The organism is Nocardia sp. CA-290969, assembly GCF_050936135.1.
Lineage (GTDB): Bacteria > Actinomycetota > Actinomycetes > Mycobacteriales > Mycobacteriaceae > Nocardia.
The window spans coordinates 7,327,213-7,557,898 of the sequence record NZ_JBNJNJ010000001.1; the positions used below are offsets into that span (position 1 = coordinate 7,327,213).

A 230,686-nucleotide genomic window follows, 5' to 3' on the forward strand; every position below is an offset into this window, starting at 1 on the left:
CCCATGGCGGTCGCCACCTGGGCGATGAGTTGCCAGTCCGGGCGGGCCGCCCCCGCCGGATCGATCGAGCGCTGCTGCAGCGTGACCGTGCGCTCGGAATTCACCATGGCGGCATCCGTTTCCGCCCACAGGGTGGCGGGCAGCAGCAGGTCCGCATAGGTATTGGTGGCGGTATCGGTGTAGGCGTCCTGGGTTATCACCAGTTCGGCGGCTTCCAGGCCCGCGATCACCGTTTTCCGGTTCGCCACCGTGGCCACCGGGTTGGTGCAGATGATCCACGCCGCTTTGATCGTGCCGGCCGCCAGGCCCCGGAACATTTCCACGGTGCCGGGCCCGGCCTCGGCGCGCAGGCTCCCCGGCGGGAGTTCCCAGGCCGTCTCCACGAAGGTCCGGTCGGCGGGGGAGAGCACACTGCGTTGCCCGGGCAGCCCGGGACCCATGTACCCCATTTCCCGGCCGCCCATGGCGTTCGGCTGGCCGGTCAGCGAGAACGGTCCACTGCCCGGGCGGCAGATCGCGCCGGTGGCCAGATGCAGGTTGCACAGGGCGTTGGTGTTCCAGGTGCCGTGCGTGGACTGATTGAGGCCCATCGTCCACAGGCTCATCCACTCGCCCGCCGCGCCGATCCACCGGGCCGCCGTACGGATATCCTCCTCGGCCAGCCCGGTCAGGGCCGCGACCCGGTCCGGGGTGTAATCGGCCAGGAATTCCGGCATGGCCGCCCAGCCCTCGGTGTGCTCGGCGATGAACTCCTCGTCGATATCACCGGCCTCCACCAGCAAGTGCAGCAGCCCGTTGAGGAGAGCGAGATCGGTCCCGGGGGCGATCTGCAGGAACAGGTCCGCGCGGGCGGCGGTTTCGGTGCGGCGCGGATCCACCACGATCAGCTTCGCCCCGGCTTTGAGCCGCTCGGCCATCCGCAGGAAAAGAATCGGATGGCAATCGGCCATATTCGCGCCGATCACGAAGAACAGGTCGGCGTGTTCGAAATCGTCGTAGGAACCCGGCGGGCCGTCGGCGCCCAGCGATTGCTTGTAACCGGTGCCGGCGCTCGCCATGCACAGCCGGGAGTTGGCCTCCATATGCACGGTCCGCAGATAGCCCTTGGCGAGTTTCGTCGCCAGGTACTGCGCTTCCAGCGACATCTGCCCGGAGACGTACAGCGCGATCGCGTCGGGCCCGTGTTCGTCCAGGATGGCGCGCAGTCGCGCCGCGGCCTCGGCCACGGCCTCGTCCACCCCCACCGGCTGCGGTTCGACCCCGCGTTCGGGCCGGCGGTAGGCGGTGGTCATCCGGCCCGGCGCCCGCGTCAGCTCGAGATGGGTGGCGCCCTTCGTGCATAGTCGCCCGGCGTTCGCCGGATGCAGTTTGTCCCCCGCGACCTTGGCGATCACCGGCGCGCCGGTGGCGTCGGTACCGGTGGTGACCTCGATTCCGCAGCCCACACCGCAGTACGAGCACGCCGTCTTGGTGGTCGTGCCCGGTCCCGGTTCCATACCTGCCTCGGACATGGTTCCGATGGTGCCCGCGACCCGTTTCCTCGGGTTTGCCCGATGTTATCGCCGCATCACATTCCACTTCACCGGCGAAAATCACAGCTGTGAGGAAAATGAACCGGCCCGGTCAGGAACCGAGCTTGTACCCCCGGTGCAGCGCGACCACCCCGCCCGTCAGGTTCCGCCACTGCGCCCCCGACCAGCCCGCCTGCGTGACCCGCCGCCCCAGCTGCCGCTGGTTCGGCCACGCCCGGATGGATTCGGCCAGGTAGACGTAGGCGTCGGGGTTACTGCTCACCGCGCGGGCGACCCGCGGGAGCGCCTTCATCAGGTACTCCATGTAGATCGTCTTGAACACCGGGATCACCGGCGTGGAGAACTCACAGATCACCAGCCGGCCGCCCGGTTTGGTGACCCGCAGCATCTCGCGTAGCGCGAGATCGATATCGGCAACATTGCGCAGGCCGAACGAGATGGTCACCGCGTCGAACGAATTGTCCGCGAACGGCAGCGCCATGGCGTCGCCCGCGACCATCGGCACCTTGCGGTGCCGGCCTGCCGCCAGCATGCCCTGGGAGAAATCGGCGGCCACACACCACGCGCCGGATTTCCCCAGCTCCACGGTGGAGACGCCGGTGCCGGCCGCCAGATCGAGAACCTGCTCGCCCGGTCGCGGAGCGATGGCCCGGCGGGTCATCCACCGCCAATAGCGGTCCTGGCCGCCCGAGATCACCGTATTGGTGAGGTCGTATCGTCGCGCCACCCCGTCGAACATCGAAGCGACCTCGTGCGGTTGCTTGTCCAGCGAGGCCCGAACCGATTGCGTATTCGCCACAGCCCGACCCTACTCGGCGCCGCACGGCCGCGAGCGAGCCGATCAGGCCGAACGCGATAACCGATATTCGGTGCCGATCACCTCGGCGTAGTGCCCCATGAGTTCGGTGCACAGGGCCGGCCAGGTGCGGTGCAGCACCGATTTCCGGGCGGCCGTGGCAAACCGGGCGCGCAGTTCCGGATCACGCAACGCGGCGACGGTACTGGGCAGCAGTTCGGTGAACTGCTCGACCGGCAGCAGATAGCCGTTGCGGCAGGGGGAGACGAGATCGCGCGGGCCGCCGGCGTCGGGACCGATTACCGGAACACCGCTGGCCAGCGCCTCCTGCACACCCTGACAGAAGGTTTCGTGTTCGCCGGGATGCACCATCACGTCCAGGCTCGCGTAGGCCTGCGCCAGTTCGTCACCACCGAGTTCCCCGGTGAATACGGCACCCGGTAGCAGCGCGGCGAGTTTCGACCGTTCCGGCCCGTCCCCGACGATCACCAGCTGAATCGCTGGATCATCGGCCAGTACCGCCAGCCGATCGACGTGCTTCTCCGGCGCCAGCCGGCCCACGAACCCCACCACCAGCCGGTCGCTGTCACCGGACGTGAACGGGTCGGACCCGGCGGCGGGGCGTGACTCCGTAGCGCCTCCACTCGTGCTCGACCGGCGCAGCCACTGTTGCCGCAACTCGGGGCGCCGGGCGGCCGGAGTGAACCGCACCGCGTCGACCCCGCGGGCCCACCGGTGTACCCGCGGAATCCCGTGCCGGGCCAGGCTCTCCGCCGCCGCGCTGGACGGTGCGAGGGTGCGGGCCGCGCCCTCGTGGATCCGGCGGGTCCAGCCCCAGGCCGCCCGGCTGGCCAGGCCCAGCCCGTAGCTCTTGGCGAACCCGGCCACATCGGTCTGATACACCGCGACCGTGGGCAGATCCAGCCGCAGCGCGGCGGCCAGGCCGCCCGCGCCGAGCAGGAACGGGGAAGCCAGATGCACCACATCGGCATCGAAATCGCCGAGGGTCCGGACCATCCCCGGCTGCGGCAGGCCCACGGGCAGCGAGCTGATCTTCGGCACCATCACCGCGGGCACCCGGTGTACCGGGAATCTGCCGTGGTGCCGCGGTGCGGGCGCCCGGCCGCGCAGCGTATCGGGCGCGATGACGAGTGCCTCGTGTCCGTGCCGATCCAGATGGTCGAGCACCCGCAGGACCGAGTTCACGACGCCGTTCATATTCGGGAGAAACGACTCCGCAACGATGGCTACGCGCACACGGTCAGTCTGCGGGGTCGCGGGGCTCCGGCACGCGTCGGCGATATGACACCGGATCGAAGATCCGGCGAACACTCATCGAACCGGTTTCGGCACGCAACAGCAGCCACAGGACGGGCAGGGCCAGCGCCCAGATCGTCGCCAGCACCGAGAGCGCCGGGAGGATCGCGACCCGGACGTCCCGGCCGGCCACCCGCACCAGGTCCGGGTCGGCGCGGTTGTATTCCACGTTGATCCGTTCACCCGCGGTCAGGTTGGTCGGGTACAGCACACCGACCTTGGGATTATGGGTCACGCCGTCCGGGGTGACGTACATCACCGCCGACCGCAATCGCCCGGCGGACAGCACCTCACCCGTGGTTTCACCCTTGTCCGATTCGATCAGATAGTCGTTGCGCCAGGCCGCGAGCACCAGCAGCACCATCAGCACGCTCACCGAAACGGCGGCGATCAGCACCCCGATACGGAGCCGCCGCAGGCGTTCGGCCCGTGCCGAACGGTCCGGGGATTCGGCGGCCTCGATACCGGATGGTTCATCCGATACGTGCACCGGCGGCGGCGCAGCCACTTCTGCCTGGTCGGGCACGCCTACCTCCGCCGGAATCGATATCGGCCCGCCGTCGGCGGCCCGGTGCACGGACAAATCTGTGTTCGGCGCCGCCGCACCGGCGCACGCCGCCGGACCGCTCGCCACCGAGGCGGCCGGTACACGGCACCGCAACAGCCTAATGGGCACTGTCGGACGCGCCCACCCACCGGCATGTGTTACCGCCGAGGGTCGGCTCGGGCCGCGCTGTCACCACAGCGCGGCATTGCGCGGCCGCCCGCTTCGGCCGGCCCACGGCCGGGTCGTTCACCACATGCTCTGCTCGGTAGTCGAGTCGCCTATTTCGTCGGGCGACAACCAGGCGGCACGTACGGATCGGGTTCCGGGGCTCAGGGAATCGGCGCGCACGACCGCCGCGGGGCAGCGCCGGCGTTCCGCGTCGCCTCGGTCCCGCACCGGGGCATGATTGCAGCGGGACCAGGGTGTGATTGCAGCGGGACCGGGGCGTTGATTGTGGGGCGGTACCTGTCCGGTGGTCAGGATACGGCGGATCAGCGTCGCGGCCGTCGCGGCCGTCGCGGAAGGAGGTGGTACCTCCGGGGGTCGGCTACTGTAGGCGCTCATGGCCCGCAAATTCGGCTTCACGCTGACCTATCCGATCCCGGTCGCCGAACTCCACGCCGCGCTCACCGGGGAAGAACTGTGGCACGACCGCTTCGCCGGCGCGCAGACAGCCACCCTCGACCTGTCCCATCCGGGCGGGCCGGGCACCATCCGCCTCGCGATGAGCGAGAAGATCCGCCCGGAGAAGATCCCCGGCATCGTCCGCAAGGTGCTCAAGAGCGATCTGGTCGTCACCCGCGTGGACAACTGGCAGGCCCTGACCGGCGATACCGCCGAGGGCAGCTTCGAGGGCACCTCCTCGGCCATCTCCTCGGAGATGACCGGAACCTACCGGCTCCGCCCCGCCGGCGACGGTTCGGAACTGGTGGTGTCCGGATCGGTGAAGGTCAAGGTCCCGCTGGTCGGCGGCGCCATCGAACCCCTCGCCGAACAGCTCCAGCGCCGCGTGGTGGAAAGCGAACGCAAGTTCATCCTGAAATGGTTCGAGGAACGCGCCCGGGCCTGACGGACGGCGCGACCGGACCTCAGAGCCCGTCGCAGGGCGCGTCCATCGCGGCCGCGGGATCGAACTCCGTCGGTTCGACCATCACCAGCCAGTTCCCCGAATTGTCCCGGAACACCGCCTCCACGCCGTACGGCCGCTCCGCCGGCGGCTGGACGAATTCCACGCCCTTGGCTGTGAGCTCCTTATAGGCCTGTTGACAGTCCGTTGTCGTGAGTCCCAGCGAGCCGTGCGTCCCGCTGGCCAGCGACCGGCGGATCGCCTCGGCGAGGTTCTCGTCCAGGGGCGGGCCGGGCACCATCAGGGTCACCTGGAGTTCCGGATGATCCGGGTGCGCCACGGTCACCCAGCGGAAGCCGTTGTCGCCCATCTGCATATCGGCGGTTTCCACGAAGCCGAGCGTGTCGATGTACCAGTTCTTCGCCTCGGTCTGGTCGGCCACGTATACCGTGACCAGCGAAATATTGGAGATGATCGGGGTCATGATCCGAGACTAGGCGCCGCGTGCGCGCCGGGGCTTCTCCGAAATTGCGCTATCGGGCCGGCGGTCGGACAGGCCGTGCATGAACACATAGCAGCCGGGGATCCGCGGCGCGCCGTCGGCGAATTTCGCCTGGTACTCCGACGGCGACACTCCCACCAGCTCGGTGAACTTCCGCGAGAACGAGCCGAGGCTGGTATAGCCGACGAGCAGGCATACCTCGGTCACCGCAGTATTGGTGGCCCGCAGCAGATCCTGCGCCCGCTCGATCCGCCGTTCGGCCAGATACAGCGCGGGTGTGCGGCCATAGGTCGCGGCGAAACAGCGTAGGAAGTGATACTTCGAGACCCCGGCGGCCGCGGCCATCCCGGTCAGGTCGAGTGGCCGCGCGTATTCGCGGTCGATGAAATCGCGCGCCCGCCGCAGGTGGGGGAGCAGATCCTCGGGAACCGGCCGGGCCGCCATGGGCGGTTATCCGAACGGGACGAGTTCGTCGAAACGCATCGACGCGCGCCCGGCCGCCCGCCACGCCCGGGCCGTCAGGTCCACATCCTCGTCGGTGACCAGATTGCCCATTACCCGGACGGCGGTGCGCTGCAAGAGTTTCGACCGCATCACCGGAGGTCCGCCCATCGGCACCATCCGCGGATGGGTCGCCAGGCCGGCGATCCGGCGCGCCACCGAATACGTGCGGCCGTACTTGCGGCGCAACGTATCCGGCCACAGCCGGGTGAGATCGGGTTCGTCGAGCAGGCCGGCGAGCATATGCCCGCCCTCGAGCCCGTAGTCGATCCCTTCGCCGTTCAACGGGTTCACGCAGCCGGCGGCATCGCCGACCAGCACCCAGTTGCGGCCCGCGATACCGGAAACCGCGCCGCCCATCGGCAGTAGCGCCGAGGAGACCGCCCGCAGCGACCCGGTCAGCTCCCATTCCTCGCGGCGCAGCGTGGTGTAGTGCTCCAGCAGTGGTTTCAGTGCGATATGCGAGGGGCGCCGCTCGGTCGCCAGCGAACCGACCCCGATATTCACCTCGCCGTTGGCGAGCGGGAAGACCCAGCCGTAGCCGGGTACCAGTTCTCCTTCGGCATTGCGCAGCTCCAGATGGGAGGTGATCCACTGATCGGCGCTGCGCCCGGACGCGATATAGGCGCGTGCCGCCACCCCGTAGGCGTACTTCCGGTGCCAGGTGCGGCCGAGCAGCTTGCCGACCGGGGAGCGGACACCGTCGGCCACGACCAAGGTCTCGCAGCGGATCTCGGCTTCCCGGCCGCCCGTGCGCACCACCACACCGGTGACCCGGTCACCGTCTCGCGTGACCGCGGTGACCTTGCTGCCGTCGAACATCCGCGCCCCGGATTTCACGGCGGTATCGCGCAGTTTGTCGTCCAGTTCGGTGCGCGGTATCGCGCTGCCGTAAGTCGGGAACGAACCGGCCGGCCACGGCAGCAGCGCTTCGCGGCCGAACCCGGTCATCCGCAAACCGTGGTTGACGGTATGGGCGCGCACCCATTCGCCCAGACCCAGATGTTCCAGTTCGGCGGTCGCACGCGGTGTGAGACCGTCCCCGCAGGTCTTGTCCCGGGGAAACTCCGCCGAATCGAGCAACAGCACCTCACGACCCGCCCGTGCGGCCCACGCCGCCGCCGCCGAACCCGCGGGCCCGGCACCCACCACCAGCACCTGCGCGTGTGCGGGCAGCGGCCCCCGGTCGCTCTCGGCTGGTGTGGCTTCGGGTGCACCCATGCGGTCAATAGTTACAGGGCGCGGTGGGGGATGTCGATGGCGGTACCGTGCACAGCATGAGCGAGTCAGGCCCGGAGGCGGTAGCGCAGCGTGACCACGTAGGGCCCTCGCTCATGCTCGATCAATACAGTGACCGTGTTCATGGGGAGCTGCGGCATGGACACGCTAGGTTCATCACCGTGGGGTCGGACGCGTCCTTGGGAGAAGGTATGAGCACATCTGCTGTGAGCGAAGCCGGCACGGTGGTGGCGGGGGTGGACCTCGGAGACGCCGCCCTCGCCGCGACAGTGCGTTCAGGGCTCGACCGGGTGGAGGAGTTACTGGTCGAGGAACTGTCGGACGGTGCGTCCTTCCTGCAGGAAGCAGCGCTGCATCTGGCCAAGGCCGGGGGTAAACGGTTCCGCCCGCTGTTCACCATCCTCACCGGCCAGCTCGGCCCCCGCCCGGATGATCCGGATCTGATCACCGCCGGCACCGTCGTCGAACTGGTGCATCTGGCCACTCTGTATCACGACGATGTCATGGACGAGGCCACCATGCGCCGCGGCGCCCCGAGTGTGAACTCCCGCTGGGGCAACAGTGTGGCGATCCTGGCCGGCGACTACCTGTTCGCCCATGCCTCCCGCCTCACCTCCACCCTCGGCCCCGACGCCGTGCGGATCATCGCCGAAACCTTCGCCGAACTGGTCACCGGCCAGATGCGCGAAACCATGGGTGCCCGGGAATCCGCCGATCCGGTCGCGCACTACCTGAAGGTGGTCTGGGAGAAGACGGGTTCGCTGATCGCGGCCTCCGGCCGCTTCGGCGGCACGTTCTCCGGCGCCGGCCTCGATCATGTGGAGCGCCTGGCCCGTCTCGGCGACGCGGTGGGTACCGCCTTCCAGATTTCGGACGACATCATCGATATCTCGTCGGTCTCGGCGCAGTCCGGCAAAACCCCCGGCACCGATCTGCGGGAAGGTGTCCACACCCTCCCGGTTCTCTACGCCTTGCGCGACGAAGGCACCGACGGCGATCGCCTGCGTACTCTCCTGGACCACCCGCTGGAATCGGACGCCGAGGTCGCCGAAGCCCTGGAGCTGCTCGGCCGCTCCCCGGGTATGGCCCAGGCCAAGGAGAAGCTGCGCGAATACGCCGAGATCGCGCACACCGAACTGAGGGCCCTGCCCGCGGGTCCCGCGAACGACGCCCTCGTCCGCCTGGTCCGGTACACGATCGAACGCGTGGGGTGAACCCCGGCTCCGGCCGGTGACACCGGAACTTCAGGGCCTTCGTGGTCGTTGTCGTGGGGTAGCGGTTCTGGCCGAAATCCGCGCGTCCGAGCGCGCCACGAACACAGGAGTGCTATGCACGGGCACGGGTTTGCGAATGGGTGCAAAACGTTCGGGCTCATGGTCGGTCTTTCCGCGCTCATCGTGCTGGCGGGCGCGGCTTTCCGGAACACCACGATATTGGTGATCGCGGTACTACTCGCTGTGGCGATGAACGGCTACGCGTATTTCAACAGCGATAAACTCGCGCTGAAGGCGATGCGGGCGCAGCCGGTGAGTGAACTCGAGGCGCCCGTGATCTACCGGATCGTGCGTGAATTGGCGACCACCGCGCGCCAGCCGGTGCCGCGGCTCTATATCAGTCCGACGAATGCGCCGAATGCGTTCGCGACCGGGCGCAATCCCCGGCACGCGGCCGTCTGCTGTACCAGCGGCATTCTGCAGATTCTGGACGAGCGGGAATTGCGAGCCGTACTGGGACACGAACTCTCCCATGTCTACAACCGCGATATCCTGATCTCGTCGGTTGCCGGAGCGATGGCCGCGGTGATTTCCGGTCTGGCCAATTTCGCGTACTTCGCGGCCGCTTTCGGCGGTAACCGGGGAGGTTCCGGTCCGAATTTCATCGGTGTGCTGCTGGTCTCGCTGCTGGGCCCCATCGCCGCCGGGCTGATCAAGCTGGCGGTATCGCGGTCGCGCGAATATCAGGCCGACGAATCGGGTGCCGAACTGACCGGCGATCCGCTGGCGCTGGCTTCCGCGCTGCGGAAACTGGAGCGCGGGGTGCAGGCGGCGCCCTTGCCGCCCGAACCCCGGCTCACCGCGCAATCGCATCTGATGATCGCCAATCCGTTCCGTACCGGCGATCGGATGGCCCGGTTGTTCTCGACGCATCCGCCGATGTCCGACCGGATCGCCAGGCTGGAAGAGATGGCCGGCCGGCGCTGAAGTATTCCGGCTACCGGTAGTTCACGAACTGCAGCGCGATACCGAAATCTTCGCCTTTGAGCAGGGAGATCACGGCCTGCAGATCGTCGCGTTTCTTACTGGTCACCCGTAACTCGTCGCCCTGTATCTGCGCTTTGACGCCCTTGGGGCCTTCGTCGCGGATCTTCTTCGAGATCTTCTTGGCGTGCTCGGTATCGATTCCCTGCACCAGCGATCCGGTGATCTTGTAAGTCTTACCGGAGGCCACCGGCTCGCCCGCGTCGAACGCCTTCAGCGAGATATCCCGGCGGATCAACTTCTCCTTGAAAACCTCGAGCGCGGCTTTGACCCGCTCCTCGGATTCTGCGGTGAGCACCACTTTGTCCTCGCCCGACCATTCGATGCCCGCGCCCGTGCCCCGGAAGTCGTAGCGCGTGTTCAGTTCCTTTTCGGCCTGGTGCAGCGCGTTGTCGACCTCCTGCCGTTCGACCTTGCTGACGATATCGAATGATGAATCGGCCACACTGCGCTCCTGTTCGCTGTTGGATCACCCTGAGTGCCTACGCAAGCTACCTCTTTTGTGTCCCGGCGCTGACCGGCCGTCTCGATCGCCGCGGCCCGGCGGCTGGTCGAGCAGGTTTTCCCGTCGCTGCCGCGGCAGGCCCGCCGGCGGTGTTCAGGGCAGCTGGCCAGCCGGTTTGCATTCCGGGTGCGGGTTCGTTGTATCCTGCTTTGCGCACTCGGAAAAGTGACCGAAAGGTCGGGAGTGCGGTACAAGGCAGGTTGCCCGAGCGGCCAATGGGAGCAGACTGTAAATCTGTCGGTGAAAGCCTACGTAGGTTCGAATCCTACACCTGCCACCACGAACCCCCGCCGGTGAAATCCGGCGGGGGTTCGATCGTTTCCGGGTGCCGAACACCCTCCGGTGCAACCAAAAAACAGGCTCTGACCACTCGGTTTGGTGCTGTCGGCGGTGAGTGTGTACTCTCGTTCAAGTCTTCGAGGCAACGGGCCGGAGTTCGCCGGTTCCGCTGCGGAGAAGTCGCGCCCCCTTAGCTCAGTCGGCAGAGCGTTTCCATGGTAAGGAAAAGGTCAACGGTTCGATTCCGTTAGGGGGCTCGCCGGATTGCCGGTGGTGTCCGACTCGGCACTCCAAGCCGCGACGTCGCCGTCGCAGATGGCGTATAAGGCGGTGTAGCTCAGGCGGTAGAGCAAACGACTCATAATCGTTGTGTCGCCGGTTCGAGTCCGGCCATCGCTACCCATACTGATTGACCCTCTGGTTGACCGGAAAGAAGGCATATCGTGGCCGCGAAGTCCACCGATGTCCGGCCAAAGATCACCTTGGCCTGCGAGCAGTGCAAGCATCGCAACTACATCACCAAGAAGAACCGGCGCAACGACCCGGATCGGCTGGAACTGAAGAAGTTCTGCCCGAACTGCGGCACGCACCGGGCGCATCGCGAATCCCGCTGAGCCTTGTATGTGGCGTCACCGCTCCGGCGGTGACGCACAATCCGCATGGGCAGATCGGGTGACGTCGATCGATACGATATCGGGTTTCGCGGTGTCGTGATCCCCGTGACGTGCCTTCCGGCTCGCTACAGTTATGGTTCTTCATGGGCGGGCTTCCCGCCCGTTCGCGGCCGGCGATGGGCCGCGGTATCGACCGGGCGGCTGTGCGGTTTCCCCTTCGGCTACACCGGCCTACCACCTTCTGGACCGAGGTCCAGCCGCCAAGCAGACTCCGTGCTGCGGGGTCAGATAGGTACAGTCCTCCCGTGACAACGAACACCGGAACAGACGAAGTGGCCGCGATGGAAGCGGAGTTCGATCCCGCCGCCCATGCTGCCGCGATGGTCGGTCACCACTACCGCGTCGACGACTATTACGAGGTCGGCCGTGAAAAGGTCCGGGAGTACGCCCGGGCCGTACAGGACAGTCACCCGGTGCACTGGGATGAAGATATCGCGCTGGAGTACGGCTACGACGGCCTGGTAGCCCCGGTCACCTTCATCTCGCTCGTCGGCATCCTGGCCCAGCGCAAGCTCTTCGAAACGGTCGTCACCGGCTATGACCTGAGCCAGATCATGCAGACCGACCAGATCCTGGAATTCCACCGCCCGATCCTCGTGGGCGACCGGTTGACCTGCGACGTCTACCTGCATTCCTTCCGCCAGGCGTTCGGCGGCGACATCATCGTCACCAAGAACATCGTCACCGATCAGCACGACGAAGTGGTGCTCACCACCTACACCACCCTGGTCGGCCGCAGCGGCGGTGATATCGATCCCAATCTCAACGAGGCCGTGCGCAAGGTACTCATGCACGGCATGGAAGCCTCCCTGCCCGACCACACGCCGCGCTCGCATCCCGCACCGCCGGCCCTGGCGGCGGAGAAGGTGGTGCCCACCCGGTTCGCGCGTTCCTTCGACGACGTCACCGTCGGCGAGGAGCTGCCCGCCCGGCTGGTGCGCCTCACCCGCGGCGATCTGGTGAACTACGCCGGTGTCTCCGGCGACGCCAACCCGATCCACTGGAGCGACGAAGTCGTCAAGCTCGTGGACCTGGACACTTGCGTCGGGCACGGCATGCTCTCCATGGGCCTCGGCGGCGGATTCGTGACTTCCTGGCTGGGTGACCCGGGCGCGGTGAAGGAATACAACGTACGGTTCACCAGCCCGGTCTTCGTGAGCGCGACCGAGCCCGCCGAGGTCGAATTCACCGGCAAGGTGAAGTCGCTGGATCCGGAAACCCGGACCGCGGTGATCGCGATCGTCGCCAAATCCGGCGGGCGCAAGATCTTCGGCCGGGCCACGGCAACCGTCCAGTTGTCCTGACCTGGTCGAGCGTCCCGATTGGCTTCTGTTGCCGACCGTGCCGTACACTCGGGTTTCTGGGGTCACCAGCCGATGCGCGCTGCTCTGCAAGGCTGGTTCCAGGCGGGGTTCTTGAGTGTCGGCCACACCGGCTGAGTAGGCTCGGGTCGATCCGGTTGTACCGGGCCCGCCGACGGGGCCGGCATCTGCCGGAGCGGCGCGCGTGTTGTGTGGCACCAGCGCCGATAATTGAATACCGCAGTGTGGCTGGATCGAATGGCAGTATCCGGTTCAGCCGAAGGGGCGTAGCTCAAATGGCAGAGCAGCGGTCTCCAAAACCGCAGGTTGCAGGTTCAAGTCCTGTCGCCCCTGCCCTGGATGCCCGGCGATGAGAGAGGATCGACGTGACCGACGAGCGGGATGACACCGCCGCCGCGCAGCGGCCGAGCGGAAAGCGCTCCGCTCGGCGGGGCCGGTCCGCTACGTCGGGCGCGTCCGATACCGGTTCGATCGCGACCATCGATCGGCCCGCGCGTAAGGACGACAAGAAGTCCGGCCGGGCCGAGCGGGACGGGTCACGGAATCCGTTCAAACGCTTGTTCAAGTTCCTGCGTGAGGTGATCGCGGAACTGCGGAAGGTTATCTGGCCCAACCGGAAGCAGATGGTCACCTATACGACCGTTGTTCTGGTGTTCGTGATCTTCATGGTCGCGTTCATCAGCGGGTTGGATCTGGCGTTCATCAAGGGTGTCGACTGGTTGTTCGGCTAGCCAGGCGATATCGGCGCCGGTGCCCCGATCCGCGCCCGCGGGCCGGACGCCAGACAAGACCGCCGCGCCCGAACCCGGCACGCAGAGGATGCACGTGACGACACAGGAAGCGAGTGCCCAGTGAGCACCCCGGAGAACGACACCACCGACGAGTTCCCGGTCGACGATCAGGCGGCCGAGGAGGCTGCCGTACACGTCGAGGAGCCGGCGTCCGACGCCGAGCCCGAGGCTGCCGACGAGGCCGCACCCGCATCCGCCGACGAAGGTGAACCGGATCCGGTCGAGCAGATGAAGGCCGTATTGCGGCGTGCTCCCGGTGACTGGTACGTCATCCACTCGTATGCCGGCTACGAGAACAAGGTGAAGACCAATCTCGAGACCCGCGTGCAGAACCTGGACCTGGAGGATTACATCTTCCAGGTGGAGGTGCCCACCGAAGAGGTCACCGAGATCAAGAACGGTCAGCGCAAGAGCGTCAACCGCAAGGTGCTGCCGGGCTACATCCTGGTGCGGATGGACCTGAACGACGAGTCCTGGGGCGCGGTGCGCAACACCCCCGGTGTCACGGGGTTCGTCGGCGCGACCTCGCGCCCCTCCCCGCTGACCATCAACGAAGTGGTGAAATTCCTGGTCCCGGCCGCCCAGCAGAAGAAGGCCGCCGCGCCCGCTGCTGCCGCGGCCACTCCGGAGACCGCCGGCGAAACCCCGGCCAAGCCGGCCATCGAGGTCGATTTCGAGGTCGGCGAATCGGTGACCGTGATGGACGGCCCGTTCGCGACGCTGCCCGCCACGATTTCCGAGGTCAACGCCGAACAGCAGAAGCTCAAGGTGCTGGTCTCGATCTTCGGTCGCGAGACGCCGGTCGAGCTGGAATTCACCAAGGTCGCCAAGATCTAGCGGCGGCGCCTGTGCCTCCCGGGGCGGTTGTCCCCGGGCCGGACCTTGCAGAGCGCAAGGAACACCACACAACTAGGAAAGAAAGATGCCCCCCAAGAAGAAGAAGCTCGCCGGGATCATCAAGCTTCAGATCCAGGCCGGCCAGGCGAATCCGGCTCCGCCGGTGGGCCCGGCGCTCGGCCAGCACGGCGTCAACATCATGGAGTTCTGCAAGGCCTACAACGCCGCGACCGAATCGCAGCGCGGCAATGTGGTGCCGGTCGAGATCTCGGTGTACGAGGATCGGTCCTTCGACTTCAAGCTGAAGACCCCGCCCGCCGCCAAGCTGCTGCTCAAGGCCGCCGGTGTGCAGAAGGGTTCGCCCGAGCCGCACCGCAACAAGGTCGCCACGGTGACCATGGATCAGGTGCGCGAGATCGCCAAGACCAAGCAGGAAGATCTGAACGCCAACGATATCGATCAGGCGGCCAAGATCATCGCCGGCACCGCGCGCTCGATGGGAATCACCGTCGAGGGCTGACGGTCGTCGATCCCGCTTTTCGGTGGGAGGGCCGGCCAGGCCCGATAACCACGGCTGAACCACACATAAGGACAGAGAAACATGGCAAAACGAAGCAAGGCGTATCTCGCCGCGGCCGAGAAGGTCGACCGGACCAAGCTCTACTCCCCGCTGGCCGCCGCGCGGCTGGCCAAGGAGACCGCCACCGCCAAGACCGACGCGACCGTCGAGGTCGCGGTACGGCTCGGTGTGGATCCCCGTAAGGCCGACCAGATGGTCCGCGGCACCGTGAACCTGCCGCACGGCACCGGTAAAACCGCCCGCGTCATCGTGTTCGCGGCCGGTGAGAAGGCCGCCGAGGCCGAGGCCGCCGGTGCGGACGCCGTCGGCGCCGAGGATCTGATCGAGCGGATCCAGGGCGGCTGGCTCGATTTCGACGCCGCGATCGCCACCCCCGACCAGATGGCCAAGGTCGGCCGGATCGCGCGTGTCCTGGGCCCGCGTGGTCTGATGCCGAACCCGAAGACCGGCACGGTCACCACCGATGTCACCAAGGCGGTCAACGACATCAAGGGCGGCAAGATCAACTTCCGCGTCGACAAGCAGGCCAACCTGCACTTCGTCATCGGCAAGGCGTCCTTCGACGACAACAAGCTGGTGGAGAACTACGGTGCCGCGCTGGACGAGATCCTGCGCGCCAAGCCGTCGACCGCCAAGGGCCGTTACGTCAAGAAGGTGACGGTTTCGACGAACACCGGACCGGGCATCCCGGTGGACCCGAACCGCACCCGCAACCTCCTGGAAGAGGACGCGACCGCGTAAGGCGCTCAGCAAGTAGACCGGTAGCGGTGGGAACGGATATCCGTTCCCACCGCTATCGTCGTTTCCGGGCCGGTGTCGTGCCCCGAGTACGCCGGGGATTTCGTCGCCGCCGGCGGGGGTCGGTAGCCCGTTTTGCCAGGACAGGGCTTTACCAGGTACGCTTGCTCAGGTTGTCGACCGGTTCGACACCACCCAATCTGTTCTACCGAAGACCGTAGGTCTGCCGATTCCGTACGGAATCGGCCGAAGGTCCGGCGAGAGTGCCGGCGGCCCACGCAGGGAGAGCCGAGGCTGGGAGTGAGCACAGGATTCGTCGCTGTGCCGGATACTCTTTCGCGCCCCGGAACGCTCTGCGTTCGGGGCGCTTGTTCTTTCGCCGGCCCCTGATTCGGTAGGGCAACACCCGAACCGACATCAGAGAGGAGGCGAAGTATGGCGAAACCCGAGAAGGTTGCCGCGGTCGCGGAGATCACCGAGCAGTTCAAGGGCTCGACGGCAGCAGTTATCACGGAATACCGTGGCCTGTCCGTCGGTGCCCTCACCGAACTGCGCCGTGCGCTCGGTGCCGACACCACGTACTCCGTCGCCAAGAACACCCTGGTGAAGCGCGCTGCGGCCGAGGCCGGTGTGGAGGGCCTGGACGACCTGTTCGTCGGACCCACCGCGATCGCGTTCATCTCCGGTGAACCCGTCGAGGCCGCCAAGGCCCTCAAGACCTTCGCCAAGGATCACAAGGCGCTGGTCATCAAGGGCGGCTACATGGACGGCGCTCCGCTGTCCGTGTCCGAGGTCGAGCGGATCGCCGATCTGGAGTCCCGCGAGGTCCTGCTGGCCAAGCTGGCCGGTGCCATGAAGGGCAACCTGGCCAAGGCCGCCGGTCTGTTCAACGCTCCCGCTTCGCAGGTGGCCCGCCTGGCCGCCGCGCTGCAGGAGAAGAAGCAGGCCGAAGGCGGAGACGCCGCCGCGGAGTAACACCTTCCGCATCCCCCGCGGAACGGTCGCTCCCGGCCGCCCCGCACAGACGTTCACTATCGAAAGGAAACAACAATGGCCAACGTTGACGAGCTGCTCGAAACCTTCGGCAACATGACCCTGCTCGAGCTGTCGGACTTCGTGAAGAAGTTCGAGGAGAAGTTCGAGGTCACCGCCGCTGCTCCGGTCGCTGTCGCCGCCGCCGGTGCCGCCCCGGCCGCCGCCGAGGCCGCCGAGGAGCAGGACGAGTTCGACGTCATCCTCGAGGGTGCCGGCGATAAGAAGATCCAGGTCATCAAGGTGGTCCGTGAGATCGTCTCCGGCCTGGGCCTGAAGGAAGCCAAGGACCTCGTCGAGGGCGCCCCGAAGCCCATCCTGGAGAAGGTGGCCAAGGACGCCGCCGATGCCGCCAAGGAGAAGCTGGAAGCGGCCGGCGCCAAGGTTTCGGTCAAGTAATCACGACCGACAGCGGAAAACGGGCGGTTCCTCCGAGGAACCGCCCGTTTTTCTTGTTCGCAGGTTAACCACCATTCTTTGGTGTGGACACTCGCACGCATGGTTACTCTTCGGTCAGGTCGGGTGTGTTACAGCGGCCGCATGAGATACAGTGGCCGGACCCACTGTGACGTGACGCACCGCTACCGGGTCAGCGGTGCCGAGTGGGTAGCTCGCTGAGAAATGTGGAGGTTGGCGTGGGCGTCGAGGTCAGGACCGAGAGTGTAACCAAGTCGTTCGGTTCACAACGGATTTGGCAGGACGTTTCTATTACCCTGCCTGCCGGTGAGGTCAGCGCGCTGCTGGGCCCGTCGGGTACCGGTAAGTCCGTATTCCTGAAGTCGCTTATCGGCCTGCTGCGGCCGGAGCGTGGATCCATTTTCATCGGTGATACCGATATCACCACGTGCTCCAACAAGGAGCTCTACGAGATCCGCAAACTGTTCGGCGTGCTGTTCCAGGACGGCGCACTGTTCGGTTCGATGAATCTCTTCGACAATGTGGCCTTCCCGCTGCGCGAGCACACCAAGAAATCCGAATCCGATATCCGCAAGATCGTGATGGAGAAGCTGGAGCTCACCGGTCTTCTCGGCGCCGAGGGCAAACTGCCCGGCGAGATCTCCGGCGGTATGCGCAAACGCGCCGGTCTGGCGCGCGCGCTGGTGCTCGATCCGCAGATCATCCTGGTCGACGAGCCCGACTCGGGCCTGGATCCGGTGCGTACCTCGTATCTCAGCCAGCTGCTGATCGATATCAACGCCCAGATCGACGCCACGATCCTCATCGTGACGCACAACATCAACCTGGCGCGTACGGTGCCCGACAACATCGGCATGCTGTTCCGCCGCCAGCTGGTGATGTTCGGCCCGCGCGAGGTGCTGCTCACCAGCGACGAGCCGGTGGTCAAGCAGTTCCTCAACGGTCGCATGATCGGCCCCATCGGTATGTCCGAGGAGAAGGACGAAGCCCAGATGGCGCGCGAGCAGGCGATGGTCGATGCGGGCCATCACCACGGTGGTGCCGAAGAGGTCGAGGGCATCATCCCGCAGATGAAGGCGCAGCCGGGTATGCCGGTGCGGCAGGCCGTGCAGCGCCGGAAGAACCGGGTCCGCGAGATCATGCACACCCTGCCGGCCGCGGCGCAGGCCGCGATTCGTGAATCGCTCGATCAGAACGATGAGACGATGGTCATGTCCTACAACTCCGGGCAGCAGCTCGGTGCGGGCGATCGGGGTAACGATTTCCCCGGTTCGGACTTCGACACCATGCAGTACCCGAAGGTCTGACAGTACTCGCTGGCGAAAAGCAGCGCGTCGGGTTCCCCACCCGGCGCGCTGTTCTTTGTCCGGGTCATCGCCGTGACTTCCCGGGTGCCACCGCCGCATCGGTGCGGCTCGAACTGGGGTTACGGCTGATCTTGTTGGAGCCCGGGAAACCGGCAGACCGCCAGGTCGGCACGGGCACTTGACGAGTTTCGCCGGACCAGTCACGCTATTGGAGGCAGCTTCTGTTGCCTCGGTAGTGCACGACCACCGACGCCGAATCGGCTCTCGCCGGCGCGGCCGCGGTCCGGAACGCAGCCAGCGGAACCGGCCCGGCGCGTCAGCCGGACAGCGGTTCGCCGGGGTGGTACTTTGACACCTCCGTATAGGTAGGTGTAGGTTTGGACGTTGCGCTGGCTGCCTCCTGTCCATACCTTGATCGCACTACGAAAGTTCCACCCTTCCGGTGTTGCTTCCGTTGTTTGCTGTTCGAGTCTCGTTCGGGTTGTGACCAGCGAGAATCCCAAAATGTAGCAGACAAGCGACGGTCGCGGACCACCACGCGACGCGCGTGAGGTGCTGGAAGGACGCATCTTGGCAGTCTCCACCCAGACAAGCGCCAATACGAAGCTGGGAGTTTCCGGAGGTATCCCCGGGGCTCCGTTGCGGGTGTCTTTCGCGAAGCTCCGGGAGCCGCTGGAGGTGCCCGGACTTCTCGATCTACAAACGGAATCTTTCGCCTGGCTGGTCGGCACGCCGGAATGGCGCGAGCGGGCAGCCGCTCGTGGCGACGGCGGGCTGGTCGGCGGGCTCGAAGAGGTCCTCGAGGAGCTGTCGCCGATCGAGGACTTCTCCGGTTCGATGTCCCTGTCCTTCTCCGATCCGCGCTTCGAAGAGGTCAAGGCCTCCATCGACGAGTGCAAAGACAAGGACATGACCTACGCGGCGCCGTTGTTCGTCACCGCGGAGTTCATCAACAACAACACCGGTGAGATCAAGAGCCAGACGGTCTTCATGGGTGATTTCCCGATGATGACCGATAAGGGCACCTTCATCATCAACGGCACCGAGCGTGTCGTGGTGTCCCAGCTGGTGCGCTCGCCGGGCGTCTATTTCGACCAGTCGGTCGACAAGAGCACCGAAAAGGATCTGCACAGCGTCCGGGTGATCCCGAGCCGCGGCGCCTGGCTGGAGTTCGACGTCGACAAGCGCGACACCGTCGGTGTGCGTATCGACCGCAAGCGCCGGCAGCCCGTCACCGTCCTGCTCAAGGCCCTCGGCTGGACCAACGAGGAAATCGTCGAGCGGTTCGGCTTCTCCGAGATCATGATGTCCACACTGGAGAAGGACAACACCGCCGGCCAGGACGAGGCCCTGCTCGATATCTACCGGAAACTGCGTCCGGGCGAACCGCCGACCAAGGAGTCCGCGCAGACCCTGCTGGAGAACCTGTTCTTCAAGGAGAAGCGCTACGACCTGGCCCGCGTGGGCCGGTACAAGGTCAACAAGAAGCTCGGCATCAACGCCGGCGTCCCGGTCACCGGTTCGGTACTGACCAAGGACGATATCGTCGCGATCATCGAGTACCTGGTCCGCCTGCATCAGGGCGACCGGTCGATGACCGTCCCCGGCGGCGTCGAGGTGCCGGTGGAGGTCGACGATATCGATCACTTCGGTAATCGCCGTATCCGCACCGTCGGTGAGCTGATCCAGAACCAGATCCGCGTCGGCCTGTCCCGGATGGAACGCGTCGTGCGTGAGCGCATGACCACCCAGGACGTCGAGGCCATCACGCCGCAGACCCTGATCAACATCCGTCCCGTCGTGGCGGCGATCAAGGAATTCTTCGGCACCTCGCAGCTGTCGCAGTTCATGGACCAGAACAACCCGCTGTCGGGCCTGACCCACAAGCGCCGCCTGAACGCGCTGGGCCCGGGTGGTCTGTCCCGGGAACGCGCCGGCCTCGAGGTCCGCGACGTCCACCCGTCGCACTACGGCCGGATGTGCCCGATCGAGACCCCGGAAGGCCCGAATATCGGCCTGATCGGCTCGCTCGCGGTGTACGCGCGGGTCAACCCGTTCGGATTCATCGAGACGCCGTACCGCAAGGTCGTCGACGGCCGGGTCACCGACGAGGTCGTCTACCTGACCGCCGACGAAGAGGACCGGCACACTCGTGCCCAGGCCAATTCGCCGATCGACGCGGACGGCCGTTTCATCGACGACCGCATCCTCGCCCGTAAGGGCAACGAGGAGATGGAATTCGTCGGCCCGGGTGAGGTCGACTACATGGATGTCTCGCCGCGCCAGATGGTGTCGGTGGCGACCGCCATGATTCCGTTCCTCGAGCACGACGACGCCAACCGTGCCCTCATGGGTGCGAACATGCAGCGTCAGGCCGTGCCGCTGATCCGTTCCGAGGCGCCCGTCGTGGGCACCGGTATGGAGCTGCGGGCCGCGGTCGACGCCGGCGATGTGGTCGTGAACGACAAGGCCGGTGTGGTCGAAGAGGTTTCCGCCGACTACATCACCGTCATGCACGACGACGGCACCCGCCGCAGCTACCGGATGCGTAAGTTCGCCCGCTCCAACCAGGGCACCTGCGCCAACCAGCGGCCGATCGTGGACGAGGGCCAGCGGGTCGAGGTCGGCCAGGTGCTGGCCGACGGGCCGTGCACCGAGAACGGTGAGATGGCGCTGGGCAAGAACCTGCTCGTCGCGATCATGCCGTGGGAGGGTCACAACTACGAGGACGCGATCATCCTGTCGCAGCGCCTCGTGGAGGACGACGTTCTCACCTCGATCCATATCGAAGAGCACGAGATCGACGCCCGCGACACCAAGCTGGGCGCCGAGGAGATCACCCGGGACATCCCGAACGTCTCCGACGAGGTGCTGGCCGATCTGGACGAGCGCGGCATCGTGCGTATCGGTGCCGAGGTCCGCGACGGCGACATCCTGGTCGGCAAGGTCACCCCGAAGGGTGAAACCGAGCTGACCCCGGAGGAGCGGCTGCTGCGCGCGATCTTCGGTGAGAAGGCGCGCGAGGTGCGCGATACCTCGCTGAAGGTGCCGCACGGCGAATCCGGCAAGGTCATCGGTATCCGGGTGTTCTCCCGCGAGGACGACGACGATCTGCCTCCGGGTGTGAACGAGCTGGTCCGGGTGTACGTGGCGCAGAAGCGCAAGATCCAGGACGGCGACAAGCTGGCCGGCCGGCACGGCAACAAGGGTGTTATCGGCAAGATCCTGCCGACCGAGGATATGCCGTTCCTGCCGGACGGCACCCCGGTCGACATCATCCTGAACACCCACGGTGTGCCGCGTCGTATGAACATCGGCCAGATCCTGGAAACCCACCTCGGCTGGATCGGCAAGGCGGGCTGGAAGGTCGATATCGCCACCGACGGCACCCGTCCCGAGTGGGCGAAGGCGCTGCCGGAGGAAATGCTGGGCGCCCCGGCCGACTCCAATATCGCGACCCCCGTCTTCGACGGTGCCCGCGAGGAGGAGCTCACCGGTCTGCTCAGCTCGACGCTGCCCAACCGCGACGGCGAGCGGATGGTCGACGACAACGGTAAGGCGACACTGTTCGACGGCCGGTCCGGCGAACCGTTCCCGTACCCGGTGGCGGTCGGCTACATGTACATCCTGAAGCTGCACCACCTGGTCGACGACAAGATCCACGCCCGTTCGACCGGCCCGTACTCGATGATCACGCAGCAGCCGCTGGGTGGTAAGGCGCAGTTCGGTGGTCAGCGTTTCGGCGAAATGGAATGCTGGGCCATGCAGGCCTACGGCGCCGCCTACACCCTGCAGGAACTGCTGACCATCAAGTCCGACGACGTGGTGGGCCGGGTGAAGGTCTACGAGGCGATCGTCAAGGGCGAGAACATTCCGGAGCCGGGCATTCCGGAATCGTTCAAGGTTCTGCTCAAGGAACTCCAGTCGCTGTGCCTCAATGTCGAGGTGCTGTCGTCCGACGGCGCCGCGATCGAGATGCGCGACGGCGACGACGAGGACCTGGAGCGGGCGGCGGCCAACCTGGGCATCAACCTGTCCCGGAACGAAGCGGCCACCGTCGACGATCTGGCGAACTAGGGCGTTGGCCGGGTGCCGCAGTCACGACTCGGCACCCGGCTGGTGCGTTCGAACCAATAGAGAACTTTTGCTCGTATTCGACCCGCACAGGGGAAAGGAAGTTACGTGCTAGACGTCAACTTCTTCGATGAACTCCGGATCGGCCTGGCCACCGCCGAGGACATCCGTAACTGGTCCTACGGCGAGGTGAAGAAACCGGAGACCATCAACTACCGCACGCTCAAGCCCGAGAAGGACGGCTTGTTCTGCGAGAAGATCTTCGGTCCCACCCGGGACTGGGAGTGCTACTGCGGTAAGTACAAGCGTGTCCGCTTCAAGGGCATCATCTGCGAGCGCTGCGGCGTCGAGGTGACCCGCGCCAAGGTGCGCCGTGAGCGGATGGGCCATATCGAACTGGCCGCCCCGGTCACCCACATCTGGTACTTCAAGGGTGTGCCGAGCCGGCTCGGCTACCTGCTCGACCTGGCGCCGAAGGATCTGGAAAAGATCATCTACTTCGCCGCCTACGTCATCACCGCTGTCGACGACGAAATGCGGCACAACGAGCTGTCGACGCTCGAAGCGGAGATGGAGGTCGAGAAGAAGACCGTCACCGATCAGCGCGACGCCGATCTCGAGGCCCGGGCGCAGAAGCTCGAAGCCGATATCGCCGAGCTGGAGGCCGAGGGCGCCAAGTCCGATGTCCGCCGCAAGGTCAAGGACGGCGGCGAGCGCGAGATGAAGCAGATCCGCGACCGTGCCCAGCGTGAGCTGGACCGGCTCGAGGAGATCTGGAACACCTTCACCAAGCTGGCTCCCAAGCAGCTGATCGTGGACGAGGTCCTCTACCGCGAGCTGCAGGACCGGTACGGCGAGTACTTCACCGGCGCGATGGGTGCGGAGTCCATCCAGAAGCTGATGGAGAACTTCGATATCGAGGCCGAGGCCGAGAACCTGCGGGAGACCATCCGCAGCGGTAAAGGCCAGAAGAAGCTGCGTGCGCTCAAGCGGCTCAAGGTCGTCGCGGCGTTCCAGTCCAACGGCAACTCGCCGATGGGCATGGTGCTCGACGCCGTTCCGGTGATCCCGCCGGAGCTGCGGCCGATGGTTCAGCTCGACGGTGGCCGGTTCGCCACCTCCGACCTGAACGACCTGTACCGCCGCGTGATCAACCGCAACAACCGCCTCAAGCGACTGATCGACCTCGGTGCGCCCGAGATCATCGTCAACAACGAGAAGCGGATGCTGCAGGAATCCGTGGACGCGCTGTTCGACAACGGCCGTCGCGGCCGGCCGGTCACCGGTCCGGGTAACCGTCCGCTCAAGTCGCTGTCCGATCTGCTCAAGGGCAAGCAGGGCCGCTTCCGGCAGAACCTGCTCGGTAAGCGCGTCGACTACTCCGGTCGTTCGGTCATCGTCGTCGGCCCGCAGCTGAAACTGCATCAGTGTGGTCTGCCGAAGCTGATGGCGCTGGAGCTGTTCAAGCCGTTCGTGATGAAGCGGCTGGTCGACCTGAACCATGCGCAGAACATCAAATCCGCGAAGCGGATGGTGGAGCGGCAGCGGCCGCAGGTGTGGGACGTCCTCGAAGAGGTCATCGCCGAGCACCCCGTGCTGCTGAACCGTGCACCCACCCTGCACCGTCTCGGTATCCAGGCCTTCGAGCCGCAGCTGGTCGAGGGTAAGGCCATCCAGCTGCACCCGCTGGTCTGTGAGGCGTTCAACGCCGACTTCGACGGTGACCAGATGGCCGTGCACCTGCCGCTGAGCGCGGAGGCGCAGGCCGAGGCCCGCATCCTGATGCTGTCCTCGAACAACATCCTGTCGCCGGCCTCCGGCCGCCCGCTCGCCATGCCCCGTCTGGACATGGTGACCGGCCTGTACTACCTGACCCGCCTCGACGAAGGCGCCAAGGGCGAGTACCGGCCGGCGACCGCCGACGGCCCGGAGACCGGCGTGTACTCCTCGCCCGCCGAGGCGCAGATGGCGGTCGACCGCGGTGAGCTCACCGTGCGCTCGAGCATCAAGGTGCGGCTGACCGATCAGCGTCCGCCCAAGGATGTCGAGGCAGAGCTGTTCCCGGACGGCTGGCGCCGCGGTGATGCCTGGACCACCCACACCACGCTGGGACGGGTGCTGTTCAACGAGCTGCTCCCCGCGGACTACGCGTTCATCAACGAGCCCATGCCGAAGAAGCGGCAGGCGACGATCATCAACGATCTCGCCGAGCGGTATCCGATGATCGTGGTCGCGCAGACCGTCGACAAGCTCAAGGACGCCGGCTTCTACTGGGCCACGCGTTCCGGTGTCACCGTCTCCATGTCGGACGTGCTCGTTCCGCCGGAGAAGGCCGAGATCATGGAGCGCTACGAGGCGCAGTCCGATCAGATCGAGAAGAAGTACCAGCGTGGTGCGCTCGATCACCAGGAGCGCAACAACGCCCTGGTCAAGATCTGGCAGGAAGCGACCGAAGAGGTCGGTAAGGCGCTGCGCGCGCACTACCCGGCCGATAACCCGATCATCACGATCGTCGATTCGGGTGCCACGGGTAACTTCACCCAGACCCGTACCCTCGCGGGTATGAAGGGCCTGGTGACGAACCCGAAGGGTGAGTTCATCCCGCGGCCGATCAAGTCCTCGTTCCGTGAGGGCCTGACCGTTCTCGAGTACTTCATCAACACCCACGGTGCTCGTAAGGGTCTGGCCGATACCGCGCTGCGTACCGCCGACTCGGGTTACCTGACCCGTCGTCTGGTGGACGTGTCGCAGGACGTGATCGTGCGCGAAACCGACTGTGCGACCGAGCGCGGCATCGTCGTGCACATCGCGGAGAAGCAGCCGGACGGCACCATGATCCGCGATCCGCATGTGGAGACCTCGGCCTACGCCCGGACGCTCGCGTCCGACGCGGTGGACGCCAACGGCAACGTGGTGGTGACCAAGGGCGCCGACCTCGGCGACCCGGCCATCGAGGCGCTGCTGGAAGCCGGTATCACCGAGGTCCGGGTCCGCTCCGTGCTGACCTGCGGCACCGGCACCGGCGTCTGCGCGGTCTGCTACGGCCGTTCGATGGCGACCGGCAAGCTGGTCGATATCGGCGAGGCCGTCGGTATCGTCGCCGCCCAGTCCATCGGTGAGCCCGGTACCCAGCTGACCATGCGTACCTTCCACCAGGGTGGTGTCGCGGGTGACGACATCACCGGCGGTCTGCCGCGTGTGCAGGAGCTGTTCGAGGCGCGTGTGCCCAAGGGCAAGGCGCCCATCGCCGAGGTGTCGGGCCGGATCCGGCTGGAGGACGACGACCGCTTCTACAAGATCACCATCATCCCCGATGACGGTGGCGACGAAGTGGTCTACGACAAGCTGTCCAAGCGTCAGCGTCTGCGTGTCTTCAAGCACGACGACGGTTCCGAGCGTCTGCTCGCCGACGGCGATCATGTCGAGGTCGGCCAGCAGCTGCTGGAAGGCGCGGCGGATCCGCACGAGGTGCTGCGCGTGATGGGCCCCCGGCAGGTGCAGATCCACCTGGTCCACGAGGTCCAGGAGGTCTACCGCTCGCAGGGTGTGTCGATCCACGACAAGCACATCGAGGTCATCGTCCGCCAGATGCTGCGCCGGGTGACGATCATCGATTCGGGCGCCACCGAGTTCCTGCCCGGTTCGCTCACCGAGCGCGCCGAGTTCGAGGCGTCCAACCGCCGGGTCGTCGCCGAGGGCGGCGAGCCTGCGGCCGGCCGTCCGGTGCTGATGGGTATCACCAAGGCGTCGCTGGCCACCGATTCGTGGCTGTCGGCGGCGTCCTTCCAGGAGACCACCCGAGTACTGACGGATGCGGCGATCAACTGCCGCTCCGACAGGCTCATCGGCCTCAAGGAGAACGTGATCATCGGTAAGCTGATCCCGGCCGGTACCGGTATCAACCGGTACCGCAACATCCAGGTCCAGCCCACCGAGGAGGCCCGTGCCGCGGCGTACGCGGTGCCGTCCTACGACGACACCTACTACAGCCCGGAGGGCTTCGGCGCCACCACCGGTGCTGCGGTCCCGCTGGACGACTACGGATTCAGCGACTACCGGTAATCGCTGAGCAGCAGTAGCACGTCGGCCCCGCTCCTGAACGGAGCGGGGCCGATTGCGTAGGCGCCGCTTATCCGGAAAGCAGACGGGGCGGTGGTTTCACCGCACCTCAGCCCAGCCTTCGCCGTCCGGCACGGGCAGCGAAGTCGTCGAGGGCCTGAAGGATCTCGCGAGCCTGCCACATACGGTTGCGGCGCTTACCGGTGAATTCGGTGAGGATCCCGGCCTCGGCGAGGGGTGCGATGGCTCGCGCGGCGTTCGACGGTGTGGTGCCGAGTTCGCGGGCGATGGTCACCGCGTCGAACACGGGGATTCGTAGCGCCAGATCGGCGACCTGCCACGCCGTGGCTTGGGGCCTGGCCATGATGGTCTCGGCCCATTCGCTGCGGATATCGACGATTTCCGACAACAGTTGGCGAGCATTCGCGATGGCCGAGAACGAGGCCTCGGCCATCGCGGTCACTATCGGAGCAGGGTCGCCCGCTCGGTACGCGGTCAGTGCGGCGAAGTAGGAGTCGATGTCGGTCAAGAGGCCCGCGGCGATCGGGACGGTTACGTTGGGAGTGAGTTCCTTCGCGCGCAGAATCGAGTGGATGAGTGCTCGGCCCGTCCGCCCGTTCCCGTCGGAGAAGGGATGGATTGTTTCGAACTGAGCGTGCGCTACGGCCGCATGGGCCAGGACGGGGATATCGTCGCGGCGGATGAACTCCATCAAATCGGCCATTGCCGCCGGAACTTCGTGGTGATGTGGGGGAACGAAAGCAGCCCCGTGCGGGCCGTAGTTGTCGCCGCCGATCCACACCTGCTGGGTCCGCCATTGCCCGGCAGTTTCTGGGTCGTGCCCGGCCATCAGCGCGGCATGCACGGCAAGGACCAGGTCTTCGTCGAGTACGCCGTCCAGGTCGATAGCCGTTTGCATCGCATGGACGTTGCCGACGATCTCGACGGCGTTGCGCTGGTCGGTCGCGCCGAGTTCGGCGAGCGCGATGGCCTTCGCCCCGGAGGTCAAATTCTCGATCCGGGAGGACGAGGTCGACTCGGACCGAAGCAGGATCGCGCCGAAAGGAGCGAGCCGTGAGCCCGATTCCGCGTCGAAACGCGCGATTTCGGTCGAGGCTTCGTCGGCCACGGCGAGAACCGCGCTGGGTAGCCGGAGTGATTGTGCGGCAATCGCCGGCACAATGGCCGACCGGTACGGGCCTCGGTGGCGTTCTCGTATCCGCCGCGACACCAACTCGGGTGGGACAGTCGGAGTCCAGGTCTGTTCCTCCCAGCCGACAGGCGGCCATGACGAGCCCGGTGAATTCATTGCTGCAGTTTAAACTCAGTTTTGGGAAAAGTGAGTATAAGCGCCGCCGAGATGCCGCATTCGTCTGGACTGGGGGCGATGTGGGTGTGTGCGTACTAGGCGGTTTTCTCGGTGGTGAGGCGGCGGTGTATGCCGTCGAGGAGGGCGCCCAGGCCGAATTCGAAGCTGGTGTCGGGGCTTTCGTTGTAGCCGGTTACGGTGGCCGATTCGATGCGGGCTCGTAGGCGAGGGAAGTGGCGGGCTACCGCGGTGGCGGATTCGAGGGCTTCGGCGAGTTTCGCGTCCGGATCGCCGCCCTTGGCGGACAGCCTGCGGCGGAGGGAGATGTTCGCGGCAGCGCCGACGGAATTGCCCAGGACGAACATGAAGACCGCGGCTGCGGCGCGGTCGGCGTCGGCGGGGGTGAAGCCGGCGTTGTCGTAGACGGCGAGTACGTGATCGTCGTGGCGGGATTTGTTCTCGCCGTACAGCAGATACGACGCCTGGGCCTGTACCAGCCACGGGTGGCGGTTCATCATCTCGTACATGCCGGTGGCCATGGTTTCTGCCGCGGTGCGCCAGTCCATGGTGGTCAGGTCGGGGAGGGTGATTTCGGCCCAGACCGCGTCGGCGGCGAGACGGACCAGGTTGTCCTTGTTCTGGACGTGCCAGTACATCGCCGTGGGTGCCGAGTCGAGACGTTTCCCCAGGCTGCGCATATTGAGCCCGTCGAGCCCTTCCTCGTCGAGAAGTCGGATGGCGGTGCTGACGATCTGATCGCGGGTGAGGGAGTCGCGGGACATGGGACAACTCTAGGGTGTCCGGCGTGATCCGCTTGTACTAAGTTCAAGTAGTCTCTTGCACTTAGTTCAAGTCGTGCGCTACGGTACTTTTACTTAGTTCAAGTCGGCGGGCAGCCGCCGGACGATAGGGGAACAGATCATGAACGTCATCGTCACCGCTCTCGCTGCGGCCATTGCCGCGGCGTTCGTCAGCATCCCGCTGGTGCGGCACCGGTACGGTGCGGCGGCCATGGCGAGTGCGCAGAACGAGCTGGCGCGTCAGGGTGTGCGGACAACCGCGCTGCGCGAGAACGGAATGCGGTTCGATGCCAGTGGGCACGAATGGGCGGCGCCGGCCGCAATCGCCACCGTGCTGTTCACTGTCGCCGGTGTCAACCTGGCGGACGTCGAATGGGCGCCTGCACTGAATCTGGTCGTATTCGCTCTGGTGCTGGCCGGCAACGGTGTCATCGTCTACAGCAATGCCACCGCCGCGAAATCGGTGCGCGCGGCATTTCTCCGCAAGAACGATCCGGAGTTGATGCGAGTGGATGTGCCGGTGCTGCTGAAGGCGGCCGAAGCCGGGTTCCCGGAGTGGACCTGGACCCTGCAGACCATCCGCAACGTGGTGGTGTTCGGCGCGGCGACGCTCGGAATCCTGGTGGTGCTCTTCGGGTGACCGTGCGATTGGAAACCCACGGCCCGCTCCGCACCGGGAGCGGGCCGATCGGCGTTCTCAGGTCCGCGCGACGCTTTCGGCCGGCGCCTCGGCGGTTTCCTCGCCGGCCTCCGCGGGCACCGGCCGGGGCCGGGGGTTTCCGGTGCGGGCGTGGGTGGCGTAAAGCGTCAGGCCGACGAAAGCCAGACCACCTACGAGATTGCCGATGACCGTGGGAATCTCGTTCCAGATCAGATAATCGCCGATGGAGAAATCACCGCCCAGTAGCAGGCCGGAGGGGAACAGGAACATATTCACGATCGAATGCTCGAAACCCATGTAGAAGAACAACATGATCGGCATCCACATGGCGATCACCTTGCCGGATACCGAGGTCGACATCATGGCCGCGACCACACCGGTGGAAACCATCCAATTGCACAGCACGCCACGAATGAACAGCGTGAGCATGCCGGCGGCGCCGTGATCGGCATAGCCGACCGTGCGCGATACACCGATTTCGCCGAGTTTCTGGCCGACTTCGTTGGGGTCCATCGAGAATCCCATGGTCACGATGACCGCCATCATTACGGCAACCGTGAACGCCCCGGCGAAATTGCCGACGAAGACGAGGCCCCAGTTACGCAGGACCGCACGCCAGTTCACGCCCGGGCGTTTATCGATCCAGGCCAGCGGGACCAACGTGAAAACGCCGGTCAGCAGGTCGAAGCCCAGCAGGTACAGCAGGCAGAAACCGACCGGGAACAGTACCGCGCCGAGTAATGCCTCGCCCGTCTGCACCGTGATCGTGACGGCGAACGCGGCGGCGAGCGCCAGAATCGCGCCGGCCATATAGGCGCGGATCACTGTATCGCGGGTGGACATGAAGGCTTTCGCCTCGCCGGCGTCGATCATTTTGCCGACGAATTTCGTCGGCTCGAGGTACGACATGACACGCGTCCTTCGCTCGTAGTGCTCGTAGGCGCAGTGTGCGATGCCGGTATTTCCCGGTCGTATCGACTCGGCCGCGTAGGTGTTACCGGGCGCTCACAGCAACGGCGGTTACCGCCTGATGTCCGGTTCTGTGGTCGGCGACCGGATGTTTCGGTGCGGTGAACAATGCGATCCCGGGCCGGTCGGAATCGCGCGGCGGTGGCAGGCTTTCGATGATTCCCGTCGTTACGAAGCCAGGAGTGGGCATGGAACCGATCATGAGCAAGAGCGCCGCCGCCGATCTCGTTGTCGCGGCACGTATTCGGCGGGGGCTTTCCTGGGCCGATATCGCCGAGGCGCTCAGTGCTCCGCTGGTCTGGACTACGGCCGCGCTGCTCGGGCAGCATCCGATGACGGCCGAACAGGCCCGCAAGGTTTGTGACCTGCTCGGCCTCGGCGATGCGGTCGCGGAAAGCCTGAGCCTGCAGCCCGCGCGCGGCGCCGATCCGGCGCTCATGAGCGATCCCACGATCTACCGATTCGTGGAGGCCATCTCCGTGTACGGCCCGGCACTCAAGGAGCTGATCCACGAGGAGTTCGGGGACGGGATCATGAGCGCGATCAACTTCAAGGTCGATTTCGCGCGGCGGCCGGATCCCGACGGTGACCGGGTGGTCATCACCTTCGACGGGAAGTTCCTCGACTACCGCTGGTGAGGTCCGCCAGCGGCCGGGAAACCACGCCGCGGCTCACCGCTCGCTGTCCAGTGTGGCCATCAGCGGCTCCGGGTACCGGCTGCCGTTCACCGCGGCGGCCGGTACGGCTTCGGCGATGGCCTCCTGTTCGGCCGGCGTGAGCGACACTGCCGCGGCGGCGATCGACTCCGCCCAGCGGCGCGCGCTGCGGGTACCGATGAGCGGGACGATATCGTCGCCGCGGCTCAGCACCCAGGCGATCGCGAGTTGCGCGGTGGTGACACCCTTCTGCGCGGCGAGACCGGCCAGTGTGTCGACGAGCTTCAGGTTGGCCGCCAGATTCTCGCCCTGGAACCGGGGAGTGCCGGCGCGGAAATCGGCGACCGCGGTCGCGCCGCGCAGCGAATCGGTGAGCAGCCCGCGGCTGAGCACACCATAGGCGGTGATCCCGATCCCGAGTTCGCGGCAGACGGGCAGGATCTCGGCCTCGATACCGCGGGTGAACAGCGAATACTCGACCTGCAGGTCGGTGATCGGGTGTACCGCGGACGCCCGGCGCAGGGTTTCCGCGCCCACCTCGGAGAGCCCGATATGCCGGACGTATCCCGCCTCGATCAGCTCGGCGATCGCGCCCACGGTGTCCTCGATCGGCACCGCGGGATCCAGGCGTGCCGGGCGGTAGATATCGATGTAGTCCACGCCGAGCCGGCGCAGGCTGTAACTCAGGAAGTTCTTCACCGCGGCCGGGCGGGTGTCCATACCTTGCCAGCTCATATCCGGGCCGAGCATGCCGCCGAACTTCACACTGAGGGTGATCTCCTCGCGCGCCCGGCCGGCGATTGCCCGGCCGACCAGCATCTCGTTGTGGCCGCTACCGTAGAAATCGCCGGTATCGATCAGGCCGGTGCCGGAATCGAGTACGGCATGAATGGTGGCGATCGATTCCGCCTCGTCGGCGGGACCATACGTGCCAGAGAGCCCCATCGCACCGAATCCGATCCGGCCGACCGTGGGCCCGGTGCCGCCCAACCGCGTGCCCTGCATCTGTGTGTTCGTCATGCAGTCCACACTGGTGACCCGGCCGCGTCGGTGGCAGAGATGCTTTATCGGGGGAGTGGCGGTCCCTGGCTCGCCGCGCCGGGTTGCGCCACAGTGGAGGGATGGATCGCAGCGAACTCGCCGATTTCCTCCGCCGCCGCCGCGACCAGCTGTCACCCGAGGAGGTCGGGCTGCCGGCCGGTGTGCGCCGCCGGACACCGGGGCTGCGCCGCGACGAGGTCGCGCAACTCGCCGGGATCTCCACCGACTACTACACGCGCCTGGAGCAGGCTCGGGGTCCCCGGCCGTCCACGCAGGTCCTCGCCGCCCTCACCCGGGCCCTGCGGTACACCAGCGACGAACGCGATCACGTCTATTTCCTGTGCGATCAGACACCGCCGGGGCGTACCGGGCCGGACAAACATGTCGGACCCGCGATGATGCATGTGCTGGCGAAACTGGACGACACCCCCGCGGCCGTGATCACCGATCTCGGCGAAACCCTCGTGCAGAACCGGATGCACATCCTGCTGATCGGTGATCAGACCCGGATGCCCGGCAGGAATCGGTTTCATACCTGGCGCTGGTTCACCGACCCGGCGGTCCGGGATATGTTCCCCGCCGCGGATCTGGACCGGATGTCGCGCCACCAGGTAGCCGATCTGCGTGCTACCGCGGCGCGGCGGGCGAAGGACGCCGAGGTGCTCGATCTCGTCGGCGCGCTGCGTGCGGCCAGCCCCGAATTCGACCGGCTCTGGAACGAACACACGGTGCAGGTGCGGGTTTCCGATGTGAAGAGCATCGTGCACCCGGAGGTCGGCGTGATCGATTTCGACTGCGAAACCCTGCTCACCACCAGCGCCACCCAGCGGCTGCTGATCTACCGCCCCCGGCCGGGCACCGACTCCGCGGAGAAGCTGGAACTGCTCCGCGTCATCGGTACCCAGCGCCTCGACGGCGCAGAACCGCCGGTTCAGCTGCGTCCGACCGCGCTGCCCGATCAGCGTCCGACCGCGCTGCCCGATCAGCGGCGGGCCGCGCTGCCCGAGTAGCGGCCGCCGCGGTTTCCGGACAGCACGGCGGCAGTGGTATCCGATCAGCACGCGCCCCCTCAGCACTCGCAGCAGTGACGGATTCTCGTCTGGTCGCGGTCTCGGGTGCGCGACCTGACGCGGTGCCGGGTGCGCGACCTGCCGCGGTGCCGGATGCGAGGTTCGTCGCGGTGCCGGGGTGCGTGACTCGGCGCGCGGGTGACGCGAATTGCGGTGGCGGCCGGCGCCCCGACGGGTCGCTGGGGCGAGTTGTCCTATTCGCGGCCGGCGGAGGTGAAAGACATATCCGCGTAGCGCGGGCCGGCCACCTGTCCGGCGATGGGTTCCAGCCGGGCCAGTTCGCCGGCGCTGAGCGTGACGGTCGCCGCCGCCACGTTCTCGGCGAGCCGGGTGCGGCGGCGGGTGCCCGGAATCGGCACCACCGGCAACCCGTGCGCCTGCGCCCGCGACTGTACCCAGGCCAGCGCGACCTGTGCGGGCGTCAGCCCCCGATCTTCGGCGATGGCGTGCAGGGGTGCCAGCAGGGCGGCGTTGTGGGCCGCGTTGTCGCCGGTGAACCGCGGCATATGGCGCCGGAAATCGGTGTCGTTCAGTTCTCCGGCCTGCGCGAACGACCCGGTGAGGAAACCCCGGCCGAGCGGCGAGTAGGGCACGAAGGTGACACCCAGTTCGGCCGCCGCGGGCACCGCCGTGCGTTCGACGTCCCGGGAGAACAGCGACCACTCCGATTGCACCGCGGCGATCGGATGGACCGCGTGTGCCGCACGGAGTTCATCGCCGGTGACCTCGGATAGCCCGAGGGCGCGCACCTTGCCCTGCTGGACGAGTTGGGCCATCACCCCGACGGTCTCCTCGATCGGGACCGCCGGGTCGCGCCGGTGCATGTAATACAGGTCGATGGTGTCGATACCCAGCCGGCGCAGGCTGGCGTCCACCGCGTCGCGAATATAGCCGGGTGAATTGTCGATTCCGCGATAGTGCGGATCATCCGCCTTGCGGACGATGGCGAATTTGGTGGCGAGCACGACATTGTCACGATTCGCCCGGACGAAATCGCTGAGGAATTCCTCGTTGTCGCCGGAGCCGTAGATATCGGCGGTATCGAAGAGCGTGACACCGAGTTCGAGCGCGCGGTCCAGGGTGGCGCGGGATTCTGCACGGTCGCTGGGGCCGTAGAACTCGCTGATGCCCATACAGCCCAAGCCCTGTATACCGACCTGGATCCCGGCGGAACCCAGCGGGGCGGTCGGCAGTGTTGCGGAGGTGGTCATTCGCTCATATCCCTTCACGATGCTGCGTTATCGGGTGACCGGGCGGGCGTGCTGTGCTCTTCGTAGAGCGCGATCTTGTGATCGAGTACCGCCACGGTCTTGTGCAGTTCGGCGATTCGGTCGAGGACTTCGGCGCGGGTCGCCCGGAACATCGCGAGCCGTTCCGGAATCGTGTTTTCACCGGCCCGGACGAGCTCCGCGTAGCGGATCATGTCCGCTACCGACATACCGGTCGTGCGCAACCGGGTGATCAGCGTCAGCCATTCCAGGTCGCGATCGCTGAACCGGCGTCTACCGGTGTGGTCGCGGCCGATATGGGACAGCAGGCCGATGCGCTCGTACCAGCGCAGCGTGTCCTGGCTGAGCCCGCAGTGCCGGGCCGCCGCGCTGATCGTATGCCGGGGAGCATCCCGGCCGGGTTCGTCACCGGTCGGTGCGGACAGGCTCACGGGCAAATCCTTCGTATCTAAATCCGGTGTGCCTCATGGCTTTTCATGAAGATCCACCCGTTCTGATCGTCGAACACCGATAACGCTAATCACCTGGAGTGGACTCCAGGCAAGCGGTGATCGGAAACTCAGGCCCGATACCGTCGGCCGCGGGGTTTCAGCTGCCCACCGGGCAGCGGCGGGGCCGGAATGCGTTGTTCGCGGGTGTGGCCGGCGATATCACCGAAGCGGGCGGTGTCGTGCTGCTCCCAGTCCGTGCGGGCCGCGGCGATCTCCGCGTGCTCCCGGCCGACGAAGTTCCACCACATCACCAGTTCCTCGGCCAGCGGCTCCCCGCCGATCAGCGCGAACCGCGCACCGGAGGCGCTGGACAGTTCCAGCTCCGTGCGACCGGTACCCAGATACAGCAGCGGGCCGGGTGCCATCTCGGTACCGGCCACGGTCACCGCGCCGTCCACCACGAGGACCGCGTATTCGAACTCCGGGTTCGTCCGCAGGGTGGTCGTGGTGGCCGGATCGATTTCGATATCGGCGCCGACCAGCGGGGTGTAGATCATCGCCGGTGAGGTCACGCCCGCCAGCGTTCCGAGCAGCACGGTGGCCCGCAGGCCCGGTTCCCGGTGCACCGGCAGGTCGCGGTGCTGCTCGAAATGCGGCGCGATATCGCGGCGTCCGCCGGGCAGCGCGATCCACAGCTGCAATCCCCGCCCGGCCGGGGCCTCCGGCACGGTGTACTCCGAATGTGCGATCCCGTGGCCGGAAGTCATCAAGTTGAGCTGACCGGGTGCGATCAGCACATCCGAACGGACCGAATCGCGATGCCTGATCATGCCCTCGAACGGCCACGTGACCGTCTGCAGCCCGATATGCGGGTGCGGGTCGATATCGGGCGGCAGGCCGGTGGTGGTCACCGTGGGAGCGCCGAAATAGTCCAGGAAGCACCAGGCCCCTACGGTCGGCAGGTCCCGTTGCGGGAGGGTGCGCTCGACATATGTCCCGCGCACCCCACCCAGCGGCACCTCGCGGGCGGGGAACAGTTCGGTCACCGGCCCCGGGCCACGCACCGGTTCACACAGCGTTTCGGCCGGGTGGGGGTCGAGATCACTCACCGTCGATGCCGGTCACATGCGCGGAGTACTCGGGATGCCGCTCCAGATAACTCCGGATGAACGGGCATTCGGGCCGGATGGTCCGCTCGCGGTCGATGGTGTCCTTGATCGCGAACCCGGCCAGTTTGCTGCCCAGGCCCTTGCCCTCGAACGCCGAATCGACCTCGGTATGGGTGAAAACGGTTTCCGTGCCACGTTCGGTGTACTCGGCGAAACCGGCGAGATCGCCGCCGTAGAACACCTCGTAGCGGTTCTTGTCCGGATTGCGGACGACTGTGCTCTGCTCCGTTGCCTCGGTCATCTCCGCACTTCCTCTCGGTCGCAGGTACCTCGCCCGGCGGCGCGGCCGGCCACCGTAGCGCCCAGCGCCAGCGTACTCAGCCGAGCGCACCGGGCGCGACGGCCGGATCCCTGCGCCCACCAGCGCATCCGGTGCCGAGCACGTAGCCTTGGGATATGGCGAAGGAAATCGACCGGATCCGGGCGCGTTCGGCCTGGGCCACGGTCAAGGAGAGCCCGGTGATCACCGCGATCGCGGTGGCGCCGATCGTCGTGGTGTTCGGCTTGGTCTGGTGGCTGATCGGCGGCTGGGCGGCATTCCTGCTGCTGGTGCTGCTCGGTGCCGGGGCGGTATTCGGCGGCAAACTCCTGCGCTGAGCGGGGGTGGATCCGCTGTGCAGGCAGCCGCGAAACCGACGGCGACGGGAGCGAGCCGCCCGGGCCCGGGCGATCGCGTCCGCTCAGCGCGGGACGTGGAAGGTGACCAGCTCGCCCGCGCCGGGACGGACATCGTCCCAGCCCGGTGCGAAGCGCAGCACCGCAAGCGCCGAGGTCGGGAATTTGCGGCTGAGCCGCAGGGCATCCTCGGTGTCGTGCTCGGCGGCGAGGTCCCACGCGGTCCACGGCATGCCCGGCGAGTGCCCGATCACCAGCAGCGTCGACACCGCCGGATCGGTCAGCTGGACCAGTTCGATCAGCCGGTCGGCTTCCGCCTCGTAGATTCCGGCGTCGTATTCGACCGGCGCGTCGATCGCGGTGGCGGCGAGAGTTTCGCGGGTGCGGGTCGCGGTCGAACAGCGCACCGCGTCGATGGGCGGCTGGGTCGCCCGCAGCCAGTCCCCGGCCAGCGCCGCCTCGCGTTGCCCGCGCGGCGCGAGCGGGCGTTCGTGATCGTCGATACCGGGTGGGTACGCCGATTTTCCGTGCCGCATCAAGATCAGGGTCCGGGTCATGGGACCACCGTAAGCACCCTCCGTGCGGAGACACATAACACACTCGAGGCAAACTGAAAGCGGCGTCACAATGGAGGAGTGGCCCGGCGACCCCGGTCCGCGCCCGTTCGTCTCGCCCTGCCCACCGTGACCCGGAAGGCACCAGCCCGCACATAAGTCTCGAGGATCTGCACAAATATGGCCTACGTAATCACGCAGCGTTGTTGTAACGATGCCAGCTGCGTTTCCGAGTGCCCGGTCGACTGCATCCGCCCGACTCCGGACCAGCCGGAATTCGCCACGACCGAAATGCTCTACATCGACCCCGACACCTGCATCGACTGCGGTGCCTGCGTCGACGCGTGCCCGGTGGAGGCCATCTTCTCCGAAGACGATCTCTCCGCGTCGCTGGCCCGCTTCCGCGATATCAATGCCGCCTGGTTCGAGCGGCATCCACTGGAATCCAACCTGGATCCGATCGCCACCCCGGTACGCCCGCCCAAGGAGCTGGGTACGCTGCGGGTCGCGATCGTGGGTGCCGGCCCGGCCGCCGCCTACGCGGCCGACGAACTGCTGCGCCGCTGCGATGTCGAGGTGGAGATGTTCGACCGGCTGCCCACGCCGTGGGGGCTGGTGCGGGCCGGTGTGGCACCCGATCATCCCGGTACCAAGACGGTGGCGGGGATGTTCGAATCGGCGTTCCGCCGTGACACCCTTCAGTACTACCTGAACGTCGAGGTCGGTAAGCACATCAGTCACGAGGAACTGCTGGCGCACCATCACGCCGTCCTCTACGCGGTGGGTGCCTCCTCGGATCGGCGGATGGGGGTGCCGGGAGAGGATCTGCCGGGCAGCCATTCCGCCACCGAGTTCGTGGCCTGGTACAACGGGCATCCCGACTACGCCGACCGCAGCTTCGACCTGTCCGGTGAGCGGGCGATCATCGTCGGCAACGGCAATGTCGCGCTCGATGTGGCCCGGGTACTCACCGTGCACCCCGACGAGCTGGCCAAAACCGATATCGCCGACCACGCCCTCGCCGCCCTGCGCGAGAGCAATATCCGCGAAGTCGTGGTCCTGGGCCGGCGTGGGCCGTTGCAGGCCGCCTACACCTCGCCGGAGTTCCTGGCGCTGGCGCACCTGTCCGGTGTGGACGTGGTGATCGACCCGGCCGAGCTGAAACTCGACCCGGTTTCCCAGGCCCTGCTCGACGACCCGGAGGTCGAGCCGTCACTGCGGCTCAAGTACACCCTGGCCGAGGAGTTCGCGGCGAAGCCGCCGGCCGAGGGCAACAAGCGGATCGTGTTCAAGTACCTGGCGTCGCCGACGGCGGTGCTCGGCACGGACAAGGTCGAGGGCCTGGAGTACGCGCACAACGAACTGGTCGATATCGACGGTGTGCTCAACGCCCGCGCCACCGACCGCACCTCCGGCTTGGACGCCTCGCTGGTGCTGCGCTCGATCGGCTACCGCGGTCAGCCCGTACCGGATCTTCCGTTCGACGAAACGCGTGCGGTGGTGCCGAACGAACACGGCCGGGTCACCGGTCCCGACGGCACCCCACTGCCCGGCGTGTACGTCAGCGGCTGGATCAAGCGTGGCCCGCGCGGTGTGATCGGCTCGAACCGGATCGATTCCGAGGAAACGGTCGAAGGGCTGATCGCCGATTTCATGGCGGGCAAATTGGCCGCGCCCACCGCGGATCGGGACGCATTGCGCGCCCTGGTGCTGGAACGGCAGCCGGACCTGGTGGACCGGATCGGCTGGAAGTCGATCGACCAGGCCGAACGTGGCGCCGGTAAGGCCGCGGGCCGTCCGCGGGTCAAGTTCACCACCCACCCGGATCTGCTGCGGGCCGCCAAGGGCGAGTGAGGTCGCGCATCTCGGTGCGCGGGGAACCGAACCCCGCGCACCGGGGCGCGGTTACAGCGGCGCGATCCGGACGACGGTCGTGGTCGTGCCGTCCACCACGAACCACAGCCGCAGCGTGGGCCGGCCGTGGGAGCGGTCGCCCGGTTCGTACCGGCTGCGGACGGTGATGTGCTGGCGGGCCAGCACCGGCGCCACATATTCGATAACGGCGCGGTGCGGACCGCTCACCAGCTTGGGATAGTCCACCAGGTACTGCTCCACGGCCTGCCAGTAGCAGGCGTTGTTCACGTGGTTGTACTGGTCGATATCGGTGGCTCGCAGCGGGAACGGCAGATCGGTATCGGATTCCGGCGGTGTGGGGTCGGTGAGCCACGGCCGCCACCGCAGCCGCTGCTCGGCGGTGGTCTGCGACAGATACGCCAGGCCCGCGTCGCTGATCCGGGCGGGCATATTGTTGGCTTCGTTGATCTTGATCCAGAAGCCTTCGGTCTCGATCAGACCGCCGCGGTCACTGGTGATCCGGACCCGCATATTCGACCAGCGGGTCGACATACTGGAACACCAGCGCTGGAGACGCACATGGTCGGGCCACAGGACCGGCCGGATCACATCGACCACGGTGCGCCGGATGATCCAGCTCGGGTCGGTCTGCTCCAGAATGGATTGCTGCAGGTGTTCCCAGGCGATGTCCTGGAGGTAGCGGGCGATGCCGTCGAGGCGCACGCGGTTGTAGGGATCCACGTCGCCGGCTCGCACCGGCCACGCCGAGACGAATCCCATACCCTCCTGGGGAAGCGGGGCGAGTGGCTGATCGAGTGACACTGGTGCTCCTCGCGCGGCGGGTCGGGCCGCGGTACTTCTTCCGAGTTTCCTGTGAGAAGACTTTACGGTGGAGTGCGGAACCGGTCGTGGGTGGTGGTCAGTAGCCGACGTAGCCGGTGCCGTTGGACACGCCGACCACACCGGGCACATTGCTCAGCGAGCCGTACCGTTCGATGGCGTAGCGGGTGCCGGCGATGATGTTGTCGACCGGGTTCCAGATATCGGTATGCCCGGGCAGGGCATAGGAATTGAAGGTCGGGTCGATGGTCTGCATGAGGCCCTTGGACGGGATGCCGGCGGCGGCATTGCTGTCCCAGAGGTTGATCGCGTGCGGATCGCCGCCGGATTCGCGCTCGATGATCAGGGCGATGATCGCGGCCTCGGAATCGTCGATGTCGTAGCCGTTCTCGCGGAGCTTCCGGATGGCCTCGTCGATCCAGGCCTTCTGGTCCCCGGTGGGCATGGTGGTGGGGACCCCGGCCGCCGCCGGGCTGCCCATTCCGGCGGCGGTGCCGTCGCCCATCAGCGAACTGCTCGGCGAACCCGTGGGGGCCGCAGTGCCGTTCGGCGCGCTACCCGTATCCGCCGGGGTCGTGGCGGCCGGGGCGGTGGCGACGGGGACCTCCGGCGGCGCGGTGTTCAGGGTGGGTTCGCCCAGGCCGTTGTAGGCGGTCTCCAATTCGGTCACCGCCTGCTGGACCGCGGTGACCGCCCGGTTCGCCGTATCCTCGGCCGTCTTCAGGGCGCTGACGATATTCCACTGATGGGTCGCCGCCACCAGGCGCTGGCCGAGTTCGGCGTTCTGCACTTCGGGGGAATCGGCGGGCTTACCGGAGGTCGAGCGCAGATGGTCGATCCGGGCCTGCGCGCTGACCGTGCCGTCGTCGGCCACCTCGAACGCGGGCATCGGCGGCAGTGCGGTATCGCGCGCCGCGTCGCGCATACGCAGCACCTTGTTCTTGGCCTCGATCAGATTCGTGACCTCGGTGCGCAGCGCGGTCTCGAGTTTCAGCAGGGCCGCGCTCACCGCCCCGGAGCGGGTGCGCTCAGTATCCATCCGGGTGTTCGCGGCGGTGCCCGCGGCGCCGGACCAGTTCAGTGCCCGGGTGTTCGTGACGGCGGTGCCGGTGAGCTGGTCCAGCCGCACCGACACGGTGTTCGCGTGGCCGGCGGCGGTGGTGAGCAGGTCGGGCTGCCACTGTTCGACATTGCCGATGGTGAGGGTCATGCGGGGAGATCCAGTCCGACGGTGGTGAGCGTCGCGGTGAACTCCGATTCGCTCATCTCGTAGGCCCCCGCATCGTTGCGCAACTGCCCGGCGACCGTGGTGAGCCGCTCGCCGATCCGTTGTAACGCGGAACCGGTGAGATCACCCGCACGCTGCGCCGGCGCCGCGAACCCGGTGCCCGGCAACGCGCCGGCCGCAGCCGCGAACACCTCGTCCGCGCGCAGCGCGCCGACCTCGCCCGCTTCCGTTTCCAATTGTCCCGCGAAAGTACGTAGCGTTTCCGGATCCACCCGCACAGTCGAAGCAGGCGTACCGGTTTCCCCTTCGCTCATGACTCCCCCATGATTCCCGCCCGATGGTGATGCGGCTCAGTTTAAACCGGGGGATGGACTTCCGTCCGCTGCGGCGGATAGTTTGATGTGGACGGGTGGATTGGTACATAACTACCGGCGCGTCTCATGCGAGCCGGTGAGCGAACAGAGAGGTCGGCATATGCGCGCAGCTCAGGTCAGCAAACTCGAGGGGCCGGAAGCGATCGAGATCGTCGACATCCCGGAACCGGCGCCGTTGCCCGGCGGGGTCGTCATCGACGTCCACGCGGCCGGGGTCGCGTTCCCGGACGTGCTGATGACCCGCGGCCTGTACCAGATGAAACCCGAGATGCCGTTCGTCGTCGGCGGTGAGGTCGCCGGTGTGGTCCGGGAAGCTCCGGAGGGCTCGCATGTGCAAGCGGGCGACCGGGTCTGCGCATTGACCATGCTGGGCAACGCCATGGCCGAGGTGACCACGACCGCGGCCGAGATGGTTTTCAAACTCCCCGACAACATCTCCTTCGAGGCGGGCGCCGGGATCCTCTTCAACGATCTCACCGTGCATTTCTGCCTGCGTAACCGCGGCCGGCTCGCCGCGGGCGAATCCGTCCTGGTGCACGGCGCCGCCGGCGGGATCGGCACCTCGACCCTGCGCATGGCGGCCGCCCTCGGTGCCGGGCAGGTGATCGCGGTGGTCAGCACGGAGGAAAAGGCCGAGATCGCCCGGGCGCACGGCGCCACCGATGTCGTGCTCACCGACGGCTGGCTCGACCGCGTCAAGGAACTCACCGGCAACCGCGGCGTGGATATCGTGCTCGACCCGGTGGGCGGCGACCGTTTCACCGACAGCATCCGCTCGCTGGCACGCGGCGGCCGACTGCTGGTGGTCGGATTCACCGGCGGCGATATCCCCACCGTGAAGGTGAACCGCCTGCTGCTGAAGAACGTCGAGGTCGTCGGCGCCGGCTGGGGTGAATGGATGCTGTCGAATCCGGGTTACCTGGCCGAGCAGTGGGCCGAGGTGGAACCGCTGTTCGCGGCGGGCAAGATCGCGCCTCCGCAGCCGCGGCTCTACCCGCTGGAGCAGGCCGCGCAGGCGGTGGCCTCGCTGGAAACCCGGGCCGCCACGGGCAAAGTCGTGGTCACCCTGCGCTGAAACGCGCACCGGCGGCGCGGGATCCACGGGCGACCTGCGCCGCCGCCGGGCACCGGGATTCGTCGGTATTGTTCACGTCATGCGGATCAGGTCGGCGATAGTCCTCGGGTTAACCGCGGCGTTTGCTCTGACGGGGTGTGGTTCCGATCCCGGCTCCGAAGAAGCCGAAGGCCCCCGCGGACCCGCTCCGAAAGTCGCCGCACTGGGTCCGTTCGTGGGGGAATGCGGGCATGTCACCGACGACGAGGTCCGCGATATCGGGGGGCTCGGCCAGATCACGCAATCGTTCAAGAACGCGGTCGGCTGCAACTGGCAGTCCGGCGGGCTGGGTGGCGCGTCGATCACCTTCGCGTCGTACCGGGGCAGTCCGCTGGAACGGGAGAAGGCGTGGGTCACCACGCACGGCCGGCCCCCGGAGCCGATCACCGTGGGCGGGCGCAACGGTTTCGCGGCGCTGGATCCGCGCGGCCGGATCTGTGATCTGGCGGTACAGCTCGACGACGATTTCTTCGAGTGGTCGACGGCGCTCGGTAGCTACAGCGATCTCGGCGGCAATCCGTGTGACCGCAGCCGCGCGCTCGCCGAACTGACCATCGAGCGGCTGGAGTGATGACATTGCGTGCACTTCTCGCCCGCGGCCGCCGGCTGCGCACCGCGGCCGCCGCGGCGGCGATCCTGGTGACGGCCGCGGCCGGCGCGGGCTGCGGCAGCACGGTCCAGGGGACGGCGCTGCCGGTGGGTGGCGGGGAAACCGTGAACACCGAACAGATCGACAAACTGCTGCGCGAATGCGATGTGGTGACCGATCAGCAGATCATCGACGCGCTCGGCGGCAACACCTACATCTCCGACTCCTTCTTCGGTGCGGTGTGCATGTGGGATATCGGCGGCGGGTCCGGGATGCTCACGCTGAACTGGTACGAGAACGGATCCCTGCGCAACGAACAGGCGACCAACGACAAACTCGGCTACACCACCACCAAGACCACGGTCCAGGGCACGATCGCACTGGAGGTCCGCCGCCCCAACGACCCCAACTCCTGCGGGATGACCGCCAGCGCCGCCGACTCCGGAGTGATCGGCTGGTGGGTGAACTCCTCTCCGGGCGGTGGCGCCGACCCGTGCGCGGCCGCGAAGAAACTCTTGGAGCTGACCCTCAACATCGCTCGATAGGGTTGAGTCCCCACCCTGTTTTGACCGTATTCGCTGGGTCCGAGTACAGTGGACGGCTGTGCCCGGAAGGATACGGGCAAGTTCGAGCGCAGACGTAGGCCAGCGAGAGCGGCTGACGATTCCAGCGTGCCTGTAAATCGGGCCCTGAACTGCGCACGACACGCCCGACCTCGGGACGCGAGAAACGTGGTTGGACGTGCGGGTGAAAGCTCGATGAACAGACCTGACACCGCCAGAACCGATTAAAGGAAAGCCGGTCTATGCCAACCATCAACCAGCTGGTCCGTAAGGGTCGCCGCGACAAGGTCGCCAAGACCAAGACCGCGGCCCTCAAGGGGAGCCCGCAGCGTCGTGGCGTGTGCACCCGCGTGTACACCACCACCCCGAAGAAGCCGAACTCCGCGCTGCGTAAGGTCGCGCGTGTTCGCCTGACCAGCGCGGTCGAGGTCACGGCCTACATCCCCGGCGAAGGCCACAACCTGCAGGAGCACTCGATGGTGCTCGTCCGCGGCGGTCGTGTGAAGGACCTTCCCGGTGTGCGTTACAAGATCATTCGCGGTTCGCTGGACACCCAAGGTGTGAAGAACCGTAAGCAGGCCCGCAGCCGTTACGGCGCCAAGAAGGAGAAGAGCTGATATGCCGCGCAAGGGCCCCGCTCCCAAGCGTCCGCTGATCAACGACCCGGTCTACGGGTCGCCGCTGGTCACGCAGCTGGTCAACAAGATCCTGCTCGACGGTAAGAAGTCCACCGCCGAGCGCATCGTCTACGGTGCGCTGGAGCAGGCGCGGGAGAAGACCGGCACCGATCCGGTCGTCACCCTCAAGCGCGCGCTGGACAACGTCAAGCCGTCGCTCGAGGTGAAGCCCCGTCGCGTCGGTGGTGCCACCTACCAGGTGCCGGTCGAGGTCCGTCCCGGCCGCGCCAACACCCTGGCCCTGCGCTGGCTGGTGAACTTCTCGCGGGCTCGCCGGGAGAAGACCATGGTCGAGCGCCTGGCCAACGAACTGCTCGATGCCAGCAACGGTCTGGGCGCCTCGGTGAAACGCCGCGAGGACACCCACAAGATGGCCGAGTCCAACCGGGCCTTCGCGCACTACCGCTGGTGATGTCTGCCCGGCCCAGCGCTACGGGCTCGGGAGGCGTACGGAAGCTTCGCTTCCGGCTTTGACAACAGATGGCGGCCGAACCGGTCGCCGGCGAGAATCCCAACTAGCTACGAGCGGGGAAGATTTCCGTGGCACAGGACGTGCTCACCGACCTGAACAAGGTCCGCAACATCGGCATCATGGCCCATATCGATGCGGGCAAGACCACTACGACCGAACGCATCCTCTTCTACACCGGTGTGAACTACAAGATCGGCGAAACCCATGACGGGGCGTCGACCACCGACTGGATGGAGCAGGAGCAGGAGCGCGGTATCACCATCACCTCCGCGGCGGTGACCTGCTTCTGGAACCAGAACCAGATCAACATCATCGACACCCCCGGCCACGTCGACTTCACCGTCGAGGTGGAGCGCAGCCTGCGTGTGCTCGATGGCGCCGTCGCCGTCTTCGACGGCAAGGAGGGCGTGGAGCCGCAGTCCGAGCAGGTGTGGCGTCAGGCCGACAAGTACGACGTGCCGCGGATCTGTTTCGTCAACAAGATGGACAAGCTCGGTGCGGATTTCTACTTCACCGTGCAGACCATCAAGGACCGCCTCGGCGCCAAGCCGCTGGTCATCCAGCTGCCGATCGGCGCCGAGGACACCTTCGAGGGTGTCGTCGACCTGGTCGAGATGAAGGCCAAGGTCTGGACCGGCGAAACCAAGCTGGGCGAGAAGTACGAGGTTCAGGACATCCCCGCCGATCTGGTGGAGAAGGCCGAGCAGTACCGCCAGGAACTGCTGGAGACCGTCGCGGAATCCGACGAGGCGCTGCTGGACAAGTTCTTCGGCGGCGAAGAGCTCTCGATCGACGAGATCAAGGGCGCCATCCGCAAGATGACCGTCAACTCCGAGCTCTACCCGGTGCTGTGCGGTTCGGCGTTCAAGAACAAGGGCGTGCAGCCCATGCTCGACGCCGTCGTGGACTACCTGCCCTCGCCGCTGGACGTCGAGTCCGTGCAGGGGCATGTGCCCGGTAACGAGGAGGAGGTGCTCACCCGTAAGCCGAGCGCCGACGAGCCGTTCGCCGCGCTGGCGTTCAAGATCGCCGTGCACCCGTTCTTCGGCAAGCTGACCTACGTCCGCGTGTACTCGGGCAAGGTCGATTCCGGTGCCCAGGTCATCAACGCGACCAAGGGTAAGAAGGAGCGTCTGGGCAAGCTGTTCCAGATGCACTCCAACAAGGAGAACCCGGTACCTCAGGTCAGCGCCGGCCACATCTACGCGGTCATCGGCCTGAAGGACACCACCACCGGCGATACCCTGTGCGATCCGAACAGCCAGATCGTGCTGGAGTCCATGACCTTCCCGGACCCGGTCATCGAGGTCTCCATCGAGCCGAAGACCAAGTCCGACCAGGAGAAGCTGGGCACCGCGATCCAGAAGCTCGCCGAAGAGGATCCGACCTTCACGGTGAAGCTGGACCAGGAGACCGGCCAGACCGTCATCGGCGGTATGGGCGAGCTGCACCTCGACATCCTGGTCGACCGGATGAAGCGCGAGTTCAAGGTCGAGGCGAACGTCGGTAAGCCGCAGGTCGCCTACCGCGAAACGATCACCAAGAAGGTCGAGAAGCTCGAATTCACCCATAAGAAGCAGACGGGTGGTTCGGGTCAGTTCGCGAAGGTCATCATTGCGCTGGAGCCGTTCGTCGGTGAAGACGGCGCCACCTACGAGTTCGAGAACAAGGTCACCGGTGGCCGCGTGCCGAAGGAATACATCCCTTCGGTGGACGCGGGCGCACAGGACGCCATGCAGTACGGTGTGCTCGCCGGTTACCCGCTGGTCAACCTGAAGGTGTCCCTGCTCGACGGTGCGTACCACGACGTCGACTCCTCGGAGATGGCGTTCAAGATCGCCGGCGCGCAGGCGCTCAAGGAAGCGGCCCGTAAGGCCGGTCCGGTGATCCTCGAACCGCTGATGGCGGTCGAGGTCACCACGCCCGAGGATTACATGGGCGATGTGATCGGCGACCTGAACTCCCGCCGTGGCCAGATCCAGGCCATGGAGGAACGCAGTGGTGCCCGTGTCGTCAAGGCGCTGGTTCCGCTCTCGGAGATGTTCGGCTACATCGGTGACCTGCGGTCGAAGACCCAGGGCCGGGCGAACTACTCCATGGTGTTCGATTCGTACGCGGAGGTCCCGGCCAACGTGTCGAAGGAGATCATCGCCAAGGCGACCGGCGAGTAACACCTGCCGGGCGTCAGCACGACCCCCTTGTAAATCAATCCGCACTGCTGCAACTGCAAGCACCAACAAGTCCAGGAGGACACCACAGTGGCGAAGGCGAAGTTCGAGCGGACGAAGCCGCACGTCAACATCGGCACCATCGGTCACGTCGACCACGGCAAGACCACGCTGACCGCAGCGATCACCAAGGTGCTGGCGGAGAAGTACCCCGATCTGAACGAGAGCTTTGCCTTCGATCAGATCGACAAGGCGCCGGAGGAGAAGGCTCGTGGTATCACGATCAACATCTCCCACGTCGAATACCAGACCGAGAAGCGCCACTACGCCCACGTGGACGCCCCCGGTCACGCCGACTACATCAAGAACATGATCACCGGTGCGGCGCAGATGGACGGCGCGATCCTCGTGGTCGCGGCGACCGACGGCCCGATGCCGCAGACCCGTGAGCACGTGCTGCTCGCCCGTCAGGTCGGCGTGCCCTACATCCTGGTCGCGCTGAACAAGTCGGACATGGTCGACGACGAGGAAATCCTCGAGCTCGTCGAGATGGAGGTCCGCGAGCTGCTGGCTTCGCAGGAGTTCGACGAGGATGCCCCCGTCGTGCGCGTCTCCGGCCTGAAGGCTCTCGAAGGCGATGCCAAGTGGAGCGAGTCGATCGTCGAGCTGATGAACGCGGTCGACGAGTCCATCCCGGATCCGGTGCGTGAAACCGACAAGCCGTTCCTGATGCCGATCGAGGACGTCTTCACCATCACCGGTCGTGGCACCGTCGTCACCGGTCGTGTGGAGCGCGGTGTGGTCAACCTCAACGAGGAAGTCGAGATCGTCGGCATCCGTCCGGAGAAGACCAAGACCACCATCACCGGTATCGAGATGTTCCGCAAGATGCTGGACACCGCGCAGGCCGGTGACAACGCGGGTCTGCTGATCCGTGGCATCAAGCGCGAGGATGTGGAGCGCGGCCAGGTCGTCATCAAGCCGGGCACCACCACCCCGCACACCGAGTTCGAGGGTCAGGCCTACATCCTGTCCAAGGACGAGGGCGGCCGCCACACCCCGTTCTTCAACAACTACCGTCCGCAGTTCTACTTCCGTACCACGGACGTGACGGGCGTTGTGACCCTGCCCGAGGGCACCGAAATGGTTATGCCCGGCGACAACACCGAGATGTCGGTGAAGCTGATCCAGCCGGTCGCCATGGACGAGGGTCTGCGTTTCGCGATCCGCGAGGGTGGCCGCACCGTCGGCGCCGGTCGGGTTACGAAGATCATCAAGTGATTCCCTGAATCGCTGCGAACGGCGTCGCCTCCGGGCGGCGCCGTTCGTTGTTTTCCGGCTCTCGATGCCCTCGGTACGCGTAAGAAAACCACCGCAGTTCACCTGGATGGATCGCACGGTTTCGGCGTTGGTTCTCTCGGCAGCAGAGGGCCACAGGTGTCAGACTCGGCGAGTGGGTACCTCGACCGGAGTAACCGTTGTCGCGCACCGGGGACTTGCGCCCGGGCTTCCGGAGAACACACCGGCCGCCTTTCGCGGCGCGATCGCACTCGATGTCGACGCGATCGAGATCGACCTGCGGGTTACTGCGGACGGGCATCTCGTCGTAATGCACGACGACACGGTGGATCGGACTACCAACGGTCACGGCCGAGTCGCGGATCTGACGCTGGATCGGATCAAATCCCTCGATGCCGGTTCTATCGCGGGTCCGGGATTCAGCGCGGAACGGGTGCCGACCTACCGCGAAGTACTCGAGATCGTCCAGGGGCACCGGACGCAGCTATTGCTCGACATCAAAGACTGCCCGCCGGAAGCCAAAGCGGAAATAGTCGGGCTGACCGATTATTTCGATGCCGCACAGAAAGTGATCGTGGGTCCGCGTACGGTCACCGACCTGCGCGCATTCGAACGGCTGGATCCGCGCCTGCGCACGCTGGCGCTCGTGCCCGGGCGAACCGACCTTCCGCCGGACCCGTCGGATATCGCGGCGTTCATCGATGCCGGCGCGGATATCGTCCGCCTCTGGCCGGCCTGGCTGCTGACCGATCACCACGCCGGTGTTCGGCTCATGGAAAGCGTCATGGCGCGCAGAGTGCCGGTATGGACCTGCGCAGACAGTCTCTACGGTGACATCAGTGCTGATACGCCCGAGAACGACCTCGGGCGGCTCGTCGACATCGGGGTGACAGGCATCCTCACCGACCTGCCGGAAACGCTGCTGGGCATCGTGCGCTGAGATACGAACTCGGTCGCCCTGCCCACGTCCTCTCGCTGCGGAAAGGGATGCCGATCAGGTTGTTCCGGGAAGCAGCACAGATCTACTCGGGCGGTTGGTTGCAGGGCGGAGTCCGTCTGTGAGGAAATCGCGCAGGGCTTCGGGCTCGAACAGGGTGCGGCTGTCGACGGTATGGAATTCGTTGCGAAAGCGGTCGATGCCGAAGTTGTCAAGGTGGAGATCGCGGTACTTGTCGAGGATTTCGGTGTAGCTGCTTTGGATGGCCCGGGACTGTGGATCGAGTCCGCGGATTACGACGAGGCCGGTCGGTGGGCAGTCGAGAACGGTGATGTCCAGGTCGGGGCGGTGGTCACGGAGGATCGGCAGTAGTTTCCACACGTCTCCCGCCCACCACCAGCGGGTCTCTTCGTCGACGCGCGTGTCGAAATCGGTTTCGCGGCGCGCCATCTCGGTGTTGACCGGGTAGCAGTCGTGCAGGGTGATGACTGTGCTCGCGTGTGAATACTTCTCGGCATTGAGGAAGTCGCGGAGCAGAAACTCGAAATGATGCATTCCGTCCAGGAAAGCGAGGTCTATTCCGGCGGGCAGGTATCGGTCGAGCTGATATCCGGCGAAGAACTCGTCGGATGTCATCTGGAACAGGTATGTCTCCGAACGTCGATGGGAGGGACTGCCCTGAATTCGGAACGCGGGATCGATCGCCACCGTAGGGCAGTGCGCCAGAGCCAGTGACTGCCCGGTATCCACACCGATTTCCAGATAACTCGACGGCTCGGCGACCTGGTGGATCTGCTGCAGGTATTCGAGGTAGGGGATGCCGTTGTGGAATTCGTTGGTGCGCGGGGGTGCATCGGGCGGGTCCATCGGGGGCACGCCGTAACTGTATCGCCGGTCTCCCCGGGATGGTGGTTCGCCGAGCGGCCGGGTGGTTACCGGGCGAGCATGGCGGCAGCGACTTGATCGGCCGCGGTGTGTCGCAGGGCGGTGCCCATGTCGTCGAGGACGAGCAGTCGCGCCCCGGGGATTTCGGCGGCGAGGGCCTCGCCGTTGCCGACCGGGAAGAACGGGTCGGCGCGACCGTGCACCACCAGTGTGGGCAGGCCGAGCTCGCCGAGCCGCTCGCGCCAGCGTGGGGCGCAGTCGATCCGGGAGAACACCATTCCGAGCTGGTTCGCCTGGTGCACCGCGGGATCGTTCGACGGCGTCCGGTCCCAGATCCGGGCCGCCGTCTCCCGTGCCTGCTGCGGATCGTTGCCCAAAGGTGCGGCGCCCTCGGCGGCGAACGCCACGACAGCGTCTCGGTCGGTCCAGTCCGGTTGTGGGCGGGAGAACAGCGCGCCCATGACCGCGCGGTCGTGGTCCGGCAGATCCTCGTCGACCGGGCCGGGGGCCACCGGCCGAGTACCGACAAGGGTCAGTGCGGAGAACACGTCCGGGTGGTCCAGCGCGGCGACCTGGGCGACCATACCGCCGACGCCGACCCCACCGAGATGAGCGGTGCCGGCGCCGAGCACACCGACCAGCGCGGCCGCATCGGCAGCGAGATCCCGCAGGGTGTAGTCCGGATTCTCCGGGTCGCGGGTCGTCGACGCGCCGGAATCACGCAGGTCGTAGCGGACCACGCGCCGCCCGCCCGCCGCGAGCCGTTCGCACAGCGTGTCGGGCCAGGACAGCATCGTTGTGCCGCCGGCCAGCAGGACCAGCGGATCGTCCGCACGGCCGAAGCTCTCGATGCCCAGATCTACGCCGTTCGCCCGCACCGAGGTCATGCCTGGACTCCTGTCTGTCGGTATACCCGACAGAATCGACGACGGATGCATCCGAAAATCATCGGTGCCGCCGAGATGGTGTTCACCACTTCGAGTACGGGAGCACAGCTACCGAGGATCGGCGAGGCATTCGTCACCGTCGCCGGCAGCACGCTCCGGGACGGATGATCGTCACGTTCAGGTGGCTGAACCCCGGCGACGCCAACGCGTACCCACCGGCCGGGGTGATCGATCCGATTCCGTCGGGTGCCTACCGCTCGCTGGTCAGGGCTGGATCTTCTCCAGGTCCTGTAGAAGGCCGGGGTGCTGGGGTTTCCAGCCGAGGGTCTGCTGGGTGTGGGTGCTCGAGGACGGTTGGTCGGTGGCGAAGACGGGGCCGAGAGGGCCGTAGGTTTCCGCCGGGACCGCTTCGACGGGGACACCCAGACGGCGGCCGATGACCGCGGCGATATCGCGGACCGGGTCGCCCTCGTCGGCAACGGCGTGCCAGGCGGTGCCGGGTTCGGCGTGTTCGAGGGCGAGGCGGAAGAGGACGGCGGCGTCGAGGGCGTGGACGGCCGGCCAGCGTTGGGTGCCGTCGCCCGGGTAGCCGGAGACGCCGGTGCGGCGGGCGATACGGGTCAGCATGCCGGCGAAGCCGCCGTCGCCTTGATTGTGCACGGTGCGGGGCAGGCGGACGGCCGAGCTGCGGACCCCGCGCGACGCCAGGTCCAGGACTGCTGCGACCGACCGGCTACGGCCGCCGACGGGGCCGTCGGTCGACAGCGGGTCGGCCTCGGTGGAGGGGCGGTCCGGCACCCGGGGCGTACCCGAGACCGTGACGAAGGGGCGATCGGTGCCGGCGAGTTCTTCACCGAGGGTTGCGAGGGCGGCGCTTTCCTCGGCGACCCCCGCCGCGAGGGTGCCGGGGCTGCTGAAATCGTTGCTGAAGGCCAGGTGGATCACCCCGTCGGCCCGGGCGGCGCCGGTGCGCAGGGTGTCCAGATCGGCGAGGGTGCCCCGCAGCGGTTCGGCGCCGGCCTTTTCGACGGCTTGCGCCGAGGCGGCGGAGCGGGTGAGTGCGAGGACGGTGTGACCGTTGGTGAGCAGTTCGGCGACGACGGCGGAGCCGATCAAGCCGGTGCCACCGGTGACGAATACGTGCATGGACATCTCCCGAGGAGTGATGGGACCTTTGTCCCATCACTCTACACGGTGACGGGACAATGGTGCCGTCACCTAGTATGGGCCCATGGCTCGATGGGAACCGGGAGCGCGGGAACGGCTTGTCGTGGCGGCCGTCGATCTGTTCATCGAGCAGGGGTACGACGCGACGACGGTCGCGCAGATCGCCGAGCGGGCCGGGGTCACCAAAAGCACCTTTTTCCGGCACTTCCCCGATAAGCGTGAGCTGCTGGTAGCCGGGCAGGAAACGCTGAGCCGCCTGTTGACCGAGGGAATCGCCGAGGCGCCCGCTGACGCCACTCCGCTCGAAGCGGTCGCCGCCGGTCTTACCCGCGCCTCGACCGCGATGGGCCCCGAGAGCCGTGAACTCGCCCCCCGGCTGAAGGCGGCCGTCGCTGCCAGCGCGGAGTTGCAGGAGCGTGATGCGCTCAAGAGCGTCGGGCTCGCGGCCGCCATGACCACCGCCCTGGTCGCCCGTGGTGTACCCGACCCGACCGCGGCGCTCGCCAGTGAGCTCGGGGTCCTCGCTTTCAAGCGGGGATACGCGGAATGGTCCGAGGGAGACCATGATGCGGAGGAGGGGGTCGCCGGATACATCCTGAGGGCCTTGGACGAGTTGCGCGTGGCGAGCGCATCGCTGGGCTGACCGCGCCCCGGGGCATGGGAACCCCGCACAGGATGGTGCCGACGTCTCCGGGCGAGCGGCTGTTTCGGTGCAACGCGGAAAATCGGTCGACGGTGGCTCGGTCGGCAGGTAGACATACCGGCATGGTTCCGGAGTATCCGCAGCGGCGGTAGGTGGCGTGGGAGAGCGCAGGCCTGCCGCCTGACGCTCGTGCCGGACGCGGAACGCATCGATGGCGAGTGTCGCCCTGTCGGCGAAACCCATTGATCAATAGGGAAAACCATGCGAAAACGCGACGAACCGGCCCGCACCCGGAATATCGGGATCATGGCACATATCGACGCCGGTAAGACCACCGTCACCGAGCGAATACTTTTCTACACCGGTATCACCCACAGGCTCGGCGAAGTGCACGACGGCAGCGCGGTGATGGATTCGACAGCGCAGGAACGGGAACGCGGTATCACCATTTCCGCAGCGGCCACCACCTGCACCTGGAACGAGCACCGCATCACGATTCTGGATACGCCGGGCCATGTCGATTTCACCGTCGAAGTGGAGCGGTCGCTGCGAGTACTGGACGGTGCGATAGCGGTATTCGACGCAAAAGAAGGCGTGGAACCGCAGTCGGAGCAGGTATGGCGGCAGGCCGACCGGTACGGCGTGCCACGGATCTGCTTCGTCAACAAAATGGACAAGGTGGGCGCCGATTTCGAGGCCGCCGTGCGCAGTATCGGCGAACGTCTCGGGGTGCGGGCACCGGTACTGCAACTGCCGATCGGCAGCGAGGGCGGATTCACGGGTGTGGTGGATCTCGTCGGGATGCGGGCGGTGATCTGGAGCGATCCCGATACGCACGGTGCGACATACGTCGAAACGGATATCCCTGAGGGACTGACGGATATCGCCGCCCGGTATCGGCGGGAACTTCTGGAAACCGTCGCCGAGTCCGACGAGTTCCTGCTGGAGAAATTCGTTGCCGGGGAGGCGTTCACCGTGCGCGAGATCAAGGACGCGGTGCGGAAACTGACGCTGCGCGGGGAATGCTGTCCTGTGCTGTGCGGTTCCGCGCTCGGGAATATCGGGGTGCAACCGCTGCTGGATGCCGTGGTCGACTATCTGCCGTCGCCGGCGGATACCGCGGGCGTGACCGGATGGTCGCCCGACCACAGCGGGCAAACGGTCCGGCGGTACGCCGACAACGGCGAGCCGCTGGCCGCCTTGGCCTTCAAGGTATCCGCGCACCCGTTCTTCGGCCGGCTGACTTACGTCCGGGTGTATTCCGGCTGCCTCGAACCAGGTGGGGTGGTGCTGAATTCGATCAATGGGAGAAAGGAGCGGGTGACCAAACTGTTCCGGATGCACGCCGGTACCGAGCAGTCGCTGGACCGCGCCGGAGCCGGCGATATCTGCGCGGTGATCGGACTGAAGGACACCACCACCGGTGACACCCTGTGCGATCCCGGCAACCCGATCGTGCTGGAGTCGATGGCTTTTCCCGAACCCGTCGTATCGGTGGCGGTGGAGCCGGCGACCCGGCAGGACCAGCAGCGGTTGAGTACCGCGGTGCAGGCACTGGCCGCGGAGGATCCCAGCCTCACCGTGCGGAAGGATCCGGAGACCGGTCAAACCGTGCTCGGCGGTATGGGTGAGTTGCACCTCGAGGTGGTGGCGCAGCGATTGCGGACCGAGTTCGGGGTCGCGGTGGCACTGGGCGAACCACATGTCGCCTACCGCGAGACCATCACGCGCGGTTTCCGGGTGGAACACACCCACCGGAAGCAGAACGGCGGGTCGGGGCAGTACGCCAAGGTGGTGCTGGCGGTGGAACCACTGGTGGCGGACGCGGAGGTGACCTACGAATTCGAATCCCGGGTTGTCGGTGGCCGGGTGCCGAAGGAGTACCTGCCGGCTGTCGACGCCGGCGCCCAGGACGCGCTCGACTGCGGCGCGCTGGCCGGGTACCCGGTGCAGGGCGTACGGGTGGTGCTGCTCGACGGTGCCGCCCACAGCCGGGACTCCTCGGAGCTCGCCTTCCGTATCGCGGCCGCCGACGCGGTCCGTCAGGCAGTGGCGCAGGCGGGTCCGGTACTGCTGGAACCGCTGATGCGAGCCGAGATCAGCACACCCGGCGGTTACCTCGGCGCGGTTCTGGCCGACCTGAACTCGCGGCGGGGCCGGATTCGTTCGACCGCCGAACGGGGCGGGTCGACGGTGGTCGAAGCGCTGGTCCCGCTGGCGGAGACGTTCGGCTATATCGGCGCGCTGCGGTCGAAGACGAAGGGGCGGGCGAGTTTCGCCATGGTCTTCGACGGCTATGAACCGGTTCCGGCCTCGGTGACATATCGAGGGCCGGGTATCGGCTGATCGAGTACGGTAGCGCCGTCTGTGACGGCGCTACCGTCCCGGCCGTGTGGCGAACCGTCCGGCAGCGTTTTCGCCGCCGGTAGGAACCGGACAGTGGCGCACAAGAGTGCGGCGACCACGCACAGGCCGGCGGCGACGTAGAAGGCGAGGTCGTAGGAACCGTCGGCGTCGCGGACGTAGCCGGCGCCGAAGGCGGCTATCGCGGCGCCGAGTTGGTGGGCGGCGAAGACCCAGCCGAACACGATCGGGGTGGCGGCGCCGAACCAGTGCCGGCAGATGGCGATCGTCGGGGGTACGGTGGCGACCCAGTCGAGGCCGTAGAAGATGATGAAAACCCACATGCCGGGTGCGGCTTCGGGGGACAGCAGTGCCGGGAGGGCGAGCAGGGAAACGCCGCGGCCGAGGTAGTAGATCACCAGCAGCACCCGGGCGTCCACGCGGTCGGTCAGCCAGCCGGAGAAAACCGTACCGAGCACATCGAAGATACCCACGGTTGCCAGTAGCGAGGCGGCCACGGTCGTCGGCATGCCGTGATCGTGCGCGGCCGGGATGAAGTGGGTACCGATCAGGCCGTTGGTGGTCATACCGCAGATCGCGAAACTGCCGGCGAGCAGCCAGAAAGCCCGCACCCGCAGGCCCTGGAGCAGTCCGCCCGCGGCCGCGGCGAAGCTGCCGTTGGGTAGCGCGTCGTCGCCGGAACCGGGGGCGCCGCCATAGGGCACGGTGCCGATATCGCTCGGCCGGTCGCGGATGAACAACAGGACCAAGGGGATAACCGCGAGCGCCGCGAAGGTGACGATCAGTGAGGCCCAGCGCCAGCCGAAGCGATCGGTGACGCCGGCGACGACTGGCAGGAAGACGAGCTGGCCGGTCGCGCTCGCGGCGGTCAGTACGCCGGTGACCAGTCCGCGGCGGGCGACGAACCAGCGGGTCGAGACGGTGGCCACGAAACCCATCGAGATCGAGCCGGTGCCCAGGCCGACCAGGACTCCCCACAGCAGGGTCAGCTGCCAGGAGGCGGTCATGAAGAGGCTCACACCGGTTCCGCTCGCGATCAGCACCAGGGCCCCGGCGAGTACGGGCCGGACGCCGAACCGGTCCATCAGCGCGGCGGCGAACGGCGCGGTGACGCCGAACAGCACCATGTTCACCGACATCGCGGCGCCGACGGTCGCATGCGACCAGCCGAATTCGGTGTGCAGCGGGTTCATGAAAACGCTCGGGACAGCGCGGAATCCCGCGGCGCCCAGGATGGCCACGAAACTCACGCCGGCGACGATCCAGGCGAAATGCAGTCGCGCACCGCTTGAGCGGGTGGCGACGCCAGAGCTCTCAGTCCTCACGATCACCAAGCATCCGGGACAGGGAGTTGCCGAGCCAGTGGCAGAATCGACAATATGCATGAAAATCGTGCCAGTCGGGAAACACGGTCCGCGCCGCGCCGGCATCGGGTGGCGGTCCTGCTCCTGGAGCCGGTGGTCGGATTCGACGCGACCATCCCGCCGCTGGTCTTCGGCCAAGCCGCCGACGAGACGGGCAACCCGCTCTACGACGTGGTGACCTGCGCGCTCCGGCCGGGGCCGGTCCGGTCGACTTCCGGATACTCGATAGTCGCCGAGGCCGGCATCGATGCGCTCGCCGCCGCCGATACGGTCATCGTGCCGGGGACGAAATATCCGACGGCGCGTATCGGCGGCGAACTCACCGCCGAGGTGGCCGCCGCACTGGAAAAGGTGCCCGCCGGTTCGCGGATCGTCTCCATCTGCACGGGAGCCTTCGTACTCGCCGCGGCGGGGTTGTTCGACGGGCACCGTGCGACCACCCACTGGCGTTACGCGGCCGAGTTCCGCCGGCTGTTCCCGGCGGTGGAACTGGACGAGACCGTGCTGTTCGTCGACGAGGGCAACCTGCTGAGCTCGGCGGGCCTGGCCGCCGGTATCGACCTGTGCCTGTATCTCGTCCGGCGCGACCACGGCGCCGCTGTCGCGAATCGTGTTGCTCGGCATTGTGTGGTGCCGCCTTGGCGCGAAGGCGGGCAGGCGCAGTTCATCGAGCATCACGTTCCCGACCACGACGAGCGCAGCACCGCACCCACACGCGCCTGGGCGCTGGATCACCTGAGTGAACCGATCGGTGTGGCGGTGCTGGCGGCGCATGCGCAGATGAGCTCGCGCACCTTCAGCCGCCGATTCCGGGCGGAGACAGGACTCTCACCCGGCGTCTGGCTGCGCGATCGCCGGATCGATCGGGCGCGTGAACTCCTCGAATCCGCGGATCTCCCGATCGAAGCGGTGGCCGAACTGTCCGGGCTCGGTACCCCGGACAATCTGCGCCACCACATGCGGCGTGGGCTCGGAATGTCACCGTCCGCCTACCGCAAGACCTTCGCCGGCGCCTGACTCGCGGGTTTCCGAGGTGCCGGCAGGTTTTCGGCGAACTCCGCGCGAGCTGTTCGCCGCCCGCGCCGGTTCAGGATTCGCGGGCGGCCTGGAGGAGGGCGTTGGCGAACTTCACCATTTGGGCGGGGCCGCCGTACCAGGCGGTTACCGCCGAGAGGACCGCCGAGCGGGCTTCCCGGGCGGCGCGGGCCACCTCGGCCGCCGAGACCTCGCCCGCTTCGGCCTGGCCGGCGAGGATTTCGAGATCATCGCTTGCGGTGAGCAAACGCATGATGAGGTGGATGTCGATATCGGCGCCTTCCTCGCTGCGGCTGTGCCGGGATGTGTCCGCCGGTGCGGAGCCGGCCCGGGAAGCCGACAGCACGGGGGCGAGTTCAGGCGCCGGTTCCGGGCGGTCGGCCGCTGGGGCCGGGGTGGTTTCGGCGGCTTCGCGGGCGCGCCGCGACCGGCGGGTTTCCAGCGGCGGGCGGGAATCGTCGCCGGTCAGCGCATCCGGTGCGGAGGCGCTGTCTTCGTCGGGCACCAGGGTGAGCGGCGAACCGGCCCCGTGACGCGGGGCGGCGGGGGTGTCGGATGCCGCCTCGGCGGGCTCCGGGTCGCTCGATTCGGCATGCCGGGAGGGGGCATCCTGTTCGGATTCCAGGATGCGGGTGAGTAATTCGGCCACCGGTGCCGGCTCGGAATCGTCACCCGACTCGCTGCTGTGCGCCGGTTCGGGATCCAGCAGGCGGTCCAGTATCGGGGTTTTCTCTTCCGGTGGGGCGAGGCGCTGTGGCGCCTCCGCTTCCGGACGTGAGGTAGCCGTCCGGTCGGTCTCGCCCACCGGCCCAACGGCCCGGATCGCGGCGGAATCCGTTTCTCGCTCTTCGGCTCGTTCGCTGTCGGGCGTGTATCGCGACGCGGATCGCGGCAATCGGCGCGGGATCTGCGATTCGCGGGACGGGCCGGTTTCCGGATCGCCGGCAGCCGCCGGACCGGAGAGTGCGCCCGATGAGCCCGGTTCCGCGATGCTGTGGGCCGCCGGTGTCTCGCCGGTACCGGGGGTGGCGGTTTCCTCGTCGGGGGCGGGAGCGTGGCGGGCAGCGGAGCGCGGCAGGCGGCGGGCGGGGAGCGCGGGTGCGGCGGAATCGCCGCCGGCGCTCGCCGGTGCGGGCGCCTGCGCGTGGGAGGCGCGACTGGGCAGGGCGGGTGCCGGTTCGGGGGTCGCGGTGGCCTCGTCGGCGTCCGGCAATCGGTAGGGATCACCGTCGGCAGCCGGCAACTCGTATGGAGTATCGGCCGCGGCGGGCTCGCCGGCGGTGTGCTGGTCTTCGAACGGATTGAACTGGTCGTCGGATTCGACCGGTTCGGTGAGCTCGACCTTGCGGCGCCGGCCACCGCTTTCGAGAGACTGCGGCACCGGCTCCTCGCCGATCGAACTGAGCCAGCTGGGCAGCGAACCGGTATCGGCGGACGGCAGCTGGGTCGTCTCGGCGCCGGACAACTGCCCCGGGTCACCGGACGGCACCGTCAGCTCGCCCGACGGTGCCGTATCCGACCGGTACGCCCCGGGTGCCGGTATCCGCGGCGAGGACGAATACGCGGACGACGGAGCACCGGGCTGGGAAATGCGGGGGAACGACGTGGAATCGGCGCGACCGGATCCGGCCGGGTCGGCCGAGCGGGTGTGCAGGGCGGCTGTTTCGGGTCCGTCGTCGGGAACATACGGCGGTCCGTCCGCCGGGGGTGTGGTGAAACGGGAATTCGATTCGTGCTCGGCGGGGTTCAACGTCTGGACCGCGTCACCGATGACACCCGAGGTGTTCCAGGCGGCGAACGGGTCGAGAGCCGCTGAACCGCCGGTGTTCTGCTGGCCGGTCTGTGAGCTGGACAGTGGTGCGGGGGTCCACGTGTAACCGCGGTCCGGGACGGACTCGGGCCGGTTCGTGGCGCCGTTCGACCCCTCCGCCGCTTCGAATCCGTTCGATCCGAAGCCGGCGAAGCCCCTCGACTCGGAGTTGCCCTGCCCGTGCCCGTATTCCTCCCGGCGGGCGCGGCGTTCGTCTCCGAGGCTGGCATTTTCGGCATCCATGCGCTCATTCTTACCCACCGGGGTGGGCTTCGTTCTAGTGCGCAAAGCGCATCGGCACCGGTGCGCGGGATTCGGGGTGATCTGGATTACAGCGCCGCCGGGTGCGTTGTGAACGGGTCCCGCGCACCGTCGGTTTCCGGACACGCCGCGCTGACGTGCTCGGACGGCGAGATGCCCGGGCACCGGCGCGGATCGGGCTCGCGATGCGCGGCCGGGCGGGCAGGGTCCTTCGGCGCGACCGGAATTCGCGGTGGTGCCGATGGCGCAAATGCGCCCCGGGCGAACAGCGCTGAGCCGGTGCACAGCCGTACCGGCCCACCGGACTTTTCCGGCGGGCAGGCCGGCGGGCGGTCAGTGGTGCGGTGCCGCCCGGTGCATTCGTCCCGCGACCGCCGGCAGCGCCGCGACCGCGAGGACCACGGTGACGATGCCGACGACCCACGACGTCCACGAGGCGCCGTTGTAGGCGGTGTAGTCCATGACCCAAGGCGCGAGGAACAGCAGCGCGCCGAACAGACCCATGGCGTAATCCGTGGACGCCATCGCCGGCCGATACATCTGGGCGAGCCCGGTGAGTGCGATGAGCACGCCGAGCACGATCATCGTCCACGCGGCCCGGGCGTTGGTATCGACCCAGATCGGTGAGAGGGCGGTGAATGCGCCGAGCACCACGGCCAGGAAGTCCTGGGTCCGGCTTTCGGTGAACATAATGGCCTCCTGAGACTCGAAACAGGTCCGTAGACAGGGCCTGACCTCGGTATAGCCCTTATCCGGCCCGGTGGTCGATATCGCAACGGACACGATTGCGCGGCGAAACGATGCGAAAGGTGACGCTTCCACCGCACGGCCCCCGCAAGTTAGGGTGGGCTTTCTACAACCTGTTTCAGGCGCGGCGCATGCGGGCCGCGGGAGGGAGTTCGGTATGTCCGCGCCGATCGTGATAGCCGGTGCCGGCCTGGCCGGGCTGCGCACCGCCGAGGAACTGCGCCGCGCCGGGTACACCGGGGAACTGGTGGTGCTCGGCGACGAGCCGCACGCACCCTACGATCGTCCGCCGCTGTCGAAGCAGTTCGTGCGTGGCGAAATCGAATCGACTCCGCTGCGCCCCGAGGAGTTCTACGCCGAGAAGGAGATCGATCTCCGGCTGAACACCGCGGCCGCCGGCGTGGACACCGCGGCCAGGAAGGTGCTGCTGGCCGACGGTTCGGCCGTGGAATACGAACATCTCGTGATCGCCACCGGGCTGACCCCGCGCCGGCTGCCCGGCGCCGAGGACATCCCGGGTGTCCATGTGCTGCGCAGCCATGACGACGCCGTCGCGATCCGCGAGGGCGCGCGCAGCGCGCAACAGGCGCTGATCATCGGTGCCGGGTTCATCGGCTGTGAACTCGCGGCCAGTCTGCGGGCCGAAGGTCTGTCCGTGGTGCTGGTGGAGCCGCAACCGGCTCCGCTGGCCGGGGTACTCGGTGCCGAGGTCGGCGAGCTGGTAGCCCGCCTGCATCGCGCGGAGGGGGTGGATCTGCGCTGCGGTATCGGGGTGGACACCTTGCTCGCCGATCCGGACGGCCGGGTGCGCGGCGCGCGGCTCGCCGACGGTTCGGAGGTGCCGGCGCAGCTGGTGGTCGCGGGGATCGGATCCCGCCCGGTCACCGATTGGCTGGCCGATTCCGGGATCGAACTGGCCGAACCCGCGGCCGGTGGTGGGGTGTTCGCCGACGAGGCGGGTCGTACCAGCGCACCCGGCGTCTGGGCGGTGGGCGATGTCGCGGCCTGGCGGACGCCGACCGGCGAGCATCGCCGGATCGAGCACTGGACCAATGCGGGCGAACAGGCGAAGCTGCTGACCTGCGCGCTGCTGGGCGTCGAGGCCCCCAGCGTGCCGCAGGTGCCGTACTTCTGGAGCGACCAATACGACCTCAAGATCCAGGCGCTGGGCACCCCGCGGGCCTCCGACGAGATCCGCGTCCTCGCCGACGACGGCCGCAAGTTCCTCGCCTACTACATTCGCGAAGGCCGGCTGGCCGGTGTGGTGGGTGCCGGGATGACCGGTCAGGTGATGAAGATGCGGGCCAAGATCGCCGCGGCCGCCCCCGTGGAGGAACTGCTCGGCGCGACTCAATAACCTGTTCGGTGTGATCGTCGCGCTCATCGATTCGGGTTTCGGGCTGCTGCCGACCGCGGCGTGGCTGCGCAAGCTGCGCCCCGATGTGGATCTCCTGCTGCAGCTGGACCCCGACGGCGCACCGTGGGGCCCGAAACCCCAGGAGTGGGTGATCGATCGGGTGGTCTCGGCCGCCCGCACCGCCCGTGACCTGGGCGCGGAAGTCGTGGTACTGCCGTGCAACACCGCGAGCGTGACCGCGCTCGAACATGTCCGTGCGGATCTGGGTCCGCAGGTGCCCGTGGTGGGCACCGTGCCCGCGATCAAACCGGCGGCCGCGGTATGCCGCTCGGTCGCGGTCTGGGCGACCGCGGCAACCACCGCGAGCCCCTACCAGGCCGATCTGATCGCCCGCTTCGGCGGCGAAGCCACGGTCACGGGTGTCGCCTGCCACGGCCTCGCGGAAGCGGTCGACCGTGGCGATATGGCCGCGGTACGTGCCTCGGTCGCCGACGCGGCCGCCCGCACCCCCGCTGACGTGGAGGGTGTGGTGCTGGGCTGCACCCACTATCCGCTCGTAGTGGACACGATCGTCGCCGCCCTCCCCGACGGCATCCGGCTGTTCGACAGCGCCCAGGCCGTCGCCGCGCAAACGGTCCGCCGAATGGACGAGCTGGGCGACCCGGATAGCGGCAACGGCACAGTCACCGTCTACCTCAGCGGCAAACCCGGCGAACTCCCCCCCGGCGCCGCCGCCTACGAACCCGGCCGCCTCCTCGGCGCAAGCTGACGGGGACGAGTGGCCGCCGGTATCCACACTCCGATCAGCACGCACAAGCGCCTACATCCCCGGATGGTTCCATGGGCGGGGCCCGCCCATGGTCTGGAGCGACGGAGCGGGGGAGCGAAGCGGAGGAGCGGAGGAGTGCAGGGGTTGATAGGGCCCCGCCCTCGAGACGCGGAGCGTCTCCAAAAACACAGCCCGCCCCCTTCCCGGCCGGTTCACCTATGAGCGCAGACCCAGGGTGCCGGCCTCGAAGCGACGGAGCGTCTCCGAACCTCAGAACTGGATGCGCAAGTGGTCGGTGACCGGCCTTGCCTGGCACCCCAGGATATAACCGCTTTCGATGTCCTCGGGGTCGAGGATTTCGGCGTTCTCCATGTCGACCTTGCCCTCCAGCACCGTGCAGGCGCAGGATCCGCATTCGCCTTCCTGGCAGGAGTACGGGACGTCGATGCCCTTGTCCAGCATGATGTCGACCAGGGTCTGTTTGCGCGGCCAGCGCAGATTGTGCACTTCGCCGTCCAGTTCCACCTCGACGGTGGCGGCGTCCGCGGCCTCCTCGTCGGAGACCTCGGCGGGCGCGGTGGCGGCGAAGGGGTCGCCGGCGAGGGAGTTGAAGATTTCGGCGTGTGTCCGGTTACGCGGGACGCCGAGCTGGCCGAGAGCGTCGTGGACACCGTCCATGAACGGCTTCGGCCCGCACATGAAGGCGGCGTAGGCGGTGTAGGGCCGGAACAGTTCGGCCAGCGCGGCGACCGTCGGCAGGCCCTGGACCGTTTCCAGCCAGTGGATCACGACCAGCCGCTGCGGGTTCTTCTCCGCCAGCTCGCGCAGTTCCGCGGCGAAGATCACCGATTCGGGGTCGCGGTTGGCGTAGAACAGCACGATCCGGCCGGTGCCGCGGTCGAGCGCGGATTTGAGGATCGACATCACCGGGGTGATGCCGCTACCGGCCGCGCACAGCAGCAGGTCGTCGTCGAGGTCTTTGGGCGTGAATACGCCGGAGGGCGGTAGCACCTCGAGTTCGTCGCCGGGTTTGATGTTGTCGCAGAGCCAGTTGGACCCGTATCCGTCCTTGGTCCGCTTCACCGTGACCTTGGGCAGATCGTCGGTGAACGGTGAGCTGGCCAGGGAATAGCAGCGCGCCACCGATCCCGTGCGGTCGCTGGGAATGCGCAGGGTGAGGAACTGGCCGGGCCGGTAGGCGAACTTCTCCCGGGCCTGCTCCGGGACCTCGAAGACCAGCGAGCTCGCGTCGGTGGTTTCCGCGATGACCTGGGCGACCCGCAATACGACGGATCGTGAGCCATGGGGCACTTCGACGGTGGTCATCTCGTCCTCTCGACACCTGGTAGCCGACGGCCTCCAGCCTACGGCAAAACTAGAACGTGTTTCAATTTTAGCGTATGTCGGCCGCCTGTTGGCGAGTGAGCTGCCCCTCGAGTCCGGCGACCAGTACACCGACCCCGAAATCGTAGGAGTACTTACCGCGCAGATCCGGCAGGTATTCCATTGCGCGGGCAACTCGCTCCGGCATCACCACATCGGGCGGGGTGTCGAGGTTGCGTGGATTCACCCGGCGGCGGCCGAACAGGTAGGTGTGGATGGTCGCGTAACCGGCCAGCACATTGCGGTCGTCGAAACCCGCCTCGTACAGGATCTCCATGATCGCCGCGATCAGATCGAGCTGTTTACCGAGCATCTGCTCGATGAGCACGTCGCCGAGGCCGGGATGGCGCCGCAGGCGTTCGTCGATCTGGGCGAGGAGATCGACCAGCCGGTCCTGCCACGGTCCCGAATCCGGGGGCGGTTTGCGGACCCCGGCGAGGGCGGCCGTCGCGACCAGGTCGAGTAGTTCTCGCTTGTCGGCGACGTAATAGTAGGGCGCCATGGGGGAGACCCCGAGCTCACGCGAGAGCCGTCGCATGGACAGCTTCTCCACTCCGTCGGCGCGCACAACCCGCAATGCCGCCTCGACGATCTCGGTCTCCGAGAGGGTACTGCCGTTGCCACCCCCGCCCCCACTCGTCTGCATCCGCACGACTCCCATTGCCACCTCTACATGCTGGGCGGCATCCGCCCGTCACGTTCTGTTCAGCTGCTTTTGCCCCCGCAGTCTAGAGGTCGCGTTTATGCGTGAGCGTCCACATTACGTGAAAACGGTTCCATTTTGTCAGTGGATGACGTTATGGTGTGACTGCGGTCGCATCCGGCGACCGCAGCGCCGGCACTGTGCCACGGCTCACCGGCGGTACCCGATGCGGTGCCGTGCGGAGTCGTCGTGGCAGCCCCCGGCCGGCGCAGGCGCCAATCAGTGGAGGTAGCCATGGCGGACAACCGTTCCTTCGGACCGGCAGAAACCGATCACCGCGGACCGATCGGCACAGTCGAAGGCCGCGCGAGCGAGGATGCTCCTGTCGTCGAGGAAACCCTGATCGAAGAGGTCTCCATCGACGGTATGTGCGGCGTCTACTGATCGGGCGGGAGCCGGAGATGCTCGATCTGGAAACCCGCTGGCAGTTGCATCCCCGAGTGGCATTGCGCCCGGAACCGTTCGGTGCGCTGCTGTATCACTTCGGGACTCGCAAACTGTCCTTCCTCAAGAACCCGCGGATCGTCGAGATCGTGCGCTCCCTGCCCGGGCACACCTCGGCTCGCGCGGCCATCCGGGCCGCCGGAATCGGGGACGAGGCCGCCGATCCGTATCTGAAAGCGCTCGCGGATCTGGCGGAATCGGACATGATCCAGCCGGCCCCGGAAACGGCCGAGCTCAGCGAGCCCGCGCCGTTCACCGGGGTCGGCCCTGCCGATCCGGCGGTCCGGCTGGTGGATCGGTTCGAATCCGGGCTGGCGGCACCGATCTGCCTGACCTGGGAACTGACCTACGCGTGCAACCTCTCGTGCGTGCACTGCCTGTCGTCCTCCGGGCGGCGGGATCCCAACGAGCTCACCACCGAACAGTGCAAGGCGCTGATCGACGAGTTCCAGCGGATGCAGGTGTTCTACGTGAACATCGGCGGCGGTGAACCCACGGTGCGCCCGGATTTCTGGGAACTCGTGGATTACGCGACCGCCCACCAGGTGGGAGTCAAGTTCTCCACCAACGGTGTGCGGATCACGCCGGAGGTCGCGCAGCGGCTGGCCGCCAGCGACTATGTGGACGTCCAGATCTCGCTGGACGGCGCCGACGCCGAGGTGAACGACGCGGTGCGCGGTCCGGGGTCCTACGATACGGCGATTCGCGCGCTGGAGAACCTGGCGAACGCGGGTTTCCAGGACGCGAAACTGTCGGTGGTGGCGACGCGGCACAACATCGACCAGCTCGACCAGTTCAAGGAGATCGCCGATCGGTACGGCGCCACGCTGCGGCTCACCCGGCTCCGGCCGTCGGGTCGCGGTGCGGACGTCTGGGACGAACTGCATCCGCTGCCGGAACAGCAGCGCACCCTCTACGACTGGCTCGTCCGCAACGGCGAGGGTGTGCTCACCGGGGATTCGTTCTTCCACCTCTCCGCATACGGCCAAGCCCTGCCGGGCCTGAACATGTGCGGGGCGGGCCGGGTGGTCTGCCTGGTGGATCCACTGGGCGACGTCTACGCCTGCCCGTTCGCGATCCACGAACGGTTCCACGCCGGAAATGTCGTCACCGACGGCGGTTTCGCCACGGTGTGGCAGGACTCGGAGCTGTTCAACGAACTGCGCGAACCCAGTGGTGGCGGTGCGTGCACCAAATGCGCGCACTACGACTCCTGCCGCGGCGGCTGTATGGCGGCGAAGTTCTTCACCGGACTGCCCGCCGACGGCCCCGACCCGGAATGCGTTCAGGGTTACGGGGAAGCGGCGCTGGCCGACACCGGGCGCATCATCCCGCGCCCGGCGGTCGACCATTCGCGCAAGAGCACCCCGCGGCGGTCGCGTTCGGGCGGACCCGTTCCGCTCACGTTGCTGCCGCCGGCGAAGCGTCCGGCGCGTGCGTGTGACGAGAGTCCGCTCGTGTGAAACAGGTTGGCCGACACTGCCCCGGGCGGCGATAGCCGGATCGTTGCTCGGGGCGGGTCGTCATACCCGCGCTACTGTCGCGGTGACCTACTTCATGACGGTGTCCACCGTCGTCCGGCAAATTTCTCCCGAACGAAACACTTTTTCCCGGACTGCTGATGTCTTGTAACGAAACGGCAGTTACCATCCGTGGAATGCGCCATGATCGCCTGCCCGACGGATTCGGGGTGCGGATCGACCCACGGGTACGCGCATACTCGGGGGGACGCATCCTGATCGGGGGCTCACCCGCTCGTTTGCTACGCCTTGCTCCGGAGGCCGCCGAGATGATCGGCGACGGCTACCTGGAGGTGAACAGCCCGCAATCGGCGGTGGTTGCCAGACGGCTACTGGATTCCGGTGTGGCCAACCCCAGGCCGCAATTGTTGCCGTCGCCGGAGGATGTCACGGTCATCGTGCCGCTGCACAACAACCCCGACGGGCTGAACCGTCTGCTGGCGACTCTCGGCGGGCGCACGGTGATCGTGGTCGACGACGGTTCCGACGAACCGGTACACGTGGCCGACGACCACGGCCGCCGGTGCCAGGTGAAGGTTCTGCGCCACGAGCGGCGACGTGGCCCGGCGGCCGCGCGCAACACCGGCCTGCGTGCCGCCACGACCGAATTCGTGGCCTTCCTGGATTCCGATGTGGTGCCGCGCAGCGGCTGGCTCGAGGTGATGCTGGGGCATTTCAGCGATCCGCAGGTGGCGCTGGTGGCCCCGCGCATCGTCGCGCTCGATCCGGAGTCCACCACCCTGGCCCGCTACGAACACGCCCGCTCCTCCCTGGATCTGGGCCGGCGCGAATCCGCGGTGCAATCCGGCGGCATGGTCTCCTATGTGCCGAGCGCGGCGCTGCTCGCGCGCCGCACGGTCCTCGAGGAAGAGGGCGGATTCGACGAAGATATGCAGGTCGCCGAGGATGTGGACCTGTGCTGGCGGCTGGAACACGCCGGCTGGCGGCTGCGCTACGAGCCGGCCGCGCACGTGGCGCACGATCATCGCGTTTCGTTCCGGGAATGGTTCCGGCGCAAATTGTTCTACGGCACGGGAGCCGCACCGCTGAGCCGGCGGCATGCCGGGAAGGTTTCGCCGCTGCAGATACCCAAGTGGACGGCGCTATCGGCGCTGTTCCTGGCCACCCGCACCCGCTGGGGGCTGCTGGCCGCGGTCCTGACGCTGCTGGTGCCGCTGCGCCGGTTGCGGATCGCGTTCGCCGGGGTGGACAACCCGACCGGGGTGGCGGCGATCTACGTGGCCCGGGGGTTCTTCGCCGGGTTGTGGCGGCTGTCCTCGGCGCTGTTCCGGCACTATTGGCCGATCACGCTGGCGGCGATGGTGTTCTCCCGCCGGATCCGGTCGACGGCACTCACCCTGGCACTCGCGGAGGGAGCGGTCGACTGGTACACCCACCGGGAGCCGGGCGGTCTCGATCCGCTGCGCTATATCGTGTTCCGGCGCATCGACGATATCGGGTACGGCACCGGCCTGTGGCTGGGCGCGTGGCGGGCCGGTAGCCCGGCGGCATTACGACCCACCGCCCCGCCGCGGTAGCGGGGCCGTGCCATGGTGGACACGCTGATCATCGGTGCGGGAACCGCCGGTTCGGTTCTGGCCGCGCGGCTGAGTGAGGATCCCGGGCATACGGTGCATGTTGTGGAGGCCGGTAGCCATCGGCGTTCGACGGCCGATTTCCCGCCCGAACTCACCTACAGCTCGGCGTTGCCCACAGACGCCGGGGCGCCCTGGCTGTGGCGGTATCCCGTTGCGCTCACGCCGGAAATACCCGGGCAGATCGTGCGCGGCCGTGGCACCGGCGGCTCGGGTTCGGTCAACGGCTGCTATTTCGTCCGCGCCGCGCCGCGGGATTTCGCGGCCTGGAGCCGCGAGGTGGGTACGCGGACCTGGGATTTCGAGGAGGTACTGCCGTATCTCCGGTCCCTGGAGAACGACGAGGACTACGGCGATCACGCGGGGCACGGCAGGTCGGGGCCGGTCCCCGTCCGCCGGATCACCCGGCCCAGCCGGCTGGCCGAGGAATTCGCGGCCACCTGCCTGGACCTCGGCTTCGGGGAGGTCCCCGACTGGAATGCGATGCCCGGCGGCCCGGATACCGGTGTCGGGCCGGTGCCGTGCACGATCGGCCCGGCGGACAGTTCGGGGCGGCACCGGCGGATCGGGCCCGCGCATTCCTATCTGCTGCCCGCGCTGCCGCGCCCGAATCTGGTCGTGCGCGGCGACACTCTGGTGATCCGCCTCCGGTTCGAGGGCACCCGGGTGGCCGGCGCGGACTGTATCTCCGGCGGGAAGCTCGAGACGATCCACGCCGACCGCGTGGTGCTGTGCGCGGGCGCCGTCGAATCGGCCGCGCTGCTCCTGCGCTCCGGGATCGGTCCCGCCGACGAGCTGGCGGAACTGGGGATACCGGTGGTCGCCGCGGCACCGGTCGGCCAGTGGGCCACCGATCATCCGGAGATCGGTATCGAGTACCGGCACCCGGCGCCCGCGGGCGGTGTCGTACCCCTGGAATACGTCCTGGAATTCGACGATATCGAGATCCGGCCCTATACGGTGGCCTTCGCTCCGGACGTGCACCGTATGGGGGTGACCCTCATGCGCCCGACCAGCGCCGGCCGGCTCCGGCTGACCAGCCCCGATCCGTTCGTACCGCCGATGATCGAGCAGGGTTATCTCGCGACGGCTGCGGATCGGTCCCGGCTGCGTGCGGCGGTGGGGCTGGCGGGCAAGATCCTCGAGGTGATGTCGGCGCAGTGGTCCGGCGAAGGTGCGATCTCCGACCACTGGCTCTACGAACGCCTCGGGTCTTCGCAGCATCTGGCGGGGACCTGCCGGATGGGTCGCTCCGACGATCCCCGCGCCGTGGTCGACGAGCGGTGCCGCGTGCACGGCGTGGACGGGCTGTCGGTGGTCGATCTCTCGGTGGTTCCGATTCCGCTGAGCCGCGGTCCGCAGGCGACGGTGGTGCTGCTCGCCGAGCGGGCCACGTCGGATCTGCGCTGAGTCGTTCTCTCGAAGCCGCAGAGCCACAGCCGGTTTCACCATAGATCCCGGCTATTGGGTACACGGACCGGCTACTGTCGCGCTAACCGGTGCCGGCCACCCCCTCGGGCATACGCCGCGGGGCTGTTGCGCCGGCTGGCGCGACCCGCCGGGCTACGGTACCTTCCACCGGTGCGGTACGCCGGTCGGCGACGCGGACCGCCCGGATCCGGCGATCCGGGCGACCTCGCGCACCGGTCGCGAACCGCCCGCCCACAGGTGCTCGCCGGCCGTTCGCGATGCATCTCCTCGGTCTGCGCCGGGACAACCGGTGTGGTAGGTGAGCTGTATCGGTCGGGGATACAGCTCACCCGGGCGGGCCGGCGAAATACCAAGTGGCGCCGTGCAATATTGCATCCCCATTTTCGACACCCCGGCCCGATCTCCCCGATTATCCGCCGCCGAGCAAGTACTCTGGACCCTCGGGAGGCCCGCCGCGGCAACGCGATCCGGCCCCCGGGACTCCGCACCCGGCGCCGAACACCGGGGAAGGTACGGCGCCGGTGCGGAAGGTCCCAGCGAACTCCCCGCGACCAGCATCGTTGCCCGGCCCGCGGCTACCGGCCGCCGAATCCGGACAGGCTGATTCCCCGGACGAACGCCTTCTGCGCGAGGCCGTAGACGAGCAGCAGCGGCAGCAGGATCAGCATGGACGCCGCCATCAGCACCGGCCAGTCGGAGACGTACTGGCCCTGCATCCACACCAGCCCCAGGGTGACGGTGGAAATTTCCCGCCGCTGAATCATCACCAGCGGCCACAGGAAATCGTTCCATACGTTCACCCAGGTCAGCACCGCCAGCACCAGCACCGCCGGTTTCGCGTTGGGCAGCAGCACCCGCCAGTAGATCTGCCACGGCGAGCAGCCGTCGAGTACGGCCGCTTCCTCCAGTTCGGCGGGCAGTGTGCGGAAGAACTGCCGCATCAGATACGTCCCGAAGGCGTTGCCGAACAGGCCCGGCACGATCAGGGCCCAGGGCGTATCCGTCCACCCGAGACTCCGGATGAGGACGAACTGCGGCACCACGGTGACCGTGAGCGGCACCATGAGCGTGGCCAGATAGGCCACGAACAGCACGTCCCGGCCGGGGAAGCGCAACCGGGCGAACGCGTACCCGGCCAGTGAACAGAAGAACACCTGGCCGGCCGTGACGCAGGCGGCGTAGACGATCGTATTGCCGAACATCCTCCCGAACGGCATCATCTGGAAAACGGCGCCGTAGTTCGACCATTGCGGGTCCTGCGGCAGTAGGGCCGCAGTGGTGACCTCGGACTGTTCCTTCAGCGAACCCGACAGCGCCCACAGAATCGGCAGCACAGCGCACCAGGCCATCGCGATCAGCGCGAAGTAGAGCGCGGCGGCGCGGACGATACCGCGCGTGCGGGTGGAGGCCATCAGTCCTCCGCCGGATTCTTGCGGGTGAACCACAGTTGCGCCACGGTCAGCGCCAGCAGCACCACGAAGATCAGCCAGGCGACCGCGGACGCATAGCCCGCGTCACCGAATGCGAAGGCGTTCTGGAAGATCATGATGCCGAAGACGTAGGTCCCGGTTTCCGGGCCGCCGTGGCCGCCGGTGAGCACATAGATCTGGTCGAAGGCCTGTACCGCGTTGATGATCGAGATCAGGAGAACGAAGGACAGGGCACCCCGGATCATCGGCACGGTGACCGAGAAGAACCGTCGCAGTGCGCCGGCCCCGTCGATCTTCGCCGCGTCGTACAGGTCCTCCGGCACCCCCTGCATCGCCGCGAGCAGCACGACCGTGGCGAACGGGACGCTCTTCCACGTGCTGACCAGGCATACCGAGACCATCGCCCACCCCGGGTCGACCAACCAGGGTACGGGTCCGATACCGGCCCAGCCGAGCATGGTGTTCAGCAGCCCGTTGTTGGTATCGAAGACGAAACGCCAGATCACCGCCATCACCACGCTGGACACCGCCAGCGGCAGGAACATGACGGCGCGGAAAACGCTGATCCCCTTGATTCGCCGATTCAGCGCCCCGGCGACGACGAGCCCGACAGCGACGGTCGGCAATACTGTGCCGAGCGTGAAAACGACCGTGTTCCGCAGCGCGATGACGAAGAGCGGGTCGGCGGTGAGCAACCGCCGGAAATTCTGTAGTCCGGTGAACCGTATGGGACCGAACAGATCCCATTCCTGGAAACTCAGGTAGAGCGAGAACCCCACCGGGAAGAGTAGGAATACCGCCACTGCCAGGAGGTTCGGGGCGATGAAGAGCCGAGCGGCCCGCGCCTGCCTGCGCGCCAGTTCCGGGCGTGGTGGTCTGCCGGCAGGCGCCGGAGCGGGAATTTCCTCGGCGACGAATTTCTCGGTGGCGATCATTGGTTGCGCAGCACCTCATCGGCCTCGGGAGCGAGTCGGTTCTTCAGTGCGGTCGCGGGCTCGGTGCCGCGGAGTACCGGGCCCAGATACCGGTCCATCAGCGCATCGATGCGCGCCCATTCCGCGGTAACCGGGAGGGGCGCGGAATTCGCCGGGCCGTCGCGCAGGATATCCAAATTCCCGATATTCGTATGCGCCGCGGCGAACCCGTCGGACTCGACAGCCGATTTCACCACCGGGACGAAGAGACCGGACCCGGCGATCACGGCCTGTCCGATCGGCCCGCAGGCGAACTTCACGAATTCCCACGCTTGTTCTTTCCGTGGACTGGCGGCAGCGATCGCAAGCCCCGTGGTCCCGATATTCGATCGTGCCGCAGCGATTTCCGGTCCATGCGGTAGCGCCGTGACATCGAAATCCAGATCCGGCGCCTCGGTGAAAGTGCGGTATCGCCAGTGCCCGCCCAGGGCGAGCGCGGCTCTACCCTGCGCGAACAGGTCCATCGACGAGATGGACTGCTGATCCGCCGGGGTCGGCGCCACACCGTATCTGTTGGCGAGGTCGGCGTAGAACTGGACGCCCTCGAGGAAAGCCGCGTCGGCGAAGGCGGAATGGGTGGGCACGGTACGCGGGGTCGCCCATTCGGCGCCGTTGTTCAGGGCGAACAGACCGGCCGAATAATACGGAACCCAGGTGTCGGCGAAACCCCACCGCACCACCTTGCCCGCTCGATCTCGTTCGGTGAACTGTCGTGCAATATCGAGAAATTCGGCGAAACTCCACGAATCCCCCCACTGTGCGGGCGCCCGCACTCCCGCCTCGTCGAACAGTTTCCTGTTGTAGAAAAGGAAATTCCCCGACCACTGCTCCGGCAGTGCGTACTGCCCACCTTCGAAGCTGAACGTGTCGTAGAGCGCAGCGCTGCTCCCGGCTCTCAGCTCGGCCGCGAATACCGGGTCGCGGTCGAGCATGGTGTTCAGGTCCAGCAGTACGCCCCGGTCGGCGAGACCGGCATAGGTCTGTTCCCACGCCATCAGTACATCCGGGCATTTCCCGCCTGCGCAGAAGGTCAGCATCTGCTGCATCGGGTCGGGTCCGGACAAGACGATGCGCACCCGGATCTCCGGATATCGCCGCGCGAACTCGTCGATCACCCGCTGCCGCCCATCGGTTTCGTCGGGATCGGCCTGGAAGAAGAACGTCAGCGCGTCATCGCCGCCGCCGCATCCGGTCGGCGCCGGAATCAGCAGCGCCGCGCCGAGGCCCCCGGCACCGCGCAGCAGCTCTCGCCGGCCCAGCAGCGGTCGCCGCTCCGCCAAAGCCGCATCACCTCGTCCCTGCGCCGCGCCCGCGGGCGCAGAATCGTTCGATCAGTGATTCGTGGATCTCGTACAGAACGTTCCGGCCACCCGGTTATCGCAGCTAGCGCCACCCGGGTACGCCACAGATTGTCCAACGCCGCACCGCGGAATGCGTCGAGCGACGCACCCGTTCGAGCGAAACCGCCGGGCGAGCCGCCGAGTCCGGAGATGGGGCCCGGCGTGTCACGGTATCGATTGCCGGCGCCGCGGCGGTCCACCTCGACGGCGAAACTCGTGGTCGACTCCGGGCGCACTCCGCGGCAACACACAGTGAATCCCGGGATCGCTGCGGTAGCTCCGCCTGCCGAGCGCGCGGACTCCGTTCCGGGCGGGTCAGATGAGGTTCTTCTGTTTCTTGATGCGGCGGCGGATATCGGCCATGAGGGTGTGACTGCCGCCGTGGCGGAGGAAGCGGGGAATGAAGCGGTTGACGAAACCTACGAAGAGGAAGAGGTTTTCGAAGCGGCGCTGGTCGGCGGCGGTCCATTCGACCTGCATCTGTTCGCGGAAGTAGGGGGCGAGGAAGCCGATGGTTAGGAAGCGCAGCAGACCACGGAACGGGATGCGCAGGTACCAGTGGATCATCCGCAGGTTCAGCAGATCGTCGAGGTAGGCGCGGACGAAGTCGTCGAGGACGGCATCTCCGCAGGCCTTGTTCCAGTACTCGTCGAATTCGGCGCGGGTGGTCGGCCACATCTCCTCGGTGACCTGCAGCGTGGTGCCCAGGGAGGACGAGGAGCGGTAGAAGGCCTCGTTCTGTTCGGGGCTCATCTTGCCGGAGAGCAGCTGGTAGGTGTCCTCGAAGCCGATGTAGAGGCAGGCCGCGACCCAGAGTTGTAGCTTGCGGTCGAAGGCGTTGTACTTCACGGGTGCGCCGGGTTCCGAGCGCACCTGGCGATGGGCCACGTTCACCGCCTCGCGGAACGCCTTCTTCTCCTCCTCGGAGCCGAGGATGGCGACGGCCAGGTACTGGGTGGTGGTCCGGGCACGTTTCCACGGGTGCTTCATCAGCGAGCCCGATTCGACCTTGCTCTCCGCGACGCCGTAACCGACACCGGGGTTCGCCATCTGCATGATCACATTCGCGGCGGCGCCGGCGAACTGCCAGAAGTCGAGGGCGTCGGTGAGTTGCAGGGGGCGTTTGGTGAACGGGCGGTGCGTGGTGCTGATCCGGATCCGGGTCTGCTCGGTGGTCAGCGGCAACCGGTTTCCCGGCGGTACGCCGTACGGGCCGCCTGGTTGCCGAGAGTGTGCTGCGACGGTCATGAGTGTCCTTCCCCAGAGATCCGGTGTGGTCTAAGTTACTCCAGATTCTTCCAACAGTCATCCGACATCAAGGAACAGCCGCTAACTTATGCAAACTTGATCTTGTTGGGAAATGCACCTAGAACAGGTTTCTAGTGCCGGTCGACCACCAGGGATCTTCGTGAAAAGCTTCCGCAATGCCGTGAATCGTGCGTAACATACCGCACCGACCCGACCGTCTCAGACGTTCCCCGGTGGGGAGGGCACGTAGCGGCCGGACAAGGAAGGAGCGCAGCATGCTCAAACGGCTGGATCGACTGTTCAGCTATGAGATGAAGGTGTCGGAGTTCCTCGGCACTCTCATCATCCTCGGGATTCCCTACGGGGTCATCGGAATCGTCTGGTCGCTCACCCATACCTCGCATCTGCGGGGTATGCACGGGCTGGACGTGATCATCTCGTTCCTGGGTTCGATCGTGTGCTGGCCGGTGCTCACCTTCTCGAACGTGACGATGACCTGATGATGGCGCTGGTATGGCTCATCGACATCGTGGTGATCGTCGTCAAGATCCTCGGTGGGCGGACGAAAGTGAATCCGGTGCTGCGCTTCGGGTTGTGGCTGGCCCTGCTGTGCATACTCGCCGCGGGTCTCGCGGCGGTGGGCGCGGGGCTGGTGCTGTTGCAGCACTACCTCAGCGGTGACCGCGCGACGACCGGATCGGACCTGCCGTGGTGATCGCGGGCAAGGGCGAGCAGTCCCGTACCGACCTCGAACAGGCCCTCGACGATCTGAAAGGGCTCTGGCAGCGGCACCCGCAGCGCTCCCTGGAAACCCTCGGCCGCCAGGTCACTCTCGGTCGCGAGGCGGTGGTGGAAACCGTGAAATCCATCGCCGCGCGCCGCTTCCCGTTCGCCGAGTTCGCCAAACAGTGCGGGTTCATGGCGAATGTATCGGCCGCGCCGACCATTTTCGTCGCCATGCCGATCGCGGTGGTGGTGTCGATCCAGATCGGTGCGCTGGTCAACCAGGTCGGCGCGACCACGTTCATCGGCGCGGTCGCCGGTCTCGGCATCATCCGGCAGGGCGCGCCGCTGGTGACCTCGCTGATGATCGCGGGTGCGGTCGGTTCGGCCATCTGCGCGGATCTGGGCTCCCGGACCATCCGGGAGGAGATCGACGCGATGATGGTGATGGGGGTGAACCCCGTCCGGAGACTCGTGGCGCCACGGCTGGTAGCGGCCGTGGTGGTGAGCATGCTGCTGTGCGGGTTCATCGTATTCGTCGGTTTCGCGACCGCCTACATGTTCAATGTCTACGCCCAATCGGGTACGCCGGGCTCGTTCATCGGTTCGTTCGCCTCGTTCGCGGTGGCCAACGATATGGCGGTGGCGCTGGTCAAATCGGCGGTGTTCGGGGTCCTGACGGCGATCATCGCCTGCGATATCGGCCTGCACGCCAAGGGCGGCCCGGGCGGGGTGGCCAACGCGGTGAACTCGGCGGTCGTTTCCTCGGCGCTGATGTTGTTCGCCACCAACATCATCATCACCCAGGTGTACAACACCGTCTTCCCGACGAAGGTGATCTGACGTGGGCACTCCCTATACGCCGCCGGCGCTGAAACCGGTGCGGCTGGTCGCCTCCGCGGCCGCGGCGCCGATCGATGCCAACCGCCGGCTCGGCCACCAGGGCATCACCTTCGTGCAGGCGCTGATCGCGATACCGTTCGTGATGAAGCACTATCGCAAGGAAGTGCTGCGGCTCACCGCCGATGTCGGGTGGGGTAACGGTTCGCTGGTGGTGGGTGGCGGCACCGTCGGCGTGGTGATCATCCTGTGCGGATTCGGCGGGATCACCGTGGGTATGGAGGCGTTCAGCGCACTGAACCTGCTGACCATGGGTCCGCTCACCGGGGCGATTTCCGGGTTCGCGACCACCCGGGAGTTAGCGCCGATTCTGGCGACCCTCGCGTTCGCGATCCAGGCTGGCTGCCGATTCACCGCGCAGCTGGGGTCCATGCGGATCGCCGAGGAGATCGACGCGCTGGAATCGATCGCCATCCGGCCGCTGCCGTATCTGGTGACCACCCGGATGATCGCGGCCACCCTCACCATCATCCCGCTCTACAGCGTGGGATTGGCGGTGGCGTATCTGGCGACCAAGCTTTCGGTGCTGCTTCTCGGTGGCACATCCGCGGGCACCTATGACCACTACTTCTACCAATTCCTCATCGGGCCGGACCTGTTCTTCTCGCTCCTCAAAGTGGTGGTGTTCGTACTGCTGGCCACGTTCATCCAGTGCTATTACGGCTTTTTCGCCGCGGGCGGACCGGAAGGGGTCGGGGTGGCGGCCGGGCAGGCGATCAAGATGGTGATCGTCGTCATGGTGTTCGCGAATCTGTTCTTGACACTGGCGATCTGGGGTATCGACCCCGGTTTCCGGATTTCGGGGTGAGGCGTCGATGATCATCGATCACAGCGGCCGGGGGCCGCGCCCATGGCATATGACGGTCTCCGGCCTGGTGATGCTCACCGTCCTCGCGGTGCTGCTGGGCCTGCTCGGCCTGCGCTACACCGGGCGGTTCGAGGACCGGGTCCCGGTGCGGGCGGTGCTCACCAGCACCGGCGACGGACTACCCGAACGAGCGGATGTGAAATTCCGGGGCATGGTCGTGGGCGCGGTGGCCGCGGTGGAGGTGGTGGCCGCCGGGAAACAGCAGGAGGTGCAGATCGACCTGGATTCCCGGATCGCGCCCACGATTCCGGACAATGTCACCGCGCGGGTGGTACCGAACAACCTGTTCGGTGTCACCGGTATCGAATTGGTGGACAACGGTCTCACGCCCGGCCGTCTCTCCGCGGGCGCGGAAATCGCCGAGGACACCAGCGCCGGCACGGTCCAGTTGCAGACCACGCTCACCGTCCTGCGTGATGTCCTGGAAAAGATCCAGCCGGAGAAACTCGGCCGGGTCCTCGCCACGTTCTCCGAAGCGCTCGATCCGGGCGCGCGGGCGCCGGGATCGACGATCGAACGGCTGGACACCTGGGTCACCGAGGTCCGGCATATCGAGGGTGTGGGTGATCTGCTGGGCGATCTGGGCCGCGCGACCACGGCCCTGAGCCAGTCGGCGCCCGAGCTGGTGGGCGTGCTGTCGGAATCGGTGACCACGGCCCGCACGCTCACCGAACGCCGGGAGAACCTGATCACCATGCTGGCCAACGCCAGTGGTGCGGTGGATTCGGTGAACAGCCTGTTCGCCCGGAACCCGGATGCCGCCAAGGAACTGGTACCCGGCCTGGACGGCCTGTTCGGGTCGCTGGCGCAGGATCCGGAGGCGATCCCGACCGCTGTCGCCAATCTCAACGCCGCGCTCGGGAAGCTCTCCGGGGCGTTCGGCTGGGGGCCGCAGCGGCAGATGTTCTGGAGTCTGGACGTATCGTTCACCCCGTTCCAGCAGTACACCGCGAAGGATTGTCCGCGCTACGGCGAAATGGCCGGACCCCGCTGCGGCGGCGCTTCCGTCCCGCAGACCGCCCCGCCGCAGCAGTATCCGCCCTCGCTGCTACCCGGCTGGCTCGACGCGGCGGGTCCGAAACCGCAACTGCCCGTTCCGCCCGCTCCGGTGCAGAATCCGGTCCTCCCGCAGATTCCGGGGTTGCCGGCGCTGCCCGGCCTGCCCGCCATCCCGGGTATCACCGTGCCGCTGTTCCCGGGTGCCGGGCCCGCTCCGGCGCCCGCCGCACCACCGGCATCGCCGGGTGGGGTGGCGCCGGCGGCGGCGCCGGCCGGCACACCGATCGCCCAGTTGCGCGGGCACGCCGCCGTGGCCGCGCTGCTCGGCCGTAAACCCACGACGGCCGAACTGCTCCTGCTCACACCGGTGCTGGCGGGCGGCACGGTCGACGTCTATTCCGAGGGGGCCGCCTGATGCGCTTAGCGCGGACAATCACCGGTTTCAGTATTTTCGCGGTGATCGCGATCGTGCTGACCTACACCATCTGGTCCACGTTGCAGCGGTCGGTGCCGGGCGAAACCGAAACCTATTCGGCCACCTTCACCGATGTGATGGGGGTGCGGGTCGGTGACGATGTGCGCATGGCCGGGGTGCGGGTGGGCCGGGTCGACGCGATCGAATTCGAACCGGACTACAAGGCCCGGCTGGTGCTGCGGATCGAGGAGCGCCAGCGGCTCACCGATACCACCAAGGCGCTGGTGCGGTACCAGAATCTGATCGGACAGCGGTACATCGCCCTGCTACCGGGCGAGCAGAAAGGTACGGAGGTCGCGCCGGGGTCGCATATCCCGGTGGAGCGCACCGAACCGTCCTTCGATGTGTCGGCACTGCTGTCCGGGTTCGAGCCGCTGTTCAACGTGCTGCAGCCGGACCAGGTGAACTCGCTGTCGGACACCTTGATCCAGGCGCTGCAGGGCGACGGGGTGTCGCTGAGCGCCCTTATCACCCAGGCCGCCGAACTGGCCGCCACGTTCGGGCGGCGCGACGAGATCCTGGGCGCGGTGATCACCAACCTGAGCAGCGTGATCGCCGGGCTGGCCAACCGCAGCCAGGAGCTGGAAACCCTGATCACCCAGACCAGAGGCCTGATGGACGCGCTGTACGCGGAGGGCGAAACCCTGAAGAGTTCGGTGGATACGGTCGCCCACGCCACCGATTCGCTGACCGGCCTGATCAGCACGGTGAAACCGGAGATCGTGCTCGCCCAGGACGAGGCGACCACCGCGGTGGAACTGCTGCTGCTCAACGGCGCGGCACTCGACCAGGCGGCGATCGAACTGCCGAACGTCCTCAACGGGCTGGCCCGGTTCACCGGGTACGGCGCCTACGGCAACGCGTTCATCTGCAGCCTGGACGTCTCGCTGTGGGGGGTGCTGCTCCCGCCCGGGCTGTTCACGCAGATCGGCGGCGATTCGCATTCGGAGGTGTGCCGCTGATGGCGAAACTACGACTGCCCTTCGCGCAGAACCGTTTCCTGTGGCAGGGGCTGCTGGCCGCGGCCGCGGTGGCGGCGCTGGTCATCGGGTCCAGCCTGCTGTCGCAGTTGCGGCTGGGCGATAAAACCGTCACCGCGGAATTCGCCCAGGCCGCCGGGATGCGCCCGGGGGCCACGGTCGACGTATCTGGGATCGAGGTCGGTGAGGTGCGCGCGGTGCGGCTGGCCGGCGACAAGGTCGAGGTGGTGATGAAGATCAGCCGGGATATCCGGGTGGCCACCGACGCACGCGCCGCGATCAAGATGTCGACCATTCTCGGCCGGTTACATATCGAACTGATCCCGGGTGCCGGCGACGAATCGCCGGACAACCGGATCGCGCTGGCCAATACCGCCGTACCGTACAACCTGGCCAAGGTGATCCAGGACCCGGAATACAAGTCCTCTTTCGAGCGGATCGAGCGGATCGACCCGGGCAAACTGCGTCAGGCGCTGGACGTCTTCTCCCGGCAGATGGGTGATTCGCCGGAACTGGCGGTGACCGCACTGGATTCGATCGGTTCGCTGGCCGAGGTGATCAACGCCCGCCGCGACGAGGTCGACAGCCTGCTCAAGAGTATGGACCAGGTATCGCAGCTGGTCGCCGACAACCAGAACAGTGTGCTCATGCTGCTCACCCGCGGCGAGGCGATCGGTACCGCGGTGGCCATGCGCCAGGACCTGCTGCGCCGGCTCCTGGACAATGTGGCCGCCCTTTCGGGGCTGCTGCGGGATATGGGCCTGGAGAACAACGGCCAGCTCGGCCCGCTGATCCAGAACCTCGACACCATGACCCAGGGTTTGGAGAAGAACAAGGACAACCTGGATCGGCTCTACGAGATCATGCCGGTGGCACTGCGGCAGTTCAACAATGTGATCGGCAACGGGCCCTACGCCGATGTGTGGGCGCCGTGGTTGCTACCGGACAACTGGCTGTGCTTCGCGCAGGTCGCTCAGGGGTGTGGTAAATGAATCTGCGCAGGATCGCCCGCGTACTCGCGGCCGGAATAGCCGGGCTGTGCGCGGCGGGGTGTTCGGTACTGCCGGACAGTATCGCCGCATTACCGGAACAGTATCTGGGCGAACATATCCGGATCAGCGCGGACTTCGAGAACGTCGCCGGTTTGTATGCCGGTAACGAGGTCGCCGTACTCGGTGTGCCGGTGGGGCGGGTGGAAACCGTGACCCCGCGCGGCACGTATGTCGAGGTCACCATGGCCCTCGACAAGGACGTGGCGGTACCGGCCGACGCGATGGCCGCGCTGATCTCCCCGCAGCTGATCACCAACCGGCATGTCGAACTCGCCCCCGCCTACACCGGCGACGGTCCGAAACTGGCCGACGGTGCGCATATCCCGCTGGAACGCACCCGCGTACCGGTCGAGCTGGACCGCATCCTGGAGAATTTCGACCAGCTCGGTGCCGCGCTCAAAGGGGACAACGAGGTCGGGCCGCTCGCCAGCCGGGTGCTGTTCCCGCTGCTGGAAGGCAACGGCGACCGGCTACGCGAAACTCTCGACGACCTTTCGGCCGCCTTCGAGGTGAGCTTCGCCAACAAGGACCAGATCGCCAATACGATCATCAAACTGAACGAGATCACCCAGGTGGTCGCGCAGAACGATCAGACGGTCCGCGATTTCAGTGCCCGGCTCACCGAACTGGTGCAGCTGATGGGGGAACAATCGCCCGGCCTGCACGCGGTGCTCGTGCAGTTGAACGATTTCGTCACCAACACTTCGACGCTGGTGGGGGAGAACCGGGACCAGCTCGCCGGGGCGCTCGAGCGGTTCGTCACCATTACGGCGCAAATGCGTGCGAATGCCCGCGGTCTCACCGAATTGGTGGATATCGGGCCGTTGTTCTTCGAGAATCTCGCCAACGGCGTCAGCCACGAACACCAGGCCTTCCGGGTGCACGCGCTGCTGGACAAATCGCTGCTGGACAACGAGATTCTGTCCACCTTCTGCGAACGGATCCAGCTGCGCGCCGACGGCTGCCGCACGGGCCGGGTCCAGGATTTCGGACCGGATTTCGGGATCACCGCGGCACTGCTGGGGATGACGCAATGAGGAACGGGAGCCGGATGTATCGGAGATTCCTGGCGATCGTGCTGTCGGCCGCGGTGCTCGCGGTGCCGGGGTGTGGCGCGGTGACGGTGCACGATGTGCCGATGCCCGAGCCCGGTATCGGCGGACCCGGATACACCGTGCAGGCCCGTTTCGAGGATGCGCTCAACCTCCCCGAACGTGCCCACGTGAAGATCGGCGGCACCGATATCGGGGTGGTCACCGATATATCCACCACCGATTTCATCGCCGATGTCCGGATGCTGATCCGCGCGGACATCCAGCTGCCGCGCGGCACCACCGCCGAATTACGGCAGGCCACTCCGCTCGGCGACATCTTCATCGCCATGACCCTCCCCCGGGAGGACCCGAACGCGGTACTGCTCGGCGAGGGGGACGTGATCGATACCGATCACACGGGCGCGGGGGCCTCGGTGGAGGAGCTCATGGTCTCGGTCTCGCTGTTGCTCAACGGTGGCGGATTGAACCAGGCGGCGCGGATCACCGCGGAAATGGACTCCATGTTCGCCGGGCGCGCACCGCAATTGGCGCATCTGATCACCGAGATGACCCAGGTGCTCAGCGCATTGAACGCCCGGACCGCCGATATCGACAGTGTGCTGCAAGGGGTCAACACGCTCACCGGGGAACTCGCCGCCCGCAAACAGGAATTGGGTCAGGCGGCGGATACCTTTCCCGATCTGCTCGCACTGGTGGCCGAGAACAATCGCGATATCACCGGCCTGATCCAGAAGATCTCGGTGACCACGGCCGCACTCGGCGATTTCACCGATACCACCAGCCCGCAATTCATCAGCCTGTTCGACAGTATCCGCCGGCTCATGGGCGGTTTCACGGCGATGGGCGACAATCTGCGGCAGACCCTCGAGGGTTTGCACGCCCTGTACCCCTCGCTGGAACAGTCGTTCGAAGGGCCGGCGCTATCGGTCGCGGCGCGGATCTCCTACCTGAGTATCGGTGCGCTGACCGACCCGAGTAAAAGCCGGCTGCCGGACGGGACGGATGTGCCCGCGTTCATCGGCAGCCTCGCGCAGGTTTTGCAGAAGATCCAGGGCCGGTTGACCAGTCCGCCGCAGCCGGTACCGCAGGAGGGTCCGCGATGAACATCCCGTTGTGGAACTGGCTGGTGCGACACCGGATCGGGGTCGCGAATATCGGTCTCGTGGTGGTGCTGGTCGCCGGCTGCGGCTATCTCGGTGCGGAGGTGCTGCGGATCAATCTGCTACCGAACAGCACCTACCGGGTGACGGTGGAACTCACCGGGTCCGGCGGGCTGCTCGCCGAGAACGATGTGAACTTCCGCGGAACCCGGGTGGGCCGGGTCGCCGAGGTCCGGGTATCCGATACCGGGATCGAGGCGATCGCCGAAATCGACGCGGGGACGAAGGTACCGGTCGGTGGCACCGTGGTGGTCGGGCGGTTGTCCGCGGTCGGTGAGCAGTACCTGGATTTCCGGCCGGACTCCGATACCGGGCCGTACCTGCGCGACGGCGATCGGGTCGAGGCCGAACGCACCCGGATCCCGGTGACGGTGCATTCGCTGCTGTCGAATATGAGCGCCATGATCAGCGGCCTCAACCCGGAACGCCTCACGGTGATCGTCGACGAACTGGACAAGGCACTGGCCGGCGGGCCGGACCGGCTGCGCAATATGATCTCCGGCATCAGCCGGGCCATGGCCGGGCTCGAAGATCTGCTCCCGCAGACCCGGCAGCTCATCGAGAACCTCACCGTGATCGCCGAGACCACGCAGTACGCGCAACCCGATCTCGGCACCCTGACGGGTTCGGCGACCGCGCTGTTCCAGCAGCTGACCGCCGCCGACGAAGAGGTGCGCCAACTCCTGGACCTGGCGCCCGGGCAGCTGGCCACACTGGGCGGGTTCATCTCCGAAACCCAGGACCCGATCACCAATCTGGTCACCAATTTCGTGGCGATCACCCGCGCGGCGAAACTGCGCCAACCGGCGATCGCGGCGCTTTTCCCGGCGCTGCGAGCCGGTACCTCGGCGTTGAATGTTCCGGTACACGACGGGATGTTCCATACGCTCGTGGATATCTGGCCGCGCCCCACCTGCGAATACAACACCATTCCGGTCGTGCCGACCGAACCGGTGGCCGATACCCGGGTTCGTTTGTACAACTACTGCGTCACGAACGACCCGGCGTTGCAGGTACGTGGTTCGGCGAATGCGCCCCGGCCGAACGTGCCCGACAACACCGCCGGTCCGCCGCCGGGTATCAGCGGTGATGAAATGTCCCGCCCGATTCCGGGTCGTTAGGAGAAGACGAGAATGACCGAAAAGCCAGCCGAACCCGACTCCGGCGCGGACGACGCGAAATCCGGGATCGGCGAAACAGTCTCCGGCGATGCGAAGTCGGCAGGCGCCGCGGCCGGGGAAGCCGCAGTCGCGGGCAGCGGAGCGCCGGCGGTATCGGAGCCGGAAGAAGCGCCGACCGGCAGCGCGGTGGCGGCAACGACAGGCTCTGTACCGGACGCCGCCACCGATGCGGTGGCGGACAGCGGCAGAACCGTCTCGATCAAGAAGGTTTTCGCTGGTCGCGGTATGCGCGACGCTACCGGTCCACGCCGCGTGGGCCCGCGCGCATTGATCGCTGCACTTGCGGTGTCGGTGCTGCTGCTGGTCGGGGCGGTCGGCGCCGCGGGCTACCTGTTCGTACAGGAACGGGACAAGGCCGAAATTCTCGCCGCGCACGACGAGGTGCGGCAGGCCGCATGCCGGTATGCGCCGGTGCTCGCCAACTACGACGCGAAGAACCTCGACCCCTACTTTTCGGCCGTGCTGGCGGGCGCGACCGGTGACTGGAAGAAGGAATTCGAGACCACCACCACCGAACTGCGGGAAGCGCTGGTGGCCGGCCAGGTGGTGTCGACCGCCGGCGATATCCAGTGCGCGGTGAAATCGGCCGACACCGCTTCGGCGGAGGTCGTGGTGGTGATCGGGCAGACCGTCACCAGCCTGGGAACCCAGGGGCAGCCCGCGCCCGGTCAGCTGGCGATGGTGATGCGGATGCAGAAGACCGACGGGCACTGGCTGGTCGATCGGATGACCTCGCCGCTGGCCACGCCCCTGCCGTGAACGGTACGGCCGCCGCGCTCAGCTCTCGGTGGGGCGGCCGTACAGAACGGTCTGCATGAGCAGGGTCACCCGCTGCTGCGAAGCGATCGCGACGGTGCCGAAGGAACGTCCGAGATCGACGACCAGCGCGAAGGCCGCGTGCACGAGGAAGCGGGCCTGCGGTGCGGACAGGTCGGGCCGGACCTGGCGCACCAGCCGGGCCCATTCGTCCACGCTCAGCCGCTGCACATTGCGTAGCGCGGCGCGTTCCTCGGCGGGCACATGCTGGAACTCGGTGTAGTACACGAAGGTCAGTTCCCGTTCGGCGAACGACCCCGCCACATACTGTTCGACCAGCGAATCCAGGGCCTCCCGCGGGCCGGCGGCCGAGGCCACGGCCGGGCCGATGGCACTGGACACCCGTTCGGCGGCGCGGCGGAACGCGGCGGTGAGCAGATCGCTCTTACCGCGGTAGAAGCGGTACACCGCGGAGGCCGCGGAGAGCCCGGCCGCGGTCGCGATATCCTCCACGCTCACGTTGGGGTAGCCGCGGGCATGGAACAGTTCCACACCCTTGCGTAGCAACAGTTCGTGTTTGAACGATTCCGGTATCTCCACCGGCGGGGCGGGCGGGATGTCCACCGGCGCCGGGAGGGTGGTGTCGGCGAGCGCGAAGCATGTTGAAACCAGCAGTGCCACAAGTGCTTTCGTCGGCAGCGCGGCATGATGGTCGGCGATGCTGGTGATCGTGGACAGCACGGAGATCGCGAGGACCTTGCGGTCACCGTTGCCGAGGTCCGGGGAGTACGCGGCGAGCTGCTCCTCCAGCGCGTCCAGCACCGCCGTCTGCTGTTCGGCCCGGATCTCGCGGTCGGCGGGCTCGAGGTAGCGGCCCTCCCAACGCACCAGCGTGACACTGGCCCGATTGGCGACGGTGACCGCGCTCAGTGATTCCAGGATCTCCCGTAACCGCTGCTGCGGGTTCCAGCTCTGCGCTTCGGCCGGTAACCGCACCGATTCGGCCATCGCCTGCCCGACCCGCAGCGATTCCTCCTGGAACAGCGCGTACTTGCTCGGGTAGTGCCGATACAGCGCCGCCGAACTGATCCCCAGCCCGCCGGCGATATCCTCCATGCTCACGCCGTGGTAGCCGAGCGACCCGAACGCATTGGCCGCCGCCGCCGCGATCTGCGCCCGCCGGTTCTTCGGCCGCCGCCGGACCGGACGCGCGGACAGATCACCGTCGGCTTTGCGGGCGCCGGCGCCGTCTCCGGCCAGGTCGTCACGACCGCGCACGCGCACCGGATGCGTGGACGGCCGGGCCCGGCTGTTGTCGACGCTCATCCCGTAATCCTATCGTCGGTCGACCGGCGGCAACGCCCCGCACCCCGGTCGGAGACGTCTTCCGTCCTGGTCCGGAATGCCGGGGCGCGCCGCCGGTGGCCGAGTGCGCGCCGGGTGGTACCGGGTGCGTACTCGGTAGTGGCTGTGGCGGTGACTACGGCACGATGACCGCCCGGCCACGCAGGGTGCCGGCGGCGAGCCGGCGGTAGGCCTCGGGGGCGTCGTCCAGGGAGAAGCGTTCGACGGCGATATCGAGGACCCCGGCATGCGCCAGGTCGATGAGTTCGATGAGTTCGGCACGGGCTCCCCAGTACGGGGAGGTGGCGGTCGCCTCGTAGGGGCTCATGCCGAAGCCGATCCGGGCGGCCGATTTGCCGTCACCGATACCCACGATGGTGACATCGGAGTCCACTCCGGCCGCCGCCATGGCGGTATCGATCGTCGGCTGGAAGCCCACGAAATCGAGGACGAGGCTCGCCCCCGCCGGGCCGGTGATCTTGCGGACGTTCTCGGCGGCCTTCTCGTCGGAGAGCACCGCCTCGTGCGCGCCCACCGAGCGCGCGAAGTCGAGTTTCTCGTCGTTGACGTCCAAGGCGATGACCCGGGTGGACGACATATGCCGCAGCAACTGGATCGCCACATGGCCGAGGCCGCCGCTGCCGATCACCACGGTCGACGAGCCCGCGCGCAGCTTGTCCAGTGAGCGTTTGATGGCGTGATACGGGGTGAGGCCGGCGTCGGTGAGCGGCACGGTGGCCACCGGATCGAGGTCGCCGATCGGCACCAGATGGCGCGGCGAATCGACGATCAGGTATTCGGCGATGGCACCCGGGGCGCCGAGACCGGGCGGGAAGATCCCCAGCTCGGCGGCACGGGAACAGTAGTTCTCCAAGCCTTGCGCGCAGAACCAGCAGTTACCGCAGCCCCACGGGCCGTAGACCACGACATTCGTGCCGATATCGATGCCCCGGACACCCGCGCCGAGGGCGACGACCCGGCCGGCGCCCTCGTGCCCGAGAGTCAGCGGCAGTTCGATGCCGAACATTTCCGGCGGGTTGTTCATGACGAAATCGTCGGAGTGACACACGCCGGCCGCGGTCACCTCGAGGAGTACCTCACCGGGGCCGGGTTCGGGCCTGGGGATTTCGCGGACTTCCGGTTCCGACCCGGGGGTCACGTATTGCAGAGCCTTCATAGCGCCTGTCCTCTCCCTGAGCCGAGCGACGATGCGTACGGGTGGAGCGGGCCTTGCTGATGGAACGGCTGGGTTCAGGGTAGTTCGCACACGGCGGCTACCGGCGCATTTTGCGTAGCGCGCACAGGGGGCGCAGCCGCCGGATGCGCACGCGAACGCACGTCCCGGCCGGCGCGCAGACCGTGGACGCGCCCGCACCACGCCCGGCTCCGGCGTCGTGTTCGAGCCGCACCTACCGGGACAGAGCGAGGAAAACGCGCGGCCCCCGAGCAACTCGCCGCGAGGTCGCCCGCTTCCCGCAGACCTGCGCCCGCCAGGACCGCCGAACTGTTTCGTCGCCGATCCGAGTACACGGATCGAACGCCACATCCGGCCCTCGTACAGCGGCCGGGTGCCCAGCTCAGAGCACGTGGGCGCAGGCGGACGCGGGGTAAGTGTGGGCACGGGTAGGGCCGGTGCCGGTGGAGCGGCCCGACTACGACGCCGGAGCCGGGCGAGGGTGGTCGGTGCCGTACCGGTTGCGCCCGCGGCGCCGACCGAGGGAGTGGATGTCAGCGTTCGCCGGGCGGGCGGATACCGGTGAACCAGTCGAGGAGGGCGGGATCGTCGACTGCGCTGCGTTCCACCACGCGCGCCGGGTCGGCGCCCTGGAACAGGCGTTTGATCGGGACCTCCAGCTTCTTGCCGGTGCGGGTGTGCGGGACGGCGGGTGCGGCGAGGATCTCGTCGGGAACGTGCCGCGGCGAGCACTCGGTGCGGATGACCGCCTTGATCCGGTCGCGCAGCTCATCGGTGAGTTCCGCGCCGGGCGCCAGGACGACGAACAGGGGCATCCAGTAGCCGCCGTCGGGCTGTTCCGCCCCGATGACCAGGGCCTCGGCGATCTCCGGCAGCCGTTCCACCGCCTGATAGATATCGGCGCTGCCCATTCGGATGCCGTGCCGGTTGAGGGTGGAATCGGAACGGCCGTGGACCACCACGCTGCCGTGGCCGGTCCGGGTGATCCAGTCGCCGTGCCGCCAGACGCCGGGGTAGGTGTCGAAGTAGGCATCGCGGTAGCGGGTGCCGTCGGGGTCGCGCCAGAAATGGATCGGCATGGATGGCATGGGCGCCGTGATCACCAGTTCGCCGACCTCGTCGCGCACCGGCCGCCCGGATTCGTCGTAGGCATCCAGCGCGACCCCCAGGTACGGCGCCGACAGTTCCCCCGGCCACACCGGCACCGTGCGCACGCCACCGGCGAACGCCGAGACCACATCGGTGCCGCCGCTGATCGAAGCGACCGGGACACCGCCGGCGTTCTCGTGCAGCCACAGCGAGGAGGCCGGCGGCAGCGAGGATCCGGTGATGCCGATGAGCCGCAGGGCGGACAGATCGTGCTCGGTCGCCGGCACCGAACCCGCCTTGATACAGCCGAGGACATAGCCGGGGCTGGTTCCGAGCACGGTGGTGCGGGTGCGGGCGGCGATCTCCCACAGCGTATCCGGCCGCGGATGGGCGGGGCTGCCGTCGTAGCAGACGACGGTCGCCCCGGTGAGCAGGCCGGCGATCTGGAAGTTCCACATCATCCAGCTCGGGCTGGTGTACCACAGGAACGTATCGTCGTGTCCGATATTCGATTGCAGGGCAACAGCTTTGAGATGCTCCAGTACGACGCCGCCGTGGCCGTGCACGATCCCTTTGGGCAGGCCGGTGGTACCGGAGGAGAAAACGATCCACAGCGGGTGGGAGAAATCGACCGTTTCGGTTTCGGGCAAGGTGTGCCCGGCCGGATCCGCCGCCACCGACCACGGTGTGCTGTCGGGGATATCGACCCCCAGCCGTGACACCACGATCGTGGCGCGCAGGGTATCGAGCCCGTCGCGCAGCGCGGCGATATCGGCGCTCTTGTCGTGCGCTTTACCGCCGTAGCGATAGCCGTCGGCGGTGACGAGCACGGTGGGTTCGAGCTGACCCAGCCGGTCCAGGGCGGCCTTGGCCGAATAGTCCTGACCGCACGCGCTCCACACCGCGCCGACCGCCGCGGTGCCCAGGAAGGCGATCACAGTTTCGGTGATGTTCGGCAGATAACCGATCACCCGGTCACCGGGGCGGACGCCCAGCTCGCGCAGCGTTCGGGCGAAGGCCGACACACCGGCCAGGAGTTCGGCCCAGGAGGTTTCGGTGACCTCCGCGGAATCCTCGGTGACCTGCAGTATCGCCGGGCGGTCGGTGCGTGCCTGCGCGACCACCCGGTCCACATAGTTCAGTGTGGTACCCGGAAACCATTGCGCACCCGGCATATCGGTGCCCGCCAACACCGTGTCCGGGGCGGGGCCGAGCTCGAAGTACTCCCACAGGGCCGCCCAGAATTCGGCGAGGTTGCCGACCGACCACTGCCACAACGCCTGATAGTCCGGCAGCACGGCACCGGTCCGCGACTCGACGAAACGAGCGAAATCCGTGACCCGGGCATCGGCGATATCCCGTGCGCTCGGCACCCACTGCGGTTCCACCGCGCCAACCTCCTGTATCTATGGCGCCGCCTGCGGCGGCGCGGGTTTTGGCCCCTGTGTTTTTGGTGCCGCCTCCGGCGGCACGGGTTTTGGCCCCCCTTGGTCCCTGCTGTCAGCACTCGACACTCGCGGCTGCGCCGCATCGCATCGAGCACTGACAGCAGGGACGGGCCAAAACCTCCAAGGGCCTCGCAAGACTCGGCACCGCCGTGGTCGCGTCCGGTTCCGGGGTTATGTGAACTTCCGTGGGCCTTGTAAGGCTTGGCGCCGCCGTGGTTGCGTCGGGTTTCGGGGTTGTGTGGACCTCCGTGGGCCTTGTAAGGCTTGGCGCTGCCGTGTTTGCGTCGGGTTTCGGGGTTTTGTGAACCTCCGAGGGCCTTGTAAGACTCGGCTCCGCCGCTGGGCACGTTCGACTCCGGCGTGGGGAGCAAAGTTTGTATTCAGTTGAGATGTCGGGAAACCTACTCGCCGGCTCGCCGGAGGATCTGTTCGGCGTGGCGGAGCAGGGGGGCGTCCACCATGCGTCCCTCATAGGTGAACACACCGCGGTGGTTCGGGGCGGCGGCGAGGACGCCCCGTGCCCAGGTGACCTCCTCCTGCGAGGGTGCGTAGGCCGCGCGGATCACCGGGATCTGGCTCGGATGGATGGCGACCTTGATCTCGAAGCCCACCGCCACCGCGTCCTCGGCTTCGGCGCGCAACCCGTCCAGGTCGCGGATGTTCAGGTACACCATGTCCAGGGCGAGCCGCCGGTGTGCCTTGGCGGCGAGCAGACCGGTGTTGCGCAGATGCAGCGCCACATCCCGGTAGCTTCCGTCGGGGCGCCGGGTCCCGGTGCCGCCCATGGCGGCGACCAGGTCCTCCACCCCGCACATCACGCCGAGCGTGTTGGGTGCGGCGGCGATCCGCTCGATCGCCAGCGCGCCCGCGGGCGATTCGATCAGGGCGAATACCGCGTAGTCGCGCAGGCCGGTGACCTGTTCGGCGGATTCGGTTTTCGGCAGCATGACCAGCTTGTAATCGGTGTCGCGCAGCGCCTGCAGATCGAGTTCGTGGTCGGGGGTGCCCACCGGGTTGACCCGCACCACGGTGGTGGCGGGATCGAGCGGGGTTTCGGTGAGCGCCTTGCGTGCGGCGGGTTTGTCGGCCGGGGCGACTCCGTCCTCGAGGTCGAGGATCACCACGTCGGCGGTGTCGGCGGCCTTGCGGTAGCGCTCGGGCCGGTCGGCCGGGCAGAACAGCCAGGCCGGTCCGGCGGGCTGCCAGCCGGTATCCGGAACAGTCACTGGTGGTACCTCCTGGGTACCCGAGCGTTACTCGGGTGGGTCTGCTCGTCGTGCGCGGTGCGGGCCGGCGCGGATCTCATACCTGCTCCGCCGGGCGCTTCCGGATCATGGCGTGCCGGGTGGCGATACCGACGATCGTGCCGTGCTGATTGCGGGCGACATGCCGGAACGTGACCACTCCCTGGCCGGGCCGGCTCTTCGATTCGCGTTTGTTCAGGACCACGGTTTCGACGTAGATGGTGTCGCCGTGGAACAGCGGCGCCGGGAATTTCACGTCTTCGAAACCGAGGTTGGCGACCGTGGTGCCCTGGGTGAGGTGCGCGACCGCGAGCCCGACCATCGTGCCCAGGGTGAACAGCGAATTCACCAGCCGCTCGTGGAACGGTTCCTGGGCGTCGCTGTAGGCCTTGTCGATGTGCAGGCCCTGGTTGTTCATGGTCAAGGTGCTGAACAGCACATTGTCGGTTTCGGTCATGGTGCGGCCGGGCCGGTGCTCGTAGAGCACACCGGTTTCCAATTCCTCGAACCACAAACCGGACTGTACGACCCTGCGCAGGCCGGTGGTGTCGTGTTCGACATCCTTGGTGATCTTATTGTCGCCACTCACAGGCCGAGCTCCCGTCCGATCAGCATCAGTTGTACTTCCGTGGTGCCCTCGCCGATTTCCAGGATCTTGCTGTCCCGGTAGTGGCGGGCCACCGGATATTCGTTCATGAACCCGTATCCGCCGAAGATCTGGGTGGCATCGCGGGCGTTGTCCATCGCGGCCTCGCTGGCCACGAGTTTGGCGATCGACGCCTGTTTCTTGAACGGCTTACCGGCGAGCATCAGGGCGGCGGCGTCGTAGTAGGCGGTGCGGGCGGTATGCGCGCGGGCCTCCATCCGGGCGATCTTGAATGCGATGGCCTGATTCGACCCGATGGTCCGGCCGAACGCCTCGCGTTCCCCGGCGTAACGCACGCATTCGTCCACGCATCCCTGCGCGGCACCCACCGACAGCGCGGCGATGGCGATCCGGCCCTCGTCGAGGATGCGCAGGAAGTTGGCGTAGCCGCGGCCGCGTTCGCCGAGCAGATTCTCCTTGGGCACCCGGACATCGGTGAAGGTGAGCGGGTGGGTATCGGAGGCGTTCCAGCCGACCTTGTTGTACGCGGGTTCGGCGGTGAAGCCGGGGGTATCGGCCGGCACCAGAATCGTGGAGATCTCCTTCTTCCCGCCGGTCTGCCCCGTCACCGCGGTCACCGTCACCAGCGCGGTGATATCGGTGCCGGAGTTGGTGATGAACTGCTTGTTGCCGTTGATGATCCAGCTGTCGCCGTCCTCGACGGCGGTGGTTCGGGTGCCGCCCGCGTCGCTGCCCGCGCCGGGTTCGGTGAGCCCGAACGCGCCCAGGTTCTCACCACTGGCGAGCCGAGGCAGCCATTCCTGCTTCTGCTTCTCGTCACCGAACCGGTAGATCGGCATGGCGCCGAGCGATACCCCGGCCTCGAGGGTGATCGCGACGCTCTGATCGATCTTGCCGAGTTCCTCCAGAGCCAGGCAGAGCGCGAAATAGTCGCCGCCCATCCCGCCGTATTCCTCGGGGAACGGCAGCCCGAACAATCCCATCTTCGCCATCCCGGCGACGACCTCGTACGGGAAACTGTGCTCGGCATCGTGTTTCGCCGCCACGGGCGCGACGACCTGATTCGCGAAATCCCGTACGGTCAGCGCGAGATCGCGATAGTGCTCGGGCAGGGTGCCGGTGGAGAGGAAATCGCTCACCTGTGCCTCTTCTCGGAGTAGTGGATTCGCTGCGCCGTCAGGGCGCCGGTTCCGGGCTGGTTTCGGGTGCCGCCGTGCCGGTCGCCGCACGCTCGGCTGCCGTAGCGCTGGGCGCTGTCGGCGTGACTGCCGAGTGATCGGCTGCTGTATCGGTGGTTGCAGGCTCGGCCGCCGAGGCCGTCGGGCCGGTTGCCGTCGGGCCGGTTGCCGAGTGATCGGACGCCGCGGGGTCGGAGGCCGCGGGATCGGCAACCGCAGGGTCGGGTGTGGCTGGGTCGGCGGGGCTGTCCGTCGCGGGGGCTGTGGATGCAGGGTGGACTCGGGCGAGTACCTCGTCGAGCCGCACCGAGTCGCCGGGGGACACCAGGATTTCGACTGTTCCGGCGAGTGGCGCGGGGAGCGAATGTTCCATCTTCATGGCTTCCACCACCAGCACCGGTTCGCCCGCCGCCACCGTGGCGCCGGAGGTCGTGGCGACGGCGAGCACCGTCCCGGGCATCGGGCTGCGGATTTCGGCGTCGTGTACGGCGGCGTCGCCGGCGCGGGTGGATTCCTCGTCGAGTTCCCGCACCACCGCGACCCCGCCCGGGCCGGCGACCCAGATCTGATCACCGGATTCGGCGACCCGATAGTCGCGGCGCAGGCCGTCGAGGGTCAGGGTCACCGTCCGGACCGGATCACCGGAGCCGGAACCGGAGCCCACACCCCCCAATTCGGCTGTGACAGCGACCGGTTCGGTGTCCTCCACGCGCATATCCGCCGATTCCGGTGTGCCGGTGAGGTAGACGTGCACCGTGCGCTCGCCGCCGGTGAGCCGGATCCGGGTCGGTGCGGGCGAGCCCACCCGCCATCCGGTCGGATAGGCCCACGGATCCGCCGGACCCGCGGGCCAGCGCCGCAACCATCGGTAGACGGCAGCTGCCGCGAACACATCGTCGGCCACCGGTTCCGGCGCGAAATCACCGGCGCGCCGGTCCAGCAGAGCGGTATCCAAGCGCCCCGCCGCGACATCCGGATCGGCCAGCAGAAAGCGCAGGAAGTCGATATTCGTGCGCACCCCGAGCACCGCGGTTTCGGCGAGAGCCCGGTCCAGCGCGGCCAGTGCGGCCGCACGGTCGGGGCCGTGCGCGATGACCTTCGCGAGCATGGGGTCGTAATCGCTGCCGACCACCGTGCCCACCGCGAGCCCGGAATCCACCCGCACGCCGGGCCCGCCCGGTTCCGTGAGGTCCACGACGGTGCCGCCGGTCGGCAGGAAATCGCGGGCCGGGTCCTCGGCGTAGACCCGTGCCTCCACGGAGTGACCGTGCAGGCGAATATCGTCCTGCGTCACCCGGAATCGCTGTCCCGCGGCAATACGCAACTGGCATTCCACCAGGTCGAACCCGGTGACCATCTCGGTGACCGGATGTTCCACCTGCAGCCGGGTGTTCATCTCCATGAAGAAGAATTCGTCCGGCCGGTCGGCGGAGACGATGAACTCCACCGTGCCCGCGCCCACATAGTCCACGCTGCGCGCGGTGGCGCAGGCCGCGGCGCCGATGCGGGCGCGGGTCGCGGCGTCCAGCAGCGGCGAAGGCGCTTCCTCGATCACCTTCTGATGCCGGCGCTGCAGGCTGCATTCCCGTTCGCCCAGATGGAGGACGGTGCCGTGGGTATCGGCCAGGATCTGCACCTCGATGTGCCGCGGGCGGGTGACGAACCGTTCCAGGAACAGGGTGTCGTCCCCGAACGCGGACGCGGCCTCGCGGCGGGCGCTGACCAGGGCGGCGGGCAGGTCGGCCGGATCGTCGACCCGCCGCATCCCCTTACCGCCACCGCCCGCGGACGGTTTGACCAGCACCGGGTAGCCGATATCGGCGGCCGCGGCCACGAGATCGGCATCGGTGAGCCCCGGTTCCGCGATACCCGGCACCACCGGCACACCCGAGGCCGCCACCGTGGTCTTGGCGGTGATCTTGTCACCCATGATCTCGATGGCCTTGGCCGGCGGGCCGAGGAAGATGATGCCCTCGGCTTCGAGCGCGGCGGCGAAAGCCGCGTTCTCGGAAAGGAATCCGTACCCGGGGTGGACCGCGCCCGCGCCGGTGCGCCGGGCCGCGTCCACGATGCGGTCGATGTTCAGATAACTCTCGCGCGCCGCCGCCGGGCCCAGCCGCACCGCGGTATCCGCGGCCCGGACGTGCGCGGCGTGCGCGTCGGCGTCGCTGTACACCGCCACCGAACGCAGACCCATGGTGCGCAGGGTGCGGATGACGCGCACCGCGATCTCACCGCGATTGGCCACCAGCACGGTGTCGAACGGCAGCGGATGATTCGAGTTCAGCACGGTGATCACATCCTGAAGACGCCGTAGGAGACCGGTTCCAGCGGCGCCTGCGCGCACACCGAGAGAGCCAGTCCGAGCACGGTCCGGGTATCGGCGGGATCGATGACCCCGTCGTCCCAGAGCCGGGCGGTCGAATAGTAGGGGTTGCCCTGGGCTTCGTACTGGCGGCGGATCGGTTCCTTGAAGGCCTCCTGATCGGCCTCGCTCCAGGGTTGACCGTTACCGTCGAGCTGATCGCCGCGCACGGTGGCCAGCACCGACGCCGCCTGCTCGCCGCCCATCACCGAGATCCGGGCATTCGGCCACATCCACAGGAACCGCGGCGAATACGCCCGGCCGCACATCGAATAGTTACCCGCCCCATACGATCCGCCGATCACCACGGTCAGTTTCGGCACCCGCGCGCAGGCGACGGCGGTGACCATCTTCGCGCCGTGCTTGGCGATCCCGGACGCCTCGTAATCGCGACCCACCATGAACCCGGTGATGTTCTGCAGGAACAGCAGCGGAATCTTGCGTTTATCGCACAGTTCGATGAAATGCGCGCCCTTCATGGCGGATTCGCCGAACAGCACACCGTTGTTCGCGACGATGCCCACGGGATGTCCGTGGATATGCGCGAATCCGGTGACCAGGGTGGTGCCGTATTCCGCTTTGAACTCGTGGAATCCCGACTCGCCGTCCGCTCCCGCATCCACCAGGCGGTAGATGACCTCCCGGACGTCGTAGGGAGTGCGCAGATCCACCGGCACGACATCGTAGAGATCATCGGCGGGGACGGCGGGTTCGCGGGCTGCACGCACGTCCCAGGCCGGTTCCGGGCGCGGCCCGAGCGTGCCGACGATCCGGCGGACGATCCGCAGCGCGTCCCGGTCGTCGTCGGCCAGATGATCCGTGACCCCGGACGTGCGCGAATGCAATGCGCCGCCGCCGAGCTCCTCGGCCGTCACCACTTCGCCAGTCGCGGCCTTCACCAGCGGCGGCCCGCCGAGGAAGATCGTGCCCTGATCCCGCACGATCACCGCCTCGTCGCTCATCGCCGGCACATACGCACCACCCGCGGTGCACGAGCCCATCACCGCCGCGATCTGCGGGATCTCCCGCGCGCTCATGGTGGCCTGGTTGTAGAAGATCCGGCCGAAATGCTCCCGGTCCGGGAAGACCTCGTCCTGTTCCGGCAGGTAGGCGCCACCCGAGTCGACCAGGTACACACACGGCAGGTTGTTGTGCAACGCCACCTCCTGGGCGCGCAGATGCTTCTTCACCGTGATCGGGTAGTAGGTCCCGCCCTTGACCGTGGCGTCGTTGGCGACGATCACGCATTCGCGCCCCGCTACCCGCCCGATACCGGTGATGATCCCCGCGCCGGGGGATTCGTCGCCGTACATCCCATTGGCGGCCAACGGGGAGAGCTCCAGGAACGGGCTGCCGGGGTCGAGCAGTTGATCCACCCGGTCGCGCGGCAGCAGTTTGCCGCGGTCGATATGGCGCTGCCGGGCCTTCTCCGGGCCGCCCCGGGCGGTTTCGGCGAGGCGGCGGCGCAGCTCGTCGACCAAGGCCAGATTTGCGGCCCGGTTATCGGTGGCCGGCCGGGCCGGGGTGGGGCTCGCGGTGCGGGGCATCACATGATCCTGCCGTCCGAGTTAGTCGCTGATAACTGGAATTGAGGTTAATCTTGACTAACCGAGTTGTCCAGGGCGAGCGAAAGGAGCGTGGGTGACCAGCGCTGATTCTGCCACCCCGACGCGCCGCGAACAGTTGAAACAACAGCGCCGCGATCAGTTGCTCGCCGCCGGCGCCCGCCTCATCGCCGAACGCGGCTACCTCGGCATGCGCCTCGACGATCTGGGCGCGGCGGTCGGCATCAGCGGCCCCGCGGTCTACCGGCACTTCCCCAACAAAGAGGCCCTACTGGTCGAGTTGCTGGTCGGCATCAGCCGCCGACTGCTCGACGGCGGCACCGCCGTCGCCACCGGCGCACCCGGCCCGGCCGACGCGCTGGAAGGCCTGGTCGATTTCCACCTGGACTTCGCCCTCGGCGAACCCGAACTCATCAGCATCCAGGACCGCGACCTCGACAACGTCCCACCCGCAGCCCGCCGCGAGATCCGCCGCACCCAGCGCCGCTACGTGGAGGTTTGGGTACGAGTGCTCTGCGACCTCATCCCGGAGCTGGACGAAGACACCGCCCGCGTCCAAGCCCACGCGGTATTCGGCCTGCTCAACTCCACCCCCCACAGCGCCGGCCCGGCCCGCGGCCGCACCCGCACGGTGCTCCGGTCGATGGCATTGAACGCACTGACCGGCCGCCCGGCAGTGTGATGCCGGTGGCTCGGCGTCGTCGCAGGCAGAGAGCCTATATCGGTCAGTGCGTCTACTGCCGGACTGCTGCGCATGCTAGCCTATGCATGAACTAGTGCATGTAACCCATGCGGTGGAGGGTGGACGATGGCGACGATTCAAGTGCGAGATGTGCCGGATGAAGTGGCCGCGGTAATCGGGGAGAAGGCCAGCGCCGAGCACAAGTCGGTATCGGCCTATCTGCGCGATCTGATGGCGGCCGATGTGCGGCGGGAACTCCAGCGGCGGGCCATTTCCGCTTGGGACGAGGAATTGAAGCAAACGCAGCAGCGGTTGGGGATCACCGGCCCGACAACGGTCTCCGGAGCCGAGGTGGTGCGTGAAGTGCGCGACGGTTACGACCGGGGCGAAGGGTGATCGTTGTCGATGCCACGGTCTGGGTCGATCTGCTGCGTGGGGCTCTACCGGCGGGCTATGCCGAGCGGATACGCATAGCCGGGTGTGTTGCTCCACCGCATGTGGATTTCGAGGTCGGATCGGCGCTCATCCGGCTCGCGCGCCGCGGGGCACTCGAATTCGACCAGGCCCGCGCTTTGATCGCCGCCTTCAGCACCCACCCCGTGGAGCGGATCAGGGAGCCGGCCGATTCGGCCGGCGCTATGGCGCTGATAGATAACTCCACCTACGCCGATGCCTGGTATATCGCGCTGGCTCAGCGCCTCTCGTACCCACTGATGACCTTGGACGACGGAATGCAGAAGGCCGCCCGAATGCACGGCGTGGAAGTCGTCGGCGCACTCGGCTGACAGTTGACAGTGGTGTATCCGTAGCCGGTTCGGCGCCGGATCGTGACGCTCGTATCGAGCACAACGCCACAGCGGTGCGGGCAAGAAAGGTGATGGGATTTGCCGGCGCATCCAAGTCAGTATTCGAGCTCGGTCCAGGGGATGTCGATCGGGAACGGATGGTCGATATGTATGCCGTTCTCATCGGCGGGTGTCCACTCGTCGACCAAGAGGTAATTGGTCGGACGCAGCGGATGGACATCGTCGGGCAGGGACGCGTACCCGGTCTGCAGAGCGTAGGCGCGGACGGCGGATATCGCGCTGCGTCCGGACGCCAGGGTGACCTCCCAGTACCAGGGGATACCCGCGGCCGCGTAGCGACCCTTCTTCGCTTCCATATCCGACTGTTTGTTCGACGGCGATAATACTTCGCCGACGAGCAGGGTGGCGGCGGCCCGGACATCTTCGAACGGTGATTCGAGACAGCGATACACCAGAAAATCCGGTGTCAAGAAATCGGACTTCCCGCTGCTACCGAGGAAAACGTTGGTTTCGAAGTTCACGGTCCAACAGGTGTCAGGGTCTTCCGACATGCGCTTACGCGCACAACGTTCGATTTCGTTCCGCATACGTGCCGTGAACATCTGATGCTCGCCCGGACCGCGCCGTAGCCACACCACCCGGCCGCCCCAAAGCTCGATTTGCTCCGCGATCTCCTCGGGTAGCTGCTCCAGTTCCTCCCAGGTCATGAACTCGGGAAGGTCGGGGCGGTCGGTCTCCGGCAGGGACATATCGCCATGGTAAGCCACCGCAACACGCCCCACCGGCGGGTCGCTCCCCGGGTCGGCCGCCAGGACCGTCGCACTGTCTTGTTCGGCCGCGCCCGGCACGAGGATTAATTGCCGGGTCGTCTACCGCCGGGGCCGGACTACGATCGCCGCGCGCCGGTACCAGAAACTGGCGGTATTACCCTCGTTGCCCATGTAGCCCTCGATTTCCGAGGCGTACGGTTCCAGCGCCGAATTCGATTCGCCGGTACACAACTCCTCGTCCCAGATGTTTGCCACCTCGGGTTCGCCGGCCGACCCCGCCCGGTCGATCAGCCAGGTCAGTGTGATGTACGACCAGCGCAGGTCGCCCAGATCGTCCGAGCCCGGGGGTAACGGGAGGCTGGAGCGCACCGGAATGTCTTCGGGGTCGGTGTGCTCGGGTTCCACCATTTCCCCGTCGTCGTCGAACTCGACCTCGGAGCTTTCGAGGCATTTCCACCCGTCCTCGACGCGTTCCCAGCGCTCGCGGTAGATCAGCATGTACGAGGTGTAGTCCTCGTCGTAGGAGTCCATGGCCTCCGCGAGCGCCAGCGAGACGTCGTATCCCGCACTGTCGGCCGCGGCGAGCATCAGCGCGGTACGGGCGGCATCGACGCCCTTGAGCTGATCCCAGCCGAATCCCTGCTGGGAGTACTGATGATCCAGCAGGTAGACGAGTTGGCGGGGCAGGTGCGTCGCCGGCGGGCGACCGGTAGACCGCGTCAGCGCCTCCAGCGGTGTGGTGAAATGCGTGCGCAACTGTTCGGCGAGTAGCGCGGTCGACGGGTGTGTGGCGAACGCGGCGGCGTCCGGTCCGGTACGTCCCCGGGCCACCAGGTTGTAGGTGAGTGTGATCCGGAAACCCTCGGTGACCGGCAATACCTCGTGCTCGCAGTCGCTGTAGAACGCGACGAACGACAGTTCCTCCGGTGCACCCTGGTCGGTGACCTGCGTCCCCTGCTGCTCGATCACCAGCTCCCCGCCGGTGAATTCCGAAGGCAGAGTCACCACCAGCGTGCCGATCATTCCTTCGGCCTTCTCCGAATCCTGATGGCGACGGAAGAATTGTCCCGGCTCGTACACCAGCATCGAATGCAGTTCCGCGGAAAATTCGCAGTCCGGCGCCAGACCCAGCTCTGCCCGCACGGTATCCAGTACAGGCAGCAACGTCTGCCGCCACCGCTCGTCGATCGTTACCCGGTCCAGCGGAACTTGCCAGGTATTGCGCACATTCGCGTCCAGCAGGGTCTGCTCGCGCCGGCCGTACCGCGCCGGCCGCGCGACCTCGCACAGTTGCCGCGCCTGCGCCGGCGGCACCGGCAACCCGATCGGACCCACCCCATCGACCTCGATCGCCAGGTTCTCCGCCGCGCCCGTCCACCGCGTGGCAAATGAACCGGCCGGCGGCACCGCGCTCATGAGCTCGCCGATCAACTGTAAAGTCTTGTCCGTCACGCACTTCTCCCGTATTCGACACTGTGCACGGGCATCCTGACAGGACCCACCGACGAACTGGCACGAGCCTCGGTGCAACGATCACCTGCGCGGCTCCTTCGACACGATTCGAACCGGCCGGAGCCCGTGCCCGAGCCCGCGGTGTGCGGTGTGCGGGGTGCCGCTGATGATGCGGTGGATGGTGGATCGGCCGACGCTGCTCGCCTCGGCGAGGTCTGCCAGGCTCGCGTTGTCGTCGGGGTCGTGGTAACGGCGGCACGTCACGTTCACGCAGTCCGGTAACTGCCGACCGACGGTGGCTGCCGCCACACAGCGGATGTCCGATTCGTTCAATCCCGGCCCAAGGCCGACTGCATAGGTTGACTGCTTGGGAATTCGAGGCGTTCGAGGAGGCTTCGGGTTGCTCGGTCCCGCTTCTGGCTTCGTGGCCGATCATCCGTGGCGGCTTCATGTGGTCGGCGTCCCGGCCGCAGGCGCGAGGCCGCTACACCACCATCATCCGAGGAGGGAAAGTTGCGGATCGGAATCGGTCTGCCCGCCGCTGTACCGGGAAGCGATCCCACAGCGATCGGTGACTGGGCCGCCGCGAGTGAGGCGCGTGGTTTCCACTCGCTCGCCGTGATCGACCGGCTGGTTTACGACAATCTGGACCCCCTTGTGGCCTTGGCTGCCGCGGCGGCGCGCACCGAGCGAGTCGAGTTGCTGACCACTGTGCTGAATACGGGCTACCGGCGTAACCCGATCGTCCTGGCCAAGCAGATCGACTCCCTGGAACGCCTTTCCGGCGGACGTCTCACAGTGGGGCTGGGTATGGGCGGCTGGCCGGAGGATTACGCCGTCAGCGAGGTCACCCTGGCCGGTCGGGGGGCCGCGTTCGAGAGTGCGCTGGCTGCGATGCGCACGGTGTGGCGGGGCGAGGTGTCGGGCGCCTCGGGACCTGTGCCCGCTTTGCCGCCGGGCCGGCCCGGCGTCCTGCTCGCCGGGGTGGTGCCCGCAGGTTTCGCCAGGGCTGCCGCGCTGTCCGGCGGCTGGGTGGCGCCGTCGTTCGGTCGTCAGACCCTGCACGCAGGTATCGAGGCCGTGCACCGGGAGTGGAGTCGCGCCCGGCGTCCCGGCCGGCCGCGGGTGGTCGTGGAGCGCTACTTCTGCCTCGGTCCGGGTGCCGCCGAGATCGCCGAGGCGTACGTGAAGCATTACTACGGCGCCGAATATGCAGAGCAGATCCGGCCCGATGTCCTCGCCGACGAAAGCCATCTCCGCAACGAAATCGACCACCTCACCGAGGCCGGAGCCGATGACCTGCTGCTGTTCCCCAGTACCGGAGCGCTGGAGCAGATCGATCTGCTCGCCGAAGCGCTCCGCGGGTTCGTGGGGTGAAGGAAGACCACACGCGGTCGCAGCCGTGAGCGAGGTGACCCGGGTCGCCCGGTGCGATCCTGCGGCGCTGCTGCAGGTCATGTCTGTCAGCATGCGACACGGGCACTGAGCAACAATGGAGGTTCGGTGAACCGCGGCAAATTGCCGCCGAGGTGGTGAGAACAGTGGATCGAACTCTGCCCGGCCGGCCCGCCGACAGCGAGGATCTCGAGGACAAACACAGTCACTACCGTGAGATCGTCTTCGCCGGATCGAGCACCGGGTTTCTGTGCAGGTGGACCCATCGGGTCGGCGGCGGTGCCCAGCGCGTGATTCCGGACAACCACGCCGACTTCATCGTGAGCAGTACCGGCCGGAGCTGGCTCGTCGGCCCCGCCACGACGGTCGACCTGCCGGCGCTGTCGCCGGGAACGGTTCTGCACGGCGCGCGTATTCACACTGCAGCGTTGCGCTCGGTGACCGGCGTGGCGGGTTCCGAGCTGCGGGACACGGCGATGGCGGTAGACGACCTGTTGCCCGGTCGGGTCGCTCGCGCGCTCGTCGGCAGTCTCGGCGCGGGCGAATTCGACGAGCTGACAGCGCACTCGTTGTGGCCGTGCCTCACCGTCGATCCGCGAGTGGAGAAGGCGGTCGAGTTGCTGACCGCGGCGACAACGACCGTTGACACCGTTGCCGATCGTGTCGCGCTCACACCTCGTCATCTGCGGCGACTGGTCGAACAGGAGACCGGGCTGACCCCGAAGACACTGCAGGTCGTGGGCCGGCTACAGCGGGCGGTCCGGCTGGCTCGCCGGGCGCCGGATGCCACGCTGTCGATGGTGGCGGTCGCGGCGGGGTACGCCGACCAGGCGCACCTCAGCCGTGACACACGACGAATGACCGGGCTCACCCCGGGTTCGCTGCTGGGCTGATCGCTCAGGGCAAGGGAGCGAACAAATCGACGGTATTGCCATCCGGATCGTGGACAATGGCGTAGCGCTGTCCCCAGACGGCGTCCCACGGCTCCTTATGGCCGTGGAAACCCGCTGCGACGACGGTCTTGTACAGTGCGTCGACATCGGACGGGCTCGCGGTCGCGAACGCGAGGGCCACCGGGTGCCCGCCGGCCGCCTGGGTGAAGTCGGGGTCGAAGCTCCTGATCGTGTCGAGGGTGTCCCAGGCGAGCCGCAGTCCGTTCGGGAGTACGACCTCGACATGGGGTTCGCTGCCATTGATCTCGGGTGTTTCGATGCCGAGAGCACGGTAGAAGGCGAGCGATCGGGCCAGGTCGATGGTGACGATACCGATGAGGTCGAGAGAGACAGCCATGGTTCAGCCTTTCGTCAGCGGTGCGATGTTGTGGTTGACGCGGAAGAGGTTGTGCGGGTCCACGCGGTTCTTGACCGCATGGAGCAGTTGCAGGTCAGCGGCACTGAAGGCGGCCGCCACCACGGCCGGGTCGGTGTGCGCACCGAGGAAATTCAGCATGCTGCCCCTGTCGAGGCGGCGGAATCGGTTTCGGGCCGAAGCGTGTAGGGCCCGGTCGGCATCGTGCCGGGGGTCGATGGCCGAGCTGAGGTACACCGTGAATTCGGCGTCGCGTCCGCCCACGACATTCGGTACTTCCGGCGGTTTCCGGTACGCACCGCCATGGTGTCGCAGTTCGAAACCGAGCGGTTCGGCGGCATCCGTCCCGGCGACCGCTAGAATGCTGTCGACATCGGCTTCTTCGAGAGGTCCGCTGTAGAAACCGGATTCGTGCACCGTGTACCGCCCGACCGGTTCGTGATGGACCATCCCGATCTCGGTGTAGCGCATCGCCCGCACCGTGTCGAGCACCGGCGGGCCGACCTCCCGAATCGCCGCAATCAGCGACTCGGCCTCCCCGGATGGGCCGAAATACGCGATGCGCAGCTGTGCGATATAACGCCCCCGCAGCTCCGGGCGAATATCGGGATGATCCGGGTAGCCGAGCAGGAAGATCGATGTAGCGAGGGCGTTCGGAAGGTCGGCGGTCCAGCGGGCATACCGGTTCAACAACTCCCGCGCATGCTCGGCCGAAAAGTAGAGGCTGCCGCCGTAGAAACCGGTCACCGGGAAGAGATCGATCTCGATTCCGGTGGCGATCCCGAAATTGTCCTTGCCGCCGCGGACCACGCGGAACAGCTCCGGATCCGTGGCCGGGGAGATCGTGCGAACCACGGCGTCGGCGGTGACCAGTTCGATGGAGCGCACGTGGTCCGCCGCGTATCCGTACTGACGGCCCAGCATCCCGACGCCGCCACCGAGGATGTACCCCATCACCCCGACGTGTGGACTCGACCCGTTCAACGGCGCCAAGCCGTGCTCGGCCGCGGCGGTGATCACCTCGCGCCAGCGGGCGCCGGCGCCGACCCACGCCCGGCGCCGGACAGGGTCGATCGTGACGCGGGACAGCCGCCGTGTGGTCACGAGAACACCGTCAGCGGCCCGCGACATTCCGTGCCCGGTGGACTGAACCGCGACCGACAGGCCCCGCTCGCGCGCGAAAGTCACCGCGTCCGCCACATCGGCCGGCGATGCGACCGGACACACCACCCGCGGGTGGTGGACGACCGAACAATTGTCGGTTCTGAACTCGTTACGGTAGCGCTCGTCGGAAGGGTACAGCCAGGTCGTCATCCGGGACATACGCATTCGCCGTGGCCCGGACGGCCGGGTGAGAAAAGGACTGCGAACGAGGACAGCGCACTGAGCAGGCGGGCGGCGTCACCCATGAGAACCGAGTTTGGATTCACATTCCGGACGATATGGGCACAACCACTGCCGGTCTTGTACGAAACGGACACCACTGTAGCCGGACAGCTTCGGCCTTGGTCGCCGCCACCCCCTCACGGCGGCCGCCAACGGGCGGCAGATAGTGCGCACTGTCGATACGAGCGCCGGCTTGGCCGCGGCATGTCCGGACCTGCTGGCCGATCTCCGCCGGGAACACGACCGGCTTTCGGCCGCGCTCGCCGAGGACGACCGCTTGGCCGCAACTGCCGGTGACCGGCCGAAAGCGAACCGCACCGCCGATTGTGCCCCAGGTGCGGGGCGGAAATAGGTATGCAGTGGGTCGTTCGGCCGACGTGTGCGTACGCCTGGCCGTTCAGGCTGGTGTCACCCGTCGACAACGACCGTGAAGGCAGCCATGCATCCATTCCGTACCGAGAGTCCCGGCAGTGATCCCGCCACCGTTGAGGGTGTGGCGGGCGTATTGATGATCCGGCGCTGCGGGCGTTGTGACCGCCTGTTCGCGCCGCTCACCGTCGACTGTTCGTCGTGCGCGTCGAGCGACCTGGACTGGGTGCCCTCGTCCGGTGCCGGCTCGATTCTGTCCTGGCGGGTGGTGGAGCGCGGCGTGGCCGGCGCCGCGGCACCGTTGACCATTGCCATCGTCGAACTCGACGAAGGGCCGTGGGTCTACACCTCGATCGAAGGCCGGATCCCGGCGGTCTCGTGCGGCCCGGTGCGGGTGCGGTTCCGGCCTCGCCCCCGAGAGGACAGATTTCCGGTATTCGCGGTGAGCCCGGAAGACGGCGGTCCGGTGGATCGCCGTGGGCGGGCGCGCCGGCGCGGCGAGGGGTCGGAGGCCGCGTATGCCGTCGACTGACCGGCCGGACGCGGGATTTTCCGGCGGTACCGCCTGGGTGCGGATCGCGATGCAGCAGTGCCGCGCGCTGGAGATGGGCAGAGCACTCGACGCCGAGGTGTTGCCCCTGGTGGGGTTTGCGATCCGTTGGGCACCGTTCGGCGGTGCGGGAGCCGAGGAATTGTTCGTGAAATTCGGCGTGACCCGGCGTCGGTTCCTCGAAATGGTGGGCGAGGCGCTGCGCCCGCGTGACTCCGATGAGCCGCGCACTCGCCAGTTGAAAAGGCATCTGTGGGAGACGCTGGCCTTGGGGTGGCGGGCCGATTCGGGCGCGCCGGCACCCGGTCGCCGATTCGGCCCGGCGACCACTCACCTGCCGGTTTCGCCGACCCGGGTGCGTCCCGCGGCGCCGGTGCGGGCGCTGAGCTGAACCGGACACTGGCCGGGGCCGAAGGAAGCTGACTGCTCAACTCCCTCCAGCATGGAGCGACGTAGCCATTGGAGCGGAGGTCAAACCCGCCGATCCGCCATCAGAGCCGGACGGTTGCCGTGGTGTCCCGGGCCGCGTCGGCGCGGTCGACGTCGGCCAGGTCGAAGCCTTTGGTTTCGCGGGCCACCAGCACGGCCACCGCCGTCACCGCGGCGGCTGCCGCGAGGTAGATGGCGATCGGGACCGGGGAGTCGAAGACGTCCAGGAGTTTGACGGCGATCACCGGGGCCAGGGAGCCCGCGACGATCGAGGTGACCTGGTAGCCGAGGGATACGCCGGAGTAGCGCATCCGGGTGGGGAACATTTCCGCCATGATCGCCGGTTGCGGGGCGTACATGAAGGCATGCGCGATCAGGCCCAGCATGATGGCGGCGGTGATCACCCAGCCGTTGCCGGTGTCCATCATCGGGAAGGCGAAGAACCCCCAGGCACCGGCCGCGATGGTGCCGATCAGGTAGACGGGGCGCCGGCCGAGCCGGTCGGCGAGGGCGCCGACCAGCGGGATGGCGGCGAAGTGGACGGCGTGGGCGGCGAGCAGCCACCACAGGATGTCGTCGGTCGCCATATCGTGCTGAACCTTCAGATAGGTGACGGTGAAGGTGACGACCAGGTAGTACATGATGTTCTCGCCGAAGCGCAGGCCCATCGCGGTGAAGACGCCGCGAGGGTATCGCTTCAGCACCTCGACAGCGCTGAACGACGACGTCCGGACCTGTTCGGCGGTGCGCTGGGCGGCGGTGAAGATGGGTGCGTCGGTGACCTTGGTGCGCACGTAGTAGCCGATCAGTACCACCACGGCCGACAGCCAGAACGCGACCCGCCAGCCCCAGGAGAGGAAGGCGTCGTCGGAGAGGGTCGCGGTGAGACCCAGCAGGACGAGCGTGGCCAGCAGGTTGCCGCCGGGGACGCCGGATTGCGGCCAGCTCGCCCAGAAACCGCGGCTGCGGTTCGGGCTGTGCTCGGCGACCAGCAGTACCGCGCCGCCCCATTCGCCGCCGACGGCGAAGCCTTGCAGGAATCGCAGTATCACCAGCAGGGTCGGCGCCGCGTAGCCGATCTGGTCGTAGGTGGGCAGGCAGCCCATGAGGAACGTCGCCGCGCCCACCAGGATCAGGCTGAACTGCAGCAGCCGTTTCCGGCCGTACTTGTCGCCGAAATGCCCGAAGACGAGGCCGCCGAGCGGCCGGGCCGCGAAGCCGACCGCATAAGTGAGGAAAGCTTTCAGGATCGCGTCGAGTTCGCTGTCGGATTCCGGGAAGAAGATCTTGCTGAACACCAGCGTCGCCGCGGTGCCGTACAGGAAGAACTCGTACCACTCCACCACGGTCCCGGCCATGGACGCGGCGACCACGCGCCGCAGGCCGCCCCGGCCGGGCGGCGAGCCGCCGTCGGCTTGTTTCGCCCCATCCACCACAGTCATCGCCAACTCCTCACGCACGCGGCCCCCAACGGCTGCGGGGCCATTCGGAGTATCACCCGGATGCGGGCGCGGTACCGGCGATTCGGCGGGGTCGGTGCATACGCTGTCCGATCAGCGGGAACGGTTGTCCGCGGGGTCCAACGGCCGGGCGGCGCGGCGCGGGGCCGCTTGTCCACGGGGAACACGCGGTTCGGTCCGACGCGCCGGTCGGCTCACCCGGCCCGGGATCGGGCCGCCCTAGGGTGATCCGCATGGCCTCACTTTCCGATCCCAAGGTGCGTGAATTCCTCGGTTACGGAACCCGCACCGCCAAGGTGGCTTTCACCGCGCGCGACGGGCGTCCGGTGGTGACTCCGGTGTGGTTCCTGCTCGACGGGGACGAGATCGTGTTCAACACGGGCAAGGACACGGCGAAGGGGAAGGCGCTGCAGCGTGACCCCCGGATCGCGCTGGTGGTGGACCTCGAGGAACCGCCGTACGCGGCGGTGCAGATCCAGGGCACGGTGACCCTCTCGGAGGATCCCGCGGAACTGCTGCGCACGGCGACCGCGATCGGGGGCCGATACATGGGTACGGCCCGCGCCGACGAGTTCGGCCGCCGCAACGGTGTGCCCGGCGAACTCCTGGTGCGGGTGCGCCCGACCAAGGTCATCGCCTTCTTCGACGCCGTCGGCTGACCTCCGCATCCGGACCGGTGCCGCGGTCGCCCGGTCACCGGCGCTCGCGGGACGAGGGCGCGGCGGTCCTATGCTCGACCCATGACCGTGCACTTCATCGGGGCCGGGCCCGGCGCCGCCGATCTGCTGACCGTGCGTGCGGTGGAGCTGCTGCGGCGGTGCCCGGTATGCCTTTATCCGGGGACCTACCTCGATCCCGAGGTGATCGCCCACTGCGCGCCGGGTACCGAACTCATCGATACCCAGCGACTGGACCTCGACGAGATCACCGGACATCTGGTGCGTGCGACCGCGGCCGGGCGGGAGGTGGCCCGGCTGGTCTCCGGCGATCCCTCCATATATTCCGCGCTCACCGAGCAGACGCGCCGGCTCGACGCGGCGGGGGTGGCGTGGGATATCACCCCGGGCGTACCGGCGTACGCGGCGGCGGCCGCGCTGCTCGGTACGGAGCTGACGGTTCCGGAGGTAGCGCAGTCGGTGGTGCTGACCCGGGTCCAGGCCCGGTCGACGGCGATGCCCGCCTCGGAGACGCTGTCCGGGTTCGCCCGGACCGGCGCTACGTTGGCGTTGCATCTCGCCGTCACCCGCACCCGGGAGCTGGCGGCGGAACTGGCCGAGTACTACGGACCCGACTGCCCTGTCGCGGTGGTCTACCGCGCGAGTCAGCCGGACCAGGTTGTGCTGCGCGACACCCTGGCCGGAATCGCCGACCGGGTCGAGGCGGCGGGGCTGCGGCAGGCGGCTGTGATCTTGGTCGGCCGGGCGCTCGGTCCGGACGTGGTCTGTGCGCAATCACACCTTTACGATCCGGCGCGCGACCGAGCACACCTGACCGGATAAGTACGGCAAGGACACATTCGGTGGACGGTGCCCCGCGGTCTGCGGATACGGCCCGGCCCGCGGGCCCGCGCATGCGGAACGCGGTTGGTGTCGCGCCGGTGCGACGGTAGATTGGGTCGGTGGTCAGGAGTCGGCGCGCGGGTGCGGGTAACAGGGTGTCGGAGGGCACTCGACCTGCCGGGTGGTACCGGGCGTCCGATGTAACATCCTCGGCCCGATAAACGGATACTTCCGATGGACATTTTCGCCTGATCGAACGAGAAGTGGACCTGGAACAGCGGACGTCGCGCTACCGGCGGTGCGCGTCGCTGCCGGGTGTTGAGGGGAAGCGCACGCGCGCGGCCCGGAAGCGAGGTTACGGTTGGACCGGCTGGACAACGGCGGGAACGGTACGAACAGTGGTACGGCAGCTACCGATGGGAAGCCGTTTCCGCTGTCGCCCGCGCAGCTGGGCATCTGGTATGTGCAGCACCTCGACCCACAGGTACCGGTCAATATCGCGCAGTATGTCGAACTGCGCGGTGACCTCGATATCGCCACACTGACCCGCGCCAGCCGGGACGCCTCGCGCGACCTCGGGTCGCCGCTGCTGCGGATCGCCGAAGACGCCGAAGACGGCGGCGAACCGCGGCAGTGGGTCGACTATTCGATCGCCGACAGCGACGAGGTCCGTCATATCGATCTGCGGGACGCCGGCGATCCGGTCGCCGCGGCGCAGGAGTGGATGCGCGCGGACTACAGCCGCCCACTGGATCTGACCACGGACCGCCTGGTCGCGAGCTTCGCCCTGCAACTGGCCGACGATCACTGGTACTGGTACTCCCGCGCCCATCACGTCGTCCTCGACGGCTACGGCGCGATGAACAATATGAACCGGATCGCGGAGCTGTACACGGCGTACCGCGCCGGGTCCGAGCCGGCGAAGTCCAAGGCCGCCTCGTTGCTCAACCTGTACGAGCAGGAGATGGCCTACCGCGGTAGCAGCCGTTTCGAATCGGATAAACAGTATTGGGCCGAGCGGATCGCGGGCCTGGAGGAAGGCAGCAGCCTGGCCACCCGGTCGGCCGCTCCGGCCGCGCGGAAATCGGAGGCGCGGGCCGCGCTGAGCGCGGAGAGCCGCCGGCTGCTCGCCGAGTGTGTGCAGCGCCACGACTCCACGCCGGCTCAGGAGTTGCTGGCGGCGTTCGCCGCCTACCTGGCCCGGTGGAACAGCGCCGACGAGGTGATCCTGAGCCTGCCGGTCACCGCCCGGACCACGGCCACCATGCGTCGCTCCGGTGGTGTGTCATCGACGATTCTGCCGCTGCGGCTGCGCGTCGGCGCCGACAGCACCATTGCCGACCTGCGCAAACAGGTTCAGCTGGAAGTGTCGGGCGCACTGCGCCATCAGCGGTACCGGCACGAGGACATCCGCCGCGATGCGGCCGGCGGCGCCGCGGTGACCACGGCTTTCTTCGGTCCGTGGGTCAACATCATGCTGTTCCAGGACGAGATCCGCCTCGGTGAGATGGTCGGAAACGTCCAGGTTCTCACCACCGGCAATGTCGAAGACCTGGCGGTCAACTTCTATCAATCGGTCGGCGGCACCGAGTTCCACATCGACTTCGAGGCGAACCCGAACCTCTACAGCGAGGCCGAGACCCACACCCATCACACCCGGTTCCTGGAGTTCTTCGACCGGTTCCTCGCCACCGGCGCCGACGAATTGGTGAGCCGGCTGGATATCACCACGGCCGCCGAAATGGCGGCGGTGACCCGGACCTGGACCGATACGTCGCACGAGGTGCCGGTCACCACGCTGCCGGCGTTGCTGGACGCACAGCAGGCGCGGACCCCGGACCGCCCCGCGGTCGAATTCGAGGGGACAGCTCTGTCCTATGCCGAGTTCGGTACCCGGGTGAACCGGCTGGCCCGGAAACTGATCGCCGACGGGGTGGGCCCGGAGACCCGGGTCGCCATCGGTATGCGCCGTTCGCTCGAGCTGGTCGTGGCCATGCACGCGATCCTGCGCGCGGGCGGCACCTACGTGCCGATCGACCCCGACCACCCGGCCGACCGCACCGCCTACGTCCTGGAAAGCTCGGCGCCGGTCTGTGTGCTGACGGTGAGTACGGACGGGATGGAACTGCCCGGCTCGGTGCGGGTCGTCGAACTGGATACGCTCGACACGTCCGGTTATTCGGCGGAGCCGATCACCGATGCCGAACGGGTGGCGCCACTGCGGCCGGACAACACCGCATACGTTCTCTACACCTCGGGCACCACCGGCCGCCCGAAAGGTGTGGCCGTCCCGCACAGCGCCGTCGTCAACCAGCAGCTGTGGATGCGCAGCGAGTTCGGTATCACCGAAGACGATGTCTATCTGCAGAAATCGGCGGCCACCTTCGACCTCTCGGTCTGGGGTTACTTCCTGCCGTTGATCTCCGGGAGCACGCTGGTCCTGGCCGCCGCGGACGGACATCGCGATCCGCGCTACATCGCCGAGACGATCGCGTCGCGCGGGGTCACCGTCACCGACTTCGTTCCGTCCATGCTGGCGGAATTCGCCACGCACGCCCGGCCGGAGCAACTCGAATCGCTGCGGCAACTGCTGGTGATCGGTGAGGCCCTGCCGGGGCAGACCGTCGCCGCCGTGGCCGCGATTTCGCGGGCCCGCCTGCACAATCTCTACGGCCCCACCGAGGCCACGGTGTCCGTCACCTACTGGGATGCCGAGGGTGCCGAAACGGGAACCGTGCCGATCGGCGTTCCGGAATGGAACGTCGGCGTCCGCGTGCTGGATTCGCGGCTGCGGCCCGCTCCCGTCGGCGCCGAGGGTGAGCTGTACCTGTCGGGCCGGCAGCTGGCGCGCGCCTACCACGGGCGCCCGGACCTCAGCGCGGACCGTTTCGTCGCCGATCCGTTCGGCGCGCCGGGCGAGCGGATGTACCGCACCGGCGACCTGGTGCGGTGGCGTTCGGACGGAGCGCTCGATTACGTCGGGCGCTCCGATTTCCAGGTGAAGTTCCGGGGCCAGCGCATCGAACTCGGGGAGATCGAAACCGATCTGCTGGCCCATCCCACGGTCGGCCGGGCCGTGGTGCTGGTGGTCGATACCGCCACCGGCCAGCATCTGGCCGGGTATGTGGTTGCGGCGCCGGGGCAGACGGCCGACCCCGACGAGCTGACACGGTTCCTGGGCGAGACCTTGCCCACCTATATGGTGCCGTCGGCGCTCATGGTGCTGGACGAGTTGCCGCTCAACGCGTCCGGGAAACTGGATCGTAAGGCGCTGCCCGAGCCGGTGTTCCGGACCCGCGAGTTCCGGGCGCCGTCGACTCCGGTCGAGGAGATCGTCGCCGCGACCTTCGCGCAGGTCGTGGGCGTCGAACGGGTCGGCGCGGACGACGACTTCTTCGAGCTGGGCGGTAATTCGCTGATCGCGACCCAGGTCGCGGCCCGGCTCGGCGCGGCGCTGGACACCCAGGTGCCGGTGCGCATGCTGTTCGAGGTTTCGACCGTGGCCGGCTTGGCCCGCCGGTTGCAGGACGAGGCCGGTTCCGGTCGGCGCCGGGCGCTGCTGCCGCAGCAGCGCCCGACCCGGGTCCTCCCGTCCGGCGAGGTCGTCGAGGCGGTGCCGTTGTCGCCGGCGCAGCAGCGCATGTGGTTCATCAACCAGTTCGATCCGTCCATCCCGGCCTACAACGTGCCCTTCGTGATCCGGATGACGGGTCAGGTGGATCTGGCGGCACTGCAGGCCGCGATGCGCGATGTCATGGCCCGTCAGCAGTCATTGCGGACCATCCATCCCGAATCGGAGGACGGCGGCTACCAGCTGGTGCTGCCGATCGACGAGATCGAGACGGAGGTTCCGGTCGAGCCGATCGACGCGACCGGCCTGCATGCCGCGCTCACCGAATTCGCGGCGATCGGCTTCGACGTCACCACCGAACTCCCGTTCCGCTGGCGCATCTACGAGGTGACGGGCAGCCGCTCCAACGGCACCCATGAATACGCCGTCGCGTTCGTACTGCACCATATCGCCGCCGACGGCTGGTCGATGGGTCCGCTGTCACGCGATGTCGCCGCCGCCTATCTGGCGCGGGCCGCGGGTTCGGAACCGCAACTGCCGCCGCTGCCGGTGCAGTACCAGGATTACAGCCTCTGGCAGCGCGAACTGCTCGGCTCGGAATCGGATCCCGACTCCGTTGCCGCGCGCCAGATCGCCTTCCACCGCGAACAGCTCGCGGGTTTGCCCGATCAGCTCGAGCTGCCCACCGACCGGCCGCGGCCACCGGCGCAGAGTTTCCGCGGCGACCGGGTCTCGGCCGATATCGATGCCGAGATGCACAGCCGGCTGGAAGCTTTGGCCCGGCAGCAGGGCGTCACCCTGTTCATGCTGTTGCACGCGTCGCTGGCGGTGCTGCTGTCCCGGCTGTCGGGAACCACCGATATCGGGATCGGCACGCCGGTCGCCGGACGCGGTGAGGCCGCGCTCGACGACCTGATCGGCATGTTCGTCAACACCCTGGTGTTGCGCTCGGAGATCGACGACGAGCAGACGTTCACCGAACTGCTCGCCGAAACCCGCAAACGCGACCTGGCGACCTTCGCCAACGCGGATGTGCCGTTCGAGCGGATCGCCGAGATCGTGCATCCGGCGCGTTCGCAGGCGGTGAATCCGCTGGTGCAGGTGATGCTCTCGTTCCAGGAGATCGCGCACGCGACTCTGGAGGTCCCGGGGCTGACGATCAGCGCGGAAGAGATCGAACTCGATATCGCCAAGTTCGACCTGCTCTGGACGATCACCGAGAAGCGGGGCGGCCGGGGCGAACCGACAGGTATGGGACTGGTGCTGTCCTACGCCACCGATCTGTTCGACGAGTCGACCGTGGCCTCGTTCGTCGCGCGCTGGCAGCGGTTGCTCTCGGTGATCGTGGCCGACCCGGAGATCGGTGTCGGGGCGATCGATCTGCTCGACGCCGCCGAACGCGCCGAACTCACCAGCTGCAGCGGGGGACCGGCCGAACAGCCCGATACCCTGGCCGGCCTGCTGGCCGCCGCGGCGATCACCAACCCCGAGGGCATCGCGGTCTTCGCCGACGACGAGTCCTATACCTATGCCGAGCTCGACACCGCGTCGAACCAGCTGGCCCGGGTGCTCATCGAGCGGGGCGCCGGGCCGGAGGTCTCGGTCGCGCTGGCCCTCAGCCGTTCGTGGCGTTATCAGCTGGCGCTGTGGGCGATCGTCAAATCCGGGTCGGTGCTGGTCCCGATCGACCCCACGTACCCACCCGACCGGATCGCCCATATGGTCACCGATTCCGGCGCCGCCTTCGGTCTCACCGAGGACGAGGAGCTCCCGGAACTACCCGCATTGTCCGGTGGCTGGATCAGCCTGGACGATCCGGAATTCGCCGCCGACATCATGGCGAGCCCGGCGGACGCGATCACCGACGCGGATCGCCGTGCGCCCCTGCGCACCTCGAATACCGCGTACATGATCTACACCTCCGGTTCGACCGGTCTGCCCAAGGGTGTGGCGGTCACCCATGCCGGTCTGCGCAACTTCAGCGTGGAACAGGTGCGGCGGTACGGGCTGGACACGTCCACCCGGGCACTGGCCTTCGCTTCACCGTCCTTCGACGCCTCGATGCTGGAGTTGCTGCTGGCCGTCGGATCCGCGGGGACGCTGGTGGTGGTGCCGCCGATGATGTACGGCGGGGCCGAGCTGGCCGATCTGATCGAGACGGCAGGGGTGACCCATGCCTTCATCACCCCGTCGGTGCTGGCCTCGCTCGACCCGAACGCGCTGTCGGGGATGCGGGCGATCGTCGCCGGTGGTGAAGCGGTTCCGGCCGATCTGGTCGCCCGCTGGGCGGGTATGCCCGGCCGCGACTTCTACAACGGGTACGGCCCCACCGAGACCACGATCATGTCCAATATCAGCGCCCCGCTGGTTCCCGGGATGCCGGTCACTATCGGCGGCCCGGTGCGCGGTATGCGGTCGCTGGTGCTGGACAGCCGGTTGAATCCGGTACCCGAAGGGGTCACCGGTGAGCTGTACATCGGCGGTATCCAGCTGGCCCGCGGCTACCACGCCCGGGCCGCGCTGACCGCCGGCCGTTTCGTCGCCGACCCCTACGGCGAACCGGGCGGGCGGCTCTACCGCACCGGTGACGTGGTGCGCTGGCGGCGCGACGCCGCCGGCGCGCTGACCGTCGAATACGTGGGCCGCAACGACTTCCAGGTGAAGGTTCGCGGGTTCCGTATCGAACTGGGCGAGATCGACGCCGCGCTGACCTCGTACCCGGCCGTCGACTTCGCCGTGACGATCGGCCACGAGAACGTTTCGGGCGCGATGTCGCTGGCATCGTATGTCGTTGCCGCCCCGGGATATTCGATCGAGGTTCCGGCGCTCACCGCGCATATCCAGGACCGGCTGCCCGGCTATATGGTGCCGTCCTCGATCATGGTGCTCGACGAGATCCCGCTGACCCCGGTGGGCAAGCTGGACCGCCGCGCGCTGCCGGTACCGCAGTTCCAGACCCAGACCTTCCGGGCCCCCGTCACCCCCATCGAGGAAATCGTGGCGGGAGTCTTCGCCGAGGTCCTCGGGGTCGAACGGGTCGGCCTCGACGACGATTTCTTCGAACTGGGCGGTAACTCGCTGATCGCGACCCAGGTCGCGGCCCGGCTCGGTGCCGCTCTGGACACCCGGGTGCCGGTGCGCACCCTGTTCGAGGCCTCCACGGTGATGGCCCTCGCGGCCCGCGTCGAATCCCATGTCGGCGAGGGCGCCCGCCAGGCGCTGGTACCGCGCAGCCGCGACGGCGATATCCCGCTGTCGCTGGCCCAGCAGCGGATGTGGTTCCTCAACCGCTACGACACCGAATCCGCGGTCAACAACATTCCGATCGCCATCCGGCTGTCCGGTGAACTCGATGTGGCCGCGTTGCAGGTCGCGGTGATCGACGTGATCGACCGGCACGAATCCCTGCGCACCGTGTTCCCGGAAACCGGGCATTCGCCGGTCCAGGTGATCCTCGATGCGGCGCAGGTGGTGCCGGACCTCACGCCGTTCCGGATCCGTGAAGACAAACTGATCGATCATCTGACCGATCTCGCGACGATGGCCTTCGATGTCACCGGCGAAGTGCCGTTGCATGCCCGGCTCTTCGAGATCAGCGAGACCGAGTACGTGCTCGGTATGGTGGTGCACCATATTTCCGCCGACGGCTGGTCGATCGGCCCGCTGGCGCGCGATGTCATGGCCGCCTATGCCGCGCGTATCAGCTGGGAGTCGCCGGCCTGGGTGAAACTTCCGGTGCAGTACGCGGATTACGCGCTCTGGCAGCGGGAAGTCCTGGGTTCGGAGGACGACCCGGCTTCGCTGATCTCCGGCCAGATCCGGTACTGGAAACAGCAACTGGCCGGGATCCCCGACGAATTGGCGCTGCCCGCCGATCGTCCGCGGCCCGCGGTCTCGTCCTATGTGGGTGGCGTTCATTCCTTCGTGATCGGCCCGGAGATGCGGCGCCGGATCGCGGAACTGGGCCGCCGGTACAACGCGTCGCCGTTCATGGTGGTGCACAGCGCGCTGGTGGCATTGCTGACCAGGCTGACCGGGGAATCCGATATCGCCGTCGGTACACCCGTCGCCGGGCGTGGCGAGCCGGCGCTGGAGAACCTGGTCGGCATGTTCGTCAACACGCTGGTCCTGCGCACCCAGGTCGAGGGCGGTACCACCTTCGCCGATCTGCTGGCCGAGATCCGCAATACCGACCTGCAGGCGTTCGCGCACGCCGATGTGCCGTTCGAGCGGCTGGTCGAGGTACTGAATCCCACCCGGTCCCAGGCCCGGCATCCGTTCTTCCAGGTGGCGTTGTCGTTCGAGAACCTCCCGGACCGGCATTTCGAACTGCCGGAACTGCGAGTGGCACCGGTCGACTACGAGATCGGGCTCGAGAAATTCGACCTGTCGCTCAACTTCCGGGGTATGGGCGACGATACGAATTCCCCGATGCAGGGCGAACTGTCGTACTCCCGCGACCTGTTCGACCCGGATACCGCGGCCTCGTTCGCCGACCGGTTCGTGCGGTTGCTGGAAGCGGCCGTATCCGATCCGTCGGTGCCGGTCGGGGATTTCGACGTGCTGGACGGGACCGAACGTGCCCGGGTACTGGCGGAGTGGAACACGACCGAGCACGCGCTGCCGGAAAGCCTGCTGCTGGACGGTTTCGAACGTGCGGTGGCGGAGTTCCCGGATCGGGTGGCGGTGTCGTTCGAGGGCACCGAGCTGACGTATGCGGAGTTCTCGGCTCGGGTGAATCGTCTGGCGCGGTTGTTGATTGCGCAGGGTGTGGGTCCGGAGTCGCTGGTCGGTTTGCTGGTGTCGCGGTCGGTGGACCTGGTGGTCGGCATGTATGCGGTGGTGGCGGCCGGTGGTGCGTATGTGCCGTTGGATCCGGCGCATCCGGCGGAGCGGATCGGCTACATCCTGGATACCGCGGCACCGGTCTGCCTGTTGACCACTACTGCTGATGCGGGTGCTGTTCCAGAGGGCACAGGTGTGCCCGTACTGGAGCTGGACACCCTCGACACCAACGGTTATGACGCCTCGACCGTCACCGACGTCGAGCGGCTCGGCCCGGTGCGGCCGTCGAATACGGCGTATGTGATTTTCACGTCGGGTTCGACGGGTCGTCCGAAGGGTGTGGCGGTGCCGCATTCGGCGATCGGTAATCAGGTCGCGTGGATGTTGGCGCAGTACCCGATGGGTGCCGAGGACGTCTACTTGCAGAAGACCGCGACGACGTTCGACGTGTCGTTGTGGGGTTACTTCCTGCCGCTGGCGGCGGGTGCGCGGTTGGTTGTCGCGACCCCGGACGGTCATCGTGATCCGGCGTATCTGGCTCGGGTTATCGCGGAACAGAACGTGACGGTGACGGATTTCGTGCCGTCGATGTTGACGGTGTTCGCCGCACACACGGCTGCGGGGTCGATCCCGTCGCTCGAGCATGTGTTCGTGATCGGTGAGGCGTTGCCGCCGGAGACGGTGACGGCGATGCACGCGATCTCTGATGCTGCGGTGCACAACCTTTATGGCCCGACCGAGGCCGCGGTGTCGATCACCTACTGGCAGGCCACCGGGACGGAAACCGGCAGTGTGCCGATCGGTGTGCCGCAGTGGAATTCGCGGGTTTACGTGTTGGATTCGCGGTTGCATCCCGTGCCGGAGGGTGTGACGGGTGAGCTGTATCTCGCGGGCGACCAGCTCGCACGCGGCTACGTGACCCGGCCCGACCTGAGCTCCGACCGATTTGTGGCGAGCCCGTTCGACGGCGGTGCTCGTATGTATCGCACCGGTGACCTGGTGCGGTGGACGCGGGTCGACGGCGAGCCGGTGCTGGAGTATTTGGGTCGTACCGACTTCCAGGTGAAGTTCCGTGGTCAGCGCATCGAACTCGGTGAGATCGAGTCGGCGTTCCTGGCGCAGCCCGAGGTGAGCCAGGCCGTGGTGACGGTCGCCGGTTCGCAGCTGGGCGAGCAGTTGGTCGCCTACGTGGTGCCCGCGCCCGGTGCGCAGATTGCCACGGGTGACCTGTTGGAGAAGCTGCGCGGCGTATTGCCGGTGTATATGGTCCCGGCTGCCGTGGTCGAACTCGATGCCTTCCCGTTGAATACTTCCGGGAAGCTGGATCGTAAGGCGTTGCCGGAGCCGGTGTTCCAGGCACGCGAGTTCCGGGCGCCGTCGACTCCGATCGAGGAGATCGTGGCGAATGTGTTCGCCGATGTCCTGGGTGTGGACCGGGTGGGTGCGGATGACGATTTCTTCTCTCTCGGCGGTAACTCGCTGATCGCGACCCAGGTCGCGGCCCGGCTCGGTGCCGCGCTGGACACCCAGGTGCCCGTCCGGGCACTGTTCGAAGCTCCGACCGTGACCGCGCTCGCCGCGCGGGTGCAGGAACAGGCCGGGGCCGGGGGCCGGCAGGCGCTGGTCCCGCAGCCGCGGCCGGAGCAGGTGCCGTTGTCGCTGGCGCAGCAGCGGATGTGGTTCCTCAACCGGTTCGACGGTGCCTCGGCCGCCTACAACATCCCGTTCGTCATCCGGCTCACCGGCGATCTCGATGTGGACGCGCTGCGCGCCGCCGTCGCCGATGTCGTCGCGCGGCACGAAGTACTGCGCACCGTGTATCCGGACACCGAGTCCGGCCCGGTGCAGGTGGTGGTGCCCGTCGGGTACGCGGTGCCGGAGCTGGATGTGCGGTCGGTGGCCGCGGGGGAGGTCGTGGACGCGGTGGCGGAGCTGGCGCGCGCCGGTTTCGATGTCACCTCCGAGGTGCCCCTGCGGGTGGCGCTGTTCCGGTTGTCCGGCGAGACGGACGAAACGTCCGAGGCGCCCGATGCGGCCGCGAGCGCGACACCCGTTTTCGTGCTGGCGCTGGTGATGCATCACATCGCCGGTGACGGTTTCTCGGTGGCGCCGTTGACCCGTGACGTGATGACCGCGTACGCCGCGCGGTCGGCGGGCGAAGCGCCGGGTTGGGCGCCGCTGCCGGTGCAGTACGCCGATTACGCGCTGTGGCAGCGCGAACGGCTGGGTGACGAGAACGATCCCGAATCGCTGGTCGCCGCGCAGCTGACCTACTGGCAGGAAGCTCTCGCCGGTGTGCCGGATCAGCTGGATCTGCCGGCCGACCGGCCGCGGCCGGCGGTGCAGTCGTTCGCGGGCAGCCGGGTGGAGGTGCGGATCGACGCCGAAGTCCACGCCGCGTTGCTGGCTATGGCCCGGGAACAGGGCGCCACGCTGTTCATGGTGGTGCACGCGGCGTTCGCGGTACTGCTGTCCCGGCTGTCCGGCAGCGACGACATCACCATCGGTACGCCGGTGGCCGGTCGTGGCGAACAGGTGCTGGACGAACTGATCGGCATGTTCGTGAACACCCTGGTGTTCCGGACCCAGCTGGACCGCGGCGAGGCGTTCGTGGAATTGCTGGCGCGGCAGCGGGAGATCGATCTGGCCGCGTTCGCGCATGCGGATGTGCCGTTCGAGCGGCTGGTGGAGGTGCTGAACCCGGCGCGTTCGCAGTCGCGGCATCCGCTGTTCCAGGTGGGTTTCACCTTCCAGAACCTGGCGCAGGCCAGCCTGGAACTGCCGGGCCTGACGGTCTCGCGTTTCGATATCGACACCGAGGTGTACCAGTACGACCTCAACCTGATCCTGAGCGACTCCTATACCGCCGCGGGTGAACCCGACGGGGTGACGGGTTTCCTGACCTACGCCACCGACCTCTTCGATCACCGCACGGTCCAGGGGTTCGTGGATCGATTCCTGCGGTTGCTTTCCGCCCTGGTCTCGGATCCCGCTCTCGCCCTGGGTGCGGTGGAGATCCTGGACTCGTCCGAACGCGCGGAGATCCTGTCGCGTACCGGTGGTCCGGCTGTCGCTGCGCGGACGTTGCCGGAGTTGCTGGCGGATGCGGTGGCGGTGGATCGTTCGGCGCCGGCGGTGGTGTTCGAGGGTCGCCGGTATTCCTATGGTGAGTTCGACGAGCGTTCGAACCGCCTTGCACGGGCGTTGATCGCGCGTGGTTTGGGTGCTGAGGATTTGGTGGCTGTGGCGGTGCCGCGGTCGGCGGATTCGGTGCTGGCCGAGTGGGCGGTGTCGAAGTCGGGTGCGGCGTTCTTGCCGATCGATCCGACGTATCCGGAAGACCGTATCGCGCATATGTTGTCCGATTCGGGTGCGCCGGTGGGTATTACGGTGTCGTCGGTGCGGGGGGATCTGCCGGGTTCGGTGGATTGGCTGGTGCTCGACGAGCTGGAGCTGGACGAATATACGGCTGAGCAGGTCACCGATGCGGATCGGGTGCGGCCGCTGACTGCGGCGAATACCGCGTATGTCATCTATACCTCGGGTTCCACGGGTGTGCCCAAGGGTGTTGTGGTCACGCATTCGGGTTTGGCGAACTTCAGTGCGGAACAGGTCGAGCGTTATGGGTTGACCCGGGATTCGCGGGCGCTGGCCTTCGCCTCGCCCAGCTTCGACGCCTCGATTCTGGAGTTGTTGCTGGCGGTCGGGTCGGCGGGCACTCTTGTGGTGGTGCCGACCGGGAACTACGGCGGTGCCGAACTGGGTGAGCTGATCGCTCGGGAGGGTGTGACGGTCGGTTTGATCACGCCGTCGGTGCTGGCGTCGCTGGATCCGGCGGATCTGGCCGGGATGCAGGTCATCATCGCGGGCGGCGAGGCGATTTCGGCCGATTTGGTGACGCGCTGGTCCACGGCCGCCGCTACCGGGGCCGACCGCCGGTTCCACAATGCCTACGGTCCGACCGAAGCAACGGTCGCGACGAATATCAGCGCTGCTCTGTCGCCGGGTGATCCGGTGACAATCGGCGGTCCGGTACGCGGGATGCGGACACTGGTACTCGACGATCGCCTGAACCCCGTACCCGAGGGTGTGACCGGCGAACTGTACGTCGGCGGTATCCAGTTGGCGCGTGGCTATCACGCCCGGTTCGGTCTGACTGCTGAGCGTTTTGTCGCCGATCCTTATGGTGAGCCGGGTTCGCGCCTGTATCGCACGGGTGATGTGGTGCGTTGGCGTCGTGACGGCGCGGGTGATCCTGCGGTGGAGTATGTGGGCCGTAACGACTTCCAGGTGAAGGTGCGCGGTTTCCGTATCGAGCTCGGTGAGATCGACGCCGCGCTGACCGCGGACGACGCGGTGGACTTCGCGGTGACGGTGGGCCACGAGGGCTCGACCGGCGCGGTATCGCTGGTGTCCTATGTGGTTGCCGTGCCGGGCTTCACGGTGGATACGGCACAGTTGCGTGAGTTCGTCGGTGACCGGCTGCCGTCGTACATGGTTCCGGCCTCGATCATGGTGATCGACCGGATCCCGCTGACCCCCGCCGGCAAGCTCGACCGCCGGGCCCTCCCCGAACCGGTTTTCGAAACCCGGGCGTTCCGGGCACCGTCCACCCCGATCGAGGAAATCGTCGCCGGCGTGTTCGCCGAAGTCCTCGACATCCAGCACGTCGGCGCGGACGACGATTTCTTCGCCCTCGGCGGTAACTCGCTGCTCGCCACCCAGGTGTCCGCCCGGATCGGCCGGGCGCTGAACACCCATGTCCCGGTGCGGACGCTGTTCGAAGCCGCCACCGTCGCGGGGCTGGCCGTGCGGGTGGAGCAGCAAGCCGGTTCCGGTGGACGTAAGGCGCTGGTAGCGGCGCCACGCCCGGAGCAGGTGCCGCTCTCGCTGGCGCAGCAGCGGATGTGGTTCCTCAACCGGTTCGACCAGAACTCGACGGCCTACAACATTCCGTGGGCCAGCCGGTTGACCGGGCACCTGGATGTGGACGCGCTCCGCGCCGCCATCGGCGATGTGGTGGTCCGGCACGAGGTGCTCCGGACCGTCTACCCGGAAACCGAATCCGGCCCGGTGCAGGTGATCTTGCCGGCGGCCGCGGCGCTGCCGGAGGTGACCGTGCGGTCGATCACCGGCGCGGACCTCTTGCCGGCGGTAGCGGAACTGGTAGGCACCACATTCGATGTGACGGCCGAGGTGCCGTTACGGGTCGCGCTCTTCGAGATCGACGATCCCGCGGGCATCACGCGCCATTGTGTGCTGGCCGTGGTGGTGCACCATATCGCCGGTGACGGCCTGTCCGCGGGTCCGCTGATGCGGGACCTGATGACGGCCTACGCGGCGCGGACCGCGGGTGAGGCGCCGGGTTGGGTGCCGTTGCCGGTGCAGTACGCGGATTACAGCATCTGGCAGCGTGAGTTGCTGGGTGACGAGTCGGATCCGGAGTCGCTGGCGGCGCAGCAGCTCGGTTATTGGCAGTCGGCGCTGGCGGGTGTGCCGGATCAGCTGGATCTGCCGGCCGACCGGCCGCGGCCGGCGGTGCAGTCCTTCGCCGGCGGCCGGGTGGAGATCGGGATCGACGCCGAAACCCATGCCGGACTGTTGAAGGCGGCCCGGGAACACGGTGCGACCCTGTTCATGGTTGTGCATGCCGCATTCGCGGTGCTGCTGTCGCGGTTGTCGGGTACCGACGACATCACCATCGGTACCCCGGTGGCAGGCCGTGGCGAAGAGGTCCTCGACGATCTGATCGGCATGTTCGTGAACACCCTCGTGTTGCGGACACAACTGGATCGCGCCGACTCCTTCGCGGATCTGCTGGCGCGGCAACGCGAAATCGATCTGGCCGCCTTCGCGCATGCGGATGTGCCGTTCGAGCGACTGGTGGAGGTGCTGAACCCGGCGCGTTCGCAGTCGCGGCATCCGCTGTTCCAGGTGGGCTTCACCTTCCAGAACCAGGCCGACGCCGTACTGGAACTACCGGGCCTCACGGTGTCCGGTGTCGATGTCGACACCGAGATCTCGCAGTTCGACCTGAACCTGGTGGTCGGCGACAGCTACGACGACGCGGGCGAACCGCAGGGTGTGGCGGGTTTCCTCACCTACGCGAGTGATCTGTTCGACCACGCGACGGCGCAGGGCTTCGTGGACCGTTTCGTGCGGTTGCTGGACGGCGTCATCGCCGATCCGTCGGTTCCGGTCGGCGATATCGAGATCCTGGACGGGTCCGAACGCGCCCGGGTGCTGGCGGAGTGGAACGCCACCGAGAACGCGCTGCCGGAACGGTTGCTGCTGGATGATTTCCAGCGCTCGGCGGCCCTGTACCCGGATCGGGTGGCGGTGTCGTACGAGGGCACCGAGCTGACCTATGCGGAGTTCGCTGCGCGGGTGAATCGCTTGGCGCGGTTGCTGATCGCGCAGGGTGTGGGTCCGGAGTCGCTGGTCGGTTTGCTGGTGTCACGGTCGATCGACCTGGTCGCCGGTATGTATGCGGTGGTGGCCGCGGGCGGTGCGTATGTGCCGTTGGATCCCGCACATCCGGCCGAGCGCATCGGCTACATCCTGGATACGGCGGCACCGGTCTGCCTGTTGACCACTACTGCTGATGCGGGTGCTGTTCCAGAGGGCACAGGTGTGCCCGTACTGGAGCTGGACACCCTCGACACCAGCGGCTACGACTCCGCGACCATCACCGACGCGGACCGGTTGGCGCCGGTGCGGACCGGCAACACCGCGTACGTGATCTTCACGTCCGGTTCCACCGGCCGCCCGAAGGGTGTCGCGGTGCCGCATTCGGCGATCGCGAATCAGGTCGCATGGATGCTTGCGCAGTACCCGTTGGATACGGGTGACGTCTATCTGCAGAAGACCGCGACCACGTTCGACGTGTCGCTGTGGGGCTACTTCCTGCCCTTGGCCGCGGGCGCCCGGCTGGTCGTGGCAACGCCGGATGGTCATCGTGATCCCGCGTATCTGGCGCGGGTGATCGCGGAGCAGCAGGTCACGGTGACGGATTTCGTGCCGTCGATGTTGACGGTGTTCGCCGCGCATACCGAGGCGGGTTCGATCCCGTCGTTGCAGCATGTGTTCGTGATCGGTGAGGCATTGCCGCCGGAGACGGTGACGGCGATGCACGCGATCAGTGATGCTGCGGTGCACAACCTTTACGGCCCGACCGAGGCCGCAGTGTCGATCACGTACTGGCAGGCGACCGGCGCGGAGTCCGGCAGTGTGCCTATCGGTGTGCCGCAGTGGAATTCGCGCGTGTACGTGCTGGATTCGCGACTGCACCCGGTGCCCGAGGGTGTCACGGGTGAGCTGTATCTCGCGGGCGACCAGTTGGCGCGCGGCTACGTGACCCGCCCGGATCTGAGCTCGGATCGGTTCGTGGCGAGCCCGTTCGACGAGGGCGCTCGTATGTACCGCACCGGTGACCTGGTGCGGTGGACCCGGGTCGACGGCGAGCCGGTGCTGGAGTATCTGGGTCGTACGGACTTCCAGGTGAAGTTCCGTGGTCAGCGCATCGAACTCGGTGAGATCGAGTCGGCGTTCCTGGCGCAGCCCGAGGTGAGCCAGGCCGTGGTGACGGTCGCCGGTTCGCAGCTGGGCGAGCAATTGGTCGCCTACGTCGTGCCGGCGCCGGGACAGCAGATCGTGCAAACCGTTCTGCTGGAAGCGGTCCGCGACCTGCTGCCGACCTATATGGTTCCGGCGGCGGTGGTTGCGCTGGACGCGTTCCCGCTCAATACGTCCGGCAAGCTGGACCGTAAGGCGTTGCCGGAGCCCGTGTTCGAAACCCGGGAGTTCCGGGCCGCCTCCACTCCGATCGAGGAGATCGTGGCCGGTGTCTTCGCCGATGTCCTGGGCGTGGACCGGGTCGGCGCGGACGACGATTTCTTCGCCCTCGGCGGTAACTCGCTGATCGCGACCCAGGTCGCCGCCCGCCTGGGCGCCGCACTGGACACCCAGGTCCCCGTCCGGGCGCTGTTCGAAGCCTCCAGCGTCACCGCGCTGGCCGCGCGAGTGCAGGAGCATGTGGGCGCCGGTGGGCGTCAGGCGCTGGTGCCGCAGCCGCGGCCCGAGCGGGTGCCGTTGTCGCTGGCGCAGCAGCGGATGTGGTTCCTCAACCGGTTCGACCGTGCCTCGGCCGCCTACAACATCCCGTTCGCCATCCGGCTCACCGGCGATCTCGACGTGGACGCGCTGCGCGCCGCCATCGCCGATGTCGTGGCCCGGCACGAGGTGCTGCGGACCGTCTACCCCGAGGTGGACGGTGTCGGGTACCAGCAGGTGCTGCCCGCCGAGGACGTGGTCTTCGACCTGACCGCCGAACCGGTCACCGAGGCGGAACTCCCCGCCCGGATCCTGGAATTGGCGGGGGTGTTCTTCGACGTCACCGATACCCCGCCGTTCCGTACGACCCTGCTGCGGCCGGACACGAACAGCTATGTATTCGTCCTCGTCGCACACCACATCAGCGCCGACGGTTTCTCGCCGCGTCCGCTGCTGCGCGATCTCGTCGTCGCCTACAGCGATCGCAGCCGCGGCCAGGAACCCGGCTGGGCGCCGCTGCCGGTGCAGTACGCCGACTACACGCTCTGGCAGCGTGCGGTGCTGGGTGCGGAGGACGATCCGGAATCGGTTGCCGCGCAGCAGGTCGCGTACTGGGTGGAGACGCTGCGGGATCTGCCCGACCAGCTGGAACTCCCCACCGACCGGCCGCGCCCGGAGATCGCCTCGAACTCCGGCGCCGTCCACGATTTCATCGTCGACCCGGATCTGCGCGCCGAACTGGAGAACCTGGCCCGCGCCCAGGGCACCACGCTGTTCATGCTGGTGCACGCCGTGCTCGCCGCCTGGGCCGGCCGGATGGCCGCGAGCGGCGATATCGCCATCGGCACCCCGATCGCCGGCCGTGGCGAACAGGCGCTCGACGAGCTGGTCGGCATGTTCGTCAACACCCTGGTCCTGCGCACCGAGGTGTCCCCGGGGATGCCGTTCACCGAGCTGCTGGCACAGGTGCGCCGCACCGACCTGGCCGCCTTCGCCCATGCCGATATCCCGTTCGAGCGGCTGGTCGACATCCTGAACCCGCGCCGCTCGCAGGCGCATCACCCGCTGTTCCAGGTGGCGCTGTCCTTCGAGGCGGCCTCGGCCGCCGATACGCGGACCGTGGCGCTACCGGGCCTCGACCTCGAGGTCGTCGAGTTCGATCCCGGTCTCGCGAAATTCGATCTGCAGCTCTCGGTCGCCACCGAAGGGCCGGTCGACGGCAGCCTGCACATGCAGTGGTCGTACGCGACCGACCTGTTCGACCCGGAGACGGTGGCCGGTTTCGCCGATCGGCTGCTGCGGATCCTGCGGGCGATCGCCCAGGACCCCGCCGTCGCGGTCGGCGATATCGATCTGCTCGGCGAAACCGAGCGCACCGATGTGGTGCAGCGCTGGACGGGTACCCGCGCCGACGCGGCTCCGGGTGTGTTCACCGTCGACGGCCGGGCGGTGGACCTGCCCGGAACCGCCACATTGGCGAGCCTGTTCGAGGTGGCCGCCGGTGAGCATCCGCAGCGGACCGCGGTGAAGTTCGGCGACGACCGGCTCACCTACGCCGAACTGGATCGCCGGGCCAATGTGCTGGCGCGCCGTTTGATCGCCGAGGGCGCCGGGCCGGAGAGCCTGGTCGCGGTGCTGCTGCCACGTTCGCTGGACCTGGTCGTCGCCCTGCTCGCGGTGATCAAATCGGGCGCCGGCTACGTACCGGTGGATCCGGATTCGCCGGCCGAACGCCTCGCGTATGTGCTGGGTGACGCGAAACCGGCGACCGTGGTGCTGGATTCGACCGTGCCGGTGCAACTGCCCGCCGGGATCTCGCGGATCGCGGTGGACGGGTTCGCGGTGGAAGCCGGCGATATCGAGGATGCCGACGACGGCCCGATCACCGACGCCGACCGGCTCGCGCCGCTGCGGCCGGACAACACCGCCTACGTCATCTACACCTCCGGGTCCACCGGCCGCCCCAAGGGTGTCGCGGTACCGCACCGCACTGTGGTGCGGTTGTTCGCCAACACCGAACGCGAATTCGGATTCGGCCCCGACGATGTGTGGACGCTGTTCCACTCCTACGCCTTCGACTTCTCGGTCTGGGAGCTGTGGGGCCCGCTGCTGTTCGGCGGCACTCTCGTGGTCGTCGACTACTACGTCTCGCGCTCGCCGCAGCAATTCCTGGAACTGCTGCGCGCCGAACGGGTCACCGTGCTGAACCAGACGCCGTCGGCGTTCTATCAGCTGGCCGAGGCCGATCGCATCGCGGCCGACGACCGCCCGCTGGCCCTGCGCTACGTGGTGTTCGGCGGTGAGGCACTGGAACTGCGCCGGCTCGCCGACTGGGTCGAACGGCACGGTGACGGGACGACCGGGCGCACCCAGCTGATCGACGGCCGGGAAACCGCGTCGCCGCTGCTGGTGAACATGTACGGCATCACCGAGACCACGGTGCACGTGTCCTATCGCGCGCTCGACGCCGCCACCATCGCCGGTGCGGCCGGCAGTGTGGTCGGCCGCGCGCTGGCCGGGCTGAAAACCTATGTGCTGGACAACCGGTTGCGGCCGGTGCCGGTGGGTGTCGCGGGGGAGTTGTACGTCTCCGGTGTGCAGCTGTCGCGCGGCTATCTGGGCCGCCCGGACCTGACGGCGGCCCGGTTCGTCGCCGACCCGCTGGGCGAACCCGGTGCGCGCCTCTACCGTTCCGGCGACCTCGCCCGCTGGAACCGCTTCGGCGAACTGGAATACCTGGGCCGCGCCGACGACCAGGTGAAGGTGCGCGGTTTCCGTATCGAACTCGGTGAGATCGAGGCCGCGGTGCTCGCGCAGCCGGGTGTCGCGCAGGCCGCGGTGATCGTGCGCGAGGACAAGCCGGGCGATCACCGGATCGTCGGCTATGTCGTCGCGGAGGCCGGCACCGAACCCGATACGGACGCGATCCGGGAGGGCGCGGCGCAGCGGCTGCCGTCCTATATGGTTCCGTCCGCGCTGGTGGTTCTGGACCGGATCCCGTTGACCATCAACGGAAAACTGGATCGCCGGGCGCTGCCCGCGCCGGTGGTCGAATCCGCGGGGTCGCGGGCCGCCTCGACACCGATCGAGGAGATCGTGGCCGGGGTGTTCGCCGAGCTGCTCGGCGCCGAACGGGTCGGCGCCGACGACGATTTCTTCGCCCTCGGCGGTAACTCGCTGATCGCGACCCAGGTCGCCGCCCGGATCGGCGCCGCACTCGACACCCAGGTGCCGGTGCGGATGCTGTTCGAGGATTCGACCGTGGCCGCGCTGGCGGCGCGCGTGGAGCAGCACGCCGGTGCCGGTGGGCGCCCGGTGCTGGCGCCCCGTCCGCGGCCCGAGCGGCCGCCGCTGTCGCAGGCGCAGCAGCGGATGTGGTTCCTCAACCGCTTCGAGCCGGATTCGCCCGTCGACAACATCCCGGTCGTCCTGCGGTTGCAGGGCACGCTCGATCTGCCGGCGATGATCGAGGCGGTCGGCGATGTGATCGCCCGGCACGAATCGCTGCGCACCGTGTACCCGTCCTACGACGGTGTCGGGTATCAGCAGGTGCTGCCGCCGGCGGAGGCGATACCGCATGTGGAGGTGCGGACCGTCCGGGCCGGATCCGGGAGCGACCTCGGTGGCGAACTGCTCGCGGCGATCCACGAATTCGTCTGCCTGGGCTTCGACCTCACCGTCGAATCGCCGGTGCGGATGCGGGTCTACCGGCTGGCCGAGGACGATCACGTGCTGGTCGGCGTGGTGCACCACATCGCGGCCGACGGTTTCTCGATGCATCCGCTGAGCCGTGACCTGATGATCGCGTACGCGGCGCGGACCGCCGGGCAGGCCCCGGACTGGACGCCGATGCCGGTCCAGTACATCGACTACGCGATCTGGCAGCGCGAACTGCTCGGTTCCGAGGACGATCCGGAGTCGCTGGCCGCTCAGCAGCTCGATTTCTGGCGAGCGGAACTCGACGGCATACCCGACGAACTCCGGTTGTCCGCCCGCCCCCGTCCCGCGGTGGCCAGTGAACAGGCGGAGACCCACCGGTTCGTGGTGCCCGGAGAGGTGGTCACCGAACTCGACGCGCTGGCCAAGGCGCAGGGCACGACCCTGTTCATGGTGCTGCACAGCAGTTTCGCGATTCTGCTCGCGCGGCTCAGCGGAACCACCGATATCCCCATCGGTATCCCGATCGCCGGGCGCGGTGAACGCATGCTCGACGATATGGTCGGCATGTTCGTCAACACGCTGGTGTTGCGGACCCGGGTCGACAACGCCGTACCGTTCGCCGAGTTGCTCGCGCAGGTGCGCGACCGCGACCTGCACGCGTTCGCGCACGCCGATGTGCCGTTCGAGCGGCTTGTCGAGGTGCTGAACCCGGTGCGGTCGCAGTCGCGGCAGCCGCTGTTCCAGGTGATGCTGGCCTTCCAGAACCTCGGCGAATCGCGCCTGGAACTGCCCGGTCTGACCATGACCGACCTGAACGTGGAAGCACCGACCTCGAAATACGATCTGGTGCTCACGTTGAGCGATGCGGCACCCGACGGGTCGGGGATGGACGCCTCGATCACGTACGCCACCGACCTCTTCGACGAGTCGTATGTGGCCGAGTTCAGCCGCCGGTTCGTCCGGGTGCTGCGCTCCGTGATCGGCGAGCCGGTGGTACCGGTCGGCGATATCGAGATCATGGATACCGCCGAGCGGTCGCTGGTCCTGGACCGGTGGAATGCCACCGAGTTCCCGGTGGAGACGGCGCTCACCGAAACCCCGGGCAACGCCAGCGCCACCCTGGTGGCCCTGTTCGAGGCGCAGGTCGCCCGGACACCGGACGCCGTTGCGTTGACGTTCGAAGGGGCGAATCTGTCCTACGCCGACTTCGCGGCGCGAGTGCACCGGCTGGCCCGGTGGCTGCATGGTGCCGGGGTGGGCCCCGAGGTGCATGTGGCCCTCGGTATGCAGCGCTCCTTCGACCTCCTCGTCGGTATGTACGCGGTGATCGCCGCCGGCGGCGCGTATGTGCCGCTGGATCCCGACCAGCCGATCGAGCGGCTCGGGCATATTCTCGACACCGCACAACCGCTGTGCGTGCTGACCTCCGGCGAAGATCTGGACCCGGTGGTCGCGAACCAGGTGCGGATCGACCGGCTGGATCTCACCGAGTTCTCCGCCGCCCCGCTCACCGATGCCGACCGGCATCGGCCGCTGCGTCCCGGCAACACCGCGTACGTGATCTTCACCTCGGGTTCGACGGGCCGGCCGAAGGGTGTCGCGGTGACACACGAGGCGGTCGTCAACTGCCTCGTCAGCAACCACGCCCGGTACGGCATCGGGGCCGCCGATGTCATGCTGCTCCGGGCGCCGGTCACCTTCGACGCGTCGATCCGGGAGCTGTTCCTGCCGCTGCAGGTCGGTGCCCGCCTCGTCGTCGCGCGGCCGGACGGCCACCGCGATCCCGGGTATCTGGCGCGGATCATCGGGGACGAGGGCGTCACCGCGGCGCAATTCGTGCCGTCGATGCTGTCGGTGATCGTGAGCGAAACGGAACCGGGCGCCTGGTCGAACCTGAGCCAGATTTTCGTCGGCGGCGAAGCGTGGCCGGCCGATCTCCCGCGCCGGCTGCGGGAACTCACCTCGGCCCGGCTGCACAATGCTTACGGTCCGACCGAAACCACGGTCGACCTCGTCTACCACGAAGTGACCGAAGCCGATACGGTCACCGTGCCGATCGGTGCCCCCTCGTTCAATACCCAGGCCTACGTGCTCGACGATCGGTTGCAGCCGGTGCCCCCGGGTGTTCCGGGTGAGCTCTATCTGGGTGGTGCGCAGCTGGCGCGTGGCTATCTGTACCGCCCCGACCTGACCGGGGACAGGTTCGTGGCGAACCCCTTCGGCACCGGTGAGCGGATGTACCGGACCGGCGATCTGGTCCGCTGGAACGCCGACGGTGAACTCGAATACCTGGGCCGCACCGACTTCCAGGTGAAACTGCGCGGCCTGCGGATCGAACTCGGTGAGATCGAAACCGCCCTGGCGGGTCTGCCCGAGGTCGCGCAGTCCGTGGTGGTCATGCGCACCGACGAACGCACCGGGGATCAGCTGGTGGCCTATCTGGTGCCCGCTCCCGGCGCGTCGATCGATCTGGAAGCGGTGCGGGTCGCGCTGCGGGCCGAACTGCCCGGCTATATGGTGCCCGCGGCGTTCGTGGTGCTCGACGCGTTCCCGATGAATCCCTCCGGGAAACTGGACCGGAAGTTGCTGCCGGCGCCGGTATTCGAGGCCCGCGTATTCCGGGCGCCGTCGACGCCGATCGAGGAGATCGTCGCCGCGACCTTCGCCGAGGTGCTCGGCGTCGACCGCGTGGGCGCCGATGACGACTTCTTCGAATTGGGTGGTAACTCGCTGGTCGCGACGCAGGTCGCGGCGCGGATCGGAGCGGCGCTGGAGACCAGCGTGCCGGTGCGCGCGCTGTTCGAGGCACCGACGGTTGCGGCGCTGGCCGTGCGGGTGGAGCAGGCCGGTGGGGACGGGCGTCCCGCGCTGGTCGCGGGCCCGCGGCCGCAGCGGGTGCCGCTGTCGTTCGCGCAGCAGCGGATGTGGTTCCTGAACCAGTACGACACCTCGTCGGTGGCCTACAACCTGCCGATGGCGATCCGCCTCTCCGGTGATCTCGACGTGGCGGCGCTGCACGCCGCCGTGGCCGATGTGGTGCGCCGGCACGAAGCGCTGCGCACCCGGTACCCGGAGATCGACGGCACTCCCGTGCAGATGATCGTGCCCGCCGAACAGGTCGTCTTCGATCTGGCTCCGGTCGAGACCACCGCCGGTGAGCTGGTCGCGGCCGTCACCGAATTCGTGGCCACCGGTTTCGATGTGGCCGCGGCGGTACCGCTGCGGATCCGGCTGTTCACCACCGCCCCCGGCGAGCATGTGCTGGTCGTGGTGGTGCACCATATCGCCGCCGACGGTTTCTCGATGACCCCGCTGGCCCGCGATGTGATGACCGCCTACGCGGCCCGGGCCGCCGGATACGGACCCGGCTGGACCCCGCTGTCGGTGCAGTACGCCGACTTCACGCTGTGGCAGCGGCGGGTGCTGGGTGCCGAGGACGATCCGCGCTCGCCGATGGCGCAGCAGATCGCCTTCTGGCAGCGCACGCTCGCGGACCTGCCGGACGAGCTGGCGTTGCCGGCCGACCGGCCGCGTCCCGCGGTGGCCTCGCTGCGCGGCGCGACGGTGCACGGCGAACTGCCGGCCGAGCTGACCCACACCCTGGACGAGCTGGCCCGCGAGCGCGGTGCCTCGATGTTCATGGTGCTGCACGCGGCGCTGGCCGCGTTGCTGGCGCGGTTGTCCGGCAGCGACGATATCGCCGTCGGTACCCCGATCGCGGGTCGTGGTGAGCAGGCGCTCGACGATCTGGTCGGCATGTTCGTCAACACCCTGGTGCTGCGGACGTCCGTCCGTTCGGGCGAGACCTTCACCGAACTGCTGGATCGCGCCAAGCAGGCCGATCTGGATGCGTTCGGTCATGCGGATGTGCCGTTCGAGCGGCTGGTGGATCTGCTGGCGCCGGAGCGGTCGCAGGCCCGCAACCCGCTGTTCCAGGTGGCGCTGTCGCTGCAGAACAATCAGCAGGCCGTGCTCGATCTGGCGGGTCTCGAGGTCTCCGGCCTGGAATTGGCCGAGGACGTCGCCCGGTTCGATCTGCAGTTCACGCTCGGCGAGAATGCCTCGGGCGGAATGGATCTGGCGCTGAACTATGCGACAGAACTGTTCGACGAGGCCACCGCGAAGAGCATGCTGACCCGCTGGCAGCGGTTGCTCGCCGCGGTCGCCGCCGACCCGGGCGTGGTGCTCGGCACGGTGGAAATCCTGGACGAGTCCGAACGCACCGCGGCCCTGTCCCGCACCGGCGGCCCGGCCGTACCGGCCGGCACGCTGCCGGAACTGCTGGCCGCGGCGGTGGCGGTGGACCCGTCGGCGCCGGCGCTGGTGTTCGCCGGCGAGCGGTGGACCTACGGGCAGGCCGACGAGTACTCGAACCGGCTGGCGCGGGTGCTGATCGGCGCCGGGCTGGGTGCCGAGGATCTGGTGGCGATCGCGGTTCCGCGATCGGCGGATTCGGTGCTGGCCGAATGGGCGGTGACCAAATCGGGCGCGGCGTTCGTCCCGATCGACCCGACCTATCCCGCCGAGCGCATCGCCCATATGCTCACCGATTCGGGCACCCGGGTCGGCGTGACCGTCTCGCGGGCGCGGGCCGAGCTGCCGGATTCGGTGGACTGGCTGGTGCTCGACGAGCTGGTGCTCGACGGATATTCGGCCGAGCCGGTGACCGACGCGGACCGCGTGCGGCCGCTGACCCCGGCGAATACCGCCTACATCATCTACACCTCCGGTTCCACCGGTGTGCCCAAGGGCGTGGTGGTTCCGCATGCCGGTCTGGCGAACTTCGCCGCCGAGCAGGTCACGCGGTACCGGATGGACTCCGATACCCGGACCCTGCACTTCTCCTCGCCGAGCTTCGACGCCTCCATCATGGAGCTGCTGCTGGCGATCGGTTCCGGTGGCGCGCTGGTCGTGGTGCCGCCGGGTACCTACGGCGGTGCCGAGCTCTACCGCCTGATCCGGGACGAACAGGTGACCCATCTGTTCATCACCCCGGCCGCACTGGCCACCTTCGACCCGACCGGGCTGGACAGCCTGCGGGTGCTGGCCGTGGGCGGTGAGGCGTATTCGCCGGAGCTGCTGGCGAAATGGGCCATTCCGCTGGGCGGGCCGGACGGCCCGATCCGGGCGTTCCACAACGTCTACGGGCCCACCGAGACCACCATCGTGGTCAATATCGGTGAACCGCTGCGCCCGGGCGACGCGCTGACCATCGGCGGCCCGAACCGCGGTATCCGTTCGCTGGTGCTCGACGACCGGCTGCAGCCGGTACCGGACGGCGTGGCGGGCGAACTGTACGTCTCCGGTATCCAGGTGACCCGCGGCTATCATGCCCGCCCCGCCCTCACCGCGGACCGGTTCGTGGCCAACCCCTACGTGCCGGGCGAGCGCATGTACCGCACCGGTGACGTGGTGCGCTGGGCGTCGCGGGAACTGGATTCCGGCGAACTCGAATACCGGCTCGAATACGTGGGCCGGTCCGACTTCCAGGTGAAGGTCCGCGGTTTCCGCATCGAGCTGGGCGAAATCGACAACGCGCTCACCTCCTACGACACCGTCGATTTCGCGGTGACGATCGGGCACGAAAGCGCCGCGGGTGCGGTGTCGCTGGTGTCGTATATCGTCGCCGCGCCCGGCTACACGGTCGATATCGCGGCGCTCACCGCCCATATCGAAGAACGGCTGCCCGGCTATATGGTGCCGTCGGCCATCATGGTGCTCGACTCGATCCCGCTGACCCCGGTCGGCAAGCTGGACCGGAAGGCATTGCCGGAACCGGTTTTCGAGACCCGCGAGTTCCGGGCGCCGGCCACCCCGGTCGAAGAGATCGTGGCCGGTGTGTTCGCCGATGTCCTCGGCGTGCACCGGGTCGGCGCGGACGACGACTTCTTCGCCCTCGGCGGTAACTCACTGATCGCGACCCAGGTCGTGGCGCGGCTCGGCGCCGCCCTCGATACCCAGGTGCCGGTGCGGACGCTGTTCGAAGCCTCCACCGTCACCGCCGTCGCCGCCCGGATCCAGGAGCAGGCCGGTTCGGGTGGGCGTGCGGAGCTGGTTCCGCAGCCGCGGCCGGAACGGGTGCTGGCCTCGGGCGAGGTCGTGCCGGCTGCGCCGCTGTCGCTGGCGCAGCAGCGGATGTGGTTCCTCAACCGCTTCGACGAGAACTCGGCGGCGTACCACATTCCGATGGCGATCCGGTTGTCCGGTGCGTTGGATGTGGCGGCGCTGCGGGCAGCGATCTCCGATGTGGTGGCGCGGCACGAGGTGCTGCGGACGGTGTACCCGGAGACCGAATCCGGCCCGGTGCAGGTCGTGCTGCCGGTGGGCGATGCGGTGCCGCGGCTCGAGGTCCGGTCGGTCGCCGCCGCCGAGGTGGTTCCGGCGGTGTCGGAGCTCGCCGCGACCGGGTTCGATGTGACCGCCGAGGTGCCGTTGCGGGTGGCACTGCTGCGGATCGACGATGCCGCGGACGAATTCGTGCTGGCGATGGTCGTGCACCATATCTCCGGTGACGGTTCCTCCATGGTGCCGCTGACCCGGGACGTCATGACCGCGTATGCCGCGCGGACCGCCGGTGTGGAACCGGGCTGGGCGCCGCTGGCGGTGCAGTACGCCGACTACTCCATCTGGCAGCGCGAACTGCTGGGTGACGAATCCGATCCGCTGTCGCTGGCGGCGCAGCAGATCGGGTACTGGCGTTCCGCGCTGGCCGGTGTGCCGGATCAGCTGGACCTACCGGCCGACCGGCCGCGTCCGGCGGTGCAGTCCTACGCCGGCGGGCGGGTGACGGTCGATATCGACGCCGAGACGCATGCCGGGCTCGTGCGGTTGGCGCAGGAGCAGGGCGCGACGCTGTTCATGGTGGTGCACGCGGCGTTCGCGGTGCTGCTGTCGCGGCTGTCCGGTGCCGACGACATCACCGTCGGTACGCCGATGGCGGGTCGTGGTGAGCAGGCGCTCGACGACCTGATCGGTATGTTCGTCAACACCCTGGTGTTCCGGTCGCAGGTGGAGCGCGGGGAATCGTTCGCGGATCTGCTGGCGCGGCAGCGTGAGGTGGATCTGCAGGCGTTCGCGCACGCCGATGTGCCGTTCGAGCGGCTGGTGGAGGTGCTGAACCCGGTCCGGTCCACCGCGCGGCATCCGCTGTTCCAGGTGGGCTTCTCGTTCCAGAACCTGGCGCAGACCGAGCTGCGGCTGCCGGAGCTGACCGTCTCGGGTGTGGATTTCGATACCGCGATCTCGCAGTTCGACCTGCACCTGATCGTCGGCGACACCTACGACCCGGCCGGCGCCCCCGAGGGCGTGTCCGGTTACCTGACCTATGCCACCGCCCTGTTCGACGAGGCGACCGTGGCAGGTTTCGCGGACCGGTTCGTGCGGTTGCTGCGCGAGATCGTGGCGGACCCGGCGGTGCCGGTGGGCGATCTGGAGATCCTGGCGCCGGCCGAGCGCGACGTGCTGGCCGAGCGTAATTCGACTGTCCGCGAACTCGATTCGGCCGCGACGCTGGTTTCGCTGCTGGATGCGTCGATCGCGGCCGACGGTGCCGCGGTGGCGCTGGTGGCCGCCGACGGTACGCGGGTGACCTACGCCGAATTGGGTGCGCGGGTCAATCGCCTGGCCCGGTATCTGATCGGGCGCGGGGTCGGCCCGGAGGTCCGGGTCGGGCTGGCGATCCGCCGGTCGGTGGATCTGGTCGTCGCGATGTACGCGGTATCGGTGGCCGGTGGTGTGTATGTGCCGGTCGATCCGGATCAGGCCGCCGAACGCAGCGAATACATCCTGGCCACCGCGGGACCGGTCTGTGTGCTGACGAACGCCGAGACCGGGTTCGGTACCGACGGTGCTCCGACAGTGGTGCTCGACGAGCTGGATCTCGGTGGCTTCGACAGCGCGCCGGTGACGGACGCCGAGCGGACCGCGCCGTTGCGTGCCTCGAATACCGCCTACGTGATCTTCACGTCCGGCTCCACCGGCCGGCCGAAGGGTGTGGCCCTGCCGCACGCCGCGGTCGCGAACCAGTTGCGCTACATCACCAGCGAATTCGCGATGGATGCGGCGGATGCGATCCTGCTGAAGACCGCGGCCACGTTCGACCTGTCGGTGTGGGAGTTCTGGACCGCTGCCGTATGCGGTGGCCGCATGGTCATCGCCTCGGCGGAGGGGCATCGGGACCCGGCCTACCTCAACGGTCTGATGCGCCGCGAAGGTGTGACCACGTTGACGGTGGTGCCGTCGATGCTGGATGCCCTGCTCACCGCCGACGGCGACGGGGTGTCCGGGTCGCTGCGGCGGGTGCTGGCCATCGGTGAGGCGTTGCCCGCGGCGACCGCGCAGCGGATGCTCACCGAGTATCCGGGTATCGGGCTGTTCAACCTGTACGGGCCGACCGAGGCGGCGGTGTCGATCACGACCCACCGCGTCACCGCGGCCGATCAGGTGTCGGTGCCGATCGGTGCGCCGCAGTGGAATTCGCGGGTGTACGTACTCGACGGCCGGTTGCGGCCGGTACCCGATGGTGTGTCGGGTGAGCTGTATCTGGCGGGTGCGCAGCTCGCGCACGGCTACTTCCGGCGCCCGGAACTGAGCGCGGAACGGTTCGTGGCCGACCCGTTCATCCCGGGTGCGCGGATGTACCGCACCGGTGACCTGGTCGCCTGGAACCGCGATGGCGAACTCGAGTACCGGGGCCGCACCGACTTCCAGGTCAAGATCCGTGGTTTCCGGATCGAACTCGGCGAGATCGAGGCCGCGCTGCTGGCGCTGCCGGAGATCGCGCAGACCGCGGTGCTGGCGACCTCGGATCCGCGGACCGGCGACCGGCTGGTCGGCTATGTCGTGCCCGCCGGCGCCGGCTTGGACCTGGTCCGGGTGCAGGCCGAGCTGGCGCAGCGGTTGCCGTCGTACATGGTGCCCGCGGCGTTCGTCGAACTCGACGCGCTGCCGCTGACCGTCAACGGCAAACTCGACCGTAAAGCCCTGCCGGAACCGGTATTCGAGGCCCGCGAGTTCCGGGCCCCGTCCACTCCGATCGAGGAGATCGTGGCCGGGGTGTTCGCCGAGGTGCTCGGTGCCGACCGGGTCGGCGCGGACGACGACTTCTTCGCACTCGGCGGTAACTCGCTGATCGCGACCCAGGTCGCGGCGCGGTTGAGCAAGGCGCTGGATACCCAGGTGCCGGTGCGCGCGCTGTTCGAGGCGCCCACCGTGGCCGGGCTGGCCGTGCGCGCCGAACAGCATGCGGGTTCGGGCGGCCGCGCGGCGTTGGTGCCGCAGCCGCGTCCGGAGCGGCTGCCGCTCTCGCTGGCGCAGCAGCGGATGTGGTTCCTCAACCGCTTCGACCAGCAGTCCGCCGCCTACAGCGTCCCGATCGCGGTGCGACTGTCCGGTTCCCTGGATGTGGATGCCCTGCGGGCCGCGATCGGTGATCTGGTCGATCGGCACGAGATCCTGCGCACCTACTACCCGGAGACCGAGCAGGGCCCGGTCCAGGTGATCCTGCCGGCCTCGGGCGCGGTGCCGGAGCTGACGGTGCGGACGGTGGCCGCCGAGGCCGTGCAATCGGCTGTGCTGGAACTGGTGTCGACCCAATTCGATGTCACCGAAGAGGTGCCGCTGCGGGTGGCGTTGTTCGCGGTCGACGGTGCGGCCGACGAATACGTGCTGGCCATGGTGATCCACCACATCGCCGGTGACGGTTCGTCGGTGGCGCCGTTGACCCGCGATCTGATGACCGCGTACGCGGCGCGGGCCGCGGGAGAGGCGCCGGGCTGGGCGCCGCTGCGGGTGCAGTACGCCGACTTCGCGTTGTGGCAGCGGGCGCTGCTGGGCGACGAAAACGATCCGGAGTCGCTGGCGGCGCGGCAGGTTGCCTACTGGCAGTCCACGCTGGCCGGGATCCCCGATCAGCTGGACCTGCCCGCGGATCGTCCGCGTCCGGCGGTGCAGTCGTTCGCCGGTGGCCGGGTGGAGATCGGGGTCTCGCCCGAGATCCACGCCGGACTCCAGCGTCTGGCACAGCAGCAGGGCGCCACCCTGTTCATGGTTGTGCACACCGCACTCGCGGTATTGCTGGCACGGCTCTCGGGCACCGAGGACATCACCATCGGTACCCCCGTGGCCGGTCGCGGTGAACAGGAACTGGACGATCTCATCGGTATGTTCGTGAACACCTTGGTGTTCCGCACCGAGCTGGATCGCGGTGAATCGTTCACCGATCTGCTGGCCCGCCAGCGGCAGCTGGATATCGAGGCGTTCGCGAACGCGGACGTACCGTTCGAACGTCTGGTGGAGGTGCTGAACCCGGCACGCTCGACCGCCCGGCATCCGCTGTTCCAAGTGGGGCTCACGTTCCAGAACCTGGCGATATCGAGCCTGGAACTGCCCGGTCTCACCGTGGCCGGTGTCGATATCGACACCGCGACCTCGCAATACGATCTGCACCTGCTCGTAGGCGACAGCTACGACGAAACCGGTGCGCCCAACGGCCTGGCAGGCCATCTGACCTACGCAAGTGACCTGTTCGAGCACGCCACCGCGCAGGGCTTCGCGGACCGCTTCCTGCGCCTGCTGCACGCGATCGTGGCGCGCCCGTCGGCGCCGGTGGGCGATCTGGAAATCCTCGCCCCCGCCGAACGCACCCGAGTGCTGGACCAGTGGAATGCCACCGGTCATCCGGTGGAGCAGCGCCTGCTGCTCGACGGTTACACCCGCACCGCGGCCGCGCACCCGGATCGGGTCGCGCTCGTTTTCGAGGGCGAACAGCTGACGTACGCGGAGTTCGACGCGCGGGTCAACCGGTTGGCGCGCCTGCTGATCGCCGAGGGTGTGGGCCCGGAATCACTGGTGGGCCTGGCTGTGCGGCGGTCGCTGGATCTGGTGGTCGGGATGTATGCGATCGTGACCGCGGGTGGTGCGTATGTGCCGTTGGATCCGGATCATCCGGCCGAGCGGATCGGGTACGTGCTGGATACCGCGGCACCGGTCTGTGTGCTGACCACCACCACCGACGCGGTCCCCGTGCCTGCCGGCACGCCGGTCCTGCACCTGGACACCGTCGATACGACCGCGTTCGACAGCAGCCCGGTTCAGCCGGCGGAACTGCGTGCCCCGCTGCGTCCGGAGAATCCGGCGTATGTGATCTTCACCTCGGGTTCGACGGGCCGCCCGAAGGGTGTGGCCGTCTCGCACGGTGCGATCGTCAACCGTCTGGTGTGGATGCAGTCGGAGTACGGGCTCGAACCCGCTGATGCGATTCTGCAGAAGACGCCCGCGACGTTCGACGTCTCGGTGTGGGAGTTCTTCTGGCCCTTGCGGATCGGTGCCCGGCTTGTCGTCGCGCGGCCGGATGGTCATCGTGATCCCGCGTATCTTGCGGAGGTCATCGATGCCGAGCGGGTGACGGTGGCGCACTTCGTGCCGTCCATGCTCACCGTCTTCGTTGGGGCGCTCGCGGGCGCCGAAGCCGATGCGTCGCGCTGCGCGACACTGCGGTTGGTGTTCTCCTCCGGTGAAGCGCTGCCCGGTAAGCCCGCACAGCAACTGCGACAGCTGACCGGTACCGCGGTGCACAACCTGTACGGCCCCACCGAGGCCGCGGTCGACGTGACCTATCACGAGGTCACCGACGCGGACGACAGCACGGTGCCGATCGGAGCCCCGGTGTTCAACACCCGGGTGTATGTGCTGGACGGCCGGTTGCGGCCGGTGCCGGTGGGTGTCGCGGGTGAGCTGTATCTGTCGGGCGTGCAGCTGGCTCGTGGTTATGTGGCGCGGCCGGATCTGAGCGCGGACCGCTTCGTCGCGAACCCGTACCACGCCGGTGAACGTATGTACCGCACCGGTGACTTGGTGCGTTGGAATGCCGCCGGTGAGCTGGAGTACTTGGGCCGCACCGACTTCCAGGTGAAACTGCGCGGCCTGCGGATCGAACTCGGTGAAATCGAAGCCGCCCTCGCGGCCCTGCCCGAGGTGGGCCAGGCCGTGGTGGTGCTGCGCAACGATCCGCGCACCGGTGATCAGCTCGTCGGTTACGTGGTGCCCGCGGGCGGCGCGGCGGTCGATCCCGACCGGGTGCGCGGTGAACTCGCCGCGCAGCTGCCCGGCTACATGGTTCCGGCGACGCTCATGGTGCTCGACGCGTTCCCGCTGAATGCCTCCGGCAAGCTGGACCGCCGGGCACTGCCCGAACCGGAATTCGCGGCCCGGGTGTTCCGGGCGCCGTCCACTCCGGTCGAGGAGATCGTGGCGGCGACCTTCGCCGAGGTGCTCGGTGTGGACCGCGTCGGTGCCGACGACGACTTCTTCGAACTGGGTGGTAACTCGCTGATCGCGACCCAGATCGTCGCCCGGCTCGGAACCGCGTTGCAGACCACGCTGCCGGTGCGGATGCTGTTCGAGGCACCCACCGTCGCCGGTCTCGCCGCGCGCGCCGGCCTGCACGCCGGCGCCGGTGGGCGGGCACCGCTGGTGCCGCAGCCGCGGCCGGTGCAGACCCTGCCGTCCGGTGAGGTCGTGCAGCGGGCGCCGCTGTCGCTGGCACAGCAGCGGATGTGGTTCCTGAACCGCTTCGACCCGGATTCGTTCGTGGACAACATCCCGGTCGCGGTGCGGCTCTCGGGTGCGCTCGATGTCGCCGCCCTGCAGGCCGCCGTGGCCGATGTGGTGGCGCGGCACGAATCGCTGCGGACCTTCTATCCCGAGGTGGACGGCACCCCGTATCAGCAGGTGGTGCCGGCGGTCGACGCGGTGCCGGAACTGGGCCCGGTCGAGACGACACCCGCCGAACTACCCGCGCGCCTCGCCGCGCTGGTGATGGCCGGATTCGACGTCACCGCGAACGTGCCGTTGCGGGCCCGGCTGTACCGGCTGGACGCGACCGAACATGTGCTCGGCTTCGTCGTCCATCACATTTCCGGCGACGGTTTCTCGATGACTCCGCTGCTGCGCGATGTGGTCACCGCCTACGTGGCGCGGACCGCGGGTGACACTCCCGGCTGGGCGCCGCTGGAAGTCCAGTACGCCGATTTCGCGCTGTGGCAGCGGCAGGTGCTGGGCGCGGAGGACGATCCCGAATCGGTGATCGCCGAACAGATCGCGTACTGGTCGCGGGAACTGGCCGGTCTGCCGGATCAGCTGGACCTCCCGGCCGACCGGGCGCGGCCCGCGATCGCCTCCGGCCGCGGCGCCACCCACGTCTTCGAGATCGACGCGGAAACCCACACCGGGCTGGCCGAGCTGGCGCGGTCCGAGGGCGCGACCCTGTTCATGGTCGTGCACGCGGCGTTCGCGGTGCTGCTCTCGCGGTTGTCCGGGGAAACCGATATCGCGATCGGCACCCCGGTCGCGGGCCGCGGTGAACGCGCCCTCGACGACCTGATCGGCATGTTCGTCAACACCCTGGTGCTGCGGACGCCGGTCGATTCCGGCGCCGGGTTCACCGAACTGCTGAGTTCGGTGCGCGGGACCGATATCGCCGCCTTCGGCAACGCCGATCTGCCGTTCGAGCGGCTGGTGGAGATCCTGAACCCGGTGCGGTCGCAGGCCCGGCATCCGCTGTTCCAGGTGATGCTGTCGCTGCAGAACACCCCGCCGGCCGATGCGGAATTGCCCGGGCTGACGATCGGCGCGGTCGATATGCCGATCGAAACGGCGAAATTCGATCTGCAACTGGACCTCAGCGAACGGACCGGAACCGCCGGTATCGCCGCGACCTTCACCTACGCGACCGATCTGTTCGATCCGGCCACGGTGGCGCAGTTCGGGCGGCGGTTCGTCCGCCTGCTGAAGGCCGTCGTCAAGACTCCCGAGCGGCCGCTGGGCGATCTGCCGCTGCTGGACGCGGCGGAGGCGTCGTATGTCCTGCGCAGCGGCTACGGCCCCGTGGGTGCGGTGGATCCGGCCGCGACCCTGGCGAGCCTGTTCGCCGACCAGGTCGCGCGGACCCCGGCGGCGCCCGCGGTGGCGTTCGAGGGGACAGGTCTGTCCTACGCCGGGTTCGCCGGCCGGGTGAACCGCCTGGCGCGGCACCTGATCACGCTGGGTGTCGGCCCGGATGTTCCGGTGGCGCTGGGGATGCGGCGCTCGCTGGATCTGGTCGTGGCGATGTACGCGGTCGTGGCCGCCGGTGGTGCGTATGTGCCGCTGGATCTGGAGCAGCCGGCCGAGCGGATCGACTATGTGCTCGATACCGCGGCACCGGTCTGCGTGCTCACCAGCGGTGCCGACGGGTTCGCCCCGGCCGGGCGGCCGGTGGTCGTGGTCGACGAGACCGACCTGTCCGGCTACTCGGAGGCGCCGGTCACCGATGCCGATCGGGTGGCGCCGCTGCGGGCCACCAACACGGCCTACGTGATCTTCACGTCGGGTTCGACGGGCCGCCCGAAGGGTGTGGCGGTGTCGCACGGTGCGATCGTGAACCGTTTGGTGTGGATGCAGTCGGAGTACGGGCTGGAATCCACGGACGCGGTGTTGCAGAAGACGCCGTCGACGTTCGATGTGTCGGTGTGGGAGTTCTTCTGGCCCTTGCAGATCGGTGCCCGGCTCGTCGTGGCCAAGCCGGACGGTCATCGCGATCCCGCTTACCTGGCCGAGATCATCGACACCGAGCGGGTGACGGTCGCGCACTTCGTGCCGTCCATGCTCACCGTCTTCGTGGGTGCGCTGCCCGCCGCGAACGCCGAATCCGGCGCCGTGCGGTGCGCGACGCTGCGGATGGTGTTCTCCTCCGGTGAGGCGTTGCCGCCGAAACCGGCGCAGCGGTTGCGGGAGCTGACCGGTACCGCGGTGCACAACCTGTACGGCCCCACCGAGGCCGCGGTCGACGTCACCTATCACGAGGTGACCGACGCGGATACGGCCACCGTGCCGATCGGCGCACCGGTACTCAACACCCGGGTCTACGTGCTGGACAGCCGGTTGCGGCCGGTGCCGGTGGGTGTCGCGGGTGAGCTGTATCTGTCGGGTGTTCAGCTGGCGCGCGGCTATGTGGCCCGGCCGGATCTGTCCGCCGACCGGTTCGTCGCCGACCCGTTCGAGACGGGTGAGCGGATGTACCGCACCGGTGACCTGGTGCGCTGGAATGCCGCCGGTGAGCTGGAGTACCTGGGTCGCACCGATTTCCAGGTGAAACTGCGTGGTCTGCGGATCGAGCTGGGCGAGATCGAGGCCGCGCTGACCGGCGTGGACGAGATCGCGCAGGCCGTGGTGATCCTGCGCGGCGACCCGCGTACCGGTGATCAGCTCGTCGGCTATGTGGTGCCGGTGGCCGGCGCGGTGGTCGACACCGATGCGCTGCGCAGCCATCTGTCCGGTCGCCTGCCGTCGTATATGGTGCCCGCGGCTTTCGTGGTGCTCGACGAGTTGCCGTTGAATGCCAGCGGCAAGCTGGATCGGCGGGCGTTGCCGGCGCCGGTGTTCGAGGCGCAGGTGTTCCGGGCGCCGTCGACGCCGATCGAGGAGATCGTGGCGGCTGTGTTCGCCGAGGTGCTCGGTGTGGAGCGGGTCGGTGCGGATGACGATTTCTTCGCGCTGGGTGGTAACTCGCTGATCGCGACCCAGGTCGCGGCCCGGATCGGCACGGCGCTCGACGTGACCCTGCCGGTGCGCGCCCTGTTCGAGGCGCCGACCGTCGCGGCGCTGGCCGTCCGGGCCGAACGGGCCGGGGAGGGCGCGCGGCCGCCGCTGGTCGCCGGACCGCGACCGGAGCTGGTGCCGCTGTCGTACGCGCAGCAGCGCATGTGGTTCCTCAACCAGTACGACACCTCGTCGGTGGCCTACAACCTGCCGATGGCGATCCGCCTCTCCGGCGAGCTGGACGTGGCGGCGCTGCGCGCGGCGATGGCCGATGTGGTGCGGCGGCACGAATCGCTGCGCACCCGTTACCCCGAGCACGGCGGCACCCCGGTGCAGCTGATCCTGCCCGCCGACCGGGTCGAGCTGGATCTGGGCCCGGAACAGGTGACCGCGGCCGAGGTACCCGCGAAGGTCACCGAATTCGTGAGCCTCGGCTTCGATGTGGCCGAAGCCGTACCGGTGCGGGCCCGGCTGTTCGCCGCCGGCCCGGACGATTACGCGCTCGTCGTGGTCGTGCACCATATCGCCGCCGACGGTTTCTCCATGGCGCCGCTGGCCCGGGACGTGATGACCGCGTACGCGGCGCGGGCCCAGGGCAGTGTGCCGAGCTGGGAACCGCTGCCCGTGCAGTACGCCGACTACACCCTGTGGCAGCGGCAGGTACTGGGCGCCGAGGACGATCCGGAATCGCCGATGGCGCGCCAGATCGCGTTCTGGCAGCGCACCCTCGCGGATCTGCCCGACGAGCTGGTACTGCCGACCGACCGGCCGCGTCCCGCGGTGGCGTCGATGCGTGGTGCGACGGTGCGCGGTGAACTCGGCGCCGACCTGGTCCGTGGCCTGGAGGCCGTGGCCCGGGAGCGTGGTGCCTCCATGTTCATGGTGCTGCACGCCGGACTGGCGGCGCTGCTGGCGCGGATGTCGGGTAGCGACGATATCGCCGTAGGTACGCCGATCGCGGGCCGTGGCGAACAGGCGCTCGACGATCTGGTCGGCATGTTCGTCAACACCCTGGTGCTGCGGACCGAGGTGCGCTCCGGCGCGACCTTCGCCGACCTCGTGGAACAGGCCAAACAGGCCGATCTGGATGCGTTCGGTCACGCGGATGTGCCGTTCGAGCGGCTGGTGGATCTGCTGGCGCCGGAGCGGTCGCAGGCCCGGAATCCGCTGTTCCAGGTGGCGCTGTCGTTCCAGAACAACCAGCAGCCGGCCCTGGATCTGGCCGGGTTGCGGGTTTCCGGACTCGACCTCGCCGCGGACGTCGCCCGATTCGATCTGCAGTTCAACCTGTTCGAGAACGCCTCGGGCGGAATGGAACTGGCGCTGAACTACGCGACAGAACTGTTCGACGCGGCAACCGCGGACGCTCTGCTGTCCCGCTGGCAGCGGCTGCTCGCGGTGGTCGCCGCGGATCCGGACACCGTGCTGGGTGCGGTGGAGATCCTGGACGAGCCGGAGCGTGCCGAGATCCTGTCCCGGACCGGTGGTCCGGTGGTGCCGGCGCGGACGTTGCCGGAGTTGCTGGCGGATGCGGTGGCGGTGGATCGTTCGGCGCCGGCGGTGGTGTTCGAGGGTCGCCGGTATTCCTATGGTGAGTTCGACGAGCGTTCGAACCGCCTTGCACGGGCGTTGATCGCGCGTGGTTTGGGTGCTGAGGATTTGGTGGCTGTGGCGGTGCCGCGGTCGGCGGATTCGGTGCTGGCCGAGTGGGCGGTGTCGAAGTCGGGTGCGGCGTTCTTGCCGATCGATCCGACGTATCCGGAAGACCGTATCGCGCATATGTTGTCCGATTCGGGTGCGCCGGTGGGTATTACGGTGTCGTCGGTGCGGGGGGATCTGCCGGGTTCGGTGGATTGGCTGGTGCTCGACGAGCTGGAGCTGGACGAATATACGGCTGAGCAGGTCACCGATGCGGATCGGGTGCGGCCGCTGACTGCGGCGAATACCGCGTATGTCATCTACACCTCGGGTTCCACGGGTGTGCCCAAGGGTGTTGTCGTCACGCATGCGGGTTTGGCGAACTTCAGTGCCGAGCAGGTGGAGCGGTATCGCCTCGATGCGAACACACGGGCGCTGGCCTTCGCCTCGCCGTCGTTCGACGCCTCGATCCTGGAACTGCTGCTGGCCGTGGGTTCGGCGGGTGCGCTGGTTGTGGTGCCGACGGGTACCTATGGCGGTGCCGAACTGGGTGAGTTGATCGCTCGTGAGGGTGTGTCGGTCGGTTTGATCACGCCGTCGGTGCTGGCGTCGCTGGATCCGGCGGATCTGGCCGGGATGCAGGTCATCATCGCCGGTGGTGAGGCCATCTCCGCGGATCTGGTCGCGAAATGGTCCGTGACCCCTGAAGGCGGGGTCGAGCGCCGGTTCCACAATGCCTACGGTCCGACCGAGGCCACGGTTGCCACGAATATCAGCGGTGTGCTGCGGCCGGGAGACAGGGTCACCATCGGTGGCCCGGTGCGCGGGATGCGTGCGCTGGTGCTCGACGATCGCCTGAACCCGGTGCCCGAGGGTGTGGCGGGTGAACTGTATGTCGGCGGTATCCAGTTGGCGCGTGGCTATCACGCCCGGTTCGGTCTGACTGCTGAGCGTTTTGTCGCCGATCCTTATGGTGAGCCGGGTTCGCGCCTGTATCGCACGGGTGATGTGGTGCGTTGGCGTCGTGATGCCGCGGGTGATCCTGCGGTGGAGTATGTGGGCCGTAACGACTTTCAGGTGAAGGTGCGCGGTTTCCGTATCGAGCTCGGTGAGATCGACGCCGCGCTGACCTCGCACAGCACCGTCGACTTCGCCGTCACCACCGGCCACAAGAACGCCGCGGGCACGGTTTCGCTGGTGTCGTACGTGGTGGCCGCACCCGGTGCCGCGGTGGATGTGGCGGCGCTGAGCGGGTACGTCGCGGAGCGGCTGCCCGACTACATGGTTCCGGCCTCGATCATGGTGATCGACCGGATCCCGCTGACCCCCGCCGGCAAGCTGGACCGCCGGGCACTGCCCGAACCGGTCTTCCAGGCCCGCACCGCGTTCCGCGGCCCGCGCAACGCGGTCGAGCAGATCATCGCCGAGGTGTTCGCCGAGGTCCTGGGCGTGGACCAGGTGGGCGTGGACGATTCGTTCTTCGCCCTCGGCGGCGACAGCATCGTCTCCATTCAGCTCGTCTCCCGCGCCAAGGCGCGCGGTGTGGTGTTCACCCCGCGGCACGTCTTCGAACAGCGGACGGTGGCCGGACTGGCCTCGATCGCCGAAGCCGCGGACGCCGAGAGCGTGGTGCGCACGCTCGTCGAGATGCCGGGCGGTGGCGTGGGCACCATGCCGCCCACCCCGATCGTGCGGTTCATGGCCGAACGGCCGGGTTCCTTCGGCCGGTTCCACCAGCTCATGGCGGTGGAACTGCCGATAGGTATCGACCGGGACACCATCGCCGCCATCGTCGGCCCGGTGCTCGACCGGCACGATATGTTGCGCGCGCGGCTGCACACCACAGACGGCGACTGGATCGTGGAAACCGCCGAACCGGGCAGCGTCGACGTGGACGCGCTGATCGATCACACGGTGTTCGACGCCGCCGCCACCGAGGACGAGCTGCTCCAGGTCGCCACGGCCGCCGTCGATGCGGCGCTGGACCGGCTCGATCCCGAGAACGGTGTGGTGGTCCGGTTCGTCTGGCTGGAACCCGATACCGGCGAGCGGTCCGGTCGTCTGGTGGTCATCGCGCACCACCTGGTGGTCGACGGTGTGTCCTGGCGTGTGCTGGTACCGGATTTCGTGCTGTCCGCGGTCGCGCACAGCGCGGGGCAGGCCCCCGAGCTGCCCGCGCCGGCCACCTCCATGCGCACTTGGGCACATGCCCTCGAACAGAACGCGTACAGCCCGGAGCGGCTGGCCGAACTCGAGTACTGGCGGACCGTCGCCGGCACCGCCGACCCGCTGCTCACCGGCCGCCGGATGGACGCGTCGGTGGATACCGCCGGCGTCGTCGAGGTCCACGGAGTACGGGTATCGCCGGAAGTCACCCAGACCCTGCTCACCACGGTGCCGGCGTTGTTCCACGGTGGTGTGAACGACGGCCTGCTCACCGCCCTCGTGCTGGCGACCGCGGCCTGGCGGGCGCGCCGGGTGCCCGGGGTGCGGCTGGACGATCCGCTGCTGATCCGGCTCGAGGGCCACGGCCGTGAGGAAGAAATCGCCCCCGGGGCCGATTTGTCCCGGACGGTCGGCTGGTTCACCGCGTTGTTCCCGGTGCGGTTCGAGCCCGCCGGAATCGATATCGAGGCCGCGCTCACCGGCGGTCCCGAGCTGGGTGCCGCGCTGAAGCTCGTGAAGGAACAGCTGCTCGCCGTTCCGGACAAGGGCGTCGGCTACGGCTTGCTGCGCTATATGAACCGGGATACCGCGGCCGAACTCCCGCGGGAAATGCCGGGCCAGGTGAACTTCAACTACCTGGGCCGCGTCGGCGGCGGCGAAATCCCCGACGGGATGGACGGTTTCGGCTGGCTGCCCGCCGGCGACCTCGCCGGCCTCAACGCCGCCTACGACGCCGATATGCCGGCCATGGCGCCGCTGGACATCAACGCCATCGTGGTCGGTGACACGCTCACCGCCCGGATCGGCTACCCGTCCACGCTGCTCTCGCCGGACGAGGCCCGCGAGTTCGGCGATCTCTGGGTGCAGGCGCTGGAGGCGGTGGCCCGCCATGCCGAGTCCGCGGACGCGGGCGGGCATACACCGTCCGATTTCGCGCTGGTCGAAGTGGCGCAGCAGGACGTCGACGGTATCGAACAGCGGTTCCCGATGCCGGTCGCCGATCTGTGGCCGCTGTCCTCGCTGCAGTCCGGGCTGCTGTTCCACGCCCAACTCGCCGCGACCTCGGTGGATGTGTACACCGCGCAGGCGGTACTCACGCTCACCGGCCGGCTGGACACCGAACGCCTGCGCGCGGCCGCGCAGGCACTGGTGGACCGCTACGAGAACCTGCGCACCGCCTTCGTCACCGATCGCGAGGGCAACTCGGTGCAGGTCGTGCTGAACGATGTGCCGGTCGACTGGACCGAATACGACCGCAGCGCCACCGGTGACGCCGGCGATCTCGTCGATGTGGACCGGCTGCGGCGTTTCGATCTCACCGAACCGCGGCTCATCCGCTTCACCCTGATCAAGACCGGGCCGGACACCTGGCAGTTCGTGGTGTCCAACCACCACATCCTGCTCGACGGCTGGTCGATGCCGCTGCTCATGCGGGATCTGCTGGCGCTGTACGCGGTGCGCGCCGACAGCACCGCACTGCCCGCCGCCCGCTCCTACCGGCACTTCCTGGAATGGGTCGGCCGGCAGGATCACGACGCGTCGCTGGCGGCGTGGGGCGAGGCACTGGCCGGTGTCAGCGAACCGACGTTGCTCACCCGTCCCGAATCCGGTGGCGGCGATTCCGCACACGAGATCGAGTCGCTGTCCGGCGAATACGCCTTCGAGCTGGATACCGCGGCGACGGCGCGGATCACCGCGCTGGCCGCCGAACTCGGTATCACCGCGAATACGGTGTTGCAGGTGGCGTGGGCGATCCTGCTCGGCCGGATCACCAGCCGCGACGATGTGCTGTTCGGCGCCACCGTTTCCGGCCGCCCACCGCAGCTGGCGGGCGTGGAGACCATGGTCGGGCTGTTCATCAACACCATCCCGGTGCGGGTGCGGTTCGATCAGAACGAACCCGCGCGCGCCCTGCTCACCCGCACCCAGGGTGAACAGGCCGACCTGCTGGACCACCACTATGTGGGGCTGGCGGATATCCAGCACCGCGCCGGACTGGCGACCCTGTTCGACACACTGCTGGTGTTCGAGTCGTATCCGGTGGACGCCGCGGGTATCCAGGCCCAGGCCACCGATATCGACGGCCTGGCCGTGACGGGGCTCAGCACGGTTGACGCCACCCACTACCCGCTGAGCCTGATCGCCTCGCTGGGCAGCACCCTGCGGATCCGTGCCGGCTATCTGCAGGACATGTTCGACGAGCCCGCGGTGCGCCGGATCGCCGACCAGCTGGTGCGGGTGCTCACCGCGATCACCGCGGCGCCGGACCGGCCGCTGGGCGAGATCGACCTGCTGGACAGCGCGGAACGCGAACTGGTGCTGCGCCGCTGGAACGACACCGCGCACGATGTCGACTCCACGGCGACCCTGGTGTCGATGTTCGATGCGCAGCTCGCCCGGACTCCGGACGCGCCCGCGCTGACCTTCGACGATCAGACGCTCACCTACGCCGAGTTCGCCGCCCGGGTGAACCTGCTGGCGCGGTGGCTGATCGATCGCGGTGTGGGCCCGGAAACCTTTGTGGCCCTGGGCATGCGGCGTTCTATCGATCTGGTGGTCGGGATGTACGCGGTCACCGTCGCGGGTGGCGCCTACGTACCGCTGGACCCGGATCATCCGGCCGAGCGCACGGAATACATCCTGGCCACCGCCGACCCGGTCTGCGTGCTGACCTCCGGCGACGATCTGCCGATCGATACCGCCCAGGTGCGAATCGACAGGCTGGACCTGGACGGGTACGCCGATACCGCGATCACCGACGCCGATCGGGTCGCTCCGTTGCGCGCGGCGAATACGGCGTACGTGATCTTCACGTCGGGTTCGACGGGCCGCCCGAAGGGTGTGGCGGTGTCGCACGGTGCGATCGTGAACCGTCTGGTGTGGATGCAGGCCGAGTACAGCCTCGAGTCTGCTGATGTGGTGTTGCAGAAGACACCGTCGACCTTCGATGTGTCGGTGTGGGAGTTCTTCTGGCCCTTGCAGATCGGCGCGCGGCTCGTCGTGGCCAAGCCGGACGGTCATCGTGATCCCGCCTACCTGGCCGAGATCATCGACACCGAGCGGGTGACGGTCGCGCACTTCGTGCCGTCCATGCTCACCGTCTTCGTGGCCGCCCTGCCCGGTGAAACGGGCGCGCGGCCGTGCACCTCGCTGCGGCTGGTGTTCTCCTCCGGCGAGGCGCTGCCGGGTAGGCCCGCGCAGCGGTTGCGGGAGCTCACCGGTACCGCCGTGCACAACCTGTACGGCCCCACCGAGGCCGCGGTCGACGTCACCTTCCACGAGGTCACCGACGCCGACACCACCGTGGTGCCGATCGGTGTCCCGGTGTTCAACACCCAGGTGTACGTGCTCGACGACCGGCTGCGGCCGGCGCCGGTGGGGGTCGCCGGTGAGCTGTACCTCGCCGGTACGCAGCTGGCGCACGGATATGTCGCCCGGCCGGACCTCTCCGCCGATCGCTTCGTGGCCAACCCCTTCGGCACCGGCGCACGGATGTACCGCACCGGCGATGTCGTGCGCTGGAACTCCGCCGGCGAACTCGAATACGTGGGCCGCTCCGATTTCCAGGTGAAACTGCGCGGCCAGCGCATCGAACTCGGCGAGATCGAAGCCGCCCTCACCGATGTGGACGAGGTCGGGCAGGCCGTGGTGATCCTGCGCAGCGATGCGCGCACCGGCGACCAGCTCGTCGGCTATCTGGTCCCCGCGGCCGGGGCGCCACTGGACCTCGAGGACGTTCGCGAGGACCTGTCCGCGCGCCTGCCGTCGTATATGGTGCCCGCCGCGTTCGTGGTGCTCGATGAGTTGCCGTTGAATGCCAGCGGCAAGCTGGATCGGCGGGCGTTGCCGGCGCCGGTGTTCGAGGCGCAGGTGTTCCGGGCGCCGTCGACGCCGATCGAGGAGATCGTGGCGGCGGTGTTCGCCGAGGTGCTCGGTGTGGAGCGGGTCGGTGCGGACGATGATTTCTTCGCGCTGGGTGGTAACTCGCTGAGCGCGACCCGGGTGGCGGCGCGGCTGTCGGCCGCGCTGGACACCGAACTCGCCGTCCGGGAACTGTTCGAGGCCTCGACGGTGGCCGCGCTGGCGGCCCGCGCCGAAACCCATTCGGGTACGGGCGGCCGGGTGCCGCTGGTACCGCAGCCGCGGCCCACCCAGACCCTGCCCTCCGGCGAGGTCGTGGAACGGGTACCGCTGTCGCTGGCACAGCAGCGGATGTGGTTCCTGAACCGGTTCGATCCGGGTTCGGCCGCGGACAATATGCCGATCGCGGTGCGGCTGTCGGGTCTGCTGGACCGGCAGGCGATGCAGATCGCCATCGCCGATCTGCTGGCCCGGCACGAATCGCTGCGCACGTACTACCCCGAGGTGGACGGCACGCCGTACCAGCAGGTGGTCCCGACCGCGGCGGTCATCCCCGACCTCACCCCGGTGGAGGTGTCCGAAGCCGAGGTGCTGCTGCGCGTCGCCGAATTCGCCTCGGCCGGTTTCGACGTCACCACCGAGGTGCCGTTCCGGGTCCGGCTGTTCGAAGTGGATCCCACCGAGCACGTCCTGGTGCTCGTCGCGCACCACATCTCGTCCGACGGTTTCTCCATGGGACCGCTGGCCCGCGATGTGATCACGGCCTACAGCGCCCGGATCGAAGGCGGCGAGCCGGGCTGGCGGCCGCTCGAGGTGCAGTACGCCGACTACGCGCTGTGGCAGCGGCAGGTGCTGGGTTCGGAGGACGATCCGGGATCGGTGATCTCCGCGCAGATCGACTACTGGTCCCGGCAGCTGGCCGGTATCCCGGAACAGCTGGACCTGCCGGCGGACCGGCCGCGGCCCGCCGTGGCCTCCGGGCGGGGCGCCGCCCACACCTTCGAGATCGACGAGGCGGTGCACGCCGAGCTGGTCGATCTGGCCCGCGCCCACGGCGTGACGTTCTTCATGGTCGTGCACGCCGCGTTCGCGGTGCTGCTGTCCAGGCTCTCGGGTGAACAGGACATCGTCGTCGGCACTCCGGTGGCCGGCCGCGGTGAACGCGCGCTCGACGATGTGATCGGTATGTTCGTCAACACCCTCGCGTTGCGGACCCCGATCGATCCCGGCGCCGGTTTCGCCGAACTGCTGGATACGGTCCGGGGCGGCGATGTGGCCGCGTTCGGCCACGCCGATCTGCCGTTCGAGCGCCTCGTCGAGGTGCTGAACCCGGTGCGGTCGCAGGCCCGGCACCCGCTGTTCCAGGTGATGCTGTCGCTGCAGAACAACAACCCGCAGGTCCGCGGCGAACTGCCCGGCCTGACCATCAGCGGGATCGAATCACCCATCGAGACAGCGAAATTCGATCTGCAGCTGGAACTCGCCGAACGTATCGCCGAGTCCGGTAGCGGCGCGGCCACGGCCCGCGGGGTGAGCGCCAAGTTCATCTACGCGACCGATCTGTTCGACCAGGCGACGGTCCAGGGCTTCGCCGACCGTTTCGTCCGGTTGCTGACCGAGATCGTGGCCGCGCCGGCCACGGCGGTGGGCGATCTCGAGGTGCTCACCGATACCGAGCGGACCCGCGTGCTCGGACAGTGGAACGCCACGGACCACGCGCTGCCGGAAAGCCTGCTGCTGGACGGTTTCGAACGTGCGGTGGCGGAGTTCCCGGATCGGGTGGCGGTGTCGTTCGAGGGCACCGAGCTGACGTATGCGGAGTTCTCGGCTCGGGTGAATCGTCTGGCGCGGTTGTTGATTGCGCAGGGTGTGGGTCCGGAGTCGCTGGTCGGTTTGCTGGTGTCGCGCTCGGTGGACCTGGTGGTCGGCATGTATGCGGTGGTGGCGGCCGGTGGTGCGTATGTGCCGTTGGATCCGGCGCATCCGGCGGAGCGGATCGGCTACATCCTGGATACCGCGGCACCGGTCTGCCTTTTGTCGACCACTGCCGACGTGCGGGCCGTCACCGCGGGTGACAGTGCCGGTGCGATCGATGGTGGTGCGGTCGGCGAGATCGCCGGTGTTCCGGTGCTCACCCTGGATACTGTCGACACCACCGGTTATGACGCCTCGACCGTCACCGACGTCGAGCGGCTCGGCCCGGTGCGGCCGTCGAATACCGCGTATGTGATCTTCACGTCGGGTTCCACCGGTCGCCCGAAGGGTGTGGCGGTGCCGCATTCGGCGATCGCGAATCAGGTCGCGTGGATGCTGGCGCAGTACCCGATGGGTACGGGTGACGTCTATCTGCAGAAGACCGCGACGACATTCGACGTGTCGCTGTGGGGTTACTTCCTGCCCCTCGCGGCGGGCGCACGCCTGGTTGTCGCCACGCCGGACGGCCATCGTGACCCGGCCTACCTCGCACGGGTGATCGCGGAACAGCAGGTGACGGTGACGGACTTCGTACCGTCGATGCTGACGGTCTTTGCCGCGCATACCGCTGCCGGTTCGATTCCGAGTCTCGAGCATGTGTTCGTGATCGGTGAGGCGCTCCCGCCGGAGACCGTGACCGCGATGCACGCGATCTCCGATGCCGCAGTACACAACCTCTACGGCCCGACCGAGGCCGCCGTGTCGATCACGTATTGGCAGGCGACCGGCGCCGAGACGAGCAGTGTGCCGATCGGTGTGCCGCAGTGGAACAGCCGGGTCTACGTCCTCGACGGACGTTTGCGCCCGGTGCCCGAGGGCGTCACGGGTGAGCTGTACCTGGCGGGCGATCAGCTGGCGCGCGGCTATGTGACCCGGCCGGATCTGAGTTCGGATCGGTTCGTGGCGAGCCCGTTCGACGGCGGTGCTCGCATGTACCGCACCGGCGACCTCGTGCGCTGGACGCGGGCCGGCGGCGAACCGGTCCTGGAGTACTTGGGCCGTACCGATTTCCAGGTGAAGTTCCGTGGTCAGCGCATCGAACTCGGTGAGATCGAATCGGCGTTGCTGGCGCAGCCCGAGGTGAGCCAGGCCGTCGTGACGGTCGCGGGCTCCGATCTGGGTGAGCAGCTGGTCGGCTATGTGGTGCCCGCACCGGGTGCGCAGATCGTCACCGGCGAACTCCTGGAGGCGCTGCGCGGCGCTCTGCCCACGTACATGGTTCCGGCCGCGGTGGTCGAACTCGATGCCTTCCCGCTCAACACCTCCGGGAAGCTGGATCGTAAGGCGTTGCCGGAGCCGGTGTTCCAGGCGCGGGAGTTCCGCGCGGCCTCGACCCCGATCGAGGAGATCGTGGCCGGTGTGTTCGCCGACGTTCTGGGCGTACAGCGGGTCGGCGCGGACGACGATTTCTTCGCCCTCGGCGGTAACTCGCTGATCGCGACCCAGCTCGCCGCGCGGCTCGGCGCCGCGCTGGACACCCAGGTCCCGGTCCGCATGCTGTTCGAGGCCTCCACCGTGTCCGCGCTCGCCGCGCGGGTGCAGGAACAGGCCGGGGCCGGCGGGCGGGCCGCGCTGGTGCCGCAGCCGCGCCGGGAGCAGACACTGCTGTCGGGCGAGGTGGTCGAGGCCGCGCCGGTATCGCTGGCGCAGCAGCGGATGTGGTTCCTCAACCGGTTCGACGGGGCGTCGGCGGCGTACAACCTGCCACTGGCCATCCGGTTGTCGGGTGTACTGGATGTGGCCGCGCTGCGGCAGGCCGTGGCGGATCTGGTGTCCCGGCACGAGGTGCTGCGGACGGTGTATCCGGAGACGGAATCCGGCCCGGTGCAGGTGGTGCTGCCGGTCGCGCAGGCCACACCGCGTCTGGAGCTGCGGCCGGTGACCGCCGCGGACGTGGTACCGGCGGTGGCGGAGCTGGCCTCGGCCGGGTTCGATGTCGCCACCGAGGTCCCGCTGCGAGTGGCGCTGTTCCGGGTGAGCGACGCACCCGCCGGCGACGGAACCGATATGACCGGCGAGTACGTGCTGGCGATGGTGGTGCACCATATCGCCGGCGACGGCCTGTCGGTCGGCCCGATGACCCGGGACATCATGACCGCCTACGCGGCCCGCGCCGCGGGTGAGGCACCCGGCTGGACGTCGCTGCCGGTGCAGTACGCGGACTACAGCATCTGGCAGCGTGAGCTGCTCGGTGACGAGTCGGATCCGGAGTCGCTGGCGGCGCAGCAGCTCGGTTATTGGCAGTCGGCGCTGGCGGGTGTGCCGGATCAGCTGGATCTGCCGGCCGACCGGCCGCGTCCGGCGGTGCAGTCCTTCGCCGGTGGCCGCGTGCGGCTCGCGATCGACCCCGAAACCCATGCCGGACTACAGCGGGTGGCTCAGGAGCAGGGCGCGACCCTGTTCATGGTGGTCCACACCGCGCTCGCGGTACTGCTGTCGCGGCTGTCCGGGACCGACGACATCACCATCGGCACTCCGGTGGCGGGTCGCGGTGACCAGGCGCTCGACGATCTGATCGGCATGTTCGTGAACACCCTGGTGTTCCGGACCGAGGTCGACCGGGGCGCGGCCTTCACCGAACTGCTGGCCCGCCAGCGGCAGCTGGACATCCAGGCGTTCGCACACGCGGATGTGCCCTTCGAGCGGCTGGTCGAGGTGCTGAACCCCGCGCGGTCCACCGCCCGGCATCCGCTGTTCCAGGTCGGGTTCACCTTCCAGAACATCGGCGGGGCGAGCCTGGAGCTGCCGGACCTGACGGTGTCGGGTGTGGAGGTCGATACCGAGATCTCGCAGTACGACCTGAACTTCCTGCTCGGCGACACCTACGACGAGATGGGCACACCGCAGGGCGTGGCCGGCTATCTGACCTACGCCACCGCGCTGTTCGATCGGGCCACGGCCCAGGGCTTCGCGGACCGCTTCGTCCGGTTGCTGTCCGATATCGTCGCCGCGCCCACCACCGCGGTGGGTGATCTGGAGATCCTGGATCCGGTCGAGCGGACACGGGTGCTGGCGGAGTGGAATGCCACGGAGCACGCGCTGCCGGAGGGTCTGCTGCTGGACGGGTTCCAGCGTGCGGCGGCCGAATTCCCGGATCGGGTGGCGGTGTCGTTCGAGGGCACCGAGCTGACGTATGCGGAGTTCTCGGCTCGGGTGAATCGTCTGGCGCGGTTGCTCATTGCGCAGGGTGTGGGTCCGGAGTCGCTGGTCGGTTTGCTGGTGTCGCGCTCGGTCGACCTGGTGGTCGGCATGTACGCCGTGATCACGGCCGGTGGTGCGTATGTGCCGCTGGACCCGGCGCATCCGGCCGAGCGCATCGGTTACATCCTCGATACCGCGGCCCCGGTGTGCCTGTTGTCGACCACCGCCGACGCCCAGGCTGTCAGCGCGGGCGACGACGGCAGTGCCGGTGCGAACGGGGATGGCCGGGTAGACGAGATCGCCGGTGTCCCGGTGCTCACCTTGGACACCGTCGATACCGAGGGATTCGACACTTTGCCGGTAACCGATGCCGACCGGTTGGCGCCGGTGCGGCCGAGCAACACCGCGTACGTGATCTTCACGTCCGGTTCCACCGGTCGCCCGAAGGGTGTCGCGGTCCCGCATTCGGCGATCGGTAATCAGGTCGCGTGGATGCTGGCGCAGTACCCGATGGGTGCCGAGGACGTCTACTTGCAGAAGACCGCGACGACGTTCGATGTGTCGTTGTGGGGTTACTTCCTGCCGCTGGCGGCGGGTGCGCGGTTGGTTGTCGCGACCCCGGACGGTCATCGTGATCCGGCGTATCTGGCTCGGGTTATCGCGGAACAGAACGTGACGGTGACGGACTTCGTGCCGTCGATGTTGACGGTGTTCGCGGCGCATACCGAGGCGGGGTCGATCCCGACATTGCGGGAGATCTTCGCGATCGGTGAAGCGCTGCCGCCGGAAACCGTGACGGCGATGCAGGCTGTCTCGGATGCCACGGTGCACAACCTCTACGGCCCGACCGAGGCCGCGGTGTCGATCACCTACTGGCAGGCCACCGGGACGGAAACCGGCAGTGTGCCGATCGGTGTGCCGCAGTGGAACTCGCGTGTATACGTGCTGGATTCGCGACTGAACCCGGTGCCCGAAGGAGTCACGGGTGAGCTGTACCTCGCCGGTGACCAGCTGGCGCGCGGTTATGTGACCCGCCCGGATCTGAGTTCGGACCGGTTCGTCGCCAGCCCGTTCGATCCGGGCGCGCGCATGTACCGCACGGGCGACCTCGTGCGGTGGCGCACGGCCGAAACCACGGTCGACGGCGCCGAGGTACCGCAGCCGGTGCTGGAATACCTGGGCCGTACGGACTTCCAGGTGAAGTTCCGTGGTCAGCGCATCGAACTCGGTGAGATCGAGTCGGCGTTCCTGACGCAGCCCGAGGTGAGCCAGGCCGTCGTGACGGTCGCCGGTTCGCAGCTGGGCGAGCAGCTGGTCGCCTACGTCGTGCCGGCGCCCGGGCAGCATGTGGTGACCACCGAGCTGCTCGAATCGGTCCGCGAGGTCCTGCCGACCTATATGGTCCCGGCCGCCGTCGTCGCGCTGGACGCGTTCCCGCTCAACACCTCCGGCAAGCTGGACCGCAAGGCGTTGCCGGAGCCGGTGTTCGAGACCCGCGAATTCCGGGCCGCCTCGACCCCGATCGAGGAGATCGTGGCGAATGTGTTCGCCGATGTTCTCGGTGTGCAGCGCGTCGGTGCCGACGACGACTTCTTCGCCCTCGGCGGTAACTCGCTGATCGCGACCCAGGTCGCCGCCCGGCTCGGCGCCGCACTGGATACCCAGGTGCCGGTGCGGATGCTGTTCGAGGCGTCCACCGTGGCCGCGCTGGCCGCACGGGTGCAGGAGCAGGCGGGTTCCGGTGGCCGTCAGGCGCTGGTGCCGCAGCCGCGGCCGGAGCGGGTGCCGTTGTCGCTGGCCCAGCAGCGGATGTGGGTGATCAACCAGTTCGATCCGAGCTCGGCCGCCTACAACATCCCGCTCGCTATCCGTCTCACCGGCGCGCTCGACGAGACGGCGGTATACGAGGCGGTGTCCGATGTCGTGCAGCGGCACGAGTCGCTGCGCACCCGGTACCCCGCCGATTCGGACGGTGTTCCGTATCAGGAAATCCTGCCGGTCGCGGAGGTGATGCCCAGGGAACCGGTCACTGTTTCCCCGGACGAGGTGCTGCCCCGGGTCGCCGAGCTGATGTCGGCGGGCTTCGATGTCAGCGCGGAGGTGCCGGTGCGGGCGTTGCTGCTCGCGACCGGACCGGACGAGTATGTGCTGGCGGTCGTCGCCCACCACATCGCGGCCGACGGCGCGTCGATGGCACCGCTGGCGCGGGACCTGATGACCGCCTATCTCGCCCGCGTCGGCGGCGATGTACCCGGCTGGGCACCGTTGCCGGTCCAGTACGCGGACTTCGCGCTCTGGCAGCGAGCGACGATCGGTGACGAGAACGACGAGGACTCGGTCGCCGCAGCTCAGCTGGCCTACTGGCAGAAGCAGCTGGACGGGGTGAGCGGTGAGGCCGGGCTGCCGCTGGACCGGCCGCGTCCGCCGATCCCGTCGATGCGTGGTGGTGTCACCGGTTTCGCGGTGGACGCCGAGGTACACCGGTCGCTGGACGAATCCGCGCGGGCGCGTGGCGTGACCATGTTCATGGTGATGCATGCCGCGGTGGCGGTGCTGCTGTCCCGGCTCACCAATGCCGGTGACGTCCTCGTCGGCACCCCGATAGCCGGCCGCGGTGAACGTGAGCTGGATGATCTGGTCGGTATGTTCGTGAATACGCTGGCACTGCGTACCACGGTGAATCCCACGATGACCTTCGCCGATCTGCTGGATCAGGTTCGGGAGACGGACCTGTCGGCCTTCGCCAACGGTGACGTCCCCTTCGAGCGCGTGGTGCAGGCGGTGCTGCCGGACCGGGCGGCCGCGAGCAATCAGCTCCTCGGTGTGGTGCTGTCGTTCCGGAACACCGAGGAGGCCGCGCTGGACCTGCCCGGACTCACGGTGCAGGTGCTGGACGAGGGTGCGCTGGCCGCGAAATTCGATCTGGGGATCGGTATCGACCCCCGCCGCGACCCCGACGGCGGCTTCGGCGAGTTGTGGACCGTGTTCAACTACGCCGCGGACCTGTTCGACGAGTCGACCGTGCAGTCGTTCGGTCGCAGGTTCGAACGGATCCTCGCCGCGGTGGCCGCCGATCCACAGGTCCGGGTGGGTGATATCGATATCTTCGACGCCGAAGAGCGCGACCGGATGGCCGCACCAGAGCGGCAGGCGGCGCCCGCGGCCACGTCGGGTACCGCCCTGCCGCAGACGCTGCGTACCTCGGTGGAAGACGATCCCGAAGCCCCCGCGGTCGTGTGGGGTGAGCACGAGCTCACCTATCAGGAGCTGGACGCGCGTTCCTCCCGGCTGGCCCGGGTCCTGATCGCGCGCGGTCACGGACCGGGTACCGGTGTCGTCGTCGGGCTCGAACGCGGCGTCGACGCGGTGGTCTCGACCTGGGCCGTGCTCAAGACGGGTGCGGCGCTGGTGCCCGTCGGCGCGGTGGATGCCGCCGCGGCGGCGGGCCTGACCGCCGTGGCCGGAATCGCGGCCGGCACGCCGCCTGATGTTTCGGGCGTGGACTGGCTCGTGCTCGACGATCCGGCGACTGCCGAGACGATCGCCGCGGAGTCGCCGCGTCCGGTCACCTACGCTCATCGGGTCCGCCCGCTACAGGGTGGCGATCCGGCGTATGTCGCGGCCGACGGTCGTATCGTCTCCTATGATGCGCTGGCTGCCCTGATCGCGGAGGTGCACACCGCCACCGAGCTGACCTACGAATCCCGTACCTTCCGGTACGGGCGTACCGACAGCCCGGCCGCGGTCGTCGAGATCGTGGCGGCCGGCGCCGCCGCCGCGGCCGTGGTGCTGGTCCCCGAGGTGACCAGCGATGCGCTCGCCGACGAGTGGGTCACCCATCTGTGGGTGGATCGGGCCGGACTTGCCGAGCTGGACCCGGAAGCCCTGGAGGATCTGTCCGGGCTCGTCCTCGAAGAGGCGGGGCGGCCGGATGGGGCCTGGTCGCAGGTGGAATATGTGCTCGAGTTGACCGAGTCACCCGACTGAACGGTCCGGGCCTACGCCCGGCCCCGAAGCTCCGACGCCCGGCGTGCAGCACGCCGGGCGTCGGGGCTTTTCCGGCCGGTTTCGCGCATCGGCGGTAACGGATCGGTCTCTTCGGCCATGTAGGGTCGGTCGGCGGAGAACCCGGTAGCGGGCAGTCGTGCTCGTCGGTGAGCAGTGTGACCACAAGCAGGAAGTGATGTAGGCATGACCCGAACGGCGCGCACCCGGCCCACCCGTACCCGGCGTCCCCGCGGGACCACCCTGCCCCAGCTCATGGCAACGGCTGTCGAGACCAACCCGACGGGTGTGGCGGTCGACTATGCGGATGCCTCCGGCAGCCTGGGCCGGCTCACCTACGCTGAGCTGGACGAACGCTCCAACCGGCTGGCCCGGTTGCTCATCGCGCGCGGTATCGGCCCGGAGGATCTGGTGGCGATCGGGATCACCCGCTCGATCGACTCGGTCGTCGCGATCTGGGCGGTGGCCAAGACCGGCGCCGGATACCTGCCGGTGGATCCGAACTATCCGATCGACCGCATCACATACATGGTCACCGATTCAGGCGCCGCCCTGGGCTTGACCGTGCAGGAATACGCCGCCGAGATGCCCGATGCGGTGGGGTGGCTCGTTGTCGACGAACCGGATTTCGTGGCCGGGCTCACCCGGTATCCGGCCGAACCGGTGTCCTTCGACGAGCGGGTGCAGCCGCTGCGCGTCGACCATCCGGCCTATGTCATCTACACCTCGGGTTCGACCGGTACCCCGAAGGGTGTCGTGGTCACCCATGCCGGATTGGCCGGGTTCTGCGCCGAACAGCGGGAACGCTTCCGGGCCGACACCACCTCCCGGACGATGCATTTCGTCTCCCTGTCCTTCGATGCCTCGCTGTTCGAGCTGCTGCTGGCGCTGGGTGCGGCGGCGACCATGGTCGTTGTCGCCCCCACCGTGTACGGCGGTGACGAACTCGCCGACCTGATGCGGCGGGAGCGGGTGACCCACGCCACTTTCACGCCGTCCGCGCTCGCCTCTGTCGATCCGGCGGGTCTGAACGATCTGCGGACGGTGGTCGTCGGTGGCGAAGCGTGCCCGCCGGAACTGGTGCGTCGCTGGGCCGGCACCCTGTCCGACGGCCGTTCCCGTGAGTTCTACAACGGCTACGGTCCGACCGAGACCACCATCGTGGTCAACATCACCGATCCACTGAAACCCGACGAACCGGTCACCATCGGCGCGCCGATCCGTGGCGTCACCGAATACGTGCTGGACGAACGGCTGGCGCCACTGCCCACCGGAGTCACGGGCGAACTGTATGTGGCCGGCGCCCAACTGGCCCGCGGCTACCGCGCCCGGCCCGGTCTGACCGCCGAACGTTTCGTGGCGAATCCCTTCGCCGAGGACGGTTCCCGCCTCTACCGCACCGGCGATCTGGTCCGCCGGCTGGCCGACGGTGCACTGGAGTACCTGGGCCGCAACGACTTCCAGGTTAAGGTCCGGGGTTTCCGGATCGAGCTGGGTGAGATCGACGCGGTACTGACCCAACACGAATCGGTGAGCTTCGCCGTCACCGTCGGCTACGAGCGCCCCGGCGGCACCATGCTGGCCGCCTACGTGTATCCGGCCGGCGGTGCCACCATCGATACCGAGGAACTGCTCGCGCTGGCTGCGCGCCGGATGCCGGCGCATATGGTTCCGGCGAGTATCACTGTGCTGGAGCAGATCCCGCTGACGCCCGTCGGAAAGCTCGACCGCCGCGCCCTGCCCGAACCGCAGCTGCGCACCAAGGTGTATCGCGAACCGGAGACGCCCTTGGAGAAGCAGGTCGCTGCCGTTTTCGCCGATCTGCTGCAGCCGGCGGACCCGGTCGGCGCCGACGACGATTTCTTCGAGCTCGGCGGTAATTCGCTGATCGCCACCCAGGTGGCGGCCCGGCTGGGCGCCGTCGTGGACGCGTCGATTCCGGCCCGCATGCTCTTCGAGGCCTCCACCGTCGCCGGATTCGCCGAACGGCTCGCCGAGATCGGGTCTTCGGGGGGTCGTAGGGCTCTGGTGGCGGGGCCGCGTCCCGAGCGGGTGCCGTTGTCGCTGGCGCAGCAGCGGATGTGGTTCTTGAACCGTTTCGACCAGGGTTCGGCGACGTACAACATTCCGCTGGCCATCCGGCTGTCGGGCGAGCTGGATGTGGACGCCTTGCGGCTGGCGGTCGCGGACCTGGTGGCGCGCCATGAGGTCCTGCGGACGGTGTACCCGGAAACGGAGTCCGGCCCGGTGCAGGTGGTATTGCCGGCCGGGGATGCGGCGCCGCGGCTGGAGGTGGGGTCGGTGGCGGCCGGAGAGGTGATCCCGGCGGTCGCGGAGTTGATTTCGGGCGGTTTCGATGTGACGTCCGAGGTGCCGTTGCGGGCGGCGTTGTTCACGGTGCACGACGCATCCGGTGCGGAAGGTCCGGCGGGGGAGTTCGTGCTGGCGGTGGTCGTGCACCATATCGCGGCGGATGGTGCGTCGGTGGGCCCGCTGACGCGGGATCTGATGACCGCGTACGCGGCGCGTGCGACGGGCGAAGCGCCGGCGTGGACGCCGTTGCCGGTGCAGTATGCCGATTACAGCATCTGGCAGCGCGAGGTGCTGGGGGACGAGTCCGATCCGGAGTCGTTGGCGGCGGGCCAGATCGAGTATTGGCGGTCGGCATTGGCCGGGATACCCGATCAGCTGGATCTGCCGATGGACCGTTCGCGTCCGGCCGTGCAATCGTTTGCGGGCGGCCGGGTCGAGGTGTGGATCGACGCGGAGGTCCATGCCGGATTGCTGCGGCTGGCCAAGCAGCAGCACGCGACTCTGTTCATGGTGGTGCATTCGGCGCTGGCGGTACTGCTGTCGCGGTTGTCGGGTAGCGATGACATCACCGTGGGCACACCGGTGGCGGGTCGTGGCGAGCAGGCGCTCGACGATGTGATCGGTATGTTCGTGAACACGCTGGTACTGCGCACCGAACTCGATCGGGGTGAATCGTTCGCGGATCTGCTGGCGCGGCAGCGGGAGATCGATATCGCGGCCTACGAGCATGCGGATGTGCCGTTCGAGCGGCTGGTCGAGGTGTTGAACCCGGCCCGGTCGCAGGCGCGGCATCCGCTGTTCCAGGTGGGATTGTCGTTCCAGAACCTGGCGCAGTCGAGCTTGGAGTTGCCGGGTTTGACGGTCTCGGGCGTCGATTTCGATACCGAGATCTCGCAGTTCGATCTGAATGTGATCCTGGGCGACAACTACGACGAGGCCGGCACGGCGGCGGGTGTAGCAGGGTATTTCACCTATGCCACCGCGCTGTTCGACCAGGGTACGGTCCAGGGATTCGTGGACCGTTTCGTGCGGTTGCTGCACGAGATCGTCAGCGACTCCGCCCGGCCGGTGGGTGATCTCGAGATTCTCGCTCCAATCGAGCGGACGCGGGTGCTGGCGGAGTGGAATGCCACGGAGCACGCGCTGCCGGAGGGTCTGCTGCTGGACGGGTTCCAGCGTGCGGCGGCCGAATTCCCGGATCGGGTGGCGGTGTCGTTCGAGGGCACCGAGCTGACGTATGCGGAGTTTTCGGCTCGGGTGAATCGTCTGGCGCGGTTGTTGATTGCGCAGGGTGTGGGTCCGGAGTCGCTGGTCGGTTTGCTGGTGTCGCGGTCGGTGGACCTGGTGGTCGGCATGTATGCGGTGGTGGCGGCCGGTGGTGCGTATGTGCCGTTGGATCCGGCGCATCCGGCCGAGCGGATCGGCTACATCCTCGATACGGCGCAACCGGTGTGCCTGCTGTCGACCACGGCCGATGTACAGGCGGTCGGCACCGGGGACGCGCGGGCGGTCGGCGGGGGCGACCTGTCGGCTGATGGCAGCGCGGGTGTGGTTGCCGGCCGGGTAGGCGAGATCGCGGGTGTCCGGGTGCTGGCTCTGGACACTGTCGATACCAGCGGTTTCGATGCTTCGCCGGTGACCGATGCCGATCGGTTGGCGCCGGTGCGGTCGTCGAATACGGCGTATGTGATTTTCACGTCGGGTTCGACGGGTCGTCCGAAGGGTGTGGCAATGCCGCATTCGGCGATCGGTAATCAGGTCGCGTGGATGCTGGCGCAGTACCCGATGGGTGCCGAGGACGTCTACTTGCAGAAGACCGCGACGACGTTCGACGTGTCGTTGTGGGGTTACTTCCTGCCCTTGGCGGCGGGTGCGCGGTTGGTTGTCGCGACCCCGGACGGTCATCGTGATCCGGCGTATCTGGCTCGGGTTATCGCGGAACAGAACGTGACGGTGACGGATTTCGTGCCGTCGATGTTGACGGTGTTCGCCGCACACACGGCTGCGGGGTCGATCCCGTCGCTCGAGCATGTGTTCGTGATCGGTGAGGCGTTGCCGCCGGAGACGGTGACGGCGATGCACGCGATCTCTGATGCTGCGGTGCACAACCTTTACGGCCCGACCGAGGCCGCGGTGTCGATCACCTACTGGCAGGCCACCGGGACGGAAACCGGCAGTGTGCCGATCGGTGTGCCGCAGTGGAATTCGCGGGTTTACGTGTTGGATTCGCGGTTGAGCCCGGTGCCCGAGGGTGTGACCGGTGAGTTGTATCTGGCGGGTGATCAGCTGGCGCGCGGTTATGTGACGCGCCCGGATCTGAGTTCGGATCGGTTCGTGGCGAGCCCGTTCGATCCGGGCGCTCGGATGTACCGCACGGGCGACCTCGTGCGCTGGACGCGGACCGGCACCGGGACCGAGGCAGCCGGGACCGCTGCGGATTCGCGGCCGGTGCTGGAGTATCTGGGTCGTACCGATTTCCAGGTGAAGTTCCGTGGTCAGCGCATCGAACTCGGGGAGATCGAATCCGCGTTCCTGGCGCAGCCGCAGGTGAGCCAGGCCGTGGTCACGATCGCGACCTCTCAGCTGGGTGAGCAGCTGGTGGCCTATGTGGTGCCCGCTCCGGGAGCCGAGATCGTTTCGGATGTCCTGCTGGAGTCGGTGCGTGCGGTCCTGCCCACTTATATGGTTCCGGCGGCGGTGGTCGAACTCGATGCCTTCCCGTTGAATACGTCGGGGAAGCTGGATCGTAAGGCATTGCCGGAGCCGGTGTTCCAGGCACGGGACTTCCGGGCCCCCGCGACGCCGATCGAGGAGATCGTGGCCGGGGTGTTCGCCGATGTCCTCGGTGTGGGCCGGGTCGGCGCGGACGACGATTTCTTCGCCCTCGGTGGCAACTCGCTGATCGCGACGCAGGTCGCGGCGCGGCTGGGTGCGGTATTGGATGCGCAGGTACCGGTGCGGGTGCTGTTCGAGGCGTCGACCGTTACCGCGTTGGCGGCGCGGATTCAGGAGCAGGCCGGGACCGGTGGGCGTAAGCCGCTGGTGCCGCAGCCGCGTCCGGAGCGGGTGCCGTTGTCGCCGGCGCAGCAGCGGATGTGGTTCCTGAATCGTTTCGACCAGCAGTCGGCGGCGTACAACCTGCCGTTCGCGATTCGTCTCTCGGGTGCTCTCGATGTGGATGCGTTACGGGCGGCTGTCGCCGACGTCGTCGCGCGGCACGAGGTATTGCGAACGGTGTATCCGGAGACCGAGTCGGGTCCGGTGCAGGTTGTGCTGGGGGCCGGGCAGGCGGTGCCGCGGCTACAGGTGCGGTCGGTGGCCGCCGACGGAGTCGCGGCGGCGGTGTCGGAGCTGGCCGCGACCGGTTTCGATGTCACGGCCGAAGTGCCGCTGCGGGTGACCCTGTTCCGGATGAGCGACGACGTGCCCGGTGGAGCCGGTTCGGACGATGTCGTCGCGCGCAACACCGCGGTAGTCGCTGGCTCCGGTGAGTTCGTGCTGGCGATAGTCGTGCACCATATCGCCGGCGACGGTTCGTCGGTGGGGCCGTTGGTCCGTGACGTGATGATGGCCTATGCGGCCCGTTCCGCGGGTGAGGCGCCGGGGTGGACGCCGTTGCCGGTGCAATATGCCGACTACGCGTTGTGGCAGCGGGAACTGCTGGGTGACGAATCCGATCCGGATTCCGTGGCGGCGGAGCAGATCGCGTATTGGCGGTCGACGCTGGCGGGGGCGCCGGATCAGTTGGATCTGCCCGCTGATCGGCCGCGGCCCGCGGTGCAGTCGTTTGCCGGTGGGCGGGTCGAGGTGCGCATCGATGCCGGGATCCACGCCGGTTTGCTGCGGTTGGCGCAAGCGCAGGGTGCGACCTTGTTCATGGTGGTGCATTCGGCGTTGGCGGTGTTGTTGTCGCGCTTGTCGGGCACGGACGACATCACGGTGGGCACGCCGGTGGCGGGTCGCGGTGAGCAGGCGCTCGACGATCTGATCGGTATGTTCGTCAACACTTTGGTGTTCCGCACCCGGCTGGACCGTGGTGAGGCGTTCACGGATCTGCTGGCGCGGCAGCGGGAGGCGGATATCCAGGCGTTCGCGCATGCGGACGTGCCGTTCGAGCGGCTGGTCGAGGTGCTGAACCCGGCGCGGTCGCAGGCGCGGCATCCGCTGTTCCAGGTGGGGTTGTCGTTCCAGAACCTGGCGCAGTCGAGTTTGGAGTTGCCGGGTCTGACGGTGTCGAGCGTCGACTTCGATATCGATATCTCGCAGTTCGACCTCCATCTGATCGTCGGAGACAGCTACGACGAGACAGGCGGCGCCCGGGGAGTATCCGGGTTTCTGACCTATGCCACCGACCTGTTCGACCGGGAGACGGTGAACGGCTTCGTGGATCGGTTCGTGCGCTTGCTGCACGAGATCGTGGCGGATCCGTCGGTGCCGGTGGGGGATCTGGAAATCCTGGCACCGGCCGAGCGGACGCAGCTGACGGACCGCAATTCGACCGACCGGAAGCTGGATACGTCGGCGACATTGGTGTCGTTGCTGGATGCCGCGGTAGCCCGGGATCCGGGTGCGGTGGCGTTGGTGGCTGCCGATGGGGAGCAGATCGGGTATGCCGAGTTGGGGGCGCGGGTCAACCGGCTGGCGCGGTTCCTGATCGCTGCCGGCGTCGGTCCGGAGGCGCGGGTCGGGCTGGCTTTGCGGCGGTCGGTGGATCTGGTGGTCGCAATGTATGCGGTGGCCGCCGCGGGTGGTGTGTATGTGCCGGTCGACCCGGATCAGCCCGCCGAGCGCAGCGGCAATATTCTCGATACCGCGGCACCACTCTGTGTACTCACCACGTCCGCGACCGGGTTCACCGCGGACATCGGTGTCCCACTGGTCATGCTCGACGACCTGGACCTCGCGGCCTTCGACGGCTCGCCGGTATCGGATGCCGAGCGGGTGGCGCCGTTGCGTGCGTCGAATACGGCGTATGTGATCTTCACGTCCGGATCCACCGGGCGGCCGAAAGGTGTGGCGGTGCCGCATGCGGCGGTGGTGAACCAGTTGCGTTACATCACTGCCGAATTCGCGATGCACGCCGCAGACGCGATCTTGCTGAAGACGGCCGCGACATTCGACCTGTCGGTGTGGGAGTTCTGGGCCGCGGCGGTATGTGGTGGCCGGATGGTCATCGCGAGCCCGGAGGGCCATCGGGATCCGGCTCATCTCAACGCCTTGATGGCGCGCACGGGCGTGACCACGTTGACGGTGGTGCCGTCGATGCTCGATGCCCTGCTGCTGGCCGCCGATGAGGGCGTGCCCGCTTCGCTGCGGCGGGTGCTGGCCATCGGTGAGGCGTTGCCCGCGGCGACCGCGCAGCGGATGCTCACCGACCACCCGGGCATCGAGTTGTTCAACCTGTACGGTCCGACCGAGGCGGCGGTGTCGATCACGACGCATCGGGTGAGTACGGCCGATCAGGTGTCGGTGCCGATCGGTGTGCCGCAGTGGAATTCGCGGGTGTATGTGCTCGACGGTCGTTTGCGGCCGGTGCCCGATGGTGTGTCCGGTGAGTTGTATCTGGCGGGCGCGCAGCTCGCTCACGGGTACTTCGGTCGCCCGGACCTGAGCGCGGACCGGTTTGTCGCCGATCCGTTCACCCCGGGTGCGCGGATGTATCGCACCGGTGACTTGGTGGCCTGGAACCGCAACGGTGAGTTGGAATATCGGGGTCGTACCGACTTCCAGGTCAAGATTCGTGGTTTCCGTATCGAGCTGGGTGAGATCGAGGCCGCGCTGCTGGCGTTGCCGGAGATCGCGCACGCCGCGGTGGTGGCCACTTCGGATCCGCGGACCGGTGACCGGCTGGTCGGCTATGTCGTTCCGGCGGCACCCGCCGCGGCGTCCGCCGGTGCTGATTCGGGTCGCACCGGTGTCCGAGGCGGTGCCGGTTTGAATCCGGCCCGTATCCAGTCGGAACTGGCGCGGCGGTTGCCGTCGTACATGGTGCCGGGGGCGTTCGTCGAACTGGATGCGTTGCCGTTGACCGTGAACGGCAAGTTGGATCGTAAGGCGTTGCCGGAGCCGGTGTTCGAGACGCGGGAGTTCCGTGCGCCGTCGACTCCGATCGAGGAGATCGTGGCGGGTACTTTCGCCGGGCTTCTCGGTGTGCAGCGGGTCGGTGCGGACGACGATTTCTTCGCTTTGGGTGGTAATTCCCTGGTCGCGACACAGGTGGCGGCCCGGCTGAGCAAGGCTTTGGATACGACGGTTCCGGTGCGGGCGTTGTTCGAGGCGCCGACTGTGGCGGGTTTGGCCGTTCGGGTGGAGCGGCATGCGGGTTCGGGCGGGCGTGCGGAGCTGGTGCCGCAGCCGCGTCCGGAGCGGGTGCCGCTCTCGTTGGCGCAGCAGCGGATGTGGTTCCTCAACCGCTTCGATGGGCAGTCCGCTGTGTACAGCGTCCCGATCGCGGTGCGACTGTCCGGTTCCCTGGATGTGGATGCCCTGCGGGCCGCGATCGGTGATCTGGTCGATCGGCACGAGATCCTGCGCACCTACTACCCGGAGACCGAGCAGGGCCCGGTCCAGGTGATCCTGCCGGCCTCGGGTGCGGTGCCGGAGCTGACGGTGCGATCGGTGGCCGCCGAGGCGCTGGAATCGGCTGTGCTGGAACTCGTGTCCGGATCCTTCGACGTCACCACCGAGGTGCCGTGGCGGGTGGCGTTGTTCGCGGTCGATGGCGCGGTCGACGAGTTCGTGCTGGCGATGGTGGTGCACCATATCGCCGGTGACGGTTCGTCGGTGGCGCCGTTGACGCGCGATCTGATGACCGCGTACGCGGCGCGGGCCGCGGGGGAGGCGCCGGGTTGGGCGCCGCTGCGGGTGCAGTACGCGGACTTCGCGTTGTGGCAGCGGGCGCTGCTGGGCGATGAGAAAGACCCGGAATCGCTGGCCGCCGAGCAGGTCTCGTATTGGCAGTCGCGGTTGGCGGGTATTCCGGATCAGCTGGATCTGCCGGCGGATCGTCCGCGTCCGGCAGTGCAGTCGTTCGCCGGTGGCCGGGTGGAGATCGGTATCGATGCCGGGGTCCATGCCGGGTTGCAGCGGCTCGCGCAGCAGCAGGGCGCGACCTTGTTCATGGTTGTGCATTCCGCGCTGGCGGTACTGCTGGCGCGGTTGTCGGGTTCCGCGGACATCACCATCGGTACGCCGGTGGCGGGTCGTGGTGAGCAGGCGTTGGATGATCTGATCGGTATGTTCGTGAACACCTTGGTGTTCCGGACCGAGCTGGATCGCGGGGAGTCGTTCACCGATCTGCTGGCTCGTCAGCGGCAGGTGGATATCGAGGCGTTCGCGAACGCGGATGTGCCGTTCGAACGCTTGGTCGTGGTCTTGAATCCGGCGCGTTCGACCGCGCGGCATCCGCTGTTCCAGGTGGGGCTGACGTTCCAGAACCTGGCGATGTCGAATCTGGAACTGCCCGGTCTCACGGTTTCCGGTGTCGATATCGACACCGCGACCTCCCAATACGACCTGCACTTCATAGTCGGCGACCGCTACGACGCCACCGGTGCCCCGAACGGTCTGGCCGGCTATCTGACCTATGCCAGTGATCTGTTCGAGCAGGCCACGGCGCAAGGATTCGTGGATCGTTTCCTGCGCTTGCTGGGTGAGATCGTGGAGAGCCCGGCCGCGCCGGTAGGCGATTTGGAAATCCTCGCCCCGGCCGAGCGGACTCGGGTGCTGGATCAGTGGAATGCCACCGATCGCCCGGTGCATCCGCAATTTCTGCTGGACGGTTTCACCCGGGCAGCAGCGGCGTTCCCGGATCGGGTCGCGCTCGTTTTCGAGGGCGAAGAGCTGACCTATGCGGAGTTCGACGCGCGGGTCAACCGGTTGGCGCGCCTGCTGATCGCCGAGGGTGTGGGCCCGGAATCACTGGTGGGCTTGGCGGTGCGGCGGTCGCTGGATCTGGTGGTCGGGATGTATGCGATCGTGACCGCGGGTGGTGCGTATGTGCCGTTGGACCCGGATCATCCGGCCGAGCGGATCGGGTACGTGCTGGATACCGCGGCACCGGTCTGCGTGCTGACCACCACCACCGACGCGGTCCCCGTGCCCGCCGGCACGCCGGTCCTGCACCTGGACACCGTCGATACGACCGCGTTCGACAGCAGCCCGGTTCAGCCGGCGGAACTGCGTGCCCCGCTGCGTCCGGAGAATCCGGCGTATGTGATCTTCACCTCGGGTTCGACGGGCCGCCCGAAGGGTGTGGCCGTCTCGCACGGTGCGATCGTCAACCGTCTGGTGTGGATGCAGTCGGAGTACGGGCTCGAACCCGCTGATGCGATTCTGCAGAAGACGCCCGCGACGTTCGACGTCTCGGTGTGGGAGTTCTTCTGGCCCTTGCAGATCGGTGCCCGGCTTGTCGTCGCGCGGCCGGATGGTCATCGTGATCCCGCCTACCTGGCGGAGGTCATCGATGCCGAGCGGGTGACGGTGGCGCACTTCGTCCCATCCATGTTGAGTGCGTTCGTCGGTTCACTCGCCGATCCTGCCTCCGACACCGCCACCGACTCGTGCAACTCGCTGCGCATGGTGTTCTCCTCGGGGGAGGCGTTGCCGCCGAAACCGGCGCAGCGGTTGCGTGAGTTGACCGGTACCGCGGTGCACAATCTGTATGGTCCGACCGAGGCGGCGGTCGATGTGACTTATCACGAAGTGACCGATGCGGATACGGCGATCGTGCCGATCGGTGCGCCGGTGTTCAACACTCGGGTGTATGTGCTGGACGGCCGGTTGCGGCCGGTGCCGGTGGGTGTCGCGGGTGAGCTGTATCTGTCGGGTGTCCAGCTGGCGCGCGGCTATGTGGCGCGGCCGGATCTGAGCGCGGATCGTTTCGTCGCGAACCCGTATCACGCGGGTGAACGGATGTATCGCACCGGTGACCTGGTGCGCTGGAACTCCGTGGGTGAGCTGGAGTATCTGGGTCGCACGGACTTCCAGGTGAAACTGCGCGGCCTGCGGATCGAACTCGGTGAGATCGAAGCCGCGCTGACGGGTATGGACGAGATCGCGCAGGCAGTTGTGGTGCTGCGCGGCGATACCCCCGCCGGTGACCAGCTGGTGGGTTACGTGGTCCCGGCCGCGGGTGCGGTGATCGACACCGATGCGCTGCGTACCGATCTGGCGGGCCGGTTGCCGTCGTACATGGTGCCGGAGGCGTGGGTGCTGCTCGATGCGCTACCGCTGAACACCAGTGGCAAGCTGGATCGTAAAGCCCTGCCCGCACCTGCCTTCGAGACGCGCGCTTTCCGCGCGCCGGCGACACCGGTGGAGCAGATCGTGGCCGAGGTGTTCGCCGAGGTGCTCGGCGTGGAGCGGGTCGGCATGGACGATTCGTTCTTCGCGCTCGGCGGTGACAGCATTCTGTCGATCCAGCTGGTGTCCAGGGCCCGGACACACGGAGTCCTGTTCTCCCCCCGGGATGTGTTCGAAAACCGGACCGTCGCCGCGCTCGCCGCAGTCGCCACCCTCGGTGATGCGGACGAGCAGCGGTTGGCCGAACTTCCCGGTGGTGGGGTCGGCGAGATGCCGATGCTGCCGTTCATGTCGCAGATCCTCGGTGAAGGCCGGCCGTACGGTCGTTTCGCCCAGCAGATGACGTTGCGCCTGCCGGTCGATATCGATCGCGAAACACTGGTCGCGACACTGTCTGCCGTGTTCGATCATCACGACGCCCTGCGCGCCCGGCTACGGCATCAGGACGGCGCCCCGGTGTTCGAGGTGCTTGCCCCCGGTGCGATCGATATCGGCGCTCTGCTCCACAAGGTGGAACTCGACGACGCGATCGACGACGCCGAACTTTCCCGGATAGCCTCGGCCGAATCGGACTCCGCGCTGGGACGTTTGGACCCCGCTGCCCCGGCGATGGCGCAGTTCGTCTGGTTCTCTTTCCGTGGTGAGCGGCGTGATGTGCTGTTGTTCGCGGCGCATCACTTCGTGATCGACGGTGTGTCGTGGCGGGTGATCATCCCGGACCTGGCGCTGGCCTGGTCGCAGCTCGCCGCCGGTGAACCGGTGGTCCTGCCCCCGGTGGGTACCTCGCTGCGGCGGTGGGCGCACGGCCTGGCCGAGGCCGCCGTCACCTCGGAACGTGCCGCGGAACTGCCGTACTGGCAGCACGTCGCGTCCACTCCGGACCCGGCTCTGGGTAGTCGGCCGTTCGACCCGGTGGTCGATACCCGCGCGACGGTCGAACGGTTCGAGATCAGCCTGCCCGCCGAGGTCACCGAGGCGGTGCTGACCACCGTGGGTGCCCGCTACCACGGCGGCCCCAACGACGCTTTGTTGTCCGCGCTGGTGCTGGCGATCGCTCGCTGGCGGGACGCCGGCTCGTCTGCGGCCGCGCTGGTGAAGCTCGAGGGGCACGGCCGTGAGGAGGCCGTGGTGCCCGGTGCTGATCTGTCCCGCACTGTCGGGTGGTTCACGGCCGTGTACCCGATCCGGTTGGAATTGCCGGGAATCGATATCGACGCGGCGTTCGCCGGTGGCGATGATCTCGGTGCGTTGGTGAAAGCGGTGAAGGAGCAGTTGCTCGCGGCTCCGGACAAGGGTCTCGGCTACGGAATGCTCCGCCACCTCAACCCCGAAGCGGAAAGCCTGCTACCCGAACGTATTCCGGGCCAGATCGGGTTCAACTATCTGGGCCGGGTCTCGTCCGGGGAGGTTCCGGCCGAGATGGCCGACCTCGGCTGGATGCCCACCGGGGATCTGGGGCCGGTGTCGGCCGATATCGACGGCGATATGCCCGCCCACGCGGCGCTGGACATCAACGCCATCGTCACGTCCGGGGCCGAGGGGCCGGTGTTGAACGCGTCCTTCGCGTATGTCACGGGGCTGTTCACCGAGGAGAAGGTGCGCGAGTTCGCGGACCTGTGGGTCGCCGCGCTCACCGCACTCGCGGAACATGTTCGCCGGCCGGAAGCGGGTGGCTTCACGCCGTCGGATATGCCGCTGGTGCGGGTCGCGCAGACCGATATCGAACAGTGGGAACGAAATTATCCGGAGCTGACCGAGGTCTGGCCGCTGTCGCCGCTGCAGTCGGGGCTGTTGTTCCACGCGCAGCTCGTGCGCGATAGCCACGACGTCTACACCATGCAGTCGTCGGTCGATCTGGCCGGCCGGGTGGATCCGGTTCGGCTGCGGCGGGCCGCGGAGAAACTGGTCGAGCGCTACCCGAACCTGCGGACCGCGTTCGTCGCGGACGCCGAGGGGCAGTGGGTGCAGGTGGTCTGCGACACCGTGCGGGTGCCGTGGCGCGATATCGACCTGCGGGCTCTGCCGGAGCACGAACGCGCGGATGAACTGGCGCGGCTGCTGGCCGCGGACCGGGCACAGCACTTCGATATGTCGGTTCCGCCGCTGATCCGGTTCCACCTCGCCCGCTGGACCGACGACTCCTGGCAGTTGGCGATCACGACCCATCACATTCTGGTGGACGGCTGGTCGATGCCGCTGCTGATGCGGGATCTGCTCATGCTGTACGCGCTGCATGGCGACACCTCTGCGCTCCCGCGGGCGGCGTCCTACCGCACCTTCCTGTCCTGGCTGGCGGGCCGCGACCGGGCCGCATCCGAGCAGGCGTGGCGCGATGCCCTGGCCGGATTCAGCGAACCGTCGCTGCTGGTCGCCGAGCCGGTGGCGGAGCAAACCTACGAGATGGGTACCTTCGTCGCCGAGATCGGCGCCGATCGCACGCAGGATCTCGCCGCGCGTGCCGCCGGTCTCGGGATCACCATGAACACCCTGTTGCAGGCGGCGTGGGGTGTGTTGCTGGGTTGGATGACCGGCCGCGACGATGTGGTGTTCGGTGCCACGGTCTCCGGTCGTCCGGCGGAGCTGCCCGGGATCGAATCCATGGTCGGTTTGTTCATCAATACCCTGCCGGTGCGGGTGCGGGTCGATCATCGGGCGAGTACCGATGCGCTGCTGACCGGGTTGCAGCGCGAGCAAGCTGCTCTGCTGGAACATCACTACCTGGGTTTGACCGATATTCAGCGGGCCGCCGGGACCGCGGTGCGGTTCGACAGTTTGTTCGTCTTCGAGTCCTATCCCACCGATGCGGCCGCGGTCGCGGCTGCCGGTGATATCGACGGCCTGTCGGTTACCGGGGTGGGGACCAGCGATAACAGCCACTACCCACTCACTCTGGTGGTGACGGCCGAGAACACGGTGCGGATCGTGTTGAAGTATTTGACGAGCAGTTTCGACGCGGCGGCGGTGGAGACGCTGGCCGCGCGGCTGTTGCGGGTGGTCGACCACTTGATCGACGGGTCGGACCGGCCGGTCGGGGACGCCGAGTTGCTGAGCCCTGCCGAGCGTGCGGAATTGGCGTCGCGTTCGGGTGGTCCGGCGGTGCCGGCGCGGACATTGCCGGAGTTGCTGGCGGATGCGGTGGCGGTGGACCGGTCGGCACCGGCGGTGGTGTTCGAGGGTCGCCGGTATTCCTATGGTGAGTTCGACGAGCGTTCGAATCGTCTTGCCCGCGCACTGATTGCGCGTGGTTTGGGTGCTGAGGATTTGGTGGCTGTGGCGGTGCCGCGGTCGGCGGATTCGGTGCTGGCCGAGTGGGCGGTGTCGAAGTCGGGTGCGGCGTTCCTGCCGATCGATCCGACGTATCCGAGGGATCGGATTGCGCATATGTTGGCCGATTCGGGTGCGCCGGTGGGTATCACGGTGTCCGCGGTGCGCGATGATCTGCCGGATACGGTGTGCTGGCTGGTGCTCGACGAGCTGATTCTCGATTCGTATTCTGCCGAGCCGATCACCGCCGCGGACCGGGTGCGGGCGCTGACCCCGGCGAATACCGCGTATGTCATCTACACCTCCGGTTCGACGGGTGTGCCCAAGGGCGTGGTGGTTACGCATGCGGGTCTGGCGAATTTCAGTGCCGAGCAGGTCGAGCGTTATGGGCTGACCCCGGATTCGCGGGCGCTGGCGTTCGCGTCGCCGTCGTTCGATGCTTCGATGCTGGAGTTCTTGCTGGCGGTGGGTTCGGCGGGCGCGTTGATCGTGGTGCCGACCGGGAACTACGGCGGCGCCGAACTGGGGGAACTGATCGCCCGGGAAGGTGTCACGGTCGGGTTCCTCACGCCGTCGGTGCTGGCCTCGCTGGATCCGGCCGATCTGGCCCGTGTGCGGGTGATCATCGCCGGCGGTGAACCCCTCACAGCGGATATGGCGGGCAAGTGGTCCACCGCACCCGCGATCGAGCGGGAGCGGCCCGTGGGTGACGAACGCGGTGCGCAGATCCGGGTGGGGGGCGACGAGACCTTCCGCGGCCTGCCGCAACCGGCCGGGGTCCACGCGCCCGGACAGATCGACCGACGACTGCAGGGTGCGGTCGAGCGGCGCCCGGACCAGGTGGAACGCCGGCTGCACAATGCGTACGGTCCGACCGAGGCGACCATCGCCACGAATATCAGCGGGCGGTTGCGTCCGGGTGATCCGGTGACGATCGGTGGTCCGGTGCGGGGGATGCGTGCGCTGGTACTCGACGACCGGCTCCGTCCGGTGCCCGAGGGTGCCGCCGGGGAACTGTACGTCGGCGGTATTCAGCTGGCCCGTGGCTATCACGCCCGAGCCGGTCTGACCGCCGGGCGTTTCGTGGCCGACCCCTACGGTGAGCCGGGTGCCCGGTTGTATCGCACGGGTGATGTGGTGCGTTGGCGTCGTGATGCCGCGGGTGATCCTGCGGTGGAGTATGTGGGCCGTAACGATTTCCAGGTGAAGGTGCGCGGTTTCCGGATCGAACTGGGCGAGATCGACGCCGCGCTCACCGCCGCCGATTCCGTCGACTTCTCCGTGACCTATGGTCACGAGCGGGCCGCCGGTGGTCACGAGCGGTCTCCGGGTGCGGTGTCGCTGGTGTCGTATGTGGTGCCCGCGCCGGGGCATTCGATCGATCCGGCCGAGTTGCGTGAGTTCGTCGGGCAGCGGTTGCCGTCGTATATGGTGCCGTCGTCGGTCATGGTGCTCGACGCGATCCCACTCACCCCGGCCGGGAAGCTGGACCACCGGGCACTCCCGGAACCGGTGTTCGCCGGTGACGCAGAATTCCGCGCCCCGCGCAGCCCGCTGGAACACACCGTCGCCGGTATCTACGCCGACGTACTGGGTGTAGATCGGGTCGGCGTGGACGATTCGTTCTTCGAACTCGGCGGCAACTCGCTGCTCGCGACCCGGGTCGCGGCCCGGCTCGGCGCAGTGACCGGGATCGATGTCAGTGTGCAGTGGTTGTTCACCGACGCGACCGTCGGCGGTCTCGCTGCCCGGCTCGCCGAACCGGCCGAAGCGGACGCACTGGCCGCGGCGGCGTTGCAGGTCGTACTGCCCATCCGGGAAACCGGTTCGGCGACACCGATTTTCGCCATCCACGCCCGGGACGGTTTGGCGTGGAGTTTCGCTTCGCTGGTTCCGATGTTGCCGGAGGATCAGCCGCTCTACGGTATTCAGTCGCCGGCCTACTCAGAGGACGACTACGCCCCGGAATCACTGCGTGAGATCGCGGACCGCTACTTGTCGGAGATCCGGCGCATCCAGCCCGAGGGTCCGTATCGTCTGCTCGGCTGGTCCCTGGGCGGGGTCGTGGCCCATACCGTGGCCACCGAATTGCAGGCGGCGGGTGAGCGGGTCGAATTGCTCGCGATGCTGGACAGCCACCCCGGTATCGATGCCGACATCTACGAGTCCGCCCTGCGCACCGCACTCGTGGAACAAGGGATACGCACCGAAGACACCGACCGCGGCAGTGTCGGCGACCTCGGTGACGCGGAACTGGCCCGCCTGCACGAGCTGATCCCCGCGGAGTTGCTGCGTCTCCCGGCCGAACGGCTGCGCGCGGTGTTCCGCACCGTGGCACGGTCGGCGGAACTGCTCGCCGATCACGAGCCCGGGGTTTACCAGGGCGTCGTCGATTTCTTCCGCGCCGCGATCCCCACGCCCGGTGCGGAGCAGGAAGATCCCCGGGCCGATCATTGGCGGCCGTATGTGGCGGGTGAGGTCGCCGAATACGAGGTCCCGGCCATGCACGAGGAGATGACGTCCGCCGAGGCCTTCACCGTCATCGCTCCGCACCTGCTGGCACGACTCGGGGATGCCTCCGGCGAACTGGACTGACGGAATGTAGTCCCGACCAGGTGCCGGTGAGGTCCGGAAAGCGGCGATCGACAGGTCGCCGTAATACCGATCGGCGTCTCGGCGATAGCCGGCCGCCGGGCAGCCGGCCCGGCGCGCCACGACTGTCCGGATGGGGTTCGATCCGGTGTTCATCCGGGCCGCATCCACCTGCCCTCCGGCGCGGCTCGGCGCCGGGCGGCAAGCGCCGCTGACCAGGGCGATTCCGCCGGTGGTAACAGATGGCGCTGCCGGGGCCATGTAATGATGGACGACGGCGATTCCGGCGGCGGTCGACCGTGCCCTGAACCAGGGCAGACCAGTACTCGCACCGTGCGCCGGCGGCGGGTGCAGGACCGGCGGAAGCGGACAAGGCAGGCAAGGCAGGTTGATGGTTTCGGTTGTCGGTGAGCAGTGTGACTACCACCAGGAAGTGAAACAGGCATGACCCGAACGGCCCGCACCCGCCCGGCTCGCACCCGTCGCCCCCGCAGCACCACCCTGCCCCAGCTCATGGCGACGGCCGTGGAGACCAACCCGTCCGGTCTCGCCGTGCGCTACGTGGATGCCTCCGGTGCCGCGGAGGAGCTCACCTACGCGGAACTGGACGAACGCTCCAACCGGCTGGCCCGGCTGCTCATCGACCGCGGGATCGGGCCGGAGGATGTGGTCGCGATCGGGATCACCCGGTCGCTCGAATCGGTGCTCGCCGTCTGGGCGGTGGCCAAGACCGGCGCCGGGTACCTGCCCGTGGATCCCACCTACCCGATCGACCGGATGACCCATATGGTGGTCGATTCCGGCGCGGTGCTGGGCCTGACCGTGACCGAATCCGCGGCCGAACTGCCCGGCCGGGTGGAATGGCTGTCCATCGACAGTGCGGACACCGCGGCCCGGCTCACCGGCTACCCGGCCGAACCGGTGACGTTCGACGAACGGGTCCGTCCGCTGCGTGGCGAGCACCCGGCCTACATCATCTACACCTCGGGTTCGACCGGTACCCCGAAGGGTGTGATGGTCACCCAGGCCGGTCTGGCGGGTTTCACGGCGGAACAGCAGGCCCGGTACCGGGTGGACCCCACCGCGCGCACCCTGCACTTCGCCTCGCCGTCCTTCGACGCCTCGGTCCTCGAGTTGCTGCTCGCGGTGGGCGGCGCGGCCACCATGGTCGTGATCGCGCCCACCGTGTACGGCGGTGACGAACTGCACGGATTGCTGCGGCGCGAGCAGGTGACCCATGCCTTCATCACCCCGGCGGTGCTGGCCTCCATCGATCCGGCGGGCCTGGACGAGCTGCGGGTCGTGATCACCGGCGGCGAAGCGTGCCCCCAGGACCTGGTCCGCCGGTGGGCCGGTTCGGCGACGGCGAGCGGACCGCGCGAGTTCTACAACGCCTACGGTCCCACCGAGGCCACCGTCATGGTCAACCTCAGCGGACCCTTCGAGCCGGAGCAGCCGGTCACCATCGGGGCGCCGATCCGCGGCGTCACCGAGTACGTGCTGGACGAACGGCTGGCGCCGCAACCCACCGGGATAACCGGCGAGCTGTACGTCGCCGGTGCCCAGCTGGCCCGCGGGTACCACGCCCGCCCGGGCCTGACCGCGCAACGTTTCGTCGCCAATCCCTTCGCCGACGACGGTTCCCGGCTCTACCGCACCGGCGACCTCGCGCGCTGGACCGCCGGCGGTTCACTGGAATACCTGGGCCGCAACGACTTCCAGGTCAAGATTCGTGGTTTCCGGATCGAACTCGGTGAGATCGATGCCGTCCTCGCCGATCATCCCGCGGTCGATTTCGCCGTCACCGTCGGATACGAGCCCGCCAGCGGCGCCACCGTATTGGCCAGTTATGTGCGTCCCGCCGACGGTGCCGCCGTCGATGTCGAGGAACTGCTCGAATCGGCCGCGAACCGGTTGCCGGCGCATATGGTTCCGGCGAGTATCACTGTGCTGCACGAGATTCCGCTGACACCCGCGGGTAAGCTCGACCGCCGGGCGCTGCCGGAGCCGCAGTTGCGGACGAAGGTGTACCGGGCCCCGGAATCCTCGCTGGAGAAAGAGGTCGCCGCGGTTTTCGCCGATCTGCTGCAGCCCGCGGATCCGGTCGGTGCCGACGACGATTTCTTCGAACTCGGCGGCAACTCGGTGCTGGCCACGCAGATGGTCGCCCGGCTGGGCGCTGTCGTGGACGCCCGGATCCCGGCGCGGCTGCTCTTCGAGGCCCCGACCGTGGCCGCGTTCGCCGAACGGCTGGCCGAGATCAGCGGCTCCGGGGGCCGGGTCGCGCTGATCGCCGGGCCGCGCCCGGAACATATTCCGCTGTCGCCGGCGCAGCAGCGGATGTGGTTCCTGAATCGTTTCGACGGCGCCTCGGCGGCCTACCACATTCCGTTGGCGATCCGGTTGTCCGGCGCGCTCGACGTGGACGCGTTGCGGGCCGCCGTCGGCGATCTGGTCGCGCGGCACGAGGTGCTGCGGACGGTGTACCCCGAGACCGAATCCGGTCCGGTGCAGCTGATCCTGCCGCCTGCGCAGGCGGCACCGCCGCTCACGGTGCGATCCGTCGCCGGGAGCGATATCGTGCCGGCGATGGCGGAACTGGTCTCGGCGGGTTTCGATGTGACGGCCGAGGTGCCGGTGCGCGTAGCGTTGTTCCGGGTCGGCGAGACCGCCGAGACCGAAAGCAGGACAGGGGAATTCGTCCTCGCGCTGGTGGTGCATCATATCGCCGGTGACGGCTTCTCGGTGGGTCCGCTGACCCGTGATCTGATGACCGCGTACGCCGCCCGCTCCGCCGGCGAAGCCCCCGCGTGGGAGCCGCTGCCGGTGCAGTACGCCGATTACGCGCTGTGGCAGCGCGCATTGCTGGGTGACGAAAGCGATCCGGAATCCCTGGCCGCCGAACAGCTCGGCTACTGGCAGCAGGCCCTGGCCGGTGTCCCGGAGCAGCTGGATCTGCCGGCCGACCGGCCGCGGCCGGCGGTGCAGTCGTTCGCGGGCCGCCGGGTGGAGGTGCGGATCGACGCCGAGACCCACGCCGGACTGCTGCGGTTGGCGCAGGAGCAGGGTGCCACGCTGTTCATGGTGGTGCACGCGGCGTTCGCGGTGCTGCTGTCCCGGCTGTCCGGCAGCGACGACATCACCATCGGTACCCCGGTGGCGGGCCGCGGTGAATCGGCGTTGGACGATCTGATCGGCATGTTCGTGAACACCCTCGTGTTCCGGACCGAACTGGATCGCGGCGAGACCTTCGCGGATCTGCTGGCGCGGCAACGCGAAATCGATCTGGCCGCGTTCGCGCATGCGGATGTGCCGTTCGAGCGGCTGGTGGAGGTGCTGAACCCGGCGCGTTCGCAGGCGCGGCATCCGCTGTTCCAGGTGGGCTTCACCTTCCAGAACCTGGCGCAAACCAGTCTCGAACTGCCGGGTCTGACGGTATCGGCGGTGGATTTCGATGCCGCGATCTCGCAATTCGACCTCAACCTCATTCTGGGCGATTCCTACGACGCCTCGGGTTCACCGCAAGGCGTCGCGGGGTCGCTGACCTATGCCACCGCCCTGTTCGATCACGCGACGGTCCAGGGATTCGCGGAGCGGTTCACCCGGCTGCTGGAGCAGATCTCGGCCGGGCCGTCCACGGCGGTGGGCGATTTCGAAATCCTGGATCCGGTCGAGCGGACACGGGTGCTGGCGGAGTGGAATGCCACCGAGCACCGGCTGCCCGCGCGGTTGCTGCTGGACGGGTTCGAACGTGCGGCGGCCGCCTATCCGGATCGGGTGGCGGTGTCGTTCGAGGGCACCGAGTTGACCTATGCGGAGTTTTCGGCTCGGGTGAATCGTTTGGCGCGGTTGTTGATTGCGCAGGGTGTGGGTCCGGAGTCGCTGGTCGGGTTGCTGGTGTCGCGGTCGATCGACCTGGTGGCCGGTATGTATGCGGTGGTGGCCGCGGGTGGTGCGTACGTACCGCTGGATCCGGCACACCCCGCCGAGCGCATCGGCTACATCCTCGATACGGCGCAACCGGTATGCCTGCTGTCGACCATGGTCGATGTGCAGGCGATCGGCGCGGGCGACTCCGCTGCCGCGCGCGGCGCCGACGCTGCCGCTGCCGCTGACGGCGTGGGCGTACTCGCGGGTATTCCGGTACTGGCTCTGGACACTGTGGACACCAGCGGTTTCGATGCCTCGCCGGTGACCGATGCCGACCGGATAACGCCGGTGCGGCCGAGCAACACCGCGTACGTGATCTTCACGTCCGGTTCCACCGGTCGCCCGAAGGGTGTCGCGGTCCCGCATTCGGCGATCGCGAATCAGGTCGCATGGATGCTGGCGCAGTACCCGATGGACACGGGCGACGTCTATCTGCAGAAGACCGCGACCACATTCGACGTGTCGCTGTGGGGCTACTTCTTGCCCCTGGCTGCGGGTGCCCGGCTGGTTGTCGCAACCCCGGACGGTCATCGGGATCCGGCCTACCTCGCACAGGTGATCGCCGAACAGAACGTGACGGTGACGGACTTCGTACCGTCGATGCTGACGGTCTTCGCCGCGCATACCGAGGCGGGCTCTATTCCGACGCTGCGGACTGTTTTCGCGATCGGTGAGGCGTTGCCGCCGGAGACGGTGACCGCGATGCAGGCTGTCTCGGATGCCGCGGTGCACAACCTGTACGGTCCGACCGAGGCCGCGGTGTCGATCACGTACTGGCAGGCCACGGGCGCGGAGTCCGGCAGTGTGCCGATCGGTGTGCCGCAGTGGAATTCGCGTGTGTACGTGCTGGATTCGCGGCTGCACCCGGTACCCGAGGGTGTCACGGGTGAGCTGTACCTCGCGGGCGATCAGCTCGCGCGCGGTTACGTGACGCGCCCGGATCTGAGCTCCGACCGGTTCGTGGCGAACCCGTTCGATGCGGGTGCGCGGATGTACCGCACGGGTGACCTCGTGCGCTGGACGCGCGCCGATACCGGGACAGCTCTGCGTTCGCTACCGGTGCTGGAATACCTGGGCCGTACTGACTTCCAGGTGAAGTTCCGTGGCCAGCGCATCGAACTCGGTGAGATCGAATCGGCGCTGCTGGCGCAGCCGCAGGTGAGCCAGGCCGTGGTGACGATCGCCGGCTCCGATCTGGGTGAGCAGCTGGTCGGCTATGTGGTGCCGGTGCCGGGACAGCACATCGTGCCGGCCGACCTGCTGGACGCCCTGCGTGATGTGCTGCCGGTGTACATGGTCCCGGCCGCGGTGGTCGAACTCGAGGCTTTCCCGTTGAACACCTCCGGGAAGCTGGATCGTAAAGCGTTGCCGGAGCCGGTGTTCCAGGCGCGGGAGTTCCGGGCGCCGGCCACTCCGATCGAGGAGATCGTGGCGAATGTGTTCGCCGATGTCCTGGGGGTGGACCGGGTCGGCGCGGACGATGATTTCTTCTCTCTCGGCGGTAACTCGCTGATCGCGACCCAGGTCGCGGCCCGGCTCGGTGCCGCGCTGGACACCCAGGTCCCGGTCCGCATGCTGTTCGAGGCACCGACCGTGTCCGAGCTGGCCGTGCGGGCGGAGCGTTCCGGTGCCGCCGCCCGGGAGCCGCTGGTCACCGGGCCGCGTCCCGAGCCGGTGCCGCTGTCCTACGCGCAGCAGCGCATGTGGTTCCTCAACCAGTACGACACCACCTCGGTGGCCTACAACCTGCCGATGGCGATCCGGCTGACCGGCCCGCTCGATGTGGCCGCGTTGCGGTCGGCGCTGGCCGATGTGGTGACCCGCCACGAATCGCTGCGTACCCGGTATCCGCAGCATGAGGGCGCGCCCGTGCAGGTGATCGTGCCCGCCGACCGGGCGCGGCCGGAGCTGCCGCTGGTGGAGGTCACCCCGGACGAGGTGGTCGCGAAGGTCGCCGAGTTCGTGGGCGCCGGCTTCGACGTCGCCGCGGACATCCCGGTGCGGATGCGATTGTTCACCACAGGGCCGCGCGAATTCGTGCTGGTGGTCGTGGCGCACCATATCGCCGCGGACGGTTTCTCCATGGGGCCGCTGGCGCGGGATGTGATGACCGCGTACGCCGCCCGGTTCCACGGCGAAGTGCCGGGCTGGGAACCGCTGCCCGTGCAGTATGCGGATTACACCCTGTGGCAGCGGCGGGTGCTCGGCAGCGAGGACGATCCGGAATCGCCGATGGCGCAGCAGACCGCGTTCTGGCAGCGCACCCTCGCGGATCTGCCCGACGAGATCGGGTTGCCGACCGACCGGCCGCGTCCGGTGGTGGCGTCGATGCGTGGTGCCACCGTGCGCGGTGAGCTGGCTGCGAGCGTGGTGCGGGAACTGGAAGCGCTGGCGCGCGAGCGCGGCGCGTCCCTGTTCATGGTGGTGCACGCCGGGCTGGCCGCCTTCCTGGCACGGATGTCGGGGAGCGGCGATATCGCGGTCGGTACCCCGATCGCGGGTCGTGGAGAGCAGGCGCTCGACGATCTGGTCGGCATGTTCGTCAACACACTGGTGCTGCGGACCGCGGTGGACTCCGGTGCGCCGTTCACCGAACTGCTGAAACGGGCCAAGCAGGCCGACCTGGACGCGTTCGGCCATGCGGATGTGCCGTTCGAGCGGTTGGTGGATCTGCTGGCGCCGGAGCGGTCGCAGGCGCGGAATCCGCTGTTCCAGGTGGCGCTGTCGTTCGAGAACAACGAGCAGCCGGCCCTGGAGCTGGCCGGGCTGGAACTGGCCGGGATCGATCTGGCCGAGGGGGTCGCGCGGTTCGATCTGCAGTTCACGCTCACCGACAACGGTGCGGGCGGACTGCTCGTGCTGCTGGACTACGCGACCGAACTGTTCGACGAATCGACGGCCCGGTCGCTGATCACCCGGTTCGTCCGGGTGCTGACGGCGGTCGCCGCCGATCCCGAGGCCGTGGTGGGCGAACTCCGGATCCTCGACGAATCCGAACGGGCCGCAATCCTGTCGCGCTCGGGTGGTCCGGCGGAGCCGGCGCGGACGCTGCCGGAGCTGTTCGCCGCCGCCGCGCAACGGGACCCGGCGGCACCGGCGGTGCTGTTCCGGGACGAGCGGCTGACCTACGGCGAGATCGACGAACGGTCGAACCGGTTGGCGCGGGCGCTGATCGCGCGTGGTCTCGGTCCCGAGGATCTGGTGGCGGTCGCGGTGCCGCGGTCGGCGGATTCGGTGCTGGCCGAATGGGCGGTATCGAAATCGGGTGCGGCGTTCGTGCCGGTCGATCCGTCGTATCCGGCCGAGCGGATCGCGCATATGCTCACCGATTCCGGGGTCCGGGTGGGTGTCACGGTGGCGTCGGTCCAGGCGGACCTGCCGGGTTCCGTGGATTGGCTGGTGCTCGGCGAATCGGACCTGTCGCAGTATTCGGCCGACGCCGTCACGGACGCGGACCGGGTGCGGCCGCTGCGGATGTCGAACGCGGCGTACGTGATCTACACCTCGGGTTCGACGGGTCTGCCCAAGGGCGTGGTGGTGCCGCATACCGGCTTGGCCAACTTCTGCGCGGAGCAGGTGCGGCGGTACGGGCTGACCTCCGACACCCGGGCCCTGGCGTTCGCGTCGCCGTCGTTCGACGCGTCGATCCTGGAACTACTGCTGGCGATCGGCTCGGGCGGTGCACTGGTCGTCGTACCGCCGGGGGTCTACGGCGGTGCGGAATTGAGCGAACTGATCCGTTCCGCCGGGGTGACGCACGGCTTCCTCACGCCGTCGGTGCTGGCCTCGCTGGAACCGGCGGATCTGGCCGGTATGCGGGCGATCGTCGCCGGTGGCGAGGCCGTGCCCGCGGAGTTGGTCGCGCGGTGGTCGGATACGCCCGGACGCGCCTTCTACAACGGGTACGGGCCGACCGAAACCGTGATCATGTCGAATATCAGCGACCCGTTGCGTCCGGGCGACCGGGTGACCATCGGTGGTCCCATCCGGGGGATGCGGGTCTTCGTCCTGGACGACCGGCTCGGGCCGGTGCCGGAGGGCGTGGCAGGCGAGCTGTATCTGGGCGGCGTCCAGGTGACGCGCGGCTACCACGCGCGACCCGGCCTGACCGCGCACCGTTTCGTCGCCGACCCCTACGGTGAGCCCGGGGCCCGGTTGTACCGCACCGGCGATGTGGTGCGGTGGCGGCGGGACCCCGCCGGTGCGCCGGTGGTCGAGTACGTGGGCCGCAACGACTTCCAGGTGAAGGTGCGCGGATTCCGGATCGAGCTCGGGGAGATCGATGCGGCGCTGACCTCGCACGAGAATGTCGATTTCGCGGTCACCACCGGCCACGCGACAAGTGCCGGGGCGACCGTACTGGTGTCGTATGTGGTGCCCGCCCCGGGGCGTTCGGTGGATGTCGCGGCGGTGACGGCGCATATCGCCGAACGGTTGCCGTCGTATATGGTGCCCTCCGCGGTCATGGTGATCGATGAGATCCCGTTGACCCCCGTCGGCAAACTCGATCGGAAATCCTTGCCGGAACCGGAATTCGAGACGCAGACCGCATTCCGTGGACCGCGTAATGCCGTCGAGGAAGTGATCGCCGAAATATTCGCCGATGTACTGAGTGTGGACCGGGTCGGTGTGGACGATTCGTTCTTCGCCCTCGGCGGCGACAGTATCGTCTCGATCCAGCTGGTCTCCCGGGCGAAGGCGCGGGGTGTGCTGTTCACCCCGCGCGATGTGTTCGAGCAGCGCACGGTGGCCGGATTGGCGGCGGTCGCCGAATCCGTGGAGATCGGGGAGACCGCGCCGGCCGCACTGGTGGAGTTGCCGGGCGGCGGGGTCGGCACCATGCCGCTCACCCCGGCCGCGCGGTTCATGGTGGAGCGGCCCGGTTCCTACGGCCGGTTCCATCAGTTGATGGCGCTGGAGCTGCCCGCCGGGGTCGGCCGGGAATCGATCGCCGCGGTCGTGGGTGCGGTACTGGACCGGCACGATATGTTGCGGGCCCGCCTGCGCGCCGTGGACGGCGACTGGCTGCTGGAAACCGCCGAGCCCGGCGCCGTAGACGCGAACGCGCTGATCGACCACACCGTTTTCGACGCCGCCGCCGGAGATGAACAGTTCGTCGAAACTGCCACGGCGGCAGTCGATTCCGCACTCGACCGGCTCGACCCGGCCGCCGGTGTGGTGGTCCGGTTCGTCTGGCTGGAACCCGATACCGCCGAGCGGTCCGGTCGTCTGGTGGTCATCGCGCATCACCTGGTGGTCGACGGTGTGTCCTGGCGTGTGCTGGTACCGGATTTCGTGCTGTCCGCGGTCGCGCACAGCGCGGGGCAGGCCCCCGAGTTGCCCGCGCCGGCCACCTCCATGCGCACTTGGGCGCATGCCCTCGAGCGCAACGCGTACAGCGACGACCGGCTCGCTGAACTCGAGTACTGGCGGACCGTCGCCGGCACCGCCGACCCGCTGCTCACCCGCCGTCCGCTGGATCCGGCGGTGGATACCACCGGGGTCGTCGAGGCCTACGGAGTCCGACTTTCCCCGGAGGTCACCCAGACCCTGCTCACCACCGTCCCGGCCCTGTTCCACGGCGGTGTGAACGACGGCCTGCTCACCGCGCTGGTCCTGGCGACCGCGGCCTGGCGGGCGCGCCGGGTACAGGGGGTCCGGCTCGACGATCCGCTCTTGCTCCGCTTGGAAGGACACGGGCGTGAGGAAGGCGTCGTGCCCGGCGCCGACCTGTCCCGGACGGTCGGCTGGTTCACTGCCATGTTCCCGGTGCGATTCGAACCCGCCGGAATCGATATCGAGGCCGCGCTCACCGGCGGCCCCGAGTTGGGTGCCGCGCTGAAGGCCGTGAAGGAACAGCTACTGGCCGTTCCGGACAAGGGCATCGGCTACGGCCTGCTGCGGTACATGAACTCCGACACCGCGGGTGAGTTGCCGCGGCAGATGCCGGGCCAGGTGAGTTTCAACTATCTGGGCCGGATCGGGGCGGGCGAGATCCCGGAGGATATGCGTGATTTCGGCTGGCTGCCGGCCGGCGACCTCGCCGGCCTGGACGCCGGCCACGACGCGGATATGCCGGCCATGGCGCCGCTGGACATCAATGCCATCGTGGTCGGTGACACGCTCACCGCGCGGATCGGCTACCCCTCGACGCTGCTGTCCGCGGACGAGGCCCGCGAGTTCGGCGACCTGTGGGTGCGGGCGCTGGAAGCGGTGGCCCGCCATGCCGAGTCCGCGGGCGCGGGCGGGCATACACCGTCCGATTTCGGCCTGGTCGAGCTGGCGCAGCAGGATATCGACGGTTTCGAGCAGCGGTTCCCGATGCCGGTGGCCGATGTGTGGCCGCTGTCGTCGTTGCAAACCGGTTTGCTGTTCCACGCGCAGCTGGCCGCGGGGTCGGTGGATGTGTACACCGCGCAGGCGGTGCTCACGCTCACCGGCCGGCTGGACGCCGAACGCCTGCGCGCGGCGGCACAAGCGCTGGTGGACCGCTACGAGAACCTGCGCACCGCCTTCGTCACCGATCGGCAGGGCAGTCCGGTGCAGGTCGTACTCGACGGGGTGCGGATCGACTGGACCGAGTACGACCGCAGTGCCTCCGGCCGCGCGGACGATCTGATCGAAACCGACCGGCTGCGGCATTTCGACCTCACCGAACCGCGGCTGATCCGCTTCACCCTGATCAAGACCGCAACGGATACCTGGCGGTTCGTGGTGACCAATCACCACATCCTGCTCGACGGCTGGTCGATGCCGCTGCTCATGCGGGATCTGCTGGCGCTGTACGCCGTGCGCGCCGACACCGGTGTGCTACCGCCGGTCCGTTCCTACCGGCACTTCCTGGACTGGTTGCGCCGGCAGGACCGCCAGGCCTCGCTGGCGACCTGGAGCGCCGCCCTTTCCGGGGTCGACGAGCCGACCCTGCTCAGTGGTCCGCTGTCCGCCGGAGATGCCGCGCACGAAATCGACGCCTTGTCGGGCGAATACGTCTTCGAGCTGGATACCGCGGCGACGGCGCGGATCACCGCGCTGGCCGCCGAACTCGGTATCACCGCGAATACGGTGTTGCAGGTGGCGTGGGCGATCCTGCTCGGCCGGATCACCAGCCGCGACGATGTGTTGTTCGGTGCCACTGTTTCCGGCCGTCCACCGCAGCTGGCGGGCGTGGAGACCATGGTCGGGCTGTTCATCAACACGGTTCCGGTGCGCGTACATTTCGACCACTCCGAACCCGCGCGCGCCCTGCTCACCCGCACCCAGGCCGAACAGGCCGATCTCCTCGATCACCACTATGTGGGGCTGGCGGATATCCAGGCCGCGGCCGGTATGGCCGCGCTGTTCGACACGCTGCTGGTGTTCGAGTCGTACCCGGTGGACGCCGAAGGTATCCAGGCCCAGGCCACCGATATCGACGGGCTCGCGGTCACCGAACTGGGTATGGAGGACGCCACCCACTACCCGCTGACGCTGGTCGCCTCGCTGAGTTCGACGTTGCAGATCCGGGCCGGTTACCGGCGGGATATGTTCGACGAGGCCGGGGTCCGGCGGATCGCGGACCGGCTGGTGCGGGTACTGACCACGCTCACCGACGCGCCCGATCGCCCCATCGGCGAACTCGACCTGCTCGACAACGCGGAACGCGAACTGGTTCTGCACGGCTGGAACGACACGGCGTACGAGGTCGACTCGTCGGCGACTCTGGTGTCGATGTTCGGTGATCGGGCGGCCCGGATCCCGGACGCGCCCGCACTGAGCTTCGGCTCCGAAACCTTGACCTACGCCGAATTCGCCGCCCGGGTGAACCGGCTGGCGCGACACCTGATTTCGCTCGGCGTCGGCCCGGAATCGGCCGTCGGGCTGATGATGTCGCGGTCGGTGGATCTGGTGGTCGGCATGTACGCCGTCGTCACCGCCGGCGGCGCCTATGTGCCGCTGGATCCGGAACATCCGGCGGAGCGGACGCGGTACGTGGTGGAAACCGCGGCACCGGTGTGCGTACTGACCACCACCGCGGATGTTTCCGCGCTGGAACCGATTTCGGCTACGGGTGTGCCCGTCGTGGTCACGGACACCGAGGATCTGTCCGGATACTCCGATATCGCGCTCACCGACGCCGATCGGGCCGCTCCGTTGCGCGCGGCGAATACGGCGTACGTGATCTTCACGTCGGGTTCGACGGGCCGCCCGAAGGGTGTGGCGGTGTCGCACGGCGCGATCGTGAACCGTCTGGTGTGGATGCAGGCCGAGTACGGGCTCGAGTCTGCTGATGTGGTGTTGCAGAAGACGCCGTCGACGTTCGATGTGTCGGTGTGGGAGTTCTTCTGGCCGTTGCAGATCGGTGCGCGGCTGATGGTGGCCAAGCCGGACGGTCATCGTGATCCCGCCTACCTGGCCGAGATCATCGACACCGAAGGTGTCACGGTGGCGCATTTCGTTCCGTCGATGTTGAGTGCGTTCGTCGGTTCGTTCCCCGAACGGGACCCGGAAAGCCACCGCGCGCTGTGTGGGTCGCTGCGCATGGTGTTCTCCTCCGGTGAGGCGCTGCCGCCGAAACCGGCGCAGCGGTTGCGTGAGTTGACCGGTACCGCGGTGCACAACCTGTACGGTCCGACCGAGGCCGCGGTCGATGTGACCTATCACGAAGTGACCGATGCGGATACGACGATCGTGCCGATCGGCGCGCCGGTGTTCAATACCCGGGTGTATGTGCTGGACGGCCGGTTGCGGCCGGTGCCGGTGGGTGTCGCGGGTGAGCTCTACCTGGCCGGTACACAGCTGGCACGCGGCTACGTGGCCCGACCTGACCTGTCCGCGGATCGTTTCGTCGCCAGCCCGTACGGCGCTGGTGAACGTATGTACCGCACCGGCGATCTGGTGCGGTGGACCGCATCCGGTGAGTTGGAGTACCTGGGCCGCACCGACTTCCAGGTGAAGCTGCGCGGTCTGCGGATCGAACTGGGCGAGATCGAAACCGCCCTGACCGATGCCGACGGCGTCGGGCAGGCCGTGGTTTTGGTGCGCGGTGATACGCCCGCCGGTGACCAGCTGGTGGGTTATGTGGTGCCGTCGGCCGGCGCGGCGATCGACACCGACGCGCTGCGCGCCGATCTGGCAGGCCGGTTGCCGGCGTACATGGTGCCCGAAGCCTTGGTGGTCCTCGCCGAACTGCCGCTGAACAGCAGCGGCAAACTGGATCGTAAAACCCTACCGGCACCGGTTTTCGAAGCGCGCGCGTTCCGGGCGCCGTCGACTCCGGCCGAGCAGATCGTGGCCGAGGTGTTCGCCGAGGTGCTCGGTGTGCCACGGGTGGGCGCCGACGATTCGTTCTTCGCGCTCGGCGGTGACAGCATTCTGTCGATCCAGCTGGTTTCGCGGGCCCGCACCCGCGGTATCGCGTTCACCCCGCGCGAGGTGTTCGAACACCGGACGGTCGCCGCGCTCGCCGACATCGCCCAGGTGGGCGATGTGGAGGAACAGCGGTTGGCCGAACTGCCCGGCGGTGGGGTCGGCGAGATGCCGGTACTGCCGTTCATGTCGCAGATCCTCGGCGAAGGCCAGGCGTACCGGCGTTTCGCCCAGCAGATGACATTGCGGCTGCCGGTCGATATCGACCGGGAAACCCTGATCGCGACGTTGTCGGCACTGTTCGACCACCACGACGCGTTGCGCGCCCGGGTGGCCGAGCGCGCCGGTGCCCCGGTATTCGAGGTGCTGCCACCGGGTGCGATCGATATCGGCGCCCTCCTCCACAAGGTGGAACTCGACGACGCGATCGGCGATGTCGAACTTTCCCGGATAGCCTCGGCCGAATTGGACTCCGCGCTGGGTCGCCTGGACCCGGCGGCTCCCGCGATGGCGCAGTTCGTCTGGTTCGCTTTCGCAGGGGAGCGGCGTGATGTGCTGTTGTTCGCGGCGCATCACTTCGTGATCGACGGTGTGTCCTGGCGGGTGATCATCCCGGATCTGGCGCTGGCCTGGTCGCAGCTCGCCGCCGGTCAGCCGGTGGTCCTGCCGCCGGTGGGTACCTCGCTGCGGCGGTGGGCGCACGGCCTGGCCGAGGCCGCCGTCACCTCGGAACGTGCCGCGGAACTGCCGTACTGGCAGCACGTCGCGTCCACTCCGGACCCGGCTCTGGGTAGTCGGCCGTTCGACCCGGTGGTCGATACCCGCGCGACGGTCGAACGGTTCGAGATCAGCCTGCCCGCCGAGGTCACCGAGGCGGTGCTGACCACCGTGGGTGCCCGCTACCACGGCGGCCCCAACGACGCTTTGTTGTCCGCGCTGGTGCTGGCGATCGCTCGCTGGCGGGACGCCGGCTCGTCTGCGGCCGCGCTGGTGAAGCTCGAGGGGCACGGCCGTGAGGAGGCCGTGGTGCCCGGTGCTGATCTGTCCCGCACTGTCGGGTGGTTCACGGCCGTGTACCCGATCCGGTTGGAATTGCCGGGAATCGATATCGACGCGGCGTTCGCCGGTGGCGATGATCTCGGTGCGTTGGTGAAAGCGGTGAAGGAGCAGTTGCTCGCGGCTCCGGACAAGGGTCTCGGCTACGGAATGCTCCGCCACCTCAACCCCGAAGCGGAAAGCCTGCTACCCGAACGTATTCCGGGCCAGATCGGGTTCAACTATCTGGGCCGGGTCTCGTCCGGGGAGGTTCCGGCCGAGATGGCCGACCTCGGCTGGATGCCCACCGGGGATCTGGGGCCGGTGTCGGCCGATATCGACGGCGATATGCCCGCCCACGCGGCGCTGGACATCAACGCCATCGTCACGTCCGGGGCCGAGGGGCCGGTGTTGAACGCGTCCTTCGCGTATGTCACGGGGCTGTTCACCGAGGAGAAGGTGCGCGAGTTCGCGGACCTGTGGGTCGCCGCGCTCACCGCACTCGCGGAACATGTTCGCCGGCCGGAAGCGGGTGGCTTCACGCCGTCGGATATGCCGCTGGTGCGGGTCGCGCAGACCGATATCGAACAGTGGGAACGAAATTATCCGGAGCTGACCGAGGTCTGGCCGCTGTCGCCGCTGCAGGCGGGGCTGCTGTTCCATGCCCAGCTCGTGCGCGACAGTCACGACGTCTACACCATGCAATCCACGGTCGACCTGGCCGGCCGCGTCGACCCGGCCCGGCTGCGGAAGGCTGCGGAAGGTCTCGTCGCCCGGTACCCGAACCTGCGGACCGCGTTCGTCGCGGACGCCGAAGGACAGTGGGTGCAGGTCGTTCTCGACAACGTGGCGGTGCCGTGGCGCGATATCGACCTGCGGGCTCTGCCGGAGCACGAACGAGCGGACGAACTGGGCCGGCTGCTGGCCGCGGACCGGGCGCAGCACTTCGATATGTCGATCCCCCCGCTGATCCGGTTCCACCTGATCCGGTGGAGCGAGGACACCTGGAAGCTGGCCATCACGACCCACCACATTCTGGTGGACGGCTGGTCCATGCCGCTGCTCATGCGCGACCTGCTCATGCTGTACGCCTTGCGCGGCGATACGTCCGCCCTGCCGCGGGCGGCGTCCTACCGCGGCTTCCTGTCCTGGCTCGCCGACCGCGACCGGGCCGCGTCCGCGCGAGCCTGGCGCGATGCGCTCGACGGATTCACCGAACCCACCCTGCTGGCTCCCGAACCGGTGGCGCGGGAAACCTACGAGGTCGGTGATTACGTCGCCGAGATCGACGCCGATCGCACGCGGCAACTCGCCGCTCGTGCAGCCGATCTCGGCATCACCATGAACACGCTGTTGCAGGCGGCGTGGGGTGTGTTGCTGGGTTGGATGACCGGCCGCGACGATGTGGTGTTCGGCGCCACGGTCTCCGGCCGCCCGGCCGAACTGCCCGGGATCGAATCCATGGTCGGCCTGTTCATCAACACCCTGCCGGTGCGGGTACGGGTCGATCACCGGGCGAGCACCGACGAATTGCTCACCGGGTTACAGCGCGAACAAGCCGCTCTGCTGGAACACCACTACCTCGGGCTGACCGATATTCAGCGGGCCGCCGGGACCGCGGTGCGGTTCGACAGTCTGTTCGTTTTCGAGTCCTATCCCACCGACGCCGCCGCGATCGCCGCCACCGGCGATATCGACGGCCTGTCGGTCACCGGGGTGGGGACCAGCGACAACAGCCACTACCCGATGACGCTGGTGGTGACGGCCGAGAACACCGTGCAGATCGCGCTGAAGTACCTGACCAGCCGGTTCGACGCCGCCGCGGTGGAAACGCTGGCCGCGCGGCTGCTGCGGGTGATCGACCACCTGATCGACGGGCTGGGCCGGCCGGTCGGGGATGCGGAGTTGCTGAACCCCGCCGAACGTGCGGAACTGGCCTCGCGCTCCGGGGGTCCGGCGGTGCCGGCGCGGACATTGCCGGAGTTGCTGGCGGACGCGGTAGCGGTGGACCGGTCGGCGCCGGCGGTGGTGTTCGAGGGTCGCCGGTACTCCTACGGTGAGTTCGACCAACACTCGAACCGTCTCGCGCGGGCACTGATCGCGCGCGGTCTCGGCCCTGAGGATTTGGTGGCTGTGGCGGTGCCGCGGTCGGCGGATTCGGTGCTGGCCGAATGGGCCGTGACCAAGTCGGGTGCGGCGTTCCTGCCGATCGATCCGACGTATCCGAGGGATCGGATCGCGCATATGCTGGCCGATTCGGGTGCGCCCGCGGGTATCACGGTGTCCGCGGTGCGTGACGATCTGCCGGATACGGTGTGCTGGCTGGTGCTCGACGAGCTGATTCTCGATTCGTATTCTGCCGAGCCGATCACCGCCGCGGACCGGGTGCGGGCGCTGACCCCGGCGAATACCGCGTATGTCATCTACACCTCCGGTTCCACGGGCGTGCCCAAGGGCGTTGTCGTCACCCATGCGGGCCTGGCGAATTTCAGTGCCGAGCAGGTCGAGCGATACGGGCTGACCCCGGATTCGCGGGCGCTGGCCTTCGCGTCGCCGTCGTTCGACGCCTCCATGCTGGAGTTCTTGCTGGCGGTGGGTTCGGCGGGCGCGCTTGTCGTGGTGCCGACCGGGAACTACGGCGGCGCCGAACTCGGCGAACTCATCGCCCGCGAAGGTGTCACGGTCGGATTCCTGACGCCGTCGGTGCTGGCCTCGCTGGATCCGGCCGATCTGGCCGGGGTCCGGGTGATCATCGCCGGCGGTGAAGCACTGTCGTCGGATCTGGTGGACAAATGGGCCACCCGCTCCGCGGCGGCGGTGGAACAGGCCGTCGGCACGGCCGAGCACGGTCCGGGCTACGGCGAGCGCCGGTTCCACAACGCCTACGGTCCGACCGAGGCGACCATCGCCACCAATATCAGCGGGCAGTTGTATCCAGGCGATCCGGTGACGATCGGTGGCCCGGTACGCGGGATGCGCGCGCTGGTACTCGACGACCGGCTCCGTCCGGTGCCCGAGGGCGCCGCCGGGGAACTGTACGTCGGCGGTATCCAGTTGGCGCGCGGCTATCACGCGCAAGCCGGTCTGACTGCCGGGCGTTTCGTGGCCGACCCCTACGGTGAGCCGGGTGCCCGGTTGTATCGCACGGGTGATGTGGTGCGCTGGCGTCGTGACGCCGCGGGCAATCCGGCTGTGGAGTATGTGGGCCGTAACGACTTTCAGGTGAAGGTGCGCGGGTTCCGTATCGAGCTCGGTGAAATAGATGCCGTCCTGACCGCGGCGGATTCCGTGGATTTCTCGATCACCTACGGGCACGAGCGCGCCCCGGGTGCGGTATCGCTGGTGTCGTATGTGGTGCCCGCGCCGGGGCATTCGATCGATCCGGCCGAGTTGCGTGAGCACGCCGGGCAGCGGTTGCCGTCGTACATGGTGCCGTCGTCGATCATGGTGCTCGACGCGATCCCACTCACCCCGGCCGGCAAACTGGACCGCCGGGCACTGCCCGAACCGGTCTTCGCCGGTGACGCGGCTTTCCGCGCCCCACGCAGCCCGCTGGAACACACCGTCGCCGGCGTCTACGCCGACGTACTGGGTGTAGATCGGGTCGGCGTGGACGATTCGTTCTTCGAACTCGGCGGCAACTCGCTGCTCGCGACCCGGGTCGCGGCCCGGCTCGGTGCAGTGACCGGGATCGATGTGAGTGTGCAGTGGTTGTTCACCGACGCGACCGTCGGCGGTCTCGCTGCCCGGCTCGCCGAACCGGCCGAAGCGGAAGCGCTGGCCGCGGCGGCGTTGCAGGTGGTGCTGCCTATCCGGGAAACCGGTTCGGCGACACCGATTTTCGCTATTCATGCCCGTGATGGTTTGGCGTGGAGTTTCGCCGCACTTGTTCCGATGTTGCCGGACGATCAGCCGCTCTACGGTATCCAATCCCCGGCCTACTCCGAGCCGGACTACAACCCCGCTTCGCTGACGGAGATCGCGGACCGGTACCTGTCGGAGATCCGGCGCATCCAGCCCGAGGGTCCGTATCGCCTGCTCGGCTGGTCCTTGGGCGGTGTCGTGGCCCATGCCATCGCCACCGAATTGCAGGCGGCGGGTGAGCGGGTCGAGCTGCTCGCGATGCTGGACAGCCATCCCGGTATCGATGCCGATATCTACGAGTCCGCGTTGCGCGCCGCGCTCCTGGAACAGGGCATCCGTACCGAGGACGCCGATGGCAGTGCCGGCGAAGAGGGCAGTGTCGGGGAACTCGGTGATGCGGAGCTGGCGCGTCTGCACGAGTTGATCCCTGCGGAGTTGCTGCGTCTTCCGGCCGAGCGGCTGCGGGCGGTGTTCCGGACGGTGGCGCGGTCGGCGGAATTGCTTGCCGATCACGAGCCGGGGATCTACCGGGGCGCGGTCGATTTCTTCCGCGCCGCCGTACCCACCCCGGGTGCGGAGCAGGAAGACCCCCGGGCCGACCACTGGCGGCCATATGTGTCGGGTGAGGTCGCCGAGTACGAGGTACCGGTGATGCACGAGGAGATGACCACGGCCGAGGCATTCACCGTTATCGCCCCGCACCTGCTGGCCCGCCTCGGGAACACCTCCGGCAACCAGGGCTGAACCGGTACCACCCGACGGACACGATCGGCTGAGTTCCGCCGCTACGGTCCGAGCAGGCAGCACAGCGCGTGCTGCTTGTTCGGACACCGCGGTGATCGCCAGGATAGATCCGTTTCCTGTCGGCCGTGGAACCTGGCCGCTGCCGAGACCTTGTCCCGCCGACGGATGAAACAGCAGGTCGATAGCTAGTATTCAGACAGCACCTGCGGACCTACGTGGGTTGCGAATCGAGCTGGAGGCGGTCCGATGGCAATACCCGCTCCGAAACTGGATCGATGGACTGCGTCCGATCTCGACCATATGCCCGAAGACGGATTGCGCTACGAGGTATTGAATGGCCAGCTCGTCGTCAATGCAATTCCCAAACCCCGCCACCAGTGGCTGATCGGGCAGTTGGGCCACGCCCTGGACGATGCGGTGCCGGCGGAATGCCTTGTACTTCAAGGTGTTGGTGTGCTGATCGGGGACGACGAACCGATCCCCGACCTGATTGTCGCCCAGGGCCCGATCTCCTGGGATGACCGCGGGATTCCCGTGGAACAGGTGCGGTTGGCCGTCGAAGTGGTGTCCGGGTCCACCACCTTGGCCGATCGGATGACCAAACCGGTGGTCTATGCGGCGGCCGGAATACCGCACTACTGGCGTTTCGAGATCAACTCGTTCAAGGGCCGGTTGCCGGGCGAGGAACTGCCGGTGCTGTTCGCCCATACGCTGGGGTCCGAACAGGTCTACGAGCAGACGCATCGAGTCTGCGCGGGGGATACCGCAACTCTGCATACTCCCTTCGAGATCACCATCGCCCCCGCGGCACTGCTTCCCTGACACCGATCTCGCCGTGCCGGCCGGTGGCAACGGATCGGCCACACACCGTTGATGAGCACCGGCCTCGCGGACCGTGCTGTGCGACGAGAGAACGCCCATATCGCGCGGTGAATTCTGCGCTCCATCCGGCGTGCCGCCCGGGGGATACGGGATACCGGCCGATCATGGCCGCATGGCATCTCGACGGATCAGCGGTTCGGCTCATCTGTGGCGTAATGCGGGCACCGTGGCGTGCGGTCTGCTGTTCTACTATTTCGTTCCGGTGAATCTCGATTTACCGGGTTACTGGCCCACCCGGGTGCTGACACTGGTGGCATTCGTGGCCGGTGTCGCGGGCTTGGCGTGGCTCGCCTACCGGCGGATCGGGCAGTTCCTGGCCGCGAGCCGAGATACCGCGCACCGGGTCGACGGGCTGCTGTATCTGGTCTGCCTGGCGGTGTTGTTCTTCGCGTTGTTCTACTACGTGCTCCAGTTGCGCGATCCAGGCCAGTTCGCCGACCTGCGCACCCGCACCGACGCGCTCTACTACACCGTCGCGACCCTCGGAACCGTCGGTTTCGGCGATATCCACGCCGCCGGGCAGGCGGCACGAATCGCCACCACCGTCCAGATGGCGTTCGATCTGGTGTTCGTCGGAACCCTGATCACGGTGACGAGCACCGGGATAACCCGGCGTTTGGGCGCCGCGGATGTCACCGGCCGCCGGTAGCCTGGGGCCGTGCCCGAACTACCCGAAGTGGAGGCGCTGGCGCAGTTCCTGCGGGAGCATGCGGTCGGCGCGGTGGTGGGTCGTATCGATGTGGCGGCCTTGAGCGCGATCAAAACCTTCGACCCGCCGGTGACGGCGCTGTCCGGCCGCGATGTCACCGGAGCGGGGCGGTGGGGGAAGTTCCTGGGGCTGGACTGTGGCGGGTTGTGGCTGATCACGCACCTGTCCCGGGCGGGCTGGTTGCGCTGGACCGACAATCCGAGCGTGAGCCCGCCGAAACCGGGTCGGGGGCCGTTGGCGCTGCGGGTGCATTTCTTCACCCCCGAGGGGGCGACACCCGCTTTCGACCTCACCGAGGCCGGCACCAAGAAACGGCTGGCGGTCTATATCGTGCACGATCCGGGGGAGGTGCCCGGTATCGCCCGCCTCGGGCCCGACGCACTCGCCGTCACCGAACCGGAGTTCGCCGCGATCCTGGGGGAGTCCACCGGCCGGATCAAGAACGTCCTGGTCGACCAGACCGTTCTCGCCGGAATCGGCAACGCCTATTCCGACGAGATCCTGCACACGGCCCGGATCTCCCCGTTCGCCACCGCGAAGACCATGCCGGGCGCGAAGATCTCCGCGCTCTACGACGCCCTGCGCACCGTCCTCACCGATGCCGTCGGCCGGTCGGTGGGACAGGACGCGGCGCGGCTCAAGGGGGAGAAGCGGTCGGGTATGCGGGTGCACGGCCGCACCGGGATGCCCTGTCCGGTCTGCGGGGATACGGTCCGCGAAGTGGCGTTCACGGACCGGTCGTTCCAGTACTGCCCCACCTGCCAGACCGGCGGGAAGGTTCTCGCCGACCGGCGGATGTCGCGGCTGCTGAAGTAGCCGCCGTCAGTCGGTGGTCTTCGGTTCGGCGCCGCCGGGCGCGGCTTCCCGGCCGGCCTCGTCGGCGGGATCCCCGGCACTGTCCGCGAGTTTCTCCACCACCGCGGCCGCGGCCTCGGTCGCCGCGCCCGCCGCGTTCGCCGAGCTGACCTTGCCCAGCAGGGTGCCGTCGTCCTCGGCGTCACCCTCCGGCGATACGGGACGCGCCGCGCTCGCTTCCGCCCCCGCGGGGGCACCGCCGGCCGGGACCAGCTGCGGTGCGCGCACCCCCGCCCACAGCTTGCGCTGGGCGCTGTCGGGATCGTTCTCCACCCGGCCGGGGTCGTCGATGATCAGGGTGCTGCGGTCCTGCTCGGTGTAGCGCGGCCATATCGGCAGGGGTTCGCCGGTGCGGGCGAAATTCAGCCAGTTGTCCTGCACCTGGCGGGTCACCGCGAGGAGACCACGGCGGCTGCCGCCGAGCGTCAGCGCCCGGCTCCACGACTCGTAGACGGCGCCGAAGGTGGGCAGCAGATCGGTCGCGTGCGTGGCACCCAGTTTGTACAGCTGCAACAGCCGCGGCGCGAAATCGTAGCGGTAGGCGTAGGTGGGCGCCTGCCGGCTGTGCCCCGCCATCACCTCCAGCGAGGGCCGCCAGAAGAAGTAGTCGCCGCCCGCGCGGATGGCCGCCGCCTCGCCCGGGAAACCCGGATAGGTGGAGAACACCCGGGGATAGCGATCGGGTCCGGCGCCCGACAGCGCGCGCTTGAGGCGTTCGGGCCGGGTGGGCAGAGTATCGGTGAACCGGTTGAACAGCGCACCCTCGTTACGGCAGGTGCCGATGATCAGCGGCACCGGATGCGCGTGTCCCTCGGCGAAGGCGTCGATCGGGGTCCGCGGCAGCAGGTCACCGTCCGCCACCGGCGCCGCCGGGAAGAACCCCGGGAACTCGGCCATCGCGGCGTTGGACGCGCGGTTGAACGCACGCCGGATATCGTGCGGGTCCGCTTCGCGCAGTAGGCGATTCGCGTCCTGCGGGGCGATGCGGAGTTCGGTCAGCACCCGGCGGGCGAATTCGCTCGCCTCCGCTGTCGTCAAACCCCAGTCGGCGGGCGGGCTCTGCGCGATCCCGCGCTGGAAGAGCCCCGCGGCCGCCGGAGTGGCCATGAGACTCAGCACGGCGTGCGCACCCGCGGATTCACCGAAAATCGTGACATTGCCGGGGTCGCCGCCGAATTCGGCGATATTGGTCTGCACCCAGTGCAGCGCGGCGATCTGGTCGCGCAGACCGAGGTTGGAGTCGTAGGGACTGTCCGGGGTGGAGTACTCGGAGAAATCGGCGTACCCGAACGCACCGAGCCGGTAATTGATCGAGACCATGATCACATCGCCGTCGGCCGCCAGTTGCACGCCGGCGTAGAGACGTAGCGCGGAGGTGCCGAAAAGGTAGCCGCCGCCGTGGATGAACACCATCACCGGCCGCGGTCGCACGGCGGGCGTGACGGGAGCCACGACATTGAGTGTCAGTGAATCCTCGCTCATCTCCTGCAGCTTGCGCGGACCGAGCCGCACCCCGAAGCTGGGCTGGATTCCGGCGGCCCGGAAGTACGTCGCATCGCGCACATCGGTCCACGGCTGCACGGGCTGTGGTGCCCGGAACCGCAGGTCGCCGACGGGCGGCGCGGCGTAGGGGAGCGACCGCCAGTACATCACGCGGCGGCCGCGACCCCCGCGGACGACCCCGTCAGCGGTCGTGATCTGTTCGGTTACGCGCTCGTGCCCACTGGGTATGAGCGCGGGCCCTCCGTGGTTACGCTCCGCTGCCGCCTCCGGGCCTGACTCGCTCATACCGCCGATGGTAACGACGACCGGTCGGTCTCCAACAGCCGTAACCAGAATTCGCTGACGGCCGGGAACGCGGGCACCGCATGCCAGAGCGCCTCCAGCGGGACGCGCCCGGCGACGGCGATCGTCGCGGCATGCAGCTGTTCCCCGACGTCCGGTCCGACGAACGTGGCGCCCAGCAGGGTGTCGGTGGTGTTGTCGAGCACCAGCGCGGCATGACCGCGGTAGTCGTCGCGGGTCAGCGCGGAACCGGCGACCTCGATATCCAGTCCGACCGTGCGGATATCGTGCCCCGCGCGCCGGGCGGCCTCGGCGGTGAGGCCCACCGCGGCGACTTCCGGGTCGGTGAACACGACCTGGGGAACGGCGTGGTGGTCCGCACCCGCCCGGTAGCGCGGCCCGGCCAGTGACCGGCCCTCGGCGCGGGCGGCGATCACATCACCGCACACCCGGGCCTGGTACTTGCCCATATGAGTGAGCGCGGCCCGGTGATTGATATCGCCGACGGCGTACAGCCATTCGCCGGCCACCCCGGTGACCGTCAGCTGATCGTCCACCTCGACATAACCCGGCTCCAGCCCGACGGTGTCGAGCCCGATGTCGTCGGTATTCGGGGTGCGCCCGGTCGCCACCACGATTTCGTCGGCGAGCAGGGTGGTTTCGCCACCGGGCCCCTCGGCGTGCACCGTGACCGGGCCGCCGTGGATCCGGCCTTCCCCGTGGTCCGCGGCGGCCGGTCGCCGGACCCGCCGCGGGCTGGTACCGAAACGGATATCCACCCCGCGTTCGATCAGTGCGGCGGCCACCCGTTCCCCCGCGAACGGCTCCACACCGGTGAGCAGCCGATCTCCGCGTACCAAGAGAGTGACCTCGGCGCCCAGTGCCGACAACCAGGTCGTCGCCTCACAGGCCACCACCCCGCCACCGATCACCACGACCCGTTTCGGGATCTCGTGCAGGTTCGTCGCATCGCGCGAGGTCCACGGCAGTGCCTCGCGCAACCCGGGAATATCCGGCACCGCGGCCCGGCTGCCGGTGGCCAGGACCACCGCCCGGCGGGCCCGGATCTCGTGTTCGCCGATCCGCACGGTCCGCTCGCCGGCCAGCCGGCCGGCGCCGCGGATCACCGCGATCCCTTCCCGCGCCGCCCAGTCGAGCTGGCTCGAATCGTCGTGGTCACCGTCGTGGGCGTGGACGAATTCGTCGCGCCGGCGCAGTACCGCCGCCACATCGGGTCCGCGCCCCTCCACCCCGGGCAGCCCGCGCGCGGCGCCGAGCACATGCCCCGGCCGCAGCAGTGCCTTGCTGGGGATACAGGCCCAATACGAGCATTCGCCGCCGAGGCGTTCGCGTTCCACGATCGCGGCGGTGCGGTCGCTACCGGCCACCGCGTAGGAGGCGGCGTTCTCGCCGGCCGGACCGCCGCCCAGCACTATGACATCGTATTCTTTTGCCGCGGAGTCGATTCCGGTCATCGGGGCGCGCCTACTGCAGGTAGCCCTCGACCTGTCCCGGTGGACTGGGTTGTGCTTCGTCGGGGTTTTCGCCGCGCTCGATCCGGGCCCGTCGCTGTCGCAGCAGATCCCAGCACTGGTCCAGCATGACCTCCAGCTCGGCCAGCCGGCGCCGTTCCACATCGGGGTCGAGTTCCCCGCGGGAGGCCCGCGACCGCAGGTCGTGCTCGTGGTCGACCAGTTCCTTGATCCGCCCGAGGATGTCCTGTTCGGTCATGTCGCCCATGCTACGTCCCGTGCCCGGAATACCTGGTCATTCAGCACGCCGCAGGAGGTAGACGTCCATGATCCAGCCGTGGCGTGCGCGCAGTTCGGCGCGCAGCCGCATGATCCGGTCGGCTACCTCGCCCACCCGGCCGCTGACCAAGGTCTCCGCCGGCATACCGAGGTAGGCGCCCCACCAGATGTAGGTGTCGGCGGGGGTGGCGGTGAACGCGCAGTCGGCGTCGAGCATGACCACGGTGGAACCGGCGGTCAGCCCCTCGTCGCGCAGCCGGCGGCCGGTGGTGATGTGCACGGGTTCGCCGATCCGGTGCAGGACGATCCGGTGCCGTGCCGCGAGAGCGTGCACGCTGGTCACCCCAGGGATCACGGTGTAGTCGAAGGTGAGCGTGCCGCGGTCGAGTACGCGTTCGATCATGCGCAACGTGCTGTCGTAGAGGGCCGGATCACCCCACACCAGGATCGCGCCCACCCCCTCGGTCGCGGCGAAGGCCTGCTCCAGCAGCAGCGAACGGCGTTCGTGCCAGTCGAGCACGGTTTCCCGATAGTTGTCCGGGGCGCGGTCGCGCGGCGGATCGGGTATCTCCACGATGCGGTAGGGGCGGTCGGCGTACTGGTCGAGAATCGCGGTGCGCACATCCACCAGCTGCTGTTTCTCCGTCCCTTTACCCATGACGAAGAAAACGTCGACCTGCCGGAGTGCCTTGACGGCCTGCATCGTCACCTGGTCGGGGTCACCGGCACCGATACCGATCACAAACAGCTTCCGCATGGGGTCAGCTTGGCAGGGAGCGATTGCGGACTGCCGGGCGAGGGTCGGCCGGGCCGCCCACCTACCTCGCGCAGGCGAGAGCACCGAAACGGTGCGTCGGCGGCATGAACAGCCCGCCGGCTGGCTGGCCGGAGCGGGTACGGTCGCTCGATCGGAACGGCAGCAGGTACGGCGCGCGCCACCGGTGCCGGCGACCCCTCCGGTAGCAGGATCACCCGGGGCGCCGGTGGCCGCCGTTCGAGTCGGCATCCTGTGTCGGCGGCGCGAGAGTCCCCCGGGGCGCCCGGGCAAGCCGGGAAAGTAAGCTCGGGCCGTGGCGAGCGCAGCGAACAATCCCGAGGTGAGCGCGGCGAGCAGGGCAGGCGCGGAGAGCAACCGGATCCCGGATACGCAGTACGAAGATCTACTTCGCCGGGTGCTGGAAACGGGTAGCGCCAAGGCCGACCGCACCGGTACCGGGACCCGCAGCGTGTTCGGGCACCAGCTGCGGTACGACCTGGCGGTCGGGTTCCCGCTGATCACCACCAAGAAAGTGCACCTCAAGTCGATCGTGTACGAGCTGCTGTGGTTCCTGCGCGGGGATTCCAACGTGAAATGGCTGCAGGAGCACGGGGTCAGCATCTGGGACGAATGGGCCGACGCCGACGGCGAGCTGGGGCCCGTCTACGGCGTGCAGTGGCGTTCCTGGCCGGCACCCGACGGCCGCCATATCGACCAGATCGCGCAGATCCTGCACACCCTGCGCACCGACCCCGATTCCCGGCGCATGCTCGTCTCCGCGTGGAACGTGGCCGAGCTCGATCGGATGGCGCTGGCCCCCTGCCATGCCCTGTTCCAGTTCTACGTCGCCGGTGGCCGGTTGTCCTGCCAGCTGTACCAGCGCAGCGCCGACCTGTTCCTCGGCGTGCCGTTCAATATCGCCAGCTATGCCCTGCTCACCGTGATGGTGGCCCAGCAGAGCGGGCTCGAACCCGGCGAGTTCATCTGGACCGGCGGTGACTGCCATATCTACGACAACCACCGCGAACAGGTCACCGAACAGCTGACCCGCACGCCCTACCCGTTCCCGCGGCTCGAGCTCACCCCGGCCGCATCGCTGTTCGACTACCGGTACGAGGACGTGCGGATACTGGATTACCGTCATCATCCGGCGATCAAGGCGCCGGTGGCGGTATGACCGCCTCGCCGCCGCGCTTGATCGGCATGATCTGGGCACAGACGCCTGCGGGGGTGATCGGTGCGGACAACGCCATCCCCTGGCGAGTGCCCGAGGATATGGCACTCTTCCGGGAGACGACCACCGGTCACACCGTGGTGATGGGCCGGCGGACCTGGGATTCGCTGTCGGATCGTTTCCGTCCGCTACCGGGGCGGCGCAATATCGTCGTGACCCGGCAGGCGGGTTGGTCGGCCGAGGGTGCCGAAACCGCCGGGTCGGTCGCGGCCGCGCTCGACCTGGCCGCGCCCGCCACCACCTGGGTGATGGGCGGCGGCGAGATCTACCGGGAGGCTCTCCCGTACGCGACCGAACTGCTGATCACCGAGGTCGACACCGATGTGTCCGGCGATGTCTACGCCCCCCTGCTCGGCTCCGAATGGCACAGTGCCGACTCGCAGGACTGGCGCGAATCCTCGACCGGGCTGCGCTATCGCACCCGGCGCTTCACCCGCTGAGTACGAGCAGTACGCCCGGCCACGCCCCTGTCGCGCCGTGAGCTCGCCTTGTCACCGGCCGGGCAACAGGAGCTGCGCCACACAGCGGCCACAGGAAGTATGCCGAGCGGCAACCGGGCGGCACCGGGAGTGGCAAAAGGGGCACGGTCGGCGGGAAACACCGGAATGCCGCGGCGCTGTCGGGCATACTCGGCGATACGACCCGTGATCATCAGCCCGGTCGCGGGTACGCGGAGGCGAAAGGCGGTTCATGGACAAGAAATCGCTGACAGCGGTGGCCCGGCAGCAGCTCAAGATGGCCGCGACCGTGACCAGTGGCCGCAGTTCCCAGACCATCTACGGGGGGCATGCCAATTCCCTCCGGCAGACCGTGGTCGGACTGTGCGCGGGGCAGAGCCTGGCCGAACACGACAACCAGGGTGAGGCCACGCTGCTCGTGCTCTCCGGCAGCCTCACCCTGCACAGCGGTGCCAACGAGTGGAAGGGTTCGACCGGCGATCTGCTGGTCGTCCCCAAAGCGCGGCACAGCGTGAAGGCGATCGACGATGTGGCGTTCCTGCTGACTGTGGCGAAGTAGGCGCCCGGTTCTCCCGGCCGCGGCCCCGTTCGCCGGTAATGTGCTCGGCTATGGGGCAGCCGCAGCCGATTCTCGAACCGCTCACCCCGGCCGCGCATTTCCTCGTCGCCACCATCGAACCGGGCGGCGAGGCGGCGGCACGGGAACTCCTGGCGGAACTGCCGGGCCTGCGCCGGGCGATCGGGTTCCGGCTGCCCGGCGCGGGGCTCGGCTGTATCACCGGGATCGGCTCGGCCGCCTGGGACCGGCTTTTCAGCGGCCCCCGCCCGCCCGAACTACACGAGTTCCCGGGATACGACGGCCCACTGCACCACGCCCCGGCGACTCCGGGCGACCTGCTGTTCCATATCCGCGCGCAAGCGCACGACGCCTGCTTCGAATTGGCCATGGCCATCGGCGACCGGCTGGCCGGGGTCGGCAAGATCGTCGACGAAACCGTCGGTTTCCGCTATTTCGAACAGCGTGACCTGCTCGGATTCGTCGACGGCACCGAGAACCCCGAAGGTGCGTTGCCGGATTCACCGGCCGGTGTGGCCGCGCTGATCGGCGCCGGCGATCCGGATTTCCGCGGCGGTAGTTATGTGATCGTGCAGAAATACCTGCACGACCTCACCGCGTGGCGGGAGCTGCCGGTACAGGAGCAGGAGCGGGTGATCGGCCGGACCAAACTCGAGGATTTCGAACTCGACGACGCCGACAAGCCCGCGGATTCGCATATCGCGGTGAACCAGGTGATCGAACCCGACGGCACCGAACGGGAGATCCTGCGCGCGAATATGCCCTTCGGCAGTATCCGCGACGGCGAATTCGGCACCTATTTCGTCGGCTATTCGGCAACGCCGCGGACCACCGAGATCATGCTGGAACGGATGTTCCTGGGCACCGACGAGGCACCGCACGACCGGATCCTCGATTTCTCCACGGCCGTCACCGGCACCCTGTTCTTCGTCCCGCCCCAAGATTTCTTCGACGATCTGCCCGCGCCGCCGGACGCCGAGGCGGCGGCCGAACCGGCCGGGAAGACGACGGCATCGCCGGTCGCGGACGGTTCGCTCGGTATCGGCACGTTGAAAAGGAGCAGCACCGGATGAACAACCTGCATCGCGAGCTCGCGCCGATCACGGACGCGGCCTGGTCGGTGATCGAAGAGGAGTCCGCGCGGACCTTCAAACGACACAACGCCGGCCGCCGGGTGGTCGACCTGTCCGGCCCGCACGGCACCGACTATTCGGCGCGCGGCCTCGGCCACACCACGCCCATCGCGGCGCCGCACGACGGTGTCGTGGCCCGGCAGCGGGTGGTTGCCCCGCTGGTCGAGTTGCGGGTGCCGTTCACCCTGTCGCGCGAAGAACTCGACAATGTGGAGCGCGGCGCGCAGGACACCGACCTGGACCCGGTCAAGGACGCCGCCCGCCGGATCGCCTTCGCCGAGGACCGGGCCGTTTTCGAGGGATACGCCGCCGCCGGTATCACCGGTATCCGGGAGGCCACCTCGAACCGGGCCATCGCCCTGCCCGACGATGTGTTCGGGGTGCCCGAGGTGATCGCCCTGGCGGTGAGCCAGCTGCGGCTGGCCGGTGTGGACGGACCGTACACGGTGCTGCTCAGCGCCGACCTGTACACCAAGGTCAGCGAGACCGCCAACCACGGGTATCCGCTGCGCACCCATCTGGAGCGCCTGGTACCGGAGGGCGAGATCATCTGGGCGCCGGCCATCGACGGGGCCTTCGTGCTCACCACCCGCGGCGGAGATTTCGACCTCACCATCGGACAGGATCTGTCGATCGGCTATCTCGGCCACGACGCCGAAACCGTCCAGCTGTATTTCCAGCAGAGCATGACCTTCCACGTGTACTCCGCCGAAGCGGCCGTAGCGCTGCACTGACGGGTCGCCACGGCACCGTACCGGCCGGGTATGTCCGGTACGGTGTGGCCGTCAACACCCGGGGTGAGTGGAGTCGGAATGCGGATGGTGCACGCGGGCGTGGTGCCCGCCGAGCGAGTGCTGGGCTACGGCCTGGTGGGGTTGGCGGTCGTGGTGGCGGCCACCGTGCCGACGGTGCTGCTGTTCGGGGCCGGCCGGATCTTCACCGGGATCGTGCTCGGGGCGATACTCGCCGTGGCGGTGCTGATCGCCCTGTTCAAACGCGATGCCGTGGTACTGACCGAAGACGCCATCCACCGGCGCACCCCGTGGTCGGTGACGAGTATCGAATGGGACCGGGTGGTCGCCGGGCGCTTCGGCCTCGACGAACGGGCGCGGTGGTCGCTCGCCCTCGACCTCACCGGCGGCGAGGAACCACACAGCGAATTGGTCCTGCTCTCCATACCGCCCGTTTCGGGACCGATCTCGGGCGCCTACGACCTGCGAAAACGTGAGCAGATCGACGAGATCCGGAATATCCTCCGGTACAAGAGAATTCCGGTCACGGTGCTTCCGGATATCGCCGGTGCGCTGGAGCGGCATTGGCAGATCGCACCGCCCACCCGCTGAACCGATCGCCGGCGTACGGTTCCAGCCGTCGACCCGATGTGCTCGCGCAGCGCCGCCGGACCGCGCGTCAAACGACCGGCTCTGGGTTCGGGCCGGTCAAAGCGCGACACAACTCGAACCTGACCGTCGGCCGGGGTGAACGCGGGCGTATATGTTCAGGGATCGGTATCCCGGCCGCCACGGCCTCTACGTACTTCTTGGCCCCTTGTGGTCCGAGGCCGGGTGCCGTCGCCCGCACCACCCGGAGTGCCTCGAGGCGCTGCTCACGCTCGAGCAGTTCCGCGACCTCGGCTCGCAGGGGATCCGCACGCTCGACCCCGCGAACCTGCTCGAGATACTCGTCGATCCACTCACCGTGTTCGAGATCAGCGGTGGCATGGACGGTGTGCAGGCCGGCGTCCACTCCATCGACCAGGAAAAATCCGTGACCGACCACCATGTCCGCGATGTTGTGGGTGCGCACGTAGCGTTCGCCCTGGGCGATGATCATCCAGCCCAGCCGGTGTGGTCTGACCTCCATGACCACCAGCGCCGGCGCGTCGGGTTGCAGCGCCTGCTCGGCCAGATACCTCTCCACGACCCTGACCGCCCACCTCTTCGACACCATGGCGACAGGCTAAGAGGAAAAGCCTGCCGACCGCATCGGTTTCACCGGCCCGCCCCACGGGTTGTGATTGATGACAGGACAGGTCTTAGCCTGGACGAATGCGCCGGCTGAGCGTCATAGACGGAATATTTCTGCGGACTCATCAGGGGATGGGCACGCCTATTGCGTTGCAGGGTTTATGGCGCACGGCGGATACCGTGGACTCCGCGCAGTTGAGCCGGCTGTACGGCGCACTGCGGGTAGGTTCGCTCGGCCGCCGGGTGGTCCGCTCCCGTATCCCCGGTGCCCGGGGGCGATGGCAGCCCAGTCGCCGCGCCCACCCGCTGGATCTGTGTTCCGCCGCGCTCGCTCCTGGCGAGATCCTCACCTGGGCCGATGGGCGGGGCGCCGATCTGGATCCCGAACGCGGGCCCGGCTGGCGGCTGTCGGCGGCGCCGCTCAGCGACGGCGGCACGATCGTCGCCCTGACCTGTTCGCATGTCCTCGCCGACGCACGGGGGTTGATCATCGCCGTCGAAGACGCCCTGGCGGCAGCCGATCAGCGAACGGCCGCGGCCGGCCGGGTCCCCGGCGAGGCCTCTTCGGTGGCGTCGGATCCCGGTGGTGATCCGGAATCCGACTGGGTCGACGCCGCCGAAACCTGCATTACCGTTGTGTCCGGCACGGCACGCGCACTACGGAACCGGCTCCTGCGAGCAACGGTCTCCGCGAAGGTTGCCGGATCCGGACCGGCGAACTCCGGCCGGATCAGCGCTGGTCTCCAGCAGGCCGCGGAGGCGAATAGTCGAGCGGCGGCGCTGCCGGCGGCACAGCGAGCGGGCGGCGGCCGGACACGGGCCGAACCGATCAACCCGCAGGAGGAAGTTCCCGTGCCGGGCATCGTGCTGCGATGTCCCGCCGCGGAATGGGAGCGGGTGGCCGACGCGGCGGGTGGTACGGCCAACAGCCTGTTCATCTGGTTCGTCGCGAACACGCTGTGGGCAGCGGGGTTCCCCGAATCCAGGATCGTGGCGAGCCTGCCGGTGGATACTCGCGACGAACCGCGGATCGACAACGACCTCGCGATGACCGAGATCGCTGTCGCACCCGGTGACGATCCGGCGGATATCCGGGCGAAGAGTCGTGCCGCCTACGAGCGCCGGATGTCGAGCCCCGGCGGGCTGCCGGAGGAATTCCTGCATCTGGTCCCGGACCGGGTGGCGTATCGGCTGTCCCGGGGCGCCGGTGAACGCGACATCCTGTGCTCGAATATCGGCGCGATCCCCACGTCCCTGCACTCACTCGGACCGCACAACTGCACCGGTGTCGCTACCCGGGCCATCCATCCGGGTCTCACCTACGCCCGCCGCCCGCGTACCCGGTTATCCGGGTACCTCTGCCGATTCCGCGACGACTACCTGCTGACACTGGTGAGCCTCGACCCGGACAGGGCAGCCGGCCCCGCCGCGCTCCAGCTTCTGGCCGAGCGGACCGCCGACCGGGTAGGTCTGCCGATCGCCGGGTGGTGATCGGGCCGGGAAGTGATTCCTGCGGTCTCGGACTCGCCGGGAGCGCTCGTGTACGGCAATCCAGTGGTCGTGCGGCACGAACTCGCGGCAGCTGCGGGAGGCGCCGACACGGGGCCGATGCCGGGGCGGTAGCGACCCACTCACATCCCTCGAACCCCGGCAGGTTCAGCGGTTGGCGCGGTACCAGCGGATCAGGCCGTCGGTCGACGAATCACCCTGCGGTGCGGGATCTTCCGCTTCGGTGAGCAGCGGCGCCAGCTCCAGCGCCTGCTGTTTGCCGAGTTCGACACCCCACTGGTCGAAACTGTCGATACCCCAGATCACGCCCGCCACAAACACCTGATGCTCGTACAGCGCGATCAGCTGCCCGAGCACCGCGGGAGTCAGTTGCGGCGCGAGGATCGTCGTACTCGGCCGATTTCCGGGCATCACCTTGTGCGGCACCAGTTCCGCCGGAGTCCCTTCCGCGGCGATCTCCGCCGCGGTTTTCCCGAAGGCCAGCACTTTGGTCTGCGCGAAGAGATTGCTCATCAGGATGTCGTGCATACTGCCGGTGCCGTCGCGGGTGGGTAGATCGTCGGTCGGGCGGGCGAAGCCGATGAAATCCGCCGGAATCAGCCTCGTCCCCTGATGCAGCAGCTGATAGAACGCGTGCTGGCCGTTCGTGCCCGGCTCGCCCCAGAAGATCTCACCGGTGGACGTGGTGACCGGGGTGCCGTCGGCCCGGACCGACTTCCCGTTCGATTCCATGGTGAGCTGCTGCAGATAGGCGGGGAAACGGGCCAGATCGTTCGAATACGGCAGTACCGCCCGGGATTGCGCGCCGAAGAAGTTCGAATACCACACCCCGAGCAGAGCCAGCAGAACCGGTGCGTTGGCGTCGAGCGGCGCGGTCGCGAAATGACGGTCCATGCCGTGCATACCGGCCAGGAACTCGGCGAACCGGTCCGGTCCGATGGTCACCATCACCGAGAGCCCGATGGCCGAATCCACCGAATACCGGCCGCCCACCCAGTCCCAGAAACCGAACATATTCGCCGTATCGATCCCGAACTCGGCGACCCGTTCGGCGTTCGTGGACACGGCCACGAAATGTTTGGCCACCGCCTCCGCGCCCAGGGCGCCCACCAGCCAGCGCCGGGCGGCCGTCGCGTTGGTGAGGGTCTCCAGGGTGGAGAAGGTTTTGGAGGCAACGATGAACAGGGTGGTCGCGGGGTCCAAACCGTTCAGCTCCGCCACCAGATCGGCCGGGTCGACATTGGATACGAACCGCGCGTCGATCCCGGCATCCACGTAATGCCGCAGCGCCTGATGCACCATCACCGGGCCCAGATCCGAACCGCCGATACCGATGTTGACCACGGTTTGGATCCGTTCCCCGGTGGCCCCGCGCCAGCGCCCCGAACGCACCGCCTCCGCGAAATCGCGCATCCGGCCGAGCACCTCGTGCACCGCGGCCCCGGCATCCTCGCCGTCGATCAGCACCGAGGTACCCGCCGGCACCCGCAGCGCGGTATGCCCGACCGCACGATCTTCGGAGGTGTTGATGTGCTCGCCCCGCAGCATCCGATCGCGCTGGGTCGCGACCCCGGCCTCCTCGGCCAATTCGACCAGCAGCCGCAACGTTTCCCGGGTGACCCGGTGCTTGCTGTAGTCGATCAGCAGCTCGCCCGCGGTCAGTCGCAGATCGTGCCCGCGCGCCGGATCCTCGGCGAACAGATCCCGTAGCTGCAGTGCGGCGACGGCCTCGTGGTGATCGTGCAGTTTCCGCCATGCCGCCGAAGCGGTGATGTCGACGCTCACACCTACCGAGAGTAGTACTTCCGATACACGCTTGCGGGAGAAGGCTGTGTCTTTTGGCGCGCCTTCGGCGCGCGGGGTTTGGCCCCCCTTGGTCCCTGCGTTCAGCCCCGCGATACTCGCGCCTGCGGCGCATTGTCTCGCGGGGCTGAACGCAGGGACGGGCCAAACCCTCCAAATGCCTCGCTGAACTCGGCGCCGCCGTGGTTGCGTTGGGTTTCGGGGTTATGGGCGGTCCGAGTGTCTCGCTGAACTCGGCGCCGCCGTGGTTGCTTTCGATTTTGGGACTATGGCCCTCCAAATGCCTGGCTGAACTCGGCGCCGCTGTGGTTGCGTTGGGTTTCGGGGTTATGGGCGGTCCGAGTGCCTCGCTGGACTTGGCGACACCATGGTTGCGTTCGGAACCTGTAGCGACCTATGGGCAGGGGTATTCCGCGCACTCCGGAGGCAGGTGGTTCACATTCGTGGTTCGGGGCCCGTCTCGTTCTGGAGCGACGGAGCGGGGGAGCGAAGCGGAGGAGCGGAGGAGTGAAGAACGAGACCAAGGGGCCCCGAACCCGCGGCGCCGGAGGCGCCGCCAATGACACAGCGGGGGAGCGAAGCGGAGGAGCGGAGGAGTGAAGAACGAGACAAAGGGGGGCCCGAACCCGCGCCGCCGGAGGCGGCGCCAAAGATACAGATCCTGTCCTCGGGAGCCAGCGAAATCGGGGGATTCGCGGCATAGGCTGAGGTCTATGGCCTCAGAAACCGAAGTACTCGATTCCGTACCGAAGCAGTTGTGGATCGGTGGTCCCGTCGATGCCTCCGGTGGCGGCACCTTCGCGGTGCACAATCCGGCCAACGGTGAGGTGATCGCCGAGGTCGCCGATGCCACGCCGGAGGACGCCGTACGCGCGCTGGACGCGGCCGTGGCCGCCCAGGCGGAGTGGGCGGCGACCCCGGCGCGGGAGCGGGGCGAGATCCTGCGGGCGGTGTTCGAGCGGATCACCGCCCGCGCGGAGGACTTCGCGCTGCTGATGACCCTGGAGATGGGTAAGGCGCTGCCGGAGAGCCGTAACGAGGTGCGTTACGGTGCCGAGTTCTTCCGCTGGTTCAGCGAGGAGGCGGCGCGGATCAGCGGCCGCTATCTGCACGCCCCGTCCGGTACCGGCCGGATCCTGGTGCACAAGCAGCCCGTCGGCCCGTGCCTGGCCATCACCCCGTGGAACTTTCCGCTCGCCATGGGCACCCGCAAGATCGGTCCGGCCCTCGCCGCGGGCTGCACGATGATCGTGAAACCGGCGTCGGCCACACCGCTCACCATGCTGCTGCTGGCGAAACTGTGCGCCGAGGCGGGCCTGCCCGAGGGGGTGCTGTCGGTGATCACCTCCCGCCGCTCCGGCGCGGTGACCCAGCCGCTGCTCGACGACCCCCGGCTGCGCAAACTCACCTTCACCGGTTCCACCGAGGTCGGCCGCTCGCTGGTCGAGAAATCCGCGCACGGCCTGCTGCGTACCTCGATGGAGCTCGGCGGGAACGCGCCGTTCGTGGTGTTCGACGATGCCGATATCGACGCCGCGGTGCAGGGCGCGATGCTGGCGAAACTGCGTAACGGCGGGGAGGCGTGTACCGCGGCGAACCGTTTCCACGTCCAGCGCGGGGTGCTGGCCGAGTTCACCGACAAGTTCGTAGCGGCGATGAACGACCAGGTCCGGATGGGGCCCGGTACCGAATCCGACACCACCCTGGGCCCGCTGATCAACGAGGAGCAGCTCACCACGGTGTCCGAGCTGGTCGACGACGCCGTTTCCGCCGGCGCCACCGTGCGTCTGGGCGGTAAAGCGCCCGGCGGCCCGGGCTGGTTCTACCCGGCGACAATCCTCACCGAGATCCCCGAGGGTGCCCGGATCCTGCGCGAAGAGGTGTTCGGGCCGGTGGCCCCGATCATCGCTTTCGATACCGAGGAAGAGGGCCTCGCCGCCGCCAACGACACCGAATACGGACTGGTGAGCTATGTCTACACACGCGACCTCGACCGGGCGTTGCGCGTCGCGGAAGGGCTGGAGAGCGGCATGGTCGGGGTGAACCGGGGTGTGATCTCCGACCCCGCCGCCCCGTTCGGCGGTGTCAAGGCCTCCGGATTCGGCCGGGAGGGCGGTACCGAGGGGATCGAGGAGTATCTGTCCACGAAGTACATCGCGATGACCTGAGCGCGACGTACGACCGCCCCGGGGCGTGGTCACCCGGGGCGGTTCGCGGGAGTGCGGCGGTCTGCGGGCCGCCGCGTGTGGTTCGAGCCGGCCTACCGGCCGAGGCGGCCGCGACCGAGCCGCAGCAGCAGCATCGCCAGCGTATGGCCTTCCTGGCCGAGTTCGCTGAAGCGTTCCAGCACCTTCATTTCGCGGCTGTGCACCAGCCGGGTGCCGCCGGAAGCCATCCGGGTGCGGCCGATGACCCGCGAGATCTCGGTGCGACGCTTGATCGCCTCCAGGATCTGGGAGTCGAGCTGGTCGATTTCCTTACGAAGCTTCTCGATCTCGGCTTCGGTCCGAGGGAGCTCCGATTCCGAGCCGGTCGTCGACCCGGTCGCCGTGGCGGGTGTGCTCATCTTTCATCTCCTCGTGTCAGAACCTGGATCGCCGTCGCACCGCTTCGCGTTACCGGTCCAGAGTTCCTTCACCGTGAAACAGACCCGGTGGGTCTGGTAGTCCCGATACCCCCTACCTGCCCCTTCCGGCCTCAGGTGCCCGGGCTGTGATCCCGCTGCGTGCCCGGCCGGAGCGGTTGTTTCACAAAAGGGCAAACCATGCTGCCAGTTTGCCACGGGTCCGATGGTCTGCAAAGTGGGGGCCTGCCACCGGCGGCGAACCGCTCCGAGGGCGGTCGGGCGGTGTTTTTCGTCCGCGTGTTCGATTGCGTCGGGTGGTGGCGGTAGCGTTAACACCTGATGGACACGACCGCGTCAACACCTCGCTCGGATTCGCATACTTCCCGCGATCGGCTCGCCGGCGCCGGCCGTTCGGACGACCGTGGCCGGGACGCGCTGCCGCCGTCGCTACCCGGGCTGGAAGAACTGGGCACGCAGCGGCGGCCGTCCGTATCCGCGGCCTCCGGAAGCCGGGAGGGCGGTCTGGCGGCTCTGCAGCGGCGGGTGCAGGCCGAGCAGGAGCAGCAGCGCTCCGATGCCGCGCAGCGCCGGTCCACGGAGGCCGCGCAGTTGCTGGAGGGGCTCAATCCGCAGCAGCGTGCCGCCGTCCTGCATACCGGGTCACCACTGCTGATCGTGGCGGGGGCCGGGTCGGGTAAGACCGCCGTGCTCACTCGCCGGATCGCCTACCTGCTGGCCGCGCGCGGGGTCACGCCGGGCCAGGTGCTGGCCATCACCTTCACCAACAAGGCCGCGGCCGAGATGCGGGAGCGGGTTATCGAGCTGGTCGGTCCGCGGGCCGCGAGTATGTGGGTATCGACCTTCCATTCCAGCTGCGTCCGGATTCTGCGCACCCAGGCGGCGCTGCTGCCCGGGCTGAACTCGAATTTCTCCATCTACGACGCCGACGATTCGCGGCGGCTGCTCACTATGATCGGCCGGGATTTCGAGCTGGACCCGAAGAAGTTCTCGCCGCGGCTGCTTGCCACCGCCATCTCGAACCTGAAGAACGAGCTGATCGGCCCGGACAAGGCGAATTCGGACGCCGAATTCGAGGATGCCGAACTGCCCCGGATCGTGGCCCGCGTCTATGCCGAGTACCAGCGGCGGCTGCGCGCGGCGAACGCGCTGGATTTCGATGATCTCATCGGTGAAACCGTCGGGCTGCTGCAGCAGCATCCCGAGATCGCCGAGTACTACCGCCGTCGCTTCCGGCATGTACTGGTCGACGAATACCAGGACACCAACCACGCCCAGTACGTGCTGGTGCGGGAGCTGGTGGGGCACGGCGCCGCCGACCCGGCGGCCGCGAGCGAAGCCGCCGATACCGCGGCCGGCGCGGCAGCGGCCGGCGAATCGGATACCGACGCCCCGGACCCGGGGACGGTACCGCCGAGTGAACTCTGCGTGGTCGGCGACGCCGACCAGTCCATCTACGCGTTCCGCGGCGCCACCATCCGCAATATCGAGGAATTCGAACGCGATTTCCCCGACGCCGAGACCATCCTGCTGGAACAGAACTACCGTTCCACCCAGAACATCCTGACCGCCGCCAACGCGGTGATCGCCCGCAACACCAACCGCCGCGACAAGCGCCTGTGGACCGATGCCGGGGAAGGCGAGCTGATCACCGGCTACGTCGCCGACAACGAGCACGACGAAGCCGCGTTCGTCGCCCGTGAGATCGACCGGCTGGTCGACGCGGGGGAGGCCGGCTACTCCGATATCGCCGTCTTCTACCGCACCAACAACAATTCGCGCGCGCTGGAAGAGATCTTCATCCGGATGGGCCTGCCGTACAAGGTGGTCGGTGGCGTCCGGTTCTACGAGCGTAAAGAAGTCCGCGATATCGTCGCCTATCTGCGGGTCCTCGAGAACCCCGACGATGCGGTGAGCCTGCGCCGTATTCTCAACACCCCGCGCCGCGGGATCGGTGACCGCGCCGAGGCCTGTGTGGCCGTGCATGCCGAACAGCGTGGTATCGGTTTCGCCGAGGCCCTGCGCGACGCCGCCGCCGGGGAGGTGGCGCTGCTGAACACCCGCGCACGCAACGCCATCGCGGGATTCCTCGCGTTGCTCGAGCAGATCCGGGCGGCGGGCGAAATGGACGAACTCGATTTCCCCGATGTGGGCGCGGTGGTCGAGGCCGTACTGGATCGCACCGGTTACCGCGCGGAACTCGAGGCTTCCGACGACCCGCAGGACGGCGCGCGGCTGGACAACCTCAACGAACTGGTCAGCGTGGCCCGCGAATTCAGTTCCGAGGCACGTAATGCCGTCGAAGCGGCGCAGGCCGAGGGGCTGGTGCCGGAAGCGGGTGAGGGCGAACCCGAACCCGGATCGCTGGCCGCGTTCCTGGAACGGGTATCGCTGGTGGCCGATACCGACCAGATACCCGACGAGGGCTCGGGCATGGTGACCATGATGACCCTGCACACCGCCAAGGGGCTGGAATTCCCGGTCGTTTTCGTCACCGGCTGGGAAGACGGGCAGTTCCCGCATCTGCGGGCGCTCGGTGATCCGGCCGAACTCGCCGAGGAACGGCGGCTGGCGTACGTCGGGATCACCCGGGCCCGCCGCCGTCTGTATCTCACCCGCGCTGTCGTGCGCTCCGCCTGGGGACAACCGGTGTTCAACCCGGAGTCCCGGTTCTTGCAGGAGGTTCCGGACCACCTCATCGATTGGCAGCGGCTCGAACCGAGCCGCACCGCTGCTCCGGCACAATACGGTCGCCGGCGGGCCGTGGAATCCGACGGCGACGACTGGACCGGCGGCTGGCCGCAGTCCCGCGAACCGCGACGCGGGTTGCGCGATGAGCGGCCGGGCCGCCGCGTGGCCCGCAACAATGTCGGGCTGGTACTGGCGGTCGGGGATCGGGTCAGCGATGACAAATACGGGCTGGGCCGGGTGGTCGCGGCCGACGGGGCCGGGGATATGGCCAGTGTGACGATCGATTTCGGCAGCAACGGCAAGATCCGGCTGATCCCGAAGTTCAGTCAGACCCTGACCAAACTCTGAAGGCTCGCGGCTGGCGGTAGATTTCGGACATGGAGTCTGTTGCGCAGCATCTGATGTGGTTCCTGCCGATGCTCTGGCTCGGTATGGTGCTGGCGATTTCGTTTCTCGAGGCACCGCTGAAGTTCCGCGCGCCCGGGGTGACGACCGAACTCGGCCTGGGGATCGGCCGGCTGGTGTTCCGGGCGCTGAATACGGTGGAATCGGTCCTGGCCGTGGTGTTGCTACTGGCCGCGGTGGTTCTCGGCCCGCCGGGTGGCGTCTGGGTGTGGCTCGGTCTCGCCGTGCTGATCCTGCTCGTCCAGGTCGCGGTGGTGCGCCCGCCGCTGTCCCGCCGCTCCGACCGGGTGCTCGCCGGTGAGCAACTGCCGCGGTCGACAGCACATTACTGGTACATCGGCCTCGAGGTGGCCAAGGTGGTGGCATTGATCGGCCTGGCGTTCACCGCGGCGCCCTGATCACCGCCGCCGGCACCTGCCCTGACCGGCGCGCGGGTTCTGGCGCTGTGCGACGTTTCGGGCCCGGGATGTCCCGTGGGTCGCCGGGACTCGCAACGCACGTGGACGGCGCCGACGGGCTGTTCCCCGCCAACTGCCTGGCCGGTTGTGCTTGTGGCGACAGGTTCAGTCGCTGTTGCCGGTGAGGCTGATACCGCGGGTGGCGAGCCAGGGGATCGGGTCGATCTTGTCGCTCCCGTTGAGCCACACCTCGAAATGAACGTGCGGGCCGGTGGAGAAACCGCGATTGCCCATCGTGGCGATCTGATCGCCCGCGAGCACATAGTCGCCGACCGATACCGTGGTGGTGTCGACATGGCCGTAGACGGTGATGGTGCCGTCGGCGTGCAGCAGCCGGACCCACATACCGAAACCGGCGGCCGGGCCGGCGTCGATGACCTCACCATCGGCCACCGCATAGATCGGGGTCCCGATCGGGGCGGCGATATCGACGCCCAGATGCTGAACACCCCAGCGGGCACCGAAACCGGACGTGAAGGACCCAGCGGCGGTGAAATGGGCGAACAGCGGCCGATACTTGGCCTCTTCGGCCGCGGCCAGATCCTTCGCGAATTCGGCACCGTTGGCCAGCATTTCCCCGAAGCGGCTGGTATCCAGCGGAGCGCCGGCGGCGAGCATCTGCGGTGAGTGTGAATTCGCGGCCGCCGGATTCTCGGTGGCCATCGACTGGGCGGCGATTTCGTGGACCGAACCGGCGGCCTCGTAATCGGCGGCCTGTTTCGTCTTCTCCTCGCCCGGCGCGGCGGTGGCGCACTGCCCGGCCGCGACCACGGCACCGGCCGCGACCGCGACCACCGCGGCCCGCCCCTTGAGCGCGGACGGCGGAGCGGCGACCCGGTGCGCACCGCGCGAGCGGCCGGGCTGCGGTTCGTCGGCGGGTTCGGGTTCGGCGGGCTCGTTCGCGAGCGCTTCGGCGATCGTGGTGGGCCGGCCGCGGGTGGCGGGTTCGGCATGATCGCGGGGGGCCGGATCCGCATCCCAGTTCTGGGCCTCGGACCAGCTCTGATGGGTGTTCCAGTTGGGATCGCTGTGCCACGCGGGTTTATCGCTACGGTTCCAGCCTTCTTCGCCGCGCCAATCGCCACCGGACCACTCGTTCGCCTGCGGTTCCGCCCAGCCCGACTGCGGCTGGGACCAGTGGGTGGTCGGTGGCTCCTGCCAAGCGGCGGGCTGCGGCTCCTGCCAAGCGGCGGGTTCGGTTCCGGACCAGGCGGCGGGCTGCGGCTCCGGGGCGCGGCCGAAGCTGTCGTCACCGCTTTCCGCCCAGCTCTGGTTGGTGGCCCAGAAATCGTCGGCCGCGCTGCGCTGGGAATCGGCCGCGGCCGAGGCGGCGGCGGTGTTCAGTGGGCGGCGGCGGGAACGGCTGTCACCGGGGGCGCCGAAGGCGTTGAACGGCTGCGGGCCCTCCGGGGCCGGGGCGCCGTTGCCGCGGTGCCGGCGGCGCTGACCGTTGGCTTGGGCGTCCAGGGTTCCGTGGTGGTTCATCGGCGGATCCGCATCCCCTCGCATACCGCGCCTGCCGGGGCGGCCGTTGTGCAGCACGGCGCCGGGAACACTGGTACCGAACGGCTCTGCGACTGCGGAGCGGTGTGCTGCGTCAAGCTGCCGTCCTCTCTCAACCTGCTCGCGGGGAGCGCGATCACGGAGATCTCTACTCGCGCGACTACCGGATGCCAAGCGACCACGCCTGACAACACTCGTGATCGGGCTGTGACATCGACCGTTCGACGGTAACGAAACGATTGCGACGCGGCAAGCGGTAGGACGTTTTCAAACGTTACTGTGACATTGATCACTACCCCTCGCTGTGACGGCTCACAGTCGGATGCCGTCCGCGGTGATGCCGGCGCCCGCACTCGCGGGTCTCGCTGGTCGTATCCACCGCGCCGCCTGCGGCCGGTGCGAAAGCTACTCGCCGGTAGCCATGGCCTGCGGATTTGGCCTCCCCGCGGGGAGGCTCGTGACCTGCGCCACTTAGGATGAACGTGCCCGATCGGCCGTCCTTATGAGTGGTTAGAGTCCGAGCGACCCGCTACCGACGTCGGGCCGCCAACAAAGACGTTGTCATAGCAACGCAGACGAGACGGTGAATACATGGATCTCTTCGAATATCAGGCGAAGGAGCTCTTCGTAAAGCACGGGGTGCCTTCGTCGGAAGGCCGCGTGACCGACACTGCCGAGGACGCCCGCGCGATCGCCGCGGAAATCGGCAAGCCGGTGATGATCAAATCCCAGGTGAAGGTCGGCGGCCGCGGTAAAGCCGGTGGCGTGAAGTACGCGGCCACCCCGGAGGACGCGCTGACCCACGCGAACAACATCCTCGGGCTCGACATCAAGGGACACATCACCAAGAAGATCCTGGTGGCCGAGGCGAAGGATATCGCCGAGGAGTACTACATCTCCTTCCTGCTCGATCGCGCCAACCGCACCTACCTGGCGATGTGCTCGGTCGAGGGCGGTATGGAGATCGAAGAGGTCGCCGCCACCAAGCCCGACCGGCTGGCCAAGGTGCCGGTCGACGCCGTCAAGGGTGTCGATCTGGCGTTCGCCCGCTCGATCGCCGAACAGGGCCACCTGCCCGCCGAGGTGCTCGACGCCGCCGCGGTGACCATCCAGAAGCTGTGGGAGGTCTTCGTCGCCGAAGACGCCACCCTGGTCGAGGTCAACCCGCTGGTGCGCACCCCGCAGGACGAGATCCTGGCGCTCGACGGCAAGGTCACCCTGGACGAGAACGCCGACTTCCGGCACGCCGACCACGCGGAGTTCGCGGACAAGGACGCGACCGATCCGCTGGAGCTCAAGGCCAAGGAGAACGACCTCAACTACGTCAAACTCGACGGTGAGGTCGGCATCATCGGCAACGGTGCCGGTCTGGTCATGTCGACCCTGGACGTCGTCGCCTACGCCGGCGAGAAGCACAGCGGCGTCAAACCGGCCAACTTCCTCGATATCGGTGGCGGCGCCTCCGCCGAGGTGATGGCCAACGGTCTGGACGTCATCCTGAACGATTCCCAGGTGAAGAGCGTTTTCGTCAACGTCTTCGGTGGTATCACCGCGTGTGACGCGGTGGCCAACGGCATCGTGAAGGCGCTGGAGATCCTGGGCGACGAAGCGAACAAACCGCTGGTGGTCCGCCTGGACGGAAACCGGGTGGAAGAGGGTCGCAAGATCCTCGCCGAGGCCGCGCACCCGCTGGTGACGCTGGCGCAGACCATGGACGAAGGCGCCGACAAGGCCGCCGAACTCGCGGCCCGCTGAGTCGACCGCCCAGTCAAAGGACACACAGAACTATGTCTATCTTCCTCAACAAGGATTCGAAGGTCATCGTCCAGGGCATCACCGGCGGCGAGGGCACCAAGCACACCGCGCTGATGCTGAAGGCCGGTACCCAGGTCGTCGGCGGTGTGAACGCGCGCAAGGCGGGCACCACCGTTTCGCACACCGACAAGGACGGCAACGCGGTCGAACTGCCCGTGTTCGCGACCGTGGCCGAGGCCATGGAGAAGACCGGCGCCGATGTCTCCATCGCCTTCGTGCCGCCGAAGTTCTCCAAGGACGCCATCATCGAGGCCATCGACGCGGAGATCCCGCTGCTCGTGGTGATCACCGAGGGCATCCCGGTGCAGGACACCGCCTACGCGTGGGCCTACAACGTGGAGAAGGGCGCCAAGACCCGGATCATCGGCCCGAACTGCCCCGGCATCATCACCCCCGGCGAATCGCTGGTCGGCATCACCCCGGCCAACATCACCGGCAAGGGCCCGATCGGACTGGTCTCCAAGTCCGGCACCCTGACCTACCAGATGATGTACGAGCTGCGCGATTTCGGTTTCTCCACCTCCATCGGCATCGGCGGCGACCCGGTCATCGGCACCACCCACATCGACGCCATCGAGGCGTTCGAGAAGGATCCGGAGACCAAGCTGATCGTGATGATCGGTGAGATCGGTGGCGACGCCGAAGAGCGCGCCGCGGCCTACATCCAGGCCAACGTCACCAAGCCGGTCGTCGGCTACGTCGCCGGTTTCACCGCGCCCGAGGGCAAGACCATGGGTCACGCGGGCGCCATCGTCTCCGGTTCGTCGGGCACCGCCCAGGCGAAGAAGGACGCGCTGGAGGCCGCGGGCGTGAAGGTCGGCAAGACGCCGTCCGAAACCGCCGCCCTGGCGCGCGAGATCCTGGAAAAGGCCGCCGTCAGCGCCTGATCTGTGTTGATCGGCGCCGACTCCGTCGGCGCTTGGTTTCGGCCCCCTTGGTCCCTGCTTTCCGTCCGCGATACTCGCGGCTGCGCCGCATCGTCTCGCGGCCGGAAAGCAGGGACGGGCCGAAACCGCCAAGGGCCTCGCTGAACTCGGCGCCAGTGGCTGGTTACGTCCGGTTCAGCGGTCGGCAGGTCCATCGGCATGCGGACTGCGCTCGGTCCTGGCCATTCGGGGGTCGAGACAAATCGGGGGTGTCGATCGTTGCGCATTCGTGTCGTGCGGCGGGATCTCCTGGTTATCCACAGCTGAATCCTTCGGTGATGACCTATCTCTCTGTGTGCAGTAGCGTTCAAAGGGCATTCAGCCGTCAAGTACGTATGACTCGACCTAGGAGATGACGACATGTCATACCCGACCGGGGGCTCCGGGTACAACGCACCCGTTCCGCCCTCCGTTCCGCCCAATCCCGGCCAGCAGCAGGCGGCCGGTGGTGCGAGTGCCGCTGGGGCCGGCGGGAAAGGACTGCCGTTCTTCCTGACCATCGGCGCGGCTGCCGTGGGCGTGCTCGCCTTCCTGCTCGGCTTCCTGCCCTATATGGGTGCCAGCAGTGATCTGGACCTGCCCGCGTCGGCGGACACCAGCATGAATCTCTTCGAGTCGCAGGAAGCGACGATCGGCGGGCTGCTCCTGATCGCCGGCCTGCTCGCGGGTCTGTCGTTGCTGCCGAAGCAGAACTGGGTCGGGGTATCGGCGGCGATCGCCACCGGCACGCTGTTCACCATCCTGTTCCAGTGGATCAACCTGCCGGAGGGTGCGGCAGCCGAGGCCGGGCTCTACCTGATCCTGTTCCTCGCGCTGGTCCAAGCCGGTCTCGCGATCGCGGTGGTGCTGTTCGACGCGGGCATCCTGTCCGCGCCGGCCGCTCGTCCGGCCGCGCCTTCCGGTTTCCAGGGTGGCCAGCAGCAGAGCTACGGCCAGCAGCAATACCAGAGCCAGCAGCAGGGTTACGGCCAGCAGCAGCCGGGTTACGGGCAGCAGTACAGCAGCGGCCAGCAGCAGCAGCCGGGCTACGGGCAGCAGGCTCAGCCGGGTTATGGGCAGCAGCCGGGTTACGGCCAGCAGCAGCCGGGCTACGGGCAGCAGCAGTCGCCGTATGCCGGTGGCCAGCAGCAGTCCCCCTACGGGCAGCCGCAGCAGGCGCAGCAGCCCGGTTACGGCCAGCAGCCGCAGCAGCAGCCGGGTCAGCCGGCCCAGCCGTTCGGTGGGGAACAGGGTTCCGACCCGGCCGGCGACGCCACCCGCGCGTTCCGCCAGTCCGACGACCAGAAGTGATCCTCGGCGGCCCCCGGTGCGGCGCGCCTGAAGCGCCCGCGCCGGGGCGGCTGCCACTGTAGAAATCCATGAGTACCCCGCGTACCTCGTCGACCCGCCGCTACCGGGGCGCGCGCCGGTCGCCGGCGCGTCCGGCCGGTGAACCGGGTCCGCTCACGCTGCCACCCGACCGCGCCCGGGTACTGCTCTACGTGGCATTCCGGCCGGCCGCGTTCGCGCTGGCCGCCATCGTGTTCGCCATGCTCGCGACATTGCTCACCGCGGGCAGCGATCTCACCGGCCTGAGCGGCGCCGTCGCCGCCGGCTGGCTGGCAATACATCAGGTGCCGTTGACCATCGGCACCACCACGGTGGGCCTGCTACCCGTGCTGCCGACCGCGCTACTGCTCTGGGCCGCGGCCCGGGAGGCGGTCTCGGCCACCGACAGCGAACCCACCCGCACCGAGATCGGCTGGTTGTTCGGCGCGGCGACGGGTGGTCCACTGCTCATCACGGCCGTTTGCCTGGCCGTTACCGAGGACGCCTCGGGATCCATTGCGCTGCAACGTCCGAACCCGCTGACCGCGTTCGCCTGGGTGCTGATCCTGCATCTGCTCGCCGCCGCGGCCGGAGCGGGATTCCGGTGCCGGGCGCAAATTTTCGACCGTATTCCCTATGACGCCATCGCCGCCGGTTATGTGGCGGGCCGCGCGGCGCTGCGGCTGCTCGTGGCCGCGGCCGTCCTGCTCGTGATCGCGCTGCTGGTGCACTGGTCGCGGGTCGGCGATACCTACGGCGGCGCCGGCAATTTCGTGGATGTGCTCGGCCTGACGCTGCTGTCACTGCTGTATCTGCCCAATGCGGTGATCGCCGGGGTCGGCGTACTGGCCGGCCCGGGGGTGCAGTTCGGCGACGCCTCCTTCGGGGTGTTCACCGTGGTCGGTGGCCCGGTGCCGGCTGTTCCCGTGGTCGCCGCCGTCCCGGCCGGTCCGGCGGCGCTGTGGTGGGCGGTACTGCTGCTCGTGCCCGCGGCGATCGGCGTCTACGCCGGGGTGGAATCGGCTCGGGTGAGCTACGACCGCCCGGCCGCGCCGTGGGCTCTGTTCGCGGCGGCCGGTATGGGGAGTGCCGCGCTCACCGCGCTCGCCGCGCTGGCCGGGGGAGAACTCGGGAATTTCGGGCGGTTGGGGCTGGAACTGCCGGTTTTCGCACTGGCGGTTTTCGCGTGGCTGGCCGTTCCCGGATATGCGGGTCTGCTCTACGCGCGGACATTCCTGGTGTCGTTCCCGACGCCGCTACTACGCCATCCCGACGCGCTTTTCGACCCGGACGACGCCGGCTACGACAACGACGACCCCGAGCCCGGCGACGGGGAACCGGTCCGGCCGGGCGGAAACCCGGCCCTGCCCGCCGGCACACTTCCCGAACTCCCCGCCGATACCACCGCCGACCCCACGGATCACTACGCGGATCTCCTCGACCGGCCCCGCGGCGAGGCGGTGGGCCCGGAGGCGCCGCTGGATGTCGAGGTCGTCGACGGGGACCCGGCGCCCGGCACGCGGCCGCTGTCCGGTTTCGCCGCGGCCGAGGCGGAGATCGTCGATGCCGAGGTGGTCGAATCCGATCTGCTCGACGACGAAACCGGCGACCGTCCCCAGCACTGATCGCCCGGTGTCGCGCCCCGGCCGACTGCCGCCGGATCGGCCGCCGACCGCGTCTACTAGGCTCTATCCGTGCCCGCGGGCCGATTCCCGGGACCGGGTATCGCACGCCCCACCGCCCCACGAACTCCAGGAGTAGAGCCCTGACCGCCCCGGAACCCACCGATTCCACCCCGGCCGGCCTGGTCGTACTCGCCTCGGGGACCGGATCGCTGCTGCGCGCGTTGATCGAAGCGACCGCCGATCCGGGTTATCCGGCGCGGATCCGGGCCGTGGGCGTGGACCGGGAATGCGCTGCCGCCGAGCACGCCGAAGCGGCGGGTATCCCGGTGCTGCGGATCCCCGTCGGCGCGTACGCCGACCGCGGCGCCTGGGATCAGGCGCTCACCGGCGCGGTCGCCGGGTACACGCCCGACCTGGTGGTCTGCGCGGGATTCATGAAACTGCTCGGCCCCGCGTTCCTGGAACGGTTCGGCGGCCGCATCATAAACACCCATCCGGCGCTGCTGCCTGCCTTCCCGGGCGCGCACGGGGTGCGTGATGCGCTGGCCTACGGGGTCCGGGTCACCGGCAGCACGGTGCACCTCGTCGACGCGGGGGTGGACACCGGCCCGATCCTGGCGCAGGAACCGGTGACGGTGCGGCCCGACGACAACGAGGCCGCCCTGCACGAACGCATCAAAGTCGTGGAGCGACGGTTACTGGTGGAGGTTGTCGCCGCCGTCGCCACCCGCGGAATTGTCTCCGATGGACGAAAGGCAGTGATCCCAGATGAGCGAGTTCTCCGGTGAGTGAACGCAGGCCGATCCGCCGGGCGCTGGTGAGCGTCTACGACAAGACGGGGCTCGTGGAGTTGGCGACCGCGCTCCACGCGGCCGGTGTCGAACTGGTGTCCACCGGGTCCACCGCCGCGCGGATCGCCGACGCGGGTGTCCCGGTGACCAAGGTCGAGGAGCTGACCGGTTTCCCGGAAACCCTGGACGGCCGGGTCAAAACCCTGCATCCGCGGGTGCACGCGGGAATCCTCGCCGATACTCGTAAGCCCGAGCATCTGTCCCAGCTCAACGAACTCGGTGTCGAGGCTTTCGAACTGGTGGTGGTGAACCTCTACCCGTTCAGTGAAACCGTGGCCAGTGGCGCCACCCCCGACGAATGCGTCGAGCAGATCGATATCGGCGGACCGTCGATGGTGCGGGCCGCGGCGAAGAACCACCCGTCGGTGGCCGTGGTCGTCGACAGCGGCGATTACGACCAGGTGCGCAAGGCCGTGGCCGACGGCGGGTTCACCCTCGCCGAACGGACCGCGCTGGCGGCCAAGGCTTTCCAACACACCGCGAGCTATGACGTGGCGGTGGCGACCTGGATGGCGGAAACGCTGACCGCTAGTGCCTCCGATGAGCCGGAATTCCCGTCCTGGATCGGCGCGAGCTGGCAGCGGTCGGCAGTGCTGCGCTACGGCGAGAACCCGCATCAGCGTGCCGCGCTCTACACCGACGGCGCCGGTGGCAGCGGATTGGCCCGGGCGCGGCAGTTGCACGGCAAGGAGATGTCGTACAACAACTACGTCGACGCCGACGCCGCGTGGCGCGCGGCCCACGACCACACCGCCCCCGCGGTGGCGATCATCAAGCACGCCAATCCGTGCGGAATCGCGGTGGGCACCGATATCGCCGAGGCTCATCGCAAGGCCCATGCCTGCGATCCGGTGAGCGCCTACGGTGGGGTGATCGCGGCGAACCAAGAGGTCACCGTGGAGATGGCCCAGCAGGTGGCGGAAATCTTCACCGAGGTGATCGTCGCGCCGTCCTACGCCGACGGAGCGGTGGAAGTACTGCAGCGCAAGAAGAATGTGCGCATCCTGATCTCCGAACCGCCCCGGCGGGCGGGCGCGGAACTGCGCCCGATCAGCGGCGGCGCCCTGCTCCAGCAGCGTGATGTGCTCGACGCGGCCGGCGACGACCCGGCCGGCTGGACCTTGGCGGCCGGTGAGCCTGCGGATGCGGAAACCCTCGCCGACCTGGCATTCGCCTGGCGTGCCTGCCGGGCGGTGAAATCGAACGCGATCCTGCTCGCGCACGACGGTGCATCGGTCGGCGTAGGTATGGGACAGGTGAACCGGGTCGACGCGGTCGGGCTCGCGGTCCAGCGGGCCGGCGACCGGGCCAAGGGATCGGTCGCCGCCTCGGACGCGTATTTCCCGTTCCCGGACGGCCCGGAAGCGCTCATCCAAGCGGGTGTGCGGGCGATCGTGCAGCCCGGCGGCTCGGTCCGCGATCAGGAAACCGTCGATGCCGCGCGAGCGGCCGGAATCACCATGTACTTCACCGGAGCCCGCCACTTCGCGCACTGAATTTTTGGCGCCGCCTCCGGCGGCGCGGGGGTTCGGCCCCCTTGGTCCCGGCGTTCAGCCCGCGATACTCGCGGCTGCGCCGCATCGTCTCACGGTCTGAACGCAGGGACGGGCCGAACCCTTCAAATGCCTCGCTGGACTCGGCGCCGCCGTGGTTGCGTTTTGTTTCGGGGTTATGCGCACTCCAAGTGCCTCGCTGGACTCGGCGCCGCCGTGGTTGCCTCTACCTTTCCGGGGTTGGGGTGCGGTGGCGGCTTCCGTGCGGCCGGCGAGGCTTGCTCGGTGGGCGGCTAGCACATCATGTCGGGGCAGGTGGGGCCGCCGGAGAGGGTGACGATGACGGACAGCAGCCCGGTGAGCGCCTCGGCGGAACCGGTGCTGATCGGGCCGATGATCGCCGAACCACTGGATTCGTGACCGAAACCCGACATCGACGTGCCGGGGGCCTGCACCGATTTCGGTGCAGGTACGGACTCCGTGGTGAACGGTTCGAGTGGTAGCCCGGTTCCGGGCGCTGCCGCCGCGGTTCCGGCTACCGAGCCGAAAGCTGCTGCGGCCACACAGAAACCACTGAAAAGTACACGTCGCATATCGCTGTTCCTTCGGGGATCGATCGCCGGGGCGATCGGGACGTCTGCTTCGTGCACAACACTAAGAAGCCGGTCGTGACCGGGGCAGCCCGAAATAACTGTGCCCCCGGAACTCCGGTGGTGCGCGGCGTATTTCCGGTCAGGCCGCGCTGAGAACCCGGCGGTTGCCGAGCGGGGTGGCCAGCTGAACCTCCAAGGTGCCGAATACGGCCATCATGACGCACATCTTGCCGGTGGAGTCGGCACGGGTGCCGCTGCGCAGTTCCACGGTGACCGTGGTCTCGGTTTCGGTGACCGAGGCGTCCACCCCGTAGCACTCGGGTACGCCGGTTTCGAAATGTACGGCGATGCGATCCTCGGCCACCCGGGTCCATGACGTGAACGGGACGGGGTGGGCACCGACGATGGACGGGTCGGCGGTGAACAGATGGCCGGGGTCGGCGCCGGGATCCTCGGTGGGCGTGCTGGGCGCTTGCTTGGTGGTGGTAGCTGCCGACGGTCCCGGAGACAGCGCGGGCTCCGCGCCGGTCTCACCGGTATCGCCGCACGCCGTGACCGCCAGCGCGGTGCAGACGGCCAGAATCGCCAGGATCCCGCGCGGTGAACTCATGCGCACGACTCTAACGGCCCGGAACCGGCGTCGCGGCCTCGTGGGCGCATATCGTTTCGGGGCAGAAGCCGGGTCGCGGGACCGCTGTCCCCGATATGCGTGTGCCCGGGACCGCGGTACGCGGCCCCGGGCGTCCGGGTGGGCTCGGCGGGTGACTAACGGCTGGTGAAGGGGAGCAGCGCCATCTCGCGGGCGTTCTTCACCGCGACGGCGACCTGCCGCTGCTGCTGCGGGGTCAGCCCGGTGACCCGGCGGCTGCGGATCTTGCCGCGATCGGAGATGAAGGTACGCAGCAGATTGACGTCTTTGTAGTCGACGGTCTCGATACCCGCCGCGATCAGCGGGTTCTTCTTCGGCCGGCGGGCCTGCTCGGCACGGACCTTCTTCGAGGGGCCTCGTTTGACTGCCATATGACCGGTTCCTTACTCACGAATCAGTGGGGTTACCAGCTCGATTTGTGCACACCGGGTAGTTCTCCCCGATGCGCCATCTCGCGTACGCGCACCCGCGAGAGGCCGAACTTCCGGAGATAGCCGCGCGGTCGCCCGTCGGCGGTGTCCCGATTGCGCAATCTTACCGGACTTGCATTGCGCGGAAGGCGGCGCAGGGCGGCCTGGGCGGCCAGCCGTTCGTCGTCCGGGGTGGTGGGTTTGCGGATGAGTTCTTTGAGTTCGGCGCGCCGGTCGGCGTACCGCGCCACCACCTCGCGGCGCTGGGCGTCGCGGGCGATTTTCGATTTCTTCGCCATTACCGCTCCTCCCGGAAGTCGACGTGCCGGCGGATCACGGGGTCGTATTTCTTCAGGACCATCCGGTCGGGGTCGTTGCGGCGGTTCTTCCGGGTCACGTAGGTGAACCCGGTGCCCGCGGTCGAGCGGAGCTTGATCACCGGCCGGAGTTCGGTCGATTTCGATGCCATCGTGGCCTCCTCAGACGCGTTCGCCGCG

General features: G+C 67.9%; 136 protein-coding genes, 4 tRNA genes and 2 pseudogenes (2 of these 142 running past the window's edge). 83 read left to right on the top strand and 59 right to left on the bottom strand.

All coding sequences use genetic code 11. The features are described from left to right. The 4 genes from ACQEVO_RS33685 to ACQEVO_RS33700 form a co-directional block, all read right to left on the bottom strand. Positions 1 to 1,511, bottom strand: the start of a protein-coding gene (locus ACQEVO_RS33685) for a molybdopterin-dependent oxidoreductase (RefSeq protein WP_432921014.1). It extends 2,761 nt beyond the left edge of the window; the window shows 1,511 of its 4,272 coding nt (coding positions 1–1,511); the start codon lies at positions 1,509 to 1,511; its stop codon lies beyond the left edge, outside the window. Positions 1,512 to 1,623: 112 nt separating this feature from the next. Next, the gene (locus ACQEVO_RS33690; RefSeq protein WP_432921017.1) at positions 1,624 to 2,331 is read right to left on the bottom strand and encodes a demethylmenaquinone methyltransferase; all 708 of its coding nucleotides are present in this window, start codon (positions 2,329 to 2,331) and stop codon (positions 1,624 to 1,626) included. A 42-nt stretch (positions 2,332 to 2,373) separates the two neighbouring features. Then, complete coding sequence (locus ACQEVO_RS33695) at positions 2,374 to 3,585, bottom strand: glycosyltransferase family 4 protein (protein ID WP_432921020.1); 1,212 nt, start codon at positions 3,583 to 3,585, stop codon at positions 2,374 to 2,376. A 4-nt stretch (positions 3,586 to 3,589) separates the two neighbouring features. Beyond that, positions 3,590 to 4,009: a DUF3592 domain-containing protein gene (locus ACQEVO_RS33700; RefSeq protein ID WP_432923307.1), complete on the bottom strand. Its 420-nt coding sequence runs from the start codon at positions 4,007 to 4,009 to the stop codon at positions 3,590 to 3,592. A 745-nt stretch (positions 4,010 to 4,754) separates the two neighbouring features. On the opposite strand from ACQEVO_RS33700, the gene ACQEVO_RS33705 reads away from it, so the two are divergent. Next, a complete protein-coding gene (locus ACQEVO_RS33705; RefSeq protein ID WP_432921023.1) occupies positions 4,755 to 5,261 on the top strand; it encodes a DUF2505 domain-containing protein in 507 nt (168 codons plus the stop codon). 19 nt (positions 5,262 to 5,280) lie between these two features. On the opposite strand, the gene ACQEVO_RS33710 is transcribed toward ACQEVO_RS33705, so the two are convergent. Genes ACQEVO_RS33710 through ACQEVO_RS33720 form a run of 3 tightly spaced genes read right to left on the bottom strand, consistent with a single transcriptional unit; the run spans position 5,281 to position 7,482 of the window. Beyond that, positions 5,281 to 5,733: a VOC family protein gene (locus tag ACQEVO_RS33710; protein ID WP_432923310.1), complete on the bottom strand. Its 453-nt coding sequence runs from the start codon at positions 5,731 to 5,733 to the stop codon at positions 5,281 to 5,283. An 18-nt stretch (positions 5,734 to 5,751) separates the two neighbouring features. After that, positions 5,752 to 6,204 (bottom strand): helix-turn-helix transcriptional regulator, encoded by a 453-nt coding sequence (locus ACQEVO_RS33715; RefSeq protein WP_432921026.1) that lies wholly within the window; start codon positions 6,202 to 6,204, stop codon positions 5,752 to 5,754. A 6-nt stretch (positions 6,205 to 6,210) separates the two neighbouring features. Further along, the gene (locus ACQEVO_RS33720; protein ID WP_432921029.1) at positions 6,211 to 7,482 is read right to left on the bottom strand and encodes a geranylgeranyl reductase family protein; all 1,272 of its coding nucleotides are present in this window, start codon (positions 7,480 to 7,482) and stop codon (positions 6,211 to 6,213) included. 209 nt (positions 7,483 to 7,691) lie between these two features. Between ACQEVO_RS33720 and ACQEVO_RS33725 the strand changes: the two genes are divergently transcribed. Both ACQEVO_RS33725 and htpX read left to right on the top strand, forming a co-directional pair. Further along, positions 7,692 to 8,714, top strand: a complete 1,023-nt coding sequence (locus ACQEVO_RS33725; RefSeq protein WP_432921032.1) for a polyprenyl synthetase family protein — start codon at positions 7,692 to 7,694, stop codon at positions 8,712 to 8,714. Positions 8,715 to 8,828: 114 nt separating this feature from the next. Next, the gene (htpX, locus tag ACQEVO_RS33730) at positions 8,829 to 9,701 is read left to right on the top strand and encodes a zinc metalloprotease HtpX (RefSeq protein WP_432921035.1); all 873 of its coding nucleotides are present in this window, start codon (positions 8,829 to 8,831) and stop codon (positions 9,699 to 9,701) included. Between the two features lie 10 nt (positions 9,702 to 9,711). On the opposite strand, the gene ACQEVO_RS33735 is transcribed toward htpX, so the two are convergent. Beyond that, positions 9,712 to 10,203: a YajQ family cyclic di-GMP-binding protein gene (locus ACQEVO_RS33735; protein ID WP_195058564.1), complete on the bottom strand. Its 492-nt coding sequence runs from the start codon at positions 10,201 to 10,203 to the stop codon at positions 9,712 to 9,714. Between the two features lie 254 nt (positions 10,204 to 10,457). Here ACQEVO_RS33735 and ACQEVO_RS33740 point away from each other — a divergent pair. From ACQEVO_RS33740 to ACQEVO_RS33810, 15 genes are all read left to right on the top strand, one after another. After that, a tRNA-Tyr gene (locus ACQEVO_RS33740) sits at positions 10,458 to 10,543 on the top strand. A gap of 183 nt (positions 10,544 to 10,726) precedes the next feature. After that, positions 10,727 to 10,799, top strand: a tRNA-Thr gene (locus ACQEVO_RS33745). A 69-nt stretch (positions 10,800 to 10,868) separates the two neighbouring features. Further along, positions 10,869 to 10,941: transfer RNA gene (locus tag ACQEVO_RS33750), tRNA-Met, on the top strand. Positions 10,942 to 10,985: 44 nt separating this feature from the next. Continuing rightward, positions 10,986 to 11,156 carry a 50S ribosomal protein L33 gene (gene rpmG / locus ACQEVO_RS33755; protein WP_011211653.1) on the top strand — a complete coding sequence of 57 codons (171 nt, stop codon included), beginning with the start codon at positions 10,986 to 10,988 and terminating at the stop codon, positions 11,154 to 11,156. Positions 11,157 to 11,497: 341 nt separating this feature from the next. Next, positions 11,498 to 12,520, top strand: a complete 1,023-nt coding sequence (locus ACQEVO_RS33760; RefSeq protein WP_432923313.1) for a fused (3R)-hydroxyacyl-ACP dehydratase subunits HadA/HadB — start codon at positions 11,498 to 11,500, stop codon at positions 12,518 to 12,520. A 278-nt stretch (positions 12,521 to 12,798) separates the two neighbouring features. After that, a tRNA-Trp gene (locus ACQEVO_RS33765) sits at positions 12,799 to 12,871 on the top strand. A gap of 26 nt (positions 12,872 to 12,897) precedes the next feature. After that, complete coding sequence (secE, locus tag ACQEVO_RS33770) at positions 12,898 to 13,269, top strand: preprotein translocase subunit SecE (RefSeq protein ID WP_432923316.1); 372 nt, start codon at positions 12,898 to 12,900, stop codon at positions 13,267 to 13,269. Positions 13,270 to 13,389: 120 nt separating this feature from the next. After that, positions 13,390 to 14,166 carry a transcription termination/antitermination protein NusG gene (gene nusG / locus ACQEVO_RS33775; protein ID WP_432921041.1) on the top strand — a complete coding sequence of 259 codons (777 nt, stop codon included), beginning with the start codon at positions 13,390 to 13,392 and terminating at the stop codon, positions 14,164 to 14,166. Positions 14,167 to 14,251: 85 nt separating this feature from the next. After that, the gene (gene rplK, locus ACQEVO_RS33780; RefSeq protein ID WP_280422046.1) at positions 14,252 to 14,686 is read left to right on the top strand and encodes a 50S ribosomal protein L11; all 435 of its coding nucleotides are present in this window, start codon (positions 14,252 to 14,254) and stop codon (positions 14,684 to 14,686) included. A gap of 81 nt (positions 14,687 to 14,767) precedes the next feature. After that, the gene (gene rplA / locus ACQEVO_RS33785; protein ID WP_432921045.1) at positions 14,768 to 15,487 is read left to right on the top strand and encodes a 50S ribosomal protein L1; all 720 of its coding nucleotides are present in this window, start codon (positions 14,768 to 14,770) and stop codon (positions 15,485 to 15,487) included. A gap of 432 nt (positions 15,488 to 15,919) precedes the next feature. Next, positions 15,920 to 16,459 (top strand): 50S ribosomal protein L10, encoded by a 540-nt coding sequence (gene rplJ / locus ACQEVO_RS33790; protein WP_432921048.1) that lies wholly within the window; start codon positions 15,920 to 15,922, stop codon positions 16,457 to 16,459. Positions 16,460 to 16,534: 75 nt separating this feature from the next. Continuing rightward, positions 16,535 to 16,915: a 50S ribosomal protein L7/L12 gene (gene rplL, locus ACQEVO_RS33795; protein WP_280422043.1), complete on the top strand. Its 381-nt coding sequence runs from the start codon at positions 16,535 to 16,537 to the stop codon at positions 16,913 to 16,915. A gap of 236 nt (positions 16,916 to 17,151) precedes the next feature. Continuing rightward, positions 17,152 to 18,240 (top strand): ABC transporter ATP-binding protein, encoded by a 1,089-nt coding sequence (locus tag ACQEVO_RS33800; protein WP_280400930.1) that lies wholly within the window; start codon positions 17,152 to 17,154, stop codon positions 18,238 to 18,240. A 552-nt stretch (positions 18,241 to 18,792) separates the two neighbouring features. Further along, a complete protein-coding gene (locus ACQEVO_RS33805) occupies positions 18,793 to 22,317 on the top strand; it encodes a DNA-directed RNA polymerase subunit beta (RefSeq protein ID WP_432921052.1) in 3,525 nt (1,174 codons plus the stop codon). Between the two features lie 105 nt (positions 22,318 to 22,422). Further along, a complete protein-coding gene (locus tag ACQEVO_RS33810; protein ID WP_432921055.1) occupies positions 22,423 to 26,376 on the top strand; it encodes a DNA-directed RNA polymerase subunit beta' in 3,954 nt (1,317 codons plus the stop codon). A gap of 106 nt (positions 26,377 to 26,482) precedes the next feature. Here the strand turns inward: ACQEVO_RS33810 and ACQEVO_RS33815 are convergent, their stop codons facing one another. Together ACQEVO_RS33815 and ACQEVO_RS33820 are read right to left on the bottom strand one after the other, a co-directional pair. Then, positions 26,483 to 27,682: a Fic family protein gene (locus ACQEVO_RS33815; RefSeq protein WP_432921058.1), complete on the bottom strand. Its 1,200-nt coding sequence runs from the start codon at positions 27,680 to 27,682 to the stop codon at positions 26,483 to 26,485. Between the two features lie 95 nt (positions 27,683 to 27,777). Further along, positions 27,778 to 28,464, bottom strand: a complete 687-nt coding sequence (locus ACQEVO_RS33820) for a TetR/AcrR family transcriptional regulator (RefSeq protein WP_432921061.1) — start codon at positions 28,462 to 28,464, stop codon at positions 27,778 to 27,780. A gap of 139 nt (positions 28,465 to 28,603) precedes the next feature. On the opposite strand from ACQEVO_RS33820, the gene ACQEVO_RS33825 reads away from it, so the two are divergent. Then, entirely contained in the window at positions 28,604 to 29,122 is a 519-nt protein-coding gene (locus tag ACQEVO_RS33825; protein WP_432921064.1) for a hypothetical protein, read from the top strand. 57 nt (positions 29,123 to 29,179) lie between these two features. On the opposite strand, the gene ACQEVO_RS33830 is transcribed toward ACQEVO_RS33825, so the two are convergent. Beyond that, complete coding sequence (locus ACQEVO_RS33830) at positions 29,180 to 30,052, bottom strand: formate/nitrite transporter family protein (RefSeq protein ID WP_432921067.1); 873 nt, start codon at positions 30,050 to 30,052, stop codon at positions 29,180 to 29,182. A gap of 248 nt (positions 30,053 to 30,300) precedes the next feature. Between ACQEVO_RS33830 and cynS the strand changes: the two genes are divergently transcribed. Further along, positions 30,301 to 30,750, top strand: a complete 450-nt coding sequence (cynS, locus tag ACQEVO_RS33835) for a cyanase (RefSeq protein ID WP_432921070.1) — start codon at positions 30,301 to 30,303, stop codon at positions 30,748 to 30,750. 33 nt (positions 30,751 to 30,783) lie between these two features. On the opposite strand, the gene ACQEVO_RS33840 is transcribed toward cynS, so the two are convergent. Beyond that, positions 30,784 to 31,788 carry an aldo/keto reductase gene (locus tag ACQEVO_RS33840; protein WP_432921073.1) on the bottom strand — a complete coding sequence of 335 codons (1,005 nt, stop codon included), beginning with the start codon at positions 31,786 to 31,788 and terminating at the stop codon, positions 30,784 to 30,786. A 101-nt stretch (positions 31,789 to 31,889) separates the two neighbouring features. On the opposite strand from ACQEVO_RS33840, the gene ACQEVO_RS33845 reads away from it, so the two are divergent. Further along, entirely contained in the window at positions 31,890 to 32,819 is a 930-nt protein-coding gene (locus ACQEVO_RS33845) for a helix-turn-helix transcriptional regulator (protein ID WP_432921076.1), read from the top strand. 254 nt (positions 32,820 to 33,073) lie between these two features. On the opposite strand, the gene ACQEVO_RS33850 is transcribed toward ACQEVO_RS33845, so the two are convergent. The 4 genes from ACQEVO_RS33850 to ACQEVO_RS33865 form a co-directional block, all read right to left on the bottom strand. Beyond that, positions 33,074 to 34,090 carry an aldo/keto reductase gene (locus ACQEVO_RS33850; protein WP_432921079.1) on the bottom strand — a complete coding sequence of 339 codons (1,017 nt, stop codon included), beginning with the start codon at positions 34,088 to 34,090 and terminating at the stop codon, positions 33,074 to 33,076. Positions 34,091 to 34,104: 14 nt separating this feature from the next. Beyond that, positions 34,105 to 34,539 (bottom strand): MerR family transcriptional regulator, encoded by a 435-nt coding sequence (locus ACQEVO_RS33855; protein WP_432921082.1) that lies wholly within the window; start codon positions 34,537 to 34,539, stop codon positions 34,105 to 34,107. Between the two features lie 128 nt (positions 34,540 to 34,667). Continuing rightward, the gene (locus ACQEVO_RS33860) at positions 34,668 to 35,648 is read right to left on the bottom strand and encodes a pirin family protein (RefSeq protein ID WP_432921085.1); all 981 of its coding nucleotides are present in this window, start codon (positions 35,646 to 35,648) and stop codon (positions 34,668 to 34,670) included. Further along, a complete protein-coding gene (locus tag ACQEVO_RS33865) occupies positions 35,641 to 35,949 on the bottom strand; it encodes a GNAT family N-acetyltransferase (RefSeq protein ID WP_432921088.1) in 309 nt (102 codons plus the stop codon). Before ACQEVO_RS33865 ends, ACQEVO_RS33860 begins: the two co-directional genes overlap by 8 nt. A 155-nt stretch (positions 35,950 to 36,104) precedes the next feature. Between ACQEVO_RS33865 and ACQEVO_RS33870 the strand changes: the two genes are divergently transcribed. After that, positions 36,105 to 36,305, top strand: coding sequence for a hypothetical protein (locus ACQEVO_RS33870; protein ID WP_280396626.1), 201 nt, complete (start codon positions 36,105 to 36,107; stop codon positions 36,303 to 36,305). 83 nt (positions 36,306 to 36,388) lie between these two features. Here the strand turns inward: ACQEVO_RS33870 and ACQEVO_RS33875 are convergent, their stop codons facing one another. After that, positions 36,389 to 36,880, bottom strand: coding sequence for a SixA phosphatase family protein (locus tag ACQEVO_RS33875; RefSeq protein WP_432921093.1), 492 nt, complete (start codon positions 36,878 to 36,880; stop codon positions 36,389 to 36,391). 177 nt (positions 36,881 to 37,057) lie between these two features. On the opposite strand from ACQEVO_RS33875, the gene ACQEVO_RS33880 reads away from it, so the two are divergent. After that, on the top strand, positions 37,058 to 38,731 hold the full coding sequence (locus ACQEVO_RS33880) for a 4Fe-4S binding protein (protein WP_432921096.1): 1,674 nt from the start codon (positions 37,058 to 37,060) through the stop codon (positions 38,729 to 38,731). A 51-nt stretch (positions 38,732 to 38,782) separates the two neighbouring features. On the opposite strand, the gene ACQEVO_RS33885 is transcribed toward ACQEVO_RS33880, so the two are convergent. The 3 genes from ACQEVO_RS33885 to ACQEVO_RS33895 form a co-directional block, all read right to left on the bottom strand. After that, positions 38,783 to 39,553, bottom strand: coding sequence for an acyl-[acyl-carrier-protein] thioesterase (locus ACQEVO_RS33885; protein ID WP_432921099.1), 771 nt, complete (start codon positions 39,551 to 39,553; stop codon positions 38,783 to 38,785). A gap of 97 nt (positions 39,554 to 39,650) precedes the next feature. After that, complete coding sequence (locus ACQEVO_RS33890) at positions 39,651 to 40,781, bottom strand: transglycosylase SLT domain-containing protein (RefSeq protein ID WP_432921102.1); 1,131 nt, start codon at positions 40,779 to 40,781, stop codon at positions 39,651 to 39,653. Next, entirely contained in the window at positions 40,778 to 41,113 is a 336-nt protein-coding gene (locus ACQEVO_RS33895) for a type VII secretion target (protein WP_432921105.1), read from the bottom strand. Before ACQEVO_RS33895 ends, ACQEVO_RS33890 begins: the two co-directional genes overlap by 4 nt. A gap of 160 nt (positions 41,114 to 41,273) precedes the next feature. Between ACQEVO_RS33895 and ACQEVO_RS33900 the strand changes: the two genes are divergently transcribed. The 8 genes from ACQEVO_RS33900 (at position 41,274) to ACQEVO_RS33935 (ending at position 48,995) form a co-directional block, all read left to right on the top strand. Continuing rightward, on the top strand, positions 41,274 to 42,248 hold the full coding sequence (locus ACQEVO_RS33900) for an NADPH:quinone oxidoreductase family protein (protein WP_432921108.1): 975 nt from the start codon (positions 41,274 to 41,276) through the stop codon (positions 42,246 to 42,248). A gap of 79 nt (positions 42,249 to 42,327) precedes the next feature. After that, positions 42,328 to 42,858: a DUF3558 domain-containing protein gene (locus ACQEVO_RS33905; protein ID WP_432921111.1), complete on the top strand. Its 531-nt coding sequence runs from the start codon at positions 42,328 to 42,330 to the stop codon at positions 42,856 to 42,858. After that, a complete protein-coding gene (locus ACQEVO_RS33910; RefSeq protein ID WP_432921114.1) occupies positions 42,858 to 43,421 on the top strand; it encodes a DUF3558 domain-containing protein in 564 nt (187 codons plus the stop codon). Before ACQEVO_RS33905 ends, ACQEVO_RS33910 begins: the two co-directional genes overlap by 1 nt. Positions 43,422 to 43,681: 260 nt before the next feature. Beyond that, positions 43,682 to 44,056 carry a 30S ribosomal protein S12 gene (gene rpsL / locus ACQEVO_RS33915; RefSeq protein WP_014353064.1) on the top strand — a complete coding sequence of 125 codons (375 nt, stop codon included), beginning with the start codon at positions 43,682 to 43,684 and terminating at the stop codon, positions 44,054 to 44,056. 1 nt (position 44,057) lies between these two features. Further along, positions 44,058 to 44,528, top strand: coding sequence for a 30S ribosomal protein S7 (rpsG, locus tag ACQEVO_RS33920; RefSeq protein ID WP_014353063.1), 471 nt, complete (start codon positions 44,058 to 44,060; stop codon positions 44,526 to 44,528). Positions 44,529 to 44,656: 128 nt separating this feature from the next. After that, a complete protein-coding gene (fusA, locus tag ACQEVO_RS33925) occupies positions 44,657 to 46,759 on the top strand; it encodes an elongation factor G (protein WP_432921120.1) in 2,103 nt (700 codons plus the stop codon). Positions 46,760 to 46,846: 87 nt separating this feature from the next. Then, positions 46,847 to 48,037: an elongation factor Tu gene (tuf, locus tag ACQEVO_RS33930; protein WP_432921123.1), complete on the top strand. Its 1,191-nt coding sequence runs from the start codon at positions 46,847 to 46,849 to the stop codon at positions 48,035 to 48,037. Positions 48,038 to 48,101: 64 nt separating this feature from the next. Further along, positions 48,102 to 48,995 (top strand): glycerophosphodiester phosphodiesterase, encoded by an 894-nt coding sequence (locus tag ACQEVO_RS33935; RefSeq protein ID WP_432921126.1) that lies wholly within the window; start codon positions 48,102 to 48,104, stop codon positions 48,993 to 48,995. A 54-nt stretch (positions 48,996 to 49,049) separates the two neighbouring features. Here ACQEVO_RS33935 and ACQEVO_RS33940 read toward each other — a convergent pair whose 3' ends face one another. Both ACQEVO_RS33940 and ACQEVO_RS33945 read right to left on the bottom strand, forming a co-directional pair. Further along, positions 49,050 to 49,868, bottom strand: a complete 819-nt coding sequence (locus ACQEVO_RS33940) for a hypothetical protein (protein ID WP_432921129.1) — start codon at positions 49,866 to 49,868, stop codon at positions 49,050 to 49,052. Between the two features lie 56 nt (positions 49,869 to 49,924). Further along, on the bottom strand, positions 49,925 to 50,764 hold the full coding sequence (locus ACQEVO_RS33945; RefSeq protein WP_432921132.1) for an alpha/beta fold hydrolase: 840 nt from the start codon (positions 50,762 to 50,764) through the stop codon (positions 49,925 to 49,927). Between the two features lie 45 nt (positions 50,765 to 50,809). Here ACQEVO_RS33945 and ACQEVO_RS33950 point away from each other — a divergent pair, with 45 nt between their 5' ends. Then, entirely contained in the window at positions 50,810 to 50,932 is a 123-nt protein-coding gene (locus ACQEVO_RS33950) for a hypothetical protein (protein WP_432921135.1), read from the top strand. A 96-nt stretch (positions 50,933 to 51,028) separates the two neighbouring features. Here the strand turns inward: ACQEVO_RS33950 and ACQEVO_RS33955 are convergent, their stop codons facing one another. Beyond that, complete coding sequence (locus tag ACQEVO_RS33955) at positions 51,029 to 51,910, bottom strand: SDR family oxidoreductase (RefSeq protein ID WP_432923319.1); 882 nt, start codon at positions 51,908 to 51,910, stop codon at positions 51,029 to 51,031. A gap of 85 nt (positions 51,911 to 51,995) precedes the next feature. Here ACQEVO_RS33955 and ACQEVO_RS33960 point away from each other — a divergent pair, with 85 nt between their 5' ends. Both ACQEVO_RS33960 and fusA (ACQEVO_RS33965) read left to right on the top strand, forming a co-directional pair. Continuing rightward, positions 51,996 to 52,574, top strand: a complete 579-nt coding sequence (locus tag ACQEVO_RS33960) for a TetR/AcrR family transcriptional regulator (protein WP_432921138.1) — start codon at positions 51,996 to 51,998, stop codon at positions 52,572 to 52,574. Positions 52,575 to 52,835: 261 nt separating this feature from the next. Next, a complete protein-coding gene (gene fusA / locus ACQEVO_RS33965) occupies positions 52,836 to 54,920 on the top strand; it encodes an elongation factor G (protein WP_432921141.1) in 2,085 nt (694 codons plus the stop codon). Here the strand turns inward: fusA (ACQEVO_RS33965) and ACQEVO_RS33970 are convergent. Continuing rightward, positions 54,869 to 56,266 carry an MFS transporter gene (locus tag ACQEVO_RS33970; RefSeq protein WP_432923322.1) on the bottom strand — a complete coding sequence of 466 codons (1,398 nt, stop codon included), beginning with the start codon at positions 56,264 to 56,266 and terminating at the stop codon, positions 54,869 to 54,871. The two genes, fusA (ACQEVO_RS33965) and ACQEVO_RS33970, sit on opposite strands and share 52 nt — an antisense overlap. A gap of 51 nt (positions 56,267 to 56,317) precedes the next feature. On the opposite strand from ACQEVO_RS33970, the gene ACQEVO_RS33975 reads away from it, so the two are divergent. After that, positions 56,318 to 57,319: a GlxA family transcriptional regulator gene (locus ACQEVO_RS33975; protein WP_432921143.1), complete on the top strand. Its 1,002-nt coding sequence runs from the start codon at positions 56,318 to 56,320 to the stop codon at positions 57,317 to 57,319. A 70-nt stretch (positions 57,320 to 57,389) separates the two neighbouring features. On the opposite strand, the gene ACQEVO_RS33980 is transcribed toward ACQEVO_RS33975, so the two are convergent. Together ACQEVO_RS33980 and ACQEVO_RS33985 are read right to left on the bottom strand one after the other, a co-directional pair. Beyond that, complete coding sequence (locus ACQEVO_RS33980) at positions 57,390 to 59,390, bottom strand: hypothetical protein (protein WP_432921146.1); 2,001 nt, start codon at positions 59,388 to 59,390, stop codon at positions 57,390 to 57,392. A gap of 351 nt (positions 59,391 to 59,741) precedes the next feature. Next, the gene (locus ACQEVO_RS33985) at positions 59,742 to 60,098 is read right to left on the bottom strand and encodes an SPW repeat protein (RefSeq protein WP_280396971.1); all 357 of its coding nucleotides are present in this window, start codon (positions 60,096 to 60,098) and stop codon (positions 59,742 to 59,744) included. Between the two features lie 214 nt (positions 60,099 to 60,312). Here ACQEVO_RS33985 and ACQEVO_RS33990 point away from each other — a divergent pair, with 214 nt between their 5' ends. Then, entirely contained in the window at positions 60,313 to 61,512 is a 1,200-nt protein-coding gene (locus ACQEVO_RS33990) for an NAD(P)/FAD-dependent oxidoreductase (RefSeq protein ID WP_432921149.1), read from the top strand. A 10-nt stretch (positions 61,513 to 61,522) separates the two neighbouring features. Further along, a complete protein-coding gene (locus tag ACQEVO_RS33995) occupies positions 61,523 to 62,281 on the top strand; it encodes a glutamate racemase (RefSeq protein ID WP_432921152.1) in 759 nt (252 codons plus the stop codon). Positions 62,282 to 62,551: 270 nt separating this feature from the next. On the opposite strand, the gene ACQEVO_RS34000 is transcribed toward ACQEVO_RS33995, so the two are convergent. Next, on the bottom strand, positions 62,552 to 63,607 hold the full coding sequence (locus tag ACQEVO_RS34000) for a 2Fe-2S iron-sulfur cluster-binding protein (RefSeq protein ID WP_432921155.1): 1,056 nt from the start codon (positions 63,605 to 63,607) through the stop codon (positions 62,552 to 62,554). Between the two features lie 67 nt (positions 63,608 to 63,674). Beyond that, the gene (mftR2, locus tag ACQEVO_RS34005) at positions 63,675 to 64,325 is read right to left on the bottom strand and encodes a mycofactocin system transcriptional regulator MftR2 (RefSeq protein WP_432923325.1); all 651 of its coding nucleotides are present in this window, start codon (positions 64,323 to 64,325) and stop codon (positions 63,675 to 63,677) included. 327 nt (positions 64,326 to 64,652) lie between these two features. Here mftR2 and mftA point away from each other — a divergent pair, with 327 nt between their 5' ends. The 4 genes from mftA to mftG all read left to right on the top strand — a co-directional run bounded on the left by mftA (position 64,653) and on the right by mftG (position 69,336). Continuing rightward, a complete protein-coding gene (gene mftA, locus ACQEVO_RS34010; protein ID WP_432278729.1) occupies positions 64,653 to 64,751 on the top strand; it encodes a mycofactocin precursor MftA in 99 nt (32 codons plus the stop codon). 17 nt (positions 64,752 to 64,768) lie between these two features. Continuing rightward, entirely contained in the window at positions 64,769 to 66,274 is a 1,506-nt protein-coding gene (mftC, locus tag ACQEVO_RS34015) for a mycofactocin radical SAM maturase (protein ID WP_432921158.1), read from the top strand. A 194-nt stretch (positions 66,275 to 66,468) separates the two neighbouring features. Further along, complete coding sequence (mftF, locus tag ACQEVO_RS34020) at positions 66,469 to 67,869, top strand: mycofactocin biosynthesis glycosyltransferase MftF (protein ID WP_432921161.1); 1,401 nt, start codon at positions 66,469 to 66,471, stop codon at positions 67,867 to 67,869. 12 nt (positions 67,870 to 67,881) lie between these two features. Further along, positions 67,882 to 69,336 (top strand): mycofactocin dehydrogenase MftG, encoded by a 1,455-nt coding sequence (gene mftG / locus ACQEVO_RS34025; RefSeq protein WP_432921165.1) that lies wholly within the window; start codon positions 67,882 to 67,884, stop codon positions 69,334 to 69,336. Positions 69,337 to 69,932: 596 nt separating this feature from the next. Here mftG and ACQEVO_RS34030 read toward each other — a convergent pair. The 4 genes from ACQEVO_RS34030 to ACQEVO_RS34045 all read right to left on the bottom strand — a co-directional run bounded on the left by ACQEVO_RS34030 (position 69,933) and on the right by ACQEVO_RS34045 (position 74,349). Further along, the gene (locus ACQEVO_RS34030; RefSeq protein WP_432921168.1) at positions 69,933 to 70,769 is read right to left on the bottom strand and encodes a carbohydrate ABC transporter permease; all 837 of its coding nucleotides are present in this window, start codon (positions 70,767 to 70,769) and stop codon (positions 69,933 to 69,935) included. Further along, positions 70,769 to 71,722: a carbohydrate ABC transporter permease gene (locus tag ACQEVO_RS34035; RefSeq protein ID WP_432921171.1), complete on the bottom strand. Its 954-nt coding sequence runs from the start codon at positions 71,720 to 71,722 to the stop codon at positions 70,769 to 70,771. Before ACQEVO_RS34035 ends, ACQEVO_RS34030 begins: the two co-directional genes overlap by 1 nt. Further along, a complete protein-coding gene (locus tag ACQEVO_RS34040; protein ID WP_432921174.1) occupies positions 71,719 to 73,041 on the bottom strand; it encodes an ABC transporter substrate-binding protein in 1,323 nt (440 codons plus the stop codon). The genes ACQEVO_RS34035 and ACQEVO_RS34040 overlap by 4 nt, the downstream gene beginning before the upstream one ends. A 375-nt stretch (positions 73,042 to 73,416) precedes the next feature. Then, on the bottom strand, positions 73,417 to 74,349 hold the full coding sequence (locus ACQEVO_RS34045) for an oxygenase MpaB family protein (protein WP_432921177.1): 933 nt from the start codon (positions 74,347 to 74,349) through the stop codon (positions 73,417 to 73,419). Between the two features lie 275 nt (positions 74,350 to 74,624). Here ACQEVO_RS34045 and ACQEVO_RS34050 point away from each other — a divergent pair, with 275 nt between their 5' ends. The 11 genes from ACQEVO_RS34050 to ACQEVO_RS34100 are packed head-to-tail and all read left to right on the top strand — an operon-like array spanning position 74,625 to position 84,501. Next, on the top strand, positions 74,625 to 74,849 hold the full coding sequence (locus ACQEVO_RS34050) for a hypothetical protein (RefSeq protein WP_432921180.1): 225 nt from the start codon (positions 74,625 to 74,627) through the stop codon (positions 74,847 to 74,849). After that, entirely contained in the window at positions 74,849 to 75,064 is a 216-nt protein-coding gene (locus ACQEVO_RS34055) for a hypothetical protein (protein WP_432921183.1), read from the top strand. The genes ACQEVO_RS34050 and ACQEVO_RS34055 overlap by 1 nt, the downstream gene beginning before the upstream one ends. Next, positions 75,058 to 75,915, top strand: coding sequence for an MlaE family ABC transporter permease (locus ACQEVO_RS34060; RefSeq protein ID WP_432921186.1), 858 nt, complete (start codon positions 75,058 to 75,060; stop codon positions 75,913 to 75,915). Before ACQEVO_RS34055 ends, ACQEVO_RS34060 begins: the two co-directional genes overlap by 7 nt. A gap of 1 nt (position 75,916) precedes the next feature. Beyond that, on the top strand, positions 75,917 to 76,780 hold the full coding sequence (locus ACQEVO_RS34065; RefSeq protein ID WP_432921188.1) for an ABC transporter permease: 864 nt from the start codon (positions 75,917 to 75,919) through the stop codon (positions 76,778 to 76,780). 7 nt (positions 76,781 to 76,787) lie between these two features. Further along, positions 76,788 to 78,254 carry an MCE family protein gene (locus tag ACQEVO_RS34070; RefSeq protein ID WP_432921191.1) on the top strand — a complete coding sequence of 489 codons (1,467 nt, stop codon included), beginning with the start codon at positions 76,788 to 76,790 and terminating at the stop codon, positions 78,252 to 78,254. Beyond that, positions 78,254 to 79,276: an MCE family protein gene (locus ACQEVO_RS34075; protein ID WP_432921194.1), complete on the top strand. Its 1,023-nt coding sequence runs from the start codon at positions 78,254 to 78,256 to the stop codon at positions 79,274 to 79,276. The genes ACQEVO_RS34070 and ACQEVO_RS34075 overlap by 1 nt, the downstream gene beginning before the upstream one ends. Continuing rightward, complete coding sequence (locus ACQEVO_RS34080) at positions 79,276 to 80,286, top strand: MCE family protein (protein WP_432921197.1); 1,011 nt, start codon at positions 79,276 to 79,278, stop codon at positions 80,284 to 80,286. Before ACQEVO_RS34075 ends, ACQEVO_RS34080 begins: the two co-directional genes overlap by 1 nt. After that, the gene (locus ACQEVO_RS34085; RefSeq protein ID WP_432921200.1) at positions 80,283 to 81,383 is read left to right on the top strand and encodes an MCE family protein; all 1,101 of its coding nucleotides are present in this window, start codon (positions 80,283 to 80,285) and stop codon (positions 81,381 to 81,383) included. Before ACQEVO_RS34080 ends, ACQEVO_RS34085 begins: the two co-directional genes overlap by 4 nt. Positions 81,384 to 81,397: 14 nt before the next feature. Further along, the gene (locus ACQEVO_RS34090; protein ID WP_432921203.1) at positions 81,398 to 82,504 is read left to right on the top strand and encodes an MCE family protein; all 1,107 of its coding nucleotides are present in this window, start codon (positions 81,398 to 81,400) and stop codon (positions 82,502 to 82,504) included. Further along, positions 82,501 to 83,682 (top strand): MCE family protein, encoded by a 1,182-nt coding sequence (locus ACQEVO_RS34095; RefSeq protein WP_432921206.1) that lies wholly within the window; start codon positions 82,501 to 82,503, stop codon positions 83,680 to 83,682. The genes ACQEVO_RS34090 and ACQEVO_RS34095 overlap by 4 nt, the downstream gene beginning before the upstream one ends. A 12-nt stretch (positions 83,683 to 83,694) precedes the next feature. Further along, entirely contained in the window at positions 83,695 to 84,501 is an 807-nt protein-coding gene (locus tag ACQEVO_RS34100; RefSeq protein WP_432921209.1) for a hypothetical protein, read from the top strand. A gap of 18 nt (positions 84,502 to 84,519) precedes the next feature. Here the strand turns inward: ACQEVO_RS34100 and ACQEVO_RS34105 are convergent, their stop codons facing one another. From ACQEVO_RS34105 to ACQEVO_RS34140, 8 genes are all read right to left on the bottom strand, one after another. Then, positions 84,520 to 85,824, bottom strand: a complete 1,305-nt coding sequence (locus tag ACQEVO_RS34105) for a TetR/AcrR family transcriptional regulator (RefSeq protein WP_432921212.1) — start codon at positions 85,822 to 85,824, stop codon at positions 84,520 to 84,522. A 154-nt stretch (positions 85,825 to 85,978) separates the two neighbouring features. Further along, positions 85,979 to 87,019 (bottom strand): NAD(P)-dependent alcohol dehydrogenase, encoded by a 1,041-nt coding sequence (locus tag ACQEVO_RS34110; protein WP_432921215.1) that lies wholly within the window; start codon positions 87,017 to 87,019, stop codon positions 85,979 to 85,981. 551 nt (positions 87,020 to 87,570) lie between these two features. Next, entirely contained in the window at positions 87,571 to 89,514 is a 1,944-nt protein-coding gene (locus ACQEVO_RS34115; protein ID WP_432921218.1) for an acetoacetate--CoA ligase, read from the bottom strand. 461 nt (positions 89,515 to 89,975) lie between these two features. Next, a complete protein-coding gene (locus tag ACQEVO_RS34120; protein WP_432921221.1) occupies positions 89,976 to 90,800 on the bottom strand; it encodes an HpcH/HpaI aldolase/citrate lyase family protein in 825 nt (274 codons plus the stop codon). Positions 90,801 to 90,876: 76 nt separating this feature from the next. After that, positions 90,877 to 91,407, bottom strand: coding sequence for a MaoC family dehydratase (locus tag ACQEVO_RS34125; RefSeq protein WP_432921223.1), 531 nt, complete (start codon positions 91,405 to 91,407; stop codon positions 90,877 to 90,879). Next, entirely contained in the window at positions 91,404 to 92,564 is a 1,161-nt protein-coding gene (locus ACQEVO_RS34130; protein ID WP_432921226.1) for an acyl-CoA dehydrogenase family protein, read from the bottom strand. Before ACQEVO_RS34130 ends, ACQEVO_RS34125 begins: the two co-directional genes overlap by 4 nt. 37 nt (positions 92,565 to 92,601) lie before the next feature. Next, complete coding sequence (locus ACQEVO_RS34135) at positions 92,602 to 94,893, bottom strand: biotin carboxylase N-terminal domain-containing protein (protein WP_432921229.1); 2,292 nt, start codon at positions 94,891 to 94,893, stop codon at positions 92,602 to 92,604. Positions 94,894 to 94,898: 5 nt separating this feature from the next. Next, on the bottom strand, positions 94,899 to 96,515 hold the full coding sequence (locus tag ACQEVO_RS34140) for a carboxyl transferase domain-containing protein (RefSeq protein WP_432921232.1): 1,617 nt from the start codon (positions 96,513 to 96,515) through the stop codon (positions 94,899 to 94,901). 94 nt (positions 96,516 to 96,609) lie between these two features. On the opposite strand from ACQEVO_RS34140, the gene ACQEVO_RS34145 reads away from it, so the two are divergent. The 3 genes from ACQEVO_RS34145 to ACQEVO_RS34155 all read left to right on the top strand — a co-directional run bounded on the left by ACQEVO_RS34145 (position 96,610) and on the right by ACQEVO_RS34155 (position 98,000). Continuing rightward, positions 96,610 to 97,215, top strand: a complete 606-nt coding sequence (locus tag ACQEVO_RS34145) for an SACE_7040 family transcriptional regulator (protein WP_432921235.1) — start codon at positions 96,610 to 96,612, stop codon at positions 97,213 to 97,215. A 126-nt stretch (positions 97,216 to 97,341) separates the two neighbouring features. Then, positions 97,342 to 97,611: a hypothetical protein gene (locus ACQEVO_RS34150; protein ID WP_432921238.1), complete on the top strand. Its 270-nt coding sequence runs from the start codon at positions 97,342 to 97,344 to the stop codon at positions 97,609 to 97,611. Further along, entirely contained in the window at positions 97,608 to 98,000 is a 393-nt protein-coding gene (locus ACQEVO_RS34155) for a type II toxin-antitoxin system VapC family toxin (protein ID WP_432921241.1), read from the top strand. The genes ACQEVO_RS34150 and ACQEVO_RS34155 overlap by 4 nt, the downstream gene beginning before the upstream one ends. 116 nt (positions 98,001 to 98,116) lie before the next feature. Here ACQEVO_RS34155 and ACQEVO_RS34160 read toward each other — a convergent pair whose 3' ends face one another. Both ACQEVO_RS34160 and ACQEVO_RS34165 read right to left on the bottom strand, forming a co-directional pair. Next, entirely contained in the window at positions 98,117 to 98,770 is a 654-nt protein-coding gene (locus ACQEVO_RS34160; RefSeq protein WP_432921244.1) for a Uma2 family endonuclease, read from the bottom strand. A gap of 120 nt (positions 98,771 to 98,890) precedes the next feature. Continuing rightward, on the bottom strand, positions 98,891 to 100,243 hold the full coding sequence (locus ACQEVO_RS34165; RefSeq protein WP_432921247.1) for a 2OG-Fe(II) oxygenase: 1,353 nt from the start codon (positions 100,241 to 100,243) through the stop codon (positions 98,891 to 98,893). A gap of 513 nt (positions 100,244 to 100,756) precedes the next feature. On the opposite strand from ACQEVO_RS34165, the gene ACQEVO_RS34170 reads away from it, so the two are divergent. Both ACQEVO_RS34170 and ACQEVO_RS34175 read left to right on the top strand, forming a co-directional pair. Beyond that, positions 100,757 to 101,620: an LLM class flavin-dependent oxidoreductase gene (locus ACQEVO_RS34170; protein WP_432921250.1), complete on the top strand. Its 864-nt coding sequence runs from the start codon at positions 100,757 to 100,759 to the stop codon at positions 101,618 to 101,620. Positions 101,621 to 101,784: 164 nt separating this feature from the next. Further along, positions 101,785 to 102,531, top strand: a complete 747-nt coding sequence (locus ACQEVO_RS34175) for a helix-turn-helix domain-containing protein (protein WP_432921253.1) — start codon at positions 101,785 to 101,787, stop codon at positions 102,529 to 102,531. 4 nt (positions 102,532 to 102,535) lie between these two features. On the opposite strand, the gene ACQEVO_RS34180 is transcribed toward ACQEVO_RS34175, so the two are convergent. Continuing rightward, positions 102,536 to 102,928, bottom strand: a complete 393-nt coding sequence (locus ACQEVO_RS34180; protein ID WP_432921256.1) for a VOC family protein — start codon at positions 102,926 to 102,928, stop codon at positions 102,536 to 102,538. Between the two features lie 3 nt (positions 102,929 to 102,931). Continuing rightward, positions 102,932 to 104,275: an FAD-binding oxidoreductase gene (locus ACQEVO_RS34185; protein WP_432921259.1), complete on the bottom strand. Its 1,344-nt coding sequence runs from the start codon at positions 104,273 to 104,275 to the stop codon at positions 102,932 to 102,934. Positions 104,276 to 104,825: 550 nt separating this feature from the next. Here ACQEVO_RS34185 and ACQEVO_RS34190 point away from each other — a divergent pair. Then, on the top strand, positions 104,826 to 105,233 hold the full coding sequence (locus tag ACQEVO_RS34190) for a Zn-ribbon domain-containing OB-fold protein (RefSeq protein ID WP_432921262.1): 408 nt from the start codon (positions 104,826 to 104,828) through the stop codon (positions 105,231 to 105,233). Beyond that, on the top strand, positions 105,220 to 105,642 hold the full coding sequence (locus tag ACQEVO_RS34195; protein WP_432921265.1) for a hypothetical protein: 423 nt from the start codon (positions 105,220 to 105,222) through the stop codon (positions 105,640 to 105,642). Before ACQEVO_RS34190 ends, ACQEVO_RS34195 begins: the two co-directional genes overlap by 14 nt. A 100-nt stretch (positions 105,643 to 105,742) precedes the next feature. Here ACQEVO_RS34195 and ACQEVO_RS34200 read toward each other — a convergent pair whose 3' ends face one another. After that, a complete protein-coding gene (locus tag ACQEVO_RS34200; RefSeq protein WP_432921268.1) occupies positions 105,743 to 107,122 on the bottom strand; it encodes an MFS transporter in 1,380 nt (459 codons plus the stop codon). Positions 107,123 to 107,373: 251 nt separating this feature from the next. On the opposite strand from ACQEVO_RS34200, the gene ACQEVO_RS34205 reads away from it, so the two are divergent. The 8 genes and pseudogenes from ACQEVO_RS34205 (at position 107,374) to ACQEVO_RS34240 (ending at position 199,865) form a co-directional block, all read left to right on the top strand. Next, entirely contained in the window at positions 107,374 to 107,799 is a 426-nt protein-coding gene (locus ACQEVO_RS34205; RefSeq protein ID WP_432921271.1) for a PPOX class F420-dependent oxidoreductase, read from the top strand. Positions 107,800 to 107,880: 81 nt separating this feature from the next. Continuing rightward, a complete protein-coding gene (gene cobM, locus ACQEVO_RS34210) occupies positions 107,881 to 108,639 on the top strand; it encodes a precorrin-4 C(11)-methyltransferase (RefSeq protein WP_432921274.1) in 759 nt (252 codons plus the stop codon). A 361-nt stretch (positions 108,640 to 109,000) separates the two neighbouring features. Beyond that, the gene (locus ACQEVO_RS34215; RefSeq protein ID WP_432921277.1) at positions 109,001 to 161,050 is read left to right on the top strand and encodes a non-ribosomal peptide synthase/polyketide synthase; all 52,050 of its coding nucleotides are present in this window, start codon (positions 109,001 to 109,003) and stop codon (positions 161,048 to 161,050) included. Between the two features lie 258 nt (positions 161,051 to 161,308). Next, positions 161,309 to 178,543: pseudogene (locus ACQEVO_RS34220) on the top strand (non-ribosomal peptide synthase/polyketide synthase); the annotation flags it as partial. 519 nt (positions 178,544 to 179,062) lie between these two features. After that, positions 179,063 to 197,458: pseudogene (locus ACQEVO_RS34225) on the top strand (non-ribosomal peptide synthase/polyketide synthase); the annotation flags it as partial. Positions 197,459 to 197,704: 246 nt separating this feature from the next. Beyond that, positions 197,705 to 198,280: a Uma2 family endonuclease gene (locus ACQEVO_RS34230; protein ID WP_432921280.1), complete on the top strand. Its 576-nt coding sequence runs from the start codon at positions 197,705 to 197,707 to the stop codon at positions 198,278 to 198,280. A gap of 172 nt (positions 198,281 to 198,452) precedes the next feature. After that, positions 198,453 to 198,989, top strand: a complete 537-nt coding sequence (locus tag ACQEVO_RS34235) for a potassium channel family protein (protein ID WP_432921283.1) — start codon at positions 198,453 to 198,455, stop codon at positions 198,987 to 198,989. Between the two features lie 9 nt (positions 198,990 to 198,998). Further along, positions 198,999 to 199,865, top strand: coding sequence for an Fpg/Nei family DNA glycosylase (locus ACQEVO_RS34240; RefSeq protein ID WP_432921286.1), 867 nt, complete (start codon positions 198,999 to 199,001; stop codon positions 199,863 to 199,865). A 6-nt stretch (positions 199,866 to 199,871) separates the two neighbouring features. On the opposite strand, the gene ACQEVO_RS34245 is transcribed toward ACQEVO_RS34240, so the two are convergent. The 4 genes from ACQEVO_RS34245 to cobF are packed head-to-tail and all read right to left on the bottom strand — an operon-like array spanning position 199,872 to position 204,197. Further along, a complete protein-coding gene (locus ACQEVO_RS34245) occupies positions 199,872 to 201,692 on the bottom strand; it encodes a carboxylesterase/lipase family protein (protein WP_432921289.1) in 1,821 nt (606 codons plus the stop codon). Next, complete coding sequence (locus tag ACQEVO_RS34250; RefSeq protein ID WP_432921292.1) at positions 201,689 to 203,164, bottom strand: dihydrolipoyl dehydrogenase family protein; 1,476 nt, start codon at positions 203,162 to 203,164, stop codon at positions 201,689 to 201,691. Before ACQEVO_RS34250 ends, ACQEVO_RS34245 begins: the two co-directional genes overlap by 4 nt. Positions 203,165 to 203,174: 10 nt before the next feature. Next, complete coding sequence (locus ACQEVO_RS34255) at positions 203,175 to 203,420, bottom strand: DUF2630 family protein (RefSeq protein WP_280399522.1); 246 nt, start codon at positions 203,418 to 203,420, stop codon at positions 203,175 to 203,177. A gap of 36 nt (positions 203,421 to 203,456) precedes the next feature. Then, positions 203,457 to 204,197: a precorrin-6A synthase (deacetylating) gene (gene cobF, locus ACQEVO_RS34260; RefSeq protein ID WP_432921296.1), complete on the bottom strand. Its 741-nt coding sequence runs from the start codon at positions 204,195 to 204,197 to the stop codon at positions 203,457 to 203,459. A gap of 379 nt (positions 204,198 to 204,576) precedes the next feature. Here cobF and ACQEVO_RS34265 point away from each other — a divergent pair, with 379 nt between their 5' ends. From ACQEVO_RS34265 to ACQEVO_RS34290, 6 genes are all read left to right on the top strand, one after another. Continuing rightward, positions 204,577 to 205,374, top strand: coding sequence for a thymidylate synthase (locus ACQEVO_RS34265; RefSeq protein WP_432923329.1), 798 nt, complete (start codon positions 204,577 to 204,579; stop codon positions 205,372 to 205,374). Beyond that, entirely contained in the window at positions 205,371 to 205,871 is a 501-nt protein-coding gene (locus tag ACQEVO_RS34270) for a dihydrofolate reductase (protein ID WP_432921299.1), read from the top strand. The genes ACQEVO_RS34265 and ACQEVO_RS34270 overlap by 4 nt, the downstream gene beginning before the upstream one ends. 250 nt (positions 205,872 to 206,121) lie before the next feature. Further along, positions 206,122 to 206,448 carry a cupin domain-containing protein gene (locus tag ACQEVO_RS34275; protein ID WP_432921302.1) on the top strand — a complete coding sequence of 109 codons (327 nt, stop codon included), beginning with the start codon at positions 206,122 to 206,124 and terminating at the stop codon, positions 206,446 to 206,448. Between the two features lie 50 nt (positions 206,449 to 206,498). Then, complete coding sequence (locus tag ACQEVO_RS34280) at positions 206,499 to 207,539, top strand: Dyp-type peroxidase (RefSeq protein ID WP_432921305.1); 1,041 nt, start codon at positions 206,499 to 206,501, stop codon at positions 207,537 to 207,539. Continuing rightward, positions 207,536 to 208,333 (top strand): family 1 encapsulin nanocompartment shell protein, encoded by a 798-nt coding sequence (locus ACQEVO_RS34285; RefSeq protein ID WP_432921308.1) that lies wholly within the window; start codon positions 207,536 to 207,538, stop codon positions 208,331 to 208,333. Before ACQEVO_RS34280 ends, ACQEVO_RS34285 begins: the two co-directional genes overlap by 4 nt. A 78-nt stretch (positions 208,334 to 208,411) precedes the next feature. After that, positions 208,412 to 208,942: a hypothetical protein gene (locus ACQEVO_RS34290; protein ID WP_432921311.1), complete on the top strand. Its 531-nt coding sequence runs from the start codon at positions 208,412 to 208,414 to the stop codon at positions 208,940 to 208,942. Positions 208,943 to 209,009: 67 nt separating this feature from the next. Here the strand turns inward: ACQEVO_RS34290 and ACQEVO_RS34295 are convergent, their stop codons facing one another. Next, positions 209,010 to 209,549 (bottom strand): hypothetical protein, encoded by a 540-nt coding sequence (locus ACQEVO_RS34295; protein WP_432921314.1) that lies wholly within the window; start codon positions 209,547 to 209,549, stop codon positions 209,010 to 209,012. A 98-nt stretch (positions 209,550 to 209,647) separates the two neighbouring features. Between ACQEVO_RS34295 and ACQEVO_RS34300 the strand changes: the two genes are divergently transcribed. Further along, complete coding sequence (locus tag ACQEVO_RS34300) at positions 209,648 to 211,057, top strand: hypothetical protein (protein WP_432921317.1); 1,410 nt, start codon at positions 209,648 to 209,650, stop codon at positions 211,055 to 211,057. A 165-nt stretch (positions 211,058 to 211,222) separates the two neighbouring features. Here ACQEVO_RS34300 and pgi read toward each other — a convergent pair whose 3' ends face one another. Beyond that, positions 211,223 to 212,860, bottom strand: coding sequence for a glucose-6-phosphate isomerase (gene pgi, locus ACQEVO_RS34305; protein ID WP_432921320.1), 1,638 nt, complete (start codon positions 212,858 to 212,860; stop codon positions 211,223 to 211,225). 731 nt (positions 212,861 to 213,591) lie between these two features. On the opposite strand from pgi, the gene ACQEVO_RS34310 reads away from it, so the two are divergent. Then, positions 213,592 to 215,046 (top strand): NAD-dependent succinate-semialdehyde dehydrogenase, encoded by a 1,455-nt coding sequence (locus tag ACQEVO_RS34310; protein WP_432921323.1) that lies wholly within the window; start codon positions 213,592 to 213,594, stop codon positions 215,044 to 215,046. A 92-nt stretch (positions 215,047 to 215,138) separates the two neighbouring features. Here ACQEVO_RS34310 and ACQEVO_RS34315 read toward each other — a convergent pair whose 3' ends face one another. Beyond that, the gene (locus ACQEVO_RS34315; RefSeq protein WP_432921326.1) at positions 215,139 to 215,444 is read right to left on the bottom strand and encodes a chorismate mutase; all 306 of its coding nucleotides are present in this window, start codon (positions 215,442 to 215,444) and stop codon (positions 215,139 to 215,141) included. 339 nt (positions 215,445 to 215,783) lie between these two features. Here ACQEVO_RS34315 and pcrA point away from each other — a divergent pair, with 339 nt between their 5' ends. Together pcrA and ACQEVO_RS34325 are read left to right on the top strand one after the other, a co-directional pair. After that, positions 215,784 to 218,501, top strand: coding sequence for a DNA helicase PcrA (gene pcrA, locus ACQEVO_RS34320; protein WP_432921329.1), 2,718 nt, complete (start codon positions 215,784 to 215,786; stop codon positions 218,499 to 218,501). A gap of 29 nt (positions 218,502 to 218,530) precedes the next feature. Continuing rightward, a complete protein-coding gene (locus tag ACQEVO_RS34325; RefSeq protein WP_432921332.1) occupies positions 218,531 to 218,956 on the top strand; it encodes a hypothetical protein in 426 nt (141 codons plus the stop codon). 165 nt (positions 218,957 to 219,121) lie between these two features. On the opposite strand, the gene ACQEVO_RS34330 is transcribed toward ACQEVO_RS34325, so the two are convergent. After that, entirely contained in the window at positions 219,122 to 220,501 is a 1,380-nt protein-coding gene (locus tag ACQEVO_RS34330; RefSeq protein WP_432921335.1) for a peptidoglycan DD-metalloendopeptidase family protein, read from the bottom strand. Positions 220,502 to 221,110: 609 nt separating this feature from the next. Between ACQEVO_RS34330 and sucC the strand changes: the two genes are divergently transcribed. The 6 genes from sucC (at position 221,111) to purH (ending at position 228,540) form a co-directional block, all read left to right on the top strand. Next, positions 221,111 to 222,274 (top strand): ADP-forming succinate--CoA ligase subunit beta, encoded by a 1,164-nt coding sequence (gene sucC / locus ACQEVO_RS34335; RefSeq protein ID WP_195056375.1) that lies wholly within the window; start codon positions 221,111 to 221,113, stop codon positions 222,272 to 222,274. 32 nt (positions 222,275 to 222,306) lie between these two features. Beyond that, positions 222,307 to 223,221, top strand: a complete 915-nt coding sequence (gene sucD / locus ACQEVO_RS34340) for a succinate--CoA ligase subunit alpha (RefSeq protein ID WP_030522361.1) — start codon at positions 222,307 to 222,309, stop codon at positions 223,219 to 223,221. Positions 223,222 to 223,620: 399 nt separating this feature from the next. Beyond that, positions 223,621 to 224,550 (top strand): DUF5336 domain-containing protein, encoded by a 930-nt coding sequence (locus ACQEVO_RS34345; RefSeq protein WP_432921340.1) that lies wholly within the window; start codon positions 223,621 to 223,623, stop codon positions 224,548 to 224,550. A 68-nt stretch (positions 224,551 to 224,618) separates the two neighbouring features. After that, positions 224,619 to 226,193 carry a cell division protein PerM gene (locus tag ACQEVO_RS34350; RefSeq protein ID WP_432921343.1) on the top strand — a complete coding sequence of 525 codons (1,575 nt, stop codon included), beginning with the start codon at positions 224,619 to 224,621 and terminating at the stop codon, positions 226,191 to 226,193. A 140-nt stretch (positions 226,194 to 226,333) separates the two neighbouring features. After that, a complete protein-coding gene (gene purN / locus ACQEVO_RS34355) occupies positions 226,334 to 226,981 on the top strand; it encodes a phosphoribosylglycinamide formyltransferase (protein ID WP_432923332.1) in 648 nt (215 codons plus the stop codon). Continuing rightward, the gene (purH, locus tag ACQEVO_RS34360) at positions 226,978 to 228,540 is read left to right on the top strand and encodes a bifunctional phosphoribosylaminoimidazolecarboxamide formyltransferase/IMP cyclohydrolase (RefSeq protein WP_432921346.1); all 1,563 of its coding nucleotides are present in this window, start codon (positions 226,978 to 226,980) and stop codon (positions 228,538 to 228,540) included. Before purN ends, purH begins: the two co-directional genes overlap by 4 nt. Before the next feature lie 290 nt (positions 228,541 to 228,830). On the opposite strand, the gene ACQEVO_RS34365 is transcribed toward purH, so the two are convergent. From ACQEVO_RS34365 to rpmB, 6 genes are all read right to left on the bottom strand, one after another. Further along, a complete protein-coding gene (locus tag ACQEVO_RS34365) occupies positions 228,831 to 229,130 on the bottom strand; it encodes a hypothetical protein (protein ID WP_432921349.1) in 300 nt (99 codons plus the stop codon). 139 nt (positions 229,131 to 229,269) lie between these two features. Further along, positions 229,270 to 229,740, bottom strand: a complete 471-nt coding sequence (locus ACQEVO_RS34370) for a hypothetical protein (RefSeq protein ID WP_432921351.1) — start codon at positions 229,738 to 229,740, stop codon at positions 229,270 to 229,272. Positions 229,741 to 229,895: 155 nt separating this feature from the next. Continuing rightward, positions 229,896 to 230,150 carry a 30S ribosomal protein S18 gene (gene rpsR / locus ACQEVO_RS34375; protein WP_030522354.1) on the bottom strand — a complete coding sequence of 85 codons (255 nt, stop codon included), beginning with the start codon at positions 230,148 to 230,150 and terminating at the stop codon, positions 229,896 to 229,898. A 32-nt stretch (positions 230,151 to 230,182) separates the two neighbouring features. Further along, entirely contained in the window at positions 230,183 to 230,488 is a 306-nt protein-coding gene (gene rpsN, locus ACQEVO_RS34380; protein ID WP_432921354.1) for a 30S ribosomal protein S14, read from the bottom strand. Further along, complete coding sequence (rpmG, locus tag ACQEVO_RS34385; RefSeq protein WP_432921357.1) at positions 230,488 to 230,658, bottom strand: 50S ribosomal protein L33; 171 nt, start codon at positions 230,656 to 230,658, stop codon at positions 230,488 to 230,490. The genes rpsN and rpmG (ACQEVO_RS34385) overlap by 1 nt, the downstream gene beginning before the upstream one ends. 10 nt (positions 230,659 to 230,668) lie before the next feature. Further along, positions 230,669 to 230,686, bottom strand: partial view of a 50S ribosomal protein L28 gene (rpmB, locus tag ACQEVO_RS34390; protein WP_432921360.1) — the final stretch only. Its footprint extends 219 nt past the window's final position; only the last 18 of its 237 coding nucleotides appear in the window; its start codon lies off the right edge, out of view — the gene reads right to left on this strand; its stop codon occupies positions 230,669 to 230,671.

Excerpts from the sequence above, each read along its gene's own strand:
- ACQEVO_RS33700 (WP_432923307.1), bottom strand. The coding sequence starts at position 4,009 with ATGGTGCTGCTGGTGCTCGCGGCCTGGCGCAACGACTATCTGATCGAA.
- ACQEVO_RS33705 (WP_432921023.1), top strand. The coding sequence starts at position 4,755 with ATGGCCCGCAAATTCGGCTTCACGCTGACCTATCCGATCCCGGTCGCC.
- ACQEVO_RS33715 (WP_432921026.1), bottom strand. The coding sequence starts at position 6,204 with ATGGCGGCCCGGCCGGTTCCCGAGGATCTGCTCCCCCACCTGCGGCGG.
- ACQEVO_RS33720 (WP_432921029.1), bottom strand. The coding sequence starts at position 7,482 with ATGGGTGCACCCGAAGCCACACCAGCCGAGAGCGACCGGGGGCCGCTG.
- ACQEVO_RS33725 (WP_432921032.1), top strand. The coding sequence starts at position 7,692 with ATGAGCACATCTGCTGTGAGCGAAGCCGGCACGGTGGTGGCGGGGGTG.
- htpX (WP_432921035.1), top strand. The coding sequence starts at position 8,829 with ATGCACGGGCACGGGTTTGCGAATGGGTGCAAAACGTTCGGGCTCATG.
- ACQEVO_RS33760 (WP_432923313.1), top strand. The coding sequence starts at position 11,498 with ATGGAAGCGGAGTTCGATCCCGCCGCCCATGCTGCCGCGATGGTCGGT.
- rplK (WP_280422046.1), top strand. The coding sequence starts at position 14,252 with ATGCCCCCCAAGAAGAAGAAGCTCGCCGGGATCATCAAGCTTCAGATC.
- rplA (WP_432921045.1), top strand. The coding sequence starts at position 14,768 with ATGGCAAAACGAAGCAAGGCGTATCTCGCCGCGGCCGAGAAGGTCGAC.
- rplJ (WP_432921048.1), top strand. The coding sequence starts at position 15,920 with ATGGCGAAACCCGAGAAGGTTGCCGCGGTCGCGGAGATCACCGAGCAG.
- rplL (WP_280422043.1), top strand. The coding sequence starts at position 16,535 with ATGGCCAACGTTGACGAGCTGCTCGAAACCTTCGGCAACATGACCCTG.
- ACQEVO_RS33815 (WP_432921058.1), bottom strand. The coding sequence starts at position 27,682 with ATGAATTCACCGGGCTCGTCATGGCCGCCTGTCGGCTGGGAGGAACAG.
- ACQEVO_RS33820 (WP_432921061.1), bottom strand. The coding sequence starts at position 28,464 with ATGTCCCGCGACTCCCTCACCCGCGATCAGATCGTCAGCACCGCCATC.
- ACQEVO_RS33825 (WP_432921064.1), top strand. The coding sequence starts at position 28,604 with ATGAACGTCATCGTCACCGCTCTCGCTGCGGCCATTGCCGCGGCGTTC.
- ACQEVO_RS33830 (WP_432921067.1), bottom strand. The coding sequence starts at position 30,052 with ATGTCGTACCTCGAGCCGACGAAATTCGTCGGCAAAATGATCGACGCC.
- cynS (WP_432921070.1), top strand. The coding sequence starts at position 30,301 with ATGGAACCGATCATGAGCAAGAGCGCCGCCGCCGATCTCGTTGTCGCG.
- ACQEVO_RS33840 (WP_432921073.1), bottom strand. The coding sequence starts at position 31,788 with ATGACGAACACACAGATGCAGGGCACGCGGTTGGGCGGCACCGGGCCC.
- ACQEVO_RS33845 (WP_432921076.1), top strand. The coding sequence starts at position 31,890 with ATGGATCGCAGCGAACTCGCCGATTTCCTCCGCCGCCGCCGCGACCAG.
- ACQEVO_RS33850 (WP_432921079.1), bottom strand. The coding sequence starts at position 34,090 with ATGACCACCTCCGCAACACTGCCGACCGCCCCGCTGGGTTCCGCCGGG.
- ACQEVO_RS33865 (WP_432921088.1), bottom strand. The coding sequence starts at position 35,949 with ATGACCGAGGCAACGGAGCAGAGCACAGTCGTCCGCAATCCGGACAAG.
- ACQEVO_RS33870 (WP_280396626.1), top strand. The coding sequence starts at position 36,105 with ATGGCGAAGGAAATCGACCGGATCCGGGCGCGTTCGGCCTGGGCCACG.
- ACQEVO_RS33875 (WP_432921093.1), bottom strand. The coding sequence starts at position 36,880 with ATGACCCGGACCCTGATCTTGATGCGGCACGGAAAATCGGCGTACCCA.
- ACQEVO_RS33880 (WP_432921096.1), top strand. The coding sequence starts at position 37,058 with ATGGCCTACGTAATCACGCAGCGTTGTTGTAACGATGCCAGCTGCGTT.
- ACQEVO_RS33890 (WP_432921102.1), bottom strand. The coding sequence starts at position 40,781 with ATGACCCTCACCATCGGCAATGTCGAACAGTGGCAGCCCGACCTGCTC.
- ACQEVO_RS33895 (WP_432921105.1), bottom strand. The coding sequence starts at position 41,113 with ATGAGCGAAGGGGAAACCGGTACGCCTGCTTCGACTGTGCGGGTGGAT.
- ACQEVO_RS33900 (WP_432921108.1), top strand. The coding sequence starts at position 41,274 with ATGCGCGCAGCTCAGGTCAGCAAACTCGAGGGGCCGGAAGCGATCGAG.
- ACQEVO_RS33905 (WP_432921111.1), top strand. The coding sequence starts at position 42,328 with ATGCGGATCAGGTCGGCGATAGTCCTCGGGTTAACCGCGGCGTTTGCT.
- ACQEVO_RS33910 (WP_432921114.1), top strand. The coding sequence starts at position 42,858 with ATGACATTGCGTGCACTTCTCGCCCGCGGCCGCCGGCTGCGCACCGCG.
- rpsL (WP_014353064.1), top strand. The coding sequence starts at position 43,682 with ATGCCAACCATCAACCAGCTGGTCCGTAAGGGTCGCCGCGACAAGGTC.
- rpsG (WP_014353063.1), top strand. The coding sequence starts at position 44,058 with ATGCCGCGCAAGGGCCCCGCTCCCAAGCGTCCGCTGATCAACGACCCG.
- ACQEVO_RS33935 (WP_432921126.1), top strand. The coding sequence starts at position 48,102 with ATGCCCTCGGTACGCGTAAGAAAACCACCGCAGTTCACCTGGATGGAT.
- ACQEVO_RS33945 (WP_432921132.1), bottom strand. The coding sequence starts at position 50,764 with ATGACCTCGGTGCGGGCGAACGGCGTAGATCTGGGCATCGAGAGCTTC.
- ACQEVO_RS33950 (WP_432921135.1), top strand. The coding sequence starts at position 50,810 with ATGCATCCGAAAATCATCGGTGCCGCCGAGATGGTGTTCACCACTTCG.
- ACQEVO_RS33955 (WP_432923319.1), bottom strand. The coding sequence starts at position 51,910 with ATGCACGTATTCGTCACCGGTGGCACCGGCTTGATCGGCTCCGCCGTC.
- ACQEVO_RS33960 (WP_432921138.1), top strand. The coding sequence starts at position 51,996 with ATGGCTCGATGGGAACCGGGAGCGCGGGAACGGCTTGTCGTGGCGGCC.
- fusA (WP_432921141.1), top strand. The coding sequence starts at position 52,836 with ATGCGAAAACGCGACGAACCGGCCCGCACCCGGAATATCGGGATCATG.
- ACQEVO_RS33975 (WP_432921143.1), top strand. The coding sequence starts at position 56,318 with ATGCATGAAAATCGTGCCAGTCGGGAAACACGGTCCGCGCCGCGCCGG.
- ACQEVO_RS33980 (WP_432921146.1), bottom strand. The coding sequence starts at position 59,390 with ATGGATGCCGAAAATGCCAGCCTCGGAGACGAACGCCGCGCCCGCCGG.
- ACQEVO_RS33985 (WP_280396971.1), bottom strand. The coding sequence starts at position 60,098 with ATGTTCACCGAAAGCCGGACCCAGGACTTCCTGGCCGTGGTGCTCGGC.
- ACQEVO_RS33990 (WP_432921149.1), top strand. The coding sequence starts at position 60,313 with ATGTCCGCGCCGATCGTGATAGCCGGTGCCGGCCTGGCCGGGCTGCGC.
- ACQEVO_RS34000 (WP_432921155.1), bottom strand. The coding sequence starts at position 63,607 with ATGACCACCGTCGAAGTGCCCCATGGCTCACGATCCGTCGTATTGCGG.
- mftR2 (WP_432923325.1), bottom strand. The coding sequence starts at position 64,325 with ATGGGAGTCGTGCGGATGCAGACGAGTGGGGGCGGGGGTGGCAACGGC.
- mftC (WP_432921158.1), top strand. The coding sequence starts at position 64,769 with ATGCTCGATCTGGAAACCCGCTGGCAGTTGCATCCCCGAGTGGCATTG.
- mftF (WP_432921161.1), top strand. The coding sequence starts at position 66,469 with ATGCGCCATGATCGCCTGCCCGACGGATTCGGGGTGCGGATCGACCCA.
- mftG (WP_432921165.1), top strand. The coding sequence starts at position 67,882 with ATGGTGGACACGCTGATCATCGGTGCGGGAACCGCCGGTTCGGTTCTG.
- ACQEVO_RS34030 (WP_432921168.1), bottom strand. The coding sequence starts at position 70,769 with ATGGCCTCCACCCGCACGCGCGGTATCGTCCGCGCCGCCGCGCTCTAC.
- ACQEVO_RS34035 (WP_432921171.1), bottom strand. The coding sequence starts at position 71,722 with ATGATCGCCACCGAGAAATTCGTCGCCGAGGAAATTCCCGCTCCGGCG.
- ACQEVO_RS34045 (WP_432921177.1), bottom strand. The coding sequence starts at position 74,349 with ATGACCGTCGCAGCACACTCTCGGCAACCAGGCGGCCCGTACGGCGTA.
- ACQEVO_RS34050 (WP_432921180.1), top strand. The coding sequence starts at position 74,625 with ATGCTCAAACGGCTGGATCGACTGTTCAGCTATGAGATGAAGGTGTCG.
- ACQEVO_RS34055 (WP_432921183.1), top strand. The coding sequence starts at position 74,849 with ATGATGGCGCTGGTATGGCTCATCGACATCGTGGTGATCGTCGTCAAG.
- ACQEVO_RS34070 (WP_432921191.1), top strand. The coding sequence starts at position 76,788 with ATGATCATCGATCACAGCGGCCGGGGGCCGCGCCCATGGCATATGACG.
- ACQEVO_RS34075 (WP_432921194.1), top strand. The coding sequence starts at position 78,254 with ATGCGCTTAGCGCGGACAATCACCGGTTTCAGTATTTTCGCGGTGATC.
- ACQEVO_RS34080 (WP_432921197.1), top strand. The coding sequence starts at position 79,276 with ATGGCGAAACTACGACTGCCCTTCGCGCAGAACCGTTTCCTGTGGCAG.
- ACQEVO_RS34085 (WP_432921200.1), top strand. The coding sequence starts at position 80,283 with ATGAATCTGCGCAGGATCGCCCGCGTACTCGCGGCCGGAATAGCCGGG.
- ACQEVO_RS34090 (WP_432921203.1), top strand. The coding sequence starts at position 81,398 with ATGTATCGGAGATTCCTGGCGATCGTGCTGTCGGCCGCGGTGCTCGCG.
- ACQEVO_RS34095 (WP_432921206.1), top strand. The coding sequence starts at position 82,501 with ATGAACATCCCGTTGTGGAACTGGCTGGTGCGACACCGGATCGGGGTC.
- ACQEVO_RS34100 (WP_432921209.1), top strand. The coding sequence starts at position 83,695 with ATGACCGAAAAGCCAGCCGAACCCGACTCCGGCGCGGACGACGCGAAA.
- ACQEVO_RS34105 (WP_432921212.1), bottom strand. The coding sequence starts at position 85,824 with ATGAGCGTCGACAACAGCCGGGCCCGGCCGTCCACGCATCCGGTGCGC.
- ACQEVO_RS34110 (WP_432921215.1), bottom strand. The coding sequence starts at position 87,019 with ATGAAGGCTCTGCAATACGTGACCCCCGGGTCGGAACCGGAAGTCCGC.
- ACQEVO_RS34140 (WP_432921232.1), bottom strand. The coding sequence starts at position 96,515 with ATGCCCCGCACCGCGAGCCCCACCCCGGCCCGGCCGGCCACCGATAAC.
- ACQEVO_RS34150 (WP_432921238.1), top strand. The coding sequence starts at position 97,342 with ATGGCGACGATTCAAGTGCGAGATGTGCCGGATGAAGTGGCCGCGGTA.
- ACQEVO_RS34160 (WP_432921244.1), bottom strand. The coding sequence starts at position 98,770 with ATGTCCCTGCCGGAGACCGACCGCCCCGACCTTCCCGAGTTCATGACC.
- ACQEVO_RS34180 (WP_432921256.1), bottom strand. The coding sequence starts at position 102,928 with ATGGCTGTCTCTCTCGACCTCATCGGTATCGTCACCATCGACCTGGCC.
- ACQEVO_RS34185 (WP_432921259.1), bottom strand. The coding sequence starts at position 104,275 with ATGCGTATGTCCCGGATGACGACCTGGCTGTACCCTTCCGACGAGCGC.
- ACQEVO_RS34195 (WP_432921265.1), top strand. The coding sequence starts at position 105,220 with ATGCCGTCGACTGACCGGCCGGACGCGGGATTTTCCGGCGGTACCGCC.
- ACQEVO_RS34200 (WP_432921268.1), bottom strand. The coding sequence starts at position 107,122 with ATGACTGTGGTGGATGGGGCGAAACAAGCCGACGGCGGCTCGCCGCCC.
- ACQEVO_RS34205 (WP_432921271.1), top strand. The coding sequence starts at position 107,374 with ATGGCCTCACTTTCCGATCCCAAGGTGCGTGAATTCCTCGGTTACGGA.
- cobM (WP_432921274.1), top strand. The coding sequence starts at position 107,881 with ATGACCGTGCACTTCATCGGGGCCGGGCCCGGCGCCGCCGATCTGCTG.
- ACQEVO_RS34230 (WP_432921280.1), top strand. The coding sequence starts at position 197,705 with ATGGCAATACCCGCTCCGAAACTGGATCGATGGACTGCGTCCGATCTC.
- ACQEVO_RS34235 (WP_432921283.1), top strand. The coding sequence starts at position 198,453 with ATGGCATCTCGACGGATCAGCGGTTCGGCTCATCTGTGGCGTAATGCG.
- ACQEVO_RS34245 (WP_432921289.1), bottom strand. The coding sequence starts at position 201,692 with ATGAGCGAGTCAGGCCCGGAGGCGGCAGCGGAGCGTAACCACGGAGGG.
- ACQEVO_RS34250 (WP_432921292.1), bottom strand. The coding sequence starts at position 203,164 with ATGACCGGAATCGACTCCGCGGCAAAAGAATACGATGTCATAGTGCTG.
- ACQEVO_RS34255 (WP_280399522.1), bottom strand. The coding sequence starts at position 203,420 with ATGACCGAACAGGACATCCTCGGGCGGATCAAGGAACTGGTCGACCAC.
- cobF (WP_432921296.1), bottom strand. The coding sequence starts at position 204,197 with ATGCGGAAGCTGTTTGTGATCGGTATCGGTGCCGGTGACCCCGACCAG.
- ACQEVO_RS34270 (WP_432921299.1), top strand. The coding sequence starts at position 205,371 with ATGACCGCCTCGCCGCCGCGCTTGATCGGCATGATCTGGGCACAGACG.
- ACQEVO_RS34275 (WP_432921302.1), top strand. The coding sequence starts at position 206,122 with ATGGACAAGAAATCGCTGACAGCGGTGGCCCGGCAGCAGCTCAAGATG.
- ACQEVO_RS34280 (WP_432921305.1), top strand. The coding sequence starts at position 206,499 with ATGGGGCAGCCGCAGCCGATTCTCGAACCGCTCACCCCGGCCGCGCAT.
- ACQEVO_RS34285 (WP_432921308.1), top strand. The coding sequence starts at position 207,536 with ATGAACAACCTGCATCGCGAGCTCGCGCCGATCACGGACGCGGCCTGG.
- ACQEVO_RS34290 (WP_432921311.1), top strand. The coding sequence starts at position 208,412 with ATGCGGATGGTGCACGCGGGCGTGGTGCCCGCCGAGCGAGTGCTGGGC.
- ACQEVO_RS34295 (WP_432921314.1), bottom strand. The coding sequence starts at position 209,549 with ATGGTGTCGAAGAGGTGGGCGGTCAGGGTCGTGGAGAGGTATCTGGCC.
- ACQEVO_RS34300 (WP_432921317.1), top strand. The coding sequence starts at position 209,648 with ATGCGCCGGCTGAGCGTCATAGACGGAATATTTCTGCGGACTCATCAG.
- ACQEVO_RS34310 (WP_432921323.1), top strand. The coding sequence starts at position 213,592 with ATGGCCTCAGAAACCGAAGTACTCGATTCCGTACCGAAGCAGTTGTGG.
- ACQEVO_RS34315 (WP_432921326.1), bottom strand. The coding sequence starts at position 215,444 with ATGAGCACACCCGCCACGGCGACCGGGTCGACGACCGGCTCGGAATCG.
- pcrA (WP_432921329.1), top strand. The coding sequence starts at position 215,784 with ATGGACACGACCGCGTCAACACCTCGCTCGGATTCGCATACTTCCCGC.
- ACQEVO_RS34325 (WP_432921332.1), top strand. The coding sequence starts at position 218,531 with ATGGAGTCTGTTGCGCAGCATCTGATGTGGTTCCTGCCGATGCTCTGG.
- ACQEVO_RS34330 (WP_432921335.1), bottom strand. The coding sequence starts at position 220,501 with ATGAACCACCACGGAACCCTGGACGCCCAAGCCAACGGTCAGCGCCGC.
- sucC (WP_195056375.1), top strand. The coding sequence starts at position 221,111 with ATGGATCTCTTCGAATATCAGGCGAAGGAGCTCTTCGTAAAGCACGGG.
- sucD (WP_030522361.1), top strand. The coding sequence starts at position 222,307 with ATGTCTATCTTCCTCAACAAGGATTCGAAGGTCATCGTCCAGGGCATC.
- ACQEVO_RS34345 (WP_432921340.1), top strand. The coding sequence starts at position 223,621 with ATGTCATACCCGACCGGGGGCTCCGGGTACAACGCACCCGTTCCGCCC.
- ACQEVO_RS34350 (WP_432921343.1), top strand. The coding sequence starts at position 224,619 with ATGAGTACCCCGCGTACCTCGTCGACCCGCCGCTACCGGGGCGCGCGC.
- ACQEVO_RS34365 (WP_432921349.1), bottom strand. The coding sequence starts at position 229,130 with ATGCGACGTGTACTTTTCAGTGGTTTCTGTGTGGCCGCAGCAGCTTTC.
- ACQEVO_RS34370 (WP_432921351.1), bottom strand. The coding sequence starts at position 229,740 with ATGAGTTCACCGCGCGGGATCCTGGCGATTCTGGCCGTCTGCACCGCG.
- rpsR (WP_030522354.1), bottom strand. The coding sequence starts at position 230,150 with ATGGCAGTCAAACGAGGCCCCTCGAAGAAGGTCCGTGCCGAGCAGGCC.
- rpsN (WP_432921354.1), bottom strand. The coding sequence starts at position 230,488 with ATGGCGAAGAAATCGAAAATCGCCCGCGACGCCCAGCGCCGCGAGGTG.
- rpmG (WP_432921357.1), bottom strand. The coding sequence starts at position 230,658 with ATGGCATCGAAATCGACCGAACTCCGGCCGGTGATCAAGCTCCGCTCG.